The organism is Pseudomonas sp. FW305-3-2-15-C-LB1 (assembly GCF_058787615.1).
Genome location: NZ_JBYSZX010000002.1, coordinates 110,761 through 341,446, shown reverse-complemented (window position 1 = coordinate 341,446; position 230,686 = coordinate 110,761). Strand labels below are relative to the sequence as shown.

Here is a 230,686-nt window from a genome sequence, read left to right as displayed (position 1 = left end):
CGATGTGCTGAACTACATTCCCGCACGCCTGGTGGCGTTGACCTACGCGTTGCTGGGCAAGACCCGGCTGGCGCTCAAATGCTGGCGCACCCAGGGCCCGACCTGGGACAGCCCCAACGCCGGCCCGGTCATGGCCGCTGGTGCGGGCGCCCTGGGCGTGGAACTGGGCGGTGCCGCGATCTATCACGGCGAAGTGCACCATCGTCCGCAACTGGGCGAAGGCCCGGCGGCGGATGCCGATTCCATCGATCGGGGCTGGCAACTGGTGCAGCGCGGCGTATGGTTGTGGCTGCTGATCCTGTGCGCGGGGGCGCAATTCTATGCTTGAGCATGGTGGCCGGCTGCGCAAGGCAGCGATTCAGTACGGGATAGCCGAAGCCGACTGGCTCGACCTGTCCAGCGGGCTCGCGCCCTGGCCCTGGCCGATCCCCGAAATTCCCCTGCGTGCCTGGGCGCGCCTGCCGGAAACCGACGACGGCCTGGAGCAGGCCGCCAGCGAATACTACGGCGCTGCGCATCTATTGCCGGTACCGGGTTCCCAGGCGGCGATCCAGTTGTTGCCGCGCCTGCGTCGCGCCGGCAAGGTCGGCGTGTTGTCGCCGTGCTATGCCGAACACGCCGAAGCGTGGCGTCGCGCCGGTTACGTGGTGCGCGAAGTGCAGGAACAGGAAGTCGACTTCTTTCTTGATGGCCTCGACGTGCTGGTGGTGGTCAACCCCAATAACCCCACCGGCCTGAGCCTGAGCCCGCAACGCCTGCTGGATTGGCACTCGCGGCTGGCCCAGCGCGGCGGCTGGCTGGTGGTGGATGAGGCCTTCATGGACGTCACCCCGCAAGTGAGCCTGGCCGGCCAGGCGCATCAGGTCGGTTTGATCGTGCTGCGTTCGTTCGGCAAGTTCTTCGGCCTGGCCGGCGTGCGACTGGGCTTTGTGTTGGCCGAGCGCAAGTTGCTCAAGTTGCTCGCCGAGCAGGTCGGCCCCTGGGCGGTCAGCGGGCCGACGCGGGTGCTGGGCGAGGTGTGCCTGCGCGACACCGCCGGGCATGTGCGGCAACGCACGCGTTGCATCGAGGCGGGCCAGCGCTTGTTCGCGTTGCTGGAGCGCCACGGCTTTCCACCCCAGGGCGGCTGTGCCTTGTTCCAATGGCTGATCACGCCCCATGCCGAGCGTGTGCACGAATTCATGGCCCAGCGCGGCATTCTGCTGCGCCTGTTCGTCCACGACAGCAGCCTGCGTTTCGGCCTGCCCGACACTGAGGCCGACTGGCAGCGCCTCGACGACGCCCTGGCCGCCTATAAGGACGCAGCATGAGTACGCTGATGGTGCAGGGCACCACCTCCGATGCCGGCAAAAGTACGTTAGTGACCGCGTTGTGCCGCTGGCTGGTGCGCCAGGGTGTGGCCGTGGCGCCGTTCAAGCCGCAGAACATGGCACTCAACAGCGCCGTGACCGCCGAAGGTGGTGAAATCGGCCGCGCCCAGGCGGTGCAGGCCCAGGCCGCCAACCTGGCGCCTCATACCGACATGAACCCGGTGCTGCTCAAACCCAACAGCGACACCGGCTCCCAAGTGATCATCCACGGCCGTGCCGTGACCACCATGAACGCCGTGGCCTATCACGACTACAAAGCCATTGCGATGCAGGCGGTGCTGGCCTCCCACGCCCGGTTGAGCCAGGCCTATCCCGTGGTCATGGTGGAAGGCGCTGGCTCCCCGGCGGAAATCAACCTGCGCGCCAACGACATCGCCAACATGGGCTTCGCCGAGGCGGTGGATTGCCCGGTGTTGCTGATTGCCGATATCAATCGCGGCGGGGTATTCGCCCACCTGGTCGGCACCCTGGAGCTGCTGTCACCCACGGAACAGGCGCGGGTCAAAGGCTTCATCATCAACCGTTTTCGCGGTGACATCGCGCTGTTGCAACCCGGCCTGGACTGGCTGGAAGCACGCACCGGCAAACCGGTGGTGGGCGTTCTGCCTTACGTGATGGACCTGCACCTGGAAGCCGAGGACGGCATCGACCAACGCCAGATCGACAAGGCGGCCCAGGTGCTCAAGGTGGTGGTCCCGGTGTTGCCGCGCATCAGCAACCATACGGATTTCGACCCGCTGCGCCTGCACCCCCAGGTGGATTTGCAATTCATCGGGCCAGGCCAGCCGATCCCGGCCGCCGACCTGATCATCCTGCCCGGCTCGAAAAGTGTGCGCAGCGACCTGGCCTATCTGCGTGCCAACGGTTGGGACGCCGCCGTGGCGCGTCACTTGCGTTATGGCGGCAAGGTGCTCGGCATTTGCGGCGGCTTGCAGATGCTCGGCGAGCAAGTGCACGACCCGTTGGGCCTGGAAGGGCCTGCCGGTTCCAGTGATGGCCTGGGGCTGCTGGCGTTCAGTACCGCGCTGGAAGAAGAGAAGCAGTTGCGCAATGTGCGGGGGCGCCTGCTGCTGGAGGATGCCGAGGTCAGCGGCTATGAGATCCATGCGGGCGTGACGTCTGGCGACGCGTTGTCGAACGCTGCCGTGTTGCTCGATGACGGTCGCATGGACGGCGCACAAAGTGCCGATGGGCAAATCTTCGGCACCTATTTGCATGGCCTGTTCGAAAGCCCGGCCGCGTGCAGCGCCTTGTTGCGCTGGGTCGGTTTGCAGGACGTGCAGGAAGTGGATTACCACGCCCTGCGCGAGCGCGATATCGAGCGCCTGGCTGATCTGGTGGAAAACCATTTGGATACTGAGTTGTTACGCAAACTATGTGGGATTTAACAGTGAGCGAATGTGCTGAGTATTCAACTGCTGCACTGCAACCCAAAGGTGGGAGGGGGCTTGCCCCCGATGGCGGTGCGTCAGTAGCCGATGGGCTGACTGGCGCCACGCCATCGGGAGCAAGCTCCCTCCCACAGGGAGCCGTGCCAGCTTCGAGGGCCCCACTGGCGAAACGAGGTGTTATGTCATGCTCCAGCTGATCCTCGGTGGTGCCCGGTCCGGCAAAAGCCGCCTCGCCGAAAAGCTTGCCAGCGACAGTGGCTTGCCCGTCACGTACATCGCCACCAGCCAACCGCTGGATGGCGAGATGAGCGCGCGTGTCGCGCTGCATCGCCAGCGTCGCCCCGACCATTGGGGGCTGATCGAAGAACCCGTTGAACTGGCGCGGGTACTGCGTGACAACGCGGCAACCGAGCGCTGCCTGCTGGTGGATTGCCTGACCCTGTGGCTCACCAATCTGCTGATGCTTGAGGATTCGCATCGTCTGGCCGCCGAGCGCGATCAACTGCTGGAAACCCTGGTCGCGCTGCCGGGTGAAATCATTTTTGTCAGCAACGAGACCGGTCTGGGTGTCGTGCCGCTGGGCGAATTGACTCGCCGCTATGTGGATGAAGCCGGTTGGCTGCATCAAGCCTTGGCCGAGCGATGTCAGCGTGTTGTCCTGACCGTCGCCGGCCTGCCCCTGACTTTGAAAGGTACTGCGTTATGACTGACACCTGGTGGCTCAACCCGTGTAAGGCGATTGACACTCAAGCCTACGAACACGCCCTGGCACGCCAACAGCAACTGACCAAACCGGCCGGCTCCCTCGGCCAGTTGGAAGCGCTGGCGGTGCAATTGGCCGGCTTGCAGGGCCAGGTCAAACCGTCAGTGGACGCGCTGTGGATCGCCATCTTCGCCGGTGACCATGGCGTGGTCGCGGAAGGTGTGTCGGCGTTTCCCCAGGAGGTCACCGGGCAGATGCTGCACAACTTCGTCAGCGGTGGTGCGGCTATCAGCGTCTTGGCGCGGCAGCTGGAAGCACAGTTGGAAGTGGTCGACCTGGGCACGGTGACCCCGTCCCTGGACCTGCCCGGTGTGCGTCACCTGAACATCGGCGCGGGCACCGCCAATTTTGTCAACGGCCCGGCCATGACCGAGGCCCAGGGGCAACGTGCCCTGCAAGCCGGTCGCGACAGTGCGCGGCGTGCGTTGGCTAGCGGTGCACAGCTGTTTATCGGCGGCGAGATGGGCATCGGCAACACCACCGCCGCCAGTGCCCTGGCGTGTGCCTTGCTCGACTGCCAGGCCAGTGACCTGACGGGGCCGGGCACCGGCTTGAATGCCCAGGGCGTGAGCCACAAGGTGGCCGTGATCGAGCGCGCACTGGCGGTGCATGCCGCCCAACGCGGCGATGTCTTGCAGACCCTGTTCAATCTCGGCGGCTTCGAGATCGCCGCGCTGGTCGGTGCATACCTGGCGTGTGCCCAGGAAGGCATCGTGGTGTTGGTGGATGGGTTCATCTGTACCGTCGCGGCACTGGTCGCCACGCGCCTGAACCCGGCATGCCGCGAGTGGCTGGTGTTCGGCCATCGCGGCGCCGAGCCTGGCCATCGTCATGTGCTGCAACACCTCGACGCGCAGCCGTTGCTGGAACTGGGCCTGCGCCTGGGCGAAGGCAGTGGTGCGGCGCTGGCAGTGCCGTTGTTGCGCCTTGCCTGTGCATTGCACGGGCAGATGGCGACCTTCGCCGAAGCCGCCGTGGCGGACCGCCCGGCATGATCTTGCACCTCGACCTGCTGCGCCACGGCGAAACCGAGCTGGGTGGCGGCCTGCGCGGCAGCCTGGACGATGCACTCACCGCCAATGGCTGGGTGCAGATGCGCGAGGCCGTGGTGGCGCGGGGGCCGTGGGACCGCCTGATCAGTTCGCCGTTGCAACGCTGTGCGCGATTTGCCGAAGAATTGGGCGCCCGGCTCAAGCTGCCGGTGACGCTGGAGAAGGACCTGCAAGAGCTGCACTTCGGTGCGTGGGAAGGGCAGAGTGCGGCGACCTTGATGGAGACCGACGCCGGAGGGCTGGGGCTGTTCTGGGCCGACCCTTATAGCTTTACACCGCCGGACGGGGAGCCGGTCAGCGCCTTTTCCGAACGGGTTCTGGGTGCTGTCTCACGTTTGCATCAGGCATATGCCGGTGAACGGGTGTTGTTGATCAGTCACGGCGGTGTGATGCGCCTGTTACTGGCGCAGGCGCGTGGCTTGCCCCGGGAGCAGTTGTTGAACGTCGAGGTCTGTCATGGTGGGCTGTTCAGCCTGCAGGTTGCGGCTGACGGAACTCTGAAGGAAGGGGAGTAGACGTGCTGCCATTCTGGATCGCCCTGCAATTTCTCAGCAGCCTGCCGATTCGCCTGCCGGGCATGCCACAGCCTCAGGAACTGGGGCGTTCGCTGCTGTTTTATCCGGTGGTAGGCCTGTTGTTCGGCGTGCTGTTGTGGGCGCTGAACAGCGTATTGATGGGCGCGCCATTGCTGCTGCATGCCGCACTGTTACTGACTGCCTGGGTATTGCTCAGTGGCGGCTTGCACCTGGATGGCCTGGCGGACAGCGCCGATGCCTGGCTGGGCGGCTTCGGTGACCGCGAGCGCACGCTCACGATCATGAAGGACCCGCGCAGCGGGCCGATTGCCGTGGTGACGCTGGGGTTGGTGCTGTTGCTCAAGTTCACTGCGCTGGTAGCTTTGATCGAGCAACACAATGGCGTCGCGCTGATCCTGGCGCCGCTGATCGGCCGCGCCTCGATGCTGGCGCTGTTTCTCACCACGCGCTATGTGCGTGCAGGGGGACTGGGCCAGGCACTGTCGGATCATTTACCGAGGATTGTCGGTCAACAGGTACTGATCCTCAGTGGTCTTGCCTGCATCCTGATTGGCGGCTTCAGCGGCGGGGTTGCGGTATTGCTCGCGGCGGTCTGCTTTCTGGGGCTGCGCCAACTTATGGTCAATCGGCTGGGTGGCACCACGGGCGATACCGCAGGCGCCTTGCTGGAGCTGCTGGAAGTCGCGGTTCTGGTCGGCCTGGCGCTGTAACACTTTCTTGCATTTCCTTAATCGCGGGTATATACACGTTCCATGCTTGCCTCCCAATGTTTATGTACCAACCTGCGACGTGCCGCCCGTGGCGTCAGCAGGCATTACGACGGCGCTCTCGACGGCTTCGGGATCAACGTCGCCCAGTATTCTTTGCTGTGCAACCTGCAACGACTCGACCAGCCGAGCATTTCCAGCCTGGCGGAAGCCATGGGCCTGGATCGCAGCACCTTGGGCCGCAACCTGCGGGTGCTGGAAGGCGAGGGCCTGGTGCAACTGGTGGAAGGCGACGACCTGCGCAATCGCCTGGTGATGTTGACCCGGGAGGGTGAGGCGCGACTCGCCGCCGCATTACCCGCCTGGGAGGCGGCGCAGCAGAAATTGATCGATCAACTCGGCGCGGAAAAACGCGAAACCTTGTTGGCCTTGCTGGACGAACTCGCCTGAAAGGGAGTTTGTTCGAATACAAGCGGGTATATACCCGCGAGCGGAGAATAAGAAATGACCTCGATGTGGCGCACCAGTGGCTGGATTCTTGTGGGGAGTGCGCTGATCCTGGCGTTGTCGTTGGGCGTGCGCCACGGTTTCGGCCTGTTCCTGGCGCCGATGAGCAGCGAGTTTGGCTGGGGCCGCGAGACCTTCGCCTTTGCCATCGCCTTGCAGAATCTGATCTGGGGCTTGGCGCAACCGTTCACCGGCGCCCTGGCTGACCGCTTTGGCGCGACTAAAGCGGTGTTCGTCGGCGGCGTCCTGTACGCGGCGGGCCTGGTGTTGATGGGCATGTCCGATTCGGCGTGGTCGTTGTCCTTAAGTGCCGGCTTGCTGATTGGTATCGGCCTGTCCGGCACCTCGTTCTCGGTGATTCTGGGTGTGGTCGGCCGGGCTGTGGCGCCGGAAAAACGCAGCATGGCGATGGGCATCGCGAGTGCTGCCGGTTCGTTCGGTCAGTTTGCGATGGTGCCGGGCACGCTGGGTTTGATCAGTTGGCTGGGCTGGTCGGCGGCATTGCTCGCACTGGGCTTGATGGTGGCGCTGATCCTGCCGCTGGTTGCCATGCTCAAGGACCGGCCGCTACCAGCGCTGGCCGGCCAGCAGACCCTGCGTGAAGCCTTGAAGGAAGCCTGTTCCCATTCCGGCTTCTGGCTGCTGGCGTTCGGCTTTTTTGTCTGCGGTTTTCAGGTCGTGTTTATCGGCGTGCACCTGCCGGCTTACCTCGTAGACCAGCACTTGCCGGCCACGGTTGGCACCACGGTGCTGGCCCTGATTGGCCTGTTCAATATCTTCGGGACCTACACCGCCGGCTGGCTCGGCGGGCGCATGTCCAAACCGCGCTTGCTGACGGGCTTGTACCTGCTGCGTGCGGTGGTGATCGTGCTGTTTCTGTGGGCGCCGGTCACCGAGATCACGGCCTACCTGTTTGGCATGGCGATGGGCTTCCTGTGGCTATCCACGGTACCGTTGACCAACGGCACCGTGGCGACGCTGTTTGGTGTGCGAAACCTTTCCATGCTGGGTGGGATCGTATTCCTGTTCCACCAGTTGGGTTCGTTCCTGGGTGGCTGGTTGGGCGGGGTGGTCTATGATCGAACCGGCAACTACGATTTGATCTGGCAGGTGGCGATTCTGTTGAGCCTGCTCGCCGCCGCCCTGAACTGGCCGGTGCGTGAGCGGCCGGTGGCGCGCTTGCAGGCGCAGATGGAGGCGGCATGAGTGTAGCGTTACGCGGTCTGATCCTCGTCGCGGGGCTGCTCCTGGTGCTGCTGGCCTGGTGGGGCTGGCAGCATGGCGGGCTGGCGTTGATGCAACTGGGTATGGCGATCTGTTAAGTTCGTGGTCTGAATACTTTTAAGGACACACGACATGCAGATGCGTTGGCTCGCTGTACCCGTCCTGATGGCCATTGGCAGTGCCGCCCTGGCCGCCAGTTGCCCGCCGCTGCTGGAGGGCCAGTTGCCCAAGCTGCGCGCCAAGGAATCCATCGACCTGTGCCAGCGTTTTGCCGGCAAGCCGCTGGTTATCGTCAACACTGCCAGCTTCTGCGGGTTCGCCCCGCAGTTCAAAGGCCTTGAGGCGTTGTACCAACGCTACAAGGGCCAAGGGCTGGAAGTGATCGGCGTGCCGTCCGATGACTTCAAGCAGGAAGCCAAGACTGGCGAAGAGACTGCCAAGGTCTGCTACGTGAATTACGGCGTGACCTTCACCATGACCGAGCCACAGAAGGTCAAGGGGCCGGATGCGGTGCATCTATTCAAGGTGTTGGCGCAGCAGACCGACGCGCCGCCGAAGTGGAATTTCTACAAGTACGTGGTGGATCGGCAGGGCAAGGTGATTGCCAATTTTTCCAGCCTCACCAAGCCGGACAATCCGGATCTGATCAAGGCGGTGGAACAGGCGATCGCCTCCAAACCTTGAGGGCCAGCCATTAAAAAGCCCCGCTTCCTTTGCAGGAGAGCGGGGCTTTTATACACCCGTCTGGATCAGAAGGTGTAGGTCATGCCCAGGCCGAAACCGTTGGCGCTGTTTTCATACTTGGCGCGGTAGCTGGCGGTTGAAGGAGCGGCAGCGGTCTGGTTGACCTTGACGTCCTCTTCCTTCAGGTACGAGTAAGCCAGGTCGATCGTCATGTTATCCATGACTTTGTAACCAAGGCCCACACTGAAGATCGTGCGGTCGCCTGTAGGAATCCGCGGAGAACGATTGGTGTTGTTGGTGGGTGACTGGTCGAAGGTCAAACCGGTGCGCAACACCACTTGGTTGGTCAACTGGTAAGAAGTACCCACTGCGTAGGCCCAGGTATCGTGCCAGTTCTGTTCTTCGGTGATCGCGCTGAGTTGGCTCGGTGCCAATAAACCACCTGCCCCCGTTACACCTTTGTTGTTGACGGTGATCTCTTTCAGGCGACTCCAGCGCGTCCAGGTAGCACCGCCATACAGTTTCCAGGCGTCAGTCAGGTCTTGTGTAACCGACAGGTCGTAGGACTCTGGAGTATCGATTTTCAGCGACGCGTCATAACGGTTGTTACGCAGGAACGGTTGAGTCGCGGCGGGACCACTCACGGTGGTGTGGCCGTCCAGCTTGTACTTGACCTTGGAGTGGTAGGTCAGGCCAACACGTGTGGTATCAGTCGCTTGAACCAATACACCGACATTGAAGCCCAGTGCCGTATCATCGCCCTTGATTTTGACGTTGGTATCGCTGACGGCAGGGTTAAGGGTCTTGTCCGATTCCAGCACACCGGAGATCCGGTTGATGGTCGGGCCAAAGCCGACCGATACGCGGTCGTTGAATGCATAGCTGACAGTTGGCTGGAAGGTGATGACCTTCACTTCGCTCTTGCTGCCGAAACCACGGCCCTGAAAGCCGCTTTCGTAGTCAGTCACCAGGCCGAACGGTGCGTATACACCGAAGCCAACGGCCCACTGATCATTGAGTTTGTTGGTATAGAAACCAAATGGCACTGCGGTGAACGGAACCATGTCACCTTTGTTGGAGCCGCGAGAATTACCACCTGTGTTGCTGATATCGGTCGACGCATCAATGGCAGCAACACCGCCCGTGATTTGCTGGCCATTCAAGCGGGACATACCGGCAGGGTTACCGTAAACCGTGCTTGCATCATCGGCAGAAGAAGAGCGACCTGCGAAACCCGTACCCATTCCGCTGACGCTCTGTTCGTTCAGTGCGAAACCGCTTGCGAACAGGTGGGAGGATGCCATGGCAACGGCGAGGCTAAGTGTGGTCTTGAGCATTACTTTTTTCATTATTAGAACTCCGTGGTGATCACCGCTGCGGAAAGTAACAATAAATTTAACATCGCGCTATAGGCTGTAATGCAGGAGATAGAGCGGTTTTGTAGGACAATCCGACCAAAATTCTGATTTTTTGGCGAATCTTGCAAATTGCCCGGTCAGCAAACCACCTGATTCATGGGTGAAACACAGGTTTGCCAGGCTTGAGTGAAATCGCGCAGCCTTCCTTGTGGATGAAAAATTTCTTTCCAGATACGTGCCATGCCCAGCACATCACCGGGCGGGGGCAGTGCAGGGGTGTGTTGTTCCACCAAAAGCCAGGCGATGGCCGTGGCATAACGCAGGTTGACCGTCAGCTCAAGTTGCGGTGCGCTGAGGAACGCGTGCTGGCTGGCGAGGCCGCGTACCAGGCTGGCGCGCTCGGGGTCCAGCGCCAGGTAGTCGTCCCACAACGCGCGGTGGCGCGGTTCGGTGATGCTGTACAGGCCGTGTCCACGCCGGTCGTGCAAGGCGGAACCGAGTTCCGACTGGCTGGCGGCAATGCCCAGCAGCAGTGACTCGGCCGTCGGGTTATGTCGGCCAAGGTACATCAACGTCGGCCTGATCACATAACGACACAATTCGCTGGCAGCGATACCCATACAAGCCTCAATCCGTGAAAGTGGTCGACGAGGCCTGAGAAGGTGGGGGCTTGGCAGCAGTGGATCGGATCTCAGGCTCGCCGGAAGCGGATCATGCCGCTTGAGTTGAAGTGTAGTGTCATATTTGCGATGTAAAGGACTGTTTTTAAAACATCTTCTTCATTTAGTTATAACGTTTATATCTATTTGAACTTAGTGCAAGAGCTCGGTGGGCAAATTCCGGGCAATAAAAAACCCTGCTTTTTAAACAGGGTTTTTGTGTTTCAGCGACTCGGGTCGATCAGGCAGTCAGTGCCTGACGGGTACGCTCGATCACGGCCTGCAGCGGTTCTGCGCTGGAGTATTGATCGGGGTACAGGCGTTCGCTGTGACGAGCGATGCCGTGTTCGTTGACCAGGGTGAAGCTGAAGCAGCCTTTGCGAGCGGCCATGATCAGACAGTTCATTGGAGCAAAAGCGTTGGTGAGGGTGCGAATGGCATCCTGAGTGTGGATTTGAGCGTTCATAATTATTGGTGTTCCTACAAATGACACAGATAAGAACCGTGCCGTATTAAAACGTTCCAGTGACGTTGATCACCATTGATCGAACGAAGAACCCGACTGGAACAAAGCAGCCAGTTTGAAGCGCTATTAAGTTAGGCGCGCTTGGGCTGGCAGGTAGGTACTTAGGAGGGCAGGCGACACAACAGGGGCAAAGGTTCTGGGCCCAGGGTGAAGATCCTGATCAATTTGCAGGTTGGTTCGGTCAGAGTATGGAAACTTCGCGGCACCCTTTGCTTGTTCAAAGGCAGTGTCGTCGCAAGTGATACCTGGAAACCATCGAGGTGGTCGATCCCGTGTTGTACAAGGGAGTTGTTCGACCAGAATTGACTTTCAGCTTGGTACTAACGCCGCGGATAGTAACGGATTGAAACGGGTAAGGGAAGTGTGTTAGCCAAAAAACTTCAATCAGCCGCCCAGCAGGCCCCGATAAGCCAGTACCGTGGCTGCTGCTGCCAGCGAGCAACCCAGGCCGTAAGCGGCAAGGGTCAAGCGCAGGGATTGGCCGGTCTCGACCACTTTCATAACATCCCTCATATCGTTGATCCGGCCTTCGCCGAGCTCGATGCACAAGCTCACGGCCGTGAACGCCGCCGACAGCAGAATGGCGATGGCGAACAGTGCCCCGTCCGGAGAGGGCAGCGCCGCATTGATTCCCAAGGAAATGGCACAGATGGCCAGGAGCAGCACCGCGAACAACAGAATTCCCTTCATCGACCCCTCCACCGTTGCGCTGTAGGTCGGGGAGTGTGGCGAGCCCGGCAAGATTTGAAAAGTCCCTGGTTGGCCTTGGCGGTAACATCTTTGCAGCAAGTTGCTTCAAAAAACGCCGGTGATATAACCGTCGGATGGGTAGTTGTGCACATTAGTTGCGGGGTGTGTAACCACGCTGTCAACTGCTCTGAGGGGCTGCCATTTGCCTGCAATGGAAATTTAAGTCAATGAAAAATCTGGCTTTTTTTTATTGGTGAAAAAATCGTCAGTTTGACTGCGGCCCCCATTCCATGGGGCTTTGCGCGAGTTAAAGGGGGGTTGTCCACTGAGTTATCCACAGCTTCTGTGGATTGTCCCAAGCGCTTGCTCTAGAACGGGCGTGCAGAGTTTTTTCAGCTTTACCTGTACGAAAAAAAGAGTAGAGTGGCGCGCCTTCCGATCTGTCCCACAGTGCTTTATGAAGTTTCGCTCAGTATCACCTTCTGTTACCGATACCCCTCAAACTGTTACCGCCCCCAAGCGCTTCTCCTTGAAAGTTGCCTTGTGGCTGCTCGACAGTCCGCGCCTGGGTCATAACACCAACGTCAAACACTTCGCCGGGCGCTTGCTCAAGCAGCCCGCCCGTGAAGGCGTGGTCGCTGCCCAAAGTCGCCTGGGCCAACTGATGTGCCGTGAATGTGGGAATGCCCGCGACCGCCGCATCGGCCATGACCTGTTGCGCCTGGCGGCCCGTGCCGGCGACCGTCGCGCCCAGCGTGAACTGGGCCAGGTCGAAGACTGAGCTGTCCTCAGGCCCTGGGCTCCGCTAACCTTGCTTTTTTTCGGTGATGGCAGACATGTCTATGGTTTTTGACTGGACCAGTATCGCCCTGGGCCTCGCCGGCGCTGCCGTGCCTTTATTGGCGGTGTGCTGGCAGCTTCAGCGGCGTCTGACCGCACGCATGACCGGCTGGGAACTGCTCGAAGAGCGCCTGGCCACCGCACAACTGGCCCAGGAGGGCCTCGCCGCGCAGTTGGATGCCAGCCGCGACGAGATCAGCGATCTGAGCCAGGCCAACGCCGCCAAGCAGGCCGACCTGGCTGCCTTACGCCGCGAAGTCGAGCTGCTGCAGATCGACCGCGACAATGCCCGCGACGCCGCCCACGCCTGGAACCTCGACCGCAGCGCCAAGGAGACTGAGCTGCGCCGCCTCGACGCTCTTTCAGCTGCCTTGCGCGCCGAACTGCGCGAACAACAGGACAGCCATCAACAACGCCTAACCGACCTGCAAGGCTCGCGGGATGAGCTGCGCGCGCAGTTCGCCGAGCTGGCCGGCAAGATCTTCGATGAGCGCGAACAGCGCTTTGCCGAAACCAGCCAGGAGCGCCTGGGCCAATTGCTCGACCCGCTGAAGGAGCGCATTCAGTCTTTCGAAAAGCGCGTGGAAGAAAGCTATCAGAACGAGGCGCGCGAGCGTTTTTCCCTGGCTAAAGAGCTGGAGCGCCTACAGCAACTGAACCTGCGTCTGTCGGATGAAGCCACCAACCTGACTCGTGCGTTGAAGGGCCAGAAAACCCAAGGCAACTGGGGGGAGCTGATCCTCGAACGGGTATTGGAGCACGCGGGCCTGGAAAAAGGCCGTGAGTACCAGACCCAGGTCAGCCTCAAGGGCCCGGATGGCGAGCGCTTCCAGCCGGACGTGCTGATCATGTTGCCTGGTGACAAGCAGGTGGTGGTGGATTCCAAGGTCAGCCTCACCGCGTATCAACAATACGTGGCGGCGGATGATGAGGTCATCGGCCAGGCGGCCCTGAAACAGCACGTACTGTCGCTGCGTAATCACGTCAAGGGGCTGGCGAGCAAGGATTACAAGCGCCTGGAGGGCCTGCACAGCTTGGATTTCGTGTTGCTGTTCGTACCTATTGAAGCAGCGTTTTCCGCTGCGTTGCAGGCCGAGCCGAACCTGTTCCAGGAAGCCTTCGACCGCCATATCGTGATCGTCAGCCCGACCACGTTGCTGGCCACCCTGCGCGTGATCGACAGCCTGTGGAAGCAGGAACGCCAGAGCCAGAATGCCCGGGAGATCGCCGAGCGCGCCGGTTGGCTGTACGACAAGTTCGTGTTGTTTATCCAGGACCTGGATGAAGTGGGTAACCGTTTGCAGCAGTTGGATAAGGCTTACAGCGCCGCGCGTAACAAGCTGACAGATGGGCGCGGAAATCTGGTCAGCCGGACTGAGCAATTGAGATTGCTCGGTGCGCGGGCCAGCAAGAGTCTTCCTGCTGATTTGCTGGAACGGGCGATGACCGACTCAGATGGCGTGGCCCATCTGTCCGAGTAACGGTAGGCGTCGGCCTGCCGTCTCCTACAAAGGCAGATGCCGACTCAACAATGCCCGCAACGCTGCCGGTTTCACCGGCTTGGCCAGGTAATCCAGCCCCGCCGCATGCACCTCGGCCACCATCTCCGGGCGGCCGTCGGCGCTGATCACCACGCCGGGAATCGGCTCCGCCAATTGCGCGCGCAGCCAACCCACCAGTTCAGTCCCGGTTTCGCCATGGTCCAGATGGTAGTCCACCAGCGCCAGTTGCGGACGCACGCCATCGGCCAGCAATGCCGCGCATTGCGCCTGGTCGGTGGCGGTCCAGACTTCGCAGCCCCAGCGCGTCAGCAGGCTGCGCATGCCGATCAGGATGCTTTCTTCGTTATCCACGCACAGCACCTGCGCACCGCTCAGCGGCAGGCCGGTTTCCTGCGGCGTCCTGACCTGCGGGCTGGTCTGGTTGCGGGCCAGCGGCACGCGCACGCTGAATACGCTGCCCTTGCCGGGCCATGAACGCACACTCAGGCGGTGGCCCAGCACGCGGCACAGGCCGTCGGCGATCGCCAGGCCCAACCCCAGGCCTTTCTCGGCGCGGGTCTGGTGGCTGTCCAGGCGCTTGAATTCCTCGAAGATCACCTTTTGTTTATCCGGTGGAATTCCCGGGCCACGGTCCCACACTTCCAGGCACAGCGCGTCTTTACGTCGGCGTACGCCGAGTAGCACCGGGCCGTCGGCATAACGGAATGCGTTGGTAAGAAAGTTCTGCAGAATCCGGCGGAGCAACTTGATGTCGCTGTCCACGCGCAAACGACTGCCGCGCAGGCGGAAGCGCAGACCTTGCTCCTGGGCCAGCGCCTTGAACTCGGCGCCCAAGGTGTCGAACAGTTCGTTAAGCACAAAAGGCTGGCGCTGCGGATTGATCTTGCCGTTTTCCAGGCGCGAAATATCCAGCAGGTCGCTGATCAGGTCTTCGGCGGAACGCAGTGAGCTGTCCAGGTGCTGCACCAATTGCCGGGCTTCGCTGGAGAGGCCGTCCTGCTGGTGGGAGAGGGCGGCGGAGAACAGGCGTGCGGCATTCAGGGGTTGCATCAGATCATGGCTGACCGCCGCCAGGAAACGCGTCTTCGACTGGCTGGCGGACTCGGCCACGCCCTTGGCGTCGGTGAGCGCCACGTTCAACTGCGACAGTTCGTGGGTGCGCTCGGTGACCCGTTGTTCCAGGCCTTCGTTGGCCTCTGTAAGGGCTTGCTCGGCTTCACGGAACGCAGTGATGTCGGTGAAACTCATCACGAAGCCACCGCCGGGCATCGGGTTGCCGATCAGCTCGATCACGCGACCATTGGGAAACAAGCGTTCAGACGTGTGCGCACGGCCCTGGCGCATCCAGTGCAGGCGGCGCGCCACATGCACTTCGGCCTCACCTGGCCCGCACAAGCCACGTTCGGCGTTGTAGCGGATGATGTCGGCAATCGGCCGGCCGACGCTGATCAGTCCGTCCGGGTAGTTGAACAGCTCCAGATAACGCCGGTTCCAGGCCACCAACTTGAGGGACTGGTCGACCACGCTGATACCCTGGGTGATGTTCTCGATAGCGCCTTGCAGCAAGGCGCGGTTGAACTGCAGCACTTCCGAGGCTTCGTCGGCGATGCGTACCACGTCCTCCAGTTGCATTTCCCGCCCTTCAATGGCGGCTTTCACCACGGCACGGGTCGAGGAGGCACCGAGTACACCGGCCAGCAACCGCTCTGTGTGGGCGATCCAGTCGTTGTCGGCATTCTGGTTGGGGTTGAAGCCTTTGCCCTGACGATAGGCGAAGCGGATAAAACTCTGCTGGGCGCGTTCTTCACCCACAAAGCGCGCGGCCAGGCTGAGCAAATCACTGATCTGCACCGACAGCATCGAGCGGGCGCTGGCGCGTTGGCTGATTTCCTGGCCAATAAAACGCCCGGCTTGCCAGTGTTCGGAAACCCGCGTGCGCGACAGCATCGACACCCACACGAACAGCGTGAAGTTGCCCGCCAGGGAGAACACGGTGCCCAGGGTCAACGACGTCACGGACAGACCCAGTGGGTGGGAATGCATCCACGTCAGTCCTGGGAAAAGGCTGAGGGACCAGCCCAGGCTTTTCGCCGTTACCGGTAGGACCAAGGTGTAGAACCATAGGAAAGTGCCCGCTGCCAGCCCGGCAAACACGCCGCGTCGGTTGGCCTGTTTCCAATACAGCGCACCGAGCATCGCCGGTGCCAGTTGAGTCACGGCGGCAAAGGCGATCTGGCCGATGGTCGCCAGGCTCGCGGTGGACCCCAGCAGGCGGTAGCTGACGTAGGCCAGCAACAGGATGATGACGATGCTGACTCGGCGTACCGACAGCATCCAGTGGCGGAACACTTCGAACGGGCGCTCGGCACTGGAGCGGCGCAGCAGCCACGGCAGTAGCATGTCGTTGGAGACCATGGTCGACAAGGCGATGCTCGCCACAATCACCATGCCGGTGGCCGCCGAGGCGCCGCCGATAAAGGCCAGCACCGCCAGCGCCGGGTGGGCTTCGGCCATGGGCAGGCTGATCACGTAGGAGTCCGGCAGCACCGAGCCCGGCAGCATCATCTTGCCGCCCAGGGCGATCGGTACTACAAACAGAGCAGCCAGGATCAGGTAGGCGGGGAACACCCATTTGGCCAGACGCAGGTCCTGAGGGTCGATATTTTCCACCACCGTGACATGAAACTGCCGCGGCAGGCAGATGATCGCCATCATCGCCACGCCGGTCTGCACCACCATCGACGGCCAGTTGACGGTCTCTTTCCAGTATTCCTCCAGCCGTGGCGCCAACATGGCCTGGCTGAACAGGTCGCCGAAACCGTCGTACAGGCCGTAGGTCACAAACGCGCCGACCGCCAGGAAGGCGAACAGCTTGACCAGGGATTCAAACGCGATCGCCAGCACCATGCCCCGGTGGTGCTCCGTCGCGTCGAGGTTGCGCGTACCAAACACGATGGTGAACAGCGCCAGCACCAGCGACACAATCAACGCGGTGTCCTGGGCGCGGGTGCCGGTGGTGTCCGCGCCCGCGCCGATCAACAGGTTCACGCCCAGCACGATGCCTTTGAGTTGCAGGGCGATGTAAGGCAATACGCCGACCAGGCAGATGAGTGCGACCACCACCGCCAGCGATTGGGATTTGCCGTAGCGCGCGGCAATAAAGTCGGCAATGGAGGTGATGTTTTCCTGCTTGCTGATCAGAATCATCTTCTGCAGCACCCAGGGTGCCAGCACCAGCAGCAGCACCGGCCCCAGGTAAATCGGTAAAAACGCCCACAGCTGTTCGGCGGCCTGGCCTACGGCGCCAAAGAAGGTCCAACTGGTGCAATAAACTGCCAGCGACAGGCTGTACACCCAGGCACGCATGCGCGGCGGCAGTGGCGCACGGCGACGGTCACCGTAGAAGGCGATGGCAAACATAATGGCCATATAGGCCAGGGCAACGGCGGCGATCAGCCCGCTGGACAGCGTCATGGTAACTCCGAGCATAGGAACGCCCGGGCATTCCAGGCCCGGTTGGACAGTCTCGCATGATGCCTGGGGTTAGTCAGTGTCGACCAAGGTCGTGTGGGATCGAATGTCGCAGGTCATTCAGCGCGGTGGCAGGGTTTTCTGGCGCAGGATGTAGATTGTCACCAGCACGGCGCTGGTCAGCATGAAGCCGCGCGCCCACGGTAGGGGCACTAAATAGCAGGACACGCCGATGCTCAGCCACATCAAGCCGATGGCGTAGACCTTGCCCTTGAGCGGGATGCCGTTGCCGTCCAGGTAATCACGGATCCACGGGCCAAGGCGCGGGTGTTGCACCAGCCAGTGGTAGAAACGCGGGGAGCTTCGGGCGAAGCAGGCGGCGGCGAGCAGCAGGAAGGGCGTGGTCGGCAATACCGGTAGGAAAATGCCGATGACTCCCAGCGCTACGCTCAGCCAACCAATGGCCAGCAGCAGGTAGCGCAGGAGCAGCGGACGGTTGCCCATGGGTGTCACGGGCAAACGACTCAGTGGTGACGTGGCTTGAGGATCGCCGGTTTTTCGTCAGGGGCGTTGCACAGCAGGTACAGCGCGGTGAGGGCTTCCGGGATCTGCACGATCATGTCGTCCATCAGGTTGGCGTCGGCGGCGATGTCGGAGAACTCCGGCTGGTCGTCGAACAGACCCGAACCGACCATGATCGGCAGCAGCATTTCACTGACTTCTTCCTCGGCGGTTTCGAACCAGGCGGCTTCGCGCAGGAACACGCCTTCCATGAAGCCGATGCACCAGCCGCGCAGGTCGGAGTCATCCGGCTCTTCGCCCAGGTCCAGTTCGCAAGGCAGCTCGAACTCTTCGTCCGAGGCCAGCTGGCGACCGATGTGGGCCTTGAGGGCCAGCAGGGTGGCTTCGATTTCTTCGCGTTGGGCGGCGTCGGTGTAGTGCGGCTCTTCGGCGAACAGCGCGTCGATCCATTCACGGTCAGGCACGACCTCGGAGCAGATCGACAAGGCGGTCAGGTAGCCGTGGGCGGCCACGTAGTCCAGCGCCTCGTCATGCAGCTCATCGGCGTCGAGGAAGGCTTGCAGGCGGGTTAGTTGCTCAGCGAAGGACATTGAAGAGTTACCTTGGGAATAAACGATGCTGAATTCTAGGCTTTCTTGAGCGCCCAGGCCAGCCGCACGGCATTTTAGATCGTGGCGGCTATTCGTCAGTGATGCCCTTTGCCGCAGATCGCTCGGGTATACTGCCGCGTTTTGTGATGCCCTTGCAGGCCAAGCGCCAGCCCGCGAAAACTTCGCTTACGGATTATTTCCCGTGAACGCGTGTTTTTTCGGCCAGCCTGTACAGAGGGATTTCGGCACCATTTTGGAGTTTTACATGCTCGAGCAGGCTCAACGCGTCCTCAAGGACATCTTCGGCTACGACAGTTTTCGTGGCCGCCAGGGTGCGATCATTGAGCGCGTGGCCAGTGGCGGTGACGCACTGGTCCTGATGCCTACCGGTGGCGGCAAGTCTTTGTGCTTCCAGGTGCCGGCGCTGTTGCGCAATGGCTTGGCGGTGGTGGTATCGCCTTTGATTGCATTGATGGACGACCAGGTGGCAACCCTGGAAGAGCTGGGTGTCGCCGCCGCATCGTTGAATTCCACCCTCAGTGCCGAACAGCAGCGTGACCTGGCCGTTCGCATCAAGCGCGGTGAAGTGAAGATGCTCTATCTGGCGCCCGAGCGTCTGGTGCAGCCGCGCATGCTGGCGTTTTTGCAGAGCCTGGAAATCGCCCTGTTCGCCATCGATGAAGCCCACTGCGTATCGCAATGGGGTCATGACTTCCGCCGCGAGTATTTGCAGCTCGGCCAATTGGCGGAGCTGTTTCCCGATGTGCCGCGCATTGCGCTGACCGCGACCGCCGACAAGCGCACCCGGGAAGAAATCGTCGAGCGCCTGCATCTGCAGAACGCCGAACGCTTCCTCTCAAGCTTCGACCGACCGAATATTTTCTATCGCATCGTGCCCAAGGAGCAGCCGCGCAAGCAGTTGCTGGCGTTCCTCTCCGAGCGGCGCAGCGATGCGGGCATCGTCTATTGCCTGTCGCGCAAGAAGGTCGATGAAGTGGCTGCGTTTCTCTGCGAGCAGGGCTACCCGGCGCTGCCGTACCACGCCGGCCTGCCCAACGAAACGCGTTCGGCGCACCAGAAGCGCTTCCTCAACGAGGAAGGCCTGATCATGGTGGCTACCATCGCGTTCGGCATGGGCATCGACAAATCCAACGTGCGCTTCGTGGCGCACATGGATTTGCCCAAATCCCTCGAGGCGTACTACCAGGAAACCGGGCGTGCCGGCCGTGACGGTTTGCCGGCGGATGCGTGGATGGTCTACGGCCTGCAAGACGTGGTGATGCTCAAGCAGATGTTGCAGAACTCCGAAGGCGACGAGCGACACAAGCGCCTGGAGCAGCACAAGCTCGACGCGATGCTCTCGCTGTGTGAGGAAACCCGCTGCCGGCGCCAGACCCTGCTGGCATATTTCGATGAAGACATGCCTGAACCCTGCGGCCACTGCGATAACTGCGTTGATGGCGTGCAGACCTGGGATGCCACCGAGCCGGCACGCCAGGGTTTGTCCGCTATCTACCGCACTGGTCAGCGTTATGGTGTGGGCCATCTGGTGGATGTACTGCTGGGCAAGGACAACGAGAAGGTCCGCAGCTTCGGCCACGAAAAACTCTCGGTCTACGGTGTCGGCAAGGCCCGCGCCGAAGGCGAATGGCGTTCTCTGTTCCGGCAGATGGTCGCGCGTGGATTGGTAGACATCGACATCGAAGGATTCGGCGGCCTGCGTCTGAATGACAGTTGCCGGCCCTTGCTGAAAGGCGAGGTCAGCCTGGAGTTACGCCGCGACCTCAAGCCGCAGACCACCGCAAGGACCAGCACCAGTCAGGCCAGCCAACTGGTGCGTGGCGAGGAACGGGAGCAGTGGGAAGCCTTGCGCACCCTTCGGCGCAAACTGGCACAGGAACACAGCGTGCCGCCGTACGTCATTTTCCCCGACTCGACGCTGTTGGAAATGTTGCGCGAACAGCCCACCACCATGGCCGAGATGGCGCGCGTCAGCGGCGTGGGGGCGCGAAAGCTGGAGCGTTACGGCCAGGCGTTCCTCGAAGTGCTCGGCGGCCATGCCGAAGCGCCGAAGGAGGTCGCCGATATCCGCCACGAACTGATCAGCCTGGCACGCGCCGGCATGACCCCGATCCAGATCGCCGGTCAGTTGCAATGTTCGGAAAAAAACGTCTACACCTTGCTTGCCGAATCCATCGGCAAGCAGCAGTTGTCGTTGGAGCAGGCCCTTGACTTGCCAGAGGATCTGCTCGGTGAGATCCAGGATGCGTTCCTCGACGGCGAGGGCGAATTGCCACCTGTTGCGGAGATTGCGCCGCTGTTTACCGGGCGTGTTCCAGAGGGGGTTTTGTACTGCGTGCGCGCGGCTTTGCAGTCTGAGTTCGAAATTTAGTGTGGCAATTACGACAATGTAACGAATCAGTACATAGCAACTCTTGCCTATGGGCAAAGCTCATGCTTAGCTGACTAATAATTAGCCACACTTTATTTTCAGTCTAAACAATGAGTTTTTTATGTCTTTAACCGATCAACATCGTTTTGGCATGCAGCTGGCGCAAATGTCCCGTGGGTGGCGCGCCGAGCTGGACCGCCGTCTGGCGGGGCTTGGTTTATCCCAGGCGCGCTGGCTGGTTCTGCTGCACTTGGCTCGTTTTGAAGAGGCACCCACCCAGCGTGAGCTGGCGCAAAGCGTCGGCGTCGAAGGGCCTACACTGGCTCGCCTGCTGGACAGCCTTGAAGGCCAAGGCCTGGTGCAACGCCAGGCGGTGGTGGAAGACCGTCGTGCCAAGCGCATCGTGCTGTGTGATACCGCACGCCCCCTGATCGAACAAATCGAAACCATTGCCACCGCCCTGCGCCACGAGCTGTTTGTGGGGGTGGACGAAGCCGACCTGAGCGTGTGCATGCGCGTGCATGGGCACATTCTGGCGAATCTGGAAAAGTCCTGAAAAAAACCACCGGGCGGGCTTGCTGTGGCCAGCGGTGCTGTGGTGGTGAGCAGATTTGTTGTGGCGAGCGGGCTTGTCCCGCGTTGGGCTGCGAAGCGGCCCCACTAAAGTCACCGCGTTTTTCAGCTAGAAATCAGTCGTCTGTTTTTGGGGCCGCTTCGCAGCCCAACGCGGGACAAGCCCGCTCGCCACAATAGCGCCGCTCTCCACACGGGTTCTGAGCAAGACGCTAAAACGTCTGCCCCAGGTTCAGATACACCGCCTTCTGGTTGTCATCGTTGAACCCATAGCTGAAATTCAGCGGCCCCAACGGCGTATCGAACCCCAGGAAAATACTCGCCGCGTTGATATAGCCGCTGTCGAATTCGTTGTCGTTGTTCCACGCCCGGCCGCGTTCAAGTGAAGCGCCCAGGTACAACGGGAAATCCAGTGGCAGGTACGAACGGGGCGTAAGCCTGCGGTAGTACACCGCCCGCATCAGGCTGACGTTCTGCCCCGAGATCGCATCCTGGCGGAAGCCCGATAGCTGTCGCGCCCCGCCCAGCAGGAAGCTGGAAATCACCACATCCGAATCATCCAGGGTGCGCCCGTAGCGTCCACCCAGCACCAGGGTGTCCGGACCGTGGCTCATGGCTTTGTCGAGCTTGAACTCCCACTGGCGGTAGCGCTGGTCCGAGCCCAGGCCGGGTTCGAACTCGCGGTAGGCCAGGCCGATGTCTTCGCCGGTGTGGGGGAAGTACACGTTGTCCAGGGAATCGAAGGAGTACTTCAGTTCATAGAAGCCTTCGCTGAAACTCACGCTGGGCAGGTCGCGGTCGCCGATGCGCACGTCCGCCTTGCCCCAGGCTTCGCCGACGCCGAAGCGGATCTCGCCGCTGTTGCCGATCTGGCGGCCGACGTTCAAGCCAAAACCGTAGCGTTCCAAGCGGTATTCGGAGATGGGGTCGTTGTCCAGGATCAGCTCGACGTTCTGCGCCTGGGCCCTGATGTACGGTGCGACAAAGTAGCGCGAGCCGGTGTCCATCGGCTGGTAGAACTCGCTGTACAGCTCCTGGCGGTCCCCGATCTGTACCCGCGTGAGCCATTCCGCACCGAGCCGGTTGATGCCATTCATGCGGTAGCTGGCGCCGAGGTTGAAGGCGCTGTCGCCGCGCATGTCATCCGACAGGTTCAGGCCCAGGCGCAGGTAGTCGGTGCCGCTGCGCTTGCCCCGCGCGCTGATCACCAGCGTGTTGTCCTGGCCCTTCTTGACCACGCGGTATTGCACTTGCTCGAAATAATCCAGGCCGTACAGGGTGCCCATGTCCGTTTGCAGGCGTCCCAGGTTGAGCGGCTCGCCCAGGGGTTGGCGAATGTAGTAGCGGATCACGTCGTCGCTGACTTTCGAATCGTTCTCCACGCTGATCGCGGTGATCACCGGGGTGCGTTCGCCCGGCGTGCGCGCGGCCACCAATTGCGGGTCGACCGGCTCGGCGGGGCGCAGGTGGGCCAGGCGCATGTCAAGGGCACGGGTGGCGCGGTAGCCGGCGTCGATCATGTCCTTGGCGCGGCCGAAGTCGGTCACGCCATAGGCGGCGAGAGGCGGCTGGATCAGCACGTCCTTGGGGTGCAGGTCCTTGAGTTGTTCCTCGGAATTGCGCCGAGTCATCAAGGTGATGGACTGGTTGAGCACGTCCACCACCGTGGCCAGTTGCTTGCGTGAACGCAGCGGGGTGCCGATGTCCACGACTATGGCGATGTCTACGCCCATCTCTCGCGCCACATCCAGCGGGATATTGTCGGTCATGCCGCCATCCACCAGTAGCCGACCGTCCAGTTCCACCGGTGCGAACACCGCCGGGATCGACATGCTGGCGCGGATCACCTGGGGCAGGTGGCCCTTGCGGAACACCACCTTCTCGCCGGTGGTGATGTCGGTCGCCACCGCCCGGAAGGGGATGGGCAACTTGTCGAAGTTACGCGTGTTGCTGGTGTGGGCGAACATGCTTTCCAGCAGCAGCGCCAGGTTCTGGCCCTGAATCACACCCAGTGGCAGGCCCAGGCTGCCGTCGTCGCGAAAGCTGAGTTTCTGCTTGACCAGGAAGTCCCGGTCATCCTGTTTGCGCCGGAACGGCACGTCTTCCCGCGGCGGTGCGTCGGACAGGGCCTGTTGCCAGTCGATACTCAGCGCCAGCTTTTCCAGTTCATCGATCTTGTAGCCAGAGGCATACAGCCCACCGATCACCGCGCCCATGCTGGTGCCGGCAATCGCGTCGATCTGGATGCCTTGTTCTTCCAGCGCCTTGAGCACGCCGATATGGGCCAGGCCTCGGGCGGCGCCGCCAGACAGCACCAGGCCGATTTTCGGACGGGGCGGTTCAACGGCGTCGACAAGCAGAGGGAGCAGGCACAGCAACAGGCAGGACAGCAGGCGGCGCATCAGGAATCTCGGGGCTGGGCGATAAAGGCCGGTATTATAGCCACTCGATCCGTCGAGCCCGTCATGCCAGGAGCCTTTCAAATTATGTCCACAAGCAAACCCGAGGTCGTCATCACCTATTGCACCCAGTGCCAGTGGCTGCTGCGTGCCGCGTGGCTGGCGCAGGAACTGTTGAGTACGTTTGCCGATGACCTGGGCAAGGTCTCACTGGAGCCGGCCACCGGCGGCGCGTTTCGCATCACCTGTGATGGCGTACAGATCTGGGAGCGCAAGGCGGACGGGGGCTTTCCCGAAGCCAAGGTGCTCAAGCAGCGCGTACGCGACCGGATCGACCCGCAGCGTGACCTGGGGCACAACGACCGTACGCAGTGAACGTCACCGCCCTATCAAGGGCGGTGACCCTCTGGTGCGGCCCTATTTGGCGGCCATCTTTTGTTTGATGAAGCCAATCAGCCACGTCAGTATGAGGCCGCCTATACCACCCCCCACAATGTTGCTGCCAACTGCCGCCACATCCAGCGCTTCACCGCCCGAGGTGCCCGTGAATGCCGCGACGACCTGGCCCAACACCAGTCCGCCGACACCCCCGATCAGTGTATTGAGCCCGGTCCCGAGGCTCTGTTTGGTCATGCCGGCGACGTTGCCGCCGACTGCCCCGCTGATGATCTGTACCAATAAGCTGATGAGCATTTCCATGGTAAAGCTCCCGCATCGCGTTGAGGTTGTGACCACTCGCTTGCAGCAACTTCAGAACACACCCTGGCTGTCATCGAGCTGTCGGATATCCGTTGAACGACTGCTGACTGTTGCGGATGTTTAAAGTATAGATCAGGCCGTTGCAGTGGGCTGTTTGGCCTGGCTGGCGCTGCCCATCAACCCCGACAGCACAATGGCGACGATGATCAGTGCGCCGCCCAGGAGCATGCGCAGCGTCGGCGTTTCGGCAAACAGCAACCAGGCGGCGGTGATGCCGTAGACCGGCTCCATGGCAAATACCACCGAAGCCGTGCGCGCCTTGATCACCGCCAGGCTGGCGACAAACAGGCTGTGGGCCAGGCCCGTGCAGAACACGCCGAGCAAACCGATCCATAGCCAGTCGATTGCCCGTACCTCGGTCAACCCCGGTGCCGCCACCGGCAACAGGCAAACCGCGACCACCACGTTCTGGCACAGCGCCGCCTGCACTGCGGGGATGCGGCCGGAGCTGGCGCGGTTGTTCAGCGATAATAGTGAAAACAACAGCCCCGAGGCGATCCCCCAGAGCAAGCCGCCCGTGGCTTCACTGGCAAGGTTGAAGTCCGGGGTGACCAGCACCAGCCCGACGCTGACCAGCGCCACCAGTACAATTTCGTTGGTGCGGATCCGCTCGCGGAAAATCAGCCCTTCGAGGATTACGGTAAACGCCGGGAACGCGGTGAAGCCCAAGGTTGCGACGGCCACACCGGCTACCTTGACGGCAATAAAGAAGGTCACCCAGTGCGCCGCCAGCAACACACCGCTCACCAGCAGCCGGCGCCAGTCGCGCAGCTCCAGTATCTTCCACGCCGTGTTGCTGGCGAACCGGGCAAACACCGCCAGGGCCACCACGGCAAACGCCGCGCGACCAAACACGATGATGGCTGGCGAAGCGGCCGCGAGTTTGCCGAATACGCCGGTTAGGCCAAACATCAATGCGCCGATATGCAGGGCGCCGAGGGCTGAGCGGGGAGTCATTGCGATCCTTGAGACAAGCGGGTGGCAAGTGCGCAGTCTAGTGGGTCGCCGGTGCGGATGTCTGTCGTGCGGCTCGCGTTTTTTATCGCAGGACTCTTCCTACGCGTTGCGTCGCAAAGCCCCCGGCGACGCGCCAAACTCACGCAGCATCGCGGCAGCAAAGGCGCTTTGCGAGGTGTAGCCGACGCGATCGGCGATGTCGCCGATGGGCAACGGCGTTTGGCGCAGCAGGTCCAAGGCCATGTGCAGGCGCCGACTGCGGATGTAGTCCATCGGCGTTTGTCCGCATTCGGCGATGAAGCGGGCATGCAAGCGTGCCACCGACAGGTCGGCGATGCGCGCCAGGTCCGCCACCTGCAGCGGGTGCGCAAGGTGGCGCTCGATGTGCGCATTGAACGCCGCGTACGGCAGACGCCGTGCCGAAAGGGGTTGGGCCTGGGGATGATTGAGACTGGCCAATAACAGCACGGCGCCTTGCTGGACGATCAGCGGGTCATCCACCGGGCTGTGCGCCAGCCATTGCACCAACTGGTTCTGCCGCGTATCCAGGGCCAGCCGCGCCGGTTGGTCGAGCAAGCGGCGGCTGGCGTCGGCATGTTCGCCCAGCGATTGCAGCAACCAATGCTCGGTGGGCACATCCAGCACCAGGCAGCGGCTGCCATCACGGCTGCCGCACGCATGGTGGGCGGAGAAGGGCAGCACCATCACGCTGCTTTCGCGGACCTGGCTGCCACGCCCATCGACTTCCAGGTCCAGGTGACCGGACAGGCCGAACACCAACTGCGCATGATCATGGCTGTGGGCGAGGGGCGCTTCGAGGTAATGGCGCAGGGTGAGGGCGGGTCCCATAGTGGTCTCCATGCTGGCAAGCCGGCAGTCTACAACGCTTTGCGGCCGGCAGGCGCTGTCATCAGACTGACGCACAGTTGTCATGGGCTATTAATCGCCAGGGCGCAAGCTCGCGAAAACACCGTCGAGGGATGCCCATGACCAGTGCCGAGTTCACCAAGCCCAGCCGCAAGCAACGGGTGCGTACCCTGTGGATTTCCGATGTGCACCTGGGCACGCGGGATTGCCAGGCTGAGCATCTGTCGCAGTTCCTCAAGGGCTATCACGCCGACAAGGTCTACCTGGTGGGCGATATCATCGACGGTTGGAAACTGCGTGGCGGCATGTATTGGCCCCAGGCTCACACCAACGTGATCCGTCGCCTGCTGACCATGGCCAAGCGCGGCACCGAGGTGATCTACGTCACCGGTAACCACGACGAATTCCTGCGCCGTTATTCCAAGCTGATCCTGGGCAATATCCAACTGGTGGACGAAGCCATTCATGTGACTGCCGATGGCCGCCATCTGTTGGTGATCCACGGCGACCAGTTCGACGTGATCACCCGCTATCACCGCTGGCTGGCATTCCTCGGCGATTCGGCCTACGAATTCACCCTCACGCTCAACCGCTGGCTGAACCATTGGCGGGCGCGCTATGGCTACGGCTATTGGTCGCTGTCGGCGTACCTCAAGCACAAGGTCAAGACGGCGGTGAATTTCATCAGTGATTTCGAAGAAGCCATCGCCCACGAAGTGACCAAGCGCGAGCTGCACGGGGTGGTCTGCGGGCATATTCATCATGCGGAGATCCGCAAGGTGGGCGAGGTGGACTACCTCAACTGCGGGGATTGGGTGGAGTCGTGCACGGCATTGATCGAGCACTGGGATGGGAGTATCGAGTTGTATCGGTTGGCGGATGCGCAGGCCAGGGAAGCGCAGCTCAAGGCCGAAATGGTCGCGGGCTGAAGTTGCACACAAGTCAGATGTGGGAGGGGCAAGCCCTCTCCCACATTCATTCCGGGTTTCGTCAGCGGGAAACGTCGGCGATGGCTTCGGCCAGCAGCGTCAACCGCGTCGCATCAATCCCGGCCACATTCGCCCGGCCAGAACTCACCATATACACGCTGTGTTTCTCCCGCAGTTGTGTAACCTGCCCGGCACTCAGGCCGGTATAGGAAAACATCCCACGCTGTGCGCCAATGTGCGCAAACCGCTCCGACAGACCATGGGGTGCCAACGCCTCCACCAGCCCGGAACGCAGGTGCGCGATCCTCGAGCGCATGGCCTCGACCTCGTCGCTCCACTGCTTTTTCAGCTCGGCATCACCCAGGATCGTCGCCACCACCGCCGCACCATGGTCTGGCGGCGTCGACCACAGGTTGCGCGCCGTGTTCGCCAGTTGGCTGCGCACATCCGTCAGCTTCTCGGCATCCGCTGCGCACACGATCAGCGCGCCGACACGGTCGCTGTACAGGCCGAAGTTTTTCGAGCAGGAGCTGGTGACCAGCACTTCCGGCAACTCGGCCGCGAACAGTCGCACCGCCCAGGCATCCTGCTCCAGGCCATCGCCAAAGCCCTGGTAGGCGAAGTCGATCAGCGGCAGCAGTTGGCGCTCGCGCACGATCTGCAGCACCTGGCGCCAGTCATCCTGGGACAGGTCAAAACCGGTCGGGTTGTGGCAGCAGGCGTGCAGCAGCACGACATCGCCCTGGGGCACGCTGGACAAAGTGGCGAGCATCGCCGCCACGTCCAGGCGATTGTCGGCACCCACGTAGGGGTAATGACTGACCTGGAGGCCGGCCTTGGCGAAGATGGTTTCGTGGATCGGCCAGGTCGGGTTGCTCAGCCACACGCCACGGCCCGGTAGGTTGTGCGCAATAAAGTCGGCGCTCAAACGCAGGGCACCGGTGCCGCCTGGGGTCTGGGTGGCGCCGGCACGACGGTCGCGCAGCAGCGGGGAGTCGGCGCCGAGCACCAGTTCGCTGATCAGCTTGCCAAATGCGGCATTGCCGTGGCCGCCGATGTAGGTCTTGGTGGTTTGCGTGTCAACCAGGCGCTGCTCGGCCAGTTTCACCGAGTGCGGAATCGGCGTCAGGCCCTGGTCGTCCTTGTAGACGCCCACGCCCAGGTCGAACTTGTTCGGGTTGGCGTCCTGGGCGTACAGGTCCATCAGCCCGAGGATCGGGTCGCCGGGTACGCGGCCAATGGCATCGAAGTGCATTACTTGCGGCCCTCGGCGTCCTTGGCCACTTCGTCGGTGCGGGCGGCCATGATGAAATCGTTGCGGTGCAGGCCCTTGATGGAGTGGCTCCACCAGGTCACGGTGACCTTGCCCCACTCGGTGAGCAGGCCAGGGTGATGGCCTTCGGCTTCGGAGATTTCACCCATGGCGTTGGTGAACGCCAGGGCGAACTTGAAGTTCTTGAACAGGAAAACCTTTTCCAGTTGCATCACGCCGTCGCGGACTTCGATGTTCCAGTCAGGGATCTGCTTGAGCAGTACCGGCAGTTCTTCATCGCTGACTTGCGGGGCATCGGCGCGGCAGGCTTCGCAATGGGCTTGGTTCAAGGTGGTCATGATGGTGTCCTGAATTCGAGTGTTTGAAGATCAGTAGCGTCACCCTAAAGCAACGCGCGGCCAGGGAACAGACTCACCTGGCCTGAAGATGTAAGGTTCAAGCCGCTTTGGGTTTCGGTGGAAACTTCGGCGCGTGCAGACCCAACTGCATACCGCGTTCGACCATGCCCATGATGTCTTCCTGCGCCACTTCGAACAGGCGCTTCAGATTGGGCAACACGAAATACAACGGTTGCAGGATGTCGATGCGGTACGGCGTGCGCATGGCTTCCAGCGGGTCGAACACCTGGTGTTCGGGCTCGGACGACAGGCTGTACACGGTCTCCTTGGGCGATGACAGAATGCCGCCGCCGTAGATGCGCCGACCTGCGGGCGTGTCCACCAGGCCGAATTCGATGGTCATCCAGTACAGGCGCGCCAGATACACCCGTTGCTCCTTGGTGGCCGCCAGGCCGAGCTTGCCGTAGGTGTGGGTGAATTCGGCGAACCAGGGGTTGGTCAGCAGCGGGCAGTGGCCGAAAATCTCGTGGAAAATATCCGGCTCTTGCAGGTAGTCCAGTTCTTCGCGGGTACGAATAAAGGTCGCCACTGGAAACTGTTTGCTGGCGAGCAATTCGAAGAAGGTCTGGAAGGGTATCAGCGCCGGCACACGGGCGACCTGCCAGCCGGTAGTCTCGGCCAGCACCTTGTTGATTTCACCCAGTTGCGGGATGCGATCGTGTGGCAGGCCGAGCTTGTCAATGCCGTCCAGGTATTCCTGGCAGGCGCGACCCTCGATCACCTTCAACTGGCGAGTGATCAGGGTGTTCCACACCGCGTGTTCTTCCGGCGGGTAGTGGATAAAACCTTGCGCGTCGGGCTCGCGGGCCACGTACTGCGTCTGCTTCATACGGCTCTCCTGCTAGGCATTCGTTCTTGTTATGTCCTGCGATGAGCCTATTGATAACCCGGACGAGGCCGTATTCCATCTGTTTAAAACGCCTTGGCGTAGGAAAACTTACCAATTTCCGTAAAGTATTCGTTACGCTTGTGGGGCTGGCCGTTGCATTGGGCTGGGAAAGTCACTCCGCCTGTCACATAATCTTGACGACTATCTGCGCCCAGCGACAAAAAGACGCGGCGCTTCCCCACTTTTCGGGCCTCTTCATGCGTATCAAAGTGCACTGCCAGAACCGCATTGGCATTCTGCGGGACATCCTCAATCTGCTGGTGGAATACGGCGTCAACGTCGCCAAGGGCGAGGTCGGTGGGGAGCATGGCAACGCCATTTACCTGTACTGCCCGAACCTGGTGAACATGCAGTTTCAGGCCCTGCGCCCGCAATTCGAGGCGATTGCCGGGGTGTTTGGCGTCAAAAGAGTCGGGCTGATGCCCAGCGAGCGCCGGCATATGGAACTCAATGCACTGCTGGGCGCCCTGGAGTTTCCGGTGTTGTCCATCGACATGGGCGGCTCCATCGTCGCCGCCAACCGCGCGGCGGCGCAGTTGCTCGGGGTGCGGGTGGATGAAGTGCCGGGCATTCCGTTGTCGCGCTATGCCGAGGACTTCGACTTGCCGGAGCTGGTGCGCGCGAGCAAGTCGCGGATCAACGGCCTGCGGGTCAAGGTCAAGGGCGACGTGTTCCTGGCGGACATCGCGCCGCTGCAATCCTCCGAGCATGACGACAGCGAGGCCATGGCCGGTGCTGTATTGACCCTGCACCGCGCCGACCGCGTCGGTGAGCGCATCTACAACGTGCGCAAGCAGGAACTGCGTGGCTTCGACAGCATCTTCCAGAGCTCCAAAGTCATGGCCGCGGTGGTGCGCGAGGCCCGGCGCATGGCGCCGCTGGACGCGCCGTTATTAATAGAAGGCGAAACCGGCACCGGCAAGGAACTGCTGGCGCGGGCCTGTCACCTGGCCAGCCCGCGTGGGCAATCGCCGTTGATGGCGCTCAACTGCGCCGGCCTGCCTGAGTCGATGGCCGAAACCGAGCTGTTCGGCTACGGCCCTGGCGCGTTTGAGGGCGCGCGCGCCGAAGGCAAGCTCGGCCTGCTGGAGCTGACGGCGGGCGGTACGTTGTTTCTCGACGGTGTAGGGGAAATGAGCGCGCGCTTGCAGGTGAAACTGCTGCGCTTTTTGCAGGACGGTTGCTTCCGTCGCGTCGGCAGCGATGAAGAGGTGTACCTCGATGTGCGGGTGATCTGCGCCACCCAAGTGGATTTGTCCGAGCTGTGCGCCCGTGGCGAATTTCGCCAGGACCTTTATCACCGCCTCAATGTGCTGTCCCTGCATATCCCGCCGTTGCGCGAATGCCTGGACGGCCTGGCGCCGCTGGTCGAGCACTTTCTCGACCAGGCCAGCCGACAGATCGGTTGCCCGCTGCCCAGGTTGGCGCCCGCCGCAATGGAGCGCCTCAGTCATTACCACTGGCCAGGCAATGTGCGGCAGTTGGAAAACGTGCTGTTCCAGGCGGTGTCGTTGTGCGACGGCGGGACGGTCAAGGTCGAGCACATCCGGTTGCCGGACTATGGCGTGCGTCAGCCGCTTGGCGATTTTTCGCTGGAGGGTGGCCTGGAAGAAATTGTCGGGCGGTTCGAGAAGGCGGTGCTGGAAGCCTTGTACGCCGAGCATCCCAGCAGTCGGCAGATGGGCAAGCGCCTGGGGGTGTCGCACACCACCATCGCCAATAAGCTGCGCGACTACGAAATCCTCAAGACCGATAAATAACCCAATGTGGGAGGGGGCAGGCCCCCTCCCACATTTGATCTTTGTCGTTTTCAAGGACGGGGCTTGCCGCAGGCGGCAGTAGTCCGCCGTTTTTTCGACTCGCGCTCAATGCGGAATTCACCCCACCTCACGGCAAACCCCCGCCCCGCCTGCACTTCTCGCTATTTTCAAAAGTTGGTTCGCAAATTGCTTAAGCCTCATCAGTACAGCGGTGGGCGGCAAGCGTCCGTCAGAAAGAGGAAGAAGCGTGGACAAGTACCTTTATGTGGCAATGACCGGCGCCAGCCAGAATGCTCTGGCGCAGAAGGCCCATGCCAACAACCTGGCGAACATTTCCACCAATGGTTTCCAACGTGACCTGGAGCAGGCGCGTTCGATGCCGGTGTTCGGTGACAGCTTTCCGGCGCGGGCGTTTGCCATGACCGAGCGTCCGGCTACCGACTTCACCCCTGGCGCCATGATCGAGACCGGCCGTGACCTGGACGTGGCCGTCAACGGTGACGGCTGGATGGCCGTGCAGACCCCCGATGGCAGCGAAGCCTACGTGCGCAGCGCCAGCATGAACGTCGATGCGTTGGGCGTGCTGCGCGCCGGCAACGGCATGCCGATCATGGGCAACGGTGGCCCGATTGCCGTGCCGCCCCAGCAGAAAATCGAAGTGGGTGCCGACGGCACCATCAGCATCCGTGCCATGGGCGAAGGCCCGCGGGTGATGGCCGAAGTGGACCGCATCAAGCTGGTCCAGCCGGACCTGAAGAACATGAATAAAGGCCTCGACGGCACCATCCACACCAAGGATGGCCAGCCGGCCCAGGCCGACGCGAACGTCAAGCTGACCTCGGGCTTCCTGCAGGCGAGCAACGTCAATGCCGTGGAAGAGATGACTGCGGTGCTGGCGCTTTCCAAGCAGTTCGAGCTGCACATCAAGATGATGAACAGCGCTAAAGAAGACGATCAGGCCATGACACGCGTCATGCAGATGAGCTGATCCAACACACTAATTTTGCGGCGCAGCGCCAACAAACAGGCGCACGAAGGAGAACAGCATGCTTCCGGCTCTATGGGTTGCCAAAACAGGTCTGTCCGCCCAGGACACCAACCTGACCACCATTTCCAACAACCTGGCCAACGTGTCGACCACGGGTTTCAAACGTGACCGTGCCGAGTTCCAGGACTTGCTCTATCAGATCAAGAAGCAGCCAGGCGCCCAGTCGACCCAGGACAGCGAACTGCCGTCCGGCCTGCAATTGGGTACCGGTGTGCAGATCGTCGGCACCCAGAAGAACTTCAGCGCCGGTAACCTGCAGCAGACCGGCCAGCCGCTGGACATGGCCATCAACGGCCGTGGTTTCTTCCAGATCCTGCAACCGGACGGCACTACTTCCTACACCCGTGACGGTACTTTCCACCTGGACTCCAACGGCCAGATCGTGACCGCCAACGGTTTCGCCCTGGAGCCGGCCGTGATCGTTCCAGCCGACGCCAAGACCTTCACCGTCGGTAACGACGGTACCGTGTCGATCACCGTGGCCGGCAACCCCGCGTCGCAAGTGATCGGCAACCTGCAGACCGCCGACTTCATCAACCCGGCTGGCCTGCAGGCCATGGGCAACAACCTGTTCCTGGAAACCGCCTCCAGCGGCGCGCCGCAAATCGGCACCCCTGGCCTGAACGGTTTCGGCACCACGCTGCAAAGCACCCTGGAAACCTCCAACGTGAGCACCGTTGAGGAGATGGTCAACATGATCACCACCCAACGCGCCTACGAGATGAACTCCAAGGTGATCTCCACCGCCGACCAGATGCTTTCGTTCGTAACGCAGAATCTGTAATCAAGTCTATGGGGCGCTCTTGAGGGCGCCTGCAACACCGTGAGGTAAGGGTCATGAATCGCTATGTTTCTGTTCTGGCATTGAGTGGGATTGCCGTGCTCGCGGGCTGTGTCGCCCCGACGCCAAAACCCAATGACCCGTACTACGCGCCGGTGTTGCCACGCACACCGTTGCCGGCGGCGGCCAACAATGGCTCGATCTACCAGGCCGGTTTCGAACAGAACCTGTACAGCGACCGCAAGGCGTTCCGGGTCGGTGACATCATCACCATTACCCTGAACGAGAAGACCCAGGCCAGCAAGAACGCCAACTCCCAGGTGGGCAAGACCAGCAAGACCGGTATCGGCCTGACCTCGTTGTTCGGTGCCGTGCCGAACACCAACAACCCGCTGGGCGATGGCGACCTGAGCCTGAGCGCCGGCTACAGCGGTGATCGTGCCACCAACGGCAAGAGTTCGGCGGGGCAGGGCAACAGCCTGACCGGTTCGATCACCGTTACCGTGGCCGATGTGCTGCCCAACGGCATCATCGCCGTGCGCGGTGAAAAGTGGATGACCCTCAACACCGGTGACGAGCTGGTGCGCATTGCCGGCATGGTCCGTGCCGATGACATCTCCACCGACAACACTGTGCCGTCCACACGGATTGCCGATGCACGCATTACCTACTCGGGTACGGGTTCGTTTGCTGATGCAAGCCAGCCGGGCTGGTTCGACCGTTTCTTCCTTAGCCCGCTGTTCCCTTTCTAGGTGGCCACTTTGAACTTCAAACAGCTGATGGCGGCCGCACTCCTGCTTTCCTTGAGCGCTGTCGCCCAGGCCGAGCGCCTGAAGGACATCGCCAGCATCTCCGGCGTGCGTTCCAACCAGTTGATCGGCTACGGCCTGGTGGTGGGGCTCAACGGTACGGGTGACCAGACCACCCAGACCCCGTTCACCCTGCAGACCTTCAACAACATGCTCTCGCAGTTCGGCATCAAGGTGCCGGCGGGGTCGGGCAACGTGCAGCTGAAAAACGTCGCGGCAGTGTCGATCAGCGCCGACCTGCCGGCGTTCTCCAAACCGGGCCAGGTGGTGGACATCACCGTGTCGTCCATTGGTAACTCGAAAAGCCTGCGCGGCGGCACCTTGCTGATGACGCCGCTCAAGGGTATCGACGGCAACGTCTACGCCATCGCCCAGGGCAACCTGGTGGTAGGCGGGTTTGACGCCGAAGGTCGCGACGGTTCGAAGATCACCGTCAACGTGCCGTCGGCCGGGCGTATCCCGGGCGGCGCCACGGTTGAACGTACCGTGCCAAGTGGTTTCAACCAGGGCAACAGCCTGACCCTGAACCTCAACCGTTCCGACTTCACCACCGCCAAGCGCGTGGTCGACAAGATCAACGACATGCTCGGCCCGGGCGTGGCCCAGGCCATCGACGGCGGCTCGATCCGTGTGACGGCGCCGCTGGACCCGAGCCAGCGCGTCGACTACCTGTCGATCCTGGAAAACCTTGAAGTCGACCCTGGCCAGGCCGTGGCCAAAGTCATCATCAACTCGCGCACCGGCACCATCGTGATCGGCCAGAACGTCAAGGTCTCGCCTGCGGCCGTGACCCACGGCAGCCTGACCGTGACCATCACCGAAGACCCGATCGTCAGCCAGCCTGGGCCGTTGTCCAACGGCCAGACGGCGGTGGTGCCGCGTTCGCGGGTGAATGCCCAGCAAGAAGCCAAGCCGATGTTCAAGTTCGGTCCTGGCACCACCCTGGACGAGATTGTCCGCGCGGTGAACCAGGTGGGCGCAGCGCCCGGCGACTTGATGGCGATCCTCGAAGCATTGAAACAGGCCGGCGCCTTGCAAGCCGACCTGATCGTGATCTGAGGCCATGGTCATGGATATGCGCAAGAGCGGGATCAGCAGCACGGCGGATTCGGGGTCTTACTCCGACCTGAACCGGCTTAACCAGCTCAAGGTCGGTGCCGACAAGAACAGCGAAGGCAACATGCGCAAGGTCGCGCAGGAGTTCGAATCGCTGTTCTTGAGCGAGATGCTCAAGTCCATGCGTTCGGCTACCGAGGCGCTGGGTAAAGACAACCCGATGAACACGCCGGCCGCCAAGCAGTACCAGGAAATGTACGACCAGCAGTTGGCCGTCTCGATGTCCCGCGAGGGCGGTGGTATCGGCCTGGCCGACGTGCTGATGCGCCAGATGCAGAAGAACAAGCCGGTGGAGGCCCAGGCCGCCACCTTGCAAGGTCCGGCGGCTGCCGAGCCTGCGAAGAAGGTCGACGTGCCGACGGAAATCGCGGCAGGCACCCAGGCCGAAGGGCCGCTGGGCCGCTCCAATGGCCAGCGTCCGTTGTGGGCGTACCGCGTGGCTGAGCCGCAGGCCGGCGCTGCGGCGTCCCACAGCAATGACATGGAGCTGATGAACCAGCGTCGCATCGCCTTGCCGAGCAAGCTGACCGATCGCCTGCTGGCCGGCATCGTGCCCAACGCGCCCGTTGCTATCGATGCCAAAAGCGCGCCGCTGCGTAACAGCGTGGCCGACGACAACGTGATCAACAGCAGCGCGCGCACCTTCGCCGTGCCGAGCGGGCGCATGCAGGTGTACGGTCGCGCCGTGGCCCAGCCACCCTTGGCGCCGGCGAAGAAGGCCTTCAGTTCGCAGGATGAATTTGTCGCCACCATGTTGCCGATGGCCAAGGCCGCCGCGGCGCGCATCGGTGTCGATCCGAAATACCTGGTGGCCCAGGCTGCCCTGGAAACCGGTTGGGGTAAATCGGTGATGCGCGCCGAAGACGGTAGCAGCAGCCACAACCTGTTCGGCATCAAGGCCGGCCAGAGTTGGCAGGGCGGCCAGGCACGTGCGATCACCAGCGAGTTCCGGGATGGGGCGATGGTCAAGGAAACGGCGCAGTTCCGTTCCTACGCCTCATACCAGGACAGCTTCCACGACCTGGTGACCTTGCTGCAAAGCAATGATCGCTATAAAGAAGTCATCAAATCGGCCGACAACCCGGAACAGTTTGTCCGCGAGTTGCAAAAAGCCGGTTACGCCACCGACCCGGCCTATGCCAGCAAGATTTCGCAGATCGCCAAAACGATGGACAGTTACCAGAATTACGCTGCCGCTGGCGCAACCACACATTTATAAGGTCTGAACCATGAGTTTGCTCAGTATCGGGATGTCAGGGCTCAATGCCTCTCAAGGATCGCTGTCGGTCTTGAGTAATAACATTGCCAACGCCAATACTCCGGGTTATTCGCGTCAGCAGACCACCCAGAACGCCAGTGCGGCCAACCAGTACGGTGGTGTGTACATCGGCAGCGGTACCACCCTGGCCGATGTGCGCCGGGTGTATAACGAGTTCCTCGACGCGGCCTACCAGAACAGCACCTCGCTCAACAGCGATGCCAAGGCTTACCTCGACCAGGTCAGCGCTGTCGACAAGACCCTGTCGGACAAGACCACCGGTATGTCGGCTGTGCTCAGTGAGTTCTTCTCGGCCGTGCAGACTGCCTCGGGCAACCCGAGCGATGTCTCGGCCCGCCAGGTGTTGATCACCAAGGCGCAGACGCTGAGCAATCGCTTCAACTCGATCTCTACACAGTTGGGCCAGCAGAAAGAAACCATCAACAGCCAGCTGTCGTCGATGAGCGACCAGGTCAACAAGCTGACGTCGTCCATTGCCTCGCTCAACAAGCAGATCGCCCAGGTGCAGGGTTCGTCGAACACGGCCCCGGCCAACCTGTTGGACGCGCGTGCCGAAGCCGTGCGTTCGCTGAACGAATTGGTCGGCGTGACCGCCACCGAGAAGAATGGCATCTTCAGCGTCAGCACCGGTTCCGGCCAGTCGCTGGTATTGGGTGACCAGTTCAACACCCTCTCCGCCGTACCGAGCAAGAACGACACCAGCCAGTTCACCATCCAGCTCAACGTGGGCGGCGGTGAGTCGCTCGATCTGGGCAACGTGCTCAGCGGCGGTAGCATCGGCGGTCTGTTGCGTTATCGCAGCGATGTCCTGATGCCTGCCATCAATGACCTGGGGCGCATCGCCATCGCCACCGCAGACACCATCAACAACCAGTTGGGCCAGGGCCTGGACCTCAACGGCCAGTTCGGCAGCTCGCTGTTCAAGGACATCAACAGCGCCGCGGCCATTGCCCAGCGCAGCCAGGCTTCGGGTGGCAACAGCGCGGGTTCCGGCAACCTGAACGTGTCGATCAAGGACAGCAGCAAGCTGACCAATTTCGATTACAAGGTCACCTTCAACGACAGCGCCAACCCGAACAACGTCACCGTGGTGCGTTCCGATGGCAAGGCCATGGGGACCTTTGACGTCACCGCCACGCCACCGGCCGTGATCGATGGTTTCACGTTGGCGCTCGACGGCAAGGGGCCGATGGCTACCGGGGACAGCTTCAAGGTCAGCCCGACCGCCAATGGTGCCAAGGACATTGGCACCGTGATGACGGATCCGAACAAGATCGCTTTTGCCGCGCCACTATCCGGGCAGGCCAGTAAGACCAACGAAGGTACCGGCACGTTTACCCCGCCGACCCTGACGGTGCCTTTGGATATCCAGGGCGGCGCCGCCACTGCCCAGTTGCGCACGGGGATTGAACATTCGATGCCGGTGAAGATGGTATTCGGCAAGCCGGCAGCCGACGGCACCCAGCCGTACACACTCAATGATGCCCAGGGCAACCCGATCGGCACCGGCAGCATTGTTCCGGGACAGGGCAACAAGGTCACGATCAACGTGCCGATGCGCGATGCCAACGGTGCCCTGGTGGTGCCGGCCAAGAGCTTCAGTTTCGACACCACGGTGGGCGGTTCGCCGGCCAACGGCGACAGCACGACGTTCTCGTTCAATGCCTCCGGCAAGTCCGACAACCGCAACGCTCTTGACCTGCTCAGCTTGCAGACCAAGGCGACCATCGGCACGGCCGCCGATGGCACCGGCGGCACCAGCCTCGTAGGGGCCAACAGCAAGTTGGTATCTACCGTCGGCGCGAAAGCGGCGGCTGCCGGTACGGACAGCACGGCGACGAACGCATTGCTGACCGCCAACAAGAATGCGCGCAACTCGGTGTCCCAGGTCAACCTGGACGAAGAGGCGGGCGACATGATCAAGTTCCAGCAGTACTACACGGCATCGTCGCAGATCATCAAGGCTGCGCAAGAAACCTTCAGCACATTGATCAATAGTCTTTAAGGGAGCCTGGGACGATGCGTATTTCTACACAGCAGTATTTCGAGACCAGTTCCGCCAAGTATTCGGATAACTATTCGGGTGTGGTGAAGGCCCAGGACCAGGCCAGCTCCGGCGTGCGTGTACAGACCGCCGCGGATGATCCTGTGGCGGCGGCGCGGTTGTTGATGCTGCAGCAGCAGAAAGACATGGTGGCCCAGTCCACTGGCAACATCACCAGCTTGAAAAACTCGCTGACTAACGAAGAGAGTGTTTTAGGTGCGATCAGTGAAGCCATGCAGCGGGCCACGGAGCTGGCACTCAAGGCCGGTGGTGTCGGCAGTGATGCCGATCGTCGCTCGATTGCCAGTGAGGTCGGTGCGATTGAAGATCAGGTCCTGGGCCTGCTCAACAGCAAGGACTCGGCCGGCAACTACTTGTTTTCCGGCTCCAAGACCCAGACGCCGCCGTATGCGCGCAATAACGATGGCACCTACAGCTACCAGGGGGATGAAACCCCGCTGAGCCTGCAGATTTCCAATACGCTGAATGTCAGCGCGGGTGATACCGGCAAGACCATCCTTGAAGGCGCGGCCAACGCCGGTCGCACCCAGGCCCCCTGGGTTGCGCCGAACCCGCAGACCGTGCCGCCTACGGTCAATGACCACAAGGTGGCGCTTTCGGCCGGGCTGGTGACATCGAGCGGCGACTACGCCAACAAATTCGCCGACGGCCAGCCTTACAAGCTGACCTTTACCAGCAGCACGCAATACAAGGTGTCTGACAAGAACGGCAATGACGTGACTTCCGAGATACCGGGCAATGGCACGTTCGACGCCACCAAGGAAGGCAGCACCAGCGTTGCACTGCGGGGGGTGAAATTCGACATCACCATGAACCTCGGGGACGTGGCGCCGGGCGCCAACTCCGATGCGTTGGTCAAGGACCGTACCTTCAGCCTGGAGGCCAAGCCGGACACGTTCAGCGTGTCGCGCACGCCGAGCAATACGTCGAGCGCACAGCTGACCGGCGCGCAGGTCACCAACCAGGCGGACTATGCCAGCACGTTCCCGTCCAACAGCGGGGCGATCATCAAGTTCACCAGCGCAACGGCCTATGAGGTGTATGCCCAACCCTATTCGAGCGCCAGCAAGGCGATCGCCACTGGCGATACCGGTGGCGGTACCACGGTGACGGCGGCCGGCGTGACGTTTGACGTGAGCAGCGGCCCGCCGCAGCCAGGCGATCAGTTCTCGGTGGGTGCCAACACCCAGAAGACCCAGAATGCGCTGGATACGCTTGGCCAATTGCGCAAGGCGCTGGAGGCACCGGCCGACGGCAATCCGGCAGCGACGGTCAAGCTCAAGGATGCCATTGATTCGAGCATCGCCAACCTGGCCAATTCGATGTCCCAGATCGTCAATGTGCGGGGGTCCGTCGGGGCGCGGCAGAATGCCTTGGAGATCCAGGCCACTGAGAATTCGAGCATCAGCATTGCTACGACCAGCACGATGAGCGATCTGGCTAACATCGACATGGGTGAAGCGGCCATCAACCTGGCTCTGCAACAAACCATGCTGCAAGCCTCCCAGCTGGCGTTCGTGAAAATCTCGCAGTTGAGCCTGTTCAACAAGATGTAAGTGGCTTCACGTCAAGCGGCCCGCCCTGGAAACACGGCGGGCCGTTGTCGTTTTTGGGACTTAATTGTTTGAAGGTTTTGCATAAAGCACACAAAATTGAGTGACCTGTGAGTCATAAAGCGCATCTTCACTGTATCGTGTGAAAAGGATAAGTCGTCACAGGGTCCTTGCGTGGCGGCTTTCAGCGGGATTTTTATGGGGTTATCCCCTTTATTGTCAGCACTCCGGGCGTAGTCCCAGGGGTGTTCTCCAGCTATTTAGTATTGGGAAGCCACAATGATTGGCATAAAAAGCATCGCCAGTTACGTGCCGGCAGACGGGATCGATAACTACGCCCAGGGTGCCAAATTCGCCAAGGATGAAGAATTCATCATTGGCAAGATCGGGTCGGCGTTCCTGCCGCGCAAGGAAGCCGCGCAGGAAACCTCCGATCTGTGTGTCGAGGCGGTCAACGCTTTGTTTGCCAACAACCCGGATCTGAAACGCGAGTCCATCGACGCGCTGATCATCGTCACCCAGAACGGCGATGAAGAGGGCCTGCCGCACACGGCTGCCATCGTCCAGGACAAGCTCGGCCTGCCGACCCACGTTGCAGCCTTCGATATTTCCCTGGGCTGTTCCGGCTACGTCTACGGCATCTACGCGATGAAGGGCTTCATGGAAGCCGCTGGCCTGAAGAATGGCCTTCTGGTCACTGCCGACCCGTATTCGAAGATCGTCGACCCGGAAGACCGCAACACCACCATGCTGTTCGGCGATGCCGCCACCGCCACCTGGATGGGCGAAGATGCGCCGTGGTTGCTCGGCAAGTCCAAGTTCGGCACCGACGGTTCCGGCGCCCCGCACCTGAAGGTCAGCGATGGCGTGTTCTTCATGAACGGCCGCCAAGTGTTCAACTTCGCCTTGCTCAAGGTACCGGCGCATTTGCATGAGCTGCTCGATGAGTCGGACCTCAAGGCCGACGACATCGATGCGTTCTGCATTCACCAGGGCAGTGCGGCGATTGTCGACGCCGTGGCGCGTCGTTTTGAAGATGCGCCGGTGGACAAGTTCATCAAGGACATGGTCGAGACCGGCAACACGGTGTCGTCGAGCATTCCGCTGCTGCTGGAAAAGCATGTGATGGACGCCACCTGGAAGCGCGTGGCCATCAGCGGTTTTGGTGTGGGCCTGTCGTGGGGCTCGGCGATTCTCTATCGCCCGTGACACCTTGAACCGGTAGCACAAAAAAAACGCCGATACTCGAAAGAGCATCGGCGTTTTTTATTTGGCGCCAGAAAACCCAATGAAATCGGGCTTTTTTGCCTGCGTAAGCCCTTGAATTGCAAGGAGTGGCACGACGCCAGCAAAAAAATCGAAAAAAATCCTCAAGCAACCGGCTACCACGACGATAACTATTACGTAGGTTCTCAGGCCACACCCGGCGGTTGCCAGGGCCGGAAGCCGCAGTATCCATCCAACGAGGATTTCGTCATGGCTTTAACAGTAAACACCAACATTGCTTCGATCACTACTCAGGGCAACCTGAACAAAGCTGGCGGCGCCCTGGCCACTTCCATGCAGCGCCTGTCTTCCGGCCTGCGTATCAACAGCGCTAAAGACGACGCCGCCGGCCTGGGTATCGCCAGCCGTATGACCAGCCAGATCAACGGCCTGGGTCAAGCTGTAAAGAACGCCAACGATGGTATCTCCATCGCGCAGACCGCTGAAGGCGCAATGCAGGCTTCGACCGACATTCTGCAAAAAATGCGTACCCTGGCTCTGTCCTCGGCTACCGGCTCCCTGAGCTCCGACGACCGTAAGTCGAACAACGACGAATACCAGGCTCTGACTTCGGAACTGACCCGTATCGCCCAAACCACTACTTTCGGTGGCCAGAAGCTGCTGGACGGTTCGTACGGTACCAAGTCGATCCAGGTTGGCGCCAACGCTAACGAAACCATCAACCTGTCCCTGGATAACGTTGCTGCCAACAATATCGGTTCGCAGCAGGTGAAGAGCATCGGCATCACTCCAGGTGCTGGTGTAGCTGGCGGCGCAATCGCAGTGACCGGTAACGGCCAGACTAGCAGCGTCACTGTTGCTGCTGCTGCTTCCGCTAAAACCATCGCTGCCCAGCTGAACGGCGCCGTCGGTGGCCTGAGCGCTACCGCCAGCACTGAAGCTCAGTTCGTAGTCGGCGCCGGTGCTGCTACCGCTCCAGCTTCGTTCACCATGACCGTTGGCGGCCAAGCCACCACGTTCGTTGGCGTAAAAGACACTGCCAGCCTGGCTGACCAACTGAAGTCGAACTCCGCCAAACTGGGTATCAGCGTTAACTACGACGAGTCCAAAGGCACTCTGTCGGTTAAATCCGACACCGGTGAAAACCTGGCCTTCAGCGCTTCGACCGCTGCCGGCACCATCACTGTTGCCACCAAAGACGGTTCGGGCGCTTACGGTACTGCTACCGCCCTGGCTGACGGCATCATCGCTACCGGTGCAGTGAACCTGGACTCCGCCAAGGGTTACTCCCTGGAAGGCGCTGGTGTGACCGGTGTCTTCGGTGCCGCTACTTCGGCTGCTTCGACCAAGACCTCCGTATCGCAAACTGACGTGACTGACGCCACCAAGGCCCAGAACGCTGTGTCCGTGATCGACCAGGCTATCGCTACCATCTCCAGCTCCCGTTCGGGCCTGGGTGCGGTACAGAACCGTCTGACCAGCACTGTGGACAACCTGTCCAACATCCAGAAAAACAGCACCGCTGCTCGTTCCACCATCCAGGACGTCGACTTCGCTTCCGAAGCCGCTGAACTGACCAAGCAGCAAACCCTGCAGTCGGCTTCCACTGCGATCCTGTCGCAGGCTAACCAACTGCCATCCGCTGTACTGAAGCTGCTTCAGTAATAGCGACGCGTGGTGAATGACGGAAGGGCGCGTTTACGTGCCCTTTCGTCTTTTCCAATCAGAGGAGATTGGGCATGGACATGAGTGTAAAACTGAACTTGTCTTATCCGCCGCTGGCCCCTCAAGGCACTCCGGCACCTGTGGTTGCGGACAAAGACAAGACTAAGGTTGAAGCGGCCGCGCCAACCGCGGGCACGTCCCAAAAGGACAGCCTGGAAAAAGCGGTTACAGATATTAAAGAATTCGTACAAGCGGCCCAGCGCAACCTGGACTTTTCCATTGACGATTCCACCCATAGGGTTGTGGTCAAGGTCATTGCCACCGACACCGGTGAAGTGATCCGACAGATCCCTTCGGAAACGGCCTTGAAACTGGCACAGAGTCTGGCCAGCGCCAGTCATGTATTGTTTGACGACAAGGCGTGAACTGGCATGAAACTTGTTGCTGTCACAGCTTGAAGCGCTAGTCGTCAAGATAACGGCAGCCACCGGAACAGGAGAAAGATGATGGCGGGTACAACGATTACCGGCGTGGGGTCGGGTTTCGACACTCAGGCGATTGTGAAATCCCTGGTGGATGCCGAGCGAGCGCCGAAACAGGCTCAGATCAACCTCCAGTCGCAAAAGGCAACCACCCAGCTGTCGTCGATCGGCAAGATCCAGGCAGCCCTGGACGCCTTCCGGGGTGCGCTGACCAGCATGGGCACCGATAACAGCTTCAGTGGCTTGACCGGTACGTCTTCGGACGAGAAGGTCGCCACCATGACGGCCAACCAGGGTGCGGCGAGCGGTAGCTTCTCGCTGGTCGTCAACCAGTTGGCGACGCCGTCGAAGCTGTCGACCAAGAGTTTCACTGGCGGCCAGTCGACGGTCGTGAACAGTGGCACCACCCCAACGACGCTGACGATCAGCCAGTCGGGCAAGAACTTCGACCTGAAGGTGCCGGCCGGCGCGACCCTGCAACAGGTGCGTGACTCAATCAACTCGCAGTTCGGCACCGCAGGCCTGAGTGCCAACATCCTCACCGACTCCAACGGTTCGCGTCTTATCCTGACCTCCACCAATGCTGGTGTTGGTTCCGATCTGACGATGTCGGGCAACTCGGGGATTGATACCGGTTACACGGTGGTCAGCGAGCCGAAGAACGCCAAGTACACCATTGACGGTATTGCTGCAGAGTCCAAGACCAACAGCATCACGGATGCAGTGAGTGGTGTAAGTATCAAGTTGCTCTCTGTGTCGCCCTTGACCACGCCTTCGGATACCGCGTCTACGGCTCGCAATGCTTTGACCATCTCCGTCTCCACCAGCACCACCGCCCTCAAGTCCGGGGTCAAAGGCTTCGTCGACACCTACAACGCCCTGCTCAAGGCGATGAACGCCGAGACCAAGGTGACCAAGGATGCCGCCGGTAACTCCGTCGCCGCCACCTTGACCGGCGACTCGACCATGCGCACCTTGCAGGCGGCGATCCGCAACGAGTTCAACGCCCTGTCCGGCAACGGCACCTTGAAGTCCCTGGCGCAATTCGGTGTGACGACTGACCGCGACACCGGTGCGCTGAGCATTGATGCCAAGCAGTGGGACAAGGCTGTGCTGACCAACGCTGCCGATATCAACAGTATCTTCAGCGGCAAGACCGGCCTGCTCGCGCGCCTGACGGCGGCGACCGATGGCTATGCCAAGGCCACCACCGGGATCCTGGCGACGCGTTCAACGTCGTTGTCCGACAGCCTTAAAGACCTCAACAAGCAGCAAGTTGCGTTGGATGAACGCCTCACCACCATGCAAGACTCCTTGACCCGCAAGTACACCGCCATGGATACGCTGGTGGCGCAACTGCGCCAGCAGAGCAGCAGTATCCTGGGTACGCTCAGCGCGCTGAGTAACGCCCAGAAAAGCAGCTGATTGATGGCTGATGAAAAAGCCCAGGTCCATTGACCTGGGCTTTGTTCTTCATAGTGCCGTCGGGTTAAAGTTTTTTGCGACCCAGTCGACATAATGGTTACTGCAACCCTTCTCGCTGTTGCCTGTCACGAGGTAGAAACATGAATCCCATGAGAGCCCTTCGCCAATACCAGAAGGTCAATTCCCATGCCCAGATCTCTGAAGCCAGCCCGCACCGCCTGGTGCAAATGCTGATGGAGGGCGGGCTCGACCGCATGGCGCAGGCCAAAGGTGCGTTGGCGCGTGGCGATATCGCCGCAAAGGGCCTGATGCTGGGCAAGGCCGCCGACATCCTCATCGGGCTTCGTGATGGCCTGAGCGCGGAAAAAAGCGACAACAAGGAATACGTTCAGCAACTGGAAGGTCTGTATGTGTACATGACCAACCGTTTAATGGAAGCCAATCTGCACAACGACGCCGACATGATTGACGAAGTCGCCCGTTTGCTGATTACCGTGAAAGAAGGCTGGGATGCCATCGGCGCGCCACAAGGCGCTGCACAATAAGGCCAAGCGGCCTTGAGGAACACGTCATGAGCCAAGCATTGCAACGCATTGATGAAACCCGTGAGGCGCTGATGGGCGCGCTGGCGGACCGCAACTGGGACGCCATCGGCGAACTGGACCTGGGCTGTCGTCATGTCATCGACGAGGTGCTCAGCGAAGCGCCGGTAGACGAGGATGCGTTGCGCGAAAAGCTTGAGGGGCTGCTGGCGGTTTACCAGCAATTGCTCGAGGTGACGACGGGCGAGCGGCAGGCGATTTTCGAGGAGATGTCGCAGATCAACCAAGCGAAAAATGCGTCAAAGGTTTACCATCTGTTCGGCTGAAGAGCCGCAGTTGGTCCGATGGGCGCGTCATATATTTGACTGTGCCAGCATTTTTGACTTAACTAGTGCTGTTTTCAGATTTCAGACGTCTAGTAAGGTACAAAGTCTTACAGGCGTCTCGATTGCCCTCACTTCGGGGCAGGAAGTTTTACTAGGGAAGTTGCTATTGCATGTGGCGTGAAACCAAAATTCTGCTGATTGATGACGATAGCGTCCGCCGCCGCGATTTAGCGGTGATTTTGAATTTTCTTGGCGAAGAAAATTTGCCCTGCGGCAGCCATGACTGGCAGCAGGCGGTCAGCTCATTGTCATCGAGCCGTGAAGTCATTTGTGTGCTGATCGGGACGGTAAACGCTCCTGGCGCTGTTTTGGGCTTGTTAAAGACACTGTCAACCTGGGATGAGTTCCTTCCCGTGTTGCTGATGGGCGATATTTCTTCTGTCGAACTGCCAGAAGACCAGCGCCGCCGGGTGCTTTCCACCCTTGAAATGCCGCCCAGCTACAGCAAATTGCTCGACTCCCTGCACCGTGCCCAGGTCTATCGCGAGATGTACGACCAGGCCCGCGAGCGCGGTCGCCATCGCGAACCCAACCTGTTCCGCAGCCTGGTCGGCACCAGCCGCGCCATCCAGCACGTGCGCCAGATGATGCAGCAAGTGGCCGATACCGACGCCAGCGTGTTGATCCTCGGCGAGTCGGGCACCGGCAAGGAAGTGGTTGCGCGCAACCTGCACTATCATTCCAAGCGCCGCGACGGGCCCTTTGTGCCGGTCAACTGCGGGGCGATTCCGGCAGAGCTGCTTGAAAGCGAATTGTTCGGCCACGAGAAGGGCGCCTTTACCGGGGCGATCACCAGCCGTGCCGGGCGTTTCGAGCTGGCCAACGGCGGCACCCTGTTCCTCGACGAGATCGGCGACATGCCGCTGCCGATGCAGGTCAAGCTGCTGCGCGTGTTGCAGGAGCGTACCTTCGAGCGCGTGGGCAGCAACAAGACCCAGAGCGTCGACGTGCGCATCATCGCGGCCACCCACAAGAACCTCGAAAGCATGATCGAGGTCGGCAGCTTCCGCGAAGACCTGTACTACCGACTCAACGTATTCCCGATCGAGATGGCCCCGCTGCGCGAGCGCGTGGAAGACATCCCGCTGCTGATGAACGAACTGATCTCGCGCATGGAGCACGAAAAGCGCGGTTCGATCCGTTTCAATTCCGCCGCGATCATGTCCCTGTGCCGCCACGGCTGGCCGGGCAACGTGCGCGAGCTGGCCAACCTGGTGGAGCGCATGGCGATCATGCACCCCTACGGTGTGATCGGCGTGGTCGAGCTGCCGAAGAAATTCCGCTACGTCGACGACGAAGACGAGCAACTGGTCGACAGCCTGCGCAGCGACCTGGAAGAACGGGTGGCCATCAACGGTCATACCCCGGACTTCGGCTCTACCGCGATGCTGCCGCCCGAAGGCCTGGACCTGAAGGACTACCTCGGCAACCTGGAACAAGGCCTGATCCAGCAGGCTCTGGACGACGCCAACGGCATCGTCGCGCGTGCCGCCGAGCGCCTGCGCATCCGTCGCACTACCCTGGTGGAGAAGATGCGCAAGTACGGCATGAGCCGCAAAGAAGGTGACGAACAGGCGGATGATTGACGCCTGTTTTTTAAATCACTGAAACTTCAGTGGTTTTTTTTCGGCACGGGTATTGCTACAGCCCTCGCAACGTTCCGTTTAACTGACGGTCAGCCAAGCGAGAGAGCATGATGCCCCACGCCGCCCAACATTCTTCCAGTCCTGCCATTGCAGGCCTGGTTCCCTCTGTAGAACAGCAAAGCCGCCAGGGCCTGGAGCAGGCGTTTTCGCTGTTCAACCAGATGTCCAGCCAATTGACCGATTCCTACAGCCTGCTCGAAGCCCGTGTTTCGGAGCTCAAGGGCGAGTTGGCGGTGGTCAGTGCCCAGCGCATGGAAGAGTTGGCCGAGAAGGAGCGCCTGGCCAACCGCCTGCAAAACCTGCTGTCGCTGTTGCCCGGTGGCGTGATCGTCATCGACGAAGAAGGCCGCGTGCGTGAAGCCAACCCGGCGGCCTGTGACATGCTTGGCCTGCCTCTGGAAGGCGAGCTGTGGCGTCACGTAATCACCCGCTGCTTTGCGCCGCGTGAAGACGATGGCCATGAAATTTCGCTCAAGGACGGTCGCCGCTTGTCCATCGCCACGCGCGCCCTGGACGCGGAGCCCGGCCAGTTGGTGCTGCTCAACGACCTGACTGAAACCCGTCACCTGCAAGATCAGTTGGCGCGCCACGAGCGTTTGTCCTCGCTGGGGCGCATGGTCGCTTCTCTGGCACATCAGATCCGCACGCCATTGTCGGCGGCGTTGATCTACGCCAGTCATTTGACTGACGAACAATTGCCCGCGGCCACTCACCAGCGTTTTGCCGGGCGCCTCAAGGAGCGCCTGCATGAGTTGGAGCACCAGGTGCGCGACATGCTGGTATTTGCCCGTGGTGAATTGCCGCTGACCGACCGCATCACGCCTACCGAGTTGATGCAGGCGCTGCAAGCGGCGGCCGCCACCCACATTCAAGACGTGCAAGTGCGTTGGCAGTGCGACAGCCATCTCGGCGAGCTGCTGTGCAACCGCGACACCCTTGTCGGTTCGCTGCTCAACCTGATCGAAAACGCCACCCAGGCCAGCGGCCCTGGTGCGCGGCTCAAGGTGCACCTGTACAGCCGCGAACAAACCCTGCGCCTGTGCATCAGCGACAGCGGCAGCGGTATCGAGCCTGCCGTATTGCAGCGCCTGGGCGAACCTTTTTTCACCACCAAGACCAACGGTACGGGCCTGGGCCTGACCGTGGTCAAGGCAGTGGCGCGTGCCCATCAGGGAGAATTGCAGCTGCATTCCCGTGTCGGGCGTGGCACCTGTGCATTGATGACCTTGCCGCTGTTTTCATGCGCGGCAAGCACGGAGTAAACGGTTATGGCTATCAAGGTTCTGTTGGTGGAAGACGATCGCGCGCTGCGTGAAGCATTGGCCGACACGCTGCTGTTGGCGGGCCATGACTACCGGGCGGTCGGTTCTGCCGAGGACGCCTTGGAGGCAGTGGAGCAAGAGTCCTTCAGCCTGGTGGTGAGCGACGTGAACATGCCGGGCATGGACGGCCACCAGCTGCTCGGTGTGCTGCGCGCGCGTCAGCCTCAGTTGCCGGTGTTGCTGATGACCGCCCACGGCGCTGTGGAGCGTGCGGTCGATGCGATGCGCCAGGGTGCGGCGGATTACCTGGTCAAACCGTTCGAACCCAAAGCCTTGATCGAACTGGTCGCACGGCATGCCCTGGGCGTGATCCCGGCCAGCGACGGCGAAGGTCCGATTGCCTTCGAACCGGCCAGCGCACAATTGCTGGAGCTGGCTGCCCGCGTGGCGCGCAGTGATTCCACCGTGCTGATTTCCGGCGAGTCCGGCACCGGCAAGGAGGTGCTGGCCCGCTACATCCACCAGCAATCGACCCGCGCCAAGCAGCCGTTTATCGCAATCAACTGCGCGGCGATCCCCGACAACATGCTCGAAGCCACGCTGTTCGGCCACGAAAAAGGCTCGTTCACCGGCGCTATTGCGGCTCAGGCGGGCAAGTTCGAGCAGGCGGATGGCGGCACGATTTTGCTCGATGAAATTTCGGAAATGCCCCTGGGCCTGCAAGCCAAGTTGCTGCGGGTGCTGCAAGAGCGTGAAGTAGAGCGCGTTGGCGCACGCAAGCCGATCCAGCTGGATATCCGCGTGGTCGCCACCACCAACCGTGACCTGGCGGGCGAAGTGGCGGCGGGGCGCTTCCGTGAAGACTTGTTCTACCGTCTCTCGGTCTTTCCCCTGGCCTGGCGCCCGTTGCGCGAGCGCCCGGCGGACATCATTCCACTGGCCGAGCGCCTGCTGGGCAACCACGTCAAAAAAATGAAGCATGCCCAGGCACGCCTGTCGGCCGAGGCCCAGGCTTGCCTGGTCGCCTATCCGTGGCCGGGAAACGTCCGGGAACTGGACAACGCCATCCAGCGTGCGTTGATCCTGCAGCAGGGCGGCCTGATCCAGCCCCAGGATTTCTGCCTGGCCATGGGCAGCGGGGTTGCGCCGCTGCCGACCCTGGCGCCTGCGCCCGTGGTGGTCGAAACCGAAACCGCCGGTGCGTTGGGCGACGACCTGCGTCGCCGCGAATTCCAGATGATCATCGACACCCTGCGCGCCGAGCGCGGCCGCCGCAAAGAGGCCGCCGAGCGCCTGGGGATCAGCCCGCGGACCTTGCGCTACAAGCTGGCGCAGATGCGTGACGCCGGCATGGACGTCGAGGCATATCTGTTCGCCACATAATCGGTAACAAGGCGGACAAGGTTTGTCGCCTTTTCTTACGAGTTGAACCAGAGCTGGCACCCTTGTTGCTACTTCACCTAGTAATTGCGGCGTAGCGTCAAAAAACATGCGGGTTGTCGGAGAGAGAAGTTCATGAGCCAGGGTATTGAGTTCAATCGGTTGATGTTGGATATGCGCTCCATGCAAATGGATGCCATGGCTCAACCGAAATCCGTCGCGCCTGCGCCGGAATTGGGCCAAAGCAGCTTCGCCGACATGCTCGGCCAGGCCATCAACAAAGTCAGTGATACCCAGCAAGCCTCCAGCCAATTGGCCAACGCGTTCGAGATCGGCAAAAGCGGCGTGGACCTCACCGATGTGATGGTCGCCTCGCAAAAGGCCAGTGTGTCGTTCCAGGCGTTGACCCAGGTGCGTAACAAGCTGGTTCAGGCTTACCAAGACATCATGCAGATGCCGGTTTAAGGACGAGATTTAAGTCATGGCAGAAGCAGTCGTGGACAACGCACCCGCCAAGGCAGACGGCAAGCCGCCGCTGTTTGGCCTGTCGTTCCTGGAAAACCTCTCCGAAATGACCATGTTGCGTCAGGTGGGCCTGATGGTCGGCCTGGCAGCGAGCGTGGCGATTGGTTTTGCCGTGGTGCTGTGGTCGCAGCAACCGGATTACCGGCCGCTGTACGGCAGCCTGGCGGGCATGGATTCCAAGCAGATCATGGAAACCCTGGCCGCCGCCGACATCGCCTACACCGTGGAGCCCAACTCCGGGGCGCTGCTGGTCAAGGCCGACGATGTGGCCCGTGCACGCATGAAACTCGCGGCGGCCGGCGTCACCCCGTCCGACGCCAATATCGGTTTCGAAATCCTCGACAAGGACCAGGGCCTGGGCACCAGCCAGTTCATGGAAGCTACCCGCTACCGTCGTGGCCTGGAAGGCGAACTGGCGCGCACCATCTCCAGCCTGAACAACGTCAAGGGTGCCCGCGTGCACCTGGCCATTCCGAAAAGCTCGGTGTTTGTGCGCGATGAGCGCAAGCCCAGTGCCTCGGTATTGGTGGAACTGTTTGCCGGCCGCTCCCTGGAGCCAGGCCAGGTGCTGGCGATCGTCAACCTGGTCGCCACCAGCGTGCCTGAGCTGAGCAAGTCGCAAATCACCGTGGTCGACCAGAAGGGCAACCTGCTGTCCGACCAGGCGGAAAACTCCGCGCTGACCCAGGCCGGTAAGCAGTTCGACTACAGCCGTCGTGTGGAAAGCATGCTCACCCAGCGTGTGCACAACATCCTGCAGCCGGTGCTGGGCAACGACCGCTACAAGGCGGAAGTGTCCGCCGATGTGGACTTCAGCGCCGTCGAATCGACCTCCGAGCAGTTCAACCCGGACCAGCCGGCGTTGCGCAGCGAGCAGTCCACCAGCGAACAACGCACCGCTGCCAACGGCCCGCCACAAGGCGTACCGGGCGCCCTGAGCAACCAGCCGCCGGCCCCGGCCTCGGCTCCGCAAACCACCGGTGGCGCTACGGCCAGCGCTGGCGCCATCCAGCCGGGCCAGCCGCTGCTGGACGCCAATGGCCAACAGATCATGGACCCGGCCACCGGCCAGCCGATGCTCGCGCCGTACCCGGCGGACAAGCGTAACCAGTCGACCAAGAACTTCGAACTCGACCGTTCCATCAGCCATACCAAGCAGCAACAAGGCCGCGTCAATCGCCTGTCGGTATCGGTGGTGGTGGATGACCAGGTCAAGGTCAATGCCGCCGATGGCGCCGTTACCCGTGCCCCATGGAGCGCCGACGAATTGGCGCGCTTCACGCGCCTGGTGCAGGACGCCGTCGGTTTTGACGCCAGCCGGGGTGACAGCGTCAGCGTGATCAACATGCCGTTCTCTGCCGAGCGTGGCGAAGTGATCGCCGAGCCGGCGTTCTACTCGCAGCCGTGGTTCTGGGACATCGTCAAGCAGGTGCTGGGTGTGTTGTTCATCCTGGTGCTGGTGTTCGGCGTGCTGCGCCCGGTGCTCAACAACATCACCGGCAACGGCAAGAAACAACTGGCGGCCTATGGTGGCAGCGACGTCGAGTTGGGTGGCATGGGCGGCCTGGACGGCGAACTGGCCAACGACCGCGTCAGCCTCGGCGGCCCGCAAAGCATCCTGTTGCCAAGCCCGAGCGAGGGTTACGACGCTCAGCTGAACGCAATCAAGAGTCTGGTGGCAGAAGACCCGGGCCGTGTGGCCCAGGTCGTGAAAGAGTGGATCAACGCAGATGAGTGATAATCGAGCCGCTGTTGCCAAGCTCACCAAGGTCGACAAAGCCGCAGTCCTGCTGCTGTCCCTGGGTGAAACCGACGCCGCCCAAGTGCTGCGCCACATGGGGCCCAAAGAGGTTCAACGGGTGGGCGTGGCCATGGCGCAGATGCGCAATGTGCACCGCGAGCAGGTCGAGCAGGTGATGAGCGAGTTCGTCGAGATCGTCGGCGACCAGACCAGCCTGGGCGTCGGCTCCGACAGCTACATCCGCAAGATGCTCACCTCGGCCCTGGGCGAAGACAAGGCCAACGGCCTGATCGACCGCATCCTGCTCGGTGGCAACACCAGCGGCCTCGACAGCCTGAAATGGATGGAGCCGCGTGCCGTCGCCGACGTGATCCGCTACGAACACCCGCAGATCCAGGCGATCGTGGTGGCGTATCTCGACCCCGACCAGGCCGGTGAAGTGCTCGGCCACTTCGACCATAAAGTGCGCCTGGACATCATCCTGCGCGTGTCGTCGCTGAACACCGTGCAGCCGGCGGCGCTGAAAGAACTCAACACGATTCTGGAGAAGCAGTTCTCCGGCAACTCGAACGCCTCGCGCACCACCCTGGGTGGTATCAAGCGTGCGGCTGACATCATGAACTTCCTCGACAGCTCGGTCGAAGGCCAGTTGATGGACTCGATCCGCGAGATCGACGACACCCTGTCCGGTCAGATCGAAGACCTCATGTTCGTGTTCAACAACCTCTCCGATGTCGACGACCGCGGCATCCAGGCGTTGCTGCGCGAAGTGTCCTCGGACGTGCTGGTGCTGGCCCTCAAGGGTTCGGACGAAAACGTCAAAGAGAAGATCTTCAAGAACATGTCCAAGCGTGCCTCGGAACTGTTGCGCGACGACCTGGAAGCCAAGGGCCCGGTACGCGTCAGCGACGTGGAAACCGCGCAGAAAGAAATCCTCACCATTGCCCGCCGTATGGCCGAAGCCGGAGAAATCGTTCTCGGCGGGAAGGGCGGCGAAGAAATGATCTAAGGCGCTTCCCATGTCGAACAAAGATGAGGCGCCCAGCGATCTGATTCGCGCACGGGACGTCGGTGGGTTCGACATCTGGTCGTTGCCCAGCTTCGACCCGCATGTGCCCGAACCCGAGCCGGAACCGGTGGAAGAACCTCCGCTGGAAATGGAAGAAGTGCCGCTGGATGAAGTCCAGCCACTGACCCTGGAAGAATTGGAAGCCATCCGCCAGGAGGCCTACAACGAAGGCTTCGCGGCGGGTGAAAAAGACGGTTTTCGCAGCACCACCCTCAAGGTGCGCCAGGAGGCCGAAGAGGCCCTGAGCGTCAAGCTGGCCAGCCTGGAACGCTTGATGGGCACGCTGTTCGACCCCATCGCCGAGCAGGATTCGCAGATCGAAAAGGCCATGGTCGACCTGGTGCAGCACATCGCCCGCCAGGTGATCCAGCGCGAATTGGCGCTGGATTCCAGTCATATCGAAAGCGTGATGCGCGAAGCCCTCAAGCTGCTGCCCCTGGGCGTCGGCAACGTGCGGCTGTACATCAACCCGCAGGATTTCGAACAGGTCAAGGCCCTGCGCGAGCGTCATGAAGAAACCTGGCGCATCGTCGAAGACGCGTCGTTGCAGCCCGGTGGTTGCCGCGTCGAAACCGAACACAGTCGCATCGATGCCACGGTGGAGACCCGCATCAGCCAGATCATGGCCAAGCTGTTTGATCAGCTCCACGAACAGGCCCTGCACCCGGCCGAGCCTGATCTGAGCGTGGACCTGGACGCCGTCGATGCGCCTTGACCGCACCAGCTTCGCCAAGCGCCTGGGCGGTTACGCCGAGGCCACGGAGTTGCCCGGCCAGCCGATCCTCGAAGGACGCCTGCTGCGCATGGTCGGCCTGACCCTTGAGGCCGAAGGCCTGCGCGCCGCCATGGGCAGCCGCTGCATGGTGATCAACGACGACAGCTACCACCCGGTGCAGGTCGAAGCCGAAGTGATGGGCTTTTCCGGCAGCAAGATTTTCCTGATGCCCGTGGGCAGCCTGGCGGGCATTGCCCCAGGTGCCCGTGTGGTGCCGTTGGCCGACACCGGCCGCCTGCCGATGGGCATGAGCATGCTCGGTCGCGTACTCGACGGCGCCGGTCGTGCGCTGGACGGCAAGGGCGGCATGAAGGCCGAAGACTGGGTGCCGATGGACGGTCCCACCATCAACCCGCTCAACCGCAACCCCATTAGTGTGCCGCTGGACGTTGGCATTCGCAGCATCAACGGATTATTGACGGTCGGCCGTGGCCAGCGTCTGGGCCTGTTCGCCGGTACCGGCGTGGGTAAATCGGTGTTGCTGGGCATGATGACGCGCTTTACCGAGGCCGACATCATCGTGGTCGGGCTGATCGGCGAACGGGGCCGCGAGGTGAAGGAATTCATCGAGCACAGTCTCGGCGAAGAAGGCCTCAAGCGCTCGGTGGTGGTTGCATCCCCAGCCGACGATGCGCCGCTGATGCGGTTGCGCGCCGCCATGTACTGCACGCGCATCGCCGAATATTTCCGCGACAAGGGCAAGAACGTCCTGTTGCTGATGGATTCGCTCACGCGTTTCGCCCAGGCCCAGCGGGAAATCGCCCTGGCCATCGGCGAACCGCCGGCGACCAAGGGTTACCCGCCGTCGGTGTTCGCCAAACTGCCCAAGCTGGTGGAGCGCGCCGGTAACGCCGAGGCCGGTGGTGGCTCGATCACCGCGTTCTACACGGTATTGTCCGAAGGCGATGACCAGCAGGACCCGATTGCCGACTCGGCGCGGGGCGTGCTCGACGGCCACATTGTGCTGTCACGGCGCCTGGCGGAAGAAGGGCACTACCCGGCCATCGACATCGAAGCGTCCATCAGCCGGGTGATGCCAGCGGTGGTTACGCCGGAACACATGGCCCGGGCGCAACAGTTCAAGCAGCTGTGGTCGCGCTACCAGCAGAGCCGCGACTTGATCAGCGTCGGCGCCTACGTGGCGGGCGGTGATCGCGACACCGACCTGGCCATCGCCCTGCAACCGCAGTTGGTGACGTACCTGCGCCAGGGCCTCAACGACAAGATCAGCATGGGCGAAAGCGAAGCGCACCTGCAGTCGATCTTCGCCCCGGCGCCGGGCGGCTAAGCCATGGCCAACAGCCGCGCCGCGCGCCTGGCTCCGGTGGTGGACATGGCCGAAAAGGCCGAGAAAACCGCCGTGCAGCGCCTGGGTTACTTCCAGGGGCAAGTCCGCCTGGCGGAAAGCAAGCTGGGCGACCTGGAGCGTTTTCGCGGCGAGTACCAGCAGCAATGGATCGAGCGCGGCAGCAAGGGCGTGTCTGGCCAATGGCTGATGGGTTACCAGGGCTTTCTCAACCAGTTGGAAACCGCCGTCGGCCAGCAGCGCCAAAGCCTGGCCTGGCACCAGAACAACCTCGACAAGGCGCGTGAGAGCTGGCAGGCCGCGTTTGCCCGGGTCGAAGGTCTGCGCAAGCTGGTGCAGCGCTATATCGACGAAGCGCGGGCGCTTGAAGATAAGCGCGAGCAGAAGCTGCTCGACGAGCTGTCCCAGCGCTTGCCGCGCAAAGACGTCTATTGAAGGTTGCCCACATCCCCTGCACCTGCTAAACCTTGTGTCATTGCCAATGACAAGGAAGCAGTCACATGTCAGTCGAGTCAGAAGTATCCCTGGATGGGAATAAGTTGACGATCGCGGTCAAGGGCCGGTTTGATTTCGGCAGCCATCAAGCGTTTCGTGACGCCTACGAGCGTTTCTACAAGGTGCCCACTACCTACGTCGTGGACTTGAAAGAGACGACCTACCTCGACAGCTCCGCCCTCGGCATGCTGTTGCTGCTGCGCGATCATGCCGGGGATGACGCCGATATCCGGGTGATCAACAGCAATTCGGATGTGCGCAAGATCCTCGGTATCTCCAACTTCGACAAACTGTTCGACATCAGTTGAGCGTCCTGGCCCCGGTCCTTGAATCGCTGACGATCCTGATCGCCGAAGACAGCGCCGCCGACCTGCTGTTGCTGTCGACCATCATCCGACGCCAGGGCCACCAGGTGCTCACGGCCACCAACGGTGCTGAAGCGGTCGCGGTGTTTACCCGTGATAGACCGCAGTTGGTGTTGATGGATGCGCTGATGCCGGTGATGGACGGTTTTGAGGCGGCGCGGCGGATCAAGCAATTGGCGGGTGAAGAGCTGGTGCCGCTGATTTTCCTCACCTCCCTGCGCGAGAGCGAAGCGCTGGCCCAGTGCCTGGATGCCGGCGGTGATGACTTCCTGCCCAAGCCCTACAACCAGCTGATTCTCGCGGCGAAGATCAATGCCATGGACCGCCTGCGTCGGTTGCAGGCCACGGTCTTGCAGCAACGCGACCTGATCGCCAAACACCATGATTACCTCCTGCATGAGCAGCGGGTGGCCAAGGCGGTGTTCGACAAGGTTGCCCATTCCGGTTGTATCAACGCCGCGCCGAATATTCGCTACCTGCAATCGCCCTACGCGTTGTTCAACGGCGATTTGCTGTTGGCTGCCTACACCCCGTCCGGCGACATGCACGTGCTGCTCGGTGACTTCACCGGGCATGGCCTGCCGGCGGCGGTGGGGGCCATGCCCCTGGCAGAAGTGTTCTACGGCATGACCGCCAAGGGCTACGGCCTGGCACAGACCCTGCGGGAGATGAACGCCAAGCTCAAGCGCATCCTGCCGGTGGACATGTTCTGCTGCGCCACCCTGTTGTGCCTGAGCACGCAGCGGCGGGTGGTGGAGGTGTGGAACGGCGGCATGCCCGAAGGCTATGTGCATGAAATCGCCACGGGTAAACGCACGCCACTGGAATCGCGGCATTTGCCGTTGGGTGTGCTGTCGGCGCAAGCCTTTGATGATCGCACCGAGGTCTGGCCCATGGCCCTGGGTGATCGGGTGTTCCTGTTGTCCGATGGCGTGCTGGATACCGCTGACGCCAATGAGCAGCTGTTCGGCGCTGAACGTTTGCAGCAGGTGTTCGCCGCCAACCGCGAGCCTGATCGGCTGTTTGAAGATATCGAACAGGCGCTGGCGGCCTTCCGAGGCAAAGCGCGGGATGACGTGAGCATGGTGGAGATCACCCTGCAAGTCGACCAGCAACTGCGTGCGAGCGGGCCGCTGTATGCCGACAGTGGGCAGTCTTGTCCGCTGGATTGGTCGGTGAGTTTCGAATTCCGTGCAGAGACCTTGAAGCGTTACAACCCATTGCCGTACCTGCTGCAACTGCTGCTGGAGATCCACGGCCTGCGCGAGCAGAGCGGGGCGCTGTACAGCGTGATGGCGGAGCTGTATTCCAATGCGCTGGAGCATGGCGTGCTGGGCCTGGATTCACGGCTCAAGCGTGACGCCCAGGGGTTTGCCGAGTATTACCGTCTGCGTAATGACCGCCTGGCACAACTCAACAGCGGCTATATACGGGTGCATGTGCAGGTGGTACCGACGGAGGCGGGTGGCAGGATGACCCTGCGCGTCGAGGACAGCGGCCCCGGTTTCGATGTGGAACAGGTGCTGGCGCGGCCGTTGGATATCGACCGTCTGTCCGGCCGGGGCTTGAGCCTGGTGCGCCAATTGAGCAGCGATGTACGCTGGTCGGATGGCGGGCGCAGTGTCTGCGTGGAGTTTTCCTGGGAGGCTCTGGCATAATCCGCCGATTCTTGATCAAGGAGCGAGCAAGTGGTTGATCTACATCTGGACCCGGAGGTGCTGTCGGGTTTGCAGGAAGTCATGGAAGGCGAGTATCCCAAGTTGCTTGATACCTTTCTCGATGATTCCCAGAAGCGCGTCGAAGCACTGCGCAAGGCCAGGGATGATGCGAAGGCGTTGGGGCGGATTGCGCATAGCTTCAAGGGCAGCAGTGGGAACCTTGGGGCGGTGAGGTTGGCGCAGTTGTGTCAGCGGTTGGAGGTTGAGTCCGTTGGGCCTGTGGTTGGGGATCTGGGGGAGTTGGTGGATCAGATTGATCGGGAGTTTGCGTTGGTGAAGCCGTTGTATGAGTCGGAGCGGCAGCGGTTTCAGATTTGATTGAGTACATATCCGTTGCTGCGGTAACGGCGGCTTATGGTTCCGCTCTTACAGCGGGTCACTTTTTGAAGAGCGCAAAAAGTAACCAAAAACGCTTCGCCCCAACACTCGGCACCTCGCCTAGGCTCGGTGTTCCCTCACTCCGGCTTGAATCCGTGGGCCGCCGTCATGGGCCATCCATGGCCCAGGACGGCTAACCCGGCGTCCTGCCGGGTTACCCACGGATTCAAGCCTGCGTTCGGCCAGCGTGTTTGACGGGGCGCCGAAGATCACAAGCAAGAGCGACTCGCTGCGCATCGTAGATACGTTTTTTGTTCTGTGTAACCGACTTACTGTGTTGCCGACTTACTGTGGCGAGCGGGCTTGCCCCGCGTTGGGCTGCGAAGCAGCCCTAAAACCATTCAGCGCGCCGCGTTTATCCTGGCTTCCCGCGTTATGGTTAACGACCTCCGCGGGCAAGCCCTGCTCCTACAGGGGAGCGCGTACGCTTCAACGATTCGGTCGGCTATTCGGCCGCCGCGCTTTGCTTTTGATTTTGATCTTAGGCGCCCCGCGCCATGGATGGCGCGTGGCGGCGGCCCCCCAAATCACTGTCGGATTACGGGCACACCGAGCCTAGGCGAGGTGCCGAGCCTAGGCGAGGTGCCGAGTGTTGGGGCAAGAGCCCTTTGCTTACTTTGGGCTGGGCCGGCATTCCGGCTTTTCCAAAGTGAGCCGCCGTAAGGGCGGAACCCTAAGTGGCCGTTACCTAAAAAACGGATATGTACTCAATAAAACCAACCGCCCCCAAACCTGGCCCAACTCTTGCTCTACCTCCAGATACTGCATCCCCGACCCCCATGCAGTGGAGACCTTTACCTATGCCAGTCGCCCCGAATTCGCTCCTTCAGGCTGCCCCCGCGGCCAAGCCTCAAGCGCCCTCTGCCAACCCATCGGCAGTGGCTGCGGACCCACGGGACAAGGGCCCTGGCTTCGCTCAAGTGTTTGCCAGCCAGGCGTCCAAGCCCACGGTCAAGACCGACGACAGCTCGGCCAAACCCACCGCAGGCAAGTCGTCCGATGCCAGCGCCAAGCCTGCAGCGGGCAATGACAAGCCTGCCGCCAGCACGCCAGCCGTTGCCGATAGCGGCAATACCTTGCCTGCCACGCCGCCGGCCAAAACCGACGACAGCGCGAGCAAGGATGACGACGCGCCAGCCGACCCTGCCTTGGTGCAGCAACCTCCGGCTGACCCGGTGGTCGACCCGGCGCTGATTGCCACCGTCACCCCGGTAGCCGTGCCGGTGCCGGTTGAAACACCTGCGCCCGCGACCACGACCAAGGATGACAAGGCTCAGCCGGTGGTTGCTGCGCCGGTCGCAGCGACCGAGGAAGCCAAGCCGGCCTTCGATCCTGAAGCAGATCCCCTGGATGCCATGCCCGCCGTGCGCCTGGCGATGGAGCAGGGCGGTCACGTATCGGCCAGCAGCCAGGCGCAGGCAAAAACCGCTCCGGCACCGACTCAGGATCAACCCACTGCCGCACAGAATTTCGCCGCCGGCCTGGCCAATATGGTCGACCAGCAAGCCACCAAGGACAGCACCGACCAGGGCGGCGACAAGGCCTTCAGCGGGTTGATCGAAGACGGTCTCAAGGACCTGAAGAACGCCAGCAGCGACACCCGTGTCGATGACTTCGCCAACCGCCTCGCCGCGTTGACCCAGGCGGCCACGCCGAAAACCGCCAACGCCTTGCCACCGGTGACCAATGCGCCCTTGGCCATGCACCAGAGCGGCTGGACCGATGAAATCGTCAACCGGGTGATGTACCTGTCCAGTGCCAACCTCAAGTCGGCGGAGATCCAGTTGCAACCCGCTGAGCTTGGTCGCCTGGATATCAAGGTCAACATGACCGCCGACCAACAGGCCCAGGTCAACTTCATGAGCGCCCACCCGGTGGTACGTGAAGCGCTGGAAAGCCAGTCCGGGCGCTTGCGGGAGATGTTTGCCCAGCAGGGCATGGGCCAGGTGGACGTGAACGTGTCGGACCAGTCCCGTGGCCAGGAGCAACAACAGCAGCAGGCCCAGACCCGTGGTGTGAGCGGTGGCGGCGGGCGGGGCGGTGACAATGGCGACAGCGGCAACCACCTTGATGTGGCTGAAGCCGTGACGCCGGTCACCTCAACCGTAATCGGCTCCAGTGCGGTCGACTACTACGCCTGATCCGGACGAAATGTGGGAGGGGGCTTGCCCCCGATGAGGGTGTGTCAGCTGAAACATGGGTGACTGATACACCGCTATCGGGGGCAAGCCCCCTCCCACAATTTGATTTGCTGCGCCCGTACCTCCTCGACTTCCAGACAACTCTGGCATAACACTTGCTCTTGCCTCTCCGTAGATCTATGAATCCCCGAATAGTGACGGATTATTGGCATGGCGAAGAGCGAAGACGCAGCAAAAGCACCCGCAGGCAAAGGTAAGCTCAAGCTTATCCTGTTGATAGTCCTGGGCCTGCTCCTGGCTATCGGCGCCTCGGTGGGTGGCACCTGGTACATCATGCACAGCAGTGCCAGCAAGCCGGCACCCGCCGCCGAAACCGCCACTAACGTCAAGCAACCGGCAATCTTCGAACCGATGCTTCCGGCCTTTGTCGCCAACTTCAATCAGAACGGTCGTCAACGCTACCTGCAGGTGAGCATCACCTTGCTGGCGCGTAACGCTTCGGACCTGGACGCCCTCAAGGTGCACATGCCCGTGATCCGCAACAACCTCGTCATGCTGTTCTCCAGCCAGAGCTTCGACACACTCGCCACGCCGGTGGGCCAGGAAATGCTGCGCCAGAAAGTCACGGCCAGCGTGCAGGAAGTGGCCCAGAAGGAGCTCGGCAAAGTCGTGGTCGAGCAGGCGCTCTTCACTAACTTCGTATTGCAGTAGGATCACGACATGGCCGTGCAAGACCTGCTGTCCCAGGATGAAATCGACGCGCTGCTGCATGGCGTCGACGATGGTCTGGTACAGACCGAAATGGCTGCCGAGCCCGGCAGCGTCAAAAGTTATGACCTCACCAGCCAGGATCGCATCGTCCGTGGACGCATGCCGACCCTGGAGATGATCAACGAACGTTTCGCCCGCTATACCCGCATCAGCATGTTCAACATGCTGCGTCGTTCGGCGGACGTGGCGGTGGGCGGCGTGCAGGTGATGAAGTTCGGCGAGTACGTGCACTCGCTGTACGTGCCCACCAGCCTCAACCTGGTCAAGATCAAGCCACTGCGCGGCACCGCGCTGTTCATCCTCGACGCCAAGCTGGTGTTCAAGCTGGTGGACAACTTCTTCGGCGGCGACGGTCGCCACGCCAAGATCGAAGGCCGTGAGTTCACCCCCACCGAGTTGCGGGTGGTGCGCATGGTGCTGGAGCAGGCCTTCATCGATTTGAAGGAAGCCTGGCAGGCGATCATGGAAGTCAACTTCGAGTACATCAACTCCGAAGTGAACCCGGCCATGGCCAACATCGTCGGCCCCAGCGAAGCCATTGTGGTGTCGACCTTCCACATCGAACTCGATGGCGGTGGCGGCGACCTGCACGTGACCATGCCGTACTCGATGATCGAACCGGTGCGCGAGATGCTCGACGCCGGTTTCCAGTCCGACCTGGACGACCAGGACGAACGCTGGGTCAAGGCCTTGCGCGAAGACCTGCTGGACGTCGACGTACCGTTGAGCGCCACCGTGGCCCGTCGGCAACTGCGCCTGCGCGATATTTTGCACATGCAGCCGGGGGATATCATCCCCGTCGAACTGCCGGAAGAAATGATCATGCGCGCCAACGGCGTGCCGTCATTCAAGGTCAAGCTCGGTTCCCACAAGGGCAACCTGGCGCTGCAGGTGGTCGAGCCGATCACCCGTCGTTGATGCACCCCTATTTATGAATGTTTGCTCCGCCGAGGACATGTAATGGCTACCGAACACGAAAACACTTCCGCCGAAGACCAGGCCCTGGCTGACGAATGGGCGGCTGCCCTGGAAGAAACCGGCGATGTTGGCCAGGACGATATCGACGCGCTGCTGGCCGCTGACGCCGCCACCGCTCCGGCCGGCAACCGCCTGCCCATGGAAGAATTCGGCAGCGTGCCGAAAAACAACGAGCCGGTGTCCCTCGATGGCCCGAACCTGGATGTGATCCTCGACATTCCGGTGTCGATTTCCATGGAAGTCGGCAGCACCGAAATCAACATCCGCAACCTGCTGCAACTCAACCAGGGTTCGGTGATCGAGCTTGACCGCCTGGCCGGCGAGCCGCTGGACGTGCTGGTCAACGGCACCCTGATCGCCCACGGCGAAGTGGTGGTGGTCAACGAAAAGTTCGGCATCCGCCTGACCGACGTGATCAGCCCGAGCGAACGCATCAAGAAGTTGCGCTGATATGAAGTATTCGATGGCGGGACTGTTTCTGGCGCTGCCATTGAGCGCCCTCGCGGCTGAGCCGGCCGCGCAAGCGACGGCGGCGGCCGCACCAGTGGTGAGCAGCGGTATCGGCGGACAATTGACCCAGCTGGTGCTGGGCTTGTTGCTGGTGGTCGGGCTGATTTTCGTGCTGGCCTGGCTGATGCGCCGCGTGCAGCGCGTAGGGCCGGGCAACGGCCAGGTGATCGAGATGATCGGTTCGCGCGCCCTCGGCCCGCGTGATCGGCTGGTGCTGGTGCAGGTGGGCGAGGAACAGATCCTGCTGGGTATCACCCCCGGCCGCATCACCCCGTTGCACGTGCTCAAGACCCCGGTGAGCGTGGATCAGGGCCAGTCCGCCACGCCAGAATTCGCCCAGCGCCTGATGGAGTTGCTGGGCAAGGATCAGAAGGATAAGAAGTAATGCGCGTTTTATTGACGCTCATGCTGTTGCTGGCCGCGCCATTGGCGTTCGGCGCCGATCCGTTGTCGATCCCGGCGATTACGCTAGGGACTAACGCTGCGGGCGCGCAGGAGTATTCGGTCAGCCTGCAGATCCTGCTGATCATGACCGCGCTGAGCTTTATCCCGGCGTTTGTCATGCTGATGACCAGCTTCACGCGGATCATCATCGTGTTCTCGATCCTGCGCCAGGCACTGGGCCTGCAGCAGACGCCGTCGAACCAGATCCTCACCGGCATGGCCCTGTTCCTGACGCTGTTCATCATGGCGCCGGTGTTTGACAAGGTGAACCAGCAAGCCTTGCAACCCTACCTGGCGGAGAAAATGACCGCCCAGGATGCGATCGACAAGGCCCAGGGTCCGATCAAGGATTTCATGCTGTCGCAGACCCGCTCCAGCGACCTTGAGTTGTTCATGCGCCTGTCCAAGCGCACCGACATCGCCACCCCGGACCAGGCGCCGCTGACCATCCTGGTGCCGGCGTTCGTCACGTCGGAGTTGAAGACCGCGTTCCAGATCGGCTTCATGATCTTTATCCCGTTCCTGATCATCGACCTGGTGGTGGCGAGCGTACTGATGGCCATGGGTATGATGATGCTGTCGCCACTGATCATCTCGCTGCCGTTCAAGATCATGCTGTTTGTGCTGGTTGACGGCTGGGCGCTGATTATCGGCACCCTGGCCGGCAGTTTCGGCGGGGTATAGCGCAATGACGCCAGAAGTCGCCGTCGACCTGTTCCGTGAAGCATTGTGGCTGACCACCGTGATGGTCGCCGTGCTGGTGGTGCCGAGCCTGTTGGTCGGCCTGCTGGTGGCGATGTTCCAGGCGGCGACCCAGATCAACGAACAGACCTTGAGCTTCCTGCCGCGCCTGCTGGTGATGCTGGTCACCCTGATCGTGGCCGGCCCGTGGCTGGTGCAGACCTTCATGGAATATATCCTGCAGTTGTACGGCAGTATTCCGCAGTTGATCGGCTGACCCGATGCAGTCCTTGCTGGCGTTGACCGACACCCAGATCAGCACCTGGGTGGCGTCTTTCATCCTGCCGCTGTTCCGGGTCACGGCCATGCTCATGGCCATGCCGGTGTTCGGCACCACACTGGTCCCGCGGCGCGTGCGCCTGTACTTTGCGGTGGCGATTACCGTGGTGATCGTGCCCGGGCTGCCGCCGATGCCGCCGGTCAATGCCATCGATCTGAGTGCGTTGCTGCTGATTGCCGAGCAGATCCTGATCGGCGCGCTGATGGGCTTTTCCCTGACGCTGTTCTTCCAGGCCTTTGTGATCGCCGGGCAAATCATCTCGATCCAGATGGGCATGGGCTTCGCCTCTATGGTCGACCCTACCAACGGTGTGTCGGCGGCGGTGATCGGGCAATTCCTGACCATGCTGGTGACCTTGCTGTTCCTGGCCATGAACGGCCACCTGGTGGCCTTTGAGGTGATGACCGAAAGCTTTATCACCTTGCCGGTAGGCTCGGGGCTGGTGGTCAATCACTTCTGGGAGGTGGTCGGGCGGCTCGGCTGGGTATTGGGTGCTTCGCTGTTGCTGGTGTTGCCGGCGATCACCGCATTGCTGGTGGTCAACATCGCCTTTGGGGTGATGACTCGTGCGGCGCCGCAATTGAACATCTTCTCGATTGGTTTCCCGCTGACCCTGGTATTGGGCATGGGGATTTTCTGGATCGGCCTGGCCGACATTCTCAATCAGTATCAACCGCTGGCGACCGACGCCCTGCAGTTCTTACGTGATCTGGCACGGGCGCGCTGAGCCATGGCCGAGAGCGAGAGTGGTCAGGACAAAACAGAAGACCCCACGGAGAAACGTAAAAAGGACTCCCGGGAAAAGGGCGAGATTGCCCGCTCAAAAGAGCTCAATACCGTCGCCACCATGATGGCCGGTGCCGGCGCGTTGCTCATCTACGGCGGCGGCCTGGCGCTGGACTTGATGGAGTTGATGAAACACAACTTCGCCTTGCCCCGCGAGGTGCTGCTCAACCCTGACGCCATGGGCCGGTACCTGTTGCATTCGGGCAAGATCGCGATCCTGGCGGTGCAGCCGATTCTGATCACCTTGCTGCTCGCCGCACTGATCGGCCCGGTCGCCCTGGGCGGCTGGCTGTTCGCTGCCGGCAGCATGGCGCCCAAGTTCAGCCGCATGAACCCTGGCGCCGGGCTCAAGCGCATGTTCTCCACCAAGGCCCTGGTGGAGCTGCTCAAGGCGCTGGCCAAGTTCATCCTGATCCTGTTCGTGGCGCTGATGGTGCTGTCGTCCGACATTGATGACCTGCTGCTCATTGCCCATGAACCGCTGGAGTCGGCGATCATCCACAGCGTGCAGGTGGTGGGCTGGAGTGCGCTGTGGATGGCGGCCGGGCTGATCATCATCGCGGCGGTGGATGCGCCGATCCAGTTGTGGGAAAGCCACAAGAAACTGCTGATGACCAAGCAGGAAGTGCGCGACGAGCACAAGGACCAGGAAGGGCGCCCCGAGGTCAAGCAGCGCATCCGCCAACTGCAGCGCGAGATGTCCCAGCGCAAGATGATGGCCTCGGTGCCCGACGCCGATGTGGTCATCACCAACCCGACCCACTATGCCGTCGCCCTCAAATACGACCCGGAGAAGGGCGGCGCGCCGATGCTGCTGGCCAAGGGCAGTGACTTTACCGCGTTGAAGATCCGCGAGATCGCGGTGGCCAACGACATCCTGTTGCTGGAGTCGCCGGAGCTGGCGCGGTCGATTTTCTACTCCACCGACCTCGACCAGGAGATTCCCGCCGGGTTGTACCTGGCGGTGGCTCAGGTGCTGGCGTATGTCTATCAGATTCGCCAATACCGCGCCGGCAAAGGCAAGCGCCCGGATCCGCTCAAGGATTTGCCGATTCCGCCGGATTTGCGCCGCGATTCCTGACGTACTCCCGCCCTGCCTACCACTCATCGATAACTGTCGTCTACCTGTCAGACTTCACAGTAGCCAAAGCGCGCTGCTCGCGGTTCTATTGCCCTATGCACTGCGCGCAGGCTGTAAACGAGATGCAGGGAGAGTGGTTTTGAATCGGTTTACCAGAGGCATCGTCAAATCCTATAACCGGAAAACTGGAAAGGGTTTGATTGTCGTGGATGGCGAGACTGTTCCGGTGGACCTCATTGGTTCGCGGGACGTCCGGCTTGCGGTGGGGGTGCAGGTGGTGTTTCAGCGGATCCATCGACCTGACGGTATCTTTGCGTGCGATGTCAGGGTCATCCAACAAGTCCTTGAGTGAGATGTCAGGAGAACCGTAATGGCAACAGGCACGGTGAAGTGGTTTAACGCGGAGAAGGGTTTTGGGTTTATTGCCCAAAAAGGTGGCGTTGATGTTTTTGTCCATTATTCGGCCATCAAGGGCGAAGGTTTCAAGACGCTTGAAGAGAACCAAAAAGTGGAGTTCGACGTTACGCAAGGGCCCAAAGGCGCTCAGGCCGAGAACGTCCGCGTCCTATGAGCTTGATGATCGTTCCTGCAGGGTGATACAGGAACGATCAGCCATCAGGCCATCAAGTGCTCGCTGTCCTCCAGCACTCTGTCAGCCAGCAGCTTCGCCAGCCCGATCAACTGCGCTACGCCCAGCGCACCTTCGCGTTTTGTCCGGTCCAACTCGAAGGCAAAGTCACTCATGTAAGTGGAGCCGCCACTGATCGCCGCGACGCGATGGAGAGTGGCAGCTGTGCGCAGGTTCGCGGACCGGTTACCAATGGACCCGGCATACCCGAGGGTATCCCGCGCACAGTCACCATAAGGCCGCACAGTAGACGATAAAAAGGCGTCAACTGAAAGCGGACAATGGCGCTTCTGCGCATTGGTAAGCCGGGCCGCGACGCCCGCCCACTGCGTTTGCAGCGGTGTACGGAGACTAGAGAGCGAGTTTCCTAGGGGCAACCGCAAAACCTTATCGGAAATTTCCCCAGTAGTACCGGCTGCGCGCACATCCAAGTGTGGGAGGGGGCTTGCCCCCGATGGCGTTGTGTCAGTCACCGACTCTTAGTCTGGCAAGCTGCAATCGGGGGCAAGCCCCCTCCCACATTTAAAATATGTTCTTTCCGAAAAAACGTGAGTGTTCATAGCGATCGACGTTCCAAAACAAAAGTTGGAAGGCTTCTTGCAATACCGCCTTCAGGACGCCCAACTGCGTCAAAACTTTGCTTCAAAGGACACGAGGAATACTGGTGGATCGCTCTCAAATGCTCGGCACGGCGCGCAGCACCCTGACTGACCTCTCGCGGGGCAATCTGGGTGTGCCGTTGTTGTTGCTGGTGATGCTGGCAATGATGATGTTGCCGATGCCGCCGTTCCTGCTCGACGTGTTCTTTACCTTCAACATTGCCCTGTCCGTCGTGGTGCTGCTGGTCTGCGTGTACGCCCTGCGGCCGCTGGATTTTGCGGTATTCCCGACCATCCTGCTGGTCGCCACCTTGCTGCGCCTGGCGCTGAACGTGGCGTCCACCCGCGTGGTGATGCTCCACGGTCAGGACGGCCACGCCGCCGCCGGTAAGGTGATCCAAGCCTTTGGTGAGGTGGTGATCGGCGGTAACTACGTGGTGGGTATCGTGGTGTTCGCGATCCTGATGATCATCAACTTCGTGGTGGTGACCAAGGGTGCCGGGCGGATTTCCGAGGTGAGCGCGCGGTTTACCCTCGACGCCATGCCCGGCAAACAAATGGCGATCGACGCCGACCTCAACGCCGGCCTGATCGACCAGAACCAGGCCAAGACACGTCGCCTGGAAGTCGCCCAGGAAGCCGAGTTCTACGGCTCCATGGACGGTGCCAGCAAATTCGTGCGCGGTGACGCCATCGCCGGCCTGCTGATTCTGTTCATCAACCTCATCGGCGGCATGGCCGTCGGTATCTTCCAACACGGCATGACCTTCGGCGATGCGGGCAAGGTCTACGCCTTGCTGACCATCGGTGACGGTTTAGTGGCGCAATTGCCATCACTGTTGTTATCCACAGCAGCGGCGATCATGGTGACCCGTGCTTCGGGCTCCGAAGACATGGGCAAGCAGATCAGCCGGCAGATGTTCGCCTCGCCCAAGGCCCTGGCCGTGGCGGCGGGCATCATGGCGATCATGGGCATCGTGCCGGGCATGCCCCACGTATCGTTCCTGACCATGGCGGCCCTGGCCGGCGGTGCGGCCTACCTGTTCTGGAAAAAGCAGAATGCGGTCAAGGTCCAGGCCCAGCAGGAGATTGCGCGCCAGCAGGAACTGCTGCCATCCCCTGCCCGCGCCCAGGAAACCAAGGAGCTGGGCTGGGATGACGTGACCCCGATCGACATGATCGGCCTGGAAGTCGGCTACCGCCTCATTCCGCTGGTGGACCGCAACCAGGGTGGTCAATTGCTCGCGCGGATCAAGGGCGTGCGCAAGAAGCTGTCCCAGGACCTGGGCTTCCTGATGCCCACCGTGCATATCCGCGACAACCTTGACCTGGCGCCCAGCGCCTACCGCCTGACCCTGATGGGCGTGATCCTGGCGGAAGCCGAGATCTACCCGGACCGCGAGCTGGCAATCAACCCGGGGCAGGTGTTCGGCAGCCTCAACGGCATTACCGCCAAAGATCCGGCTTTTGGCCTGGACGCGGTATGGATCGAAATCAGTCAGCGCAGCCAGGCGCAGTCCCTGGGTTACACCGTGGTGGACGCCAGCACCGTGGTCGCCACCCACCTCAACCAGATCCTGTACAAGCACTCCCACGAGCTGATCGGCCACGAAGAAGTCCAGCAATTGATGGGTTTGCTCGGCAAAGCCTCGCCAAAACTCGCCGAAGAGCTGGTGCCGGGCATTCTGTCGCTGTCCCAGTTGCTCAAGGTATTGCAGGCGTTGCTGGCCGAACAGGTGCCGGTGCGCGACATTCGCAGCATTGCCGAGGCTATCGCCAACAATGCCGCCAAGAGTCAAGATACTGCCGCGCTGGTGGCCGCGGTGCGCGTCGGATTGTCGCGTGCAATCGTGCAAAGCATTGTAGGGCTTGACTCCGAGCTGCCTGTGATCACCTTGGAACCCAGGTTGGAACAAATATTGCTCAATAGTATTCAGAAGGCAGGACAAGGCCAGGAAGAGGGCGTTCTGCTGGAGCCAAGCATGGCGGAGAAGCTGCAGCGTTCGTTGATCGACGCCGCGCAACGCCAGGAAATGCAAGGCCAACCGGTGATCCTGCTGGTGGCAGGCCCGGTCCGGGCGATGTTGTCGCGGTTTGGGCGCCTGGCAGTACCGAATTTGCACGTTTTGGCTTATCAGGAAATTCCTGACAACAAGCAAGTGACTATCGTCGCGACAGTAGGGCCCAACGGCTGAGGGTAGTGGGTTATGCAAGTGAAGCGTTTTTTCGCCGCCGATATGCGTCAGGCCATGAAACTGGTTCGTGATGAGCTGGGCGCCGACGCCGCGATTATCGGCAACCGTCGTATTGCCGGCGGTGTCGAGCTGACGGCTGCCCTGGATTACACCCCTTCGGCCCTGGCGCCGCGCGTGCCGAACATGGAGCTCGAAGACGAGCTGCGCAAGACCGCTTCGCGCATCGTCTCGGCCCAGGCTGAACTGAGCATGCGTGGCGACAGCGATGCCACCACCAATCGTCAGTTGTTCGCCGGCCTGCCGCTGACCGCCGCCGAGCCATTGGTTGAGCCGACCTTCAAAGAGCCGCCGCGTCCCGCTGCGCCAGCCCCGGCAGCGGCGGTTGACCAGCGCGTGTTCGATTCGATGCGCTTTGAACTCAACGGTTTGCGTGAACTGCTCGAAGTGCAGTTGGGCTCGCTGGCCTGGAACCAGTTGCAAGGCAGCAAACCGCAACAGGCCAACCTGTGGCGCCGCCTGCAACGCATCGGCCTGTCCGGCCCGTTGTCCCGCGACCTGCTGGCCCTGACCACCGAGATCGAAGAGCCTCGCCAGGCCTGGCGCATGTTGCTGGCCCATCTGGCGCGGATGATCGCCACCCCGGAAATCGAACCCCTGGAAGAGGGCGGTGTGATCGCCATGGTCGGCCCTGCCGGCATGGGCAAGACCACCACCCTGGCCAAGCTGGCCGCCCGTTACGTGCTCAAGTACGGCGCTCAGAATATCGCGCTGGTGAGCATGGACAGCTACCGTATTGGTGCCCAGGAGCAGCTCAAGACCCTGGGCCGCATTCTCAATGTGCCGGTGACCCATGTCGACCCGGGCCAGTCCCTGGCCAACGCCCTCGACCCGCTGCTGCGCAAGCGCGTGGTGCTGATCGATACCGCCGGCCTGCAAGCCAGCGACCCGGCCTTGCGCATGCAGTTGGAAAGCCTGGCCGGGCGTGGCATCAAGTCGAAAAATTACCTGGTGCTTGCAACCACCAGCCAGAAACAGGTTCTTACCGCTGCGTATCATAGTTACAAGCGCTGCGGCCTGGCCGGTTGCATCCTCACCAAGCTCGACGAAACCGCGAGCCTGGGCGAGGTGCTGAGCCTGGCCATCAGTCATGAATTGCCGGTCGCCTACCTGACCGACGGGCCGCGGATCCCGGATGATCTGCATCTGCCGCGCCGTCATCAGTTGGTCAGCCGTGCAGTCAGCGTGCAAATGCAAGACGAGCCTAGCGAGGAAGCGATGGCCGATATGTTCGCCGACCTCTACCACAACCCGGCGAAGCGGGTAGGTTGAGGACGGTATGAACACCGTGAAAAGTATCTACATCGATGGTCTGCAAGCGATTCACGCGGCCAAGCCATGTAGCCTGCGTCTAAGCAAGACAAGGTAAAGAAATAAAATGGGCAGCATGCATCCCGTACAGGTGATCGCGGTGACCGGCGGCAAAGGTGGCGTCGGAAAAACTAACGTGTCAGTGAATTTGTCCCTGGCCCTGGCAGAGCTTGGCCGTCGCGTCATGCTGCTGGATGCTGACCTGGGGTTGGCGAACGTCGACGTTCTGCTGGGGCTGACGCCCAAGCACACCCTTGCCGATGTGATCGAGGGCCGTTGTGAGCTGCGCGATGTGCTGCTGCAAGGTCCCGGTGGCATCCGCATCGTCCCGGCCGCCTCCGGCACCCAGAGCATGGTGCACCTGAGCCCGGCGCAGCATGCCGGCCTGATCCAGGCCTTCAGTGACATCGGCGACAACCTCGACGTGCTGGTGATCGACACCGCCGCCGGGATCGGCGAATCCGTGGTCAGCTTCGTGCGCGCCGCGCAGGAAGTGTTGCTGGTGGTCTGCGATGAACCCACCTCGATCACCGACGCCTACGCCCTGATCAAACTGCTTAACCGTGATTACGGCATGAACCGCTTCCGCGTCCTGGCCAACATGGCCCAGAGTCCGCAGGAAGGGCGCAACCTGTTCGCCAAGTTGACCAAGGTCACGGATCGTTTCCTCGATGTCGCCTTACAATACGTCGGCGCAGTTCCCTACGACGAGTGTGTGCGCAAGGCTGTGCAAAAGCAGCGTGCAGTCTACGAAGCATTCCCTCGTTCCAAGTGTGCACTGGCGTTCAAGGCTATTGCCCAGAAGGTCGATACCTGGCCGTTGCCCGCCAACCCCCGGGGGCATCTGGAGTTTTTCGTCGAGCGATTGGTGCATCAGACGAGCGCAGGACCCGTGCTATGACAGCGACCGGCTACAACGCTTACAAGAAGTCTGCCCGTGACAGCCAGGGCGAGTTGATCGAGCGCTACGCGCCCCTGGTCAAGCGCATTGCCTATCACCTGCTGGCACGCCTGCCCGCCAGCGTGCAGGTCGAAGACCTGATCCAGGCGGGCATGATCGGCCTGCTCGAAGTGTCGACCAAATACGACGCGAGCAAGGGGGCGAGTTTCGAGACGTATGCGGGCATCCGCATCCGTGGCGCGATGCTCGATGAAGTGCGCAAAGGTGACTGGGCGCCGCGTTCGGTACACCGCAACACACGCATGGTCAGTGACGCAATTCGCGCAATTGAAGCAAAAACCGGTCGCGACGCTAAAGATCACGAAGTTGCGGCCGAACTCCAATTGAGTCTCGACGATTACTACGGGATTTTGAACGATACCTTGGGCAGCCGCCTGTTCAGTTTCGACGACCTGTTGCAGGACGGCGAACATGAAGGGCTGCACGAGGACGGCGCGAGTGCTCATATGGAGCCATCGCGTGACCTGGAAGATGAGCGTTTCCAGGGAGCGTTGGCGGACGCGATTGCCAATTTGCCGGAGCGTGAGCGGCTGGTGTTGGCGCTGTACTACGACGAAGAGCTGAACCTCAAGGAAATCGGTGAGGTCCTGGGTGTCAGCGAATCGCGGGTCAGCCAGTTGCACAGCCAGTGCGCAGCCCGCTTGCGGGGGCGTTTGGGAGAGTGGCGAGCGCGCTGAACAGGCAGTGTGGGGACACTGCAGACGATACCGCGAGGGCAACCGGCCTTCGCGGGTTCGACCCGTGGTGCCCCCGGCAGTCCTTTTTGTGTAATGCCTGTTGATTGAAATGGCGCGTCCAGGTGCTGGGCGCGTTTAAGACTGCTTGGAGGTCGAATTGGACAAGAACATGAAAATCCTCATCGTTGATGACTTCTCAACGATGCGGCGGATCATAAAAAACCTGTTGCGTGACCTTGGGTTCACAAACACGGTCGAGGCGGATGACGGCATTACGGCCATTCCGATCCTCAACAGCGGGAGCATCGACTTTCTGGTAACAGACTGGAACATGCCGGGCATGACCGGTATCGACTTGCTGCGCCACGTGCGCGCTGACGAAAAGCTGCGCAGCCTGCCTGTGCTGATGGTCACCGCCGAAGCCAAGCGTGAGCAGATCATCGAAGCCGCCCAGGCCGGGGTCAACGGTTACGTGGTCAAGCCATTCACGGCATTGGCCTTGAAAGAGAAGATCGAAAAAATCTTCGAACGCATCCACGGCTAATGCCATCGCGGGGGAGCTATGGAGCATAAAGAAACGTCACAGGGAGACTTCGAGTCGACCCTGAAAAAGCATGCTCACCAGTTGGTCGACAGCCTTGAAAGAGGCCAGTTCGGCGACGCGGTGCAGTTAATCCATGAGCTCAACCAGACCCGTGACCGCGGCCTGTACCAGGAAGTGGGCAAGCTCACACGCGAGCTGCACAGTGCGATCGTCAATTTCCAGATTGACCCGCACATGCCCCAGGCCGAAGAAATCTCGCAAATCACCGATGCCACCGAACGCCTGTCCTATGTGGTCAGGCTGACTGAGGCGGCGGCCAACCGCACCATGGACCTGGTGGAAAACGCCACGCCCCTGGTCAACGGCATGGCCACTGAAGCCCAGGCCCTGAGCCACGACTGGGGCCGCTTCATGCGCCGGGAAGTGGGGGCCGAGGAGTTTCGCGAGTTGGCGCGTCGGGTCGACGGTTTCCTGTCACGCAGCGAGCAGGAAAACCGTACGGTTTCCAGCAACCTCAACGACATTCTGCTGGCCCAGGATTACCAGGACCTCACCGGTCAGGTGATCAAGCGTGTGACCCAGTTGGTCACCGAAGTGGAAAGCAACTTGCTCAAATTGGTGCTTATGGCAGGCCAGGTTGACCGTTTCGCTGGCATCGAACATGACCGCGAAGCGATCCTCTCGGAAAAAGATCCACAAAAACATCTCGCCAAGGGTGAAGGTCCGCAGATTCATGCCGATAAACGTGAAGACGTTGTATCGGGTCAAGATGATGTCGATGACCTGTTATCCAGTTTAGGCTTCTAAGGAGCACCCACATGAGCTTCGGCGCCGATGAAGAAATCCTTCAGGATTTCCTTGTAGAGGCCGGCGAAATTTTAGAGCAGTTGTCCGAGCAACTGGTCGAGCTGGAAAGCCGACCGGATGATGCGAACCTGCTCAATGCAATTTTTCGCGGTTTTCACACTGTAAAAGGGGGCGCCGGCTTCCTCCAGCTCCATGAGCTGGTGGAGTGCTGCCACATCGCCGAGAACGTGTTCGACATCCTGCGCAAGGGTGAGCGTCACGTTGATTCGGAGTTGATGGACGTGATTCTCGAAGCACTGGATGCGGTCAACGGCATGTTCAGCGAGGTGCGTGAGCGTGCCCCGATCACGGCGGCGACCCCGGAACTGCTGGCCGCCCTGGCGCGCTATGCGGAGCCTGCCGACACGTCGGCCGCACCGGTGGTTGAAGCCGCGCCGGAGCCTGTGGTTGAGGCCGAACCGGATGTGACCGACAGCGAATTCGAACAGCTGCTCAACTCCCTCAGTGCCGTCAAGGCCGAGGCGCAAGCACCGGCCGCGCCGGTCGCCGCACCGACCAGCGAAGACATCACTGACGCTGAGTTCGAATCGCTGCTCGACCAGTTGCATGGCAAAGGTCAGTTCGCGGCCGACGCCGTGGCACCCGCCGCTGCGGCTGCGGATGCACCGGCGGCCAGCGCCAGCACCGATATTACCGACGATGAATTCGAGGCATTGCTCGACCAACTGCATGGCAAGGGCACCTTCGCGGCCGACGCCTTGCCGGAAGTCGCCGCCACGGCTGCGGCACCGGCTGCTGCCAGTGCCGCTCCTGCGGGCGATGGGCTGATCTCCGATCACGAGTTCGAATCCCTGCTGGACGAATTGCACGGCAAGGGCAAGTTCAGTGAAGTGGCCCCGGCCGCTGCGGTTGCGACAGCTGCACCGGCCGCCGCCAAGGCCGCTGCGCCTGCTCCAGCCGCCAAGCCAGCACCGGCCCCGGCCGCCGCACCTGCTCCGGCGCGCGCCGCCCCGGCACCGGCAGCCGAGAAGCCTGCCAGTGAAGCCGAGACCACCGTGCGGGTGGATACCGCGCGCCTGGACGACATCATGAACATGGTCGGCGAACTGGTACTGGTGCGTAACCGCCTGGTGCGCCTGGGCCTGAGCAGCGGCGATGAAGCCATGCAGAAAGCCGTGTCGAACCTCGACGTGGTGACCGCCGACCTGCAGACCGCCGTGATGAAAACGCGGATGCAGCCGATCAAGAAAGTCTTCGGGCGCTTCCCGCGCCTGGTTCGCGACCTCGCGCGTCAGCTGAAGAAAGAAATCAACCTGGAACTGGTGGGCGAAGAAACCGACCTCGACAAGAACCTGGTCGAGGCCCTGGCCGACCCGCTGGTCCACTTGGTGCGCAACGCCGTGGACCACGGCGTGGAAACCCCGGAAGAGCGCGAAGCCTCGGGCAAGTCGCGCAACGGCAAGGTGATCCTGGCTGCCGAGCAAGAGGGCGACCACATCCTGCTGTCGATCACTGACGACGGCAAAGGCATGGACCCGACCATATTGCGCAACATCGCGGTCAAGCGCGGCGTGATGGACAAGGACGCCGCCGACCGCCTGACCGACACCGAGTGCTACAACCTGATCTTCGCCCCGGGCTTCTCGACCAAGACCGAGATTTCCGACGTGTCCGGCCGTGGCGTCGGCATGGACGTGGTGAAGACCAAGATCAGCCAGCTCAACGGCTCGATCAACATCTACTCGACCAAGGGCCAGGGCTCCAAGATCGTCATCAAGGTGCCGTTGACCCTGGCGATCATGCCGACCCTGATGGTGATGCTGGGCAACCAGGCGTTCGCCTTCCCGCTGGTCAACGTCAACGAAATCTTCCACCTCGACCTGTCGCGCACCAACGTGGTGGACGGCCAGGAAGTGGTGATCGTGCGCGACAAGGCATTGCCCCTGTTCTACCTCAAGCGCTGGCTGGTGGCATCGGCCAAGCATGAAGAGCAGCGCGAAGGCCATGTGGTGATTCTCTCCGTGGGCACCCAGCGCATCGGCTTTGTCGTCGATCAACTGGTTGGCCAGGAAGAAGTGGTCATCAAGCCTTTGGGCAAAATGCTGCAGGGAACCCCGGGCATGTCGGGTGCGACCATCACCGGTGACGGTCGGATCGCGCTGATTCTCGATGTTCCGAGCATGCTCAAGCGTTACGCCGCTCGGCGTATTTGATTCTGGTGGGGCAGGGCGGTAGTGCCCGCCCCGCCTAACGGAGTGTTTATGGCAGTCAAGGTCCTGGTGGTGGACGATTCGGGTTTCTTCCGCCGCCGCGTCTCGGAAATTCTTTCCGCCGATCCAACGATCCAGGTGGTCGGCACGGCCACCAACGGCAAAGAGGCGATTGATCAAGCCATTGCGTTGAAACCGGACGTGATCACCATGGACTACGAGATGCCGATGATGGATGGCATCACGGCAGTCCGGCACATCATGCAACGCTGCCCGACCCCGGTCCTGATGTTTTCCTCGCTGACGCACGAAGGCGCCCGGGTCACCCTGGATGCGCTGGACGCCGGCGCGGTGGACTTCCTGCCGAAGAATTTCGAAGACATCTCGCGCAACCCCGAGAAGGTCAAGCAGATGCTCTGCGAGAAAGTGCACAGCATTTCGCGCAGTAACCGTCGCAGCCTGTTCAGCGCGCCTGCGCCAACCGCTGCGCCAGCACCGGCTCCAGCGGCACCGACATCGTCGTTTGCGCGCCCTGCGCCTGCGCCGGTGGCACGGCCTGCGGTGGCACCCGCTCGCACGGCGGCGCCTGCGTCTTCGCATTCGCCCGCACCCAAGCGCAAGGCCTACAAGCTGGTCGCCATCGGCACCTCCACCGGCGGCCCGGTTGCGCTGCAACGCGTATTGACCCAATTGCCGGCCAACTTCCCGGCGCCGATCGTATTGATCCAGCATATGCCGGCGGCGTTCACCAAGGCTTTCGCCGAGCGCCTGGACAAGCTGTGCCGCATCAGCGTCAAGGAAGCCGAGGATGGCGACATCCTGCGCCCTGGCCTGGCGCTGCTGGCCCCCGGTGGCAAGCAGATGATGGTCGACGGCCGTGGCGCGATCAAAATCCTGCCGGGCGACGAACGCCTGAATTACAAGCCGTGCGTGGACATCACCTTCGGTTCGGCAGCCAAGTCCTACGGTGACAAAGTTCTGGCGGTGGTGCTCACCGGCATGGGCGCCGACGGCCGTGAAGGTGCGCGCCTACTCAAGCAGGGCGGCAGTGCCATCTGGGCCCAGGACGAAGCCAGCTGCGTGATCTATGGCATGCCCATGGCCATCGTCAAGGCGGACCTGGCCGACGCCGTCTACAGCCTGGACGACATCGGCAAGCATCTGGTGGAGGCCTGCCTCTGATGGATGTACTGAGCCTGATCGGCATCATCATGGCGTTTGTCGCGATCATCGGCGGCAACTACCTCGAGGGCGGGCACCTCGGCGCCCTGGCCAACGGGCCGGCGGCGCTGATCGTGATCGGCGGCACCGTGGGCGCGGCGTTGTTGCAATCGCCCATGAGCTCGTTCAAGCGCGCCATGCAGATTCTGATATGGATCATTTTCCCGCCACGCGTGGACCTGCCCGGTGGCATCGACCGCGTGGTCAACTGGAGCCTCACCGCGCGCAAGGAAGGTCTGCTGGGCCTGGAAGGCGTGGCCGATGCCGAGCCCGACAGCTACGCGCGCAAAGGCCTGCAATTGCTGGTGGACGGTGCCGAGCCGGAAGCGATCCGCAGCATTCTTGAAGTGGATTTCTACACCCAGGAAAGCCGCGACATCAACGCCGCCAAAGTCTACGAAAGCATGGGCGGCTACGCGCCGACCATCGGCATCATCGGTGCGGTGATGGGCCTGATCCACGTGATGGGCAACCTGGCCGACCCCTCGCAACTGGGCAGCGGCATTGCCGTGGCGTTTGTCGCCACCATCTACGGCGTGGCCAGTGCCAACCTGGTGCTGTTGCCGGTGGCCAGCAAACTCAAGTCGATTGCCATGCGCCAGTCGCGTTATCGCGAGATGCTGCTAGAAGGCATCCTGTCGATCGCCGAGGGCGAGAACCCGCGTTCCATCGAATTGAAGCTCCAGGGCTTCATGGATTGATGGGAGGTATGCATTGTGAGCCGTCGCCGTCGCGAGCCTGAAGAACACGTTAACCACGAGCGGTGGCTGGTGTCCTATGCGGACTTCATCACCCTGCTGTTCGCGTTTTTCGTGGTGATGTACTCCATCTCGTCGATCAACGAAGGCAAGTACAAAGTCATTTCCCAGGCGCTGATCGGCGTGTTCAACGATGCCGACCGTGCGCTCAAGCCGATCCCTATTGGTGAAGAACGGCCCAAGACCGTGACCCCGGCCAAGCCGCTGGTCAACGACAGCGATGAAACCGCCGCCGGCGTGGGCGGCACCAGCGACCCGCTGAAAAGCATCGCCGACGACATCAGTGCCGCGTTTGGCGACTTGATCAGCTCCAACCAGATGACCGTGCGCGGCAACGAGTTGTGGGTGGAGATCGAGTTGAACTCCAGCCTGCTGTTCGCCAGCGCCGATGCGATGCCCAGCGACCAGGCATTCACCATCATCGACAAAGTGGCGGCGATCCTCAAACCGTTCGAGAACCCGATCCACGTCGAAGGCTTCACTGACAACGTTCCGATCAGCACCGCGCAGTACCCGACCAACTGGGAGCTGTCGTCGGCACGAGCGGCGAGCATCGTCAGGATGCTGGCGATGCAGGGCGTCAACCCTGGCCGCCTGGCGTCGGTGGGCTACGGTGAGTTCCAGCCGGTGGCCAACAACGCCACGGCGCAAGGCCGCGCGCGTAACCGACGGGTGGTGCTGGTGGTCTCGCGCAACCTGGATGTGCGCCGCAGCCTGACCGGCACCGGCACCGCCAATGCAACACCGGATGCGGCCTTGAAGCGGGCTGGCACACAAACTGCACCGGCCCCGGTAAAACCGCCGGTTCGACAGAGTGCCGTCAATTCTCCGTCGCCGGCTCAATAACCCCATGCAATGTCTCGGTCGCGCCTGTGCCTGCCGGGAGGAACCAACCGAATGAGAGTCTGGGCAGTTGCCAATCAAAAAGGTGGAGTCGGCAAGACCACCACCTCCATCGCCTTAGCCGGCTTGCTGGCCGAGGCGGGCAAGCGTGTGGTCGTGGTGGACCTGGACCCTCACGGCTCCATGACCAGCTATTTCGGCTACGACCCGGATGCGCTGGAACACAGCAACTACGACCTGTTCCTGCACAAGGGCAGTGTGCCGGCCGATCTGCCCGGGCAACTGCTGTTGCCCACCAGTAACGAAAGCATTTCGCTGCTGCCGTCCAGCACCGCGCTGGCCACCCTGGAGCGCCAGTCGCCGGGACAGAGCGGCCTGGGCCTGGTGATCGCCAAGACCCTGGCGCAACTGTGGCAGGACTTCGACTACGCGATCATCGACAGCCCGCCGTTGCTCGGCGTGCTGATGGTCAACGCCCTGGCGGCCAGCCAGCAACTGGTGATCCCGGTGCAGACCGAGCATTTGGCCGTCAAAGGCCTGGAGCGCATGGTCAGCACCCTGGCGATGATCAACCGTTCGCGCAAACAGGCGCTGCCGTTCAGTATCGTGCCGACCCTGTTCGACCGCCGCACCCAGGCGTCCCTCGGCACCCTGCGCGTATTGCGCGATGCCTACCCTGACACCATCTGGAACGGCTATATCCCGGTGGACACGCGCCTGCGTGACGCCAGCCGCGCCGGCCTGGCGCCGTCGCAGTTCGACCCGAAAAGCCGTGGCGTACTGGCCTACCGCGCGTTGCTCAAACACCTGCTGTCCCAGCAGCTTGTGGCGCAGGTGGCGTGATGAACCGTCCCGTCGAACTCAAGACCCGGCCGCAACTGGCACTGGAATCCTATCTGGATGCCCTGCTGCAGGACGCGACCGAGGAAGCCCTGCCGGAACCGATCCTGGTACTGGAGCCTGCTGTCGAGCCAGAAGCCGCGCTGGATGAATTCCAGTTGGCGGTGTTGGAAGAACAAGCACGGGATGCGCAGGTCGTGGTGCCGATTATGCCGGCGGTGGCGATTCCGGCAGTGGTCGAGCCGGTGGTGGAAGTGCACCTGCCGCCGAGCATCACACCGCCGCCGGTCACCGGTGATGATCGCCCGAGCTGGGCCGCCGAGCCGTTCGAATGCCTGTTGTTCGACGTCGCCGGCTTGACGCTGGCGGTGCCGCTGGTGTGCCTGGGCTCGATCTATTCCCTGGAAGGTCAGGAACTGACGCCGCTGTTCGGGCAGCCGGAGTGGTTCCTCGGCATCCTGCCGAGCCAGGCCGGCAACCTGAAGGTGCTAGATACCGCGCGCTGGGTCATGCCCGACCGCTACCGCGACGACTTCCGCCAGGGCTTGCAATACGTGATCTCGGTGCAGGGCTACGAGTGGGGGCTGGCGGTGCATCAAGTCAGCCGCTCGTTGCGCCTGGACCCGAACGAAATCAAATGGCGCAGCCACCGGGGCCAACGGCCTTGGCTGGCGGGCACCGTGATCGAACACATGTGCGCGTTGCTCGACGTCGCCGAACTGGCCGAGTTGATCGCCAGTGGTGCCGTCAAAACGATGCCGGTTACTAAACGCAGTTGATTGAACAATAAGGTCCACGCTGGTGCGTGGCCAATCTTGAAGGGGTCAGGGGTATGAACAAGTCAGCGTCCGCACAAGGTTTGGATGATCCGATCCTGCAATGGGTAACCTTCAAACTGGACAACGAGTCCTACGGCATTAACGTGATGCGCGTGCAGGAAGTGCTGCGCTACACCGAAATCGCCCCGGTACCGGGTGCGCCGAGCTACGTGCTGGGCATCATCAACCTGCGCGGCAACGTGGTGACGGTGATCGACACCCGCCAGCGTTTCGGCCTGGTACCGACCGAGGTCAACGACAACACGCGTATCGTCATCATCGAGGCCGACAAGCAAGTGGTCGGGATCATGGTCGACAGCGTGGCCGAAGTGGTCTACCTGCGCCAATCGGAAGTGGAAACTGCGCCGAACGTGGGTAACGAAGAGTCCGCCAAGTTCATCCAGGGCGTGTGCAACAAGAACGGCGAACTGCTGATTCTGGTTGAGCTGGACAAGATGATGAGCGAAGAAGAGTGGTCGGAACTGGAGAGTATCTGATTGTTCCTTGAGGCTGCGGTGATTGTCCTGGCCCTGTTGTGGGCCGGGACGTTGGCATTTCTGCTGCGCCATGTGAGCCAGCAGCGCGAACTGTTGTTGCAACAGGCCGAGCGTGATGCGGTGCGTGACCGGCGCATCCTGGAGTTGGTCAAGCGGGTCGATCATTACCAGCAGAGTGCGGTGAGGGTGGGGGATGAGGTGCACGAATTGCGCGCCATTCTTGCGCCGTTGCCGGACAAGCTGGCGCAGATCGAGCAACGCGACCCTTCGAGCCTTTCGTTTGCCCAGGCGGCGAAGCTGGTGGGCATGGGGGCTACGGTGGATGAATTGACGCAGTCTTGCGGCTTGACCCAGGCTGAGGCGCAGTTGATGAGCAAGCTGCACAAGAGCTGATGTCTGTTAGTACCGCCATCAACTTGCAGGGGGCTGAGCCCTTCTACAACAAAACAGTACAAAAACGAATTGTTGGCAAATTCGCTGAGATACCCTAAAAGCCTTGAAGTAGAGCCTTCAAGAAAAAAATGAAGGTGTCCAAGGCGGCCTTTTTTTGCGAAATGTGTCACAGGGCCATACACCCTGATGGCACTTTTATGTCTTTGTGGTGACCAACCTGCGCATGTAGGAAGTTTCACTCACAAGGATGCGAAATGTCTTTCGACGCTTCACCTAGAACAAAACCCTCTGTTTTGCTGCAGTCTTGCGTCGCCACCTGCTCCCTTGTCGGTTTGCTTGCCAGTGCAGCGACACTGGCCGCTGAGCCTCAAGCGCCCGCCCAGCAATTGCTCCTGCAACAACAACGTGAACGTGCCCAGCGCGAGCAGTTGGAACCGTCCCCCGACGTCCGTCTCGAAACTCCGCAAGACAGCTCCGGCACTCTGCGTCTGCCGCGCAATGAAACGCCGTGTTTCAAGATCGACCGTGTGGTCCTTGGCGGCGACCAGTCCGAAGATTTCCAGTGGGCCTTGCGTGCCGCCAACCCGAGCGACGATCCGGTGCAGGGGCAATGCGTCGGCTCCGCCGGGATCAACCTGACGATGAAGCGCATCCAGAACGCGATCATCGCCAAGGGCTTCATCACCACTCGCGTCCTCGCCCAGCCCCAGGACTTGAACCAGGGCACGCTGGCGCTGGTGCTGGTGCCCGGACGCATCAAGCACATCCGTTTTGCACCGGGCACCTCCACGCGCGCCAACTATTGGAACGCCATGCCCGCGTCGCCTGGCGATGTGCTCAACCTGCGCGACATCGAACAGGCGCTGGAAAACTTCAAGCGCGTGCCCACCACCGAAGCCGATGTGCAGATCACGCCAGCCGAGGGCGCGGATGCACAGCCGGGGGAGAGTGATGTCGTGATTGCCTGGAAGCAGGCGATTCCAGTACGCGTGAGCCTGTCGGTGGATGACTCCGGCAGCAAGCAGACCGGCAAGTATCAGGGCAACGTCGCTTTGTCGCTGGATAACCTGGCGACCCTCAATGACCTGTTCTACATCAGTTTCAACCACGACCTGGGCGGCGGTCAGAGCGGTGACCGTGGTTCGAAAGGCCACACCGTGCACTACTCGGTGCCCTACGACTATTGGCAACTGAGCCTGACGTCCAGCGAGTATGACTACCACCAGACGATTGCCGGGGTGAACCAGGCCTATTCCTACAGTGGCCGCAGCCGGACCAACGAGGTGCAGCTGTCACGGGTGATCTACCGCGACGCGGTGCGCAAGACCACTGTGTCGGTCGGTGGCTGGAGTCGTACGTCCAGCAACTACATCGAAGACACCGAAATCGAACTGCAACGTCGCCGCATGGCCGGTTGGCAGGCCGGGATCAATCACCGTGAATTCATCGGCGCCAACACCCTCGACCTCGGTGTCGGTTATCGCCGTGGCACCGGTGCCCGTGATGCGCTGCGTGCGCCTGAAGAGGAAAACGGCGAAGGCACCTCGCGTTCGCAGATCATCACCGCCAACGCGCAATTGCAGGTGCCGTTCACCCTGTCGGATCAACGTCTGCGTTACGTCGCTGGCTGGCGCGGGCAGTGGAACCGTACACCGTTGATCCCCCAGGACCGCTTTTCAATTGGCGGGCGCTACACCGTGCGCGGCTTCGACGGCGAGCAGATCCTGTCGGCCGAACGCGGCTGGACGTTCAGCAACGACCTGGGCCTGAGCCTGGCCAACACCGGCCAGGAACTGTACCTGGGCGTGGATTACGGCGAAGTCGGCGGGCATTCCACCCAGTACCTTTCGGGCCGGCGCCTGGCTGGTGCGGTGGTGGGCCTGCGCGGGGGCTACAAGCAATTTTCCTATGACATTTACACCGGCAAACCCCTGGAAAAACCCAAGGGCTTCCAGACCGCCGACGTGACCAGTGGCTTCAGCGCCAACTGGTCGTTTTGAAGGAGCCCAGCATGCATCACGACACCTTGGAGGTGCTTGCTCCCGAGCGCGCCGACAGCGCCATCGACGAAGCCCAGGTGCTGGGCTCGGCGGTGTGGCTGTGGATGCACTCGGCGGCCCATCGCGATGCGCCGTTGCACAGCCTGTCGACCTTGTTGTTGCCTGCGATCAAGCGGCGCCAGTTCATCTTGATCAGTGAAGCCGGGCAGCCGGTGTTTTTCATGTCGTGGTTGAACCTCAGTGCCGAGGCCGAGGCGCGCTATCTGCGCGAACCTGCGGTGTGCCTGCCGGCGGCGGACTGGGACAGTGGCGACCGCCTGTGGATCAACGACTGGGTCGCGCCGTTTGGTCACACCCGGCGCATCAGCAGTTTGCTGCGCCGTCGCCTGTGGCCTGGAAGGATCTTCCGTGCGCTGTACCACAAGGGCGAAGAACGCGGTTTGCGCGTCATCGATTTTCAGGGCATCGCCGTGCTCGACCTGGAAGCGCAAGCCTGGTTTGCCAGCCACCCGTTACCTCTTCACGCGCTCTGACCAGCCACCGCGCAAGGGATTTGCATGAATAAGCAGCTATATCGAATTGTGTTTAACAAGGCTCGCGGCCTGTTGATGGTCGTGGCGGAAAACGTCAAGAGTGCCAGCAAGGCACCCGGCACCACGGGTAGCGTTGGCCGGGCCGGCGGTGCCGTGGCCACACTCACGCCCTTGCGCTTTGCGCTGATGGTGGGCATGGGCTGGGTTGCGCTGGTCATGCCGGCCCAGGCCCAGGTTGTGGCTGACGGTTCGGCTCCCGCAGGCCAGCGCCCGAGCATCGGCGCGGCGGGCAACGGGGCGCCTGTGGTCAACATCACCACGCCAAGCGGGGCAGGCGTATCGCGCAACACTTACCAGCAGTTCGACGTCGACAAGCGCGGCGTGATCCTCAATAACGCCGTCACCAACAGCCAGACCCAACTGGGCGGCTGGGTCGAAGGCAACCGCGCGCTGGCCAACGGCAGCGCACGGGTGATTCTCAACGAGGTCAATTCGAGCAACCCCAGCCAGTTGCGCGGTTTTGTCGAAGTGGCGGGTTCCAAGGCCCAGGTAGTGATTGCCAACCCCTCCGGAATCGCCTGCGATGGCTGCGGTTTTATCAACGCTGACCGCGCGACGCTGACTACCGGGCGGGCGCAGTTCGAGAACGGTTTGATTACCGGCTATCAAGTCTCTGGGGGCAAGGTCAGCATCGGCGGCGCGGGCCTTGACGCCACTCGCGCCGACTACACCGAGATCATCGCGCGCACGGTCGAAGTGAACGCGGGCATCTGGTCCAAAGACTTGACTATCAAGACCGGCGCAGCAGGCCAGAACCCGGCCGACGCCCCCGCCGTGGCCATCGACGTGGCACAGTTGGGGGGCATGTACGCCGGCAAGATCACCCTGGTAGGCACCGGCGCTGGTGTCGGTGTACGCAATGCCGGACAGATCGGTTCCAGTGCCGGTGAAGTGGTCATCGGCAGCGATGGGCGTATCGAGAACCAGGGCCAGATCAGCAGCGCCACGCACCTGACCGCTCAGGCCGACAAAGGCATCGATAACAACGGCACGCTGTTCGCCCAGGGTAACCTGGCCTTGGAGACGGCGGGCAATATCGACAACAAGGGCATCGTGTCTGCCCAGGGCGATACCCGCCTGAGCGCCAAAGGCGCGAATTCGGCGATTCGCAGCGATGCCGGCTCTGCACTCGCCGCAGGTGTAGACAGCACGGGTAAATTGGGCAGCAGCGGTTCGCTGACCCTGACGTCGGCCGGCACCCTCACGGCCAAGGGCCAGAACCTGGCGGCGCAAACCATGAAGGCCACTGCCGCCCAGGTCGACCTGAGTGACAGCCAGACATCGGCTGGCACGGTCGAACTGAACAGCACCGCTGGCCATCTGGACCTGCGCCGCAGCCACGTCACCGCCGCTCAATCGCTGACGGCCAATGCCAGTCAAACCTTGTTCAGCGATGCTGCACAGGTGGGCGCAGCGCATATCGGCATCGTCGCCATGGATATGTCCAACGTCGCCGGTAAGTGGGTGCAGACCGGCAAGGCGGGCATGCGGGTGACCCTCGCGCGCAATCTGGACAACCATGGCGGCATCCTGTCCAGCGGTGGTCGCCTGGATGTGAGCGCCAAGACCCTGGGCAACGCGGATGGCCTGGTGCAGTCCGGTGATGGCGGTGACCTGTACATAACGGCACAGGATGCGCTGGATAACAGCAACGGCAAGCTGGTGACCGCCGCGAATCTATCCCTCAACGGCGGCAACCTCGATAACCAGCGCGGGCAGGTTACCGCGGGCGGTGTGCTGGATATCAACGCCGTGCAATTGAACAACGCCAAGGGCACCGTCGCCGCCGCCCAAACCCTGACAGTCAGGGCCAACAGCCTGTTGAACCAGGGCGGCACCCTGGGCTCGGTGGCGGGCGACCTGATCCTCGACAGCGATGCTGCCGTGCTCGATAACCGTGGCGGCCGCCTTGAGGCCGCCAAAGCCTTGACCCTCAACGCACAAGGCTTGAACAACACAGGCGGCGTCATCACGGGGGCCCAACTGCTGCTGGATACGCAAGGCCAGCGACTGGACAACGCCCAGGGCACCCTTGACGCCAGCGATACGCTGACACTCGATAGTGGCGTACTGAACAACGACGGCGGCATCGTGCAAGCCAAGTCGAACCTGTGGGTGGATACCCATGGCCAGCAACTCAGCAACCGTAATTCCGGCAGCACCGGCGGCATTCTTGGGCAGCGTGACGTCACGGTGCGTACCGGCCAGTTGATCAATGACCAAGGGTTTATCGGCAGCGCCGGCAGTCTGGCTGTTGGCGCCGGACAGGTGAGCAACCAGTCGGGTCTGTTGCGTGCCGATGGTCATCTGTTGCTGACTGCCGCCAGTGCGGATAACCGTTCGACCCAGGGCGCCAACCAGGGCATCAAGGGCCTGGGCGTCGAGATGAACGTCGATACCCTCGATAACCGCGGCGGCTCGCTGGTTGCCGATGCGGCGTTGAGCATCACGGGCAGCGGTGCGCTGGATAACGACCAGGGCATTATCTCGGCCGGCAGCGTGCTGAGCGTGACTGACCGCGACCTTGCGCAGAAGCGCCAGGCCTTGAATAACGGCACGGGCACGCTGATTGCGGGCCAGTCGCTGCAGGTCGACAGCGCCAGCTACAGTGGCAGCGGTAAAGCCCTGAGCCTGAGAGACCTGGCGTTCAAGCTGAGCCATGATTTCGTCAACACCGGCCTTTTCCAGGCCAATGGCAACCTGTCTGTAGAAACGGCTGGGCTTTTGACCAACCAGGGTAGTTTCCAGGCGGGCGATGGGTTGCAGCTCAACGCCAGCGCACTCGACAACACCGCCAGCGGTTCGATCAGTGCCCGCCGGGTCCGGGTCAATGCGCTCAATCAACTCGACAACCGCGGCCTGATCGACGGCGAGGCCACGCGCCTGAGCGCCGCGACCCTGAACAACCTCGGCACGGGGCGTATATACGGTGATCACTTGTCGATTGCCGCCACCAACGTCACGAACAGCGTGGAAGGTTCGACGGCAGCCACCATCGCCGCGCGCAACCGCCTGGATATCGCCAGCCAGACTCTCGATAATCGTGAGCACGGCTTGATCTTCAGTGCCGGCGACCTGGTGATCGGTAGCACACTGGATGTCGATGACCACGCCACCGGCCAGGCCCAGGCGCTGAGCAATGCCAGCGCCACGATTGAAGCGCTGGGCAGCCTGAGTGCCAATGCCCGGCTCATCAGCAACACCAATGAACATTTCGCCACCGAGCGGGTACTCGTCTCCAATGAGGCACTGCAGGAATACCAACTGTCGGGCTCGACCAACCGCTACACGCCTTCGCAGATCTCGACCTACAAGGATGAGGTGCGGTACCTGGTGACCCCGGAAGGGCGCAAGGATCGTTGGAACCTCTATAACTACGACCGCACGGTGACCGAGACCCGGATCGTCAGTTCCGACCCTGGGCAAATGCTCGCAGGTGGCGCCATCAACCTGACTGCCGACCACCTGCTCAACGACAAAAGCCGGATCATCGCCGGCCAGGCCCTGACGGCCAGTGTGGGCCGTGTGGACAACACCGAAGTGACCGGCGAACGGATTACCACCGACAGTGGTACCCTGACCAACTTCTATCGCATCCAACGCAAGGGGCGTGATCGCCAGGGGACCAGCGTCACGGCTTATAAGCCTGCGCCCTTGATCGAGCAGATCGCCCTCAAACCGACGGTATTTACCGAATACGCGACCATCAATGGCAGCGGCACACAGGTGGGTGCGCGGGTAATGGCCAACGTCGGCGATACCACCCGCGGTACCGGTGAGCTTGCCGGTGCGGGCAGAACCCACACCGTCAGCCCGATCAGCCAGGTGCAGGCATTGACCCAACAGAACGGTGCAGGCGCGGTGGAGCAGATCCGTACCGGCGGGTTCAACCCCGACCTGCCGGACAGCAGCCTGTTCCGCACCAACCCCAACAGTACGGCTGGCTATCTGGTGGAGACGGATCCGCGTTTTACCAATTACGGTCGGTGGTTGTCGTCGGACTATATGCTCGACCGCCTGAACCTTGATCCGGCCGCCACCCAGCAACGGTTGGGCGACGGCTTCTACGAGCAGAAGCTGATCCGCGAACAAGTCGCGCAACTCACCGGGCGCCGGTTTGTCGATGGTTACGCCAGCGACGAAGCGCAATATCGCGGCATGATCGACAGCGCCGTCACCCTGGCCGAGCAGTGGAAACTGATCCCGGGCGTGGCGCTGACCGCCGGGCAAATGGCGCAGTTGACCAGCGACATCGTGTGGCTGGTGTCCAGGGACGTCACCCTGGCCAGCGGCGAAGTGCGCCAGGTGCTGGTGCCGCAAGTGTATGTGCGGGTTCGCGAAGGCGATGTGGACGGCTCGGGCGCGTTGATGGCCGGGCGCACCTTGAATCTGGATGTGCGCGGTGACCTGGTCAACTCGGGCAGCCTGGCCGGGCGCGACGGTGTGACCATCAGCGTGCAGAATCTCAACAATCTCGGCGGCCGCATCCAGGGCAACGATGTGTCGCTCAATGCCAGCCAGGACCTGAACAACATCGGCGGCCTGATCAGCGCCAACAGTCGCCTGGCGTTGAGCGCCGGCAATGACATCAACGTGCGCTCGATCACCACCGACAGCGCCAGCGAGCAGGGCACCCGCACCGCGTTGTCGCGGGTGGCCGGGCTGTACGTGTCGGCCCCGGCGGCAAACCTGATTGCCACGGCGGGCAATGACATCAACCTGCAAGCGGCTCAGGTCAGCAACACCGGTGTGGGCGGCAAGACCGCGCTGGTGGCGGGCAACGACGTCACCTTGAGCACCGTCAAAGAGTCCTACACCCAGGCCAACCAATGGGACGGCGACAACTGGCGCAAGGAGGCCGGGCGCAATGAGGTCGGCAGTTCGGTGCAGGCCAACGGCGATATCCGCCTGGGCGCCGGGCGTGACGTGCAGGCACGCGGTGCGCTGGTCAACAGTGACGCGGGCGCGGTGTCGGTCAGCGCGGTGCGCGACATCAACGTCGAGGCCGGCGAGCGCTTCAACAGTGCGGACGAGGCGCACAAGGTCAAGGGCAGCAACGGCCTGTTCTCCAGCAAGACCACCACCACCCGCGATACGGTCGCCCAGACCACCGCGCAAGGCTCGACCTTCAGCGGCGAGCAAGCGGTGGTGCAGGCGGGCAACAACATCACCCTCACCGGCAGCAACGTGGTCTCGACCTCGGGCACGGCGCTGGTGGCGGGCAATGACATCAAGGTATTGGCGGGTACCGAGACGCTCGACGAGAAACACACCAAGGACGTGAAGACCAGCGGCATGTTCAGCGGCGGCGCGATTGCCGTCACCATCGGCTCGCAGCAGCAGACCAACAAGGACAGCAGCCAGCAGACCACGGCCGCCGCCAGCAGCGTCGGGTCCACCGACGGCAATGTGCTGATCAGCGCGGGCGGCGAATACCGCCAGGTTGGCAGCAATGTGAGTGCGCCCAAGGGCGATGTGTCGATTGACGCATCCGAGGTCAATATCCTCGAAGCGCGCAATCTGGCTGCGCAGCAACAGGAGCAGCGCTTCAAGCAGACCGGCGTGAGCCTGACCCTGACCAACCCGATCGTGAACGCCGTGCAAACCGGCCAGCGCATGAACAAGGCCGCTGAGCGTACCGACGACAAGCGCATGAAAACCCTCGCCGCGCTGAACACCGCGTGGGCCGCCAGTGAAGCCCACACCCAAGTGATGGCCGACCCGGCCGCGGCGGGCGGGATCAACTTGAGCATCGCCCTGGGCATGAACAAGAGCGAGAACAAAAGCGAGCAGACTTCCAACACAGCGGCCGGCTCGACGGTGGCGGCGGGGCACGATGTGTCGATTGTGGCTACCGGCGGCAAGCGCAACAACGACCTGACCGTGCAGGGCAGCCAGATCACTGCCGGCAACGATGCGTTGCTCAAGGCCGACGGCAATATCCTGTTGGCGGGTGCGCAGAACACCATCGAGCAGCACAGCACCAATAAGAGCGTGAACGGCAGCCTGGGGATTGGTATCTCTTTCGGCAGCGAGAAAAACGGCCTGAGTTTCAACGCTTCAGCCTCCCAGAGCCGCGGCAATGCCGATGGCAACGACCTGGTGTGGAGCAACACCCACGTGACAGCAGGCAACCAGGCCAGCCTGATCTCCGGCAAGGACACCACCCTGCGCGGTGCGGTGGTCTCGGCCGACAAGGTCAAGGCCGATGTCGGCGGCGACCTGAACATCGAGAGCCTGCAAGACACCAGCACATTTGCCTCCGAACAGAAGAGCATGAGTGCCGGCATCAGCATCTGCATCCCGCCGGTGTGCGCGGGTGCGGCAACGGCCAGCTTCAGCTCCAGCAATACCCAGCAGAAGTCCAACTTCGCCAGCGTCATCGAGCAATCGGGCATCCGCGCCGGCGACGGTGGTTTCGACCTCAACGTGCGTGGCAACACCGACCTCAAGGGCGGCGTGATCGCCAGTTCCGACAAGGCCATTACCGACGGCAAGAACAACCTGACCACCGGCACATTGACCGTGGCCGACATCCATAACGTGTCCGAAGCCAGCGTCAAGACTTCCGGGGTGGAACTCAATTCGGACATGCTCGACGGCAAGCTCGGCACGGCCAAGGCGCTGCTCGCCAACAGCCTCGCCAACGGCTCGGACTCCGACTCCGCCGCCAGCGATACCCGCAGCGCCATCAGCGCCGGCACCCTGGTCATCACCAATGCCGAGCGCCAGCGCGTGGTCGCCGGCATGAGCGTCGACCAGACGATTGCCAACCTCAACCGCAATACCGAGGCTGCCCATGTTGCCGTGGAGCGCCTGGACGTGGCGGAGATGGGGCGCAAGGTCGAGGCAGAGCAGGAGATCAAGCGTGAGTTCTATAACCAGGTGTCGCTGTTGGCGGATGAGGCGTATCGCAAGATCTTCCTTGAGAAGGCGCGGGTGTATGAGGTGTTGAAGGATGAGAATGGCAAGGCGCTGCTGGACGACAAAGGCAATGTTCAGCGCCGCGAGTTGAGCGACGAAGAAAAGCGCAATCTCAAGCCCGGGCCGGATGGTAAGGTACACATTGCCAACAACGGTATCTTCAACGACATCGATGGCGCGGCCAAATATGCCGATCAACACAGCTCTGCCGATACCGGGCCGCAGTATTTGATCCATTTCGAGAAAGCCAACAACTTCACGTCCGAGTTGATGATCGCGGCGTATCAGAAGAATCTCGAAAATGATTTCTGGGGCTTGTCCAACGCTGCTGTGCAGACCAAGGAATATATGGTCCAGTTCGGCCAAAGCGGATTGCACATCGACGGCCACAGCCGCGGCACATTGACAACGGGCAGTGCCATGGAATCGTTGGCTCGTGACCCGGCAAACGCAGGCATGCTGGGCCAAACCTCGATGAACTTCTTCGGTGCGGCCTACTCGGTGCAAAAGGCCGATTCGCTGTTGGGGGTATTGCAGAACCGTTCCGTATTCAGTTCCGTGGAGCAGCGTGATGCGATGGCGCTGCAGTACCAGAATCATAATTTCGACCCCGTCGCCCGAGCACCGCTGGTAGGGTTTAACGCCGGTACCGGCGGTACGATCCCGGAAGGCAGCAATCGGTTATGGGAGTGGTTGAAAGTGTTCGGTGGCGATAAGACCGCGCACAACTGCTATGGCAAGGGCGGGGAACTCTGCAAGCCGTTCTGGAGCGATACAAAAGACGGCGCGGCCGTGTTTAAGAGAGTCAAACAATGAGGACGACCGCCATGTTCACGAGAAGCCTGTTGTTGAGTGTTTGCGCTGTTTCACTGATCGGCTGTACGGGCAGGGGCTTTCAACCACCGCCACCGGCTTTTACCCAATGGCAGAAAAGCGGGGTATCCGTCGAAGGCGTCAAGAGCGCCATGCGCGCCTGCGGTTATACCAACCTGGTGGGGACGGGCGACGACTCGCCGATTGATGAGGTGTTGACGCGCTTCTACTGCATGAAGGACTCGGGATTTACCCACAAGGGCAACCTGGACCTGTGTAAGGAAGGCCGCATCGGCGAATCGCCGGTGTGCGAAGGCCGCCGCTAATCCATCACTAAAAGGAACCAAGGAATGATCGATCTACGCAAAGGACTGTACGGCGCCGCATGGGTGCTGGCGGCAACCACCCTGGGCGGTTGCGCCTCGTCGGCCGCCGTCACTGGCGAGCCGGGGGTGAATATGGGCGACAGCTACCAGCAGGTGCTCGCCGTGGTCAGCCGCAACAACACTGTGACCAAGCAGGTCGATGGCCAGGGCTTTCGCGCCGAGGGTTATTCGGCGATGTTCAAGGACTGCCGCGTCAAGTACTTCCTGTTCCAGGACGCTGACGGCTTGCAGCGCGTGAGCTACGAGCCGGCGCCGCACCTGTCGGTCAAGCAGAATTGCCGCCAGCCGTAAACACCCCCGATGCGAAAGGATGGCTGATGAAAAGGTTAATGGTGATACCTGTTGTGTTGCTGGCCCTGGGCGGTTGCGGCCAGGTGGCGAACATCCGTTCGCTGTCCACCGGCTACGTGCCGCCGCAAAGCGGTGAGACCGCCCGCGTGCGTGTCGTCACCGACGGCCTGGTACGTGCGGTGCCGGGGCGTGACTGCCTGGACTGGAACGTGCCGGGCGCCGGGGTGATGGCCTCGGTGAAAGCCGGTTTCCCCGATCACAACGGCGAAAATCTCGGCATCCCCGGGCCGATCTACTCGTGGGCCGGCGCGGTCACGTCCGAATTGGTGGTGCCGGCGGGTAAACCGATCGCGTTCCATTACCTGGGGCGGTTGCAATACTCCCGCCAGTGCGCCAAGACCATGACTTTTGTGCCCAAGCCCGGGCGCGACTACATGGTGCAGGCGTCGATGTCGGCGGATTGTTCGTTCCTGCTCGACGAGTTGCCGGCGGACGGCAGGCAATGGGTGCGGATCGAGCCGACGCCGGTGGGCAAAGTCTCGATGTGCAACGCGATGGACAATTTCTAGGGCGGCCAATTAATTTACGTTACCCATGGCTTTTTTTCGGCTGCCAAAGGTCCACATCCTTCATGCACCTTTGAATCCAGGAGTAAGCCCGCTATGACCAGCCCCAAGGCACTGTTGATCCTCCACGGCAAGCAAGCCCTCAACGAGGACGTGCGCGCTGCCGTGAAGGCCCGGCGCGAGCAGGGTGGGGAGTTGGCAGTACGGGTCACCTGGGAAGGCGGCGACGCCCAGCGCCTGGTCAACGAAGCCCTGGCTGACGGCTACACCCACATCATCGCCGGTGGCGGCGATGGCACCCTGCGCGATGTAGCCGAAGCCATGGCCCAGGCCAAGACCGACGCCAGTCTGGTGCTGATGCCCCTGGGCACCGCCAACGATTTCGCCAAGGCTGCCGGCGTGCCGTTGGAGCCTGACCAGGCCCTGGCGCTGCTGGACGTGCCACCCAGGGCCATCGACCTGGGCCAGGTCGGTGGGCAGATCTTCCTCAATATGGCCACCGGCGGTTTCGGCAGCCAGGTCACCGCCAACACCTCCGAAGATTTGAAAAAAGTCCTGGGCGGCGCCGCCTACCTGTTCACCGGTTTGACGCGGTTCAGCGAGTTGAAGGCTGCCTACGCCGAGCTGGATGGCCCTGATTTTCATTGGAAAGGCGAGTTGCTCGCGCTGGGCATTGGCAACGGTCGCCAGGCAGGCGGTGGGCATGAGCTATGCCCAGGCGCCATGGCCGACGATGGCCTGCTGGACGTCAGCATCCTGCCGGCGCCCCAGGAAGTGGTTGGCACCTTGCGAGAGTTGATGAATAACGGATGGGGCCTGGACACCATGTTCGTCCGGGCGCGCCTGCCGTGGGTGAACATCAAGGTTGCACAGGGCCTGTATATCAACCTGGATGGCGAGCCGCTGCAGGGCGATGACCTGCACTTCCAGGCCTTGCCCAAGGCCTTGCGCGTGCACTTGCCGGTGGGGTCGCCGCTAGTCGTCCAGGCTGATGATCTGCTCGCGCACCGCGAATAGCACCAGGCCGGCCACGTCGAAAATCTGCAGGCGCTTCATGATTTGCGAGCGGTGGGCTTCCACGGTCTTGATGCTCAGGCCCAGGCCGTGGGCGATTTCCCGGGTGGACTTGCCGCGCACGATCAGGCGCAGGATCTCCAACTGCCGCGCCGTGAGGTTGTGGCTGTGGCCGGCGGGAGTAGTGGGCCCCTGGCTGCGCACCAGCGCCTGGTTGATCACGGTGTGGGCGATCGCCGGGCTCAGGTAGCGCTCGTTGTTGCGCAAGGCCAGCAGCGCGTGTTCCAACTCGTTGGCGGTGGTGTCCTTGAGCAGGTAGCCATGGGCGCCGGACTCCAGCGCGCACATGATCAGTTCCGGGTCGGTGTGCATCGACAGGATCAGCACTTTGCTCTTGGGGTAGGCGCGCTTGAGCTGCTGCAAGGCGTCCAGGCCGCCGGTGTGCTTCATCGACAGGTCCAGCAGCACGATATCCGGCAACAGGGCGCTGAACTGCTCCAGCAACTGCTCGCCATCGCTGGCTTCGCCGATCACCGTGTAGCCGGGAATGTCCTGGACCAGCGCGCGTACGCCGGCCCGGATCAGTGCATGGTCATCCACCAGGAGTAATTTGCAGCTCACTCGAGAACCTTAGGGGAACTGGCCCGTTCGAGGGCGCGGGGCGCCCAGGGGAAAAGCGCTTCGATCCGTGTCCCTTTGCCTGGCTGGCTGCTGACGGACAACGTACCGCCAAGCTGATCTATCCGCTCGGACATGCCGGCCATGCCCCGTTGGCCTTCCAGGCCGGGATTGACGGCCGGTGAAAAACCCTGGCCGTCATCGCGGATAGTCAGCGACAGGCCTTCGGGCAAACGTTGCAGGCGTACCAGCAGGTTGTGCGCCTGGGCGTGGCGCAGCATGTTGGTCACCGCTTCCTGGGTGATGCGGAAGGCCGCCACCGCCATTTCTTCCGGGATTCCGGTCAGCCGTTGCTGGCATTCCAGGCTCCAGTGAATCGGCGTGTTTTCCAGGGTCTTGAGCAGGTGCGCGCGCAGGCTGGCTTCCAGCCCCAGGCTGGCCAGCTGACGAGGGTTGAGGATGGCGGAAACGTCACGCACCTTGGCCAGGGTTTCATTCAGGGTGTTGCACAGCACCGTGCATTGGCTTTGCAGGTCGTCGGGCAGGCGACGCTTGAGCCATTCGCTTTGCAGCTTGGCCGCGGTGAGCAGTTGGCCGATATCGTCGTGCAGTTCACGGCTGAGACGATGGCGTTCGTTTTCCTGTACCTGCAACAGGCGATCGGCCAGTTCCTGGGGCTGGAACTTGATGGACTTGCGTGAACGCCATTGTTGCAGGCCGACCACTACGAGAGTGGCCAGGTTAAGCACAATCACCAGCAACGGCAGCGGTTCTGAACTGGCATAGGTCCACAGGCTCAGCAGCAGCGAGCCAAGGCACAGGGCGAGGATCAAGCGGCGTGCATTGCTGCGGGACGCGGACCTTGCGATGAGTGTCTTGAGGCTGGCGTACATAGCGGATGGAGCCAATGAGGGTGCGCTGCGGGGAGCCCGGTCACTGGGACTGACGGGGCTCTGTTTGGGATGCGTTATCGAATCGTTTTTATGCATGATGAAGTTGAGTCACTTCGAGCGGGGCATAGTACCACCACTATTACCGTTGGTCGCCTGGTGCCGTGCCTTACCGGATTATTGACCGCGCAAATACTCCGGGCGGTATTCCCAGAGTTCATGAAGTGAGGAGTTATATTATTTCTGCTTGGTTGTATCGTTATTACCGTCAATGGCTAATTGATATCTTTGTGTGCGCGGTTCAGTTCCAGCCAATTAATAGCCGTGTCGTTTTTGGATAACTTCAGGTTCGAATACGACTTGGTATCCATTCAAGAGGCGTGGTGTACACGCTGCTGCGGTTTATAAGTGAAATCCTTCTGCGGAATCTGAAGCGTGACGGTTGCAATCAATGTCGCCTGCTCACTCTCGTCCATACTCAGTTCGCCGGTGCGCACATCGATCAGTTCCAGTTGCCAAGCGAGTAGCGTCAAGCACGCGTGCAGTGCATCCAACGCCTGGTCATGCAGTTGCATCGGGCTTGCCGCATTGGCGATCACGTACTGGATATGCCGGGAGAATTCGCTGATCACCTGCAGGGCCAGGCTGTCGGCCTTTTCGGCGAGTTTGGCCAGGCTGGCCTTCATGCAGTCGATGGCATCGCTGTCGTCACGAATCAGATGCAGATGGTTTAGGCACTCCTCCGACTTGGCCAGCAGCGTTTCTGCTTCAAGCAGGAACTCGGGAAGTGTGGTCTGCCATTCATTTGCGCTGTTCATCATACAAGTCTCCACAACATGAGGTCGGGTGATGAGATGTCGCACCGGGTGAATGGCTTAAAAATAGCGCCGAAATATGACTGGGACCTGTAGGTGGCTTCTGAGTTTTTAGTAGGACGTTTATTAGAGTGACGGCAACGGCTGTGCGCTGCCCTCATGAGCGGGGTCAATTGCGTACCTTCGATTGCCGACATCTGTATGTCTGGAAGGCCCGTGGGCCGAGGGCTTGGGATGGCAAACAAAAGCCTGACTCCATTCATGCATTGAGAATGGCGTCACATTAATGGCTATTAGATATTGCGAATATCAGGTTGGGCCTGATTGCGTGTAGGGGAATCCCTTACATAGCGGAACCTTGCGTCGAATTGAATGTCGCGCAACGTCGCTTTATTGCCATACGGAGAGGCCAGCGCAGTAAAGCATGATGTCAGTGTGACATCAATGAATTTACGTGGCATTTTACAGGGGTCAAGGTCTGGCACTCGCCGCCGATAACCCACGTTATGTGAACCGCACAAATTCCTTAGCGCATCAGGAGCTTTTAATGGCCGGCATTCTCGACACGGTAGATCAACGCACGCAACTGGTGGGTGAGAATCGCCTGGAGATCCTCATGTTTCGCCTGGCGGGGCGCCAACTGTTCGCGATCAACGTGTTCAAGGTGCAGGAAGTGCTGCAACTGCCCAAGTTGACCCTGATGCCCCAGCGCCACCCGTTTGTATGCGGCGTGGTCAACCTGCGTGGCCAGACCCTGCCGGTGATCGACCTGTCCCAGGCCATCGGCATGCGCCCGCTGGTGCCGGGCCCCAACAGCACCATCATCGTCACTGAGTACAACCGCTCGGTGCAGGCCTTTCTGGTGGGCGGTGTGGACCGCATCGTCAATATGAACTGGGAAGCCATCCTGCCGCCACCGACCAGTGCCGGGCGCCAGCATTACCTCACCGCCATCAGCAAGGTCGACGACCAGTTGGTGGAAATCATCGATGTGGAAAAAGTCCTGGCCGAGATCGTGCCGTACAACGCCAAGGTTTCCCGCGAGAAACTCGAAGACCCGGTGCTGGAGCGTGCCCGTGGCCGCGAAGTGCTGCTGGTGGATGACTCCAACGTAGCCCTGTCTCAACTGCGCGACACCCTCGGCCAGCTGGGCGTGAAGATGCACATCGCCAGTGACGGCCTCAAGGCCTTGAACATGCTCAAGGCCTGGGCCGACGCCGGCCATGTGATGACCGACAAGTTGCTGATGATCTTTACCGACGCCGAAATGCCCGAGATGGACGGTTATCGTCTCACCACCGAGATCCGCAATGACCCGCGTCTGCGCAGTCTTTACGTGGTATTGCACACCTCGCTGTCGGGCAGCTTCAACGAGTCGATGGTGAAGAAGGTCGGCTGCGACAATTTCCTGTCCAAGTTCCAGCCCGACAAGCTGGTGGACGTGGTCCGTCAGCGTCTGATGCTGGACGAAGTGCCTGCTTGACCTTAGGGTTATGGCTTTGCCCCTCAGGAATGCAGGCCCATGCTTCGTCTCAGCGCGTTGTACCGTTACCCTTTGAAGTCCGGCAAGGCCGAGATATTGCAGCAGGTCGGCCTGGATAAGCTTGGGGTGGACGGGGATCGACGCTGGATGCTGGTGGATGAAGCCAGTGGGCGCTTCCTCACGCAACGCGCCGTGGCCAGGATGAGCCAATTGTCGGCATTGTGGAACAGCAAAGGCGGGCTCACCTTGAGTTCGCCCGGTTACCCGCCGCTGGATGTCGCACTGCCGGGCGGTAATGCCGAGTTGCGCGGTGTGACCATCTGGCGCGACACCCTGCGGGTGCCGGACGCGGGCGACGCGGCAGCGGCCTGGGTCAGTGACTTTATCGGCAAGCCGACGCGGCTGGTGCAGATCCCCCTCGAACGCGCCCGCACCACCGAAGCCGGTTATGGCAGGGACGATGACCAGGTCGCATTTGCCGATGGCTACCCGCTGCTGGTGATCGGCCAGGCTTCGCTGGACGACCTTTCGCAACGCATCGGCCGGCCTATGGAGATGCTGCGGTTTCGCCCCAATCTGGTGATCGAAGGCAGTGCCGCCTTCGCCGAGGATGGCTGGAAGCGCCTGCGCATCGGCGATGTGGAGTTCCGCGCGGTCAAGCCCTGCTCGCGCTGCATCCTCACCACTATCGACCCGCAGACCGGCGAGCGCAGTGCCGACCGTGAACCCTTCGCGACGCTGGAGACCTATCGCAAGACTGAAAATGGCGCGATTTTCGGCCAGAACCTGGTCAACGATGGCATTGGCCGCCTGGAAGTCGGGATGCCGGTGACCATTCTCGAATAGTATTCGACGCGAATGAAAATGCCCGTCTCTCAGGAAACGGGCATTTTTTGTTTCCGGGAAACCCTTAGCCGCGGTATTCGCACAGGTAAGCGGTGTCCACGGCGACCTTGAGTTGGAACTTGCTGTTGGCCGGCACGTTGAACTGGCTGCCGGCGGCGAAGGTTTCCCAGTCGCTGGCGTCAGGCAGCTTGACGGTCAGGGCGCCGGACACCACGTGCATGATTTCACGCTGGGCGGTGCCGAATTCGTATTCGCCCGGGGCCATGACGCCGATGGTCGCCGGACCTTCTGCGGTGCCGAAGGCGATCGACTTGACGGTGCCGTCGAAGTACTCGTTGACTTTGAACATGGGCGATTCCTCGGAAAAGGGTCTGGAAAGGTCGGCCAGTATGCCCAAGGGCAGGGAAGCTGCCTAGACCGGCAGAATCAGTGGCAGCAGGCGCGCGGTATTGCGTGCATCTTCCAGCGCCCGATGCTGCTGGCCATGGAACTGCATCCCCGCCAATTGCAGGGCACCGTTGAGCCCCAGGGGCTTGTCCAGGCGCCGGGCCTTGGCGAAGCGCTGCTTGAGGTTCACATGGGGCGTGGTGGCGAGTGCGCTGGCCAGGCCATGGCGCTGCCATTCCAGCTCCAGCTGCCTGCGATCGTAATCGCCCCAACTGGCCCAGCCTTCCAGGCGCGCCTGGTGTTGGCCCAGCCAGCGCTCGAACAGCGGCCACACCTCGGTGATCGGCACCGCGCCGTCGATGTTCGCCTGGGTGATGTGGGTCAACTGACGGCAAAAAGGCGTCAGCAAGGGACGGCGCAGCGGCCGCACAAAACGCTGGAAGTGATCCAGCTCGCGGCCCTGGCGGTTGACCAGGCTTGCGCCGATCTCGATGACTTCCATCTCCGTCACGGGCCAGCCGCCTTCATCCGTTGTGGCTTCAAGGTCAATAATCAGCCAATGGGGCATCGCGCAGGTTCCCGTACTCTTCCCTTTCTGTTGGGGATAGAGCGTAGCCCGGCCCTGTAGTTCCGCCTAGGGGCTAGACGATCTCGAGTAACACCTGACGATTGTGCACCTGGTCACCGGCGCTCACCTGCACGCCTTTGATCACACCGTCGATGCCGGCGGTCAGCGGATGCTCCATTTTCATGGCTTCGAGCACCAGCAGCAGTTGGCCCTTGGTGACGCTGTCACCGGTGCTGACCCGCATATCGACGATGGCACCGTCCATCGGCGCCTTCACCGTGCCGCTGCTGGCATCGGCCTGGCGGCTGGCCACTTGCTGCGTGCGGTTGGTCACGCACAGGCCGGGCATCCATAGTTGGTCGCCGTCGAGGTGATAGGCCATGCGCCGGCGGATGCCGTTGAGCACCAGGGTGGCGTGGCGGCCGTCGGCGCTGAGCAGCAGGGGGGCGGTGCTGACGGTGTGGATTTCGCCATTGACCTCAAGCCGATAGGTGCAAGGGCTACTCGCGGTGTTGCGCCAGCCCGACAAACCGTGGGGATGTTGCTCGGCACCGTGGGTGTAGAACAGCGCAGCGGCCAGGGCTAGCTGTTCGCTCGATACAGGCTGGCGTGGGATCTCGCTGAAGTGCTCGGCGATAAACCCTGTGCTGAAATCGCCGTTGATAAACGCCGGATGCTTGAGCAAATCAGCCAACAGTTGCTGATTGGTGGCGACGCTCAGCAACAGCGTGTCTTCCACCGCCCGCAACAGTTTGCGCCGCGCCTCTTCGCGGGTGGCGCCGTGGGCGATGAGCTTGCCCAGCATTGGGTCGTAGAACGGGCTGATACGTTGACCTTGTATCACGCCATGGTCGATGCGCACGCCGGTCGCCGGTTCCCAGCGCAGCACCTCGCCGGTTTGCGGCAGGAAACCCTGGGCCGGGTCTTCGGCGTACAGGCGCACTTCCATGGCATGGCCGCTCAGGGTCACGTCCGCCTGGGTCAGCGGCAGCGCTTGCCCGGCGGCGATCTGCAGCTGCCAATCCACCAGGTCGAGGCCGGTGATCAGCTCGGTGACCGGGTGTTCCACCTGCAGGCGGGTGTTCATTTCCAGGAAGTAGAACCGGCCATTGCGGTCGAGCAGGAACTCCACGGTACCGGCGCCCACGTAATTCACCGCACGCCCGGCCTTCAATGCGGCTTCGCCCATGGCCTGGCGCAACTCGGGCGTCATGATGGGGCAGGGGGCTTCCTCGATGACTTTCTGGTGGCGGCGCTGGACCGAGCAGTCGCGTTCGCCGAGGTAGATCAAGTGGCCGTGGCTGTCGCCGAACAACTGGATCTCGACGTGGCGCGGCTCGATCAGCGCTTGCTCAAGAATCAGTTCATCGCTGCCAAAGGCATTTTTGGCTTCCGAGCGGGCGGTGTGCAGGTTGTCCAGCAGGGCTTCGGGTTGGTGCACCAGGCGCATGCCGCGACCGCCGCCGCCGGCGCTGGCCTTGATCATCAATGGGTAGCCGATGCGTTCAGCTTCCTGTTGCAGCGTGTTGTCGTCCTGGGCACTGCCCTGATAGCCGGCAATGCACGGCACGCCGGCGTCGAGCATGGCGAGTTTGGACAGGCGTTTGCTGCCCATCAGTTCGATGGCCTCGACGCTGGGCCCGATGAAGGTCAGGCCGGCGTGTTGGCAGGCGCGGGCGAAGTCGGGGTTTTCCGAGAGGAAGCCGTAGCCGGGGTGAATCGCATCGGTGCCGGTGAGTCTGGCGGCGGCGAGGATCGCCTCGATATTGAGGTACGACTGTTGTACCGGGGCGGGGCCGATATTGACGGCTTCGTCGGCCATCTGCACATGCAGGGCCTGGGCGTCGGCATCGCTGTAGACGGCGACGGTGCGGTAGCCCAGGGCTTGGGCGGTGCGCTGGATGCGGCAGGCGATTTCGCCGCGGTTGGCGATCAGGATTTTGTTGAAGGCGGGCATGGGTTTATCCCTTGGCTGATGGGGTGTTTGATCGGGCCTCATCGGGGGGCAAGCCCCCTCCCACAGTGTGGGAGAGGGCTTGCCCCCGATGGCGTCATTTGCACCACCGAGGCTTTCTTTTCTGCACAAACGCCTGCGTTCCTTCAATCCCTTCCTCACTGCGCACCGCTTCGGCAAACCACTGCGCGCCCCGATCCAGCACCGCCTCCAGCGGCTCATCCACACTGGCCAGCAACAGCGCTTTAGTCCGTCCATTCGCCATCGGCGCGCACGTGAGCACCTGCCCCAGCACCTCATCCAACCGCTGCGCCAACGCCTGCGGGTCGCGCTCGGTAAAGTGCACCACCCCCAGCCGCTCAGCCTCAAGCCCGTCAAACCGTGCCGCTGTCAGCGCCAGCCGCCGCGCCTGGGTCAGCCCGATGCGCTTGACCACGAACGGCGCAATCTGCGCGGGCAGCAAGCCCAGGCTGGTCTCCGGCAAGCCGAATTGCGCCCGGTGATCGGCGATGGCGATATCGCTCACGCACGCCAACCCAAATCCACCGCCCAGCACCGCGCCTTGCAGCACCACGATCACCACTTGCGACAGCGCTTGCACTTCCTGCAGCAAGGTGCCAAACGCGCGGTTCAGCGCCTGCAGTTGATGGCCTGCGGTGACCAGGTCCTTCACATCCGCCCCGGCGCAGAAATGTCCGCCCGCGCCGCTGATCACTACCGCGCGCGTCTGGATGTCCAACTGCGATAGCACCGTGCGCAATTCATTGACCATCTCCAGGCTCATCGCATTGCGGCAGTCGGGCCGGTTGAGGGTGATGTGCAGCACACCGTTGTGGGGTTCGAGCAACAAGGTGTTCATGGTTTTTTCCCCGGTAAGGTGCCCATCAACTTGCAGATGATGCCCAGCATGATTTCGTCGGCGCCGCCGCCGATCGACACCAGCCGCACATCGCGATAGGCGCGGGCCACGGGGTTGTCCCACATAAAGCCCATGCCGCCCCAGTATTGCAGGCAACTGTCGCTGACTTCGCGGCCCAGGCGCCCGGCCTTGAGCTTGGCCATGGACGCCAGGCGGGTCACGTCCTGGCCTTTGATGTATTGCTCGGTGGCCTGGTAGACCAGCGCGCGCAGGCATTCGATTTCGGTGGAGAGCTCAGCGAGACGAAAGTGGATGACCTGGTTGTCGATCAGCGCCTTGCCGAAGGTCTGGCGCTGCTTGCAGTACTCGATGGTGCTGTCGATGCAATGCTCCAGGCCCTTGATCATATTGGCCGCGCCAAACAGGCGTTCTTCCTGGAACTGCAGCATCTGCATCATGAACCCCGCACCTTCGTGGCCGATGCGGTTGCGTTGCGGCACGCGCACGCCGTCGAAGAACACCTGGGCGGTCTCGGAGCTGTGCATGCCGAGCTTTTCCAGGGGCGGGCTGACGCTGATGCCGGGAGTATTCATCGGCACCATGATCAGCGACTTGTTGATGTGCGGCTTGTCGTCGGAGGTGTTGGCCAGCAGGCAGATGAAGTCGGCGCTGGGTGAGTTGGTGATCCACATCTTGCTGCCGTTGATCACATAGTCGTCGCCGTCCTTGCGCGCATGGGTCTTCAACCCGGCCACATCGGAGCCGGCGCCGGTTTCCGAGACCCCGATGCAGCCGACCTGCTCGCCGCTGATGGCCGGGCGCAGGAATTCGTCGCGCAGTTCATCGCTGCCGAAGCGGGCAAGAGCGGGGGTGCACATATCGGTCTGCACGCCGATAGACATGGGGATACCGCCGCAACGGATGGTGCCGAACTCCTCGGCGGCGACAATGGAATAGCTATAGTCCAGGCCCATGCCGCCGAATTTCTCCGGCTTGGAAATGCCCAGCAGGCCGAGGTCGCCGGCCTTGCGGAAAATGTCGTGGATGGGAAAGCGCCCGGCCTTTTCCCATTCGTCCACATGGGGGTTGATCTCGCGGTCGACGAAGGCGCGGACGGTGCGGCGCAGTTCCTGGTGTTCCTGGGTGAAGATCATTTTTATTGTTCTCCTGATTAGAAACGCGCCACACCAAAGGTGTTGGGCTGCAATGGCCGCACCTCAGCCTCATGACAGATATCCAGCAGAAAACCGAGCAAGGTCCGTGTATCCCGAGGGTCAATCAGCCCGTCATCCCACAGGTTCGCGCTGCCGTAGAGCGCGGTGGACTGGCTGTCGAGCTTCTGTGCGGTGACCTGTTCCAGCATGTCCAGCACCTTGGGATCCGGCACCAGGCCATCCTTCAATTGCTTGGCCTCAGTGACAATCCGCAGGACTTTGCCCGCCTGGGCACCGCCCATCACTGCCGTGCGGCTGTTGGGCCAGGCGAAGATAAAGCGCGGGTCCAGGCCACGGCCGCACATCGCGTAGTTGCCCGCGCCGTAGGAGCCGCCGACCACAATGGTCAGTTTAGGCACCCGCGCGTTGGCCACGGCCTGGATCATCTTCGCGCCGTGCTTGATCACGCCTTGTTGTTCCGACTCGGTGCCCACCATGAAACCGGTGGTGTTGTGCAGGAACAGCAGCGGTGTGCGGCTCTGGTCGCACAGTTGGATAAATTGCGCGGCCTTGCTCGCGCCCTTCGGTGTAATAGGACCGTTGTTGCCGATCACGCCCACGGCGCGGCCCTGGATGTGCACGTGGCCGCAGACGGTGTGGGCGTCGAATTCGCCCTTGAAGTCGAGAAAGCGCGAGCCGTCGGCCAGTCGCGCGAGGATTTCACGGACGTCGTAGGGCTTTTTCGGGTCGTCCGGGATCAGGCCCAGCAGCTCTTCGATGGGGTACAGCGGTTCTGCGTAGGCACGTTTCGGCGCCTGTGGAAGGCGATCATTCCACGGCAACAGGCTGACGATTTCGCGCGCGATGCGCACGCCGTCCGCATCGTTTTCCGCCAGGTATTCGGCGGTGCCGGCGGTTTGTGCGTGCATCTGGGCGCCGCCCAGTTCTTCATCGGTCGCCACTTCGCCGGTCGCGGCTTTAAGCAGCGGCGGGCCGGCGAGGAACAGTTTGGCCCGACCGCGCACCACCACCACGTAATCCGACAGCCCCGGCTGATAGGCGCCGCCGGCCGTGGCCGAGCCATGCACCACGGTGATCTGCGGCAGGCCCATGGCCGACATGCGCGCCTGGTTGGCGAAGCTGCGCGCACCTTCGACGAATATCTCGGCGGCATAGTTGAGGTTGGCGCCGCCGCTTTCGGCGAGGGTCACCACCGGCAGTTTGTTCTCCAGGGCGATCTGTTGCAGGCGCAGGGATTTCTTCAGGCCGGTGGGGGAAATGGTGCCGCCCTTGATCGCGCTGTTATTGGCCACCACCAGCACGCGCACGCCGCTGACGTAGCCGATGCCGGCGATCAACCCGCCTCCGGCGGCGCTGCCGTCCTTGTCGTCGTGCAGCTTGTAGCCGGCCAGGCTGGCCAGTTCCAGGAACGGCGCGCCGGGGTCCAGCAGTAGGTTGAGGCGCTCGCGGGGCAGCAGTTGGCCGCGCTTGTCGAACTTGGGCTTGGCGTCCTGTGCCTTGCTCAACAGGGTGTCTTCCAACTGCCGCAGCTGGGCGATGGCGGCCAACATGGCCTCGCGGTTTTGCGCGAATGGGGCGCTGTGGGCGTCGATCAGGGATTCAATCACCGGCATGGTCTATTGCCCCGCCTTGAGCACATCGGGCAGGTAGGCGCGGTGGAAGCCATTGAAGGGTTCGCTCGGCGCCTGCGCCTTGTGCAACGGCCAGGCACGACTGCCCAGGCTGGCGGCACCGTCGATACGCAGTGTGCTGCCGCTGATAAAGGCAGCGGCCGGGCTGAGCAGGAACAAGATGGCCGCGCTGACTTCCGATTCGGTGCCGATACGCTTGAGCGGCACATGTTCGCGCAGCGTGGGAATCACCGCCTTGAACGCGCCTTCGTAGGTGTCCATGCCGCTGGAGGCGATCCAGCCCGGCGCCACGGCGTTGACCCGTACGCCGGCATAGCCCCACTCGAAGGCGGCAGTCTTGGTGAAGTTGTCCATGCCCGAACGTGCTGCACCCGAGTGACCCATGCCGGGCATGCCGCCCCACATGTCGGCGAGCATGTTGACGATGGCGCCGCCGTGCTTGCTCATGGATTGGTTGAACACTTCCCGCGCCATCAGGAAACCGCCGACCAAGTTGGTGCGCAGTACGGTTTCGAAACCTTTCTGGTTGATTGCGGCCAGTGGTGAGGGGTACTGGCCGCCTGCATTGTTGACCAGGCCATGGATAGCGCCGTGGTCATTCAGGACCTGGCCGACCAGTGCCTTCACCGCCTCTTCATCGCGAATATCGCAGGCCTGCCAATGGGCGAGGCCACCGTCTTCAGCGATTTCCGCCGCGACGTTCTGCAGCTTGTCCGGCTTACGTCCCACCAGGATCACCTGGGCACCCAGCGCCGCCAATTCATGGGCGGTGCAGCGGCCAATGCCACTGCCGCCGCCGGTGACCATCACGGTTTGCCCCTGGAACAGGTCGGCTTTGAAGATCGAGTCGAAGGCCACGGCAATGCTCCTGTTAGGCGAGTTGATCGGCAATGTGTTGCGGCACGGCAATCGGGATCTCCAGCAGTTGCTGGGCGAAGGCTTTGCCCTGCGGGTCGATGCGCAGGCTGGCGATGCCACCGCCGCTCAGGGCGTTTTCCAGCAGGAAGTTGAGGCTGTGGCTGCCGGGCAGATACCAGCGCTCGACACGGCCGTGCACGGGGTCGAGCAGATGGCCCATCCAGTCGACGATCACCTGCGGGGTGAGTGCTTCGGCAATCCATGGCAGGTAATCGGGGTGGCGGGCGATCACGCCAATATTGCTGTGGTTGCCCTTGTCTCCGGAGCGCGCCACGGCCAGTTTCACCAACGGCACGCTGGCGTCGGCGCGGCCTTGTGGCTTGGGCGGATCGATGGACGCATCGGGCAGGCGCGGGGCGTCGGCAGGTGGCAGTGCGCAGGGGTGGCGTGCGCCCTGGAAGTCGATCACCCCGTCACAGGCCGTTTTATCGATCAGGAACGAAAACAGTCGGATCAACGGGTACACCGTCGGCCGTCCGCCGACGATGCCGGTCAGGCCCGGTGCCATGCCGGTCGCGGCCTGGGCAATCTCGCGGGCGAACAGCACCAGTGCTTGTTTGTTGGGGTGGCGCACCGCCAGTTTCACCACCACTTCGCGACAGTCCTGGCGCCTGGCGTGGGCGCCGTAGGTGGCTTCGCTGCCGAGCAGTTCGATATTCACTTCGGTGTAAGGCGCCCAGCCGCGCTGGCTGAACAGCTCCGAGGTCTTGTTGATGATCGCCTGGCTGACCCGCTCGGCCTTGGCGACCGCATCGATGCCGGCGATCAGGCAACTGGCGGTGCAGCGAAAACCGTCCGGGTAAGTGGCGCTGACCTTGTATTGATCGGTGGGCGGCAAGCCCTTGGCGCCGTGCAGGCGTACCTGGTGTTTGCCTTGCTGCTGCAATTTGACCTGGCTGAAGTCGCAGATCACATCGGGCAACAGGTAGGCATGCGGGTCGCCGATTTCATACAGCAGTTGCTCGGCGACGCTGAGTTCGCTGATCAGCCCGCCCGTGCCGTCGACCTTGTTGACAGTGAATTGGCCGTCGGCGCTGACGTCGACGATGGGAAAGCCGATGTGCTCGTAGTCCGGCACGTCGCGCCAATCGGTGAAGTTACCGCCGGTGCACTGCGCGCCGCATTCGATGATATGCCCGGCCAGTGCGGCCTGGGCGAGGCGGTCGTAATCCTGCCAGGACCAGTCGAATTCATGCACCAGCGCCGCGCTGACTACTGCGCTGTCCACCACGCGGCCGGTGATGACGATATCCGCGCCCAGCTTCAGCGCCTGGGTGATGCCCGGCGCGCCCAGGTAGGCGTTGGCGGACACGCACAGCGGCGGCAACGGCGCACCGTTGAACATGTCGGTGATGCCGTGCAGGTGTTTGAGCTGGGGTTGCAGGTCGTCGCCCAGCAGCACGGCGATTTTAAGGGGGATACCGGCCTTGTCGCAGGCGGCTTGCAGGGCGGCGGCGCAGGCCTGGGGGTTGATGCCACCGGCGTTGCTGATCACGCGAATGCCCTGGTGCTGGATATCCGCCAGCAGCGGCGTGAGCACGTCGACGAAATCCGTGGCGTAGCCGGCCTGGGGATCTTTCATCCGCGCACCGGCCAGGATCGACATCGTGACTTCCGCCAGGTAGTCGAACACCAGGTAATCCAGCTTGCCGCCTTGCACCAGTTGGGCGGCGGCGGTGCAGGTGTCGCCCCAGAAGGCGCTGGCACAGCCGATACGAACCGTCTTGCTCATGAGAAATCCTTCCTCGAATGGCTGGGGTCGAGACTACCAAGCAAGCGCTTGGTTTGTAAACTGCGGATACAAGATTCAGCCAAGCGCTTGCTTGGGTGGCCGCCACGGCCTAAATTGCGGGCCAAGACGTCCGTGGAAGTAGAGGAGAGAGGCATGGATGAGCACAAAGCCCTGCGGGTCATGCGCACCATGGTCGATGGCGGCCAATTGACCGACCCCGACAGCGCCCGGGGCAAGCTGCTGCAAACCGCGGCCCATCTGTTTCGCAACAAGGGCTTCGAACGTACCACCGTGCGCGACCTGGCCAGCGCCGTGGGCATCCAGTCCGGCAGCATCTTTCATCACTTCAAGAGCAAGGACGAGATCCTGCGGGCAGTGATGGAAGAAACCATCCACTACAACACGGCGATGATGCGCGCTTCGCTGGAAGAGGCGAGCAACGTGCGCGAACGCGTGCTGGCGCTGATCCGCTGCGAATTGCAGTCGATCATGGGCGGCAGCGGCGAGGCCATGGCGGTGCTGGTGTACGAGTGGCGGTCGTTGTCAGCCGAAGGCCAGGCCCAGGTGCTGGCCCTGCGCGACGTGTACGAGGCGCTCTGGCTGCAAGTGCTGGGGGAGGCCAAGGACGCGGGCTACATTCGTGGTGATGTATTCATCACCCGGCGTTTCCTCACCGGCGCGCTGTCCTGGACCACCACCTGGTTTCGCGCCGAGGGCAGCCTGACACTTGAGCAGTTGGCCGAAGAGGCCCTGCTGATGGTTTTGAAGGCCGACTGAGGCGCAAGCTATTAATTTACCGCTGGAAAGTTGTCTCTCCAGACAAAAACGCCTAGCTTATCGCCATGAGCGTTTTTGAACGGTGTGTGCCTTGATGTTTTCGCCATGGCGGCTGGCTGCAGGACTTACCTTTTGGGCACTGGGCACCGCGTGGTGGATGCCAGCTTCGGCTGCGCAGTTGGTACGCATCGGCGCGGCGCATTTCCCACCCTACACCGTACGGCCGGAGCAGGGCGCCGACACCGGTTTGCTGCCGCAACTGGTCGAAGCCCTGAACGCCGCGCAAACCGATTACCAGTTTGTGTTGGTGCCCACCTCCATCCCCCGACGCTTTCGTGATTTCGAGCAGGGCCGTGTGGATATGGCGATCTTCGAAAATCCCGATTGGGGCTGGCAGAACATTCCCCACACCAGCGTCGACATGGGCCTGGAAGATGCGGAAATCTTCGTCGCCCAGCGTGAGCCCGGTCGTGACCAAAGTTATTTCGCCGACCTCAACGGTAAACGCCTGGCCGTGTTCAGCGGTTATCACTACGCCTTCGCCAACTTCAACCCCGACCCCAAGTACATGGCCGAGCACTTCAACGCCACGTTGACTTACTCCCATGACAGCAACCTGCTGATGGTCGCGCGCGGGCGTGCCGATATTGCCTTGGTGACGCGCTCGTACCTGAGTGATTTCATGGTACGCAATGCGCAAATGGCGGGGCAGTTCCTGGTCTCGGAGCGCATTGACCAGGTCTATCACCACTTCGCACTGCTGCGCCCGAAGGCGCCGATCACGGGGGACGCGTTTGCCGCGTTGCTCAAGCGCTTGCGCGACGATGGCGAGATGCTGAAGATTTTCGAGCCGTATCGCATTGATGTGATGGCGGTGCCCTGAGGCACCACCGGTGCGGCATCACACCCTGCGCGCAAACGTATCGCTATGGCTGCCCGACACCTTGCGGCAGTGCACCAGCGCATCACGGATCATGAAGTTCACCAGGGTCGGCGACACGCCCAGCTCCTTGGCGATGTCCTTTTGCGGCACGCCGTGCAGGCGGTACATCTCGAACGCATAGCGGGTGCGCTGGGGCAACTCGGTCAGGGCGTCGGCGATGTTTTCCAGGGTGTTGAAGTTGATGTGCGAGGTTTCCGGTGAAGCGCCGTGAATAACCACATTCAAGCCTTCCTCTTCCGTCCCGGAGTATTTGAGCTCCAGGGCCTGCTTGCGGTAGTGATCGATCGCCAGGTTGCGCACGATCTGGAACAGATAACTCAATTGAGCCTTGAACGAAGACGTGATTGTCGGCGCCGATTGCAGCCGGAAGTAGGCGTCCTGCACCACGTCCTCGGCGCGGGAGCGGCAGCCGGTAATGCGTGCCGCGATCTTCACCAGAATCAGCCGATTATCGACGAATGCCTGGAGAAGCGGTGAGTCGCACCTGCCTGTGGATACTTGTTCCGTCATGGAAATCACCTTACTGCCAATAGGTTAGGGGAGGGCGTCCGTGCCGGGGCCTCCTACACATCGGGCAACAAATTATGCTGAATGATAATGATTGTCAAATGAGAAGGCGAACTAATCTTATGCTTTCTCGTTTGGTGTGAACCACGTCTCGCGCGTCCCTGGCGACTAATTATTTGCCGGTGCCGTCCGTTCTTCTGGGTGACAGGTCCGTTAGTAAAACGACCAAGGAGGAGGACGACATGGGTTTCTATCGTGCAAGCGGCGTGTATCGGTCTGGAGTCGTCGCCTGATGAGTACGCCGACTCGACTGCGCCTGTTCTGCCTGCCCTATTCGGGCGCCAGTGCCATGGTTTATGCGCGTTGGCGCCGGGCCCTGCCAGAGTGGTTGCAGGTCTGCCCGCTGGAATTGCCCGGCCGTGGCATGCGCATGGACGAGCCGTTGCAACGCGATATCAAGGCCTTGGCTGCGCAGCTCGCCGATGAAATCAGCCGCGACTTGAACGGCCCCTATGCCCTGTTCGGCCACAGCCTTGGCGGTCTGCTCGCCTTTGAGCTGGCGCACGCCTTGAACGCTCGCGGTGTGCCCGCGCCGCTCGCCTTGTTCGCCTCCGGCACGGCCGGGCCAGCCCGGCGTGATGTCAGCGAATACGCCATCGAAAAGACCGACGAACAACTGATCGCCCGCCTGCGCGAACTGCAAGGCACCACCGAAGAAGCCCTGGCCAACCCCGAATTGATGCAGTTGATGCTGCCGATCCTGCGCGCCGATTTCCTGCTGTGCGGCAGTTTCACCTACGGCGAACGTGCACCGCTGGGCATGCCGATCCATGTGTTCGGCGGCAAGCAGGACAGTGTGCGCGCCGACCAGTTGCTCGACTGGCAACTCGACGCCGCCAGCGGCTTTTCCCTGGACATGTTCGACGGTCACCACTTCTTCCTCGTGCAACACGAAAGCGCGTTGCTGCGTTGCGTGCGGCGCTACGCCGACGAACACCTGGCCCGCTGACGCAATGGCGCGGCGCGGCCACTCGCCGTCGGCTGAACAAACCCCCGAATTCTTGAATTTCCCGTAAGCCGATTTCAGGCAGGAACCCCATGATGGACGCCTTCGAACTTCCCCGCACCCTGGTCCAGTCCCTTCAACGTCGCGCCGCGCAGACCCCGGACCAGGTCGCCTTGCGCTTCCTCGCCGAATCCGCCGAGCACAGCGTTGTGCTCAGTTATCGCGACCTCGACCAGCGCGCCCGCACCATCGCCGCTGCCTTGCAGGCCAATGCCGAGCTGGGCGATCGTGCGGTGCTGTTGTTCCCCAGCGGCCCGGATTACGTCGCGGCGTTCTTTGGTTGCCTGTACGCGGGGGTGATCGCGGTGCCGGCTTATCCGCCGGAGTCCACCCGCCGCCATCATCAAGAGCGCCTGCTGTCGATCATCAGCGATGCCGAGCCGCGCCTGTTGCTGACCATCGCCAGTCTCACCGATGGCCTGGCGCAGATCGAAAATGCACCGCCGGTATTAAGCGTCGATAGCCTGGAAGGTGTCGGCAATTGGGTCGGCCCTGACCTGCACCCGGACGATATCGCCTTCCTGCAATACACCTCCGGCTCCACCGCCTTGCCCAAGGGCGTGCAAGTCAGCCACGGCAACCTGGTGGCCAACGAAGTGCTGATCCGGCGCGGTTTCGGCATCGACCTCAACCCCGACGACGTGATCGTCAGCTGGCTGCCGCTGTACCACGACATGGGCCTGATCGGCGGCCTGTTGCAACCGATCTTCAGTGGCGTACCGTGCGTGCTGATGTCGCCGGCCTACTTTCTCGGCCGGCCGTTACGCTGGCTGGAAGCGATCAGCGAATACGGCGGCACCATCAGTGGCGGGCCGGATTTCGCCTATCGCCTGTGCAGTGAGCGGGTCAGTGAATCGGCCTTGGACCGCCTGGACCTGAGCAAATGGCGCGTGGCCTATTCCGGGTCCGAACCGATCCGCCTCGACACGCTGGAACGCTTCGCCGAAAAGTTCGCCACCTGTGGTTTCACCCCGAACAATTTCTTCGCCTCCTACGGCCTGGCCGAGGCGACCCTGTTCGTCGCCGGCGGTAGCCGTGGCCATGGCATTCCCGCGCTGCGCGTCGACGAACAGGCCCTGGCCGCCAACCGTGCCGAGCCAGGGCAGGGCAGTGCGATCATGAGTTGCGGCACCAGCCAACCCGAACACGCGGTGCTGATCGCCGATCCGCACAGCCTCACCGAACTGCCCGATAACCACGTCGGCGAACTCTGGGCCAGCGGGCCGAGTATCGCCCACGGCTACTGGCGCAACCCCGAGGCCACCGCCAAGACCTTCGTGCAACATGCCGGCCGTACCTGGCTGCGCACCGGCGACCTGGGTTTTATCCGTGACGGCGAGGTGTACATCACCGGCCGCCTCAAGGACCTGCTGATCGTGCGCGGCCACAACCTGTACCCGCAGGACATCGAGCAGACCGTCGAGCGCGAAGTGGAAGTGGTACGCAAAGGCCGGGTCGCCGCGTTCGCGGTGAATGATCAGGGCCTGGAAGGCATCGGCATTGCCGCCGAAATCAGCCGCAGCGTGCAGAAGATCCTGCCGCCCGATGCGCTGATCAAGGCGATCCGCCAGGCCGTCGCCGAGGCCTATCAAGAGGCGCCGAGCGTGGTGGTGTTACTCAATCCCGGTGCCTTGCCGAAGACTTCCAGCGGCAAGGTGCAACGCGCGGCGTGTGCGCTTCGTCACAGGGACGGCAGCCTCGACAGCTATGCGCAGTTCCCCGATCTGCAAGCGCAGGTGAGCACCGGAGCGCTGGAGTCCGACCTGCAAAACCAGATCGCCGCGATCTGGTGCGAACAGTTGCAGGTCGCGACCGTTGCGGCCGATGACCACTTCTTCCTGCTCGGCGGCAACTCCATCACTGCCACCCAAGTGGTCGCGCGCCTGCGTGAAACCCTCGGCCTGGAGTTGAGCCTGCGCCTGCTGTTCGAAGCGCCGACCCTGCAAGGCTTTGCCGCGACTGTCGCGCAATTGCAGCAGGATGGCGGCGTCGCCCAAGGTGTAATCCACAAGCTGTCCCGTCAGGAGGAACTGCCCCAATCCCTGGCACAGAACCGCCTGTGGATCACTTGGCAACTGGACCCGCACAGCAGCGCCTACACCATCCCCGGTGCCCTGCGCCTGCGCGGCGAGTTGGACGAAGACGCGGTGCGCGCCAGCTTCCAGCAATTGATCCAGCGCCACGAAGCCCTGCGTACGCGCTTCTATGAGCGCGACGGCCAGGCTTTCCAGCGTGTCGACGCCAAAGCGGATTTCGAACTGCAAGTCATCGACCTCAGCGACCTGCCCGTTGCCGAGCGCGAAGCCCGTGCGCAACAGATCCGCGAAGACGAAGCGCGCACCCAGTTCGACCTGGAAAAAGGCCCGCTGCTGTGGGTGACCCTGGTGCGCCTCGACGATGAAGATCACCAACTGCTGGTGACGCTGCACCACATCATCGCCGACGGCTGGTCGCTCAACATTTTGATCGACGAATTCTCGCGCCTCTACGCCGCCGCAGCCCAAGGCCAGACCCTGGAACTGCCGCCCCTGGTCCTGCAATACGCCGACTACGGCAGTTGGCAGCGCCAATGGCTGGCCGAAGGTGAAGGCCAGCGCCAACTGGCGTACTGGAAAGCGCAGTTGGGTGAAGAGCATCCCACCCTCAGCCTGGCGACCGACCACCCGCGCTCGGTACACCACTGTCACAGTGCCTCACGCCACACCGTGCGGCTTGGCGCCAGCCTCAGCAAAGCGATTCGCCACGCCGCCCAGGCCAACGAGTCCACCCCATTCATGCTGCTGTTGGCGGCATTCCAAAGCCTGCTGCATCGCTACAGCGGCCAGCGCGATATCCGCATCGGCGTGCCCAACGCCAACCGCCCGCGCCAGGAAACCCAAGGCCTGGTCGGCTTCTTCATCAACACCCTCGTGTTGCGTGCCGAGCTAGATGGGCGCCTGCCGTTCAACGAGCTATTGGCCGCGACACGCCAAACGGCATTGGGCGCCCAAGCCCATCAGGACCTGCCCTTCGAGCAACTGTTGGAAGCTTTCCCGCAAGCCCGCGAACAGGGCCTGTTCCAAGTCATGTTCAACCACCAGCAACGCGACCTCAGCGCCTTGCGTCGCCTGCCGGGCATACTCGCCGACGAGCTGCCGTGGCATAGCCGCGAAGCCAAGTTCGACCTGCAATTGCACACCGAAGAAGACCGCAACGGACGCCTGAGCCTGTCGTTCGACTACGCCGATGAACTCTTCGAAAACGCGACCATCCAGCGCCTGGCCGAGCACTACATCAACCTGCTGCATGCCGTCTGCGAACAGCCCCGGCAAGCCATCGGCGACCTCATGCTGATGCAGCACGACGAACAGGCGCCATACAGCCAAGCCCCTTGCGCGCCCGCCCAACAGTGGCTGCCCGATCTGCTCAACCAGCAGACCTCGGACAGCACCGCGCTGGTCTGGGACGGCGGCAGCCTGACCTTCGCCCAATTGCACACCCAGGCCAACCGCCTGGCCCACTACCTGCGCGATAAAGGCGTGGGTCCGGACGTGTGCGTGGCCATCGCCGCCGAGCGTTCGCCGCAACTGCTGATCGGCCTGCTGGCGATCATCAAGGCCGGTGGCGCCTACGTCCCCCTGGACCCGGACTACCCCGCCGAACGCCTGGCCTACATGCTCAAGGACAGCGGCGTCCACCTGCTGCTGACCCAGACTGCATTGCTGGAGCGGGTGCCGAGCGCTGACGGCGTGTGCGTGATTGCGATGGACAGCCTGCACCTCGACAGCTGGCCCACCCAGCCGCCCGGCCTGCACCTGCACGGCGATAACCTCGCCTACGTGATCTACACCTCCGGTTCCACCGGTCAGCCCAAGGGTGTGGGCAATACCCATGCGGCGCTCGCCGAGCGCTTGCAGTGGATGCAGGCCACTTATCAACTCGACGCCACCGATGTACTGATGCAAAAGGCGCCGATCAGTTTCGACGTGTCAGTGTGGGAATGCTTCTGGCCGCTGATCAGCGGCTGCCGCCTGGTGCTGGCCGGCCCCGGTGAGCATCGCGATCCGCATCGCATCGCGCAGTTGGTGCAGGAGCATGGCGTGACCACGCTGCACTTTGTGCCGCCGCTGTTGCAGCTGTTTATCGATGAGCCGCAGGTGGCCGAATGCACCAGCCTGCGCCGCCTGTTCTCCGGTGGCGAAGCCTTGCCCGCCGAGCTGCGCAACCGCGTGCTGGCACAGTTGCCTGCGGTGCAATTGCACAACCGTTATGGCCCCACCGAAACCGCGATCAACGTGACCCACTGGCACTGCCACGCCGAAGACGGCGAGCGCTCGCCGATTGGCCGTCCGCTGGGCAATGTGATCTGCCGCGTGCTGGACGAGCAGCTCAACCCGGTGCCGCTGGGCGTGCCGGGTGAGTTGTGCATCGGCGGGATTGGCCTGGCGCGGGGTTACCTCGGTCGCCCTGGGTTGACCGCTGAACGCTTTGTTGCCGACCACCAAGGCACACGCCTGTATCGCACCGGCGACCGTGCCCGGTGGAACGCCGACGGTGTGCTCGAGTACTTTGGCCGTCTCGATCAGCAGGTCAAGCTGCGCGGCTTCCGCGTGGAACCGGAGGAAATCGAAGCGCGCCTGCTCGCCCTGGACGGCATCGCCCAGGCCGTGGTGCTGGTGCGTGACGCCCAGTTGCTCGGTTACTACACCGCCCATGCCGAACTGGACGAACAGCAGGTCAGGACCGCCCTGGCCGCCGAACTGCCGGAGTACATGGTGCCCGCGCTGTTGATGCGCCTGGACGCCATGCCGTTGAGCCCCAGTGGCAAGTTGGACCGCCGCGCATTGCCGGAGCCGGTGTGGCAAACCCGTGAGCACGTCGAACCCGAAACGCCGTTGCAACAGCAGATCGCTGCAATCTGGCGCGAGGTCCTCGGGCTGCCGACAATCGGCCTGCATGATGACTTCTTCGCCCTGGGCGGTCACTCCCTGCTGGCTACGCAAATCATCTCCCGCACCCGCCAGGCCTGTGATGTCGAGCTGCCGTTGCGCACCTTGTTCGAAGCCAGCGAGTTGGGCGCTTTCGCCGAACAGATCGGGCTGATCCAGGCCTCGGGCCAACGCAACCAACAAACCGCCATCGCCAAGGTCGACCGTAGCCGGCCGGTGCCGTTGTCCTATTCCCAGCAGCGCATGTGGTTCCTCTGGCAGATGGAACCGGACAGCCCGGCCTACAACGTCGGTGGCATGGCGCGCCTGCGTGGCGTGCTGGATGTCGGGCGTTTCGAGGCGGCGTTGCAAGCGCTGATCATGCGTCACGAAACCCTGCGCACCACCTTCCCGAGCGTCGACGGTGTGGCCTGTCAGAAGGTCTCGGCACAGACCGGCTTGCGCATGGACTGGCAGGACTTCTCCGCGCTGGCCGAACCCGAACGCCAGCAACGCTTGCAGCAACTGGCCGATCACGAGGCGCATACGCCGTTCAACCTGGAAACCGGGCCGTTGCTGCGCGCCTGCCTGGTCAAGGCCGCCGAGCGTGAGCATTACCTGGTGCTGACCCTGCACCATATCGTCACCGAAGGCTGGGCCATGGACATCTTTGCCCGTGAACTCAGCGCGTTGTACGAAGCCTTTCTCGACGAACGCCTGTCGCCACTGGCGCCGTTGCCGGTGCAATACCTGGACTACAGCGTGTGGCAGCGCCAGTGGATGGAAGCGGGTGAACGTCAGCGCCAGTTGGATTACTGGACTCGGCAACTGGGCACCGAACATCCGCTGCTCGAACTGCCTGGCGACCGCCCACGCCCACCGGTGCAAAGCCATCGGGGCGAGTTGTACCGCTTCGATTTGAGCGATGACCTCGCCGCCCGCGTGCGTGCCTTCAACGCCGAACACGGCCTGACCCTGTTCATGACCATGACCGCCACCCTGGCCGTGTTGCTCTACCGCTACAGCGGCCAGACCGACCTGCGCATCGGTGCGCCCGTGGCCAACCGTATTCGCCCGGAAAGCGAAGGGCTGATCGGCGCGTTCCTCAATACCCAGGTGCTGCGTTGCCAGCTCAACGGGCAGATGAACGTGGCTGAGCTGTTCGAACAGGTGCGCCACACCGTGATCGAAGGCCAGTCCCATCAGGACTTGCCCTTCGACCACTTGGTGGAAGCCCTGCAACCGCCGCGCAGCGCGGCCTACAACCCGCTGTTCCAGGTGATGTGCAACGTGCAGCGCTGGGAATTCCAGCAGAGCCGCCAACTGGCTGGCATGACCGTCGAGTACCTGGCCAACGATGCCCGCGCGACCAAGTTCGACCTCAACCTGGAAGTCACCGACCTCGACCATCGCCTGGGTTGCTGCCTGACCTACAGCACCGATTTGTTTGATGAGCCACGCATCGCCCGCATGGCCGAGCATTGGCGCAACCTGTTGGAAGCGTTGATCGCCAATCCCGAGCAGCGTCTGAGCGAATTGCCGTTGCTCAGTGCTACGGAACAGCGCGCGCTACAGGACAGCCTGGGCGTCGAAGCCGGTGAACATCGCCTTGATCAGTGCATTCACACGCTGTTCAGCCAGCAGGCGAAAGCCCGTGGCGATGCGCCCGCGCTGACCTTCGCCGGCGTTACCCTCAGCTACCGCGAACTGGACGCCCGCGCCAATCGCCTGGCCTGGATGCTGCGCGAGCGTGGCGTCGGCCCGCAGGTGCGGGTCGGCCTGGCGTTGCCGCGTTCGCTGGAAATGGTCATCGGCCTGCTGGCGATCCTCAAGGCCGGCGGCGCCTACGTGCCGCTGGACCCGGAATACCCCCTGGACCGCCTGCACTACATGATCGAAGACAGCGGCATCGGCCTGCTGCTCAGCGATGCGGCGATGTTCGAAGCCCTTGGCGAATTGCCGGCGAGCGTGGCGTGCTGGTGCCTGGAAGATGATTTGCCGGTACTCGCCAACTACCCAGCCGATGAGCTGCCGTTTATCAGCCTGCCGCAACACCAGGCGTACTTGATCTACACCTCCGGCTCCACCGGCAAGCCCAAGGGCGTGGTGGTGGCCCACGGTGAAATTGCCATGCATTGCGCGGCGGTGATCGAGCGGTTTGGCATGCGCCCGGACGATTGCGAGCTGCACTTCTATTCGATCAACTTTGACGCCGCCACTGAGCGCCTGCTGGTGCCGTTGCTCAGCGGTGCGCAGGTGGTGTTGCGTGCCCAGGGCCAGTGGGATGCCGAGGCAATCTGCGGATTGATCCGCACCCATGGCATCAACATCCTGGGCTTCACCCCGAGCTACGGCAGCCAGTTGGCGCAGTGGTTGGCGACTCAGCAGCAGACCTTGCCGGTGCGCATGTGCATCACCGGCGGCGAAGCCCTGACCGGCGAACACTTGCAGCGCATTCGCGCGGCGTTCCAGCCGCAGGTGTTCTTCAACGCCTATGGCCCGACTGAAACCGTGGTGATGCCGCTGGCCAGCCTTGCACCGAAGCAGTTGGAGGAGGGCGCCGCCAGCGTGCCGATCGGCAGCATCATCGGCGACCGTGTGGCGTACATTCTCGATGCCGACCTGGCCCTGGTGCCGCAAGGGGCGACCGGCGAGTTGTATGTCGGTGGTGCGGGCCTGGCGCAGGGTTATCACGAGCGTCCGGGCATGACCGCCGAACGGTTCGTGGCCGATCCCTTTGCGCGTAACGGCGGGCGCCTTTACCGCACCGGCGACCTGGTGCGCCAACGCGCCGATGGTCTGGTGGAGTACCTGGGGCGGATCGACCATCAGGTGAAGGTTCGCGGTTTCCGTATCGAATTGGGCGAAATCGAAACCCGCCTGCTGGAGCACGAGTCCGTGCGTGAAGCAGTGGTGCTGGCGCTGGATTCGCCGAGTGGCAAACAGCTGGTGGCTTACCTGGTCAGCGATGTCGAGCACCACGCATTGCGCGATGCGCTCAAGGCGCACCTCAAGGCGCAACTGCCGGACTACATGGTGCCCGCGCACCTGATCGTGCTCGACAGCATGCCGTTGACCGCCAACGGCAAACTCGACCGTCGTGCGTTACCGCAGCCGGATCCCGAGGCGAATCGCCAGACCTATGTTGCGCCACGCAACGAGCTTGAACAGACGTTGGCAGCGATCTGGTGCGCCGTGCTGAATGTGCAGCAAGTCGGCCTGGACGATAACTTCTTTGAACTGGGCGGTGATTCGATCCTGTCGATCCAGGTGGTCAGCCGTGCGCGGCAGGCCGGGATTCATTTCAGCCCTCGCGACCTGTTCCAGCACCAGACCGTGCAAACCCTGGCCGCCGTTGCCACGCGCTCCGAGCTCATCTGCGCCGAGCAAGGCGTGCTCACCGGCCGCTCGGGCCTTACCCCGATCCAGCACTGGTTCTTCGACACCGAGATCCCGAACCGTCAACACTGGAACCAGGCGCTGGTCCTCAAACCCTTGCAACTGCTGGACCCTCATCGCCTGGAGCAAGCACTGCTGGCGGTGCTGGAACACCACGATGCGCTGCGCCTGAGCTTTTCCCAGCGCGATGCACAGTGGCACGCCGAGCATCTGGCCGTGCCGGAAGGTGGCGTGCTGATGCAGGCGCAAGTGCGTGATATGGCGCAGTGCACCGCGCTGTTCACCGACACCCAGCGCAGCCTCGACCTGCAACGCGGCCCGCTGCTGCGCGCCTTGCTGGTGGACGGCCCCCAAGGGCAACAACGCCTGCTGATCGCGATCCATCACCTGGTGGTGGATGGCGTGTCCTGGCGCATCCTGCTTGAAGACCTGCAAACGGTCTACCGCCAACTGAGCGACGGCCGCTCCGTCAGCCTGCCGGCCAAGACCAGCGCGCTGCGTGACTGGTCTGCGCGTTTGCAGGCGTATGCCGGCAACGAATCCCTGCGCGAAGAATTGAGCCTCTGGCAGGCCCGATTGGCCGGACCGGAAGTGGGGTTGCCGGTGACTCGCCCGCACGGTTCACGGCGCAATCGCGATGCCGACACCGTCAGCGTGCGCCTGGATGCCGAGCACACCCGCCAGTTGCTGCAACAGGCCCCGAGCGCCTATCGCACCCAGGTCAACGACCTGTTGCTGACCGCCCTGGCCCGTGTGCTGTGCCGTTGGACTGGTCATGCTTCGGCACTGATCCAACTGGAAGGCCACGGCCGTGAAACCCTGTTCGATGATATCGACCTGACCCGCAGCGTCGGCTGGTTCACCAGTGCCTACCCGCTGCGCCTGACCCCGCACGCCGGGCAGGGCGATTCGATCAAGGCGATCAAGGAACAACTGCGCGGCGTGCCGCATAAGGGCCTGGGTTATGGCGTGTTGCGCTACCTGGCCGATGATCTGTGCAAACACAGCGTGGCTGCCTTGCCCGGCGCGCAGATCACCTTCAACTACCTGGGGCAGTTCGACCAGAGCTTCGGCGCCGATGCGCTGTTCCACCCGCTGGACGAGTCCGCCGGCCTGGCCCATGACCCGGACGCGCCGCTGCCCAACGAGTTGAGCGTCGACAGCCAGGTGTACGGCGGTGAACTGGTGCTGCGCTGGACCTTCAGCCGCCAACGCCATGATCAACGGAGCATCCGTGAACTGGCAGATGCCTATCTCGCTGAGCTGCAAAGCTTGGTCGCGCATTGCCTGCAGGACGACGCCGGTGGCCTCACGCCGTCCGACTTCCCGCTGGCGCACCTGACCCAGGCGCAACTCGACAGCTTGCCGGTGCCCGCCAGCGTCATCGAAGACGTCTACCCGCTGACGCCGATGCAAGAAGGCCTGTTGCTGCATACCCTGCTGGAGCCGGGCACCGGCCTCTACTACATGCAGGACCGCTACCGCATCAACAGCGCCCTCGACCCCGAGCGTTTCGCCCAGGCCTGGCAGGCGGTGATCGCTCGCCACGAAGCCCTGCGTGCGTCGTTCTGCTGGAACATCGGCGAAGACATGCTGCAAGTGATCCACACACCGGGCAGCACGCCGATTGAGTACCTGGACTGGAGCAACGACCCGGAAAGCGAACAGGAACCGCGCCTGCAAGCACTGCTCAAGCAGGAGCGCGAGGCCGGTTTCGATCTGCTCAACCAGGCGCCGTTTCACCTGCGGCTGATCCGCGTCGGCGCCGAGCGCTACTGGTTCATGATGAGCAACCACCACATCCTCATCGATGCGTGGTGCCGTTCGTTGCTGATGAATGATTTCTTCGAAATCTACATGGCCCTGGGCGAAGGCCGCGCCCCGCAACTGGCCACGCCGCCGCGTTATCGCGATTACATCGCCTGGCTGCAACGCCAGAACCTGAGCGAAGCACGCCAGTGGTGGCAGCGGAACCTGCAAGGCTTCGAGCGCACCACGCCGATCCCGAGCGACCGTCCGTTCCTGCGCGACCACGCCGGCCACGGTGGCATGCTGGTCGGCGACTGCTACACCCGCCTCGACGCCCGCGACGGTGCGCAGTTGCGCGAACTGGCCCAGGCTCATCAACTGACCGTCAACACCTTCGCCCAGGCGGCATGGGCGCTGGTGCTGCGCCGGCTGAGCGGTGATCGTGATGTGTTGTTCGGCGTCACCGTGGCTGGACGCCCGGTGGAAATGCCGGAGATGCAACGCACCGTCGGCCTGTTCATCAACAGCATCGCGCTGCGGGTGAAGCTGCCCGAGGACGACCAGCGTTGCAGCGTGCGCCAGTGGCTGAGCGGTTTGCTCGACAGCAATATGCAACTGCGCGAGTACGAATACCTGCCGCTGGTGACGATCCAGGAACTCAGCGAACTGCCCAAGGGCCAGCCGCTGTTCGACAGCCTGTTCGTGTTCGAAAACGCCCCGGTGGAAGTCTCGGTGCTGGACCGTGCGCAAAGCCTGAATGCCACCTCGGACTCCGGCCGCACCCACACCAACTTCCCGCTGACCGCCGTGTGCTATCCGGGGGATGACCTGGGGCTGCACCTGTCCTATGACCAGCGCTACTTCGACGAAACCACCGTGCAAGGCATGCTCGGTGAGTTCAAGCGCCTGCTGCTGGCGCTGGTGCAGGGCTTCCATGGCGACATGGCCGACCTGCCGCTGATTGGCGAGCAGGAGCGTGAGTTCCTGGTAGACGGTTGTAACCAGAGCGAGCACGCCTACCCGCTTGAGCGCAGCTATATCGAGTTATTCGAAGAACAGGTGGCCGCGCATCCGCAGCGCATCGCCGCCAGTTGCCTCGACCTGCAATGGACTTATGAAGAGCTGAACCGGCGCAGTAACGGACTGGGTCATGCGCTGATTGAAGCCGGCGTGGGCCTGGATCAACCGGTGGCGTTGCTGGCCGAACGTAACCTTGACCTGCTGGGCATGATCATCGGCAGCTTCAAGGCCGGTGCTGGCTACCTGCCGCTGGACCCCGGCCTGCCGAGCCAGCGTCTGCGCAGCATCATCGACCTGAGCCGCACGCCGCTGCTGGTGTGCACCGAGGTGTGCCGCGAGCAGGCCATCGAGTTGCTGGACGGCTTCGACTGCCAACTGTTGGTGTGGGAAGAGATACCGGCACGTGGCGAAAACCCGGGGATCTACAGTAGCCCGGACAACCTCGCCTACGTCATCTACACCTCGGGCTCCACCGGCTTGCCCAAGGGCGTGATGGTGGAGCAGCGCGGCATGCTCAATAACCAGTTGAGCAAGGTGCCGTACCTGGCCTTGAGTGACGCGGATGTGATCGCGCAGACCGCGTCGCAGAGCTTCGATATTTCCGTGTGGCAGTTCCTTGCCGCGCCGCTGTTTGGCGCACGGGTGGATATCGTGCCGAACACTATCGCGCATGATCCCCAAGGTCTGCTGGAACACGTTCAGACCCAAGGAATCACCGTGCTGGAAAGCGTGCCATCACTGATCCAGGGCATGCTGGCTCAGGACCGTATCGGGTTGGACGGCCTACGCTGGATGCTGCCAACCGGCGAAGCGATGCCACCGGAGCTGGCGCACCAGTGGTTGCTGCGTTATCCAGAGATTGGTTTGGTGAACGCCTATGGCCCGGCGGAATGTTCGGACGATGTGGCCTTCTACCGTGTCGACCTGGCGTCGACCCGTGGCACTTACCTGCCGATTGGTACACCGACCGACAACAACCGTTTGTACCTGTTGGATGGTGCGCTGGAGCTGGTGCCCCAGGGTGCTGTGGGTGAGTTGTGCGTCGCCGGCACCGGCGTAGGTCGCGGTTACGTCAGTGACTCGCTGCGCACCGCCCCGGTGTTTGTGCCGAACCCGTTCGGTGCGCCGGGCGAGCGCCTGTACCGCACGGGCGACCTGGCGCGCCGTCGCAGTGACGGCGTGCTGGAGTATGTCGGGCGTGTCGATCATCAAGTGAAGATTCGCGGCTACCGCATCGAACTGGGTGAAATCGAAGCGCGCCTGCACGAACAACCGGAAGTGCGCGACGCGGCGGTGGGTGTGCAGGAAGGTGTCAACGGCAAGCACCTGGTTGGCTACCTGGTGGCGGCGGATGCAGTGCTTAACCCAGGCGAACGCCTGGACCGCATCAAGCAACGCCTGCGCGCCGAACTGCCGGAATACATGGTGCCGCTGCACTGGCTGTGGCTTGACCGCCTGCCGCTCAACGCCAACGGCAAACTCGACCGCAAGGCCCTGCCGGCCCTGGAGATCGGCCAGTTGCACAGCCAGGACTACTTGGCGCCGCGCAACGAACTGGAAACCACCTTGGCTGATATCTGGGCCGAAGTACTGAACGTCGAGCGGGTAGGGGTAGAGGACAACTTCTTCGAACTGGGCGGGCATTCGTTGCTGGCCACGCAGATTGCCTCGCGGGTGCAGAAGACCTTGCAGCGGGATGTGCCGCTGCGGGCGATGTTCGAGTGCAGCACGGTGGCGGAGTTGGCTGAGTATATCGAGGGGCTGGCGGCCAATCAGATCAGTGCCGAGAAGGTGGATCGGTTGAGTGATTTGATGGCGGAGTTGGAGGGGCTTTAATTTTCGCTGTCAGTCAGGGCCTCATCGGGGGCAAGCCCCCTCCCACATTTGGAGCGCATTTCTAATGTGGGAGTGGGGCTTGCCCCCGATGGCGTCAGTCAAGGCGCCGCCTACTTCGGCCCAAGTATCTTCACCAACTTCTCCGGCGAAGGAGCCCCTTGTTGCTGCTGCAACCCCCCTTTGTCATCCAGATAGAAAATCGCCGGCGTCGCCGACAGCTCCAGCTCATCCATCAACTTCATATTCCCATCAAGCTTGGCCTCGATATCCGCCGGAATCTTGGCCAGCGCCTGCAGCTTGCTGCCTTTACCGGCGGCCTCATGTTCTTCCAACGCCTTCTGCGGGTCTTTGGCGGCAAACAGCGCGGCGGATTTGCCTGGGCTGTCTTCGCGGATAATACCGACCATGATGTGGCGCAGTTGCACTTTGCCGGCCTTCACCCATGGCCGCGCCTGTTCCCAGAACATGTTGCAGTAGGGGCAGTTGGGGTCGCTGAACAGGTAGACGATGCGCGGCGCCTTGACGTCGCCATCCTGGATCCAGCTGCTTTTTTCCATCTTGGCCCAGACTTCCTTGGCCATTGGTGCGTACACCAATTTCTCCAGCGGTGCGCTGCTCAGGTCGTTGCCTTGGGCATCGTACAGGTTGCCGGCGATCACGCTTTTGCCGTCGGCGGTCAGGTACAGGGCCATGCCACGGTTCTGGTAGCGGGCGGCGTAGCCGGTGAGGCCGCTGGGGGCGTCGAATTTGCCGAGGATTTTGGCGCCCTTGGCTTCAATCTGTTTGACCGGTGCAGGCCAGTCTTCGGCCTGGGCCAGGGTGGCCGCGAGTGTCAGCGGCAGCAGGGTCAGCAGGTGGCGGAGGCTTGGCATGTCGGTTTCCTTTGAGGGGCGGTGTCGAAGGGTTCCATGGCGCGGGCCAGGCTGGCCTGGGACAATTCGCCGAGGTGGCTGTTGAGCAGGCGGCCATCGGCGCTATAGAACAATGTGGTGGGCAGGGCCATGGAACCCACGGCCTGGCCGAGGCGGCCACTGGCGTCGAACAGCACGTTGTCGAGGGTCAGGCCTTGGGTCGCAAGAAAGGTACTGACGCTCTGCATGCTTTCGGCCTGGTTGACGAACAGGAAGGTCACGTCGGGCCGTTGGTGTTGGGCGCGTTCCAGCACCGGCATTTCTCGGCGGCACGGTGGGCACCAGGTGGCCCACAGGTTGATCACCAACGGGCCGCCCTTGTAGTCGGCCAGTTGCACCACCTCGCCACTGGCATTGCGCAGAGTGATCTGCGGCAGTTGCGAGCCCTTGTCGTACAGGCTCAGGGACAGGCTGGTCATGCCCCAGAACACCAGGCCGGTGATCACCCCGGCACTCAGCGGCTTGCGCAGGGCCGGGCGCCGCCAGCCATAGGCCAGTGCACCAAGGACCAGGGCGATCACGCCGGGCCAGGCGAGGAAGCCGCCGTCGCGCAGGTCGACCATCTGCACCCAGTCGTTGCGGTAGTCCCCCCAGTACATCAGCACAAAGCTGACGCGGGCAGCGAGCATGCCCAGCAGGAACAGGCTGAACAGCACCGATTCCGGGTTTTCACCACCACGCTTGGCCACACGCCAGCCCACCAGGGTGGCGAGAATCAGCGCACTGATCAGCAGGATGTGATTCAGGGCGATGGCGAAGGTGCCGATGGTCAGGGTCAGCATCAGAGTGCATCTCGGGTTTGCGTCCAGCGTTGCAGGAAAGCGGCGGCATCCACTTCGCCGGTGATGCGTTGGGCGCGGCGCTCTTCACCGTCCGGGCCGATCCACACGAAGCTCGGTGGGCCAGGCACTTTGTAGCGACCGAGCAGCGCGCGGCTGGCGGCGTTGTCGGCGGTGACGTCCAGGCGCAGCAGGCGTACGTCTTTGAGCGCCTGCATGACTTCGGGTTTGCCGAACACCTGTTTTTCCATGATCTTGCACGACACGCACCAGTCGGCGTAGTAGTCCACCAGCACCCATTGGCCTTGGGCCTTGGCGCTGTCGAGCTGGCTTTGCAGCACGGCCGGGTCGTTGATGGTCATGAAGGCATCGTGGGCGGAGGCTGCGCCAGCGACCCGTGAACCGCTGTAGACCTTCAGCGGTTGCCACAGGTCTTCGCTGCCCCCCGCTGCGCCCACCACCAGCACCGCGCCCCATAGGCCCAGTACCAGGGAGCCTGCGCCAAACACCTTGGCGGCCAGGCCGTATTCGCGGGCCAGGGTCCAGCCACAGTAGGCCATGACCAGCGCGAGTACGCCCCACAGGCCGATCCACAGGTTTTCGCCGACCACCGGGCGAATCATCAGCACGGCGGTGCCGAGGAACAGGAAGCCGAAGACGCCCTTGAGCACGTTCATCCAGGTGCCTGGCTTGGGCAGGAAGCGGTTGCCCACGGTCACCAGCAGCAACAGCGGAATGCCGATGCCGATGCCCATGGCGAACAGGATCAGGCCGCCGTGCAGCGCATTGCCGCTCTGGGCGATGTACAGCAGGGCGCCGGCCAGGGGCGCGGTCATGCACGGGCCCACCAGCAGGCCGGACAGCGCACCGAGAATCCCTGCACCCACCAGGCTGCCGCCGCTTTGCTGGCGGCTGACGTTGTCCAGGCGGTCGCGCAGGAACGCCGGCAATTGCAGTTCAAAGAAGCCGAACATCGGCAAGGCGAGGATCACGAACAGCGCAGCGAAGCTGCCGAGGATCCATGGGGTTTGCAGGAGCGCGGCGAGGTTGGCGCCAAGCAAGGCAGCCAATACGCCGAGCGCGGCATACACCAGCGCCATGCACACCACATAGCTGCTGGCCAGGGCAAAACCGCGACGCGGGCTGGCACCACTGCCCACTACCAGGCCAGCGAGAATCGGCAGCATCGGCAATGAACACGGTGCAAAGGCCAACAGCAGTCCCAAGCCAAAGAATATCAACAGGCTCCAACCCAGGCTGCGTTGTTGCAAACCGCTGGCCAGGCTCTGGTCCTGGGCTTGTGCGGTGGCGGCGACGGCCGGGTTGCCACCCAGGTCCACGGTGATCGACTGCGGCGGGTAGCACAGACCCGCATCCGCACAGCCCTGCCAGCCCAGCTTGACCTGGCCGGTGGCGCCGGCGGGAATCTTCACTTCCAGGCCTTGGCGATAGACCTCCTGGTCGCCGAAGAACTCATCGCTGTGATCCTCGCCTTTGGGCAGCACGGGTTTTTCGGCCAGGCCATCGAATTTCATGCGCTGCTTGTACAGGTAGTAACCGTCGGCAATCTGCCAATACAGCTGCATCTCGCCACTTTCAAGACGTTCGGAGGTAAAGGTGAAGGCCTTGCCCACCGGGAGGAAATCGGATTTGGTCTCAAACGGGTTGCCCGGCGCGGCCTGGGCCAGCCCCGCGAACAACACCAGCAGAAAGGTAAACAGATGCCGCATGGTCAAGCCTTAGTTCGATGCAAGTAGGCACACAATGTGTGGCGTTGATTAACCGATGATTAACCACGGCTATTCTAGATTGAGTGAGGGGTGTTTAGCGGCATAATCTGCGCTTAATCCGCTGCCCCTTTAATCTCCCCATCTTTCATGAAGGGTTCACCATGCACGTACTGGTCTGTGAAGACGACAAACTGATCGCCAGCGGCATTGTGGCCGGCCTCACCGCCCAGGGTTTCACCGTTGAACACGTGGCCACGGCGGGCGCCGCACGCGCGATGCTCAAGGCGGCGACGTTCGACATCATGGTGCTCGACCTGGGCCTGCCGGATGAAGACGGCCTGAAGTTGTTGCAGCAACAGCGCAGCCAGGGCCTGGAGATTCCGGTGCTGATCCTCACCGCGCGGGACTCGGTGACCAATCGCGTCGACGGCCTGCAAGCCGGCGCCGATGACTACCTGCTCAAACCCTTCGACCTGCGCGAACTCGCCGCGCGCCTGCAAACCCTGCTGCGACGGGTGGCAGGGCGCAGTGTCAACCTGATCGAGCATGGCCGCCTGGCCTACGACCCCAGCAGCCGCGAAACCTTCCTGGGCGGCGAGCCGGTTGACCTGTCGCGTCGCGAGCAGGCGCTGTTGCAAGCCCTGCTGCACAACAAAGGCCGGGTGCTGTCCAGCGAACAGCTCAAGGACAGCGTCTACGGCTTCAACGACGAACTGGAAAGCAACGCGCTCAACGTGCATATCCACCACCTGCGGCGCAAGTTGGGCAACGGCATTGTCGAGACCGTGCGCGGCCTCGGCTACCGCCTGGGCCCAGCCGATGGGGGCGAGGACGCATCGTGAAAAGCCTGCGCCTGCGCCTGACGTTCAAGCTCGGCGCCGCTTTTGTGTTGATCTGGGCCCTGGCGGCGGCCTGGATGCTCAATGACCTGCGCAACCAGATGATGTTCTCCCTCGACCAGCGCCTGGTTGCGTCGGCGCGCATGGTGGCGGGGCTGACCGAACAGATGCCGGGCCTGGCCAGCGTCAGCGGCGGCGCGCATTTCAGCGCTGAACAATTGAATGTGCCTGGCGGCATGGCCTGCCAGGTCAGTTCCCTGCGCGGGGAAATCCTGGCGCGCAGCCACACCACGCCGGATGAGGGGCTGGAGTCGCGCAAGAGCGGGTTTCGCGACCAGGTCGTCGATGGCGTGGGCTGGCGCAGTTTCACCCTGTCCCGTGGCGACCTGCTGATCACCACGGCCGACCGGCAAGTGGAGCGCGAGGCGCTGAACCTGTCGATCCTGCTGGCGGCGTCGGTGCCGGTGGGCGTGGCGATGCTCGGCTGCCTGTGCCTGTTGTGGCTGGGCATCGGCCAGAGCCTGCTGCCGCTCAACCGTATGCGTGACGCCTTGATGCGCCGCAGTGCCGATTCCCTTGAACCGTTGCAGATCCACCCGTTGCCCAGCGAACTCGAGCCACTGCTGGACACCCAGAACCAGCTGTTGCAACGCATTGCCAAGACCATCGAGCGCGAGCGCCGCCTCACCGGTGACGCGGCCCACGAACTGCGCAGCCCGCTCACCGCGATCAAGACCCACCTGCAAGTGGCGCGCATGACCGAAGGTGCGGCCCGCGACCAGTCCCTGGCCCATGCCGAGGAGGGCGCCGACCGCCTGCATCGGACCCTGGAGCAATTGCTGTTGCTGGCGCGGGTGGAGGGTAACCTGTCGTTTGACGATGGCATGCACTCCAGCGCCGAAGAAGTAGCGCGCCTGGCGATCCAGGATGCCAATGCCGGTGACAATTCGCGCATCGACCTGGTCCTGCCGGACGACCTGTCGGCCACCCCGGTGGACATGCCGGTGGGCCTGGCGGTCGCCGCCTTGCGTAACCTGCTGGACAACGCGTTGCGCCACACGCCGACGGATACCCGGGTGGAGCTCAGCGTATTCACCGCCGCCGATAATGTGGTGTTCCGCGTGCGTGACCACGGCAAGCAGATTGCCCCCGAGGACCTGCAATACCTGACCCAACGCTTCTGGCGCAACGGTAACAGCGAAGGCTGTGGCCTGGGCCTGGCGATCGTGCAAGCGATCGTGCAGCGCTGTTCCTGCTCGTTGAAGTTCGACAGCGGGCCGGACGGCCTGCGCGTTGACCTGGGTATGCCACTGCGCTGCTGATCACTTTTCTTTCAAGTGCCAAATAGCTACCGCCCTCCTGAAGTTGAAGCCTTCAGGATGGCGGTAATTTTTTGCGCTTGAACGGGCTGAATGACTCGGCCTGTATTGAAAAAGGACGGTTCTCATGTTGGTCATCGATACCAGTTTCCCTGCCAGAGGCTTCAACGAACGCAACGGCGAGCCCGTGCGGCAGGTGATCCTGCATTACACCGCAGCGCCTTTTGGTGCCTCCCTGCGCACCCTGACTCAGGATGGGGTGAGTGCACACTACTTGCTGCCCGACCCTGATGAGCCCGACTATCGCGCGGCGGGCTATGAAGAGCTGCGTGTCTTCCGTTTGGTGGAGGAAGACCAGCGCGCCTGGCACGCCGGGGTGAGCCATTGGGCGGGGCGCGACAACCTCAACAGCCGCTCGATTGGCATCGAGATCGTCAACCAGGCGCGGGATGACGGCGGTGTGTTCAGCTTTCCGGCCTATGCGCCGGAACAGACCGACGTGTTGATTGCACTGGTTCGCGACATTCTTGAGCGATACCCGCAGATCGGGCCCACCGACATCCTCGGGCATGCGGACGTGGCGTTCGGTCGCAAGAGTGATCCTGGGCCGCGGCTGCCGTGGCGGTGTCTGCATGAAGCAGGGGTGGGGGCCTGGTTTGATGAGGCGACACGGGCGATGTATCAGCGCCGGTTTTGCCTGGGCCTGCCGCCGGAGGTCGAGGTAGAGCGGGCGTTTCGACGCTATGGCTATGCGCCGGCGAAGAACCGGCAAGGGTTTGAACAGAGGACGCGGGCGTTTCAGATGCACTTTCGGGCGCGGGATTACTGCGGGTTCCTGGATGCGGAGACCTGCGCGATTTTGTATGCGTTGAATGAAAAGTACCGTGGTCTTTGACGCCGAACGCAATTCCAATGTGGGAGGGGGCTTGCCCCCGATTGCGCTCTGTCAGTCCCGACACCAGTGACTGATCCACTGCTATCGGGAGCAAGCCCCCTCCCACATTTGGTTTTGTATTCACTGGCGAGTGATCAAAGGCCCTAAATCCCCTCGACGCTGGTGCGTTTCCAGAACAGGAAATCCGTGCGCATGCCCCTTGGGGCCAGACGCCAGCGGATCGGCAGTTTGGTCACCATCATCAGCGTATTGAGGGATCGAGAAATGTCAGTCGCTACCAGCCGTATCGAAGACGCCCAGGTGCATGAAACGCTTTACCAGTTCGACGAAACCCCGCTGCTGGCCCGTCAACGCCAACAGGAATCCAATGCCCGCAGCTACCCGCGGCGCATTCCCCTGGCACTCAAGCGTGCCAAGGGGATTTACGTGGAAGACGTCGAAGGGCGCAGCTTCATCGACTGCCTGGCCGGCGCCGGCACCCTCGCGCTGGGGCATAACCACCCGGTCGTGATCGAGGCTATTCAACAGGTGCTGGCTGATGAATTGCCCCTGCACACGCTGGACCTGACCACCCCGGTCAAGGACCAGTTCGTGCAGGACCTGTTCGGTTTGTTGCCGCCGGCGCTGGCGCGGGAAGCGAAAATCCAGTTCTGCGGCCCCACCGGCACCGATGCGGTGGAAGCCGCATTGAAATTGGTACGCACCGCCACCGGGCGCAGCACCGTATTGTCATTCCAGGGCGGTTATCACGGCATGAGCCAGGGCGCCTTGAGCCTGATGGGGAGCCTGGGGCCGAAGAAACCCCTGGGTGCCTTGCTCGGCAGTGGCGTGCAATTTCTGCCATACCCCTACGACTATCGTTGCCCGTTCGGCTTGGGCGGCGCGGAAGGCGTACGGGTCAACCTGCACTACCTGGAAAACCTGCTGAACGATCCGGAGGCCGGTGTATTACTGCCGGCGGCGGTGATTGTCGAAGTGGTGCAGGGCGAGGGCGGTGTGATTCCGGCTGACCTGGACTGGCTGCGCGGCCTGCGCCGTATCACCGAGCAGGCGGGCGTGGCGTTGATCGTCGATGAGATCCAGAGTGGTTTCGGCCGTACCGGCAAGATGTTTGCCTTCGAGCACGCCGGGATCATCCCGGATGTGGTGGTGATGTCCAAGGCCATCGGCGGCAGCCTGCCGCTGGCGGTGGTGGTGTACCGCGACTGGCTCGACACCTGGCTGCCGGGCGCCCATGCCGGGACCTTCCGTGGTAACCAGATGGCCATGGCGGCGGGGTCGGCGGTGATGCGCTACCTCAAGGACCATGACCTGGCCGGCCATGCGGCGGCCATGGGCGAGCGCCTCGGTGAACACCTGCGCATCCTGCAGCGCGACTTCCCGCACCTGGGGGATATTCGTGGTCGCGGGCTGATGCTCGGCGTGGAGCTGGTCGACCCGACTGGCACGCCGGACATTCAAGGCCATCCGCCCGTGCATCGCCAATTGGCGCCGCTGGTGCAGCGTGAATGCCTCAAGCGCGGGCTGATCCTCGAACTGGGCGGTCGGCATGGCAGCGTGGTGCGTTTCCTGCCGCCGCTGGTGATCACCGCCAGCGAAGTGGACCGGGTGGCGGACATCTTCGGACGCGCGTTGGCGGCGGCGGTCGCCAGCCTCTAATTTTTTGCCAGCCTGGTACGTTTCTACAGATATCGGTACTGCGCACGGTGCGCAGCCAGCCTTATAGCGATGGAGAACAGCAATGACCTCAGTATTTGACCGCGACGACATCCTGTTTCAGGTAGTGGTCAACCATGAAGAACAGTATTCCATCTGGCCCGACTACAAGGCCGTACCGGAAGGCTGGCGCACCGTGGGCAAGAGCGGCCTGAAGAAAGAGTGCCTGGCCTATATCGAAGAAGTCTGGACCGACATGCGCCCGTTGAGCCTGCGTCAGAAGATGGACAGCGCTGCGATCGCTTAAACGCCACAGATCAAAAATGTGGCAGGGGGCTTGCCCCCGATGAGGGAGTGTCAGTCGACTAATGAGTGACTGATACACCGCCATCGGGGGCAAGCCCCCTGCCACATTTTGAGCTGTGTTGCTTTCAGGTGTTTTTTTCTTTGTCTAATCCGCCCGAAGCCGCCGTCACCACCTGCACGCTCAAGCGCGGTGTCGCCAGATCCAGCCCCGCCTCATCCAGATGCCGCTTCAACGACAGGTTGAACGCCCGCGACACTTCCCACTGTTTGATCGGCGCCGTCTTGAACCGCGCCCGCAGGATCGCGCTGCCCGACTCGAAACTCTCCACCCCCTGAATCTCCAGGGGCGACCAGATATTGCGGCGTTGCAGCGGGTCGTTGCGCATTTTATGGCCGACGTCGCGCATCAGCTTGATGGCGTCGTCGATTTCCATGTTGTACGGGATCGCCACCCGGAAGATCGCGTAGCCGAACTCCCGTGAGTAGTTCTTGATGCTCTTGATCTCGCTGAACGGGATGGTGTGCACAATGCCGTCGATGTCCCGCAGGCGCACGGTCCGGATGGTCAGGCCCTCCACCGTGCCCAGGTGGCCGCCCACATCCACGTAGTCGTCGATGGCCAGGGAGTCTTCGATGATGATGAACAGGCCAGTGATCAAGTCCGCCACCAGCGACTGCGCGCCAAAACCGATGGCCAGGCCGATCACACCGGCACCGGCCAGCAGCGGCGTGACGTTCATGCCCATGTTCGCCAGGGCGACAATGGCAGCAATGATAAAGATGGTCACGAACAGCACGTTGCGGATCAACGGCATCATGGTCTGCGCACGGGCATTGGCCAGGCCCTTGCGCGAGCGGGTGAGGGCATGATGGATCGCCGTGTCGCTGAGGATCCAGATCAGCCAGGCGAACAACAAGGTCCCGGCCAGGCCGAACAGCTTGACGCTGACTTCATGGCCATCGCCTTCGGTAAAGCGGATCAGCGACAGGCCCCACACCCGCAGGCCCAACTCGATAAACACCAGCCACACGATCAGGTGGGCCAGGGTGTAGACGAAGCTTTTCAGGCGTTCGGAATACAGCGCGTGGCGCTTGTGACCGCGTTGCGGCTTGAGCGCGTGGCGTCTCACCAATCCGTTGATCACCATGCACAGCACCAGCAGCACCGTACACAGCAGGGACTGGCGCAAGGCGGTGCTGGTATCGCCGGCCGAGACGAAGGTGGCGAACAGCGAGATACCCACCAGCAGCAAGGCCGGGATGTACCAGAAGGACCCGATGATTTCGATGGTGTCGCTGAGGGCGCGGCGCGTCAGGCGGCGCGACAGCGGCTGGTTGCGGATCAGGTGGGCGATGGGCCGGCGGAAACGCAGGATGAATACACCGGTCGACAGCGCCGCCATCACATTGGCGACTGTCGCGGCGGTGTGGGACAGGTGCTGGCCCAGGGCCTGGACCAGTCGCGGGTCGCTCAAGGCCTCGCCAAAGGCGGCAAAACTGCCGATCCACCACAGCGGGCGGAACGCCTGGTGGCGCAGGATATACAGCGCGCGATGACGGTGCGGGCCGTCGAGTACCGAAAAAGCGATCACGCAGATCGCCGAGAAACAGGTGCCCACCACCAGTGCGTAGGCCAGCACCATCGCCAGTGACTTGCCCAGGGACGAGGGCAGGGCGTAGCTCAGGTACACCGTGATCACCAGGGCGATCATCCACGGGCCGAGCTTGCGCAGGGCGAAGCGCACCATGTCCCAGGTGCGTGGATGTTGCGGCAATTCTTCAGGCAGGCCGAAACGTTCGCGCACCCGATGGCTGAGCCAGATCAGCGCGTAGGCCAGCAGGCTCCACACCGCGAGGATCAGGGCAAAACCGAAAATGATCGGTAGCCATTCGTTGGCCGGCAGCATCAGCGCGCCGAGTTCTTCCTTGGCCAGGTCGACCTCGTTGGACCAGCGCCCCAGCGGGCTGTCGGCGCCCGAAAACTGTGCCTCGAGATTGGCCAGGGTGCCGCCGATCAAGCCCAGCACGCCTTCCTCGGTGGCCGGCTGGGCCTTTTGCGTGGCGGCACGCAGCTTTTTCAGGTCGCTCAGCAACTGAGTGCGCTGCTGGTCGTTTTCCAGGGTCTTGATCACCTCGTCCAGCGACTGCCCCAGCGGCACTTCGGCCTGGGGTTGGGTCTTGTTGGTGGTGCCGAGCAGGCCGGGCAAACCCACGGCATGGGCAGGCGTGAGCGGCAGCAAGGTGAGCAGGGCGATCAAGCAATAGCAGGGCAGGGCAAACAGACGGGAAAGCACGAGGCGGTCAACCTTGGAAACGACGGGTTGAGCGAGTGTACGAGTGCAAGCGTCATTCGGCCAGTTTGGCGAGGATCTTGTACACCACGGTGCCCAGGATCAGCAGCATGCCGAGCCACATGCCGAACACGCCAAGGGGCTTGTCGCGAAAGTTGAAACCCACGGCCAACATGATCATGCCGATCAGGATAGGGATAAGCATGGCGTGGAAGGAAGACATGGAGATCATGGTGCGACGGCCTTGTCGGAGTGGGAATACTGACAAGTCTAGGTCGGATTATGAGAAGTGCAGGTGATATAGATCAGGGGTACGCAACACCAATGTGGGAGAGGGCAAGCCCCCTCCCACATTCAGATCAGGGCAGATCGTGGCTCGCGTAGAACGCCCCCAACACCTTGACCAGGTGCGCCAGGTCATGGCTGCCGCACAGTTCGCGGATCGAGTGCATGGCGAACGTCGGCAGGCCGATGTCCACGGTGCGCACGCCCAGGTGGCTGGCGGTGATCGGGCCGATGGTTGAGCCGCAGCCCATGTCGCTGCGCACCACGAAGCTCTGCACCGGTACTTCCTGGGCCATGCACAGGTGGCGGAAGAACCCGGCAGTTTCGCTGTTGGTGGCGTAGCGCTGGTTGCTGTTGACCTTGATCACCGGGCCGGCGTTGAGCTTGGGGCCGTGGTTGGCGTCGTGCTTGTCGGCGTAGTTCGGGTGCACGCCATGGGCGTTATCGGCTGAGACCAACAGGGATTTCTGAATGGTGCGTACGAATTCATCACCTTCCGGCAGCAGGCGACGCAGGGTCTGCTCCAGCATCGGGCCATCGGCGCCGCACGCCGAGCAGGAGCCGACTTCTTCGTGGTCGTTGCACACCAGCACGCAGGTTTCTTCGCTGTCGCTGGTGAGCAGGGCTTGCAGGCCGGCGTAGCACGACAGCAGGTTGTCCAGGCGTGCGCCGGCGATGAAGTCACCGTTCAGGCCGATGACCGCAGCGCCTTGGGTGTCGTAGAAGCTCAACTCGTAGTCGAGCACCACGTCGGCGTTGAGTCCATGTTCGCGTGCCAGTTGATCGGTGAGCACGGCGCGGAAGTCCACGCGCTCGTCACCGGCAAATTGCGCGAGGATGGGCGGCAGCTCGGTCTGGGCATTGATCGCCCAACCCTGGTTGGCTTCACGGTTCAGGTGAATGGCCAGGTTGGGGATGATGGCAATCGGCAGCTTGAAGTCGATCAACTGGCTTTCGACCTTGCCGTCGCGGCGGAAGGTCACACGGCCGGCCAGGGACAGGTCGCGGTCGAACCACGGCGCCAGCAGCGCGCCGCCGTAGACTTCCACGCCCAGTTGCCAGAAACCCTGGCGTTGCAGCTCGGGCTGGGGCTTGACCCGCAGGCACGGGCTGTCGGTGTGGGCGCCAACCAGGCGGATACCGCCCTGCAGCGGCGAATGACGGCCAAGCTTGAAGGCGATGATCGAGGAGTCGTTACGGGTGACGTAGTAGCGCCCGTTGGCCTCGGTGGCCCAGGTTTCGCGTTCGTCGAGACGCTGGTAGCCGGCCGCTTCCAGGCGCTGGGCCAGGGCGGCAGTGGCATGAAAAGGAGTAGGGGAGGCCTTGAGGAAGTCGATCAGGCCTTGATTCAACGCTTCGCGCATAAATAGCTCCAGACAGCAATGCGCGGAGTTTACCGTTCGATGGCAAGAAGTGCACAGCACAAATGTGGGAGGGGGCTTGCCCCCGATGGCAGTGGGTCAGCCAACCCATACAGTGATTGACACTCCGCCATCGCAGGCCAGTGGAATCTGCGTTGACAGCTTTAAAACGGTGCGGGGCACTCGAAGCGCAACCGCTCGCCACTTTGCGGGTGAGTGAAGCTCAACATGCTCGCATGCAGGCACAGGCGTGGCCAGGCGGCCAGGGCTTGCTCATGGGCATACAGGCCGTCACCCAGCAGCGGGTGGCCGATGGAGAGCATGTGCACACGCAGCTGGTGCGAGCGCCCGGTGATCGGTGTCAGCTCGACACGGCACCAGTCCCCGCAGCGCTCCAGCACCTTCCAGAACGTCAGCGCGTGCTTGCCGAACTCGTGGTCGACCACATGCCGCGGCTTGGTCGGTGGGTCGTAGCGCAGCGGCAAATCGATGCTGCCACTGTCCAGTTCCGGCTGGCCCCAGGCCAGGGCGGTGTAGGCCTTTTCGGTTTCTCGGTCATGAAACTGGCGGGACAGCTCACGGTGCGTGTCGGCATCCCGCGCCAGCAGGATGATGCCCGAGGTTTCCCAGTCCAGGCGATGGACGATACGGGCTTCGGGGTAGCCGTTTTCCTGCAGGCGGGTGATCAGGCAGTCCTTGTTGTCGTCGGCGCGGCCAGGCACCGAGAGCAGCAGGGTGGGCTTGTTCACCACCAGGACGGCGGCGTCCTGATACAGGATGTGGATATTGGACAGCGGCATCAAACAGCCTCGTAACAAACGCCAACGGCGGCTCGCCCACCCGGTTCCCGAAAAGGGATCAAGGTGATCGAGCCGCCGTGGCGGCCGCCTGTTCGATCAACGATCAGGCAGGGTGATATTGAGTTCCAGAATCGAGCAGCTGCCGTCATTTTCCAGGGCGACATGCACGTCATCGTTGCCGATATTGACGTACTTGCGGATCACCTCGACCAGTTCCTTCTGCAAGGCTGGCAGGTAGTCCGGGGTGCTGCGTTGGCCGCGTTCGTGCGCCACGATGATCTGTAGACGCTCTTTCGCGACCGACGCGGTCGTAGGCTTTTTGTTGGCGCGAAAGAAGTCGAGAAATTTCATTGTTTAGTTGCCTCCAAAGATACGCTCGAAGAATCCCTTCTTCTTGACATCGAGGAAGCGGTGTTCCACGGTCTTGCCCAGCAAGCGATCGACGGCATCGCTGTACGCCTGGCCGGCGTCGCTCTGGTCATCAAGAATCACTGGCACACCCTGGTTGGAGGCTTTCAGCACCGCCTGGGATTCTGGAATCACGCCCAGCAGGGTCACTGCGAGGATTTCCTTCACGTCTTCAACGCCGAGCATCTCGCCGTTGCTGACACGCTCAGGGTTGTAGCGGGTGAGCAGCAGGTGCTCCTTGATCGGATCGCGGCCTTCTTCGGCGCGCTTGGACTTGCTGGCCAGCAGGCCGAGCATGCGGTCCGAGTCACGTACCGAGGAGACTTCCGGGTTGGTCACCACGATGGCTTCATCGGCGAAGTACATCGCCAGGTGAGCACCGGTCTCGATGCCGGCGGGGGAGTCGCACACCACGTATTCAAAGGTTTCTGCCAGTTCGGCGATGACTTTGCCGACGCCTTCTTTGGTCAGCGCATCTTTGTCACGGGTCTGGCTGGCGGCCAGCACATACAGGTTTTCAAGGCGCTTGTCCTTGATCAGGGCCTGTTGCAGGTTGGCTTCACCGTTGACCACGTTGACGAAGTCATACACCACGCGGCGTTCGCAGCCCATGATCAGGTCGAGGTTACGCAAACCGACGTCGAAGTCGACGATAACTGTCTTGTGGCCGCGCAGAGCGAGGCCGGTACCGATAGCGGCGCTGGTGGTGGTCTTACCCACACCACCCTTGCCGGATGTAACCACGAGAATCTTGGCCAAGGTGTTTCACCCCTAAGGAAAAAGGACTTTTCAGTCCCTGAAAAACATCTCTTGGAACTCGCTGCAGGCGGACAGCCTTGTAGGAATAAAAAATTCCTACATAAGTAATGCCGGTTTCGCTGTGCTATCAGAGTCTAGAGATGCTTGGAAAATGCGGCAGTATCCGTTAAAGACGGATGATGTTCAACACATCGCCCGACAGGTTGACCTGCACCGAAGCCCCCCACAGCGGATCACGGCGCAAATCTTCTGAAACCTTGTACTGGCCTGCGATGGACACTAGCTCAGCGGTCAACTGCTGGCAAAAAATACGGGCCTTGGTATCACCCTTGATGCCGGCGAGGGCACGTCCGCGCATCGGGCCGTATACATGGATATTGCCATCGGCGAGAAGTTCCGCACCCGGGCTGACCGAGGAGACCACCACCAGGTCGCCCCCCTGGGCATAAATCTGCTGCCCGCCGCGTACGGGCGAGGTGATGATCTTTGTAGGCTTGATCGCAGGCTCGGGTGGTTTTTCCGGTTTTTTCTTCTCTTCGCCGACCAATGGTTCCAGTGGACGCTCGCGCGCGCCGGACGGTGGCAGTACTGGCAGTTCAATGGCGATGGCCGCCGCGATGTCTTCGATACGGCTGGCGCGAATCGCCAGGGTGCGCAGGCCATGGGAGCGGCACACGCGCATCAGACCGGGCAGATCGATGCTGCCCTGGTCGGCGGGCAACTTGTCCAGGGCCAGCACCAGCGGGGCGTTGTTGAAGAAGTTCGGCGCCAGGGCGACCTTGGCCGCAAGTTGGCGGTCCAGGGCGTCGAGGTCGTTACGGGCGAGTTCCAGCACGGTGATGGCGAGCATGCTGCCTTTCAGCTGGAACACGGGATCTTGGTCTAGCGGTTCGGTTTGGCTCATGGTCGGCAAAAGCGGCTTGTCACGAAAAGTGTCGAGACTTATAACGAGAACACTCACTGGCCGCAAGCCGGGTCGAACCGTTGTAGAATGCGCGGCCCTTGTCTTTACCGGAATCTGTAATGGATCGCCCGCGTTTTCGAGCTGTATTTTTTCACCCGCGTTTCTGGCTGTTATGGCTGGGACTCGGCCTGTTGTGGCTGGTCACCCAACTGCCGTACCGCGCGCTGCTGACCATCGGTCGCCTGCTGGGTGCCGGCATGTACCGCGTGGCCGGCGAACGCCGCCGCATCGCCGCACGCAACCTGGAACTGTGCTTCCCGGAAAAATCCGCCAAAGAGCGTAAACAGTTGCTCAAGGAAAACTTTGCCTCCACCGGCATCGCGTTCTTTGAAATGGCCATGAGCTGGTGGTGGTCGCGCCAGCGCCTGGCGCGCCTGGCCCACGTCGAAGGCCTGGAACACCTCAAGCAGGCGCAGTTGGATGGCAAGGGCGTGATCCTCATGGCCCTGCACTTCACCACCCTGGAAATTGGCGCAGCGTTGCTGGGGCAGAAGCACACCATCGATGGTATGTACCGCGAGCACGGCAACCCGCTGTTCGACTATATCCAGCGCCGTGGCCGCGAACGTCACAACCTCGATTCCCTGGCCGTGGAGCGTGAAGACGTGCGCGGCATGCTCAAGCTGCTGCGCGCCGGCCGTGCCATCTGGTACGCACCGGACCAGGACTATGGCGCCAAGCAAAGTATCTTCGTCCCGTTGTTCGGCATCCAGGCCGCCACCGTGCCGGCCACCAGCAAGTTCGCCAAGCTGGGCAAGGCACTGGTGGTGCCGTTCACTCAACAGCGCCTGGCCGATGGCAGCGGTTACCGCCTGGTGATCCACCCGCCGCTCACCGACTTCCCCGGCGAAAGCGATGAAGTCGACTGCCTGCGCATCAACCAATGGGTTGAAGCCTCCGTGCGTGAATGCCCCGAGCAATACCTGTGGACCCACCGCCGCTTCAAGAGCCGGCCACGGGGTGAACCCAAGCTGTACGAAAAACGCCGTCGATAAGACAGACATTTCCCCACATGGAGTGACGCAATGCGCCCAGCTGAACCGGTTACAGGCTTGATTCTTTCCGGCGGCGGGGCGCGAGCGGCGTATCAGGTGGGGGTATTGGCGGCGATTGCCGAGTTGCTGCCCTCGGGTGCACCCAATCCTTTTCCGGTGATCGTCGGCACCTCGGCCGGTGCGATCAATGCGGTGAGCCTGGCCAGTGGCGCCATGGACTTCACCGCCGCGATCCAACGCCTTACCGCTTTCTGGCAGGGCTTCAGCAGCCATCTGGTGCTGCGCAGTGACTGGCCGGGGGTGATCCGCCAGGCAAGCCGTTTCCTGATCCACAGCCTGCTGGGCTTGGGCGCACAAGTACCGGTGGCACTGCTCGACAGCACGCCGCTGAAGGCGCTGCTCAAAGACAAGCTGCATCTGGACGGCATCGACGAAGCCATCCGCAACAAACACCTGCATGCGGTGGCGGTTACGGCTTTTGGTTATGAGTCCGGGCAGGCAGTGACCTTCTATCAGGGCGGCGGCACCATCGACGCCTGGTTGCGCCACCGTCGTATCGGCCTGCCGACTCAACTGACGGTCGAACACCTGCTGGCCAGTTCGGCGATCCCCTTGTTGTTCGCCCCGGTCAAACTCGACCAGGAGTACTTCGGCGACGGCGCCGTGCGGCAGTCGGCGCCGATCAGCCCGGCCTTGCACCTGGGCGCCAGCCGCGTGCTGGTGGTCGGTGTCAGCGGCAACCCGCGGGGCAATGAGCCGGCGGTACAGCGCAGCTACACCGGCCAGGAGCCGACCCTGGCGCAGATCGGTGGGCATATGCTCAACAGCACGTTCATTGACAGCCTGGAAAGCGATATCGAATTGCTCGAACGCTTGAACCAGTTCAGCCATGTCGCGCCGGGGGTGGCGGCGGTGGAGGTGCTGGTGATCGCACCCAGCCAGCCGATCGATGAGATCGCGGCGCGGCATCGCCAGGAACTGCCGGCGGCGTTGCGCTTGTTTCTGCGCGGGCCGGGGGCGACCAAGACGAGCGGGGCGGGGGTGTTGAGTTACCTGCTGTTCGAGGCGGGGTATTGCAGTGAATTGATCGAGCTGGGGCGGCGGGATGCGTTGGCCAAGCGCGAGGAATTGTCGAAATTCCTCGGCCTGGCCTGACGGTCAGAAGTGATACTTGACCAGGAAGCTCGCCGTGTCCTGGTTGGTCTTGAACGCGCCGGAATCTTCGATCCCGTACTTGTTCTTCCAGTAGTCGTATTCAAAACCCACGTACAACTGCTTGTCGCCCCAATGCAGCGCCTTGCCCAGGTCATATTTGACCTGCGGGTTGAAGTGCAGATTGGCGTGGTAGGTGCCACGGGCGTTCTTGTCGTTGTCCGTCACCCAGTCCATGAAGCCGTCGATCAGCACGTCCGAATTGCCCACTGGGATGGTGTAGGACCAGACCGGCGTGATCTGCCAGACGCCGTCACCTGGGCGATTGCCTTCGGTCTGGCGTTGGTAGAAGTTCAGCTGGAAGTAATCGAAACCGGGGATGTTCAAGTCAAAGCCAGGCCCGAGCAGGTACGACTCGTTGTCGCCTTCGCCGAACTCGTAAGTGAACGCCAGCAATACATCCTTGATGGGGCCGAAGGACAGGTCTTTATCGAAGATCTTGCCGAATGACAGCCGTGGGCTTATTTCGCCGTAATACGTACTGGGGCCGACGTTGCCGTCTTCCTTGCCGTTGTAAAAGATGCGGTCGACGAAGATAAAGTTATCACCGTACTTCCACGCATCGGCATGTTCGAACGTGACGGTTTGCTGAATCTGCGGGTTGACGGTAAAGCTCTTGCCCCACAAGTAAGTCAGGCTGTTGTTCTGCCACTGCAACAGGTCACCGGCCACGGCTTGGCCACCGGCCAGCAGGGATCCCGCCAGCATCAGGCCTTTGAACATAGGTTTCATTCGGTTGCTCCCGAGTTAAAGTTTTATGGTTTTTCTTCTACGCAGGCGCTCTGGTGTGGCGCCTTTTGGTTCGCTGCAAAAATCGTCTGTTCGGTCAGCTTTAGTGCTTTTAGCAAGAGCTGCGCCAAGGTGTTTAAAAAGCCAAAAAATCCCCGTCGGCTGCATGAGATGCAGTCGAATTCAGAGGACATTTGCGCACTTTGGCCGCAGACATTAGGCCGGGATAAGTTGGCCTTGCAGTCAGCTTTTACATTCGCTGTTTTTTTTTGAGTCGATTCGAGCGGGCGCGGAGAATACTGGCTCCCAGGCCTGGGCTCAAGTGCGCCGTTACAGCGCGCGCGGGGCGAGAATGGGGCACGGCTTGTGACCGGCCCCGGGTGAACGGTGTGCATGTTGATGTTCCCAGTTTCGTTATTGTTTTTGTGCGAACGAAGGAATCAATGCGTAGGAGCAACGGCTGGTCGTTCAGAACCGCCGAGAATGTTGAACAGGATATTCAGCGACAACGCGCTGAGGGTGGCCATGGCGATACCGCTGTGGGTAATCGGGCTCATCCATAGCGGCAGCTGCGCGAAGAACTCCGGGCGCACCACCGGGATCAGGCCCATGCCGATGCTCACCGCCACCAGCAATTGGTTGCGCCGGTCGGCGATATCGGCTTCCTGCAGGATCTTGATCCCGGTCGCCGCCACCATGCCGAACATGGCAATCGCCGCGCCCCCCAGCACCGCCGGCGGGATCGACGCGACCAGGTACGCCGCCTTTGGCAGCAGGCTGAGCACGATCAGAAATGCGCCGGCCATCATCGTCACCGAACGGCAGCGCACGCCGGTCATCTGCACCAGGCCGATGTTCTGCGCGAACGAAGAGTGGGTGAAGGTGTTGAAGAACCCGGCAAAGAACGACGCACCGGCATCACACAGCAGGCCGCGCCGCAGCATTTTCGGCGTGACGTCCTGGCCGGTGATCTTGCCCAGCGCGAGGAACATCCCGGTGGACTCGACAAAGATGATCACCACCACCAGGCACATCGACAGGATCGGCGCCAACTCGAATTTGGGCATGCCGAAGTGCAACGGCGTCACCACCTGCACCCACGGCGCCTGGGCCAGGCCACTGAGGTCGACCATGCCGATGGCGCCGCACAAGGCGTAGCCCAGGCCCATGCCGATCAGCACCGAGATGTTCACCCAGAAGCCACGCATGAAGCGGTTGATCAGCAGGATGGTGGCCAATACAAGCGCGGCAACCGCCAGGTAGACCGGTGAGCCGAAAGTCGCGGCGGCACTGCCACCGCCGGCCCAGTTCACCGCCACGGGAAACAGCGACAGGCCAATCGCGGTGATCACCGTGCCGGTCACTAACGGCGGGAAAAAACGCACGACCTTGGACATGAACGGTGCGATCAGCATGCCAAAGAACCCGGCAGCGATGGTCGCGCCGAAGATGCCCTGCAAGCCGATACCGGGCATGCCGGCCATGGCGACCATGCTGCCGACGGCGGCAAAACTGGCGCCCATCATTACCGGCATGCGAATGCCCACCGGGCCGATGCCGAACGACTGCACCAGGGTGGCGATGCCGGCGACCAGCAGATCAGCGTTGATCAGAAAGGCGATTTCTTCACGGCCGAGGCCTGCGGCCTGGCCAATGATCAAGGGCACGGCGACGGCGCCGCCGTACATCAGCAAGACGTGTTGCAGGCCTACCAGAATCAGTTGCAAGAGGGGCAGCCGCACCAGGGCGGGTGCGGCGGGAATCTGCGGTTCGGCTAACTCGGTCATGCAACACCTCGGATCTTTTTATTGTTGTGTTGTTCGGCATTCAATTGCCGGGTGGGACTCGATCTTCAAAACACTGGAGACCCTTGTGGGAGGGGGGCTGCCCCCTCCCACCTTTGGATCTGCGCCAGCCTGTCAGTTGGTACGCGCCCCCTGGTTGATCCAGGTGCCAATCAAATCCCGCTCCTGCTGGGTCATCTGGGTGATGTTGCCCAACGGCATGATCTGGCTCGCCACGGCCTGCGCCTGGATACGCGCCGCCTGCTGCTGGATCTGCGCCGGGGTGTCGAACATCACACCCGCTGGAGCCGTACTGAACAACGGACTGGTGGGCTTGGCCGAGTGACACACGGCGCAGCGCTCCTGGATCACCCCGTGGACCTTGTCGAAATCAATCGTCGCCTGGGCCGGCGCAGGTTCAGCGGCGGGGGCAGCAGGCGCTGCCGGTTTCAAGCCACCGCCCAGTGCGGTTTCCGGCAACGGTTGGTACTCGATGGCCGCCGGGGCCTTGGCCACTTCGGCCAGCGGCTTGGGGCCGGTCACGTAGGCGAGGCAGATCATTGCCAGTGCACCCACCGGCAACGTCCACGCGTACTTCTGGCTGTTATGCCGGGTGTTGAAGTAGTGGCGCACCAACACCGCCGCCACCGCGATGCCCGCCAGGATCAGCCAGTTGTATTGGCTGCCGTAGGTGCTCGGAAAGTGGTTGCTGATCATGATGAACAGCACCGGCAAGGTGAAGTAGTTGTTGTGACGCGAACGCAGCAGACCTTTGGCGGGCAGCGCCGGGTCCGGCGTGCGGTTTTCCGCGATCGCCGCCACCAGCGCGCGTTGTGCCGGCATGATGATGCGGAACACGTTGCCCACCATGATGGTGCCGATCACCGCACCCACGTGCAGGTACGCACCCCGCCCACTGAACACTTTGCTGAAGCCGTACGCGGCGGCAATCAACAGCACGAACAGGATGAAACCGAGCAGGGCAGGGCGCTTGCCCAGGGCCGAGTCGCAGAGGAAGGAGTAGATGAACCAGCCGGCGAACAGTGAGCCAATGCCCAGCAACACGCCTTCCGGGCCACTGAGGCTGCTGCCGGGGGCTAGCAGGTACAGGGTCGGGTTCCAGTAGAACACCACGCACAGCAGCGCAATGCCCGACATCCAGGTGAAGTAGGCCTCCCATTTGAACCAGTGCAGGTTGTCCGGCATGGTCGGCGGGGCCAGTTTGTATTTTTCCAGGTGGTAGATACCGCCACCGTGGATCGCCCACAAGTCACCGGCCAGGCCGCTCTTGGGGTTGACGCGATTGAGGTTGTTTTCCAGCCAGACGAAGTAGAAAGAAGCGCCGATCCACGCGACGCCCGTGATCATGTGAACCCAGCGCACGCTCAGGTTCAGCCATTCCATCAAATGTGCTTCCACAGTCTTTACCTCTCGCCTGTCACCCTTGTTGTCGGGTGATCAGACCTTCTCTTATTGGTGGGGGGCGAGGATCAACCGCTCATCCTCTTTGAAAAAATGCTCATCGCAGTTATTGCCTGTGCCACTGCGATCAACCACCAGGAAGTCATCCCGCTTTTCGATCGTCAGCACCGGGTGGTGCCAGACGCCGCGATGGTAATTAATGCCCTGCCTGCCGTTGGTGACGAAGGCGCGGACCAAGCCCGATACAGGTTCATCGCCAAGTGGCGCGACCACGATCAGAAAGGGGTTGCCGAGCAGCGGAATGAAAGCCTGGCTGCCCAGCGGGTGTCGTTCCAGCATGCACACGGTCAGCGGCATGTCCTGCGCATCGGCGCGGAAGATGCTGATGATGGCGTTGTCCTCTGGCTTGGCGGTTTCCACCGTGGCCAGTTTGTGGAAGCGCATGGTCGACCCATTGTTGATCATGAAGTGATCGCTGCCATCGGTTTCGATAACGTCTCCGAAAGGGGCGAAGGCTTCTTTGGTCAGGGGTTCGATCATCAGTGTGCGCATGGCTGTCTTCTTAAATTTTCGAGTGTGATGGTGTCTGGTCTACCGTTATCGCGGGCAAGCCCGGCTCCCACATTTGACCGCATACTCTTGTGGGAGCCGGGCTTGCCCGCGATGGGGTCCACCCTTATTTCGCTACCTTACCGAGGACCCGCAGGCGGCTCACGCCACCATCCGGGAACACGTTCAGCCGGATGTGGGTAATCGGCCCCAGCGCCTTGATCTGCTCGGCAAAGGTGTGTTCGGCGTGCATTTCCAGCTTCTGCGCCGGCAGCAGTTCGCGCCAGAACAGCGACTGGGTTTCGATCTGGCTGTCGGTGCCGCCCTTCACGAACGCGCCCTGGATCGAGCAGGTGTCCGGGTAGTTGCCCTTGAAGTGCAGGGTGTCGACGATGATCTTCTCGATCTCGCCCGGGTGACCCAGCGCCACGATCACCCAGTCATTGCCCGGTGTGCGACGACGCGCGGTTTCCCAGCCGTCGCCCATGTTGATGCCACGGCCTGGATTGAGGATGTTGCTCATGCGGCCGAAGTGTTCATCGGAGCAGGCCAGGGCACGGCCACCGTTGAGTGCTGCCGCCAGGTCGACCTGTTCGTTGTCGCCCACCGAGGACCAGTCGCGAAACGGCACGCCGTATACGCGCAGGCGCGCCACGCCGCCGTCCGGGTAGATGTTGAAACGCAGGTGGCTGAAGGCCTGGTCGTTGTGGATCTCGTGATAGTGGTGGCTGTTGCCTTGCAACTCGACGGCGGACAGCACTTCGACCCATTGGGTGTTGTCATCCGGCTCGCCCGAAGTCAGGAAGCAGGCTTCCAGGGAGGCTGATGGCGGGAAGTTGCCGGTGAAGAATGAAGTGTCGATGTCCACGCCTTTGATCGAGCCCGGCACACCCAGGCGGATCACCGCGCTGTCGTAGCCTTCGAAGCGCTTGCGGCGCGACTCCCAGCCGTCCATCCACTTGCCGTTGTCATCGAAAACGCCCTCCTTCCATACGGCCGGGGTCGGCTGGAACAGGCGATTGGCGTCGGCGAACCAGTCATCGGTGACGGAGATGATCTTGGTGCCCAGGCGGGCGTCGGCCAGGTTGACGAACTTTTCGAAAGGTACGGCGTAAGCTTTCATTCTTCTTGTCTGCCTTAGATAAAGTGGCTGGAGATGGTCGTTTAGAGGGTCAGTAAGCGGAACAACGCGATCTTGTTGATCTCGGCCAGTGCACATTTGAACTCGGCCTCGACCGAGTTGTGAATGCGCGTTTCGAACGCGGCCAGGATCTGATGCCGGTTGCTGCCTTTTACCGCCATGATGAAGGGAAACTTGAACTTGGCCTTGTAGGCGTCGTTCAGCTCGGTGAAGCGCGAGAACTCTTCGGCCGTGCATTGGTGAATCCCCGCGCCAGCTTGCTCATCGGTGCTGGCTTGGGTCAGTTGGCCTTGGACGGCGGCTTTGCCGGCCAGGTCCGGGTGAGCGTTGATCAGCGCCAGCTGGCTGGCATGATCAGCGCTCAACAGGATGTCGCTCATGCGCTGGTGCAGGGTTTCGATCTGGTCGATCGAAGCATCCTGGCCCAGGTCGAAGGCCTTTTCGGCCACCCATGGCGAGTGTTCGTAGATATCGGCGAAGGCAGCGACAAACTCATCGCGGCTCAAGGTCGAGGGTTTCAGGCCGTGGAACGCAGTCATTTCGCCGCTCCCGTGTAGGGGTGGGTTTCCTGCCAGTGGCGGGCAATGTCGACGCGGCGGGTGAACCACACCTGCTCGTGACCTTTGACGTACTCGATAAAGCGCTTCAACGACGCCAGGCGCGCCGGGCGGCCGATCAGGCGGCAGTGCAGGCCGATGGAAAGCATCTTCGGTGCCTCGGCCCCTTCGGCGTAGAGCACGTCGAACGCGTCCTTGAGGTACTCGAAAAAATCATCGCCCTTGTTGAAACCCTGCACCTGGGTGAAGCGCATGTCGTTGGTGTCCAGGGTGTAGGGAATCACCAGGTGCGGCTTGCCGGTCGGGGTGTTGGGTTCCCAGTAGGGCAGGTCGTCGTCGTAGGTGTCGCAATCGTAGAGAAAGCCGCCTTCCTCCATGACTAGCCGCCGGGTATTGGGGCCGGTGCGCCCGGTGTACCAGCCCAGTGGGCGTTCGCCGGTGAGTTCGGTGAGGATGCGGATGGCTTCGAGCATGTGCTCGCGCTCCTGGGCCTCGTCCATGTATTGGTAGTCGATCCAGCGGTAGCCGTGGCTGCAGATCTCATGGCCGGCGTCGACCATGGCGCGGATCACATCCGGATGGCGCTGCGCGGCCATGGCCACGGCGAAGATGGTCAGCGGGATATCGAATTCTTTAAACAGCTTGAGGATGCGCCATACGCCGGCACGGCTGCCGTATTCGTACAGCGACTCCATGCTCATGTTGCGCTCGCCTTGCAGGGGCTGGGCCGAGACCATTTCGGAGAGAAAGGCTTCGGATTCTTTGTCGCCGTGCAAGATATTGCGCTCGCCGCCTTCTTCGTAATTGAGTACGAAAGACAGCGCAATGCGCGCCTTGCCCGGCCAGTGGGGGTGAGGAGGGTTACTGCCGTAACCGATCAGGTCGCGTGGGTAGTCAGCGCTCACTGCAGTCTTCCTTCTTGTTCGTCGTAGTAGCGATGAGTGATTGTATACAACTTATCGCGCACTTTGTAAGCCTACATTTCTGCATTTTTTCGGCGGAGCCCTGAACGATTGGTGTAGCAAGAAACTTGCCTGGTTGGTCAGCTAATGGACAAAAGGTCGTTTAAAAGCAAGGATAACGCGCAGATTGCGCTGTTGAGCAATGGCAGCAGGCGGATCTAAGAGTTTGTGATTTTTATTGTGTACAATTTTTTTAAAAAGTGTCTTAATCGATCATCGCCGGCTTTTTCGATGCCCTGAAAAAGTGCGGATCACTCTTCTATTGACCACAGGAGGCGCGTAGACGCCATGGGACGCTTGACCACACACGTATTGGACGCCGCGCACGGCTGCCCCGGCAGCGCAATCAAGGTTGAGCTGTACCGCGTCGAAGGCGCGCAGCTGGCACTGGTCGCCACCGCGCAGACCAACAGCGACGGCCGCTGCGACGCACCGTTGCTGCAAGGCGATGACTACCGCAGCGGCGTGTACCAATTGCAATTCAGCGCCGGCGACTACTACCGCGCCCGTGGCGTGCAACTGCCGGAGCCGGCCTTCCTCGATGTGGTAGTGCTGCGTTTCGGCATCAGCGCCGAGCAGGATCACTACCATGTCCCGCTACTGATTTCGCCCTACAGCTACTCCACCTATCGCGGTAGCTGAGCGTCACCTCGCTTCACACCCCCAAAGCTCTTCGTTGGTTTCGCCCGCGCACACTGCGGGCTTTTTTTCGCCGGGCGTTGGTCCATGCGCCCGTTCAATTATGTGACGCACACCTTAGAGGGATGAGGCCTAGGCTCGGCTTCTTTCGTACAAGAAGACGCCGTCATGAGCTCTGATCCCCTTAACCCCGCAGTTTCGGCACCGGACACAATCCCCGCCGAATCCCATGATCTCGACAGTCCCGTTCAAGCCCGCGAGGACCGTGATCAAGCCGTCCGCCGCTTGCTGACGCGCCGTCTCAACGCATCCGCCCAACCCAGTCGAGTGATCAACCAATGGCACGGCGTGAACGCGCGCTGCATCGAATCCTCAAAGGCGCTCAAGCGTCTGATCGGCAGGGCGCCACGGGTGTTGCGGGTGATTCGGTTCGCGTTGCAGGAAGCCTTCGGTCTCGACCCGGACAACCTGCTGTTCACCGAGCCGCTGCCGCCACGTCCCGCGCAGAAAGTCGACAGCCTGACCGAGCGCGCGTTGGCGTTGTTCAGTGATCCTTCCTTGCCGATCAACCTCAACCAATACACCGCGCTGAGCCTCAAGGACGACCCTGCGCGCAAACTGCCTTTTACCGCCCTGCAGGCGCTGGAGCAGGTCAAGGGCCTGGCGTTGATGGCTCGGCTCGACAACCAGATGCGTGATTACTGGCGGCATCTGGCGTACGGCTCGTGGTTGACGCGCCAGGCGCGTTGGGTGCAATTGCGCAAGCGCTTGTTCATCGACGCCGGTTTCCTGGCTCACCAACTGGATGAACTGTCGGACGCGGGTTGGGCGATGGTGCAGCAGGTGGCGGACGCGCCTTCCGACGAGGCACGCCAGCGCGCGGGTGGCGATTGGGCTGGCGTGCGCGTCAGCACAGTGCTGTGGCCCGGTACGTTTCAGACAGCGCTGACCATTCCCGGCGCCCTGCACCTGTACCGTGAGGGCGCGGCGCAGCAGGCGCCCCACGTGATCTATCTGCCAGGGATGGCCCGCGCATTCTATGAGTTCAACACCTGGGAACAGGTGCAATGCGGCTTGACGAGCCTGTTGAACGGCGAGTTGTTCAGCTTCCTGTGGCAGTGCCTGCCGCTACGCCGTCGCCACGAAGCCTGCCACGGCGAGACGCGGTTGGCGTGTGGTGCTGCCCTGGCCGGCGATGCCTTGCAGCACAGTGCAATCGCCGTGCTTGAGGCGCAATGGGATAACGAACTGGCGTGTGCGTTGTCGATCAATCACGCGGCAGTAGCCGCACCGGCTTCGCTGGGGCGTGACACGGCGCGCTTGCTGCGGTTTATCGAAAAAGGCCGGGACCGACTGGCGATCGTGGAGCGCCTGGGCGCTTCCCTGGGGACCTTGTTGGGCTGGGACGCAACGCGGCGTGCGGATGAAATCATCCTTGGCCAACTACCTTTCGGGATGGCCCTGCGCTGCCGCGAGCAGCAGGTGGAGCGCTATGAAAAGCACCTCATGAGGTTGCTCGACCTACAGGACCCGAGTCGGGAGAGTACGGCTTATGAAGCGCTGGTCACGCTCAATGGGCAATGGCAAACACAGGCTGATGCGGTGCAGGCCTTGTTGAAAGGGCCGGATGAGCGCCTGCTGAGCCCGGCATTCTGGTTGGAGCACCCTGGCGGCACGCGCAATCGCACCACCTTGCTGTTGATCGCCCAGCGTGAGGCGCTGTTGCATGAGGCGCAACGGCTACAACGTTTGAAACTGGTAGGCGAGGCGCCCTTGCAGCGCCTGGTTGAAGTGTTGAACAAACCCCAGGCCAGCGACCGCAAGGGCAGCGATACTTGCGTACTGCGGGTGCTGTTGGGTGGCCAGGGGGCGTTGGGGGCGTTCGTGGTAACGACAAAACAGGCTCACGCCACCCCGGGTCGGACGCAGCCCGTGCTGCTGTGTGTGGCCGGGCGTTTTGGCGGGCTGGCTGAGTTCGACAGCCTGGAGACGCTATCCGCACGCCTGCGGGCGAGCCTCGGCAGCCGTGACGGATCGCCCCTGTGGCACTGCGTGGGGCGCGATCGGCGTCAGGCGTTGAAAGCCACATCGACCGTTACGGTGACGTATGAAGTGCTTGAGGAACATGTGCTGCATCATGGGTTCACTGAACTGATCCACCACTATGCCCGGCTCGACCAGGAGGCGGATCAGGGCTCGCGGCCGTTCAGTGAAGTCCACGACCCGGCGCTGATTCGGATGCTGTTGGCTGCCGAGTTGCGTGAGCACCTACAGGTGTCGGCCCATGATGCATTGACCCACGCCATGGCCAACCTTGATCTGCTGCGCTTCGCCGCCACCCAGGCGAAAAAACTGCCGGCGTGGCTGGGCCAGGCGCAGGCTGATCAGCGCAATGCATACCGACGTTTGCAACTGCACTATCTGAGCAGTGCCCAGGCATTCGAAGCCAAGCTCTGGCGTGAATTGCCGGAGCTGGAAGTGTTTGCGCGCACGCGGTTGATCGCTCAGTTGACGCTGGATGGGTTGTACCCGGAGGTGGACATCGATCAGCCTTTGCTGGATATGCCCGATGATGTCAGTGCCTACTTTTGCGGGTGGACCAGCCAGTGCGGGGTGGGCGAGCGGGACGTGAAGAAAGTCGTCAGCCCGCAACGCACCACGTTCAGTCTGTTGCAATTGGCCCTGCACAACCTGGATGCCCAGGCGCCCTGGACCGAGTGGCGCTTGAACCGCGCGCGCTACGTGGCGCCACAGTGGCGGCAACGCTTGAACCCGGGCTACTTGATCAAGACCCTGTCAGCCCTGGATATTGGCGGGCGCTATGACACGCTGATCCAAAAGGTGTTCTATCCGTCTGCTTCCGCGTCCCCACCGTTGCCCGATGCCCTGATTCACCGAATGCTGCGCCAAGAGGCGCGAATGCATGTGTTTTCGGCGGCGCGGCAAGGCTTGAGCAGTGCCGCCCAGGGCGTGCTGAACGCCGCGATGGCGGCTGACCTGAACCTCGGCGGCCAACGCTTGCGACTGCACTTCGTGCGTCTTCGCGGCCATACCCTGGAACACGACCGTCACATCGCCGGGATACTGGTGATCCACGACGAGTCCTCAGGGTTGTGGCTGGTCTACTGGCCTGCCGCAGTGGACGGACCGGCCATGACCGAGTACGCCAGCCGAGCGCAGGCTGTCGCCGGATTGAACAAGGCCTGGGCGACGCCGGCCAATGTGAAGGCGCTGGCCCGTCAAGTCGCGCCGGGGTGGGAGGCAGAGGCCATTGCCAGCTATTCCGCCGTCGGCGGCGCAGGCGCCATGCTTGCTCTCGGCAGTCCCAAGCTGGTGTATGCGCCGGTACGTGGGTTTTATGTGCTGGAAACGATCGAGGCAATCGCCCGATTCATTCGCACGTTCAAGGTCAAGCACCGCGTGCCGGCGGTGGCCGTGGAGGATATCCACGCGCAGATCAACGAGCAGATCGGCGCCGCCCCGAACGACTGGCTCGACTTCAGCGCGACCACCGCCAGCCATGCGCTGTCCCTGCTGGCCCATGCCAGACTCCTCGAAATCCAGCACCGTGCACAAGGGCGAGCGGTGTCGGCCAAGGCGTTGGCGGCCTACCGGCAAGAGCGCTTGGGTGAGCAGCACGCCGCCACATTGCGTGGGTTACTGTCGTTCGTGCCGGTGATTGGCCTGGGTGTCAGTCTTTACGAAATTCTGTTGGCGGCCCGGCGCTTTCATCACAGCCGCCAGGCCGGGGACGCCGTGGACCTGGCGTTTGTCACTCTACTGGGTTTTGTGGATCTGCTGAGCGCGTTCATGCCCGGGCCCAAGGGCGCGCGGGTAACGGGGAGTGCAGCCGTACGCACATCGATGCTGGGTGCACTGGGCCGGCTGCATCGTCGTCAAGGGATGGCCGGGGGCGGGCTGTCTACGCTCAAACCGTCGGCGGCCTTCCCGACCAAGGTGTTGGAACGTTTTCGCAAAGACCTGCCGCCCAATGCCGCCGTCGAGTTGCAGGGGCCGGGCAATCGGGGCACCTACGTCAAGGGGGGCGAGCAGTTTGTGGTCGACGATACCCATCAATACCCGGTCTATCGACGCCAGGATGAACAGGTGCTGCGTCTCAGACATCCACAGGATGATGTGCAAAACGAGCTGATTCTGTACATCGAGGAACCCGGGCAATGGCTGCTCGGCGCCGATGCTCCGCCGGCCCAGCCGCAGCCAGGGCCCAGCACCGGTATGTGGCGGCCATGGGCGACGCCTCCCCGCGTCCAGGAGTGGTCGCCGCCCTCTCATGTGCTCCTGCAGGAGCACGTGGCGCGCGCGGCCCCTCTGCCTGGGGCGGGGCAGGGCTGGGGGTTCGATTCACGTTGGGCGCTGACAGACCTGCTGCCCGAGCAGGGGATATTCCGTGTGGTGGGCGGAGAGGGGGAGCGCGCCTTTGAGGTGCTTCGGCAGGAGGGGCGCTTGTTCAGGCTGCTGCCCGAAGGAACCCGCTCGTCGTTCCAGGACATTATCTTCCTCACCCGCAACCGCGCGCTGGCCCCTCAAGCGGTCACCGACATCCACTACTGGCTCGGTGCCGGTTTCATTGAACAGCCGATCCCCGCGGTGCGGGGAGCCGATGGTCTCTGGAAAGCGCGGCCGGTGCTGTTCCTGGAACCTCTGGAGAACACGGTGGGCAGGGTTTTCCCCCGAATGAGGGAACTCAGCAGGCGCTACGTCAGCGAGCGCTTGATCGAACTGGCCGACGCCGGCCGTGAGGTCACGGCCAGCCACCTGTTGACCCTCCGCGCCACGCTGGACCAGTGGCTTGCCCCCGGCGCCGTGGGGCGCACCGACGACCTGCTGAAACTGCTGAGTGCCACCTATAGCCGGCGGCGTTTGAGTTTCTACATCGGCTATGAAGGCCGCTCACCGGGGTTTACACGCTTGGATTACAACCTGCCTGTGCCCCTGGACCCCTCCTTGCGCACGACCACCCGGGAAAACGCCAGTCTCAGGGCTCAATTGGTACAGACGGCGGTCGCGCAGGTGCTGGAGCAGCAAGGGTTTGTCACCCACGCGATTGAAAAGCGCATGGGCGGTCAGTATTCGGTGGATTACTTTTGCACTCACCCCAGATCCACCGCCAAATACTACGTGCTCACCCGCTGGGTGAAGGACAGCACCGTCAACCTGCGTTCCGCCAGCAGCGTTCAACTGACTGACGATTGGTTCAGGCGGCGCAGTGTGGCGCGCACGTATTCGGAGCATATTCCCGAGATCAACCAGGCCCTCAATCAGCACCGCCTGGTCAAGATCATTGCCGGTATCCAGTGGGCGCCGCGATCCGACCCGACGGTGTTTTTCGTCAAGTTCGGCGGGGTCAGCCCTTGAGCAACGACAGTGCACCCGCGCCGCCGAACAGCCCGGCGCTGATCCGGTTGAACCAGCTCTGGCCCTTGCCGCTGCGCAGGTAGCGCGCAGCGCCGTGGGCACTCAAGCCGTAGGCCAGCTTGCACAAAAGGTCAAGCACGGTCCAGGTGGCGATCATGATCAGCAACTGCGCCAGGAACGGCTGCTGGCTGTTGAGAAACTGCGGCAGGAACGCGGCAAAGAACAGGATGTCCTTGGGGTTGCTGGCGCCCAGCACAAACGCACGCCCGAACAGGGCGCGAAAGCGTGGCGTCGGCGCGGCTTGCGGGACCTCGGCTCCCTGGCTGGGTTGACGCGACTGCTGCCAGCTCTGCCAGGCGAGATAAAACAGGTACAGCGCGCCGACGATCTTCAGCGCGCTGAACAGTTGTTCCGAGGCCAGCAGCAGGGCACCCAGGCCCAGCGCCGAAGCACTGAGCAGACAGATCGAGGCCGTCACGCCGCCGAGGAATGCAGGGTAGGAGCGGCGCAAGCCATAGTTGAGGCTGTTGCTGATCATCAACAACGACAGCGGCCCGGGGATCAGGATCACCACCAATGCCGCGCCACTGAACAACAACCAGGTTTCCAGACTCATGCCTTGCTCCTCTTTATAGAAATATGAATTTCGCGATGAAAATCGCGCACAGCACCCACAGGCTCACGGAGATCTCGCGGTACTTGCCGGTACCGGCCTTGAGGGCCACGTAGGTGATAAACCCCAGGGCAATCCCATCGGCGACCGAGAACGTCAGCGGCATCATGATCGCGGTGACAATCGCCGGAATGCTGTCGGTGGCTTCATCCCAGTTGATATGGGCCATGCTCGCCATCATCAGCATTGCCACGTAAATCAGCGCACCTGCGGTGGCATAGGCCGGAATCATCCCGGCCAGCGGTGCGAAAAACATCGCGGCCACAAACAGCACGCCGACGGTGACGGCGGTCAACCCGGTACGGCCACCTGCGGCCACGCCCGCAGCACTTTCCACGTAGCTGGTCACCGGCGGCACACCGACCATGGCACCGAACACGCTGGAGGCACTGTCGGCCTTCAATGCACGGGACAGGTTGTCGATCTTGCCGTCGGCATTGACCAATCCGGCCCGTTGCGCGACGCCCATCAGTGTACCCGCGGTGTCGAACATGTGTACAAAAAGAAAGGCAAATACCACGCTGATCATGCTGACATTGAACACACCCGCTACGTCCATCGCCATCCAGGTCGGCGCCAGGCTCGGTGGGGTGGAGATGAAACCGTTGTAATGCACCAGGCCCAGGCCCCAGCCGGCGAGCGTCACGGCGATGATGCTGATCAGGATCGCGCCGAAAACCCGGTGGTAGCTGAGAATCGCGATCAGTAAGAAGCACACCGCCGCCAACAGCGGCGCAGGCTCATGCAAGGAGCCGAGCTTGATGAGGGTCGCCGGGCTGTCGACGATGATGCCGGCGGTCTTCAGGCCGATCACCCCGAGGAACAACCCCACGCCGGCACCCATGGCGTGGCGCAGGCTGACGGGGATGCTGTTGAGCAGCCATTCACGCACCCGGGACAGGGTCAGGAACATGAACAACACACCGGAGATAAACACGGCGCCGAGGGCGGTCTGCCAGGTGTAGCCCATGGTACCAACCACGGTGTAGGTGAAAAACGCATTCAAACCCATGCCCGGCGCCAGGCCCACGGGCCAGTTGGCATACAGCCCCATCAACAGGCAACCGAGTGCGGCGGCGATGCAGGTGGCGACGAACGCCGCACCGTGATCGATGCCCGCGTCGGCCATGATGTTAGGGTTGACGAAGATGATGTAGGCCATGGTGATGAAGGTGGTGAGGCCGGCGATCAGCTCGGTCTTCACTGTGGTGCCATGCAAGCGCAGTTTGAACAGGCGTTCCAGCCAGCCGTTTGGTGAGGGGGCAAGGTCCAGCGTCGGGGCTTCGGATTTGCGGCTATCCACAGCGAGTACTCCTCAAGCATTTTATTGTTATGGCCAGCGCGCAAGCGCTGAGAGGTACTGGCGGGTTTGTTGACCAATAGGTCAGGAACTCGCACGAAGCGAATTATGCTTTTGTATACAAATAAAGCAAATAATGTTTTCTATCCGCTGCACCAAATAGATGAAAGGCAACCACAGGGTCAGGGCTGGTTGGCGAGCGCCTGATTCACCGCCAGCCACCCAACCACCGCGTCTTCACCGGCGTCACTGAAGGCACGTTGCAGCAACTTCACCTGTTCGCGGCGCAGTGACTGTTCGAAGCGCAGGCCTTCCTCGGTCAATTCCAGCAGGCGTTTGCGCTTGTCTGTCTCGGACGCGACGCTGTTGACCAGGTGCATCTCCTGCAATTGGCGCAGAGGGATGTTCAGTGCCTGCTTGCTCACACCGAGCAGTTCCAGCAGTTCCTTCACGCTCAGCGCCGGGTAGCGCGCGATGAAAAACACGATGCGCTGATGCACCCGGCTCAGCCCGCGGCGCTCGAGCATTTCGTCGGCCTTGGCGGTAAACGCCTGGTAGCCGAAGAAAAACGCTTCCATCGCGGCCTGCTGGGCGGTTGGGTTTTTAAGGTCAAGCATATTGACGTATCCGTGCGAGTCGTCGTAATTTCGGTCAACCAGTTTGACGTATTTCCCACAGTCTTCGCTACCGGTGACCCCATGGCCTTCTCTGAACGTGTTACGCGCCTCAAAAGCTCCCTGATCCGTGAAATCCTCGCGGCAGCCCAGCGCCCGGAAGTGATGTCGTTCGCCGGAGGCCTGCCAGCCGAAGCCATGCTGCCTGCCTTGAACTGGGACGACATGCCGCTGAACATCGGCCAGTACGGCATGAGCGAAGGCGAACCGCAGTTGCGCGAACTGCTCGCTGCCGAGGCGCGTGCCCTGGGCGTGCCGTGCCAGGCCAGCCAGGTGCTGGTGGTCAGCGGCTCCCAGCAGACCCTCGACCTGGCGGCCAAGCTGTACATCGACAAGGGCACCCGGATCCTGCTGGAAGGCCCGACCTACCTGGCCGCGTTGCAGATCTTCCAACTGTTCGGCGCCGATTGCCTCACCGTGCCACTGGACGCCGACGGCCCGGACCTGAATGCGTTGCGTGCCAACCTTGAACGCCATCGCCCGGCGTTCATCTACCTGATCCCGACCTTCCAGAACCCCTCGGCCGTGCGCTACAGCGAGGCCAAGCGCGAAGCCGTCGCCGCCTTGCTCGACGAATTCAGCGTGACCCTGATCGAAGACGAACCCTACCGCGAACTGACTTTCGACGGCGGCAGCGCCAGACCCATCGTCGGGCGCCTGAAAAAAGCCAGCTGGATCTACACCGGCACCGTGTCCAAGACCCTGTTGCCGGGCCTGCGCGTGGGCTATCTGATCGCCAGCCCGGACCTGTTCCCGCACCTGCTCAAGCTCAAGCAATCGGCGGACCTGCACACCAACCGCGTCGGCCAATGGCAGGCCATGCAGTGGATCGGCACGGAGCAATACCAGCAGCACCTGACTCAACTGCGCGGCTTTTATCGCGAGCGCCGCGATGCTTTCCAGTCGGCGTTGGAGCGTCACTTCGTCGAGCTGGCCGACTGGCAGGTGCCCCAGGGCGGTTTATTCTTCTGGCTGACCTTGAAACAGCCGCTCGACACCCGCACCTTGTTGGCTCAAGCGCTCGACCAGAACGTCGCGTTCATGCCCGGTGAACCGTTCTTTTCCGAGCCCGACCGACACCTGGGTTCGTTGCGGCTCAATTTCAGCCATATCGACCCGGCCCGTTTGGACGAAGGTCTCAAGCGCCTGGCCGCGGTGGTCCGTCAAGCACAGCACGCGCAAGCGGCATAAGGGGAGCCCCATGTACAAGGTTTATGGCGATTACAAGTCGGGCAACTGCTACAAGGTCAAATTGATGCTCAGCCTGCTGGGCATCCCGTATCAATGGATCGATGTGGACATCCTCAAGGGTGACACCCAGACCGCCGAGTTCCTGGCGAAGAACCCCAACGGCAAGATCCCCGTGCTGGAACTGGAAGACGGCACCTGCCTGTGGGAGTCCAACGCGATCCTCAACTTCCTTGCCGATGGCAGCGAGTTCCTGCCCACCGAACCGCGCCTGCGCACCCAAGTGTTGCAGTGGCAGTTCTTCGAGCAGTACAGCCATGAGCCGTACATTGCGGTGGCGCGGTTTATCCAGTTTTACCTGGGCCTGCCCGAGGACCGCCTGGAGGAATACAAGAAACTGCACAAAGGCGGTTACAAGGCACTCAAGGTCATGGAGCGCCAACTGCAACTGACGCCGTACCTGGTGGGCGAGCAGTTCTCCATCGCCGATGTGGCCTTGTATGCCTATACCCATGTAGCCAATGAGGGTGGTTTTGAGCTGGAGGCTTATCCGGCTGTGCAGGCGTGGTTGAAGAGGGTTGCCAGCCATCCCAAGCATGTGGCCATGCTCGGTTAAACCTGTGGGAGGGGGCTTGCTCCTCCCACATTCAGTTCTTCGTTCAGCAAGTCAAAGCAGCGTTGCGCCGCCGGGCTCAGGCCCATCCCGCTGCGACTGATCAACCCGATCTCCCGGTTTACGCCGGGATGCTCGATGTAGATGCGCTTCAACCCCGCCAGGCTGTCCGCCGCCGATTCCGGCAGCACACTGATCCCCAACCCTTGGCGCACCAGTGCCAGCACCGTCGACATGTAGTTGGCCTCCATGCCCGCGTTCATCGTCAGGCGTGTCTCATCGAACAGCGCATCCACTTGCTCGCGCACGCTGCTGTCGCGGCCAGTGAGGATGATCGGCTGGTCCGCCAGTTGTTCCAGGGTCAGTTTGCGATGGCGGGTCAGCGGATGACCGACCGGTACAAACGCGCACAGGCGATCGTTCAGCACTGGCACGAATTCCAGGCCATGGCTGAGCCGTGCACGCACGCCAATGCCGAAATCCACCTCGCCGGACCGCACCTGGGCGTGTATGCGATGGGCCACCAGGTCATGCAGGCGCACTTCGATTCCGGCAAAGCGCTCGCGAAACAGGCGCAGTACCGGTGGCAGGCTGCCGGCACAGACCGAGGGCAGGGCGGCGATGGTCACCACGCCTCGGCGCAACGCCGCCAGGTCGCGAGACCCGCTGACGATGTTGTCCAGGTCCAGCAGCAGTTTTTCCATTGGCCCGCGGGCCTCCTGGCCGGCGGCGGTAATACTGACGTGGCGCGGGCTGCGGTCGAGCAGGGCGACGCCGAGCCAGTCTTCCAGTTGTTGCACCTGCACCGTCAGCGCAGAAGGCGACAGATGCAGCTCATTGGCCGCCTTGGTGAAACTGCCAGTACGGGCCACCGCAAGAAACGCCTGAATGTGTTGGATACTGTTCTTCATTTTGTTTTTCCGAACACTAGCGGGTGAATATTCCAATTTACAAAGACTAACCTGCTTCCAATACTCCAGGGAAAACAATAACCGGCCAAAAAGGTCGCTCTGGAGTAACCCATGCTCGCTACCCTGGGTGTCATCACCATCCTGTGCCTGCTCGCTGCCGTCATGAGCAAACGCCTCTCGCCGCTGGTGGCCCTGATCGCCTTGCCGATCATCGCCGCACTGCTCGGCGGGTTCGGCCTGCAAACCAGCGCCTTCATCATCACCGGTATCAAGAACGTCGCCCCCGTGGTCGGCATGTTCGTCTTTGCGATCCTGTTTTTCGGGATCATGACCGATGCTGGCATGCTCGACCCCATCATTGATCGCATCCTGCGCACGGTAGGGACGCGTCCTACACGCATTGTTGTAGGCACCGCGACCCTGGCGCTGCTGGTACACCTGGACGGCTCCGGCGCGGTGACGTTCCTGGTGACGGTGCCGGCGATGTTGCCGCTGTATACGCGGCTGGGTATCGATAAGCGCATCCTGGCCTGTGTCTGCGCGATGGCGGCCGGAGTCAACTTCCTGCCGTGGACGGGCCCGGTGCTGCGCTCGTCAGCGGCCCTGCACGTGCCGGTGGCGGACCTGTTCCAGCCGTTGATCCCGGTGCAGATCGTCGGCCTGATCTTTGTGTTTGCCTGTGCCTGGTGGCTGGGCCGTCGCGAAGAAAAACGCCTGGGCCTCGGCGCCGGCTCCACGGTGGATGCGGTGCCGCAACGGGTGCTCAGTGAAGACGATATCAAGCTGCGTCGCCCGCGCCTGTTCTGGGTCAACCTGATCCTGACCGTGCTGGTGATGGTGGTGATGATCGCCGGCTGGGTCGACCCGGTGGTGATGTTCATGCTCGGCACCGTAGTGGCGTTGTGCATCAACTACCCGAACGTAGATGCCCAGCGTGCCCGCATCGATGCCCATGCCAAGACCGCCCTGACCATGGCCAGTATCCTGCTGGCCGCCGGGGTGTTCACCGGGATCATGCAGGGCACCGGCATGCTCAAGGCTATCGCCGAAGTAGCGGTGGCGCAGATTCCGGCGGGTCACGGCAAGTTGATCCCGGCGGTGGTGGGGTTCATTTCCATGCCGTTGAGCATGCTGTTCGACCCCGATTCCTACTATTTCGGCGTGATGCCGGTGATCGCCGAAGTCGGCAAGGCCCTGGGCGTCGACCCGCTGCAAGTGGCCCAGGCCTCGTTGCTGGGGGTGCACACCACCGGCTTCCCGGTCAGCCCGCTGACCCCTGCGACTTTCCTGTTGGTGGGCCTGTGCAAGATCGAGTTGGCCGATCACCAGCGCTTCACCATTCCGTTTCTGTTTGCCGCGTCGGTGTTGATGACCCTGACCGCGTTGCTCCTGGGAGTGATTTGAGATGAAAACCTTGCGCATCGGTTCTGGTGCCGGCTATTCCGGCGACCGTATCGAACCTGCGGTCGAGTTGGCCGAACACGGCGACCTGGATTACCTGGTATTCGAATGCCTGGCTGAACGCACCATCGCCTTGGCGCAACAGGCGCGGATCAGCGATCCGCAGGGCGGTTACGATCCGCTGTTGAGTGAGCGCATGCGCCGGGTGCTGCCGTTTGTGGGGGTGCAGACCGGGCGCCGTCGCCTGCGGGTGATCACCAATATGGGCGCGGCCAATCCAGTGTCGGCGGCGGCCGAAGTGCGGCGAATTGCTGTTGAGGCGGGCCTGGATCTCAAGGTACTCGCTGTGGTGGGCGACGATGTGTTGACGATGTTGCAGCCCGAGTTTTTGCTGGATAACGGCCAGACCGTCGGCTCTTTGGGCGAACGGTTGATCTCTGCGAATGCCTACCTGGGCGTCGACGGCATTCTGCAGGCATTGCACGCCGATGCGGACGTGGTGATCACCGGGCGCGTGGCCGATCCCTCGCTGTTCCTGGCGCCGCAGATGTTTGAGTTCGGCTGGATGGCGGACGATTGGCCGCGGCTGGGGCGCGGCACCTTGGTGGGGCATTTGCTCGAATGTGCCGGGCAAGTCAGCGGTGGGTATTTTGCCGACCCGGGTTTCAAGGATGTGGATGACCTGGCGCGCCTGGGTTTCCCGCTGGCCGAGATTGATGCTGACGGCCAGGCCGTGATCACCAAGGTCACCGGCTCCGGTGGGCGGGTCAGCCGTGCCACCTGCACCGAGCAACTGATCTACGAAGTGCATGATCCGGCGGCCTATCTGACGCCGGATGTGACCGCCGATTTTTCCCGGGTGTGCTTTGTCGAGGAGGGCGTTGATCGCGTTCGCGCCCAAGGCGCTGGTGGTCGCTCGCGTCCCGAACGGTTGAAGGTGAGTGTTGGATATCTGGACGGCTGGATCGGCGAAGGGCAGATGTCCTACGGCGGCCCCGGTGCTGTCGCACGGGCGCAGCTGGCGCGGGATGTCGTGCTCAAGCGCCTTGAGTTGATAGGCGTGAAGATGCAGGACGTGCGTGCCGAACTGATCGGCATGGACTCGCTGCACGGCCCGCGCAGCACGGTGGAGCCCTGGGAAGTGCGCCTGCGCGTGGCGGCTCGCTGTGAAGAGCGCAGCGAAGCGGTGCGCGTCGGCAACGAAGTAGAAACCCTTTACACCAATGGCCCGTCCGGTGGCGGCGGCGCGAGCAAGAGCGTGCGGCAGGTGGTGGCGGTGGCGTCGTTGCTGCTGCCGCGTGATGCGGTCAACCCGAGGATCGAAGCATGAAGCTGCACACACTGGCCCATTCCCGCACGGGGGATAAGGGCGATACGTCGAACATTTCGATCATTGCCTATCGTGCCGAGGATTACCCCTGGCTCTGCGAACAGCTGACCGTCGAGCGTGTGGCTGGGTTTTTTGCGGATCTACTGGAGCCAGGCGCCGCACCGGTGCGGCGCTATGAGCTGGCGAATGTACAGGCACTGAACTTCGTGCTGCCGGGCATCCTGCGCGGCGGTGTGACCCGCTCGCTGGCGCTGGATGCCCATGGCAAGTGCCTGGGCTCTGCACTGCTGGACATTGATTTGCCAATAATGAACTAAGTGTGTGAGGGGGCTTGCCCCCGATAGCAGAGTGTCAGTCACACATAAGTTGACTGATACACCGCCATCGGGGGCAAGCCCCCTCCCACATTGGATATCCAGTGTCTGTCAGACCGCAGCGAAACGCTTGTCGAGGTAATCGATGATCACCTTGGAGTCATACATCCAGGTGGTCTGGCCATTCTCTTCAATGCGCAGGCAGGGCACCTTGATCTTGCCGCCTTGCTCCAGCAGGGTCTGGCGGTCCTGCTCGTTGTTCTTCGCGTCCTTCAACGCCACCGGCACATTCAGGCGGTGCAGGGTGCGACGGGTCTTCACGCAGAACGGGCAGGCGTGGAACTGATACAGGGTCAGTTCCTTGGCCGCTGCATTCACCTGCGCCTGCTGTTCGGCGGGGCGCTGTTTTTTACGGGGACGGGTCAGGAAGTCGCCCGCGATGATGATCTGGCCGAGGCCGACTCGAAGTGCTTTGACCAACATGGTTTAAACCTCTTGCCCATAACTGAGGGGCGGCAGCTTACCTGAATTCTGCGGGCGAAAAAAAACCGGCGATGAACGCCGGTCTTTTCCTAAGCAGCCCGTTACTTGATCAGGCTGAGGAATTCGCTGCGGGTCGCCGCGTTTTCGCGGAACTCACCCAGCATCACCGAAGTGATCATCGACGAATTCTGTTTCTCCACACCGCGCATCATCATGCACATGTGCTTGGCCTCGATCACCACGGCCACGCCCAGGGCACCGGTGACTTGCAACACCGCGTCGGCGATCTGGCGGCTGAGGTTTTCCTGGATCTGCAGGCGGCGGGCATACATGTCGACAATCCGCGCGACCTTGGACAGGCCCAGCACTTTGCCGCTCGGGATGTAGGCAACGTGGGCCTTGCCGATAAACGGCAGCAGGTGGTGTTCGCACAGCGAGTACAACTCGATGTCCTTGACCAGCACCATTTCGCTGTTGTCGGAGCTGAACAAGGCACCGTTGGTGACTTCTTCCAGTGTCTGCTCATAGCCGCGGCAGAGGTACTGCATCGCCTTGGCGGCACGTTTTGGCGTGTCGAGCAGGCCCTCGCGGGAAACGTCCTCGCCGAGTTGGCCGAGGATCGCGGTGTAATTCTGTTCCAGGGACATGAAACTACCTGTGGGATTTTCGCAAAGCGCAAGGTTACGGTGGCGGGCACATCGCTGCAAGCCTGACGATGGCACTTGTTACTCGTCGCGCCCTTCCATCATGGTCCGCTTGAGCATCACATACACCGCCCCCGCGCCGCCGTGGCGGGCCTGGCACGAGGTAAAGCCGAGTACCTGGGCGTGCTGGCGCAGCCAGGTGTTGACGTGGCTCTTGATCATCGGCCGCTTGCCGTCCAGCCGCACGGCCTTGCCATGGGTGACGCGCACGCAGCGGATTTCGAATTTGGTGGCTTCGGCGAGGAAGGCCCACAGGGTTTCGCGGGCTTTTTCCACGGTCATGCCGTGCAGGTCGAGACTCCCTTCGAACGGGATCTGGCCGATCTTGAGCTTGCGCATCTGGCTTTCCTGCACACCGTCGCGGGCCCACATCAGCTCGTCTTCGGGGCCGACGTCGATCACGAACTGGTCCGACAGGCCGTCCACGGTGGTGGCATCGGTGCGCACGGTCGCGGCCTGGCGCAGCTTGGCGATCTGCGCGCGGTCGGCCTTGGGTTTGCCGGTGTCGGCGCGGTCGTGCTTGATCGGCTTGACGCCGCGCAGCTCGTTTTTGAACAGGGAAAAATCGTCGTCTTGCATGTCAGCCTCCGCGAAGGGCGGGCAGTTTACCTAAATCGCGGCGGCCGGGGCGCAGGAAACGCTATCCAAGCGCCATCAGTCGTGTTTTTTCATCAGGTGCGAAGCGATATTAAGCGACAACGGCTGGCGCATTTTTCGGCGGCTGCGCCGCCACAACCATACGCCCAACCACAGTACCAGCAGCCCGATCCCCAACAGGATAGCCGAGCCGCCAGGGCTGGCATTCAGCTCGCCAAGGGCCGGCGAGTGACCAGACAGACCGGCGCCACCAGCGCCGGCCAAGAGCAGACCTACGATCGCCAGCAGCGCGGCGATGCCGGCAACCAGGCGCAGACGCCAGTTGCTCGGGCCCTTGGGGCGCAAGCGACGAGCATCAAAACCATCGGATATCTTCATTCCGACCTTTCCTCCAGGGTATCGGCCCTTCGACCGGACAATACACAGGTTGTTCCGGGGCGAGGGGTAAATGCGCCAAATGAAAAGGCTTTGCGGATGAGCGGGGCAATAAACATTGCCGCACCGCTCATCAGAAGGTCGATCAGATCAGGTCTTTGGTCAACGCCAGGGTGGCGAAGTTGTCGGCCATGATGGCCATTTCGGTCTGCTGTACGTGCGCGGCGCTCAGGATGCCGCCTTTGTAAGGCAGGTCGCGGGTAGCGCAGGCGTCTTCCACCAGGGTGCAGCGAAAGCCCAGGTTCTTGGCGGCACGCACGGTGGTGCTGACGCTGGAGTGGCTCATGAAGCCGCAGACGATCAGGTCCAGGGAACCGAGGTCCTGCAGGTGTTTTTCCAGGCCGGTGCCGTGAAATGCGCTGGGCAGCAGTTTGCCGATGATGGTTTCGTCGCCTGCAGGCTCGAGGCCCGGGATGAACTCACCTCGTTCGCCTTGCGGGTCGAACAAGCCGCCAACGGTGCCCAGGTGACGCACATGCACGATCGGGCGCCCGGCGTTGCGCGCTGCGGCGACCAGTTGCTTGATGTTACCAACGGCCGCGTCCATGCCGGAGAGGGCGAGCGGGCCGCTGAGGTATTCCTTCTGGGCGTCGATGATCACGAGGGTCGCATGGCTGAGGTTCGCAGCTGCGTAACCACGACCGCTGAGTTGAAACATCGTCTTTGGAACGGACATTCTGGGGCTCCTGTGAGGGGGGCTTTTGCGACATTGTCCACTGGCTGAGCGGTTCTGTGAATCGCTACCATCGTAAGGTACGCCGTTGTTGACGTGTAGCCATGTCAAGAGGTGGGCCTGTTTGACACAATGATGGCAATTCGGATGAAATCCGACGGATGGGCGCGGGGTTTCGTACATCGTCGGTACAGGTGAAGGCTGTTAGAATCACCAGTCGTTTTTTCCAGGAGCTTGCCCCCGTGATCACATCCCGCCTGCGCACGTTGCGCGACCACATCCGTTGGGCTGTCAGCCGTTTCCATGGGGAAGACCTGTTTTTCGGGCATGGCACTGACAATGCCTGGGATGAAGCCCGTCAATTGGTGCTCGGCGCGTTGAACTTGCCGTGGGAGATTGCCGACAGTTATCTGGACTGCAACCTGGAGGAAGAGGAAGTTTCCCATGTGCAACGTTTGCTGCACAGGCGCATCCATGAGCGCGTGCCCACCGCGTACCTGTTGAACGAAGCGTGGTTCTGCGGCATGTCGTTCATCGTCGACGAACGCGTGCTCATCCCCCGTTCACCGATCGGCGAACTGATCGAAAACCGCTTCGAACCCTGGCTGGCGCAACCGCCGGCACGCATTCTCGACCTGTGCACCGGCTCCGGCTGTATCGGCATTGCCTGTGCCTACGAGTTCCAGGACGCCGAAGTGGTGCTGGGCGACCTGTCGTTCGAAGCCCTGGAAGTGGCCAACCAGAACATCGAGCGCCATGGCGTCGATGAGCGCGTGTACACCGTGCAGGGTGACGGTTTCGACGGTCTGCCGGGCCAGCGTTTTGACCTGATCGTGTCGAACCCGCCGTATGTGGATGCCGAAGATTTCGCCGACATGCCCGACGAATACCAGCACGAACCGGAACTGGGCCTGGCCTGTGGCGATGATGGCTTGAACCTGGTGCGGCGCATGCTGGCCGAAGCGGCGGACCACCTGACCGAGAAAGGTTTGCTGATCGTGGAGGTGGGCAACAGCCAGGTGCACGTCGAGGCGTTGTACCCGGAAGTGGACTTCGCCTGGCTGGACTTCCAGCGTGGTGGGCATGGGGTGTTCATGTTGACGGCGGAGCAGTGCCGCCAACATCAGGCGGTGTTTGCCGCCCGCGTTTAACCCACCTTACTGAACGAATAGGGCCAATGTGGGAGTGGGCTTGCCCCCGATGGCGGTGGATCAGTCAGCTACTCCAAATACTGACACTCAGCTATCGGGGGCAAGCCCCCTCCCACATTCAGACCTTATTTCAAGGCATAGACTCATTTCAGCGGTGGGTGGCAATCCAGATCAACAACCCCGCCTGAAACACCGTAAACGCCACCAGGCAGGTGATGGTAAAGCGCAACCCGCTGTCCTCACGCTTGAACTTGGTGACCTTTTCCTCTTCCTTGCGCAGCTTCACTTCCTGCTCCGCCAGGTTCTGCTCAGCCTGTTGCAGCATCTGCGCGGCTTCGAGAATCTCCACGAACTGCACCTTCTCGGTGTTCCAACTGTCCAGCACATCACCGACCTTGCCCGGCTGCACATTACCTTTGAGGTGTTGCACATCGGCGTAGGCCACATCAAAGCCCTGGATGCGCAGGAAGTGATCGCGGCGCAGGCGGGTGGCCTCGTTCAAGGCATCTTTGTTGGCCAGGTCGACGCCGTCGACGCGGTAGTGTGACCACTTCTTCTTCGCCCACGCGGCGCCCTGGGCCACCAGGAAGCGACCGATACCCCGGTTGGCTGGTTCGATTTCCAGGCTGTTGCCAGGGCCGAAGTGCACACGGTGCTTGTCGTGGTCGACCCAGATATCCAGGTGGTTCTGCTCACGGCGCACGCGCTGCCCTGGCAGCTGGATGACCATGCGCAGCAGGCTGTGGTGTTTGTCATTGCGCTCGGCGTAGCCGAACTGCACGAACCGCAACGGCCGCACGCCAGTGGCACGGTCGGTGGCCAGGGGGGCCAGGCGCAGCATCTTGAAATGCTCGGCCTGGACATCCGCCCACGGTAGGGGCGCCGCGTCGACGGCCTCGGTTTTTTCAGCCGGGGTGTCGGCGGTGGATTCCGGTGTTGCTTCAGTGGTTGTCATGCGGCGCGATCCTGTCCAAGCCCAGCGAGCCGACAGTCTTTTTACTGTCGACCCAGGGCTTATCGGCCGGTTTTCCCAGGACTGGAGGCAAATAGTCGCTTAATGGGGTTGAAGTCCTTCGATAAAACGCACGACGCGGCTGCCCAGTTCGGCGGCGAGGGGTAGTTGCGGATCGTTGTAGGAGGCCAATTGTTGCTTCACATCTTTGGGCACGATGCGCATCACGTGGTTCATGCCTTCGATCACCGCCAACTGCGCGTCGGGCTTGGCCTTTTTCAATTGCTGGGCGTCGCTCACACCCACCTGGATATCGTGGGTGCCCTGGATGATCAGCGCGGGCATGCGCAACTGGGCGAAAGCGGCCGATGGGTCGGCACGGAACAGGCTGATCAGGTACGGCTGCACGCTGGGGCGGAAAATACCTTGCAGCGGGCCAGGCACGTCGGCATCCACCTGGCCGGCCTTGAGGTGATCGAGGATCTCGTTGCTGCGCAGCAGCAGGGCGGGGGGCAGGTGATCGGCCAACTGCTGGCGGATCACCTGGTCTACCGGGCGTGCGCTGCCGGACAACGAAATGACGCCGGCCGGGTCCAGTTGCGGCGCGGCGAGGGCCGCCACCAAGGCCCCTTCGCTATGACCCAGCACAATCAACGGCCCCAGGCGTCTGTCGGCCTTGAGCAGCTTGCCCCAGGCCACGGCATCGGCCACGTAGGCATCCAGGGTCAGGTTGCGCTCATCCGGCGTGGCCGCCAGGCTGGCCGCGACGCCGCGCTTGTCGTAGCGCACGCTGGCGATATTGTGCCGCGCCAGCACCCAGGCCAGGCGCTTGAGGCTGTCGTTGCGCGCGCCGTCGGCACTGTTGCCGTTGCGGTCGGTGGGACCGGAGCCGGCGATGATCAGTACAACCGGGACTGGCCTGTCGGATTTGGGCAACAAGAGTGAGCCAGACAGCTCGCCACTGCCGGTATCGAGGCTGATGGGCCTTTGCAGCACGACCGGGGAGGCGGCGAAGCCAACGCTGGAAAACAGGGTGAGGGTCAAAAGCAGAACTCGCAGCATCATCGCGCCATCATGAGGAAGGTGCCGGTTGGACCAAGGTCTACCCGGAAGGTTTCGAGGATGAACTACTCGGTTAGCCTGCGTATACTGGCCGCCTTAAGTTATTACGGTTGACTTGATTCAACTGATTTCACGGAGCGCCCTGCATGTCCGGCAATACCTTCGGCAAGCTGTTCACTGTCACCACCGCGGGCGAAAGCCATGGCCCGGCGTTGGTCGCCATTGTCGACGGCTGCCCGCCAGGCCTCGAACTGTCCCTGGAAGACCTGCAGCGTGACCTCGACCGCCGCAAGCCCGGCACCAGCCGCCACACCACCCAGCGCCAGGAGCCGGACGAAGTCGAGATCCTCTCCGGCGTGTTCGAAGGCCGCACCACCGGTTGCGCCATCGGCCTGCTGATCCGCAACACCGACCAGAAGTCCAAGGACTACTCGGCGATCAAGGACCTGTTCCGCCCGGCCCACGCCGACTACACCTACCACCACAAATACGGCGAGCGCGACTACCGTGGCGGCGGCCGCAGTTCGGCCCGCGAAACCGCCATGCGCGTGGCCGCCGGTGCCATTGCCAAGAAATACCTGGCCACCCAGGGCATCGTGATCCGGGGCTACATGAGCCAACTGGGTCCGATTGAAATCCCGTTCAAGACTTGGGACAGCGTCGAGGACAACGCCTTCTTCAGCCCGGACCCGGACAAGGTGCCGGAACTGGAAGCCTACATGGACCAGTTGCGCCGCGACCAGGATTCCGTCGGCGCGAGGATCACCGTGGTGGCCGAAGGCGTGAAGCCGGGACTGGGCGAGCCGATCTTCGACCGCCTCGATGCGGAACTGGCCCATGCGCTGATGAGCATCAACGCCGTCAAAGGCGTTGAAATCGGTGCCGGCTTTGCCTGTGTGTCCCAGCGTGGCACCGAGCACCGTGACGAGTTGACCCCGCAAGGCTTCCTCAGCAACAACGCGGGCGGCATCCTCGGCGGTATTTCCTCCGGCCAGCCGATCGTGGCGCACCTGGCGCTCAAGGCCACGTCGAGCATCACCACGCCAGGGCGTTCGATCGACGTGCATGGCAACCCGGTGGACGTGATCACCAAAGGCCGCCACGACCCATGCGTCGGCATCCGGGCCACCCCGATCGCCGAAGCGATGATGGCCATCGTGTTGATGGACCACCTGTTGCGCAATCGCGGGCAAAATGCCGATGTGCGCGTGAGTACGCCGGTGCTGGCCCAGTTGTGACGGCGCTGCTGTGACAGCCCTCCCATACTGGCGCCTCTCCAGCTTCTACCTGTTCTACTTCGCCCTCCTGGGGGCGACCGCGCCGTTCCTGGCGCTGTACTTCGATCACCTCGGGTTCTCCAGCGCGCGCATCGGCGAGCTGGTGGCCATCCCCATGCTGATGCGTTGCGTGGCGCCCAACCTGTGGGGCTGGCTGGGCGACTACACCGGCCGGCGCCTGGCCATCGTGCGTTTTGGTGCGGTGTGCACCCTGGCGAGTTTTTCGCTGATCTTCGTCAGCCATACCTACGCCTGGCTGGCCCTGGTCATGGCGCTGCATGCATTCTTCTGGCACGCGGTACTGCCGCAGTTTGAAGTGATCACCCTCGCGCACCTGCAAAAGCAGACGGCGCGCTACAGCCAGATCCGCCTGTGGGGCTCCATCGGGTTTATCCTCACCGTGGTGATCATGGGCCGCTTGTTCGACTGGCTGAGCCTGGACATCTACCCGGTGGTGGTCGTAGTCATCATGGCCGGCATCATCGGCGCCAGCCTGTGGGTGCCGAATGCGCAGCCCGCGACCCACGGCAATCGTCTGGCGGGCGACGGCTTCCTCAAGCAATTGCGCAGCCCCGGCGTGCTGGCGTTTTATGCTTGCGTGGCATTGATGCAACTGAGCCACGGCCCGTATTACACCTTCCTGACGCTGCACCTTGAACACCTGGGTTACAGCCGGGGCGTGATCGGCATGCTCTGGGCGCTGGGGGTCGTGGCGGAAGTATTGATGTTCCTGGGCATGAGCCGCATCCTCACGCGCGTTTCGGTGCGTCGTGTACTGCTGGCGAGCTTCCTGTTGGCGGCATTGCGCTGGTTGCTGTTGGGGTCGTTTGCCGAGTATTTCTGGGTGCTGTTGCTGGCGCAGGTAATGCACGCCGCCACGTTCGGCAGCTTTCATGCAGCCTCGATTGCCTTTGTGCAACGCAGTTTTGGTGCCCGGCAACAAGGCCAGGGCCAGGCGCTCTACGCCGCCCTGGCCGGCACCGGCGGTGCGCTGGGTGCGCTGTATGCCGGCTACAGCTGGAACCTGTTGGGGCCGACCCTGACCTTCAGTATCGCGAGCGTCGCGGCCCTGGCCGCCGCCCTTATCATCGGTCTTCGATTGCACGAGCAGAACCAAGGAACCCTTCAATGAGTTATGTCGCCGTCTACTGCGCTGCTTCACCGGACACCCCGAACAAGGTCCTCACCCACCCCGAGGATATTGCTGCGACCCTGGCCGAGCACGGCGTGCGTTTTGAGCGTTGGCCACCCGTTTCTATCGAGAAGGGGGCCACAGATGCGCAACTGATTGCGGCGTACAAGGCACAGATTCAAGCCTTGGGCTACGCGGATGCGCAGGTGCTCAGGGTGACGGAGGATCATCTCCAGAAGGCCGAGGTGCGTGCGGGCTTTCTTGCCGAGCGCCGCTGCAGCGAAGTTGCCGCACGTTTCATCATCGCAGGGCAGGGGCTGTTTTCCCTGCACATAGGCGATTATGTATACGCCGTGCGTTGCGAGAGAAACGACCTGCTTGTGATCCCGGCCGGTATGCCGCACTGGATTGACATGGGGGAGAACCCGCACTTTGTCACACTGCGCCTGTTCAATACGCTTGAAGAATGTATACCGGAGTTCACCGAGGACGATATTGCCAGTCGTTTCCCCGGCCTGGACGACTAATCCCCGCCGATCAAAAACTACAACCCCTTAAGGTTGGAAGTTGCTGTGGGAAGAAACTCAAACTTCTGTAAGGCTTGGATGTTTATGCGCGGGCCTGCGCCTTAATACCATTCGTTATGTAACCCTCTGCGACATCAATGTTTATGTCACCTGTCAATAGGAGGAATCCGAAGAGGGTGCGGCATGAGCCAGAGAAAGGAGAGGAACTAATGAGTGGCCCCAAGGAATCGTTTCTACCGCCATATTCGGTACCCAATGCAGTCAGGCGACGTTTGAACCTGGCTGGCAAGGCCCTGACTCCGGCGGAGTTGGAAATCCTGCGCTGGGCTTCGGAAGGCAAGACCGTCTGGGAGATCAGCCAGATACGCGCCACGTCCGAAGCAACCGTGAAATTCCACCTGCGTAATATCTATTGCAAGCTGCAAGTGACCAATCGGGTACAAGCCGTCAATGAAGCCAGCCGCCAGGGGCTGTGTTGAACCCATGAAAAAGGGCCGCGACGCTCAATGCGTCGCGGCCCTTTTGGGTATTTCAGGCTTAAGCCGAGTGGTAGGTCGGCAAGGCAAAGCGGTTCTGGCTCTGCAGCATCGAAATCTGCGGCAACTCGCTGGCCTGTTCAGCCAGGTCGCGGCGAATGGCGCTGATGACCCACGTCAGCTGATCGGCAGTGTGCAACTGCTGATAGGAGATCGAACGCTTGACCTGTTTACCTTCGCTGTTGCGCAGGGTCAGCAGGATGCCGCCGTCTGGACGAGGCTGAGTGGTGACATCGTAGTTGGAGAATACTGAAGCGAATTTATCTTGGATCAGGCTCATGTCTATCAGCTCCGTTGGCTCAAGTGGGCAAGCATGGAGAGATAGGTGCAGTGATTGTGCCAGCTAGTGATTTAGATAAATATCGTTATAAATCAATAGCTTATAAAAATACAAAATTTCCGGATTCGTGCAATTTGCATGAATGGCCATCATGCATCCTGCATTTTGCGTTGTCGGGCGCGCTCGGGCAGGTGCCTCACTACTCATAATGACTCTCTCTGCCTGGCTTAATTCCTTTTTTCAGCGTTCGCTTATCGGGATACAAAACTTTTCAAATCCTGCGTGTACAGCCGAAGAGGGCCTGACGTACTTTTCTGCAAGGTTTACGAACAATAAGAAAAAGGACGTTCCCATGCGCCACCCGCAAAACGACATGATCACCTGGGGCATGATGCTGCGTAAGGTGCCGGCCATTGTTCGTGCTCTGCCTCGGGTGGTGCGCGGCATGCGGGCCGCCAATGTCACCGACCCCGCTCAGCCCTGTGGCCTGGGCTGGCAGTTTGAACAAGCCACCCTGCGCAACCCGGATGGCACAGCCTTGTTGTACGGCGACCGCGTGCTCAGCTACAGCGAAGCCAACCAGCAGGCCAACCGTATTGCCCACCATCTGCAAGCCCAGGGCATCGGCAAGGGCGATGTGGTGGCGATCTTTATCGAAAACCGTCCCGAGTTGCTGCTGAGCGTGCTGGCCGTGGCCAAGCTGGGCGGCGTCTGTGCGATGCTCAATACCGCGCAGACCCAGGCGGCGCTGCTGCACAGCCTCAACCTGGTGAACCCGGTGGCGATTGTGGCCGGTGCGGAATTGGTGGCTTCCTATGACGCGGTACGTGAGCAGGTGGGCATTCCCGCTGAACGCACTTGGTTTGTCGCGGACCAGCAAGCCAATGCGCTGCCCGATGGTTATTGTGACCTGATGGCTGCCAGCGCCGGTGGCCCGGTAGATAACCTGCCGAGTACCGCGCAGATTTTCTTCAACGACCCCTGCTTCTATATCTATACCTCCGGCACCACCGGGCTGCCCAAGGCCGGCATCATGAAACATGGCCGCTGGACCAAGACCGCGATCAGCTTCGGCAGCATTGCGCTGGACATGGGGCCGGAGGATGTTCTTTATTGCACCCTGCCGCTGTACCACGCCACCGGCCTCTGTGTGTGCTGGGGCGCGGCGATTGTCGGGGCGTCCGGTTTCGCTATCCGGCGCAAGTTCAGCGCCAGTCAGTTCTGGGAGGATGCGCGCAGATTCAAGGCGACCACCCTCGGCTACGTCGGCGAACTATGCCGCTACCTGCTCGACCAGCCAGCGGCCGAAAACGACCGTGATCACCGCGTGACCAAGATGGTCGGCAATGGCCTGCGCCCTGGCGTGTGGGCGCAGTTCAAGGCGCGCTACGGCGTGGCGCATGTCTGCGAGTTGTACGCCGCCAGCGACGGCAATATCGGTTTTACCAACATATTGAATTTCGACAACACCGTCGGCTTTTGCCTGCAACACTGGGCGTTGGTGGACTACGCCCACGACACGGGTGAACCGATCCGTGGCGGCGATGGTTTCATGCACAAAGTGAAGACCGGCGGGCAGGGCTTGTTGCTGGCCAGGATCGATGAAAAGTCGCCCTATGACGGTTACACCGACCCGGAAAAAAACCGCAAGGTGATCCTCACGGATGTGTTCGAGAAGGGCGACCGCTACTTCAATACCGGCGACCTGGTGCGCAGCATCGGCTTCGGCCATGCACAGTTCGTCGACCGCCTGGGCGACACCTATCGCTGGAAGGGAGAAAACGTCTCCACCACCGAAGTGGAGAACATCTTGTTGCAACACCCGCAGATCGCTGAAGTCGTGGCCTATGGCGTGGAAATCGAAAACACCAACGGCCGTGCCGGCATGGTCGCCATCACCCCGAGCGAATCGCTGGCTGCCCTGGACATGCGTGAGTTGCTGCAGTTCGCCCACGGCCAGTTGCCGCACTATGCCGTGCCATTGTTCCTGCGTATCAAGGTGAAGATGGAAACCACCGGCACCTTCAAATATCAGAAGGTGCGGCTCAAGGAGGAAGCCTTCGACCCGGACAAGGCGGGCAATGACCCGGTCTACGCCTGGCTGCCGGGGTCGGACAGTTATGTGCCGGTCACCGGGCAATTGCTGGCGCAGATCCAGGCTGGGCATTTTCGTTATTAAAGTAGCGCCATTGATTCTGCCTATGGCCGCTTTTGACAAAAAAGCCATGACAGGGGGGAACTCCCTCGCGACACTGGGCGCCATATAGAGGACCAGACAAGGAGCCCCACATGTCAGACCAAGCCAAACAAATGACTGAAGACGAAGCCGCCGAATTTGCCGAGCAGGTCTTCGACGTTGCCCGCAAAGGCGACGCCGCCATGCTCGCTGCGCTGCTGGCCAAAGGCTTGCCGGCCAACTTGCGCAACCACAACGGCGACACCTTGCTGATGCTCGCGGCTTATCACGGCCATGCCGAGGCAGTAAAAGTGCTGCTGGAGTTCAAGGCCGATCCGCAGATCGCCAACGACAAGAACCAGCTGCCGATGGCCGGTGCAGCGTTCAAGGGCAACCTGGACGTGGTCAAGGCGCTGATCGACGGAGGCGCGCCGGTGGACGCCGCGTCTTCCGACGGCCGTACGGCGTTGATGATGGCGGCGATGTTCAACCGCGTGGAAATGGTCGATTACCTGCTGGGGCAGGGCGCCAACCCCAAGGCCACCGACGCCAATGGCGCCACCGCACTGGCCGCGGCGCAGACCATGGGCGCGGTGGATACGGCGGCGCAGTTGCAGAAACTGGTGTAGGCTACGCGCCCTCAAAAGCCAGCCCGCTACAGGACCATTCCCATGAAAACCGCCCTCGTCGAACTCATCAGCAAAATCAGCGCCGGCGTCATGGGTGAGGACGAGGTGGCGCGCATCGCCGATGAGGCGGCCCAGGCCTACGCCGACCCGGCCGCGTTTCTGGCGGCCAACCCGGATATCAACTACGACGACACCTTCCCCATCCCACTGGGTGAGTGGGTGGTGGTCGGCAGCCTGCCGGACACCGTGCTGTTCCAGGCCGACACCTATGGTGACCTGTTCGCGCAGATCGTCGCGTCGTTCGGCCCGGGCGTTGCGTTCAACCTCAAGCCCAAGCAACTGGCCAAGACCGAAGACTTGACCGCACTCAACCGCATCCAGATCCAGATGAGCGCCCTCAGCCCGGAGGATGGCGGCTATGTGCTGCTCAACTTCAGCCAGCTGCTGGATGACGAGATCCAGGCGGTACTGGTCTACGGCAACGACCTGCCGCGCGTGCTGGAGCTGTGCGCCGAAGTCGGCATCAAGGGCGAACCGTCCCTGGAAGCGCTGAAAGTCGCGGTTCACGTCTGAAATAAAACGGAACCCCCGCCAGGGCTGACTATCCTACAAGGGCATGCCCTCACTTAGGAGCGACACCATGGGTTCCACGTTTAATAGCTTGATCGGGCTGATCATCCTCGCGCTGGATATCTGGGCGATCATCAACGTATTCAAAAGCGGCGCAAGCACGGGCGCCAAGGTGTTGTGGATCTTGTTGATCCTGCTGCTGCCGGTGCTGGGCCTGATCATCTGGGCGATTGCCGGACCACGGGGTAATGTGCGGATCTGATCTCGCACACCACCTGGCAGCTGTCGAACCCTGGCTCGGCAGCTGTCGGGCCACGGCTTTTCCCTTCAATTCATTTTGTGTTTCGAAATATTCGCTGCACAAAATTTTCACATCCCTTCCAAGACAATTCGCCGGCTTTATCTTCCTGCCAAGGCCCTGTCCCAAGAGCCACTAAAGGCGGAGCGCCGGTGCACGTTCAGTAATTAATAGCCTTGCCGCCGTTGATCGGGCACCATTCGTGCCACTGCACTACTTCGTCACTTAAACTTCCAATGGGTCCTGAAACGACATGGCAAACCCGGACGCCCTGAGTCAGCAGCGAGCTTCTAATCGCCTGCTGCAACCGACCGTCAAATCCCATCTGGCGTACACGCTGCTCTGCGCACTGGTCATGATGGTGATGTTCTCCCTGCTGCGCCTGGCGCTGCTGGTGTACAACCGCGAAATGATCCTCGACACGCCGGCCTCGACCTTCCTCGAAGCGTTCGGCAATGGCCTGCGCCTGGACATTCGCCTGGTGATGTACCTGCTGGTCCCGCTGCTGCTGGCCTTGTTCAGCGTCCGCGCCATGGCTGCGCGCGGGTTCTTCCGTTTGTGGCTGACCGTCGCGTCCAGCATCGCCCTGTTCCTGGGCCTGATGGAAATGGACTTCTACCGCGAGTTCCACCAGCGCCTCAACGGCCTGGTCTTCCAATATGTGAAGGAAGACCCGAAGACCGTGATGAGCATGCTCTGGTACGGTTTCCCGGTGGTGCGCTACCTGCTGGCCTGGGCCGTGGGTACGTTGATCCTGAGCATGGCGTTCAAAGGCGCCGACCGCGCCACACGCCCGCGTGGCCCGTTCAGCGGTGGCAGCATCGGTACCCGCCAGGTCGCGCCGTGGTACACGCGCATCGCGGTGTTCGTGGTCTGCCTGCTGATCGCCGTGGTCGCCATCCGTGGCACCCTGCGCCAGGGGCCGCCGCTGCGTTGGGGGGATGTCTACACTACGGATTCGAACTTCGCCAACCAGTTGGGCCTCAACGGCACCTTGTCGCTGATCGCCGCGGCCAAGTCGCGGTTCTCCGAAGATCGCTCCAATATCTGGAAGGCCACCCTCGACCAGCCGCTGGCCACCCAGACCGTGCGTGACATGCTGGTGCTGCCGCAAGAGAAACTGGTGGATACCGACATCGCCGCCGTGCGCCGCGACTACATGCCGCCGGCCGAGAAGACCCTGCCGATCAAGAACGTGGTCGTGATCCTCATGGAAAGCTTCGCCGGTCACTCGGTCGGCGCCTTGGGTCGTCCGGGCAACATCACGCCGTACTTCGACAAACTGTCCAAGGAAGGCCTGCTGTTCGACCGTTTCTTCTCCAACGGCACCCATACCCACCAGGGTATGTTCGCCACCATGGCGTGCTTCCCGAACCTGCCGGGCTTCGAATACCTGATGCAGACCCCGGAAGGCAGCCACAAGCTGTCGGGCCTGCCGCAGTTGCTCAGCGCGCGCAAGTTTGACGACGTGTATGTGTACAACGGCGATTTCGCCTGGGACAACCAGTCGGGCTTTTTCAGCAACCAGGGCATGACCAACTTCATCGGTCGCAATGACTTCGTCGATCCGGTGTTCTCCGACCCGACGTGGGGTGTGTCTGACCAGGATATGTTCAACCGTGGCCTGGAAGAGCTCAAGGCGCGTGAAGGTGGCAAGCCCTTCTATGCGTTGCTGCAAACCCTGTCCAACCACACGCCGTACGCGTTGCCGAGGCCATTGCCAGTTGAGAAAGTCACCGACCGTGGCAGCCTCAACGAGCATTTGACCGCCATGCGCTACTCCGACTGGGCCCTGGGCCAGTTCTTTGAGAAGGCCCGCAAGGAGCCTTACTTCAAGGAAACCCTGTTCGTCATCGTGGGTGACCATGGCTTCGGCAACGAGCAGCAGATCACCGAAATGGACCTGGGCCGTTTCAACGTGCCGATGCTGATGATCGCGCCAGGCATGCAGGAAAAGTTCGGCGAGCGTGACCACACCGTGGGCACCCAGATCGACATCGTGCCAACCATCATGGGGCGCCTGGGTGGCGATACCCTGCACCAGTGCTGGGGCCGTGACCTGTTGAACCTGCCGGAAGGCGATAAGGGTTTTGGTGTGATCAAGCCATCGGGCAGCGATCAAACCGTGGCATTGGTGACGGCAGATCGCATTCTGGTGCTGCCGAAGGAAATGCCACCGAAGTTGTGGGAATACGAACTGGGCGCCAACCCAACCGGTAAAGTGATCCCCGAGTCGCCGGACGAGGCGGCACTGAAGCAGAAACTCGAGTCGTTCCTGCAGACCGCTACCAAGAGCCTGTTGGATAACACCGCAGGTGTGGTCAACGGCAAGCCGGACTAATTAACCGGCCATAAAAAAGAGGCCCTTTAAAGGGCCTCTTTTTTTGCCTGGCGTTTATATACGCCCAAGCAACAACAGCACCAGCAGCACCACCAGGACAACGCCCAGGATACCCGACGGGCCATAACCCCAATTACGTGAGTGAGGGAACACTGGCAGACCGCCGACCAGCAGGAGGATCAAGATAATGATCAGAATGAGGCTCATGGTTTTTTTCCTTATTGGCCTTCTGCAAAGACCGGTTGTTTAACGATAGGCCCGCATATTAAAGACAGACGCCTTAACAACTCCGACTATGCTTCTTCGCAGAAAATTCAGTATTTTTTTAAAGCATTTCGCACACAGGCTTATTTCTTTTAATGCGCTCGCAACTAAACCTGTTAGTTGAAAAATATTGAACTTAGGCTATACGCAAACATCCGACCCGGCCCACGGTTTGCCAGGGGCATTCATCACTCTGATGGTGGGTGGGTGTAGGAAAAACCTTCGCTACACTGCCGGTCACTTCTTCCGTGAACCACAAGGCAACTTCCTATGCAAAATCGCATGATGATCACTGGCGCCGGGTCCGGCCTGGGTCGTGAAATCGCTCTGCGCTGGGCCCGTGAGGGCTGGCAGTTGGCCTTGTCGGACGTGAGCGAGCCCGGCCTGCAGGAAACCCTCAGGCTGGTGCGCGAGGCCGGTGGCGAAGGTTTTATCCAGCGCTGCGACGTGCGCGACTACAGCCAGCTCACCGCGTTTGCCCAGGCCTGTGAGGTCAAGCTGGGCGGTATCGATGTGATCGTCAACAACGCAGGCGTGGCGTCAGGCGGTTTCTTTGCCGAGTTGTCCCTGGAGGACTGGGACTGGCAGATCGCAATCAACCTGATGGGCGTGGTCAAGGGCTGCAAGGCGTTCCTGCCGCTGTTGGAAAAGAGCAAGGGCCGCATCATCAACATCGCCTCCATGGCCGCGCTGATGCAGGGGCCGGCCATGAGCAACTACAACGTAGCCAAGGCGGGTGTGGTGGCGTTGTCGGAGAGTCTGCTGGTGGAGCTCAAGCAGCAGGAAATCGGTGTGCATGTGGTGTGCCCATCGTTCTTCCAGACCAATCTGCTGGATTCCTTCCGTGGGCCGACCCCGGCCATGAAGGCCCAGGTGGGCAAGTTGCTGGAAAGCTCGCCGATTTCGGCGGCGGATATCGCCGATTACATCTACCAGCGGGTCGCGGAAGGTGAGTTCATGATCCTGCCCCACGAACAGGGGCGCATGGCTTGGGCGTTGAAGCAGAAGAACCCGCAGTTGTTGTATGACGAAATGACCAGCATGGCCGACAAAATGCGCGCCAAGGCACAGGCCGCCAAAGGCTGACCGGGAAGTGGTCTGTCAGGCATTTTACCTACACATGTAAGTAGTGCCTGATTTCACGGCAAGCCATTGATGCACACCACAGCCTGCGCGCATGGTCGAGGTCCTTTCACTGTTAAAAGGACAACCGCCATGCTGGTTTTAAGCCGCGCCATAGGCGAAGTCATCTCCATTGGCGATGACATCGCCGTGCATATCCTCGAGTTGAACGGTACCCAGGTGAAGTTTGGCGTTGAAGCGCCGGCCGGGGTGCATGTACATCGCGCGGAGGTGCATCAGAAAATCCGCGAGCGCCAGGCCGCCAGCACCCATCCGGTGCCGGTGCCCAATCTCTGACGTCAGTCGAACAGATGCTTGGGCACGTCGTGCTTGAGCATCAACTGGCACTGCTCGCTTTCCGGGTCGAACACGATCAGCGCCTGGCCCTTGGTCAGTGCCTGGCGCACGCGCAGTACGCGGGTTTCCAGCGGCGTGTCATCGCCATTGTCGGTGCCGTCGCGGGTCACGAAGTCTTCGATCAGGCGTGTGAGCGTGTCGACTTCAAGTGCATCGTAGGGAATCAGCATACAAGCCTCGGGTGATGGATCCCGGCGATCCTACTGCGCCGGGACCGTAGTTGCCAGTCTCAGGACTTGTTGCCCACCAGGCTATCCACCGACGGCACTCGCGTGTCGCTTTCCATCTGCGTCTCGTGCTCGATCTGGTGACTGAACCGGTCCAGGGAACCCTGTGCCGGTTGCGCGTCGCTGGCGAACACGGGCGGGCTGAGAATGTAGGCGCCCAATAGACGACTCAGCGCCGCCAGACTGTCGATATGCGTGCGCTCGTAACCGTGGGTCGCATCGCAGCCGAACGCCAGCAACGCGGTGCGGATGTCGTGGCCGGCGGTGACGGCCGAGTGCGCGTCGCTGAAGTAGTAGCGGAACAAATCGCGGCGCACTGGTAACTCATTGTCCGACGCCAGGCGCAGCAAATGCCGCGACAGGTGATAGTCGTATGGCCCGCCGGAATCCTGCATCGCCACGCTCACCGCATGCTCGCTGGAGTGCTGGCCGGGGGCGACCGGGGCGATGTCGATGCCGACGAACTCACTGACGTCCCAGGGCAGCGCGGCCGCTGCGCCACTGCCGGTTTCCTCGGTGATGGTGAACAGCGGATGGCAGTCGATCAGCAACGGCTCGCCACTGTCGACGATGGCCTTGAGCGCGGCCAGCAGCGCGGCAACGCCGGCTTTGTCGTCCAGGTGCCGGGCACTGATGTGCCCGCTCTCGGTGAACTCCGGCAGCGGGTCGAAGGCGACATAGTCACCGATGCCAATGCCCAGGGAATCGCAGTCGGCACGGGTGGCGCAGTAGGCATCCAGGCGCAATTCCACATGGTCCCAGCTCACCGGCATTTCATCCACGGCGGTATTGAACGCATGCCCGGAGGCCATCAACGGCAACACACTGCCACGGATCACGCCGTTATCGGTAAACAGGCTGACGCGGCTGCCTTCGGCAAAGCGGCTCGACCAGCAACCCACCGGCGCCAGGCTCAAGCGGCCATTGTCTTTGATGGCGCGCACGGCGGCGCCAATGGTGTCCAAGTGTGCTGATACCGCACGATCGGGGCTGTTTTTCTGGCCCTTGAGGGTGGCGCGGATGGTGCCGCGCCGGGTCATTTCAAAGGGGATGCCCAGCTCTTCCAGGCGCTCGGCGACGTAGCGCACGATGGTGTCGGTAAATCCGGTGGGGCTGGGAATGGCGAGCATTTCCAGCAGCACTTTTTGCAGGTAGTTCAGATCCGGTTCGGGGATGTTTCGGCTCATAAAGACTCCTGATGAGGTGTGGCGAGCAGCCGTGTTGTGGCTAGCTGGCTCACCACAAGAGGTCCCCTGGTCACAGGGTTATTGAGTGGCAGGCTGGCTGTGGGGAAACAACAAATCCACAAACTTCTCCGCGGTCGGTTGCGGCTCATGATTGGCCAGGCCGGCCCGTTCGTTGGCTTCGATAAACACGTACTCGGGTTGATCGGCGGCGGGCACCATCAGGTCCAGGCCCACCATGGGAATATCCAGGGCGCGGGCGGCGCGCACGGCGGCGTCCACCAGCGTGGGGTGGAGGATGGCGGTGACGTCTTCCAGGCAACCACCGGTATGCAGGTTGGCGGTGCGGCGCACGGCCAGGGTCTGGCCACGGGGCAGGATGCTGCTGTAGTCATAGCCAGCGGCTTTCAGTGTGCGTTCGGTCTCACCATCCAGAGGAATTTTACTTTCACCATCGGTGGCGGCCTGGCGACGGCGGCTCTGGGCTTCGATCAATGCGCCAATGGAGTGATGGCCGTCACCGGTGACTTCCGCAGGACGGCGGATCGCGGCGGCCACCACCTCGAAACCGATGACCAGGATGCGCAGGTCCAGGCCTTCGTGAAAGCTTTCCAGCAACACACGGCTGTCGAACTGACGCGCCGCTTCAATGGCTTGCTGCACCTCTTCGATACTTTGCAGATCCACGGCGACGCCCTGACCCTGCTCGCCATCCAGCGGCTTGACCACGATGCGCTGGTGCTCATCGAGGAACTCCAGGTTGTCATCCGCGCTGCCCGCCAGTTGCTGCGAGGGTACTTTCAAACCGGCGGCCTTCAGCACTTTGTGCGTCAGGCTTTTGTCCTGGCACAAGGTCATGCTGATCGAGCTGGTCAGGTCGCTCAAGGACTCACGGCAACGCACACGGCGCCCGCCATGGCTCAGGGTGAACAGCCCGGCATCGGCGTCATCCACCTGTACATCGATACCGCGCCGATGGGCTTCCTCGACGATGATCCGCGCATAGGGGTTGAACCCCGCCTGCGGGCCAGGGCCGAGGAACAACGGTTGGTTGATCCCATTCTTGCGCTTGATCGCAAAGGTGGTCAGCGCGCGAAAACCGAGCTTGGCGTAGAGGTTCTTGGCCTGGCGGTTATTGTGCAGCACCGACAGGTCCAGGTAGCTCAGGCCACGGCTCATGAAGTGCTCCACCAAGTGACGCACCAGCACTTCGCCCACGCCGGGGCGCGTGCACAGCGGGTCGACTGCCAGGCACCACAGGCTGCAACCGTTTTCCGGGTCATGAAACGCCTTCTGGTGATTCAGCCCCATCACGCTGCCGATCACCGCGCCGCTGTCTTCATCTTCCGCCAGCCAGTACACCGGGCCGCCCTGATGGCGCGGCGTGAGGCGCTCGGCGTCGACCGGCAACATGCCGCGCCCCTGGTACAGCTGGTTCACCGCCAGCCAATCGGCCTCCGTCTGCACCCGCCGGATGCGGAAGCCGCGAAACACCCGGGTAGCCGGGCGGTAGTCGCTGAACCACAGGCGCAGCGTGTCGGAGGGGTCGAGAAACAGCTGCTGGGGATCGATGCCCAGGATCTGCTGGGGCGCCGCCACGTACAGGGCAATGTCACGCTCACCCGGCTGCTCATGGAGCAGTTCCTGGGCCAGGCTGGCCGGGTCGGGAAAGGTATGCCCGATCAGCAACCGGCCCCAGCCGCAATGCACCGCAATCGGCTCGGCGGCCAATGGGCTGCCGTCTTCCGCCAGGCGCGCCTGCAGGCGCTCGTAGGTCGGCGCCTGGCCCTTGATCAAGCGTTGGCTATAGGCCGCTGCGAGAGGTTTCATCAATCAGATTCCTTGTTCGCTGAGCCACAGGTTCAGCGCTGCCAGTTGCCACAGCTTGGAGCCACGCAACGGCGTCAATTGGCCCTGCGGGTCGGTCAACAAGCGGTCCAGCGCGGCGGGGTTGAACAGGCCGCGATCCTGGCTCGGGTCGAGCAGCAGTTCGCGTACCCAGTTCAAGGTATCGCCCTGCAAGTGCTTGAGGCCTGGCACCGGGAAGTAACCCTTCTTGCGGTCGATGACTTCGCTCGGAATGACCCGGCGCGCCGCTTCTTTCAGCACTTGCTTGCCGCCATCGGGCAACTTGAATTTACCTGGCACGCGGGCCGACAGCTCCACCAGGCGGTAGTCCAGGAACGGCGTGCGCGCTTCCAGGCCCCAGGCCATGGTCATGTTGTCGACGCGTTTGACCGGGTCGTCCACCAGCATCACCGTGCTGTCCAGGCGCAGGGCCTTGTCCACCGCCGCATCGGCGCCGGGCATGGCGAAATGTTCGCGCACGAAATCGCCAGCCGCGTCGTTGGCGGTCAGCCATTTGGGCGCGACAGTGGCGGCATAGTCGTCGTAGCTGCGGTCAAAAAATGCATCGCGATAAGCCATATAGGGATCGGCGGCACCGTCGACCTGCGGGTACCAGTGGTAACCGGCGAACAACTCATCGGCGCCCTGGCCGCTTTGCACTACCTTGCAGTGCTTGGCCACTTCCCGCGACAGCAGGTAGAAGGCGATGCAGTCATGGCTGACCATCGGCTCGCTCATGGCGCGAAACGCCGCTGGCAGTTGTTCGATGATCTCGCTTTCGGCGATGCGCAATTGGTGGTGGCGCGTACCGTAGTGTCTGGCGATCAGGTCCGAGTACTGGAACTCGTTGCCGGCCTCGCCACCGGCGTCTTCAAAGCCGATGGAAAAGGTCGACAAATCCTGTACGCCGACTTCACGCAGCAGGCCGACGAGCATGCTCGAATCGACCCCACCGGAGAGCAGCACACCCACATCCACCGCGGCACGTTGACGGATGGCCACGGCTTCGCGAGTGCTGTCGAGCACGCGGTCGGTCCAGTCTTCCAGGCTCAGGTGTTTTTCATCTTCGCGCGGGCCGTAGGGCAGGGTCCACCAGGTTTGCTGTTTAGTCTTGCCGCTGGCATCGATACGCATCCAGCTGGCCGGCGGCAGTTTTTCGATGCCCGCCAGCAAGGTGCGTGGTGCCGGCACCACCGCATGGAAATTCAGGTAGTGATTCAGGGCTACCGGATCGAGGATCGGGTTGATATCGCCGCCCTTGAGCAGCGCCGGAAGGGCCGAGGCAAAGCGCAGGCGCTGGCCGGTGCGCGACAGGTACAACGGCTTCACGCCGAGGCGGTCGCGGGCGATGAACAGGCGCTGGGCATCACGTTCCCAGATGGCGAAGGCAAACATGCCGTTGAGCTTGGGCAACAGTGCCTCACCCCAGGCGTGGTAACCCTTGAGCAACACTTCGGTGTCGCCGCCGGAATAGAAGGCGTAACCCAGGGCTTCCAGCTCTTCGCGCAATTCCGGGAAGTTATAGATCGCACCGTTGAAGGCCAGGCTCAGGCCCAGGTGCGAATCGACCATCGGTTGGGCCGAGCCGTCCGACAGGTCCATGATTTTCAGGCGCCGATGGCCCAGGGCAATCGGCCCCTGGGCATGAAAGCCCCAGGCGTCGGGGCCTCGCGGGGCCAGGTGATGGGTGATGCGTTCAATCGCCGCCAGGTCGGCAGGTTGGGCATCGAAACGTAATTCTCCAGCTAATCCGCACATAAATTCCTTACCGGTTTTTCCGTTGGGGAGCATAAAACTCAATACGCCCAAAAGGGCGCGTACCCAGAAACTGACACGGGGCTATTCGTGGAGTTTTAGATCAATCGGTTATAAGCGGAATGGGTCTTTCGTAAGGCGGTATACAAATACCCGGTTGTGACCCAGGCCAGGCTTATCGTTTGGCGTCATGTTCAGCTGGCTGAGGAAGCATGCCGATGACGCAAAACCGCGATTTGAGTGAGGTCGCCGCAGGGGCGACCCAGGATGAAATGGACAGGGCATTGCTCGACATGACCGGCGATCTGGACAAGGCGCAGGTTTTGCGCAAAACCGTCCCGCGCTGGTTGATTGGGGCCGACGCTTCGACCCTCACGGCCCTTGAACAGGCGCATATCGACAGCAAGGCGATCCGTGAGAACGTCCGTTACCTGTTACAGCGCCTGGAACCGCTGGATCAATACTGCGCAGAGCGCTTGACCAATTTTCTGCGGGCCAAAGGGGTTGATTCGCCGGATGTCAGGCAAGACCTGCTGGAGTTGCCCAAACGTAAGCTCACCGGCGTCAGCCCTGACCTGGGGGGCGGCTTGCTCCAGACCGTTACCTATACAAAGCAAAGCCTGCTGCATGCAGCGATGCAGAACTTCTCTGACGCGCGCGCCGAGCCCGGGGGCATGTCCGTCGCCGCTGTGGTGCGCTCTGCGGCCACCAAGCAGCCGATCGTCGGCATGACGGTGCCCGAATTTGTCGGTTATTGCCGGGAGCTGGACCTGGGGGCCCTCTATCAAAAGCACATCGAAGAGGTCTTCGACCTGCCCGACCCGAAAAGCAAAGAGGAAGTCAGTTCCTACAACCAGGCTGCTGTCAGTATTGGCCTGGGCAAACTCATGGACATGCGCATGGATCTGCATATTGCCTTGTGCAAGGGGCATATCGAAGCCGGGACCTACGCGCGGTTGCTCAAGCTGATCGGTTTCGACCGTCCGGCCAGTGAGCTCAAGAGCAAGGTGCCGGGCAACGGTCTGACTACGTGGCAAGGCGTGAACATCGATGACACCTGTGTGTGGAGTGTATTGGTGTTTTCCGGCAGCGTACCGGGCAGCCTGGATACCGGCCCCTTTATTGTCTACATGCCTAACGAACCCTCCAGGCCCTGGTACGAGTACCCGACGCTGGAAGACTTCAAGGTGTACTTGTCCTTGAAGCTGCAAATCAAGAGCTACCGGACGTTTTTCGAAGGGTACCTGGATGAGTCCAACCGCCTGGATTTTTTCGAATCGTTCGACATGACGCGCAAGGTTGGCCAGCTGCGCGCCTTACCCGTCACGACCAGCCTGACAGGGTTCTTCTTCCAGGCATTCGTCGGCAAGATTCAATTGGATGCGTTAGTGCTGGCGGTGCCCAAGGCCCAGGTCGACCAGCAAGCCAGTGAAGAGCGCATGCAGCGCTATCTGGACCTGGGGCTGGACCTGCTGAATGTGGCGGCGTTGGTGGTGCCGGTGTTGGGTCAGTTGATGCTCGGCGTAGCCATCGGACAGCTGTTGGGGGAAGTGTTCGAGGCCGTCGAGGACTGGCAGCACGATGAACATACCGAGGCCCTCAGGCATCTGGTGAATGTGGCCGAAAACGTTGCGGCCATGGCTTTGTTTGTGGCGGGGGGGCGGGTAGTGGGGACGTTGAAGCGCACCCTGACAACCTCTACGGAGTTCTTCGAGAAGTTCGAAACCGTCACCACTGCCGACCAGGGCCAGAAACTCTGGCGGCCAAGGCTCAATACCTATCGACAGCCTGAGCCGGTCGCACACCAGGCCGTGGTCAATTCTCGAGGCGTCTACCAAGTCAACGGCCGCTCTTACATCCGGATGGGGGGAAACCACTATTCGGTTGCCTTCGATACCAAACTGCAGAAGTGGCGGGTTATTCATCCACAGCGCCCGCAGGCTTACCGCCCGCCGCTGGAGCACAACTTCCGTGGTGGCTGGCAGCACGTCTACGAGCGCCCCTTGCAATGGGAAGACCTCGTCTACAGCCTCAGGCGACTGGATCCAAGCCTTGAGGAGTTGCCCGCTGAGCCGTTGTCGAACCTGGCAACCCTCACCGGAATGACCCTGCCACACTTGCGGGCATTGGGCAGTGCCTACGAGCCGTTACCCGAGCGTTTTCATGACAGCGTGCTGCGCTACAAGCAAAACGACAGGGTCCGTGAACTGATGGAGTACCTGGCGCGTGGTGAACGTCCGGATGCGAGTACCGCACGCGCCCAATTGTTCGCATTGCCGCTGGTGCCAGGCTGGCCCCAGGGGCGTTTTTTCGAGGTGCTGGACGAGGAGGGCGAACTGCTGGAAAGGCATCCGGAAACAGCACCTTTCGATTATGAGGATCTGAGCATCCATATTACCCGCAAGGAGTTGAGGGACGGGCGGGTCATGGACACCTTGCTGGAGCATCTGAGCGACGAGGAGCGTGTCGACCTGTTGGGCAAGGGCGTGGCGGAAGACGACATGCGCAGCACACTGGAGCGGCGTCTGCTGGACACGCTGCGTAGCCGGCATCAAACCGTACTCGACCGTTTGTACACCTATTACGCCGGTGTTGCCCTGAACGAATTGGTGCCGTTGTGCGACCGCTTCAAACAATTGCCACCCCGTGTGGCGTGGGAGCTGTACTCACAGGCCACATTGTGGGAGCGCCGGTATTTGCGCACCACTGGCCGAGTACCACTGGTGCTTGCCCAGCGAGCACGCGAGGCGGTGGACCAGTTGGAGCAGGACCGTGCGCTGATGGGCCTGTACTGGCCGGAGTTGGCGGGGGACGGCACCCGACGCGTGGCCGTCGGTATGCTGGAGCGAATGCCCGGCTGGCCCCGAGACCTGGCATTGCAGGTACGCAGGCACACCCTGAGCGGGGAGGTGCTGGCCGAGGCGGGCGCTTCAACAGCTGCGACGCAGAGGACCCTGGTCAGTACGCCCCAGGGGTATCAGGCCTTCGATCAAAAAGGCAAGGCCCTGGGGCCGGTCGCGACAGGCGCGGACGGCTTGTATACGGCGCTTTTCGATAGCCTGCTGCCACGCCAGCGCATTGCATTGAAGCTCCAGGCTGAGAATGAGGCGGCCGACCTGCGGGGCCGCCTGCGTGCCACCACGGTGCATGAGCGTGACAGAGTCGCCCGTCACCTGTGGCCGGAACGCGGGCTGCTGGACGAAGAACCGCTGATCTGTACCCAGTCGGCGCGGGGCGAGGCAGGGCATTTCCCGGCGGCGTTGGTGCGTAAGGTCAACAAGCTTTATCCCTTGTTCAGTCCGTCGCAGGTCAACGATTTCTTGCGCGATGCGGGCCATGATCACCTGTCTCGTGCCAAGGCGGTCCAGGCACGTGAGCAGGAGTTTGAAGCGCTGCACACGGCACTCAAACGCTGGCGTGCCGAGAGGTCTGTCAATATCGTGCAGGCCGACCCCCTGTGGGACTATCGATTGAGTCGCCACCAGGCGGCGAAAAGCATCGAAAAGTGCTGGCGACGGATGTCGACCCTGCCCGACGAGCGCGCCAGCCAGGTTCCAGGGCTGTTGCTCGATGATATGGTCATCGGCCCTCTGCCGACATTACCCGCACAGGTGCGCTTCGATCACGTCGAGCATTTGTCATTGCGCCGTTTGAACCTGACCGACGATGTGGCGTATTTCCTCAGCCACTTCAAGGGGCTGCGCACCCTTGAACTGGGCGAAAACCAGATTACCCGGCTACCTGAAGCCCTGTCGCACATGCCGGGCCTGGAGCGGTTGTACCTGAGCAACAACAAACTCCAGCTCACCGAATACACCCGTGCCAAGCTGGCCGATCTGACGCGCCTGAAGGTGTTGAGCCTGGCGGATAACCCGCTGCTGGACCCGCCGGATATCAGCCGTATGTTCGCGCTGCGCAACCTGGTGTTACGCAACTGCCGGCTCAAGGAACTGCCCAAGGACCTGTGGCGCCTGCCTTATCTTGAACAGATCGATTTGCGCGCCAATGACATCAGCGTGCTGCCGGAGTGGCTGTTGCGCGTGCCGCGAAACTTTGCCCTGGGTGTCAACTTGCGGCACAACCCGTTATCGGCTCAAAGCCAACTGGCCCTGAAACATTACCGGCAGGCGTACGGTCCGGGCATGGGGTTCCTGGAAGATGATATTGCGCGTTTGAACGAGCAGAGCGCGCGCGAACTGTGGCTGGCGGACGAACGGATGGCGGGCTATGCGGCGAAGAAACTCACGTGGACGGGCCTCAAGGACGATTACCGGTCGGACGCCCTGTTCAAGTTGCTCGCGGAACTGGGCGGCACCAAAGACGCCGAGTTCGTGCGTGAGGACCTGCAGCGCCGCGTATGGCGGGTGCTGGAGGCTGCCGCAATGAACAGCGAACTGCGTGAGGAAGTATTCGAACGGGCCGCCACGCCGATCAATTGTGACGATGCCGCCGCCGTCAACTTCAGCAGCCTGGAAGTCCTGGTGGAAATCAGCGATGCCAAGGCCCTCATCCAGGGGCGTGCGCTGACGCCCAGGCCGCTGTTGAAACTGGGTCGTGGCCTGTTTCGCCTGGAGCAGTTGGAGGCGATTGCGCGCCGTCACAGTGGCCTGCATCCTGCCGCCGATCCATTGGAGGTCAGCCTGGCTTTCCGCACAGGCCTGGTCGGCGAATTCTATTTGCCCGGCCAGCCTCGGCACATGCGTTATTCGCGGCTGGGTGAGGTCACTCAGTTGGCGCTGGATGAAGCCAAGGCTGAAGTCACGCTGGCCGAGCTGTCCCCCGAGCTGATGACGTATCTCAAGAAGCTGCCGTTCTGGACCGACTACCTCAAGCGTGCCCATGCGGCTCGCTTCGAGGCCTTGAGTTCGCCCTATGACGAGCGCCTCAATGACATCTTCGAGCAAAGCCTGGTACTGAGCGATGCCGATTACCGTAGTCGCATGCACACCGTCCTCAGTGAACGGGAGCAGGCTGAAAGCGCGCTGATCGAGCGCTTGACCGAGGATGCCATCAGGGCCGAAGGGCTGGGCTCCGTGTGTGAGGCCCCAGCCGGTTGATCACTCGACCTTGCCGGTGGTGGTACGGATCAGCGCCCGCACGGCAAACCGGTTGGGGTGGCAGGCGTCAGCCACGGCGCGCGGCACCGGCAACGGCTCGCTGTCCAGCCAGGCGGCGAGCAACTCCGCACTCAGCGGGGCGGTGATCAGCCCCCTTGAGCCATGGCCGCTGTTGACGTAAAGCCCGTCCAGCCAGGGGCAAGCGGTGCCTGGCACTTGCCGGGCGTCCTTGCGCAGGGCGGCGTAGGCCTGGTCGAACGCCTGGCGGTCGGCCAGTGGTCCCACAATCGGCAAGTAATCCGGGCTGGTGCAGCGGAACGCGGCGCGACCTTCCAGGGTCGCCGGCTCCAGGGTGTCGGCGCCCAGGCGCTGGGCCAGGTCCTCGGAGATGCCCATGAGCAGCTCCAGGTTTTCGGCATGTTCAGCGGCGGTGGGCGTAAGGTCATCGCTTTTGAAGTCGAAACTGGCGCCCAGGGTGTGTTCGCCCAGGCGTGGCGGGGCGACGTAGCCTTCGGCGCACACCACCGTGGCCAGGGCCTGGCTGTCGGCGGTCTGCGGCAAACGGGTGATCTGCCCGCGAATGCGCTTGAGGGGCAGGTCGGCGAACCGCTGGACTTCGGCGGCGCCGGCCAGCACCGCCACGCTGGTGCTGGCCAGCAGGTGTTCACCGTCCCAGGCTTGCCACTGACCGTCGACATGACGCAGGTCGAGCACATCGTGGTGGGTTAGCACGGTCACGCCCGGTTGATGGGCTTGCCACTCGCACAATGCCGGTGGGTGCACCCAGCCGCCTTCGGGGAAAAACAGCCCACCGTGTGCCAGTGCGATACCGGCGCGGGCCTGGGCCTGGTCGCGGTCGAGCAGGTGCAGCAAGTCCGGCGCGAAGGCAGCGGCCAGTTGCGCCTGGCGCTGGGCCTCCTTGGCATCGAAGGCCAGTTGCAGCACGCCGCAACCGTCCCAGTCGACGCCGCGATGCAAGTGCTCCAGCACTCGACGGGTATAGCCGAACCCGGCCACGATCAACTGCGACAAGGCAGTGCCGTGGGCCGACAGTTTCAGGTACAGCACGCCCTGGGGATTGCCGGAGGCTTCCCGCGCCACGCCGTCATGGCGCTCCAGCAGGCTGACTTGCCAACCCCTGGCCGCCAGGCTGGCCGCCGTCGCACAGCCCGCCAGGCCGGCGCCGATCACCAGTGCGTGGCGGTCACCCGTAATGGCGGGCGGCCTGGCGAACCACGGCTTGGCCGCGGCCGGTAACGGCGTGTCGGTCGGCCAACCGAGAAACTCCCCGCGCAGGATCTCCCACTTGTGACCAATGCCCGGCGTACGTTTCATCTTGAACCCGGCGGCGTTGATCAACCGACGCACCCAGCCGGTGCTGGTAAACGTGCTGATAGTCGAGCCTGGCGCCGCCAGGCGTGCCAGTTCGGCAAACAGCTCGGCGGTCCACATATCCGGGTTTTTCGCCGGGGCGAAGCCGTCCAGGAACCAGGCGTCTATCTGCGCGTCCAGTTGGGGCAGTTGCTCCAGGGCGTCGCCGATCAGCAGGGTCAGGGTCACGCGACCGTTATCCAGCACCAGGCGCTGGAAGCCCTGATGGATGGCAATGTATTGCGCCAGCAGTTGTTCGGCGAAGGGTTGCAGTTCCGGCCAGAGCAGCAGGGCGCGTTGCAGGTCGGCATGGCTGAGCGGGTACTTTTCCACGCTGACGAAATGCAGGCGCGCACCGGCCACGGCGTGTTGTTCGAACAGTTGCCAGGCGCAGAGGAAATTCAACCCCGTGCCGAACCCGGTCTCGCCAATCACCAGCCGCCCACCGGCGGGCAGCGCGGCAAAGCGCTCCTGCAAACGGTTCTGTTCGAGGAACACGTAGCGGGTTTCTTCAAGGCCTGACTTATCGGAAAAGTACACATCGTCGAAGATCCGCGAGTGCGGGCGACCTTGGTCATCCCAGTCGAGTTGGGCGTGGGTGATGGGGTTCATGGGCGGCTCGGTAAAGGCAAGGCCGCCATTCTAGCCGATCAACCGGCATTGAATTGACCCATGGCAAGCGCCGGTGGAATTTCCTCCCGCGTATTGCTGCCTAATCCGCTAGTCTTGAGCCATCTTGAAACGGAGCTGCCCATGTTCGAATCCGCCGAAATCGGTCACGCCATCGACAAAGACACCTTTGAGGCCGAGGTGCCGGCCCTGCGCGAGGCCCTGCTGGAAGTGCAGTACGAGCTGCAGCAGCAGAAGCGCTTCCCGGTGATTATCCTGATCAACGGTATCGAAGGCGCCGGCAAGGGCGAGACGGTCAAGCTGCTCAATGAATGGATGGATCCGCGCCTGATCGAAGTGCGCACCTTCGACCAGCAGACCGACGAAGAACTGGCGCGCCCGCCGGCCTGGCGCTATTGGCGCCAACTTCCTGCCAAGGGTCGCATGGGCATCTTCTTTGGCAACTGGTACAGCCAGATGCTGCAAAGCCGCGTACATGGGCAGATCAAGGACGCCCGCCTCGACCAGGCCATCGCCGGCGCCGAACGCCTGGAGAAAATGCTCTGCGATGAAGGCGCGCTGATCTTCAAGTTCTGGTTCCACCTCTCCAAGAAACAGATGAAGGCGCGGCTCAAGGCCCTGGCCGATGACCCCCTGCACAGTTGGCGCATCAGCCCGCTGGACTGGCAGCAATCCGAGACCTACGACAAATTCGTGCACTTCGGTGAGCGCGTGTTGCGCCGCACCAGTCGCGACTATGCGCCGTGGCATGTGATCGAAGGCGTGGACAGCAACTACCGCAGCCTCACCGTGGGCAAACTGCTGCTCGAAGGCCTGCAGAATGCGCTCAAGCTGTCCAAGGGCAAGGCCAGCGGCATGAACCCGGCGCCGTTGATCGCGTCGGTGGACAAGAAGAGCCTGCTCGACAGCCTCGACCTGTCCCAGCGCCTGGACAAGGACGATTACGAAGAACAACTGATCACCGAACAGGCGCGTTTCTCCGGATTGATGCGCGACAAGCGCATGCGCAAGCACGCCCTGGTCACGGTGTTCGAGGGCAACGATGCGGCGGGCAAGGGCGGGGCGATCCGTCGGGTGGCGGCGGCGCTGGACCCGCGTCAGTACCACATCGTGCCGATTGCCGCGCCCAGTGAAGACGAACGCGCCCAGCCTTACTTGTGGCGGTTCTGGCAGAAGATCCCGGCGCGCGGCATGTTCACCGTGTTCGACCGTTCCTGGTATGGCCGCGTGCTGGTGGAGCGCATTGAAGGCTTCTGCACCCCGGCGGACTGGATGCGCGCCTATGGCGAGATCAATGACTTCGAAGAGCAACTGCGCGATGCGGGTGTGATCGTGGTCAAGTTCTGGCTGGCCATCGACAAGGACACGCAACTGGAGCGCTTCCAGGCCCGCGAGGAAATCCCCTTCAAGCGCTTCAAGATCACCGAAGACGACTGGCGCAACCGTGACAAATGGGATGACTACCGCGCGGCCGTGGGCGATATGGTCGACCGTACCAGCACCGAGGTGTCGCCCTGGACATTGGTGGAGGCCAACGACAAGCGCTGGGCCCGGGTCAAGGTGTTGCGCACCATCAACCTGGCGCTGGAAGAGGCGTTCGCCAAATCCGATAAGCACGACAAAAAGAAAAAGAAAAAATGACGCAGTGAGCCGCGTCGCCATGGTTTTGTATCTATGGGGTGAATGATCGTCGCGGTGGCGCGGGGCGCGATCTATGCTCGATCCGACAACCACAAGATCGAGGTAGCCCATGCGTGAAGTAGTGATCGTCGACAGTGTGCGAACCGGCCTGGCCAAGTCCTTTCGCGGCAAGTTCAACCAGACCCGCCCCGATGACATGGCGGCCCATTGCGTCAACGCGCTGCTCGCCCGCAACGGCATCGACCCGGCGACGGTGGAGGATTGCATCGTCGGCGCCGGCTCCAACGAGGGCGCCCAGGGCTACAACATCGGGCGCAATGTGGCGGTGCTCTCGCAACTGGGCACCGGCGTGGCCGGCATGACCCTCAACCGGTTCTGCTCCTCGGGCTTGCAGGCGATTGCCATTGCGGCCAACCAGATTGCGTCGGGTTGCAGCGATATCATCGTCGCCGGCGGTGTCGAGTCCATCAGCCTGACGATGAAAAGCGTCAATACCGACAACCTGATCAACCCGCTGCTCAAAGAGCAGGTGCCGGGTATCTATTTCCCCATGGGCCAGACCGCCGAGATCGTCGCGCGTCGCTACCACATCAGCCGCGAAGAACAGGACCTGTACGCCCTGCAAAGCCAGCAGCGCACCGCCCAGGCCCAGGCCGATGGGCTTTTCAGCGATGAAATCGTGCCGATGGCGGTCAAGTACAAAGTCGAAGACAAGAACACCGGTGAGGTGCAGATCCTGGAAGGTGTGGTCGATCGTGACGACTGCAACCGCCCGGACACTACCCTGGCCAGTCTGCAAGGTTTGAAGCCGGTGTTCGCCGAGGATGGTTCGGTGACGGCGGGCAACTCGTCGCAGCTCTCCGACGGTGCCTCGATGACGCTGGTGATGAGCCTGGAGAAAGCCCTTGCACTGGGGCTCCAGCCCAAGGCGTTTTTCCGTGGCTTCACCGTGGCCGGTTGCGAGCCGGACGAGATGGGCATCGGCCCGGTGTTCTCGGTGCCCAAGTTGCTCAAGGCCAAGGGCTTGCAGGTGGCGGACATCGACCTGTGGGAGCTTAATGAAGCGTTTGCCTCGCAATGCCTGTATGCGCGCAATCGCCTGGAAATCGACAATGCCAGGTACAACGTCAATGGCGGTTCGATCTCCATCGGGCATCCATTCGGCATGACCGGCTCGCGGCAGGTGGGGCACCTGGTGCGTGAGTTGCAGCGACGCAACCTGCGTTACGGCATCGTCACCATGTGCGTGGGCGGCGGCATGGGGGCCACCGGGTTGTTCGAAGCAGTGCGCTGATCGGCAAATTAAGTGTTCGCTACACAAAGTGCATCGGGTGCCCCTAGAATGCGGCTCCACTTCATCCGGCTTCTGGGGTACTCATGCACATCTCTTCCGGCCGCTGGGTCTATGGTTTGCTCCTGACCCTGCTGACCGCGTTTCTGTGGGGCATTCTGCCGATCAAACTCAAGCAGGTGCTGCAGGTGATGGACCCGATCACCGTCACCTGGTTTCGCCTGATCGTGGCCGGCAGTTGCCTGTTCGTCTACCTGGCGCTGACCAAACGCTTGCCCAGCCGCAAGGTGCTTGGCCCCCGGGGTGGTTGGCTGGTGGCGATGGCGGTGTGCGGACTGGTGGGCAACTACGTGCTGTATCTGGTGGGCCTGAAATTGCTCAGCCCCGGCACCGCGCAGTTGGTGGTGCAGATGGGGCCGATCTTTTTGATGGTCGCCAGTGTGTTCGTCTTCAAGGAGCGCTTCAGCCTGGGACAGGGGGTGGGGCTGTTGGTGTTGATCATTGGTTTCGGCCTGTTTTTCAACCAGCGCCTGGAAGAACTGCTGACCTCGCTCGGCGCCTACACCGCCGGCGTGCTGACCGTCCTGCTTGCCACCACGATCTGGGTGTTCTACGCCCTCGGCCAGAAACAACTGCTGACGGTGTGGAACTCGCTGCAGGTGATGATGGTGATCTACCTGTCCTGCGCCGTGTTGCTCACGCCTTGGGCACATCCCCTGGAGGCGTTGGACCTGAGCCCGCTGCAAGGCTGGCTATTGCTGGCATGCTGCATGAATACCCTGGTGGCCTACGGCGCCTTTGCCGAAGCGCTGGCCCACTGGGAAGCCTCGCGGGTCAGTGCGACCCTGGCGCTCACGCCTTTGGTGACCTTTGTGGCGGTGGCCGTGGCGGCCTGGCTGTGGCCCGACTATGTGCAGGCCGAAGAGATCAACGCCCTGGGCTATGCCGGGGCGTTGGTGGTGGTGCTGGGTTCGGCAACCGTGGCGCTGGCGCCGTCGTTGCTCGCCGGGCTCAGGGCCCGGCGGTTGCGCCTGGCGTCCTAGGCTAGGTGCCCAGCATGTCTTCGGGGCGAACCCACTGGTCGAACTCTGCATCGGTGAGGTAGCCCAGTTCCAGCGCGGCTTCCCGCAGCGTCAGCCCTTCGGCATAGGCCTTCTTGGCGATCTCGGCGGACTTGTCGTAGCCAATGTGCGGGTTGAGCGCGGTGACCAGCATCAGGCCACGCTCCAAGTGTTCCGCCATTTGCACAGGGTCAGGCTCCAGCCCGGCCACGCAGTGTTCCTGGAAGTTGTTGCAGCCGTCGGCCAGCAGGCGGATCGACTCCAGCAGGTTGTGGATGATCACCGGCTTGTACACATTCAACTGCAAGTGACCCTGGCTGGCGGCAATGCCGATGGTCACGTCATTGCCCAACACCTGGCAGGCCAGCATCGACAGCGCTTCACACTGGGTCGGGTTGACCTTGCCCGGCATGATCGAGCTGCCCGGTTCGTTGGCCGGCAATTTCACTTCGGCCAGCCCGGTGCGCGGCCCGGAGCCCAGCAGGCGCAGGTCATTGGCGATTTTCATCAGGGCCACGGCCAGGGTTTTCAGCGCGCCGTGCAGCGTCACGAGAGGCTCATGGCCGGAGAGGGCGGCGAATTTGTTCGGCGCGGTGACGAACGGCAAGCCCGATAGCGCCGCCAGCTCCGAGGCGATCGCCTCGCCGAAGCCATGGGGCGCATTGAGCCCGGTGCCCACGGCGGTGCCGCCCTGGGCCAGCTCGCACACGGCGGGCAGGGCGGCACGGATCGCACGTTCGGCGTAGTCGAGTTGAGCGATGAATGACGACAGCTCCTGGCCGAAGGTAATCGGGGTGGCATCCATCATGTGGGTGCGCCCGGTCTTCACCAGCTTCATATGTTTGGCGGCTTGCTCTGCCAGGCCGCCGGACAGGGTGGCAATCGCCGGCAGCAAGCGTTGATGCACCGCCTGCACGGCGGCGATGCTCATGGCGGTAGGGAAGCAGTCATTGGAACTCTGGGAACGGTTGACGTGATCGTTGGGGTGCACCGGGCTCTTGCCGCCGCGCTTATTGCCCGCCAGTTCGTTGGCGCGACCGGCGATCACTTCGTTGGCGTTCATGTTGCTCTGGGTGCCGCTGCCGGTCTGCCACACCACCAGAGGGAACTGGTCGTCATGTTGGCCGGCCAGCACTTCGTCGGCGGCCTGTTCGATCAGGCGGGCGATGTCGGCGGGCAGATCGCCGTTGCGGTCGTTGACCCGTGCCGCCGCCTTCTTGACCAGGGCCAGGGCATGCAACACCGCCAGGGGCATGCGCTGCTCGCCGATGGCGAAGTTCACCAGCGAACGTTGGGTCTGGGCGCCCCAGTAAGCGTCATCCGGGACTTCGACTTCTCCCAGGCTGTCGGTTTCGATACGGCTCATCGGGCACACTCCTTCAGGTTCGTTTGCGCAGTTTAGGCTGTGAAGAGCCTCGGGGGTTCCCCTGAAAGACTTTTCATCGGGCAATCCCTGTCCGACAAGGCCCGGGGTTGAGCCCTGAGGTTTTTTAGGCGCAGAATGGGCGCCCTTGGGGTCTTACCTCGCCTGCTAGAAAAGGAAACTCGATGACTCGTCTTCGTGCCATCTGTACCGCGGTTGCTCTGGTTTGCGCCAGCGGCCAGGTTCTTGCCGATACCGCCAGCCACAACGCCAGTGCCGAAGCCTTCCTTACCCTGGCCCACGCCGACAAGCTGGGTACCCCGGTGTACATGCAAGTGCAACAAATGTTCGCCCAGCGTTTCGAACAGACCAAGGCGCCTGCCGCCAAGCAGTCCGTACTGGACAGCTACCAGGCCAAGGCCAACGCCGCCCTCGACCAGGCCATCGGCTGGCCGAAGCTCAAACCAGACATGGTCAAGCTCTACACCACCAACTTCAGCGAATCCGAGCTCAAGGACCTGGTTGCCTTCTACCAGTCGCCACTGGGCAAGAAAGTCCTGGAAAAAATGCCGCAACTGACCCAGCAATCGGCCCAGATGACCCAGGCGAAGCTGGAAAGCGCCGTGCCGGTGGTGAACAAGCTGTTGGAAGACATGACCAACGAGCTGACGCCTAAAGCCGCCGCCCCGGCCAAGAAGAAGTAAGCAGGAATGACCATGCAACAGCGTATCGAAACGGCGCTTGCCGCCCTGGGCACCGACCACCTGAGTGTGCTGGACGAAAGCCACATGCACAGCCGTGGGTTGCAGACCCACTTCAAGGCCGTGCTGGTCAGCCCGCAGTTCGAGGGGCTCAACCGCGTCAAGCGCCACCAGAAGGTCTACGCCACCCTGGGTGACCTGATGAGCGAGTTTCATGCGCTGGCGCTGCATACCTACACGCCTGAAGAGTGGGCGAAAATCGACGCAGCCCCGGCCTCGCCGACCTGCGCCGGCGGGCATGATTGATGATCGGGTGTCTCTGACACCGGGCATTTGTTAGAATCCGCGACGCGCCGCCTAGACGGCGCGTTTTTTTTGCATCCGGTTCACCCCTTACGAGGGTAGCCACCTGGAGAGAACACCCATGACTCAACCGATTGTCGTGGCGGCACTGTATAAGTTCGTCACCCTCGAAGATTACGTCGCCCTGCGCGAGCCACTGTTGCAGGCGATGCTCGACAACGGCATCAAAGGCACCTTGCTGATCGCCGAGGAAGGCATCAACGGCACCGTTTCCGGCAGCCGCGAAGGCATTGATGGCTTGATGGCCTGGCTGAAGAACGACCCGCGCATGGTCGACATCGACCACAAGGAATCCTACTGCGACGACCAGCCGTTCTACCGCACCAAGGTCAAGCTCAAGAAAGAGATCGTGACCCTGGGCGTCGAAGGCGTCGACCCGAACAAGAAGGTCGGCACCTACGTCGACCCGCAGGACTGGAACGCGCTGATCAGCGACCCGGAAGTGCTGTTGATCGACACCCGTAACGACTACGAAGTGTCCATCGGCACCTTTGAAGGCGCGATCGACCCGAAAACCACCAGTTTTCGCGAATTTCCCGACTATATCAAAGCCAACTTCGACCCGGCCAAGCACAAGAAAGTCGCCATGTTCTGCACCGGCGGCATTCGTTGCGAGAAGGCCTCGAGCTACATGCTCAGTGAGGGTTTCGATGAGGTCTACCACCTCAAGGGCGGCATCCTGAAGTACCTCGAAGAGGTGCCGCAGGCAGAAACCAAATGGCAGGGCGACTGCTTTGTTTTCGATAATCGCGTCACCGTGCGCCACGACTTGAGCGAAGGCGACTACGATCAATGTCATGCCTGCCGCACACCCGTGAGTGTTGAGGACCGCGCCTCCGAGCACTATGTGGCGGGCATCAGCTGCCCGCATTGCTGGGATAAGCTGCCGGAGAAGACCCGCCGCAGTGCGATCGACCGGCAGAAGCAGATCGAGCTGGCCAAGGCCCGTAACATGCCGCACCCGATTGGTTTCAACTACAAGCAAACTCCTTCCGAGGCCTGAGCCATGTCCGCGCGCCTGCTCTATGTGATGGACCCGATGTGTTCCTGGTGCTGGGGCTTTGCCCCGGTGGCCGAGGCGTTGGTGGAGCAGGCCCAGGCGGCCGGCGTGGAGCTGCACCTGGTGGTGGGCGGCTTGCGTACCGGCAGTGGCGCGGCGCTGGAGCCGACCACGCGGCGCTATATCCTGGAGCACTGGCAGGCGGTGACCGACGCCACCGGCCAGCCGTTCAAGCGTGACGGCGCACTGCCTGACGGTTTTGTGTATGACACGGAGCCGGCGTGCCGCGCCATCGTCACGGCGCGCAGCCTGGCGCCGGATTGTGCATGGAAGCTGCTGGGGCTGATCCAGCGCGCGTTTTATGTCGAGGGCCGCGACGTGACTCTCGCCAGTGTGCTGGTGGAACTGGCCGAGCGGGCAGGCATCCCGCGCATCGAGTTTGCCGGCGAATTCGACCGCGCCGAGCAGCACGCCGCCACCGCTGCCGATTTTACCTGGGTACAGGACCTGGGCATCGCCGGTTTCCCGACGCTGCTGGCCGAGCGCAATGGCCAGTTGGCGTTGCTGACCAACGGTTACCAGCCGCTGTCCGAGCTTTCGCCTTTGCTGGGCCGATGGCTGGAGCGAGCCACCTGTGCATGAGCAACCTCAACGCACCGACCGCCTGACCTGGGCGGAAATCCGCCGCCTGGCCCTGCGCCACAAGAAGTCCCTGTGGATCGCCAATGGCGTCGCCGTGCTGGCGACCCTGTGCAGCGTGCCCATCCCTCTGTTGTTGCCGTTGCTGGTGGATGAAGTGTTGCTGGGTCGTGGCGATGCCGCGCTCAAGGTGATGAACCACGCCTTGCCCCTGGGCTGGCAGAAAGCCGCCGGCTATATCGGCCTGATGTTGCTGGTGACGCTGTTCCTGCGCTGCGGCGCGTTGGTGTTCAACGTGGTACAGGCGCGGCTGTTTGCGCGGTTGGCCAAGGACATCGTGTACCGCATCCGCGTGCGCCTGATCGAGCGGCTCAAGCGTATTTCCCTCGGCGAATACGAAAGCCTGGGCAGTGGCACGGTCACCACCCACCTGGTCACCGACCTGGACACCCTGGACAAATTCGTCGGCGAAACCCTCAGCCGGTTCCTGGTGGCGATGCTTACGTTGGTGGGCACGTCGGCAATCCTGGTGTGGATGCATTGGCAACTGGCGCTGCTGATCCTGCTGTTCAACCCGTTGGTGATCTACGCCACGGTGCAGTTGGGCAAACGCGTCAAACACCTGAAGAAACTGGAGAACGACAGCACCTCGCGGTTTACCCAGGCCCTGACCGAAACCCTGGATGCCATCCAGGAAGTGCGCGCCGGCAACCGCCAGGGCTTCTTCCTCGGGCGCCTCGGCCAGCGGGCCCAGGAAGTGCGCGACTTCGCGATCCATTCCCAGTGGAAAACCGACGCATCGAGCCGCGCCAGCGGGTTGTTGTTCCAGTTCGGCATCGACATCTTCCGTGCGGCGGCCATGCTCACGGTGCTGTTCTCCGACCTGTCCATCGGCCAGATGCTCGCGGTGTTCAGCTACCTGTGGTTCATGATCGGCCCGGTGGAGCAGTTGCTGAACCTGCAGTACGCCTATTACGCGGCGGGCGGGGCGCTGACGCGGATCAACGAACTGCTGGCGCGGGCCGATGAACCGCAATACGCGGGCGGCGAAGACCCGTTTACCGGGCGCGAAACCGTCGGCATCGAAGTACGTGGCCTGAATTTCGGTTATGGCGAAGACCTGGTCCTCGACCAGTTGAACCTGGCCATCGCGCCCGGCGAGAAGGTCGCAATCGTCGGCGCCAGCGGCGGTGGCAAAAGCACCCTGGTGCAATTGCTGTTGGGCCTGTACACGCCCCAGGCCGGGACGATCCGCTTTGGCGGTGCCACCCAGCAGGAAATCGGCCTGGAGACCATCCGCGAGCACGTCGCCGTGGTGCTGCAACATCCGGCGCTGTTCAACGACACCGTGCGCGCCAACCTGACCATGGGCCGCGAGCGCAGTGACCAGGCCTGCTGGCAGGCACTGGAAATCGCCCAGCTGGATGCGACCGTCAAGGCGTTGCCCATGGGCCTGGACAGTGTGGTGGGGCGTTCCGGGGTGCGGTTTTCCGGCGGCCAGCGTCAGCGCCTGGCGATTGCGCGCATGGTGTTGGCCGAACCGAAAGTGGTGATCCTCGACGAAGCGACTTCCGCCCTGGACGCCGCCACCGAGTACAACCTGCACCAGGCACTGGCGCGCTTCCTCAGCGGCCGTACTACACTGATCATCGCCCACCGCCTGTCGGCGGTTAAGCAGGCAGATCGAGTGTTAGTGTTCGACGGCGGTCACATTGCAGAGGATGGCGACCATCAGCAATTGATTGCTGACGGTGGTTTGTACGCCAAACTCTATGGGCACTTGCAACAAGTACGTTGATTTAGCCTAGGCTGAGCTATCGGAAGCGGTGTTTCGCGTGCGTATCCAGCAGTGCATGTGCAAGGGGCTTCATGAAGCAAAAGCGGACTCTCGGAACGCCACGGTTGTTGGGCATTGTCTGGCCCTTTATCGCCGTGGTGCTGTTCCAGGCATTGTTGGGTTGTGTCAGCCTCTACGTGCTCTCGGCGGTGCGCGGTTATGTGGCTGGCGAAAGCCTGTGGTCCAAGGGCCAGAAAGACGCGATCTACTACCTGACGCTGTATGCCGACAACCGCGACGAAACCACCTACCTCAAATACCAGCAGGCGATCGCCGTGCCCCAGGGCGGGCATGAACTGCGTGTCGCCCTGGACCGCTCCACCCCTGATCTTGCGGCCGCTCGGTCGGGTATCCTCAAGGGCGGCAACCACCCGGATGACGTCGCCAGTCTGATCTGGCTGTACCTCAACTTCCGCCATTTCAGCTACCTGGAAAAAGCCATCGAGCTTTGGACCGTGGGCGATGGCTACCTGGTGCAACTGGATGACCTGGCGCGCGAGATGCACGGTGCAATCACCCGTGACCAGGTCAGCGCCAACGATGTGCGCCAATGGAAGGCGCATATCATCGCCATCAACGAAGGTGTGACGCCCGCTGCCAAGGCGTTCAGCGATGCCTTGGGCGAAGGTTCGCGGATGATCCTGCGGCTGCTGGTGATCACCAACCTGGCCACGGCACTGGGCCTGATTGTGCTGGCGCTGTTGCGCACGCATAAACTGCTGGCCCAGCGCCATGCCTTTGCCGACGCTCTTCAGCAAGAGAAGGAGCGGGCGCAGATCACCCTGGAGTCGATTGGCGACGGGGTGATTACCACTGATGTCGATGGCGCCATCACCTACATGAACCCGGCGGCCGAGGCGCTGACCCACTGGAATTCTGCCCAGGCCCAGGGGCTGCCCCTGGCGGCGCTGTTCAATCTGCTGGATGACAATGCCCAGCCCGATGGCTTTACCCTGATCGAACATATCGTCAAGGGCCAGCTCGGCGGCGGCAGCGAGCATTCGAAAACCATCCAGCGCCTGGATGGCAGCACGGTCTCGGTGACCCTGGTGGGCGCGCCGATCCGCAGCGCCGGCAAGGTGACCGGGGCAGTGCTGGTGCTGCACGACATGACCCAGGAGCGTCAATACATCGCCAACCTGTCCTGGCAGGCGACCCATGACGCCCTGACCGGCCTGGCCAACCGCCGTGAGTTCGAGTACCGCCTGGAGCAGGTGCTCCACCCCATGGGGACGCAGCAGGGCGGGCGGCATGCGCTGATGTTCCTCGACCTGGACCAGTTCAAGTTGGTCAACGACACCTGTGGCCATGCGGCAGGCGACGAGTTGTTGCGGCATATCTGCGCGCTGTTGCAATCGGACCTGCGTGAAGGTGACACCCTGGCGCGCCTGGGCGGCGATGAATTCGGCATTCTGCTGGAGAACTGCCCGGCGGCCGCGGCTGAAAAAATCGCCGAGAGTCTGCGGCATACGGTGCAAAGCCTGCACTTCGTATGGAAGGGCCGGCCGTTCATGACCACCGTCAGCATCGGCCTGGTGCACCTTGGGCACACCCCGACGACCCTGGAAACCTCACTGCGCGCCGCCGACATGGCGTGCTACATGGCCAAGGAAAAGGGCCGCAACCGCGTGCAGGTCTACCACGCCGACGACTCGGAATTGTCCGTGCGCTTCGGCGAAATGGCCTGGGTGCAGCGCCTGCACATGGCCCTGGAAGAAAACCGGTTCTGCCTCTACGCCCAGGAAATCTCACCCCTGGGGCACACTGACGGTGGCGATGGGCACATCGAGATCCTGCTGCGCCTGCATGACGAGGCTGGCCGCATCATCCTTCCGGACAGCTTTATCCCAGCCGCCGAACGCTATGGCTTGATGACGTCCCTGGACCGCTGGGTAGTAGAAAATGTGTTCAAGATCATCAGCCGATGCCTGCAGGAGCGCCCGGGGCGTCCCATGGCGATGTGTGCGATCAACCTGTCAGGCATCACCATTGGCGATGATGACTTCCTCGGGTTTTTGCGTGAGAAGTTTCATACATACAATATTCCACCGGGCATGATCTGTTTTGAAATTACTGAAACCAGCGCAATTGCAAATTTGGGCAGTGCGATCCGATTTATCAATGAACTCAAAGCCTTGGGTTGTCATTTTTCGCTGGATGACTTTTGTGCCGGAATGTCCTCGTTCGCATATCTCAAACATTTACCTGTAGACTTCCTGAAGATCGATGGAAGTTTCGTAAAGGATATGCTGGACGACCCGATTAACCGCGCGATGGTCGAAGTGATCAACCACATCGGCCATGTCATGGGTAAGCGCACAATTGCAGAGTTTGTCGAGACACCGCACATCGAACAGGCGTTACTCGAAATTGGTGTGGATTACGCTCAGGGCTACCTGATTGAACGACCGCAATTGTTTACCTTTGATAGCTTGCAGTGTCGACCTGTGCGGCCGCAGCCTCTGTTATTCAAGGCGCCCGGCACATTCCGCTGAAAACTTTGCTGGTCTGTACAATCACACTTAAAAAGGAGCCTTACAGTGATCGACACATTCAACAGAACCGGCCCGCTTATGGAAGCCTCGAGTTACCCCGCCTGGGCTCAGAAACTGATCCTGGACTGTAGCGAGAGCAAGCGCCGAGTTGTCGAACACGAACTGTACCAGCGCATGCGCGACAACACGCTCAGCGCCAGGACCATGCGCCACTACCTGATCGGTGGCTGGCCGGTGGTGGAGCAGTTTGCCTTGTACATGGCACAGAACCTCACCAAGACCAAATTTGCCCGCCATCCTGGGGAGGACATGGCGCGGCGTTGGCTGATGCGCAATATTCGCGTGGAACTCAACCACGCCGATTACTGGGTCAATTGGGCCCGTGCCCACGGCGTGAGCCTGGACGAATTGCAAGCCCAGGACGTACCGCCGGAGTTGCATGCCCTCAGCCATTGGTGCTGGCACACCAGCTCGGCCGATTCGTTGATCGTGGCCATTGCCGCGACCAACTACGCGATTGAAGGCGCAACCGGCGAGTGGTCCGCCGTGGTGTGTTCCACCGGTGTCTACGCGGCGGCCTTCCCCGAGGAAGAACGCAAGCGTGCGATGAAGTGGTTGAAGATGCATGCCCAGTACGATGACGCCCACCCGTGGGAAGCGCTGGAAATCATCTGCACCCTGGCCGGGATGAACCCCACCAAGGCATTGCAGGCGGAACTGCGCCAAGCCGTGTGCAAGAGCTACGACTACATGTATTTGTTCCTGGAAAGCTGCATGCGTCTGGAGAAAGAAAAAGCCCCAGCGGTGATGCGTGAGCGCCAGGCGCGGGTTGCCAGCGAGGCTTGATGTAACCATTGTGGCGAGCGGGCTTGCCCCGCGTTGGGCCGCGAAGCGGCCCGCTTTTTATTCAAAAAGCATGGGACTGCTGCGCAGTCCAACGCGGGGCAAGCCCGCTCGCCACAACATGCCCGATTACCCCAACAAGCCTTATTGCCACAGTAAGCCAGTTCGCTACAGCTGAAGGGGGTTTACCCCGCCATCGCCAGGCGGTTGCGGCCTTCGCGCTTGGCCACGTACAACGCGCTGTCGGCCCGGCGCAGCAGGCTTTCGGCAGATTCGGCGGGCAGCAAGGTCGAGCAACCCAGGCTCACCGTCAATTCGATCCGCGTTCCGTCCGCCCAATAATCCTGGGCTTGTGTCGCCTGGCGCAGGCGTTCGCCGACCATCGCCGCCGCATCGCGACCGGTGTTGGACAGCAGGATCAGAAACTCTTCCCCGCCATAACGAAACACCATGTCCACGTTACGCAGCTGGCTCTTGATCGATGCTGCCACAGTGCGCAGCACGTTGTCGCCGGCGGCATGGCCGTGGGTGTCGTTGATGGTCTTGAAGTGGTCGATGTCCAGCATTAGCAAGGACAGCGGGTTCAGGTGGCGGCGCGCCATGTCGATTTCCCGTTGCAGGGTCTGGTCCATGGCGATGCGGTTGCCGGTCTCGGTCAGTGGGTCACGCAGCGCGCTGCGGGTGGCGGCGCGGTAGAGCAGGGCGTTGCGCATCGGGTAGAGCAGGGTCGCCAGCAGCGATTCAAGTTGGCCGAGTTCTTCTTCCGCCAGGCGCTGGTTGCGCCGGAAGATCAGCTCGCCCAAGTGCTCGCCTTCATGGCTCAGGCTGTAGCTCATCGAGTGATGGCCGCGATGGCCGAACTCCAGGCGCAGGTCGCTGGCCTGGTGACGGTAGTGCAGGGCGTCCAGGGGCACCAGGCGTTGGATCTCACGGAAGAACACCGCGAGAATGCGCTCCGGTTCCAGGCTGGTTTGCAGTTGCTGGCCCAGTTGCTGGCGAAGTTCGATAACGGTGGTGGGGCGGCGCGGCAGGAGGGCGGGTTGACCAAAGCCCAGGCGTTGCAATTTGGCACTGTCAAAGTCAATTGCATGGGTCTGGGTAGGTGTTTTCATAACCGTTCGGCCTCTAAGCACTCAGCTGTCTTACAGGCTCGATGAGAGTGGCGAATGCCAAGCGTCTTACTGTTCCTTCAGTTCCGTAAAACATGAATTACAGTCTAGACCGCTTTACTGTGGGTTATAACCCCTGGGCACTGCCGCACGTCTTGTCATCGCTTAACCTGCTTGGAGAGGGTTAGAGCGAGTTTCATGCCACATTCGTTCAATTAAATAAAAAGCCTTACAAATCAAGCGACTGTTTTTATCGCTAAAAACAGTCGCCGAAGGATGACGCCAGTTATTTGGCAAGCGGGCGCCGCGCTTACTGTTTTTGCGGATCGAACTGTTTATCGCGAATAAACAACGCCGGGATGACGCCGCAGATGAAGTACGCGCCGCCCATTACCAGGAACCCCATGCCGATGGAGCCATGGGACGCCAGGAAACCAATGGCTGCCGGTGCCACTGCCGCACCAATGCGCCCGATATTGTAGGCCCCGCCCACTGCCGAACCACGAAACTTCGCCTCGAAGCTTTCGGTCATGTAGGTGGCATTCACGCCATAGGGAATCCCGTACAGGAAACCGAACACCACCAGCATCCACAAGATGTTCTCCGGGCTCTGGAACAACACGATGACCGGCAAGAAGACCGCCGTGCCCAGGGCGCCAAACGCAAACACGGCGCGACGTCCCAGGCGGTCCGCCGCCAACCCCGCAAGGATCTTGCCGAAGATCATCGCGGCGTAGGTGCCGACCATATAGCTGGTCATCGACTTGAAGTTCATCCCCAGTTCGCTTTCCAGGTAGGACGGCATCCAGTTGTTCACACCGTAGTAGCCGAACTGCAGGAAGCCTGCGGTCAAGGCCCAGAGCAGGAACATGCGGCTGGCCTTGGGGTCGCTGAAGATCAGCTTGAACATGCCGTCGGGCTTTTTCTGCTGGGCTTGCCGGGTGCCATTGGCTTTCTCCTGCACGCGCTCGGCGCGTGCGGTCAGCCAGGCTTGAGGCTCTGGCACCAGGCGTTGCATCAGCACGGCGAGGATCACCGGGATGATCGCCACGTAGAACAACCAGCGCCAGCCGTGTTCGGGCAGGATCCAGCCTGCCAGCAGCGTGGCGACGATGTACCCCACCGACCAGCCAGCCTGCAGGGTGCCGAGCACGGTGGTGCGGTAGCGGGTCGGCACGTATTCGGCCATCAACGTGTTGCACGCCACATACAGCGCGCCCAGGCCGAGGGAGGCGAAAAACCGCGTGCTCGCGAACTGCCAATAGCTGTGGGTCATGCCCAGGATCGCCGTGCCCACGGAGAACAGCACGATGCTCCACACCACGGTTTTGACCCGGCCGAAGCGGTCACAGGCCCAGCCCCCGTAGATGCCACCAATGGCCATGCCGGCCAGGGTGAAACTGCCCAGGCTGCCGGCCTCGACGCTGGTCAGGCCGAACTCGGCCTTGAGGCTGCTGAGGCTGTAGGACAGCAACATCAGGTCTGCGCCATCGATCAACAGGCCGAGGAAGCAGAAGATAAAGACAATGATCCACAGTTTGCTTTTTGCAGGCGACAACGCGCCCGCCGATGCGGCGACTTCCATAGCGATACCTTGTTGTAGTTGTTAGGGCATTGGGTATGGGTGGTGCTCAGCGTTGCGCCGCGCGAATCATGTTGCGGGCAATCACCAATTGCTGGATCTGCGTGGTGCCTTCGTAGAGGCGGAACAGGCGCACATCTCGGTAGAAACGTTCAATGGCGTACTCGCTGATATAGCCGGCGCCGCCATGGATCTGCACACAGCGGTCAGCGACGCGACCGCACATCTCGGTGGCGAACATCTTCGAGCAAGAAGCTTCGGTGCCGATGTCCCGGCCTTCGTCACGCTTGCGGGCGGCGTCGAGCACCATGCAGCGCGCCGCATAGATTTCGGCCTTGCTGTCGGCGAGCATGGCCTGGATCAACTGGAACTCGGCAATCGGCTGGCCGAATTGCTTGCGTTCGATCGCATAGTTCAGCGCGTCACCCAGCATGCGCTCGGCGGCGCCCACGCTGACGGCGGCGATGTGCAGGCGGCCTTTGTCGAGGACCTTCATGGCGGTCTTGAAACCCACGCCTTCGACGCCACCGATCAACTGGCTGGCTGGCACGCGGACGTTGTCGAAGATCACGTCGCTGGTGTGCGCGCCGTGCTGGCCCATCTTGTGATCGCGCTTGCCCAGGGACAGGCCTGGCGTGTCACGTTCGATGATGAACGCGCTGATACCGCCCGAGCCGCGGATCGCCGGGTCGGTTCGCGCCATCACCGTGAAAATCCCGGCGTGGGGTGCGTTGGTGATAAAGCGCTTGGTGCCGTTGATCACGTAGTGGTCGCCATCGCGTACGGCGGTGGTTTTCAGCGAGGCGGCGTCGGAGCCGGAGTCGGGTTCGGTGAGGCAGAACGAGCTGAGCAGCGCGCCGCTGGCCAGCAGCGGCAGGTAATGTTCCTTCTGCGCGTCGGTGCCGTCGAGCAGGATGCCGATGGAGCCGATGCCATTGTTGGTGCCGAAGTACGAACGGAAGGCCGGGGAGGTGCGCCCCAGTTCAAAGGCGATGGTCACCTCTTCTTCCATGGTCAGGCCCAGGCCGCCGTAGGCTTCGGGAATGGTCAGGCCGAACAGGCCCATGTCCTGGAATTGGCTGATGATGTCCGCCGGGATTTCATCGGTTTCGGCGACTTCGTTTTCCCGTGGGATCAGCGCTTCATCGACGAACTGCGCAATGGCGTCCACCAGGATATGCAGGGTTTGTGCGTCTCGGATCATGTGCAGCCCTCAGCGGCCCGTTCGGCGGGCCTGTTATCGTCAATCTGCCGAGGCCATGCACCTGTCCAGCTAGCGGGTGGCGGCCTCGATATTGTTCACCATGTGCTTGAGGCGGGGGCCGATGTCGTCTTCGAGTTTCTCCCGGGAGAGGTGGAAACTCGGTCCGCCACAGTTGAACGCCAGCAAGCCGTGTTGTGCGTGTCGCAGCGGTACGGCGATGGCGTTGACATCGCGGTGCCACTCACCGATCGACATGCAATAGCCGAAATCGGTGTAGTCCCGGAAGGCGCGTTCCAGCCCCTTGCGGATGTTCGGCCAGTCCTCCAGATAGCGCTGGCGGACGTGGTCGAGAATGAACTCCCGCTCGTTTTCCGGCATCGCTGCCAGGCAGGCGCGGCCTGCTGAACTCAAGTGCAACGGCAACCGTGTACCGACCTGGCGGCGCATGGTCATGTTGGCTTCGCCCTGGACCACATCCAGGTACACCGCGTCGAGGCGGTCGCGGGTGGCCATCGCGACGGCCGCCTGGGCGTACTTGGCCATGGTCTCCATCAACGGGTGGGCCACGGCGCGGATTGACAGGTTCGACAACATGGCGTAACCGAAGGCCATCACGCCCACCTCCAACTGGTACCGGCCCGACTGCGGCAGGTGCCTGAGGTAACCCAAGCGGGTCAGGGTGTGGGTCATGCGGGTGATCGTCGGTTTCGGCAGCCCGGTCTTGCGCGCCAGTTCCTGGTTGCCCAGCACACTCTCGCTCGGCGTGAAACAGCGCAGCAGTTCCAGGCCACGGGCCAGGGCGGTGACGAACTGGCGGTCCTTGTCTTCCTCCTCATCGTTGTGCATCGGGTCAATCAACAAATGCTCGAAGGCGTTGTTGCCTGCTGGGACTTGGTTGTTGTCCGAGTCCGGGTTTCGACGGCGCATGTTAAGCCTCATTTTTTTATAAAATCAACAAAACAAAATAGTATTCCGCACAGCGAAACTAAGCAACTTTTTGCTTGGCGATTATTTGATGCGATAAACCCCGATAAAACAGCAGGTTAAAGACTGTATGTGCATGAGTTCGGGTTTTTACGTTTACACCTGTGGGGACGATACTTATGATTATCGATAAATACGGAATGTTATTTCGCATAGCGAAACAAGTGCAATCCAACTAACAAGAACAGTGCAGCAGGAGTCAATGTGACCAACGCTAACCCACCCGTGGTGACCCTCGATGTCCAGGACAATGGCGTGGCCGTGGTCCGTATCCATCGACCCGAAGTCAAGAACGCCCTGAATGCCAAGGTACGTGAGGCGCTCGCCGAGCACTTCCGCGCTTTGGCTCGCCGTCAGGATGTGCGCGCCATTGTGCTGACCGGGGGCGAACAGTTCTTCGTCGCTGGCGCGGATATCAAGGAGTTCGCCGCCGCCGGGGCGATCGATATGTACCGCCGCCACACCGAATATCTGTGGGAAGCCATCAGTCGCTGCCCCAAGCCGGTGATCGCGGCCGTCAATGGTTTTGCCCTGGGCGGTGGCTGTGAGCTGGCGATGCATTGCGACCTGATCGTGGCGGGTGAATCGGCGCGGTTTGCCCAGCCGGAGGTCAAGCTGGGCTTGATGCCGGGGGCGGGCGGCACCCAGCGGCTGGTGCGGGCGGTGGGTAAATTCCAGGCGATGCGCATTGCGCTCACCGGCTGCATGGTCAGCGCGAAGGAAGCCCTGGCCATGGGCATGCTCAGCGAGATGGTCAGCGACGATCAGACGCTGCCCCGCGCCCTGGAACTGGCCGCGCAGATCGCCGCGCTGCCGCCGTTGGCGGTGGAGCAGATCAAGGAAGTGATGCTGGCCGGTGCCGACCTGCCGCTGGAAAGCGCCCTGGTGCTGGAGCGCAAGGCGTTCCAATTGTTGTTCGACTCCAGGGACCAGAAGGAGGGCGCTGCGGCGTTCTTCGAAAAACGCACGCCGCAGTACCGGGGGGAATAAGCATGAGCGACGCTATCAACACGTTGGGCCTGGTGGGCACCGGTGTCATGGGCGAGGGCATTGCGCAAATCGCTGCTCAGGCCGGTGTTCGGGTATGCCTGTTCGATGCTCGCGACGGCGCTGCGCAAGCGGCCCGTGACAACCTCGGTGGTACGTTTGCGAAGTTGGTGGGCAAGGGCAAGATCAGCCAGGCGGCGATGGATGCAGCGTTGGCCAACTTGCAAGTGGTCGACCGCATTGAGGACCTGCGCGATTGCGACCTGGTGGTCGAAGCCATCGTGGAAAACCTCGACGCCAAACGCGGCCTGTTGCAACAGCTTGAAGGTATTGTCAGCCCCACGTGCATCCTGGCGACCAACACGTCTTCACTCTCCGTCACGGCCATCGCCACTGGTTGCCGGCACCCCGGGCGTGTGGCGGGCCTGCACTTCTTCAACCCGGTGCCGTTGATGCGCGTGGTGGAGGTGATCGATGGCCTGGCCACCGCGCCCAAGGTCGGTGAGGCATTGCTGGCCCTGGTTGCACGCACCGGCCATCGCGGCGTGCGCGCCAAGGACACGCCTGGTTTCATCGTCAACCACGCCGGCCGGGCCTACGGCACCGAAGCCCTGAAGATGCTGGAAGAAGGCATCGCCGAGCGCGGCGATATCGACCGTATCCTGCGCGACGGCGCCGGGTTTCGCATGGGGCCGCTGGAGCTGCTGGACCTCACCGGCCTGGACGTGTCGCACCCGGTGATGGAGTCGATCTACAACCAGTTCTACCAGGAGCCCCGCTACAAACCGTCGCCCCTGACCCGGCAGATGCTGGTGGGCGGCCGCCTGGGGCGCAAGACCGGGCACGGCTTCTATCAGTATGAACACGGCCAGCTCATCAACGGCCCGCAACCCCAGCCGGTGCCCACGGTGCAACCGCTGCCACCGGTGTGGATCGCCACGGAAAACAGTGAAGACTACGAGCGCTTGAGTGCCCTGGTGATCGACCTGGGCGCCCACCTGGAACACGCTGCGCAACCGTCGCCGCAGGCGTTATGCCTATTGGCGCCTTATGGCCGCGATGCCACCAGTGCGTGCGTGCACTTCGATACCGACCCGGCGCGCACGCTGTGCATCGATGTGCTGACGGACCTGTCGCGCCACCGCACGCTGATGCAAAACCCGCTGACGGCCCCGGCGATGCGCGATGCCGCTCACGCCTTGCTCGCAGCGGATGGTGTGGGCGTCACGGTGATCGGCGACAGCGTTGGTTTTGTGGCCCAACGCACCTTGGCGATGGTGGTCAACCTCGCCTGCGACATTGCCCAGCAGCGCATCGCCAGTGTCGAGGATATCGACCAGGCCGTGCAGCTCGGCCTGGGCTACCCCAGCGGCCCGCTGGCCTGGGGCGATGCCCTCGGGCCACGACGCCTGCTCACGATTTTGCAGCGCATGGGCGAGCTCACCCACGACCCGCGCTACCGCCCCAGCCCGTGGTTGCGGCGGCGGGCGCTGCTGGGGATTTCCCTGCGCCATGAAGCGCCGAAAGCCGGCTGATTTCCCAACCTCACAGGATAAGAACAATGGGTGCATTGACAGGTTTGCGGGTGCTGGATCTGAGCCGTGTGTTGGCCGGCCCCTGGTGTGGGCAAGTGTTGGCTGACCTTGGCGCGGAAGTGGTCAAGATCGAACGCCCGAAAAGCGGCGACGACACCCGTGCTTGGGGCCCGCCGTGGATGAAGACCGACACCGGTGAGTCGTCCGGCGAGGCGTCGTACTATCAGTCGACCAATCGCGGCAAGTTATCCGTGGCCATCGACATTGCCACTCCCGAAGGCCAGGAGTTGGTGCGGGCATTGGCGGCGAGTTCCGATGTGTTGATCGAGAACTATAAAGCAGGCTCCCTGGCCCGCTACGGCCTGGACTACGCAACCCTGGCCGAGCTCAACCCGCGCCTGGTGTATTGCTCCATCACCGGTTTCGGCCAGACCGGCCCGCGTGCCGAGGAGCCGGGCTACGACTTCATCATCCAGGGCATCGGCGGCCTGATGAGCATCACCGGCGAGCGCGATGACCTGCCCGGCGGCGGCCCGCAAAAAGTCGGCGTGGCGTTCTCCGACCTGATGACCGGCCTGTATTCCACCGTGGCGATCCAGGCCGCGCTGCTCAGCCGTGAGCGCACCGGCGTGGGCCAATACATTGATATGGCGTTGCTGGATGTGCAGGTCGCGACCTTGGCCAACCAAAGCATGAACTACCTGGCCTCGGGCAAGGTGCCGCAGCGTTATGGCAATGCCCACGCCAATATCGTGCCTTACCAGGTGTTCCGTGCCGCCGACCGCGACTTCATCATCGCCTGTGGCAACGACAGCCAGTTTGTCGCGCTGTGCCAGAGCATCGGCCTGGCGCATCTGCCGGACGACCCGCGCTTTCGCCGCAACGCCGACCGCGTGGCCCATCGCGAAGAGATAGTCGCGCTGCTTTCGGCGCACTTTCTGGGGCGCAGTGCCGATGAGTGGGTGGCGTGTATCCATGCCTCGAAGGTGCCGGTGGGGGCGATCAACTCCATCGCGCAATCCCTGGAAGAACCCCAGGTGATCGCGCGCAACCTGATGGTGAAGATCCCCCATCCGCAGAACCCGGAGTTCGCCATGGTCGGCAGCCCGATCAAAATGTCCGGCACCCCCGTGGAGTACCAGCGGCCGGCGCCGAGGCTGGGGCAGCACACCGACGACATCCTCGGCGAGCGGTTGGGCTTGTCACCGGAGCAACTGGCCCGACTCAAGGCCCGCGGGATCGTTGAACAGCAGGGTTAGACCAGGGTGGTGCGGTCGATCTGCGCGATGGACGTGACGCCAGTCAGGGTCATGGCCACGCGCATTTCCTTGGCAAAGATGTCCAGCAGGTTTTCCACGCCGTGCTGGCCATCGGCGGCCAGCGCGTAGGCGGTGGCGCGTCCCAGCAGGCACGCCTTGGCACCCAGGGCGAGCATGCGCACCACGTCCAGCCCGGAGCGGATGCCGGAATCCACCAATACGGTGAGGTCATCGCCCACTGCATCGGCAATCGGCGGCAAGGCTTTGGCGGTGGACAGCACGCCGTCCAATTGGCGGCCGCCGTGATTGGAGACCACGATGCCATCGGCGCCGAAACTCACCGCGTCCTTGGCGTCCTGGGGGTCGAGGATGCCTTTGATGATCATCGGGCCTTTCCAGAACTCGCGGATCCACTCCAGGTCTTTCCAGCTGATCGACGCGTCGAAATTGTTCGCCAGCCAGCCGATGTAGTCTTCCAGGTGGGTGGGTTTGCCCAGGTATTTGGAGATATTACCCAGGTCATGGGGACGCCCCATCAACCCCACATCGAAGGCCCATTGCGGCTTGGCGACGGCTTGCAGCATGCGTCGCTGTGCGGCGAACGGGCCGGACATGCCCGAATGGGCATCGCGATACCGTGCGCCGGGCGTGGGCATGTCCACGGTAAATACCAGCGTCGTCACACCGGCCGCTTGCGCGCGCTCCAGCGCGTTGCGCATGAAGCCGCGGTCCTTGAGCACATACAACTGGAACCAGATCGCTTGCGCGCTTTGCGACGCCACTTCTTCAATCGGGCACACCGACACCGTCGACAGGCAGAAGGGGATGCCCTTGTTCGCCGCCGCCTTGGCTGCCTGCACTTCACCGCGCCGCGCATACATGCCGGTCAGGCCGACCGGGCTGAGGATCACCGGCATGTCGAGTTCCTGGCCGAACACCGTGGTCTTCAGGCTCAGGTTGTCCACATTGCGCAGGATGCGCTGGCGCAGGCTGATCTCGGCCAGGTCCGAACTGTTCGCACGCATCGTGTGCTCGGCGTAGGCGCCGCCGTCGATGTAGTCGAACAGGAAGCGCGGCAGCTTGCGCTTGGCGGCTGCGCGGTAGTCGGAGGCGGACGAGATGATCATTTTTAGAGGCTCCACGGGCAAGGTGGCTTCAGGATAGGCAATTCTCTGGCATGATAAAAACAACTTTTATCGCTGGCAGCCAGTCGCCAAAGGAATACTGATGAACCTGAGAACATTGCGTGCCTTTGTTGAAGTGGTGCGCCAGGGCGGATTTTCCCAGGCTGCCGAGGTGGTGTCCTTGACTCAATCCAGCGTGAGCAAGGCGGTCAAGACCCTGGAAGACGAACTGGGCACGCCGCTGCTCAATCGCCTGGGCCATCGCAACGAACTCACGGCGGCCGGCGAAATTGCCTACCGCCGCGCCCTGGTACTGCTCGCCGAGCGCAATGACCTGGTGGCCGAGATCAACGACCTGTGTGGCCTCAAGCGCGGCGTACTGCGCATCGGCCTGCCGCCGGTGGGTTGCGGCGTGCTGTTCGCGACGATGTTCGCCACCTACCGCAGCCGTTACCCGGACATCGACATCGAACTGACCGAATACGGCAGCAAAAAACTGCGCGAGTGCCTGGAAGCGGGGGAGGTCGACCTGGCTGCGCTGCTGCTGCCGGTGGACGAAGACTTCGACTTCCAGCCCGTGCGCAACGAACCGTTGATGGCGGTGCTGCCCATCAGCCACCCGCTGGCCCGCCTTGAACGTATCGACTTCACCGACCTGGCCGATTCGCCGTTCATCCTGTTTGAAGCCGGCTTCGCCCTCAACGCCAAGATTCTCGCCGCCTGCGAGCGCAAAGGCGTCACCCCCAAGGTGACCGCCCGCAGCGGGCAGATCGACTTCATCATCGACCTGGTCGCCGCCGGCCTGGGCGTAGCCTTCGTGCCACGCATGCTGGCGCACAAACACCAACACCCCGGCATCGCCCTGATCCCCCTGGACGAACCCCACACCGACTGGCACATCGCCCTGGCCTGGCGCGCCAGCGCCCACCTGCCACCCGCCGCCCTGGCCTGGCTGGAACTGGCCAGGGAGCACGCCGTTTCAACCGGCCATCCGGTTTAATCACGCCAAGTGCCAGAGAAAGCTTGACTTCTCCTTTTCAATCAGTAACATACGGCGCATTCCGCGATAGCTCAGTTGGTAGAGCAAATGACTGTTAATCATTGGGTCCCTGGTTCGAGTCCAGGTCGTGGAGCCAGATAGCGACATAAAGAGAAGCCTGCAGAGATGCAGGCTTTTTTTTGCCTTGGATTTCTCTGAGGGTGATCAAAGCGCACAGCGTGACCCGCATGAAGCCGTCTCTGATCCTACGATTCAGAGGGAAGCCCCATGAAAGTCGCTGCAGTGGTTTCAACCAAAGACGGCAGGGGTGGCGTAGCGAACGTCATGATTCAGCCCCTGGCGGATGACCGAAATACGCCTTGTAGGCGTGGTTGAAGTTGGCAGGGTTGGCGTACCCCAGGCGGTGGGCAATCTGCGCCACGTGCCATTTGCGCTGGCGCAGCAGGGTGCGCGCCAGTTCCAGGCGCTGCTGGCGCACGTAATCGAGCATCGATTGGCCGTACACCCGGCTGAAGGCACGTCTGAGGGTGGTCTCACCCACGCCCAGTTCCCGTGCCAGCGCCAGCGTGCCGGGTGGTTTCATCAGGTTTGCGTCGAGCTTGAAGCGTGCTTCATGTGCCAGGTCCGAATGGCTGCGCAACGGGGCCGTGGGCTTGGCCGGTTGTGGCGCCAGGTGCGTGGCCAGCTCGACCAGCACGGCCAGGCTCAGGCTTTCCTGGTTCAGCCGTTCCAACGCCCCCTGGTAGGGCGAGTGATAAAGGCGCTCGAACAAACGCCCGACGGCGCGACAGCCGTGCAGTTCTGAAAAGTGCATGCCATCGTCGAGCAGCCTGGCCAGCGATTGCAGTGACGGGTCTTCTTCGGCCAATTGGCGCAGATAGTCGCCGCCGATGCGCAGCCCGGCCATGCGCGCACGGCTGCCGGCAGGCATCTGGTCCATGGCTTCCATGCTTTCGCTCAAGCCCAGCACATGAGGCGCGCCGGGGGTGTATTCATTTAGCCGACCGTCTACCCGATGCTGCCATTGCCCACCCAGTACCTGCACGATGCACACGCTGTCGGGCAGCACCTTGTGGATGCGTAACGGTTCGGGGAACTGCAGATCGCAGTCGAAATACTGCAGGTGCGGCCGCACCGTCTGCGCACGGTAATGGCCGATCGCGCTGCCCATGACCTGCTGCGCGCTGTCATCGAATACACCGGCCTGGTCCAGGGCCTCTGGGTGATCGAAGCAGAAGTGGGTGTCCAGATAGGGGTTGCGGCGGTCCATTGGCAAAAGCGTCCGTCAGAGCGGGTGGGCAGCGTTGCATGATATCGACATCGGGCAGCCCGATCAGTTGTTGTGAGTCACGGCCTTATTGTTGTGCGCCCCGGCCGCACCGCTTGGCAGGCGTCGGCGCGTTGATTTCAATGGTCGGCTTTGAACTGTCGAGGAAGCCGTAAATGTTGATATATCGCAAGTGGGCAGCGCTGCTGGGCCTGGTTCTGGCCGTGATCGCGGGGATCGCCCAGGCTGACAACCGCCCGGAAGTCGCGGAAAAAGTGCTGGCCTATGCCGGCGAAGGCGGCGTGAAAGTCTGGACCCTGCGCATCGGCGCGCGCAGTGACAATCAGGCGCTGGTGCAGGTAGAGGGCGTGGACCACGACTGGAACATGAAGATCCAGAAAATGGCCGTGGAAAAGACCGGCAAGGACACCCGCTATTCCACCACCGTGGACGGCCAGAAGTTCGTCGTGCTGGTGCTGCGTCAAGGCTGGGGCGAGCTGTACTTGCCCGGCGACGCTCAAGCGTTGAACGTTGGCTATGACGAGTTCCTGTCCAGCCAAGGCAATGCGCAGGCATTCCTGACCGATTATTTGCAGGCCAACTGAGCAGTGGGTCGATTCGCACGGTGGTCGTGGGCGCTGACGATACTGGTACTGCCGCTGGCCCTGATGGGGTGGGCCAGTCTGCAGAGCTGGCGCGCCGATGAAGTGCTGCGGGACGCGCAAAGTATCGACGGCGACTACGCCTGGCTGCGTGTGCGTCAGGCCCTGGCGGGGTTGGCGTACTGGCTGGCCATCGCCGCGTTGGTGGCCGGGCTCTCAACATGGCTCAAGATGCGGCTGGACGCATGGCGCGCGCGGCAATCCAAGGATTTTCTTTACGGCCGTCTGTTCCTCTGCTGGCGTGCTCTGGGCCACTGGTTGGTGGCCTACACCGGGCTGCTGGTCTGCGCGCTGGCGCTGTGCCTGCTGTATGAACTGAGCTGGGGCTGGAGCCACTTCAAGGCCGGCGGCTGGTTCATGCTGTTGGTGGCGGTGCCAGTGATTACCGTGCTCTGGACAGGCTGCCGGTTGATTGAGCGGTTGCGCCGGCAATGGCACGCCTTGGACCGGCCTTCCTCGGCGTTTCTGGGTCAAACCCTGGGGCGCGACAAGGCAGCGGCCTTATGGGCGTGGGTTGAGCAACTGGCCAATACGGCCGGCGCGCCGGTGCCCGACCATATCGTGGTGGGCATCGACCAGGCATTTTTCGTCACCAGCGTCGATGTCGCGCTGCAACCCGCCGGTGACGTGCTCAGCGGGCGCACCCTTTACTTGCCGCTGACCTACCTCTCGACCCTGAGCCAGGCCGAAGCGGCGTCGATCATCGGCCATGAGCTGGGCCATTTCAGCAGTCGCGACACCGAACGGGGCAGCGAGATCGGGGCGCATTTCAGCCTGATGTGCCTGCACTTTTCGTATATCAGCGCTGGGGATGCCGACCCGGCGTGGGTCGAGCGCCCGGCAATCTGGATGACGCAGCGTTTCCTGCACCACTTTCAACTGGCGGTGCACCACTGGGGCCGCGCCCAGGAATTGGTCGCAGATAGGGTGGGCGGCAACATCGGCGGTGAGCGCTTATTCTGCCAGGCACTGTTACGCGTTATCGCGCTCGACGGGGAGATCCACACGCTGCTCACCGAGCGCCACCCGAACCTGATCCAGGCCCTTACCGACCACCTGCTTCATACACCACTGCGCTTGGACAAGGCAGCGCTGGACCATGCCATCGCGCACCCGTTCGATACGCACCCGCCGACAGCACTGCGCATGCAGCAACTGGGCGTGCGACTGGATGACGACCTGCTGGCCCAGGCCACTCGCGTGCCTACCGAGCACGACCGCCACTGGTTCAGCCAACTCACCCATGCATCGTCCTCCGATGTCGGGCTGCCTGTATCACCGCCTATATCAATCGCTCAAGGAGAATGACCCATGACCCAACCCTCCGATCCGCTGTCGGATCTCGCCAGCACACTCAGTCAGGAATATGCCGACTCCCGCGAAGCTCAGCGCGAGCGTGCGATCGCCGAACTCGAGCAGGTCATCCATCGCGTGCCCGAGCAGACCGCATTCACCAATTCGCGCCGTTACAAGGTGCGCGGTCCGCTGTTTTTGCTGATTGCCCTGGGCTTGCTGGGCTTCGGGCTGCACCGAGGTTACAACGGCTTGGCCGTGTGTGCCGCGGTGATGGCAGTGGTGTTCGTACTGCTCACTTGGCAGCACCGCAACGCCGGGCAACATGCCTTTATGCGCCTGACCCGCCGCCAGTTGTTTGTGGACACCTTGAGTGCGCCGGTCGATCTCGTCGAAATTGCCGACGTCAGCGTCAGTGAGGAAGGCTGGCTGACGGTGCAGAAACTGATTTTGCGACCCGGTGCGCCCCTGCCTGTGCATCGCGCCACGCGACAGCTGTTCGGCAACCAGGCGCTGGCCCTGAACAAACCCCAGCCGCAGATCCTGATTCAATCCGCCGGCCTGATGCATGAGGGCCATACCCTGGATGACGACCAGATCGCAGACATCCTCAACGCCTATTGCCAAGCCGCCCAGGCCCAACAACATCTTGATGCGCTGCGCCAGGGCACGCAGCGCGATTCCTGAGCGGTTGTACGGTAGAGCCGGTTCAGGGTTGTTGAAATTGCCTCGCTGCATTGACATCCAGATCCGCAAATCAACCTGTTGAGCATTCAGTTTATGACCGTGATCGCGCCAGTTGCGATGGCCGCGATCAACATCACCAGCACGGTGCCGAAGGTCCACTTCAGCGAGACCCGCTGGTTATCGCCATAGTCAATGTCCAGCAGCCCGCACAGTAGGTAGGTGGAGGCCACCAGCGGGCTGAGCAGGTGCACTGGCTGGCCGATCAACGATGCGATGGCCATTTCGTGGGGGCCGATGCCGTAGTGGGCAGCGGTTTCGGCGAGGATGGGCAGCACTCCAAAATAGAACGCGTCGTTGGTCAGGACGTAGGTGAACGGCATGCTGAGCAGCGCGGTGATGACTGACATGCCGTGGCCAGCCTGCTCTGGCAGGATGGCGATCAGGTTATCGGAGATAGCCTTGATCATCCCGGTGCCGCCCATGATGCCGACGAAGATGCCCGCCGCAAAAATCAGCAGGGTCACGGCCAGCACGTTGTCGGCGTGCCGACCGATGACTTCCTTCTGCTGTTTGAGCGTCGGGTAGTTGATCAGGCAACCCAGGCCGAAGGCGACCATGAACAGGATCGGCAGCGGCATCAGGCTGAGCATCATCGAGCTGATGAGGGCGACCGTCAGGACCACATTGAACAGAAATTTCGGGTCGCTCAGGCGAACGTGTGCGTAGCCTTCGAGCACCTTGTCTTCGCTGACGCTGACAATACCCAAACGGCGGTATTCCATTCGACCTAGCCACCAGGCGGCAAAAATCACCCATACACCGCCAGCAATCATGATGGGAACCATCTGTAAAAACAGCTCGGTGATGTCGACGTGCATGGCACTGGCCGCTCGCGAAAACGGCCCGGCCCACGGCAGGATGTTCATCACCCCGATGGCCAGCAGTAACACGGTGGCCATGACCTGCAAACGAATGCCGGTCAGACGATACAGCGGCAAAAAAGCTGCTGTGGCGATGATGTACGTGGTTGCGCCGTCGCCGTCCAGGCCGACGCACAACCCCAGCACGGCGGTGCCGACAACGATCTTGCGCGGGTCGCCCTTGACCAGCCGCAACAGCACCTTGATCAGCGGGTTGAACAGACCGGCGTCGGTCATCATGCAGAAATACAGGATCGCGAAGGTCAACATGATGCCGGTGGGGGCGAGCATCTTCACGCCGTCGTACATCATGCCGCCCAGTTGCGTGGCGAAACCGCCGAGGCAACCGAAGAGGATCGGCACCAGCAGCAGCGCCACCAGCGGTGAAAGGCGCTTGCTCATGATCAGGTACATGAAGCAGACGATCATGGCGTAGCTCAGAAAGATCAACATGGGCATCCCTTTTATTGGTTTTGTAGGGGGCGAGCGCGGGACGGCTCGCGTTCTTCGGGCCGAACGAAGCCGGTGCAGCAGGCGCACAGGATTCAGCGTGTTGCGGGTTTAGTGGTGCGAGAACATCGGCTGGCCGCTATGGGGCAGGTCGGCGACCAGGATGGAACCGGTAGAAGAGTCGGTGATGAACAATTGCCGATTGCCCTCGCCACCGAACGCCAGGTTGGTCAGGGTGCGGCCTTGGGTGCACGAGCGGATGCGGTACAGCGGCACGGCGTGAGGGTCGAACACCCAGACGCAGCCGTTACCGGCATCGCACACATACAGATTGCCTTCGCTGTCCAGCGCCATGCCGTCGGCGCCACTGACGCCCCCGGCCATGGCGGTGAAAATGCCCGCCTTGCTGGTGCCGCCGTCGCGTTGGATCGGCAGGCGCCAGACAGCGTTGCCCCGGGTCATCGCCACGAAGAGCGCGTTCTGCGTGAGGTCCATGACAAGGCCATTGGGGCTCGGGCCGTTGTCGATCAGACGCGTGAGGGTCTGCTTTTCCAGATCATAGGCGTAGACGCGACCGGTCGGGTCCTGCTGGCCGGTCTGGCCCTGATCGGTGAAGTACAGCTTGCCGCCGGCATCGAAGAATAGGTCGTTGACACCCTTGAAGCCTTCGCTGCGACTGTGAGTGAGGAACGGCGTCACCGCGCCGGTGTGCGGAGCGAGCGTCAGGATCCCTTGCTTGTAATCGGCGATGAAAATCCGCCCGTCGCGGTGGATTTTCAAACCGTTGGGCCAGCCATCGTACTCGGCGATCAACGTCCAGTGGCCTTGAGGGTCGATGCGCAGGATGCGGCCGTAGGGAATGTCGGTGACGTACAGGTTGCCGTCCCGGTCGAAGGACGGCCCTTCGAGAAAGCTTTTGACCTTCTGCCCTGGTTTGTTGGCGCGTACCCAGTCGGAGTCGCCGTCTTTCCAGAATTCTTCGGGCAGCGTGGTGAACACGCGGGTCGACAAATCGCGAGGCGGGGCATACAGGCTCACAGGATCAGCTCCTACGGGGGCGAACGGAAAGCACCGATCTTGCTGGTGACGAGACCTTTTCGCCTTATTGTTTTTGTTCTATCTGACAGAACGTTGTGTTTGCAGATAGAACAAGGTTCGACTTTATTTTTTCAGCTGTCAACCCACCGGGATTGTCTGTTTTTCATTTCGCCATTCATCACCAGGCACTCCCAACGCTCTCGGGAGCGCCCTGGCGCATCGCTCGGGATGAGAGGCGTTGACAGTGGGATTTTGTCGGCTCATGATTATTTCAGAACAGTGTTCTGTCAGATAGAACTATTGCATTCCACCACCCGGAGACCCGGCGATGAACTCTAATAACAACCTGGACATCCTGATCAGCGAGGTCGGCCCCCGTGATGGCCTGCAAAGCATTAGCGCGACCATGCCCACTGCGCTCAAGCTTCAATGGCTGACGGCCCTGGCCGACGCTGGCTTGAAGGAGATCGAGGTCGGCTCGTTCGTGTCCCCCAGACTGCTGCCGCAAATGGCCGATGCCGCCGAGTTGGTGGCGCACATGCGTCAGCGTTCGGACGTGTTCGTTACCGCGCTGGTGCCGAACCTCAAGGGCGCCGAGGCAGCGTTCAACGCCGGCGTACAAAAGATTACCCTGCCCATTTCCGTCAGCGAGCCCCATTCACTGGCCAACATCCGCAAGACCCATCAACAGGTCTACGACGAAGTGCGTACGGTGATGGCCCTGCGCAACGAGCGCTTCCCGCACGTCGAGGTCGAGGCCGGGCTGTCGACGGTGTTCGGTTGCACGATTCAGGGCGAGGTGCCCGAGGACGATGTGCTGCGCATGGCCCTTACGATGGTCGAGCTGGGCGTCGATGAAGTCGGGCTCGCCGACACTGTGGGGTACGCCAATCCGGCGCAGGTGCGTCGCGTGTTCACCCGTCTGCGCAACGAGATCGGCAGCAAGGCCGGCAGCGCGCATTTTCACAATACCCGTGGGCAGGGCCTGGCCAATGTGGTCGTGGCGCTGGATGTTGGCGTCACCACCATCGATGCCTCTCAGGGCGGTATCGGCGGTTGCCCGTATGCGCCGGGGGCGTCGGGCAATATCGTGACCGAGGATCTGGTCTACCTGCTCGAGTCCATGGGCCTGCGCACCGGCGTGGACATCGACAAGCTGGTGGCCGCTCGCGCCTGGCTGAAACAGGGCCTGCCGGGAGAGCCGCTGTATGGCTTCATCCCTGACGCAGGCGTCGGCAAGAATTTCCATTACGCCGGAGGTGCGCGATGAGCCTGCTCAATCGGAACCTTCAGGCGCTGCCGCTGGCAGGCGTGCGCGTGGTCGAGTTCGTGCACATGGTCATGGGCCCGACCTGTGGGCTGGTGCTGGCGGACCTCGGCGCTGAAGTGATCAAGGTCGAGCCGACGCCCGAGGGTGACAACACGCGTCGCCTGACCGGCTCCGGCGCTGGCTACTGGATGACCTACAACCGCAACAAGAAAAGCTTCGCGGTCGACATCAAGACCGAGGAAGGCATGGCCGCGGTGCGCAAGCTGATCGAAAGCGCCGATGTGGTCACCGAGAACTTTCGTCCCGGCGCCATGGACAAGCTCGGCCTGGGCTACGAGCAGGTCAAGGCGATCAAGCCGGACATCATCTACAGCTCGATGAAAGGCTTTCTGCCGGGGCCGTATGAACATCGCACTGCGCTGGACGAGGTGGTGCAGATGATGACGGGCCTGGCCTACATGACGGGTCCCGAAGGCCGCCCGCTACGCGCCGGTGCCTCGGTCAATGACGTAATGGGCGGCATGTTCAGCGCCATCTCGATTCTGGCGGCGCTGTGGCAACGCAAAAACACCGGGGAAGGGCAGTTCGTGCAGACCGGGCTGTTCGAGAACTCAGCGTTTCTGGTGGGGCAACACATGATGCAGATGGCAACCACTGGCAAGCCTGCCGCGCCGATGCCCAGTCGTTTGTCAGCCTGGGCGATCTACGACGTGTTCAATACCCTGGGCGATGAGCAGGTGTTCATGGGCGTGGTGAGCGACAGCCAGTGGGTCAATTTCTGCCAGGGTTTTGGCTTTACAGAGCTGGGGCGCGACCCTGGACTGGCGAAAAACACCCAGCGCGTGCAGGCCCGGGCGAGGATTCTGCCGCAGGTCCGCGAGCGTCTGGCGCAAATGAGCAAGCAGGAGGTCATGGACCTGTGCGAGCAGACGGGCCTGCCGTTTTCGCCGATCCAGCGGCCGCAGGACCTGTTCGACGACCGGCACCTGAACGAGTCGGGTGGGCTGGCCCATCTGACGCTGGAGAATGGCGACGCGGTCAAGGTGCCAATGCTGCCGTTCGAGATGAATGGTCGTCGCTTCAATACCCGCCTCAATGTGCCGCAAATGGGCAGTCACTCTGCCGAGCTGCTCGAAGAAATGGGCTACGCGTCGGGTGACATCGAAGCGTTGCGCGGGCGTGGCATCGTTCGCTGAAACCGCTGGAAGGGATTCCTGATTCCTGTAGCTGACGGACATTCCCGCCGTCAGCCTTATAAAAATAAATGCTGAGGAAACCCGTCATGGCCATCGTCACGACACCCCCGCACAGCAGCGATATCAGCAGCGTGCGCTCCCTGGATGCCGAACAGACCCGCGTCCTGCACAAGGCCGCCTGGCGCTTGATCCCCTTGCTCGCGTTGGCGTATTTCTTCAATTACCTGGACCGCACCAGCGTCGGCTACGCCGCGTTGCAGATGACCGAGCAGTTGGGCCTGACCGCCACGCAGTTCGGTCTTGGCGCGGGCATCATGTTCTTCGGCTACTGCCTGTGCGAAGTGCCGAGCAATCTGGCGATGTACCGTTTCGGCGCCCGCCTGTGGATGGCGCGGATCATGATCACTTGGGGCCTGGCCGCTGCCGCCACCGCGATGATCGTCGGGCCGTACAGCTTTTATATTGTGCGCTTGATCCTCGGCATCGCTGAAGCCGGCTTCTTTCCCGGCGTGATTTTCTTCCTTACCCTGTGGTTCCCCGCGCAATACCGCACGCGGGTGTTGGCCTGGTTTACCGTGGCCACGCCGATCTCGTTTCTGGTGGGCGGGCCGCTGTCGATCTGGCTGTTGCAGATGCACGGTTTGCTCGGGCTTGCGGGTTGGCAATGGATGTTTCTCATCGAAGGGGTGCCAGCGTGCATCCTCGGTTTGATTACCTTGAAGGTGCTGACTAACCACCCGGCCGAGGCCAAATGGCTGACCGCCGAAGAACGCCATGTGCTGACCGGCATGCTCGCCGAAGAGCAGAGCAAAGGTCAGCACAGCCATGGCTTCAAGGCCGCACTCAAAGACCCACGCGTGTGGATTCTCAGCTCGATCACCTTCAGCTTCACCCTGGGCTCCTACGGCATCGGTATCTGGTTGCCGCAGATGCTCAAGGCCCATGGTGTCGAAGTCAGCATGATCGGCTGGGTTGCGGCCATTCCGTACTTCTTTGCCACTGTAGCGCTACTGATCTGGGCCAAACATGTGGACCGTACCGGCAAAGGCATTTTCAACCTGACCGTGGCCATGCTGCTGGCAGGCTTTGCGTTAATCCTGGCGCTGCGAATGGACGCGCTGGTTCCGGCACTGGCAGGGATTACTTTAGCGCTGATCGGCACGATCGCTGGCAAGACGATTTTCTACACTTTGCCGGGCAAGTTCCTGCGCGGGCAAGCCGCAGCGGGTGGAATCGCACTGATCAATTCCATTGGCGCGTTTGGCGGGTTTGTCGGGCCTTACCTGATGGGCTTTTTGAAGGACTACACCGGGTCGTTCACCGCAGGTCTGATGGTCATGGGCTGCATCATGTTCGTTGCCGCAGCAATGGTCGTCTCGCTTCGCTTCTTCCTGCGCGAGTAGTGAGCAGCGGCTGCACTTTTTTCAGAAGGGATCGGGCGGCTCTGATATTGTCTTGCGGGTTGGCGGGGTGGTTTGCGAATCATCCGCCGCCTGCGAGCGACGAATCGACAATGAGTGTCTATGACTACCGAATCTGAAAAAAACCTTTCCGACCAGGCCGCCAATGCCGAAGGCGGCGTGGCTGCCGTCGACCGCGCATTTGCCATTTTGTCGGCCTTCAGCATCGAGCAGGACTGTCTGGCCCTGGCCGAAATCGCGCGGCGGACGGGGTTGTACAAAAGCACCATCCTGCGCCTGATCGCCTCGCTGGAAAAAGCCGGGTTCGTCCGTCGCCTCACCGATGGTCGTTACTCGGTCGGCCCTGAGCCTCTGCGTTTGTCGCAGCTGTACCAGACCTCGTTCCGACTGCGCGACGTGATTCACCCCTTGCTGGAGTCGATCACTGAGGAAAGCGGTGAAACCTCTTCGTTCTACGTGCTGGAAAACGGCAGCCGCGTCGTGTTGTTTCGGGTCGAGCCCAAGCGTGCGGTGCGGGTTTCGGTGCTGGAAGGCGCGCGCTTTCCGTTACAGGCCGGAGCGTCAGGCAAGATCCTTCGGGCCTTTTCCCGCGATGCGGAGCCTGCATTGACCGAGGTCCGCGAACGCTTCTGGGCCTGTTCCTTCGGCGAGCGGGACCCGGAAACTACCGCCGTATCAGTGCCGGTGTTTGCCATGGGCCATGAGTTGAAAGGGGCGCTGACCTTGTCCGGTCCGTCCGACCGTCTGCTCAAGGAACACATCGAACATGCGGCGTCGATCCTGTTGAGAAACGCAGCCATCGCCAGCAATGCGCTCGGAGGTAATGACCGAGAACTACGTGCAGCTCTGACACGTCTGGGCGAATCGATGGTCCGTCGTTAACCGGCGAGCGACCGCTTAGGGCCGATGTTGTGAGAGGCAGCAGTCGGCCCACCCAAGGCCGGCAATACCCATTCTCTTGGAGTCGGTAGTGGTACAAAGTTGTACATTTAATTGACGCCACTATATCGCCATCTTAAGATCGCCGCTCATTGATGGCACTACGCCATATAGAGGGATCTAGAAATGTGGCGTTCTGTACGTCGGACCAGGCTCAGCCTGCTGTCCGCATTTTTTTGCCTGGGGACCGCTGGGCTGGCCCACGCCGCACCGGTGCAAAATACGCCCGGGGTCACCGACCTGATCCGCGACCGCCAGGATCGCCTGCTCGAAGAGCAGCAACGCCGCCTTGAAGAACTCAAGGACCTGCCCGGCAAAGCCGCCGCTCCTGCCAAACCGACGGCGCCTGCTGACACCCGCTGCTTCGCCATCAAGGCCATCGAACTCACCGGTGCCGACGCGCTGTCTGAACGCGAACGCAACGCGCTGATCCAGCCCTACATCGGGCAATGCCTGGGCGTACCGCAACTCAATGAGGTGCTCAAGGTCATCACCGACCACTACCTGGCCAAAGGACTGGTCACCAGCCGTGCCTACCTGCCGCAACAAGACCTCTCCAGCGGCGTGCTCAAGATCCAGGTAGTCGAAGGCAGGCTCGAAGGATTGAAGGGCGAGCAGGGCAGCGGCATCACCGACCGGCAACTCGCGATGAGTTTTCCAGGCAAAAAGGGTGAATTGCTCAACCTGCGTGAAATCGAGCAGATGGTGGATCAACTGAATCGTCTGCCCTCGAACCAGGCCCAGATGGAGTTGGCTCCTGGCAAAGAAGTAGGCGGCAGCGAAGTGCTGGTCAAAAACACCCCGCAGAAACCCTGGCGCGTCGGCCTGTCGCGTCACAACGGCGGCCAGCGCGCCACTGGCGAGCAGCAGTGGGGCGCCAGCCTGGATTGGGATAACCCTCTCGGCCTTGCCGACCAACTCTCCCTGCGCGGCGGCCACGATGCCGTCAGCGACCACCAGAAGACCTCGCGCAACTCAATGCTCAACTACAACCTGCCGTTTGGCTGGTGGAACCTCAATTACAGCTACAGCGAGACTGAATACCGCTCCCTGGCCCAGGCCAGCGGCTTCAACTTCAAGCAGTCCGGTGACAGCCAGAGCCACCAGTTGCGCTTGGAGCGAGTCGTCCACCGCGACGCCCTGAGCAAGACCTCCCTCAGCACCGGCGTGGCCTACCTGCGCACCAACAACTTCATCGAGGACAGCAAGCTCGCCCTGAGCAGCAACCGCCTCAGCGAAGCGCAATTTGGCATTAACCATGGCCGGCGCATTGGCGGCTCGTTCCTCAACATCGACCTGGGCATGCAGGACGGCATCGGCGCCTTCGACGCCCAGGCAAACCACAACCCACGGCCCGGCCAGGCGGATGCGCGCTACCGCAAATACACCGCGACAGTGAGCTACCTGTACCCGTTCAAGTTGTGGGGCGAGTCATTCAGCTTCAGCAGCCTGATGACCGGCCAACGCAGCGAAGACGTGCTGTTCAGCCCGCAACGCATGAGCCTGGGTGGGCAGTCCTCGATTCGCGGCTACAAGGATCAAAGCCTGTCCGGCGACAGCGGCGGCTACTGGCGCAACGATTTGCGCTGGAGCCGCCCGGTGACCTGGGCCTGGATGCAGCCGGTGTTCAGCGAATACGGCACCAGCCTCGGCTACGACCAGGGCGTGATCCGCCACGGTCGCTACAACGCCGAACAGCATGGGCGCATGACCAGCAATTCCCTGGAACTGTTTGCACGCGGCAAGAACGTCGCGGCCACAGTGACCTTTGCACACTCTTTGGAACGACCGGGGCCGATCACTGAACGTGAAGCGCCGATCTACTTCCGTATGGATTTCTTCCTTTAATTTTTTACCGCCCTTTGGGCATCGGGACATGACATGGACGTTTGCCAGTTCGCCTTTCTTGCGCGCCAACCTTCTGCTGCCTTGAAAAGCCGTTCTACCTTCCTGGGCTTGCCCAAGCGCGGGTTGGCGTTGGTACTGGCGAACGCCATGTTCTGGCAGCCCCTGCTGGCTCAGGCGGACGGCATTGCCGTGAGCGGACCGGGTACGAGCCTTGGGCAGGCGGGTAACGGCGTTCCGATCGTCAACATCGCTGCGCCCAACGCTAACGGGCTATCGCACAACCAATTCCACGACTACAACGTCGGCGCCAACGGGGTCATTCTCAATAACGCGACCAGCCGGACCCAGTCCACCCAACTGGGTGGCATCATCGTGGGTAACCCAAACTTCAATGGCAGCGCCGCCAGTGTCATCCTCAACGAGGTGAATGGCGGCAGCCCCAGCCAATTGCGTGGCTACACCGAAGTGGCGGGGCAGTCGGCCCATGTGATTGTGGCCAACCCCTATGGCATCAGCTGCAACGGTTGCGGCTTTATCAACACCCCTCAAGCCACCCTCACCACGGGCAAGGCGGTCATCGAA

At 62.0% G+C, this 230,686-nt stretch carries 200 protein-coding genes and 1 tRNA gene (2 of these 201 running past the window's edge); 130 read left to right on the top strand and 71 right to left on the bottom strand.

From position 1 onward, the window contains the following. The 10 genes from cbiB to AC3WP7_RS05335 all read left to right on the top strand — a co-directional run. Positions 1-328: the 3' end of an adenosylcobinamide-phosphate synthase CbiB gene (gene cbiB, locus AC3WP7_RS05380; protein WP_092242953.1), read on the top strand. Its footprint begins 581 nt before the window's first position; only the last 328 of its 909 coding nucleotides appear in the window; its start codon lies beyond the left edge, outside the window; it ends in the stop codon at positions 326-328. Further along, positions 321-1,310, top strand: a complete 990-nt coding sequence (cobD, locus tag AC3WP7_RS05375) for a threonine-phosphate decarboxylase CobD (protein WP_093514019.1) — start codon at positions 321-323, stop codon at positions 1,308-1,310. Before cbiB ends, cobD begins: the two co-directional genes overlap by 8 nt. Further along, complete coding sequence (locus tag AC3WP7_RS05370; RefSeq protein ID WP_102592243.1) at positions 1,307-2,758, top strand: cobyric acid synthase; 1,452 nt, start codon at positions 1,307-1,309, stop codon at positions 2,756-2,758. The genes cobD and AC3WP7_RS05370 overlap by 4 nt, the downstream gene beginning before the upstream one ends. 187 nt (positions 2,759-2,945) lie before the next feature. Further along, on the top strand, positions 2,946-3,467 hold the full coding sequence (gene cobU / locus AC3WP7_RS05365; protein WP_093122231.1) for a bifunctional adenosylcobinamide kinase/adenosylcobinamide-phosphate guanylyltransferase: 522 nt from the start codon (positions 2,946-2,948) through the stop codon (positions 3,465-3,467). After that, positions 3,464-4,519 carry a nicotinate-nucleotide--dimethylbenzimidazole phosphoribosyltransferase gene (gene cobT, locus AC3WP7_RS05360; RefSeq protein WP_092242965.1) on the top strand — a complete coding sequence of 352 codons (1,056 nt, stop codon included), beginning with the start codon at positions 3,464-3,466 and terminating at the stop codon, positions 4,517-4,519. Before cobU ends, cobT begins: the two co-directional genes overlap by 4 nt. Further along, the gene (gene cobC / locus AC3WP7_RS05355; RefSeq protein ID WP_093529476.1) at positions 4,516-5,091 is read left to right on the top strand and encodes an alpha-ribazole phosphatase family protein; all 576 of its coding nucleotides are present in this window, start codon (positions 4,516-4,518) and stop codon (positions 5,089-5,091) included. Before cobT ends, cobC begins: the two co-directional genes overlap by 4 nt. A 2-nt stretch (positions 5,092-5,093) precedes the next feature. Beyond that, positions 5,094-5,822: an adenosylcobinamide-GDP ribazoletransferase gene (locus tag AC3WP7_RS05350; protein ID WP_093514015.1), complete on the top strand. Its 729-nt coding sequence runs from the start codon at positions 5,094-5,096 to the stop codon at positions 5,820-5,822. A gap of 42 nt (positions 5,823-5,864) precedes the next feature. Next, positions 5,865-6,269, top strand: a complete 405-nt coding sequence (locus AC3WP7_RS05345; protein ID WP_058424943.1) for a MarR family winged helix-turn-helix transcriptional regulator — start codon at positions 5,865-5,867, stop codon at positions 6,267-6,269. A gap of 63 nt (positions 6,270-6,332) precedes the next feature. After that, on the top strand, positions 6,333-7,532 hold the full coding sequence (locus tag AC3WP7_RS05340; protein ID WP_172963328.1) for an MFS transporter: 1,200 nt from the start codon (positions 6,333-6,335) through the stop codon (positions 7,530-7,532). Between the two features lie 150 nt (positions 7,533-7,682). Continuing rightward, a complete protein-coding gene (locus tag AC3WP7_RS05335) occupies positions 7,683-8,234 on the top strand; it encodes a glutathione peroxidase (protein WP_092242976.1) in 552 nt (183 codons plus the stop codon). A 65-nt stretch (positions 8,235-8,299) separates the two neighbouring features. Here AC3WP7_RS05335 and AC3WP7_RS05330 read toward each other — a convergent pair whose 3' ends face one another. From AC3WP7_RS05330 to AC3WP7_RS05315, 4 genes are all read right to left on the bottom strand, one after another. Next, positions 8,300-9,583 carry an OmpP1/FadL family transporter gene (locus tag AC3WP7_RS05330; RefSeq protein WP_093529479.1) on the bottom strand — a complete coding sequence of 428 codons (1,284 nt, stop codon included), beginning with the start codon at positions 9,581-9,583 and terminating at the stop codon, positions 8,300-8,302. Positions 9,584-9,729: 146 nt separating this feature from the next. Next, a complete protein-coding gene (locus AC3WP7_RS05325; protein ID WP_092242982.1) occupies positions 9,730-10,212 on the bottom strand; it encodes a hypothetical protein in 483 nt (160 codons plus the stop codon). A gap of 280 nt (positions 10,213-10,492) precedes the next feature. Then, on the bottom strand, positions 10,493-10,717 hold the full coding sequence (locus AC3WP7_RS05320; protein WP_005790139.1) for a hypothetical protein: 225 nt from the start codon (positions 10,715-10,717) through the stop codon (positions 10,493-10,495). 444 nt (positions 10,718-11,161) lie between these two features. Next, on the bottom strand, positions 11,162-11,467 hold the full coding sequence (locus tag AC3WP7_RS05315) for a hypothetical protein (protein WP_093122261.1): 306 nt from the start codon (positions 11,465-11,467) through the stop codon (positions 11,162-11,164). A gap of 457 nt (positions 11,468-11,924) precedes the next feature. On the opposite strand from AC3WP7_RS05315, the gene AC3WP7_RS05310 reads away from it, so the two are divergent. After that, a complete protein-coding gene (locus AC3WP7_RS05310) occupies positions 11,925-12,248 on the top strand; it encodes an SEL1-like repeat protein (RefSeq protein ID WP_025855837.1) in 324 nt (107 codons plus the stop codon). 175 nt (positions 12,249-12,423) lie between these two features. Continuing rightward, positions 12,424-13,788 (top strand): DNA recombination protein RmuC, encoded by a 1,365-nt coding sequence (locus tag AC3WP7_RS05305; RefSeq protein WP_172963329.1) that lies wholly within the window; start codon positions 12,424-12,426, stop codon positions 13,786-13,788. A gap of 24 nt (positions 13,789-13,812) precedes the next feature. Here the strand turns inward: AC3WP7_RS05305 and AC3WP7_RS05300 are convergent, their stop codons facing one another. From AC3WP7_RS05300 to AC3WP7_RS05290, 3 genes are all read right to left on the bottom strand, one after another. Continuing rightward, positions 13,813-17,283, bottom strand: a complete 3,471-nt coding sequence (locus tag AC3WP7_RS05300; protein ID WP_102592240.1) for a hybrid sensor histidine kinase/response regulator — start codon at positions 17,281-17,283, stop codon at positions 13,813-13,815. Positions 17,284-17,400: 117 nt separating this feature from the next. Next, complete coding sequence (locus tag AC3WP7_RS05295; protein ID WP_071491302.1) at positions 17,401-17,784, bottom strand: YbaN family protein; 384 nt, start codon at positions 17,782-17,784, stop codon at positions 17,401-17,403. Between the two features lie 20 nt (positions 17,785-17,804). Further along, on the bottom strand, positions 17,805-18,392 hold the full coding sequence (locus AC3WP7_RS05290; protein WP_058424934.1) for a UPF0149 family protein: 588 nt from the start codon (positions 18,390-18,392) through the stop codon (positions 17,805-17,807). A gap of 265 nt (positions 18,393-18,657) precedes the next feature. Here AC3WP7_RS05290 and recQ point away from each other — a divergent pair, with 265 nt between their 5' ends. Together recQ and AC3WP7_RS05280 are read left to right on the top strand one after the other, a co-directional pair. Next, positions 18,658-20,784: a DNA helicase RecQ gene (gene recQ, locus AC3WP7_RS05285; protein WP_093529485.1), complete on the top strand. Its 2,127-nt coding sequence runs from the start codon at positions 18,658-18,660 to the stop codon at positions 20,782-20,784. Between the two features lie 121 nt (positions 20,785-20,905). Beyond that, positions 20,906-21,340, top strand: a complete 435-nt coding sequence (locus tag AC3WP7_RS05280; protein ID WP_058424932.1) for a MarR family transcriptional regulator — start codon at positions 20,906-20,908, stop codon at positions 21,338-21,340. A gap of 229 nt (positions 21,341-21,569) precedes the next feature. Here the strand turns inward: AC3WP7_RS05280 and AC3WP7_RS05275 are convergent, their stop codons facing one another. Continuing rightward, entirely contained in the window at positions 21,570-23,759 is a 2,190-nt protein-coding gene (locus AC3WP7_RS05275) for a patatin-like phospholipase family protein (protein ID WP_093122273.1), read from the bottom strand. An 84-nt stretch (positions 23,760-23,843) separates the two neighbouring features. Here AC3WP7_RS05275 and AC3WP7_RS05270 point away from each other — a divergent pair, with 84 nt between their 5' ends. After that, a complete protein-coding gene (locus AC3WP7_RS05270; RefSeq protein ID WP_093122276.1) occupies positions 23,844-24,131 on the top strand; it encodes an Rdx family protein in 288 nt (95 codons plus the stop codon). Positions 24,132-24,173: 42 nt separating this feature from the next. On the opposite strand, the gene AC3WP7_RS05265 is transcribed toward AC3WP7_RS05270, so the two are convergent. From AC3WP7_RS05265 to AC3WP7_RS05255, 3 genes are all read right to left on the bottom strand, one after another. Next, positions 24,174-24,455: a hypothetical protein gene (locus AC3WP7_RS05265; RefSeq protein WP_093122281.1), complete on the bottom strand. Its 282-nt coding sequence runs from the start codon at positions 24,453-24,455 to the stop codon at positions 24,174-24,176. Between the two features lie 132 nt (positions 24,456-24,587). Further along, positions 24,588-25,472 (bottom strand): DMT family transporter, encoded by an 885-nt coding sequence (locus tag AC3WP7_RS05260; protein WP_092242999.1) that lies wholly within the window; start codon positions 25,470-25,472, stop codon positions 24,588-24,590. A gap of 99 nt (positions 25,473-25,571) precedes the next feature. Then, entirely contained in the window at positions 25,572-26,321 is a 750-nt protein-coding gene (locus tag AC3WP7_RS05255) for a helix-turn-helix transcriptional regulator (RefSeq protein ID WP_071491297.1), read from the bottom strand. A 137-nt stretch (positions 26,322-26,458) separates the two neighbouring features. Between AC3WP7_RS05255 and AC3WP7_RS05250 the strand changes: the two genes are divergently transcribed. Then, positions 26,459-27,268 (top strand): UDP-2,3-diacylglucosamine diphosphatase, encoded by an 810-nt coding sequence (locus AC3WP7_RS05250; protein ID WP_071491296.1) that lies wholly within the window; start codon positions 26,459-26,461, stop codon positions 27,266-27,268. 61 nt (positions 27,269-27,329) lie between these two features. Here AC3WP7_RS05250 and AC3WP7_RS05245 read toward each other — a convergent pair whose 3' ends face one another. The 3 genes from AC3WP7_RS05245 to phhA form a co-directional block, all read right to left on the bottom strand. Next, positions 27,330-28,523 (bottom strand): amino acid aminotransferase, encoded by a 1,194-nt coding sequence (locus tag AC3WP7_RS05245; RefSeq protein ID WP_093122292.1) that lies wholly within the window; start codon positions 28,521-28,523, stop codon positions 27,330-27,332. Further along, complete coding sequence (locus tag AC3WP7_RS05240) at positions 28,523-28,879, bottom strand: 4a-hydroxytetrahydrobiopterin dehydratase (RefSeq protein ID WP_010208721.1); 357 nt, start codon at positions 28,877-28,879, stop codon at positions 28,523-28,525. Before AC3WP7_RS05240 ends, AC3WP7_RS05245 begins: the two co-directional genes overlap by 1 nt. Before the next feature lie 97 nt (positions 28,880-28,976). Then, positions 28,977-29,768: a phenylalanine 4-monooxygenase gene (gene phhA, locus AC3WP7_RS05235; protein WP_092243009.1), complete on the bottom strand. Its 792-nt coding sequence runs from the start codon at positions 29,766-29,768 to the stop codon at positions 28,977-28,979. A gap of 257 nt (positions 29,769-30,025) precedes the next feature. Here phhA and AC3WP7_RS05230 point away from each other — a divergent pair, with 257 nt between their 5' ends. From AC3WP7_RS05230 to AC3WP7_RS05055, 36 genes are all read left to right on the top strand, one after another. Next, positions 30,026-31,588 (top strand): sigma-54-dependent transcriptional regulator, encoded by a 1,563-nt coding sequence (locus AC3WP7_RS05230; RefSeq protein WP_071491293.1) that lies wholly within the window; start codon positions 30,026-30,028, stop codon positions 31,586-31,588. A gap of 247 nt (positions 31,589-31,835) precedes the next feature. Next, positions 31,836-32,576 (top strand): flagellar basal body rod protein FlgF, encoded by a 741-nt coding sequence (locus AC3WP7_RS05225; RefSeq protein ID WP_058424922.1) that lies wholly within the window; start codon positions 31,836-31,838, stop codon positions 32,574-32,576. A 58-nt stretch (positions 32,577-32,634) separates the two neighbouring features. After that, on the top strand, positions 32,635-33,420 hold the full coding sequence (gene flgG, locus AC3WP7_RS05220; RefSeq protein WP_025855853.1) for a flagellar basal-body rod protein FlgG: 786 nt from the start codon (positions 32,635-32,637) through the stop codon (positions 33,418-33,420). A 53-nt stretch (positions 33,421-33,473) separates the two neighbouring features. Beyond that, a complete protein-coding gene (gene flgH, locus AC3WP7_RS05215; RefSeq protein WP_015885208.1) occupies positions 33,474-34,169 on the top strand; it encodes a flagellar basal body L-ring protein FlgH in 696 nt (231 codons plus the stop codon). A 27-nt stretch (positions 34,170-34,196) separates the two neighbouring features. After that, positions 34,197-35,285, top strand: a complete 1,089-nt coding sequence (locus AC3WP7_RS05210) for a flagellar basal body P-ring protein FlgI (protein ID WP_033901075.1) — start codon at positions 34,197-34,199, stop codon at positions 35,283-35,285. Positions 35,286-35,289: 4 nt separating this feature from the next. Beyond that, a complete protein-coding gene (gene flgJ / locus AC3WP7_RS05205; RefSeq protein ID WP_093122301.1) occupies positions 35,290-36,561 on the top strand; it encodes a flagellar assembly peptidoglycan hydrolase FlgJ in 1,272 nt (423 codons plus the stop codon). 10 nt (positions 36,562-36,571) lie between these two features. After that, positions 36,572-38,626, top strand: a complete 2,055-nt coding sequence (gene flgK / locus AC3WP7_RS05200) for a flagellar hook-associated protein FlgK (protein WP_102592239.1) — start codon at positions 36,572-36,574, stop codon at positions 38,624-38,626. 14 nt (positions 38,627-38,640) lie between these two features. Next, a complete protein-coding gene (locus tag AC3WP7_RS05195; protein WP_071491289.1) occupies positions 38,641-40,242 on the top strand; it encodes a flagellar hook-associated protein 3 in 1,602 nt (533 codons plus the stop codon). Between the two features lie 276 nt (positions 40,243-40,518). Next, complete coding sequence (locus AC3WP7_RS05190) at positions 40,519-41,448, top strand: ketoacyl-ACP synthase III (RefSeq protein ID WP_102592238.1); 930 nt, start codon at positions 40,519-40,521, stop codon at positions 41,446-41,448. A 267-nt stretch (positions 41,449-41,715) separates the two neighbouring features. Next, the gene (locus AC3WP7_RS05185) at positions 41,716-43,131 is read left to right on the top strand and encodes a flagellin N-terminal helical domain-containing protein (RefSeq protein WP_092243322.1); all 1,416 of its coding nucleotides are present in this window, start codon (positions 41,716-41,718) and stop codon (positions 43,129-43,131) included. Positions 43,132-43,205: 74 nt separating this feature from the next. After that, positions 43,206-43,556, top strand: a complete 351-nt coding sequence (locus AC3WP7_RS05180) for a flagellar protein FlaG (RefSeq protein WP_058424917.1) — start codon at positions 43,206-43,208, stop codon at positions 43,554-43,556. 81 nt (positions 43,557-43,637) lie between these two features. After that, a complete protein-coding gene (gene fliD / locus AC3WP7_RS05175; RefSeq protein ID WP_092243022.1) occupies positions 43,638-45,038 on the top strand; it encodes a flagellar filament capping protein FliD in 1,401 nt (466 codons plus the stop codon). 140 nt (positions 45,039-45,178) lie between these two features. Next, positions 45,179-45,583, top strand: coding sequence for a flagellar export chaperone FliS (gene fliS, locus AC3WP7_RS05170; protein ID WP_058424915.1), 405 nt, complete (start codon positions 45,179-45,181; stop codon positions 45,581-45,583). 26 nt (positions 45,584-45,609) lie between these two features. Then, positions 45,610-45,906, top strand: a complete 297-nt coding sequence (fliT, locus tag AC3WP7_RS05165; protein WP_071491286.1) for a flagellar protein FliT — start codon at positions 45,610-45,612, stop codon at positions 45,904-45,906. 170 nt (positions 45,907-46,076) lie between these two features. Further along, positions 46,077-47,552 (top strand): sigma-54 dependent transcriptional regulator, encoded by a 1,476-nt coding sequence (locus AC3WP7_RS05160; RefSeq protein WP_071491285.1) that lies wholly within the window; start codon positions 46,077-46,079, stop codon positions 47,550-47,552. Between the two features lie 110 nt (positions 47,553-47,662). Further along, positions 47,663-48,874 carry a sensor histidine kinase gene (locus AC3WP7_RS05155; protein ID WP_058424961.1) on the top strand — a complete coding sequence of 404 codons (1,212 nt, stop codon included), beginning with the start codon at positions 47,663-47,665 and terminating at the stop codon, positions 48,872-48,874. Between the two features lie 6 nt (positions 48,875-48,880). Then, entirely contained in the window at positions 48,881-50,257 is a 1,377-nt protein-coding gene (locus AC3WP7_RS05150) for a sigma-54-dependent transcriptional regulator (protein WP_092243024.1), read from the top strand. Positions 50,258-50,389: 132 nt separating this feature from the next. Then, a complete protein-coding gene (gene fliE / locus AC3WP7_RS05145) occupies positions 50,390-50,719 on the top strand; it encodes a flagellar hook-basal body complex protein FliE (RefSeq protein WP_015885194.1) in 330 nt (109 codons plus the stop codon). Positions 50,720-50,735: 16 nt separating this feature from the next. Continuing rightward, entirely contained in the window at positions 50,736-52,517 is a 1,782-nt protein-coding gene (gene fliF, locus AC3WP7_RS05140; RefSeq protein WP_092243027.1) for a flagellar basal-body MS-ring/collar protein FliF, read from the top strand. Next, positions 52,510-53,529, top strand: coding sequence for a flagellar motor switch protein FliG (fliG, locus tag AC3WP7_RS05135; protein ID WP_010208743.1), 1,020 nt, complete (start codon positions 52,510-52,512; stop codon positions 53,527-53,529). Before fliF ends, fliG begins: the two co-directional genes overlap by 8 nt. Positions 53,530-53,539: 10 nt before the next feature. Further along, on the top strand, positions 53,540-54,304 hold the full coding sequence (gene fliH / locus AC3WP7_RS05130) for a flagellar assembly protein FliH (RefSeq protein ID WP_092243030.1): 765 nt from the start codon (positions 53,540-53,542) through the stop codon (positions 54,302-54,304). Further along, positions 54,294-55,652, top strand: coding sequence for a flagellar protein export ATPase FliI (gene fliI / locus AC3WP7_RS05125; RefSeq protein WP_071493758.1), 1,359 nt, complete (start codon positions 54,294-54,296; stop codon positions 55,650-55,652). The genes fliH and fliI overlap by 11 nt, the downstream gene beginning before the upstream one ends. 3 nt (positions 55,653-55,655) lie before the next feature. Further along, positions 55,656-56,105 carry a flagellar export protein FliJ gene (gene fliJ / locus AC3WP7_RS05120; RefSeq protein WP_071491280.1) on the top strand — a complete coding sequence of 150 codons (450 nt, stop codon included), beginning with the start codon at positions 55,656-55,658 and terminating at the stop codon, positions 56,103-56,105. Between the two features lie 65 nt (positions 56,106-56,170). Continuing rightward, the gene (locus AC3WP7_RS05115) at positions 56,171-56,473 is read left to right on the top strand and encodes an STAS domain-containing protein (RefSeq protein WP_058424909.1); all 303 of its coding nucleotides are present in this window, start codon (positions 56,171-56,173) and stop codon (positions 56,471-56,473) included. Then, positions 56,470-58,188: an ATP-binding SpoIIE family protein phosphatase gene (locus tag AC3WP7_RS05110; protein WP_102592237.1), complete on the top strand. Its 1,719-nt coding sequence runs from the start codon at positions 56,470-56,472 to the stop codon at positions 58,186-58,188. Before AC3WP7_RS05115 ends, AC3WP7_RS05110 begins: the two co-directional genes overlap by 4 nt. Positions 58,189-58,218: 30 nt before the next feature. Beyond that, entirely contained in the window at positions 58,219-58,566 is a 348-nt protein-coding gene (locus AC3WP7_RS05105) for an Hpt domain-containing protein (protein WP_092243033.1), read from the top strand. Between the two features lie 860 nt (positions 58,567-59,426). Further along, positions 59,427-60,767: a flagellar hook-length control protein FliK gene (locus AC3WP7_RS05100; RefSeq protein WP_092243036.1), complete on the top strand. Its 1,341-nt coding sequence runs from the start codon at positions 59,427-59,429 to the stop codon at positions 60,765-60,767. Positions 60,768-60,977: 210 nt separating this feature from the next. After that, positions 60,978-61,478 (top strand): flagellar basal body-associated protein FliL, encoded by a 501-nt coding sequence (fliL, locus tag AC3WP7_RS05095; protein ID WP_092243038.1) that lies wholly within the window; start codon positions 60,978-60,980, stop codon positions 61,476-61,478. A 9-nt stretch (positions 61,479-61,487) separates the two neighbouring features. Beyond that, on the top strand, positions 61,488-62,456 hold the full coding sequence (gene fliM / locus AC3WP7_RS05090; protein ID WP_071489822.1) for a flagellar motor switch protein FliM: 969 nt from the start codon (positions 61,488-61,490) through the stop codon (positions 62,454-62,456). A 42-nt stretch (positions 62,457-62,498) separates the two neighbouring features. Then, complete coding sequence (gene fliN / locus AC3WP7_RS05085; protein ID WP_058427232.1) at positions 62,499-62,966, top strand: flagellar motor switch protein FliN; 468 nt, start codon at positions 62,499-62,501, stop codon at positions 62,964-62,966. A 1-nt stretch (position 62,967) separates the two neighbouring features. Then, positions 62,968-63,411 carry a flagellar biosynthetic protein FliO gene (fliO, locus tag AC3WP7_RS05080; protein ID WP_071489821.1) on the top strand — a complete coding sequence of 148 codons (444 nt, stop codon included), beginning with the start codon at positions 62,968-62,970 and terminating at the stop codon, positions 63,409-63,411. Beyond that, positions 63,411-64,154: a flagellar type III secretion system pore protein FliP gene (gene fliP, locus AC3WP7_RS05075; RefSeq protein ID WP_016976565.1), complete on the top strand. Its 744-nt coding sequence runs from the start codon at positions 63,411-63,413 to the stop codon at positions 64,152-64,154. The genes fliO and fliP overlap by 1 nt, the downstream gene beginning before the upstream one ends. A gap of 4 nt (positions 64,155-64,158) precedes the next feature. Then, positions 64,159-64,428, top strand: coding sequence for a flagellar biosynthesis protein FliQ (gene fliQ, locus AC3WP7_RS05070; RefSeq protein WP_010208761.1), 270 nt, complete (start codon positions 64,159-64,161; stop codon positions 64,426-64,428). 4 nt (positions 64,429-64,432) lie between these two features. After that, positions 64,433-65,218: a flagellar biosynthetic protein FliR gene (fliR, locus tag AC3WP7_RS05065; RefSeq protein WP_071489820.1), complete on the top strand. Its 786-nt coding sequence runs from the start codon at positions 64,433-64,435 to the stop codon at positions 65,216-65,218. A 3-nt stretch (positions 65,219-65,221) separates the two neighbouring features. Then, positions 65,222-66,358, top strand: a complete 1,137-nt coding sequence (gene flhB, locus AC3WP7_RS05060) for a flagellar biosynthesis protein FlhB (RefSeq protein WP_071489819.1) — start codon at positions 65,222-65,224, stop codon at positions 66,356-66,358. 370 nt (positions 66,359-66,728) lie between these two features. Beyond that, positions 66,729-66,929, top strand: coding sequence for a cold-shock protein (locus tag AC3WP7_RS05055; protein WP_093513997.1), 201 nt, complete (start codon positions 66,729-66,731; stop codon positions 66,927-66,929). Between the two features lie 44 nt (positions 66,930-66,973). On the opposite strand, the gene AC3WP7_RS05050 is transcribed toward AC3WP7_RS05055, so the two are convergent. Further along, positions 66,974-67,159 carry a DUF6124 family protein gene (locus AC3WP7_RS05050; RefSeq protein ID WP_371914797.1) on the bottom strand — a complete coding sequence of 62 codons (186 nt, stop codon included), beginning with the start codon at positions 67,157-67,159 and terminating at the stop codon, positions 66,974-66,976. A 506-nt stretch (positions 67,160-67,665) separates the two neighbouring features. Between AC3WP7_RS05050 and flhA the strand changes: the two genes are divergently transcribed. From flhA to yegS, 21 genes are all read left to right on the top strand, one after another. Next, on the top strand, positions 67,666-69,780 hold the full coding sequence (gene flhA, locus AC3WP7_RS05045) for a flagellar biosynthesis protein FlhA (protein ID WP_219731804.1): 2,115 nt from the start codon (positions 67,666-67,668) through the stop codon (positions 69,778-69,780). A 12-nt stretch (positions 69,781-69,792) separates the two neighbouring features. Then, positions 69,793-71,109, top strand: a complete 1,317-nt coding sequence (gene flhF, locus AC3WP7_RS05040; RefSeq protein WP_071489815.1) for a flagellar biosynthesis GTPase FlhF — start codon at positions 69,793-69,795, stop codon at positions 71,107-71,109. Between the two features lie 106 nt (positions 71,110-71,215). Further along, the gene (gene fleN, locus AC3WP7_RS05035) at positions 71,216-72,049 is read left to right on the top strand and encodes a flagellar synthesis regulator FleN (RefSeq protein WP_003192912.1); all 834 of its coding nucleotides are present in this window, start codon (positions 71,216-71,218) and stop codon (positions 72,047-72,049) included. Beyond that, a complete protein-coding gene (fliA, locus tag AC3WP7_RS05030; protein WP_016976604.1) occupies positions 72,046-72,786 on the top strand; it encodes an RNA polymerase sigma factor FliA in 741 nt (246 codons plus the stop codon). The genes fleN and fliA overlap by 4 nt, the downstream gene beginning before the upstream one ends. A gap of 169 nt (positions 72,787-72,955) precedes the next feature. Continuing rightward, a complete protein-coding gene (locus tag AC3WP7_RS05025; protein ID WP_015885173.1) occupies positions 72,956-73,330 on the top strand; it encodes a chemotaxis response regulator CheY in 375 nt (124 codons plus the stop codon). A gap of 18 nt (positions 73,331-73,348) precedes the next feature. After that, a complete protein-coding gene (locus AC3WP7_RS05020) occupies positions 73,349-74,137 on the top strand; it encodes a protein phosphatase CheZ (RefSeq protein WP_058427225.1) in 789 nt (262 codons plus the stop codon). An 11-nt stretch (positions 74,138-74,148) separates the two neighbouring features. Beyond that, a complete protein-coding gene (locus AC3WP7_RS05015) occupies positions 74,149-76,350 on the top strand; it encodes a chemotaxis protein CheA (RefSeq protein WP_071489814.1) in 2,202 nt (733 codons plus the stop codon). Between the two features lie 48 nt (positions 76,351-76,398). After that, on the top strand, positions 76,399-77,529 hold the full coding sequence (locus tag AC3WP7_RS05010) for a protein-glutamate methylesterase/protein-glutamine glutaminase (RefSeq protein ID WP_071489813.1): 1,131 nt from the start codon (positions 76,399-76,401) through the stop codon (positions 77,527-77,529). Continuing rightward, positions 77,529-78,269: a flagellar motor protein gene (locus AC3WP7_RS05005; RefSeq protein WP_033900785.1), complete on the top strand. Its 741-nt coding sequence runs from the start codon at positions 77,529-77,531 to the stop codon at positions 78,267-78,269. The genes AC3WP7_RS05010 and AC3WP7_RS05005 overlap by 1 nt, the downstream gene beginning before the upstream one ends. 15 nt (positions 78,270-78,284) lie before the next feature. Further along, complete coding sequence (gene motD, locus AC3WP7_RS05000; protein WP_092243055.1) at positions 78,285-79,172, top strand: flagellar motor protein MotD; 888 nt, start codon at positions 78,285-78,287, stop codon at positions 79,170-79,172. Between the two features lie 51 nt (positions 79,173-79,223). Beyond that, complete coding sequence (locus AC3WP7_RS04995) at positions 79,224-80,012, top strand: ParA family protein (protein ID WP_016976611.1); 789 nt, start codon at positions 79,224-79,226, stop codon at positions 80,010-80,012. Next, on the top strand, positions 80,012-80,788 hold the full coding sequence (locus AC3WP7_RS04990; protein ID WP_092243057.1) for a CheW domain-containing protein: 777 nt from the start codon (positions 80,012-80,014) through the stop codon (positions 80,786-80,788). The genes AC3WP7_RS04995 and AC3WP7_RS04990 overlap by 1 nt, the downstream gene beginning before the upstream one ends. Before the next feature lie 53 nt (positions 80,789-80,841). After that, a complete protein-coding gene (locus AC3WP7_RS04985; RefSeq protein WP_010564003.1) occupies positions 80,842-81,324 on the top strand; it encodes a chemotaxis protein CheW in 483 nt (160 codons plus the stop codon). After that, positions 81,325-81,717 carry a DUF2802 domain-containing protein gene (locus AC3WP7_RS04980; RefSeq protein ID WP_071489809.1) on the top strand — a complete coding sequence of 131 codons (393 nt, stop codon included), beginning with the start codon at positions 81,325-81,327 and terminating at the stop codon, positions 81,715-81,717. 254 nt (positions 81,718-81,971) lie between these two features. Continuing rightward, on the top strand, positions 81,972-83,717 hold the full coding sequence (locus tag AC3WP7_RS04975) for a ShlB/FhaC/HecB family hemolysin secretion/activation protein (protein WP_256579917.1): 1,746 nt from the start codon (positions 81,972-81,974) through the stop codon (positions 83,715-83,717). Positions 83,718-83,728: 11 nt separating this feature from the next. Continuing rightward, a complete protein-coding gene (locus tag AC3WP7_RS04970) occupies positions 83,729-84,250 on the top strand; it encodes a toxin-activating lysine-acyltransferase (protein WP_092243060.1) in 522 nt (173 codons plus the stop codon). A gap of 24 nt (positions 84,251-84,274) precedes the next feature. Beyond that, the gene (locus tag AC3WP7_RS04965) at positions 84,275-92,050 is read left to right on the top strand and encodes a hemagglutinin repeat-containing protein (RefSeq protein ID WP_102592235.1); all 7,776 of its coding nucleotides are present in this window, start codon (positions 84,275-84,277) and stop codon (positions 92,048-92,050) included. Positions 92,051-92,061: 11 nt separating this feature from the next. Continuing rightward, a complete protein-coding gene (locus tag AC3WP7_RS04960; protein ID WP_092243070.1) occupies positions 92,062-92,373 on the top strand; it encodes a hypothetical protein in 312 nt (103 codons plus the stop codon). Between the two features lie 24 nt (positions 92,374-92,397). Then, on the top strand, positions 92,398-92,724 hold the full coding sequence (locus tag AC3WP7_RS04955) for a hypothetical protein (protein ID WP_092243073.1): 327 nt from the start codon (positions 92,398-92,400) through the stop codon (positions 92,722-92,724). 26 nt (positions 92,725-92,750) lie between these two features. Next, positions 92,751-93,293: a hypothetical protein gene (locus tag AC3WP7_RS04950; RefSeq protein ID WP_092243076.1), complete on the top strand. Its 543-nt coding sequence runs from the start codon at positions 92,751-92,753 to the stop codon at positions 93,291-93,293. Between the two features lie 93 nt (positions 93,294-93,386). Next, on the top strand, positions 93,387-94,307 hold the full coding sequence (gene yegS / locus AC3WP7_RS04945; protein ID WP_071489802.1) for a lipid kinase YegS: 921 nt from the start codon (positions 93,387-93,389) through the stop codon (positions 94,305-94,307). Here the strand turns inward: yegS and AC3WP7_RS04940 are convergent. The 3 genes from AC3WP7_RS04940 to AC3WP7_RS04930 all read right to left on the bottom strand — a co-directional run bounded on the left by AC3WP7_RS04940 (position 94,266) and on the right by AC3WP7_RS04930 (position 96,633). Next, entirely contained in the window at positions 94,266-94,925 is a 660-nt protein-coding gene (locus AC3WP7_RS04940; protein WP_071489801.1) for a response regulator transcription factor, read from the bottom strand. The genes yegS and AC3WP7_RS04940 overlap by 42 nt on opposite strands. After that, positions 94,922-95,815: a sensor histidine kinase gene (locus AC3WP7_RS04935; protein WP_092243079.1), complete on the bottom strand. Its 894-nt coding sequence runs from the start codon at positions 95,813-95,815 to the stop codon at positions 94,922-94,924. The genes AC3WP7_RS04940 and AC3WP7_RS04935 overlap by 4 nt, the downstream gene beginning before the upstream one ends. Positions 95,816-96,183: 368 nt before the next feature. After that, complete coding sequence (locus AC3WP7_RS04930) at positions 96,184-96,633, bottom strand: hypothetical protein (protein ID WP_170856054.1); 450 nt, start codon at positions 96,631-96,633, stop codon at positions 96,184-96,186. Between the two features lie 541 nt (positions 96,634-97,174). On the opposite strand from AC3WP7_RS04930, the gene AC3WP7_RS04925 reads away from it, so the two are divergent. Together AC3WP7_RS04925 and AC3WP7_RS04920 are read left to right on the top strand one after the other, a co-directional pair. Next, on the top strand, positions 97,175-98,110 hold the full coding sequence (locus tag AC3WP7_RS04925; RefSeq protein ID WP_092243082.1) for a chemotaxis protein CheV: 936 nt from the start codon (positions 97,175-97,177) through the stop codon (positions 98,108-98,110). Positions 98,111-98,149: 39 nt separating this feature from the next. Further along, on the top strand, positions 98,150-98,956 hold the full coding sequence (locus AC3WP7_RS04920) for an MOSC domain-containing protein (RefSeq protein ID WP_092243085.1): 807 nt from the start codon (positions 98,150-98,152) through the stop codon (positions 98,954-98,956). 64 nt (positions 98,957-99,020) lie between these two features. On the opposite strand, the gene ppnP is transcribed toward AC3WP7_RS04920, so the two are convergent. The 8 genes from ppnP to AC3WP7_RS04880 form a co-directional block, all read right to left on the bottom strand. Next, a complete protein-coding gene (gene ppnP / locus AC3WP7_RS04915; RefSeq protein ID WP_058424671.1) occupies positions 99,021-99,305 on the bottom strand; it encodes a pyrimidine/purine nucleoside phosphorylase in 285 nt (94 codons plus the stop codon). A 63-nt stretch (positions 99,306-99,368) separates the two neighbouring features. After that, the gene (locus tag AC3WP7_RS04910) at positions 99,369-99,911 is read right to left on the bottom strand and encodes a 3'-5' exonuclease (RefSeq protein ID WP_071492722.1); all 543 of its coding nucleotides are present in this window, start codon (positions 99,909-99,911) and stop codon (positions 99,369-99,371) included. A 73-nt stretch (positions 99,912-99,984) separates the two neighbouring features. Then, positions 99,985-101,868 (bottom strand): acetyl-CoA carboxylase biotin carboxylase subunit, encoded by a 1,884-nt coding sequence (locus AC3WP7_RS04905; RefSeq protein WP_102592234.1) that lies wholly within the window; start codon positions 101,866-101,868, stop codon positions 99,985-99,987. Between the two features lie 94 nt (positions 101,869-101,962). Continuing rightward, the gene (locus AC3WP7_RS04900; protein WP_092243091.1) at positions 101,963-102,724 is read right to left on the bottom strand and encodes an enoyl-CoA hydratase/isomerase family protein; all 762 of its coding nucleotides are present in this window, start codon (positions 102,722-102,724) and stop codon (positions 101,963-101,965) included. After that, positions 102,721-103,878 (bottom strand): citronellyl-CoA dehydrogenase, encoded by a 1,158-nt coding sequence (gene atuD, locus AC3WP7_RS04895; protein WP_092243094.1) that lies wholly within the window; start codon positions 103,876-103,878, stop codon positions 102,721-102,723. The genes AC3WP7_RS04900 and atuD overlap by 4 nt, the downstream gene beginning before the upstream one ends. Positions 103,879-103,895: 17 nt before the next feature. Next, a complete protein-coding gene (gene atuC, locus AC3WP7_RS04890; RefSeq protein WP_092243097.1) occupies positions 103,896-105,512 on the bottom strand; it encodes a geranyl-CoA carboxylase subunit beta in 1,617 nt (538 codons plus the stop codon). Between the two features lie 3 nt (positions 105,513-105,515). Next, a complete protein-coding gene (locus AC3WP7_RS04885; protein ID WP_102592233.1) occupies positions 105,516-106,388 on the bottom strand; it encodes an SDR family oxidoreductase in 873 nt (290 codons plus the stop codon). 13 nt (positions 106,389-106,401) lie between these two features. Next, positions 106,402-108,180 carry an acyclic terpene utilization AtuA family protein gene (locus AC3WP7_RS04880; RefSeq protein WP_093122360.1) on the bottom strand — a complete coding sequence of 593 codons (1,779 nt, stop codon included), beginning with the start codon at positions 108,178-108,180 and terminating at the stop codon, positions 106,402-106,404. Positions 108,181-108,333: 153 nt separating this feature from the next. On the opposite strand from AC3WP7_RS04880, the gene AC3WP7_RS04875 reads away from it, so the two are divergent. Both AC3WP7_RS04875 and AC3WP7_RS04870 read left to right on the top strand, forming a co-directional pair. After that, entirely contained in the window at positions 108,334-108,957 is a 624-nt protein-coding gene (locus AC3WP7_RS04875; protein WP_071489790.1) for a TetR/AcrR family transcriptional regulator, read from the top strand. 94 nt (positions 108,958-109,051) lie between these two features. Further along, the gene (locus tag AC3WP7_RS04870; RefSeq protein WP_071489789.1) at positions 109,052-109,840 is read left to right on the top strand and encodes a substrate-binding periplasmic protein; all 789 of its coding nucleotides are present in this window, start codon (positions 109,052-109,054) and stop codon (positions 109,838-109,840) included. Between the two features lie 18 nt (positions 109,841-109,858). Here AC3WP7_RS04870 and AC3WP7_RS04865 read toward each other — a convergent pair whose 3' ends face one another. Next, a complete protein-coding gene (locus AC3WP7_RS04865; RefSeq protein ID WP_005789991.1) occupies positions 109,859-110,410 on the bottom strand; it encodes an RNA polymerase factor sigma-70 in 552 nt (183 codons plus the stop codon). 289 nt (positions 110,411-110,699) lie between these two features. Between AC3WP7_RS04865 and AC3WP7_RS04860 the strand changes: the two genes are divergently transcribed. Both AC3WP7_RS04860 and AC3WP7_RS04855 read left to right on the top strand, forming a co-directional pair. Beyond that, positions 110,700-111,416 carry a thioesterase II family protein gene (locus AC3WP7_RS04860; RefSeq protein WP_102592232.1) on the top strand — a complete coding sequence of 239 codons (717 nt, stop codon included), beginning with the start codon at positions 110,700-110,702 and terminating at the stop codon, positions 111,414-111,416. Between the two features lie 89 nt (positions 111,417-111,505). After that, on the top strand, positions 111,506-124,384 hold the full coding sequence (locus AC3WP7_RS04855; protein ID WP_102592231.1) for a non-ribosomal peptide synthetase: 12,879 nt from the start codon (positions 111,506-111,508) through the stop codon (positions 124,382-124,384). Positions 124,385-124,494: 110 nt separating this feature from the next. On the opposite strand, the gene dsbG is transcribed toward AC3WP7_RS04855, so the two are convergent. From dsbG to dsbD, 3 genes are read right to left on the bottom strand one after another with little or no spacing between them, the layout of a single operon-like run. Beyond that, complete coding sequence (gene dsbG, locus AC3WP7_RS04850; RefSeq protein ID WP_093529538.1) at positions 124,495-125,256, bottom strand: thiol:disulfide interchange protein DsbG; 762 nt, start codon at positions 125,254-125,256, stop codon at positions 124,495-124,497. After that, on the bottom strand, positions 125,232-126,077 hold the full coding sequence (locus AC3WP7_RS04845; RefSeq protein ID WP_102592230.1) for a TlpA disulfide reductase family protein: 846 nt from the start codon (positions 126,075-126,077) through the stop codon (positions 125,232-125,234). Before AC3WP7_RS04845 ends, dsbG begins: the two co-directional genes overlap by 25 nt. Then, positions 126,077-127,804 carry a protein-disulfide reductase DsbD gene (dsbD, locus tag AC3WP7_RS04840; RefSeq protein WP_102592229.1) on the bottom strand — a complete coding sequence of 576 codons (1,728 nt, stop codon included), beginning with the start codon at positions 127,802-127,804 and terminating at the stop codon, positions 126,077-126,079. Before dsbD ends, AC3WP7_RS04845 begins: the two co-directional genes overlap by 1 nt. 161 nt (positions 127,805-127,965) lie before the next feature. On the opposite strand from dsbD, the gene AC3WP7_RS04835 reads away from it, so the two are divergent. The 5 genes from AC3WP7_RS04835 (at position 127,966) to AC3WP7_RS04815 (ending at position 132,820) form a co-directional block, all read left to right on the top strand. Continuing rightward, a complete protein-coding gene (locus AC3WP7_RS04835) occupies positions 127,966-128,646 on the top strand; it encodes a response regulator (protein WP_028617287.1) in 681 nt (226 codons plus the stop codon). Beyond that, positions 128,643-129,965, top strand: coding sequence for an ATP-binding protein (locus AC3WP7_RS04830; protein ID WP_093529542.1), 1,323 nt, complete (start codon positions 128,643-128,645; stop codon positions 129,963-129,965). The genes AC3WP7_RS04835 and AC3WP7_RS04830 overlap by 4 nt, the downstream gene beginning before the upstream one ends. 124 nt (positions 129,966-130,089) lie before the next feature. Then, on the top strand, positions 130,090-130,857 hold the full coding sequence (locus tag AC3WP7_RS04825; protein ID WP_102592228.1) for an N-acetylmuramoyl-L-alanine amidase: 768 nt from the start codon (positions 130,090-130,092) through the stop codon (positions 130,855-130,857). Positions 130,858-131,121: 264 nt separating this feature from the next. Beyond that, the gene (locus AC3WP7_RS04820; RefSeq protein WP_092243138.1) at positions 131,122-132,516 is read left to right on the top strand and encodes an aspartate aminotransferase family protein; all 1,395 of its coding nucleotides are present in this window, start codon (positions 131,122-131,124) and stop codon (positions 132,514-132,516) included. 82 nt (positions 132,517-132,598) lie between these two features. Continuing rightward, on the top strand, positions 132,599-132,820 hold the full coding sequence (locus AC3WP7_RS04815) for an MbtH family protein (protein ID WP_058424653.1): 222 nt from the start codon (positions 132,599-132,601) through the stop codon (positions 132,818-132,820). Positions 132,821-132,944: 124 nt separating this feature from the next. On the opposite strand, the gene AC3WP7_RS04810 is transcribed toward AC3WP7_RS04815, so the two are convergent. From AC3WP7_RS04810 to minC, 7 genes are all read right to left on the bottom strand, one after another. Then, positions 132,945-135,113, bottom strand: a complete 2,169-nt coding sequence (locus tag AC3WP7_RS04810; protein ID WP_092243141.1) for a mechanosensitive ion channel family protein — start codon at positions 135,111-135,113, stop codon at positions 132,945-132,947. A gap of 52 nt (positions 135,114-135,165) precedes the next feature. After that, on the bottom strand, positions 135,166-135,342 hold the full coding sequence (locus AC3WP7_RS04805; RefSeq protein ID WP_163034621.1) for a hypothetical protein: 177 nt from the start codon (positions 135,340-135,342) through the stop codon (positions 135,166-135,168). Between the two features lie 127 nt (positions 135,343-135,469). After that, positions 135,470-136,759, bottom strand: coding sequence for a M18 family aminopeptidase (locus tag AC3WP7_RS04800; protein ID WP_071490791.1), 1,290 nt, complete (start codon positions 136,757-136,759; stop codon positions 135,470-135,472). A 161-nt stretch (positions 136,760-136,920) separates the two neighbouring features. Next, positions 136,921-137,556 carry an RluA family pseudouridine synthase gene (locus AC3WP7_RS04795; protein ID WP_015885133.1) on the bottom strand — a complete coding sequence of 212 codons (636 nt, stop codon included), beginning with the start codon at positions 137,554-137,556 and terminating at the stop codon, positions 136,921-136,923. Positions 137,557-137,652: 96 nt separating this feature from the next. Beyond that, entirely contained in the window at positions 137,653-137,907 is a 255-nt protein-coding gene (minE, locus tag AC3WP7_RS04790) for a cell division topological specificity factor MinE (RefSeq protein WP_010208824.1), read from the bottom strand. A gap of 3 nt (positions 137,908-137,910) precedes the next feature. Further along, positions 137,911-138,723 (bottom strand): septum site-determining protein MinD, encoded by an 813-nt coding sequence (gene minD, locus AC3WP7_RS04785; protein WP_071490790.1) that lies wholly within the window; start codon positions 138,721-138,723, stop codon positions 137,911-137,913. A gap of 166 nt (positions 138,724-138,889) precedes the next feature. After that, positions 138,890-139,627: a septum site-determining protein MinC gene (gene minC / locus AC3WP7_RS04780; protein WP_071490789.1), complete on the bottom strand. Its 738-nt coding sequence runs from the start codon at positions 139,625-139,627 to the stop codon at positions 138,890-138,892. A gap of 119 nt (positions 139,628-139,746) precedes the next feature. Here minC and AC3WP7_RS04775 point away from each other — a divergent pair, with 119 nt between their 5' ends. Further along, positions 139,747-140,682, top strand: coding sequence for a lipid A biosynthesis lauroyl acyltransferase (locus AC3WP7_RS04775; RefSeq protein ID WP_102592227.1), 936 nt, complete (start codon positions 139,747-139,749; stop codon positions 140,680-140,682). A 30-nt stretch (positions 140,683-140,712) separates the two neighbouring features. After that, positions 140,713-141,837 (top strand): patatin-like phospholipase family protein, encoded by a 1,125-nt coding sequence (locus AC3WP7_RS04770; protein WP_092243148.1) that lies wholly within the window; start codon positions 140,713-140,715, stop codon positions 141,835-141,837. Between the two features lie 3 nt (positions 141,838-141,840). Here the strand turns inward: AC3WP7_RS04770 and AC3WP7_RS04765 are convergent, their stop codons facing one another. From AC3WP7_RS04765 to puuE, 7 genes are all read right to left on the bottom strand, one after another. Then, positions 141,841-142,626, bottom strand: coding sequence for an outer membrane protein OmpK (locus AC3WP7_RS04765; RefSeq protein ID WP_028617274.1), 786 nt, complete (start codon positions 142,624-142,626; stop codon positions 141,841-141,843). Between the two features lie 437 nt (positions 142,627-143,063). Beyond that, the gene (locus AC3WP7_RS04760) at positions 143,064-144,410 is read right to left on the bottom strand and encodes a nucleobase:cation symporter-2 family protein (RefSeq protein WP_071490786.1); all 1,347 of its coding nucleotides are present in this window, start codon (positions 144,408-144,410) and stop codon (positions 143,064-143,066) included. A 132-nt stretch (positions 144,411-144,542) separates the two neighbouring features. Continuing rightward, positions 144,543-145,826, bottom strand: a complete 1,284-nt coding sequence (locus AC3WP7_RS04755) for a urate hydroxylase PuuD (RefSeq protein ID WP_093122397.1) — start codon at positions 145,824-145,826, stop codon at positions 144,543-144,545. Between the two features lie 51 nt (positions 145,827-145,877). Continuing rightward, on the bottom strand, positions 145,878-146,381 hold the full coding sequence (locus tag AC3WP7_RS04750; RefSeq protein WP_028617272.1) for an ureidoglycolate lyase: 504 nt from the start codon (positions 146,379-146,381) through the stop codon (positions 145,878-145,880). A gap of 124 nt (positions 146,382-146,505) precedes the next feature. Next, positions 146,506-147,501 carry an allantoicase gene (alc, locus tag AC3WP7_RS04745; protein ID WP_071490783.1) on the bottom strand — a complete coding sequence of 332 codons (996 nt, stop codon included), beginning with the start codon at positions 147,499-147,501 and terminating at the stop codon, positions 146,506-146,508. A 41-nt stretch (positions 147,502-147,542) separates the two neighbouring features. Then, a complete protein-coding gene (uraD, locus tag AC3WP7_RS04740; protein WP_071490782.1) occupies positions 147,543-148,058 on the bottom strand; it encodes a 2-oxo-4-hydroxy-4-carboxy-5-ureidoimidazoline decarboxylase in 516 nt (171 codons plus the stop codon). Continuing rightward, on the bottom strand, positions 148,055-148,981 hold the full coding sequence (gene puuE, locus AC3WP7_RS04735; RefSeq protein ID WP_071490781.1) for an allantoinase PuuE: 927 nt from the start codon (positions 148,979-148,981) through the stop codon (positions 148,055-148,057). The genes uraD and puuE overlap by 4 nt, the downstream gene beginning before the upstream one ends. Before the next feature lie 345 nt (positions 148,982-149,326). Between puuE and uraH the strand changes: the two genes are divergently transcribed. Together uraH and AC3WP7_RS04725 are read left to right on the top strand one after the other, a co-directional pair. Next, the gene (gene uraH / locus AC3WP7_RS04730) at positions 149,327-149,680 is read left to right on the top strand and encodes a hydroxyisourate hydrolase (RefSeq protein WP_071490780.1); all 354 of its coding nucleotides are present in this window, start codon (positions 149,327-149,329) and stop codon (positions 149,678-149,680) included. Positions 149,681-149,845: 165 nt separating this feature from the next. Beyond that, entirely contained in the window at positions 149,846-155,053 is a 5,208-nt protein-coding gene (locus AC3WP7_RS04725; protein ID WP_146012683.1) for a dermonecrotic toxin domain-containing protein, read from the top strand. On the opposite strand, the gene AC3WP7_RS04720 is transcribed toward AC3WP7_RS04725, so the two are convergent. The 3 genes from AC3WP7_RS04720 to AC3WP7_RS04710 all read right to left on the bottom strand — a co-directional run bounded on the left by AC3WP7_RS04720 (position 155,043) and on the right by AC3WP7_RS04710 (position 157,643). Further along, a complete protein-coding gene (locus tag AC3WP7_RS04720; RefSeq protein WP_092243163.1) occupies positions 155,043-155,669 on the bottom strand; it encodes a LysE family translocator in 627 nt (208 codons plus the stop codon). The two genes, AC3WP7_RS04725 and AC3WP7_RS04720, sit on opposite strands and share 11 nt — an antisense overlap. 13 nt (positions 155,670-155,682) lie before the next feature. After that, positions 155,683-157,029, bottom strand: a complete 1,347-nt coding sequence (locus AC3WP7_RS04715; protein ID WP_071490777.1) for an NCS2 family permease — start codon at positions 157,027-157,029, stop codon at positions 155,683-155,685. A gap of 179 nt (positions 157,030-157,208) precedes the next feature. Beyond that, a complete protein-coding gene (locus AC3WP7_RS04710) occupies positions 157,209-157,643 on the bottom strand; it encodes a MarR family winged helix-turn-helix transcriptional regulator (RefSeq protein ID WP_071492751.1) in 435 nt (144 codons plus the stop codon). A gap of 81 nt (positions 157,644-157,724) precedes the next feature. Between AC3WP7_RS04710 and AC3WP7_RS04705 the strand changes: the two genes are divergently transcribed. Together AC3WP7_RS04705 and AC3WP7_RS04700 are read left to right on the top strand one after the other, a co-directional pair. Then, complete coding sequence (locus AC3WP7_RS04705) at positions 157,725-158,891, top strand: aminotransferase-like domain-containing protein (protein ID WP_093122410.1); 1,167 nt, start codon at positions 157,725-157,727, stop codon at positions 158,889-158,891. Between the two features lie 10 nt (positions 158,892-158,901). Continuing rightward, on the top strand, positions 158,902-159,504 hold the full coding sequence (locus tag AC3WP7_RS04700; protein WP_092243169.1) for a glutathione S-transferase family protein: 603 nt from the start codon (positions 158,902-158,904) through the stop codon (positions 159,502-159,504). On the opposite strand, the gene AC3WP7_RS04695 is transcribed toward AC3WP7_RS04700, so the two are convergent. Continuing rightward, the gene (locus tag AC3WP7_RS04695; protein ID WP_102592335.1) at positions 159,501-160,412 is read right to left on the bottom strand and encodes a LysR family transcriptional regulator; all 912 of its coding nucleotides are present in this window, start codon (positions 160,410-160,412) and stop codon (positions 159,501-159,503) included. The two genes, AC3WP7_RS04700 and AC3WP7_RS04695, sit on opposite strands and share 4 nt — an antisense overlap. Before the next feature lie 111 nt (positions 160,413-160,523). Here AC3WP7_RS04695 and AC3WP7_RS04690 point away from each other — a divergent pair, with 111 nt between their 5' ends. Genes AC3WP7_RS04690 through AC3WP7_RS04680 form a run of 3 tightly spaced genes read left to right on the top strand, consistent with a single transcriptional unit; the run spans position 160,524 to position 163,460 of the window. Next, the gene (locus AC3WP7_RS04690; protein ID WP_071490772.1) at positions 160,524-161,816 is read left to right on the top strand and encodes a CitMHS family transporter; all 1,293 of its coding nucleotides are present in this window, start codon (positions 160,524-160,526) and stop codon (positions 161,814-161,816) included. Between the two features lies 1 nt (position 161,817). Continuing rightward, positions 161,818-163,143, top strand: coding sequence for an acyclic terpene utilization AtuA family protein (locus AC3WP7_RS04685; protein ID WP_102592334.1), 1,326 nt, complete (start codon positions 161,818-161,820; stop codon positions 163,141-163,143). Beyond that, entirely contained in the window at positions 163,140-163,460 is a 321-nt protein-coding gene (locus tag AC3WP7_RS04680; protein WP_071490770.1) for an AtuA-related protein, read from the top strand. The genes AC3WP7_RS04685 and AC3WP7_RS04680 overlap by 4 nt, the downstream gene beginning before the upstream one ends. Positions 163,461-163,568: 108 nt before the next feature. Here the strand turns inward: AC3WP7_RS04680 and AC3WP7_RS04675 are convergent, their stop codons facing one another. From AC3WP7_RS04675 to AC3WP7_RS04655, 5 genes are all read right to left on the bottom strand, one after another. After that, the gene (locus AC3WP7_RS04675; RefSeq protein WP_092243183.1) at positions 163,569-163,940 is read right to left on the bottom strand and encodes a glutathione S-transferase N-terminal domain-containing protein; all 372 of its coding nucleotides are present in this window, start codon (positions 163,938-163,940) and stop codon (positions 163,569-163,571) included. Between the two features lie 101 nt (positions 163,941-164,041). Then, complete coding sequence (gene folE / locus AC3WP7_RS04670) at positions 164,042-164,587, bottom strand: GTP cyclohydrolase I FolE (RefSeq protein ID WP_003236739.1); 546 nt, start codon at positions 164,585-164,587, stop codon at positions 164,042-164,044. 78 nt (positions 164,588-164,665) lie between these two features. Next, positions 164,666-165,223 carry a Smr/MutS family protein gene (locus AC3WP7_RS04665; RefSeq protein WP_058424628.1) on the bottom strand — a complete coding sequence of 186 codons (558 nt, stop codon included), beginning with the start codon at positions 165,221-165,223 and terminating at the stop codon, positions 164,666-164,668. A 75-nt stretch (positions 165,224-165,298) separates the two neighbouring features. Continuing rightward, a complete protein-coding gene (locus AC3WP7_RS04660; RefSeq protein WP_058424627.1) occupies positions 165,299-165,619 on the bottom strand; it encodes a hypothetical protein in 321 nt (106 codons plus the stop codon). Positions 165,620-165,761: 142 nt separating this feature from the next. Further along, positions 165,762-166,352: a cysteine hydrolase family protein gene (locus AC3WP7_RS04655; RefSeq protein WP_092243189.1), complete on the bottom strand. Its 591-nt coding sequence runs from the start codon at positions 166,350-166,352 to the stop codon at positions 165,762-165,764. 239 nt (positions 166,353-166,591) lie between these two features. Here AC3WP7_RS04655 and prmB point away from each other — a divergent pair, with 239 nt between their 5' ends. Beyond that, positions 166,592-167,500, top strand: coding sequence for a 50S ribosomal protein L3 N(5)-glutamine methyltransferase (gene prmB, locus AC3WP7_RS04650; protein ID WP_071490767.1), 909 nt, complete (start codon positions 166,592-166,594; stop codon positions 167,498-167,500). Positions 167,501-167,648: 148 nt separating this feature from the next. Here the strand turns inward: prmB and AC3WP7_RS04645 are convergent, their stop codons facing one another. Further along, positions 167,649-168,455 carry a hypothetical protein gene (locus AC3WP7_RS04645; RefSeq protein ID WP_058424625.1) on the bottom strand — a complete coding sequence of 269 codons (807 nt, stop codon included), beginning with the start codon at positions 168,453-168,455 and terminating at the stop codon, positions 167,649-167,651. Between the two features lie 99 nt (positions 168,456-168,554). Continuing rightward, positions 168,555-169,517 carry an alpha/beta hydrolase gene (locus tag AC3WP7_RS04640; RefSeq protein ID WP_102592333.1) on the bottom strand — a complete coding sequence of 321 codons (963 nt, stop codon included), beginning with the start codon at positions 169,515-169,517 and terminating at the stop codon, positions 168,555-168,557. Between the two features lie 143 nt (positions 169,518-169,660). On the opposite strand from AC3WP7_RS04640, the gene aroC reads away from it, so the two are divergent. The 4 genes from aroC to AC3WP7_RS04620 all read left to right on the top strand — a co-directional run bounded on the left by aroC (position 169,661) and on the right by AC3WP7_RS04620 (position 172,929). After that, positions 169,661-170,752 carry a chorismate synthase gene (aroC, locus tag AC3WP7_RS04635; RefSeq protein WP_071490765.1) on the top strand — a complete coding sequence of 364 codons (1,092 nt, stop codon included), beginning with the start codon at positions 169,661-169,663 and terminating at the stop codon, positions 170,750-170,752. A gap of 10 nt (positions 170,753-170,762) precedes the next feature. Continuing rightward, positions 170,763-171,923: an MFS transporter gene (locus AC3WP7_RS04630; protein WP_102592332.1), complete on the top strand. Its 1,161-nt coding sequence runs from the start codon at positions 170,763-170,765 to the stop codon at positions 171,921-171,923. After that, the gene (locus AC3WP7_RS04625; RefSeq protein WP_093122438.1) at positions 171,920-172,450 is read left to right on the top strand and encodes an acireductone dioxygenase; all 531 of its coding nucleotides are present in this window, start codon (positions 171,920-171,922) and stop codon (positions 172,448-172,450) included. Before AC3WP7_RS04630 ends, AC3WP7_RS04625 begins: the two co-directional genes overlap by 4 nt. 209 nt (positions 172,451-172,659) lie before the next feature. Next, on the top strand, positions 172,660-172,929 hold the full coding sequence (locus AC3WP7_RS04620; RefSeq protein ID WP_092243202.1) for a response regulator transcription factor: 270 nt from the start codon (positions 172,660-172,662) through the stop codon (positions 172,927-172,929). Between the two features lie 58 nt (positions 172,930-172,987). Here the strand turns inward: AC3WP7_RS04620 and AC3WP7_RS04615 are convergent, their stop codons facing one another. Beyond that, positions 172,988-173,266 carry a DUF3509 domain-containing protein gene (locus AC3WP7_RS04615; protein WP_003172952.1) on the bottom strand — a complete coding sequence of 93 codons (279 nt, stop codon included), beginning with the start codon at positions 173,264-173,266 and terminating at the stop codon, positions 172,988-172,990. Positions 173,267-173,618: 352 nt separating this feature from the next. Between AC3WP7_RS04615 and AC3WP7_RS04610 the strand changes: the two genes are divergently transcribed. The 5 genes from AC3WP7_RS04610 to AC3WP7_RS04590 all read left to right on the top strand — a co-directional run bounded on the left by AC3WP7_RS04610 (position 173,619) and on the right by AC3WP7_RS04590 (position 179,280). Further along, positions 173,619-175,445 carry a long-chain-acyl-CoA synthetase gene (locus AC3WP7_RS04610; RefSeq protein ID WP_102592331.1) on the top strand — a complete coding sequence of 609 codons (1,827 nt, stop codon included), beginning with the start codon at positions 173,619-173,621 and terminating at the stop codon, positions 175,443-175,445. Positions 175,446-175,555: 110 nt separating this feature from the next. After that, positions 175,556-176,071 carry an ankyrin repeat domain-containing protein gene (locus tag AC3WP7_RS04605; RefSeq protein ID WP_092243208.1) on the top strand — a complete coding sequence of 172 codons (516 nt, stop codon included), beginning with the start codon at positions 175,556-175,558 and terminating at the stop codon, positions 176,069-176,071. A 42-nt stretch (positions 176,072-176,113) separates the two neighbouring features. Further along, positions 176,114-176,644: a hypothetical protein gene (locus tag AC3WP7_RS04600; RefSeq protein WP_071492765.1), complete on the top strand. Its 531-nt coding sequence runs from the start codon at positions 176,114-176,116 to the stop codon at positions 176,642-176,644. A 67-nt stretch (positions 176,645-176,711) separates the two neighbouring features. Further along, complete coding sequence (locus tag AC3WP7_RS04595) at positions 176,712-176,903, top strand: PLDc N-terminal domain-containing protein (protein ID WP_003192770.1); 192 nt, start codon at positions 176,712-176,714, stop codon at positions 176,901-176,903. A 289-nt stretch (positions 176,904-177,192) separates the two neighbouring features. Then, positions 177,193-179,280, top strand: coding sequence for an LTA synthase family protein (locus AC3WP7_RS04590; RefSeq protein ID WP_102592330.1), 2,088 nt, complete (start codon positions 177,193-177,195; stop codon positions 179,278-179,280). Between the two features lie 54 nt (positions 179,281-179,334). On the opposite strand, the gene AC3WP7_RS04585 is transcribed toward AC3WP7_RS04590, so the two are convergent. Beyond that, positions 179,335-179,487, bottom strand: coding sequence for a DUF3309 family protein (locus AC3WP7_RS04585; RefSeq protein WP_015885095.1), 153 nt, complete (start codon positions 179,485-179,487; stop codon positions 179,335-179,337). A 327-nt stretch (positions 179,488-179,814) separates the two neighbouring features. On the opposite strand from AC3WP7_RS04585, the gene AC3WP7_RS04580 reads away from it, so the two are divergent. Next, positions 179,815-180,630, top strand: a complete 816-nt coding sequence (locus AC3WP7_RS04580) for an SDR family oxidoreductase (RefSeq protein WP_071490757.1) — start codon at positions 179,815-179,817, stop codon at positions 180,628-180,630. A gap of 129 nt (positions 180,631-180,759) precedes the next feature. Then, the gene (gene csrA, locus AC3WP7_RS04575) at positions 180,760-180,963 is read left to right on the top strand and encodes a carbon storage regulator CsrA (protein ID WP_092243214.1); all 204 of its coding nucleotides are present in this window, start codon (positions 180,760-180,762) and stop codon (positions 180,961-180,963) included. 2 nt (positions 180,964-180,965) lie between these two features. On the opposite strand, the gene AC3WP7_RS04570 is transcribed toward csrA, so the two are convergent. The 4 genes from AC3WP7_RS04570 to AC3WP7_RS04555 form a co-directional block, all read right to left on the bottom strand. Then, complete coding sequence (locus tag AC3WP7_RS04570) at positions 180,966-181,193, bottom strand: YheU family protein (RefSeq protein WP_003192759.1); 228 nt, start codon at positions 181,191-181,193, stop codon at positions 180,966-180,968. 59 nt (positions 181,194-181,252) lie between these two features. Next, positions 181,253-182,437 carry an osmoprotectant NAGGN system M42 family peptidase gene (locus tag AC3WP7_RS04565; RefSeq protein ID WP_033900901.1) on the bottom strand — a complete coding sequence of 395 codons (1,185 nt, stop codon included), beginning with the start codon at positions 182,435-182,437 and terminating at the stop codon, positions 181,253-181,255. Between the two features lie 78 nt (positions 182,438-182,515). Continuing rightward, positions 182,516-184,264, bottom strand: coding sequence for an N-acetylglutaminylglutamine synthetase (ngg, locus tag AC3WP7_RS04560; RefSeq protein ID WP_092243217.1), 1,749 nt, complete (start codon positions 184,262-184,264; stop codon positions 182,516-182,518). Positions 184,265-184,267: 3 nt separating this feature from the next. Beyond that, complete coding sequence (locus AC3WP7_RS04555; RefSeq protein WP_093122455.1) at positions 184,268-186,040, bottom strand: N-acetylglutaminylglutamine amidotransferase; 1,773 nt, start codon at positions 186,038-186,040, stop codon at positions 184,268-184,270. 215 nt (positions 186,041-186,255) lie between these two features. Here AC3WP7_RS04555 and AC3WP7_RS04550 point away from each other — a divergent pair, with 215 nt between their 5' ends. After that, complete coding sequence (locus tag AC3WP7_RS04550; RefSeq protein WP_102592329.1) at positions 186,256-191,094, top strand: NEL-type E3 ubiquitin ligase domain-containing protein; 4,839 nt, start codon at positions 186,256-186,258, stop codon at positions 191,092-191,094. On the opposite strand, the gene mnmC is transcribed toward AC3WP7_RS04550, so the two are convergent. Beyond that, entirely contained in the window at positions 191,095-193,077 is a 1,983-nt protein-coding gene (gene mnmC, locus AC3WP7_RS04545; RefSeq protein WP_102592328.1) for a bifunctional tRNA (5-methylaminomethyl-2-thiouridine)(34)-methyltransferase MnmC2/FAD-dependent 5-carboxymethylaminomethyl-2-thiouridine(34) oxidoreductase MnmC1, read from the bottom strand. A 141-nt stretch (positions 193,078-193,218) separates the two neighbouring features. Between mnmC and pap the strand changes: the two genes are divergently transcribed. The 3 genes from pap to AC3WP7_RS04530 all read left to right on the top strand — a co-directional run bounded on the left by pap (position 193,219) and on the right by AC3WP7_RS04530 (position 197,070). Then, the gene (gene pap / locus AC3WP7_RS04540) at positions 193,219-194,736 is read left to right on the top strand and encodes a polyphosphate:AMP phosphotransferase (RefSeq protein ID WP_092243228.1); all 1,518 of its coding nucleotides are present in this window, start codon (positions 193,219-193,221) and stop codon (positions 194,734-194,736) included. Between the two features lie 109 nt (positions 194,737-194,845). Then, positions 194,846-196,030, top strand: coding sequence for a thiolase family protein (locus tag AC3WP7_RS04535; protein WP_093513967.1), 1,185 nt, complete (start codon positions 194,846-194,848; stop codon positions 196,028-196,030). A gap of 83 nt (positions 196,031-196,113) precedes the next feature. Further along, the gene (locus AC3WP7_RS04530) at positions 196,114-197,070 is read left to right on the top strand and encodes a DMT family transporter (RefSeq protein WP_102592327.1); all 957 of its coding nucleotides are present in this window, start codon (positions 196,114-196,116) and stop codon (positions 197,068-197,070) included. 1 nt (position 197,071) lies between these two features. Here AC3WP7_RS04530 and AC3WP7_RS04525 read toward each other — a convergent pair whose 3' ends face one another. After that, a complete protein-coding gene (locus AC3WP7_RS04525) occupies positions 197,072-198,454 on the bottom strand; it encodes a class II fumarate hydratase (RefSeq protein WP_093529583.1) in 1,383 nt (460 codons plus the stop codon). A gap of 182 nt (positions 198,455-198,636) precedes the next feature. On the opposite strand from AC3WP7_RS04525, the gene AC3WP7_RS04520 reads away from it, so the two are divergent. The 7 genes from AC3WP7_RS04520 to AC3WP7_RS04490 all read left to right on the top strand — a co-directional run bounded on the left by AC3WP7_RS04520 (position 198,637) and on the right by AC3WP7_RS04490 (position 206,332). Beyond that, the gene (locus AC3WP7_RS04520) at positions 198,637-199,155 is read left to right on the top strand and encodes a DUF2059 domain-containing protein (protein ID WP_058424992.1); all 519 of its coding nucleotides are present in this window, start codon (positions 198,637-198,639) and stop codon (positions 199,153-199,155) included. A 6-nt stretch (positions 199,156-199,161) separates the two neighbouring features. Then, a complete protein-coding gene (locus AC3WP7_RS04515; protein WP_038847405.1) occupies positions 199,162-199,458 on the top strand; it encodes a BolA family protein in 297 nt (98 codons plus the stop codon). A gap of 118 nt (positions 199,459-199,576) precedes the next feature. Further along, positions 199,577-200,518: an oxygen-dependent tRNA uridine(34) hydroxylase TrhO gene (gene trhO / locus AC3WP7_RS04510; protein WP_071490747.1), complete on the top strand. Its 942-nt coding sequence runs from the start codon at positions 199,577-199,579 to the stop codon at positions 200,516-200,518. 36 nt (positions 200,519-200,554) lie between these two features. Next, entirely contained in the window at positions 200,555-201,157 is a 603-nt protein-coding gene (locus AC3WP7_RS04505) for a DsbA family protein (protein WP_170856062.1), read from the top strand. Further along, positions 201,150-202,952 carry an ABC transporter ATP-binding protein gene (locus AC3WP7_RS04500; RefSeq protein WP_092243245.1) on the top strand — a complete coding sequence of 601 codons (1,803 nt, stop codon included), beginning with the start codon at positions 201,150-201,152 and terminating at the stop codon, positions 202,950-202,952. The genes AC3WP7_RS04505 and AC3WP7_RS04500 overlap by 8 nt, the downstream gene beginning before the upstream one ends. Positions 202,953-203,023: 71 nt before the next feature. Further along, positions 203,024-205,486, top strand: coding sequence for an EAL domain-containing protein (locus AC3WP7_RS04495; RefSeq protein WP_102592326.1), 2,463 nt, complete (start codon positions 203,024-203,026; stop codon positions 205,484-205,486). A gap of 78 nt (positions 205,487-205,564) precedes the next feature. Then, positions 205,565-206,332 (top strand): iron-containing redox enzyme family protein, encoded by a 768-nt coding sequence (locus AC3WP7_RS04490; RefSeq protein ID WP_219733315.1) that lies wholly within the window; start codon positions 205,565-205,567, stop codon positions 206,330-206,332. 182 nt (positions 206,333-206,514) lie between these two features. Here the strand turns inward: AC3WP7_RS04490 and AC3WP7_RS04485 are convergent, their stop codons facing one another. The 4 genes from AC3WP7_RS04485 to AC3WP7_RS04470 form a co-directional block, all read right to left on the bottom strand. Then, entirely contained in the window at positions 206,515-207,441 is a 927-nt protein-coding gene (locus AC3WP7_RS04485) for a GGDEF domain-containing protein (RefSeq protein ID WP_093529588.1), read from the bottom strand. A 307-nt stretch (positions 207,442-207,748) separates the two neighbouring features. Next, positions 207,749-209,023 (bottom strand): MFS transporter, encoded by a 1,275-nt coding sequence (locus AC3WP7_RS04480; protein ID WP_102592325.1) that lies wholly within the window; start codon positions 209,021-209,023, stop codon positions 207,749-207,751. A gap of 46 nt (positions 209,024-209,069) precedes the next feature. Continuing rightward, positions 209,070-210,224 carry an acyl-CoA dehydrogenase family protein gene (locus AC3WP7_RS04475; protein WP_071490741.1) on the bottom strand — a complete coding sequence of 385 codons (1,155 nt, stop codon included), beginning with the start codon at positions 210,222-210,224 and terminating at the stop codon, positions 209,070-209,072. 69 nt (positions 210,225-210,293) lie between these two features. Then, positions 210,294-211,163, bottom strand: coding sequence for an IclR family transcriptional regulator (locus AC3WP7_RS04470; protein WP_102592324.1), 870 nt, complete (start codon positions 211,161-211,163; stop codon positions 210,294-210,296). Between the two features lie 249 nt (positions 211,164-211,412). Between AC3WP7_RS04470 and AC3WP7_RS04465 the strand changes: the two genes are divergently transcribed. The 3 genes from AC3WP7_RS04465 to AC3WP7_RS04455 are packed head-to-tail and all read left to right on the top strand — an operon-like array spanning position 211,413 to position 214,989. Continuing rightward, on the top strand, positions 211,413-212,198 hold the full coding sequence (locus AC3WP7_RS04465; RefSeq protein ID WP_093529590.1) for an enoyl-CoA hydratase: 786 nt from the start codon (positions 211,413-211,415) through the stop codon (positions 212,196-212,198). 2 nt (positions 212,199-212,200) lie between these two features. Beyond that, the gene (locus AC3WP7_RS04460) at positions 212,201-213,730 is read left to right on the top strand and encodes a 3-hydroxyacyl-CoA dehydrogenase (RefSeq protein ID WP_102592323.1); all 1,530 of its coding nucleotides are present in this window, start codon (positions 212,201-212,203) and stop codon (positions 213,728-213,730) included. 26 nt (positions 213,731-213,756) lie between these two features. Beyond that, positions 213,757-214,989, top strand: coding sequence for a CaiB/BaiF CoA transferase family protein (locus AC3WP7_RS04455; RefSeq protein ID WP_092243269.1), 1,233 nt, complete (start codon positions 213,757-213,759; stop codon positions 214,987-214,989). Here AC3WP7_RS04455 and lldD read toward each other — a convergent pair. Further along, positions 214,986-216,116, bottom strand: coding sequence for an FMN-dependent L-lactate dehydrogenase LldD (gene lldD, locus AC3WP7_RS04450; protein WP_058424979.1), 1,131 nt, complete (start codon positions 216,114-216,116; stop codon positions 214,986-214,988). The genes AC3WP7_RS04455 and lldD overlap by 4 nt on opposite strands. Positions 216,117-216,216: 100 nt before the next feature. Here lldD and AC3WP7_RS04445 point away from each other — a divergent pair, with 100 nt between their 5' ends. After that, positions 216,217-217,113: a LysR family transcriptional regulator gene (locus AC3WP7_RS04445; protein ID WP_071490736.1), complete on the top strand. Its 897-nt coding sequence runs from the start codon at positions 216,217-216,219 to the stop codon at positions 217,111-217,113. A 60-nt stretch (positions 217,114-217,173) separates the two neighbouring features. Further along, positions 217,174-217,249: transfer RNA gene (locus AC3WP7_RS04440), tRNA-Asn, on the top strand. A 186-nt stretch (positions 217,250-217,435) separates the two neighbouring features. Here the strand turns inward: AC3WP7_RS04440 and AC3WP7_RS04435 are convergent. Continuing rightward, positions 217,436-218,383, bottom strand: coding sequence for a helix-turn-helix transcriptional regulator (locus AC3WP7_RS04435; protein ID WP_092243278.1), 948 nt, complete (start codon positions 218,381-218,383; stop codon positions 217,436-217,438). Positions 218,384-218,556: 173 nt separating this feature from the next. Between AC3WP7_RS04435 and AC3WP7_RS04430 the strand changes: the two genes are divergently transcribed. Genes AC3WP7_RS04430 through AC3WP7_RS04420 form a run of 3 tightly spaced genes read left to right on the top strand, consistent with a single transcriptional unit; the run spans position 218,557 to position 221,022 of the window. After that, entirely contained in the window at positions 218,557-218,985 is a 429-nt protein-coding gene (locus AC3WP7_RS04430) for a hypothetical protein (RefSeq protein ID WP_071492789.1), read from the top strand. A gap of 3 nt (positions 218,986-218,988) precedes the next feature. After that, on the top strand, positions 218,989-220,350 hold the full coding sequence (locus AC3WP7_RS04425) for a M48 family metallopeptidase (protein ID WP_256579978.1): 1,362 nt from the start codon (positions 218,989-218,991) through the stop codon (positions 220,348-220,350). 3 nt (positions 220,351-220,353) lie between these two features. Continuing rightward, a complete protein-coding gene (locus AC3WP7_RS04420; protein WP_256575441.1) occupies positions 220,354-221,022 on the top strand; it encodes a hypothetical protein in 669 nt (222 codons plus the stop codon). A gap of 86 nt (positions 221,023-221,108) precedes the next feature. Here the strand turns inward: AC3WP7_RS04420 and AC3WP7_RS04415 are convergent, their stop codons facing one another. Next, positions 221,109-222,395, bottom strand: coding sequence for a CitMHS family transporter (locus AC3WP7_RS04415; RefSeq protein WP_058424974.1), 1,287 nt, complete (start codon positions 222,393-222,395; stop codon positions 221,109-221,111). A gap of 108 nt (positions 222,396-222,503) precedes the next feature. Further along, the gene (locus tag AC3WP7_RS04410) at positions 222,504-223,430 is read right to left on the bottom strand and encodes an SMP-30/gluconolactonase/LRE family protein (RefSeq protein WP_102592322.1); all 927 of its coding nucleotides are present in this window, start codon (positions 223,428-223,430) and stop codon (positions 222,504-222,506) included. A gap of 328 nt (positions 223,431-223,758) precedes the next feature. Between AC3WP7_RS04410 and AC3WP7_RS04405 the strand changes: the two genes are divergently transcribed. The 6 genes from AC3WP7_RS04405 to AC3WP7_RS04380 all read left to right on the top strand — a co-directional run. Further along, a complete protein-coding gene (locus AC3WP7_RS04405) occupies positions 223,759-224,700 on the top strand; it encodes a hydroxymethylglutaryl-CoA lyase (protein WP_102592321.1) in 942 nt (313 codons plus the stop codon). Further along, positions 224,697-225,896, top strand: a complete 1,200-nt coding sequence (locus tag AC3WP7_RS04400; RefSeq protein ID WP_071492793.1) for a CaiB/BaiF CoA transferase family protein — start codon at positions 224,697-224,699, stop codon at positions 225,894-225,896. The genes AC3WP7_RS04405 and AC3WP7_RS04400 overlap by 4 nt, the downstream gene beginning before the upstream one ends. 86 nt (positions 225,897-225,982) lie before the next feature. Next, positions 225,983-227,299 (top strand): MFS transporter, encoded by a 1,317-nt coding sequence (locus AC3WP7_RS04395; RefSeq protein WP_058424970.1) that lies wholly within the window; start codon positions 225,983-225,985, stop codon positions 227,297-227,299. A gap of 120 nt (positions 227,300-227,419) precedes the next feature. Next, the gene (locus tag AC3WP7_RS04390; RefSeq protein ID WP_102592320.1) at positions 227,420-228,199 is read left to right on the top strand and encodes an IclR family transcriptional regulator; all 780 of its coding nucleotides are present in this window, start codon (positions 227,420-227,422) and stop codon (positions 228,197-228,199) included. Positions 228,200-228,382: 183 nt separating this feature from the next. Next, complete coding sequence (locus AC3WP7_RS04385; RefSeq protein ID WP_102592319.1) at positions 228,383-230,104, top strand: ShlB/FhaC/HecB family hemolysin secretion/activation protein; 1,722 nt, start codon at positions 228,383-228,385, stop codon at positions 230,102-230,104. Positions 230,105-230,251: 147 nt separating this feature from the next. Then, positions 230,252-230,686 carry the 5' end (the start) of a hemagglutinin repeat-containing protein gene (locus AC3WP7_RS04380; protein WP_331459847.1) on the top strand. 14,250 nt of this gene lie beyond the right edge of the window, so only the first 435 of its 14,685 coding nucleotides appear in the window; its start codon is at positions 230,252-230,254; its stop codon lies beyond the right edge, outside the window.

Coding starts and splice junctions, on each gene's coding strand:
- cobD (WP_093514019.1), top strand. CDS start 321: ATGCTTGAGCATGGTGGCCGGCTGCGCAAGGCAGCGATTCAGTACGGG.
- AC3WP7_RS05370 (WP_102592243.1), top strand. CDS start 1,307: ATGAGTACGCTGATGGTGCAGGGCACCACCTCCGATGCCGGCAAAAGT.
- cobU (WP_093122231.1), top strand. CDS start 2,946: ATGCTCCAGCTGATCCTCGGTGGTGCCCGGTCCGGCAAAAGCCGCCTC.
- cobT (WP_092242965.1), top strand. CDS start 3,464: ATGACTGACACCTGGTGGCTCAACCCGTGTAAGGCGATTGACACTCAA.
- cobC (WP_093529476.1), top strand. CDS start 4,516: ATGATCTTGCACCTCGACCTGCTGCGCCACGGCGAAACCGAGCTGGGT.
- AC3WP7_RS05345 (WP_058424943.1), top strand. CDS start 5,865: ATGCTTGCCTCCCAATGTTTATGTACCAACCTGCGACGTGCCGCCCGT.
- AC3WP7_RS05340 (WP_172963328.1), top strand. CDS start 6,333: ATGTGGCGCACCAGTGGCTGGATTCTTGTGGGGAGTGCGCTGATCCTG.
- AC3WP7_RS05335 (WP_092242976.1), top strand. CDS start 7,683: ATGCAGATGCGTTGGCTCGCTGTACCCGTCCTGATGGCCATTGGCAGT.
- AC3WP7_RS05330 (WP_093529479.1), bottom strand. CDS start 9,583: ATGAAAAAAGTAATGCTCAAGACCACACTTAGCCTCGCCGTTGCCATG.
- AC3WP7_RS05325 (WP_092242982.1), bottom strand. CDS start 10,212: ATGGGTATCGCTGCCAGCGAATTGTGTCGTTATGTGATCAGGCCGACG.
- AC3WP7_RS05320 (WP_005790139.1), bottom strand. CDS start 10,717: ATGAACGCTCAAATCCACACTCAGGATGCCATTCGCACCCTCACCAAC.
- AC3WP7_RS05315 (WP_093122261.1), bottom strand. CDS start 11,467: ATGAAGGGAATTCTGTTGTTCGCGGTGCTGCTCCTGGCCATCTGTGCC.
- AC3WP7_RS05310 (WP_025855837.1), top strand. CDS start 11,925: ATGAAGTTTCGCTCAGTATCACCTTCTGTTACCGATACCCCTCAAACT.
- AC3WP7_RS05300 (WP_102592240.1), bottom strand. CDS start 17,283: ATGACGCTGTCCAGCGGGCTGATCGCCGCCGTTGCCCTGGCCTATATG.
- AC3WP7_RS05295 (WP_071491302.1), bottom strand. CDS start 17,784: ATGGGCAACCGTCCGCTGCTCCTGCGCTACCTGCTGCTGGCCATTGGT.
- AC3WP7_RS05290 (WP_058424934.1), bottom strand. CDS start 18,392: ATGTCCTTCGCTGAGCAACTAACCCGCCTGCAAGCCTTCCTCGACGCC.
- recQ (WP_093529485.1), top strand. CDS start 18,658: ATGCTCGAGCAGGCTCAACGCGTCCTCAAGGACATCTTCGGCTACGAC.
- AC3WP7_RS05280 (WP_058424932.1), top strand. CDS start 20,906: ATGTCTTTAACCGATCAACATCGTTTTGGCATGCAGCTGGCGCAAATG.
- AC3WP7_RS05275 (WP_093122273.1), bottom strand. CDS start 23,759: ATGCGCCGCCTGCTGTCCTGCCTGTTGCTGTGCCTGCTCCCTCTGCTT.
- AC3WP7_RS05270 (WP_093122276.1), top strand. CDS start 23,844: ATGTCCACAAGCAAACCCGAGGTCGTCATCACCTATTGCACCCAGTGC.
- AC3WP7_RS05265 (WP_093122281.1), bottom strand. CDS start 24,455: ATGGAAATGCTCATCAGCTTATTGGTACAGATCATCAGCGGGGCAGTC.
- AC3WP7_RS05260 (WP_092242999.1), bottom strand. CDS start 25,472: ATGACTCCCCGCTCAGCCCTCGGCGCCCTGCATATCGGCGCATTGATG.
- AC3WP7_RS05255 (WP_071491297.1), bottom strand. CDS start 26,321: ATGGGACCCGCCCTCACCCTGCGCCATTACCTCGAAGCGCCCCTCGCC.
- AC3WP7_RS05250 (WP_071491296.1), top strand. CDS start 26,459: ATGACCAGTGCCGAGTTCACCAAGCCCAGCCGCAAGCAACGGGTGCGT.
- AC3WP7_RS05245 (WP_093122292.1), bottom strand. CDS start 28,523: ATGCACTTCGATGCCATTGGCCGCGTACCCGGCGACCCGATCCTCGGG.
- AC3WP7_RS05240 (WP_010208721.1), bottom strand. CDS start 28,879: ATGACCACCTTGAACCAAGCCCATTGCGAAGCCTGCCGCGCCGATGCC.
- phhA (WP_092243009.1), bottom strand. CDS start 29,768: ATGAAGCAGACGCAGTACGTGGCCCGCGAGCCCGACGCGCAAGGTTTT.
- AC3WP7_RS05230 (WP_071491293.1), top strand. CDS start 30,026: ATGCGTATCAAAGTGCACTGCCAGAACCGCATTGGCATTCTGCGGGAC.
- flgG (WP_025855853.1), top strand. CDS start 32,635: ATGCTTCCGGCTCTATGGGTTGCCAAAACAGGTCTGTCCGCCCAGGAC.
- flgH (WP_015885208.1), top strand. CDS start 33,474: ATGAATCGCTATGTTTCTGTTCTGGCATTGAGTGGGATTGCCGTGCTC.
- AC3WP7_RS05210 (WP_033901075.1), top strand. CDS start 34,197: ATGGCGGCCGCACTCCTGCTTTCCTTGAGCGCTGTCGCCCAGGCCGAG.
- flgJ (WP_093122301.1), top strand. CDS start 35,290: ATGGTCATGGATATGCGCAAGAGCGGGATCAGCAGCACGGCGGATTCG.
- flgK (WP_102592239.1), top strand. CDS start 36,572: ATGAGTTTGCTCAGTATCGGGATGTCAGGGCTCAATGCCTCTCAAGGA.
- AC3WP7_RS05195 (WP_071491289.1), top strand. CDS start 38,641: ATGCGTATTTCTACACAGCAGTATTTCGAGACCAGTTCCGCCAAGTAT.
- AC3WP7_RS05190 (WP_102592238.1), top strand. CDS start 40,519: ATGATTGGCATAAAAAGCATCGCCAGTTACGTGCCGGCAGACGGGATC.
- AC3WP7_RS05185 (WP_092243322.1), top strand. CDS start 41,716: ATGGCTTTAACAGTAAACACCAACATTGCTTCGATCACTACTCAGGGC.
- AC3WP7_RS05180 (WP_058424917.1), top strand. CDS start 43,206: ATGGACATGAGTGTAAAACTGAACTTGTCTTATCCGCCGCTGGCCCCT.
- fliD (WP_092243022.1), top strand. CDS start 43,638: ATGGCGGGTACAACGATTACCGGCGTGGGGTCGGGTTTCGACACTCAG.
- fliS (WP_058424915.1), top strand. CDS start 45,179: ATGAATCCCATGAGAGCCCTTCGCCAATACCAGAAGGTCAATTCCCAT.
- fliT (WP_071491286.1), top strand. CDS start 45,610: ATGAGCCAAGCATTGCAACGCATTGATGAAACCCGTGAGGCGCTGATG.
- AC3WP7_RS05160 (WP_071491285.1), top strand. CDS start 46,077: ATGTGGCGTGAAACCAAAATTCTGCTGATTGATGACGATAGCGTCCGC.
- AC3WP7_RS05155 (WP_058424961.1), top strand. CDS start 47,663: ATGCCCCACGCCGCCCAACATTCTTCCAGTCCTGCCATTGCAGGCCTG.
- AC3WP7_RS05150 (WP_092243024.1), top strand. CDS start 48,881: ATGGCTATCAAGGTTCTGTTGGTGGAAGACGATCGCGCGCTGCGTGAA.
- fliE (WP_015885194.1), top strand. CDS start 50,390: ATGAGCCAGGGTATTGAGTTCAATCGGTTGATGTTGGATATGCGCTCC.
- fliF (WP_092243027.1), top strand. CDS start 50,736: ATGGCAGAAGCAGTCGTGGACAACGCACCCGCCAAGGCAGACGGCAAG.
- fliG (WP_010208743.1), top strand. CDS start 52,510: ATGAGTGATAATCGAGCCGCTGTTGCCAAGCTCACCAAGGTCGACAAA.
- fliH (WP_092243030.1), top strand. CDS start 53,540: ATGTCGAACAAAGATGAGGCGCCCAGCGATCTGATTCGCGCACGGGAC.
- fliI (WP_071493758.1), top strand. CDS start 54,294: ATGCGCCTTGACCGCACCAGCTTCGCCAAGCGCCTGGGCGGTTACGCC.
- fliJ (WP_071491280.1), top strand. CDS start 55,656: ATGGCCAACAGCCGCGCCGCGCGCCTGGCTCCGGTGGTGGACATGGCC.
- AC3WP7_RS05115 (WP_058424909.1), top strand. CDS start 56,171: ATGTCAGTCGAGTCAGAAGTATCCCTGGATGGGAATAAGTTGACGATC.
- AC3WP7_RS05100 (WP_092243036.1), top strand. CDS start 59,427: ATGCCAGTCGCCCCGAATTCGCTCCTTCAGGCTGCCCCCGCGGCCAAG.
- fliL (WP_092243038.1), top strand. CDS start 60,978: ATGGCGAAGAGCGAAGACGCAGCAAAAGCACCCGCAGGCAAAGGTAAG.
- fliM (WP_071489822.1), top strand. CDS start 61,488: ATGGCCGTGCAAGACCTGCTGTCCCAGGATGAAATCGACGCGCTGCTG.
- fliN (WP_058427232.1), top strand. CDS start 62,499: ATGGCTACCGAACACGAAAACACTTCCGCCGAAGACCAGGCCCTGGCT.
- fliO (WP_071489821.1), top strand. CDS start 62,968: ATGAAGTATTCGATGGCGGGACTGTTTCTGGCGCTGCCATTGAGCGCC.
- fliP (WP_016976565.1), top strand. CDS start 63,411: ATGCGCGTTTTATTGACGCTCATGCTGTTGCTGGCCGCGCCATTGGCG.
- fliQ (WP_010208761.1), top strand. CDS start 64,159: ATGACGCCAGAAGTCGCCGTCGACCTGTTCCGTGAAGCATTGTGGCTG.
- fliR (WP_071489820.1), top strand. CDS start 64,433: ATGCAGTCCTTGCTGGCGTTGACCGACACCCAGATCAGCACCTGGGTG.
- flhB (WP_071489819.1), top strand. CDS start 65,222: ATGGCCGAGAGCGAGAGTGGTCAGGACAAAACAGAAGACCCCACGGAG.
- AC3WP7_RS05055 (WP_093513997.1), top strand. CDS start 66,729: ATGGCAACAGGCACGGTGAAGTGGTTTAACGCGGAGAAGGGTTTTGGG.
- flhA (WP_219731804.1), top strand. CDS start 67,666: ATGCTCGGCACGGCGCGCAGCACCCTGACTGACCTCTCGCGGGGCAAT.
- flhF (WP_071489815.1), top strand. CDS start 69,793: ATGCAAGTGAAGCGTTTTTTCGCCGCCGATATGCGTCAGGCCATGAAA.
- fleN (WP_003192912.1), top strand. CDS start 71,216: ATGGGCAGCATGCATCCCGTACAGGTGATCGCGGTGACCGGCGGCAAA.
- fliA (WP_016976604.1), top strand. CDS start 72,046: ATGACAGCGACCGGCTACAACGCTTACAAGAAGTCTGCCCGTGACAGC.
- AC3WP7_RS05025 (WP_015885173.1), top strand. CDS start 72,956: ATGAAAATCCTCATCGTTGATGACTTCTCAACGATGCGGCGGATCATA.
- AC3WP7_RS05020 (WP_058427225.1), top strand. CDS start 73,349: ATGGAGCATAAAGAAACGTCACAGGGAGACTTCGAGTCGACCCTGAAA.
- AC3WP7_RS05015 (WP_071489814.1), top strand. CDS start 74,149: ATGAGCTTCGGCGCCGATGAAGAAATCCTTCAGGATTTCCTTGTAGAG.
- AC3WP7_RS05010 (WP_071489813.1), top strand. CDS start 76,399: ATGGCAGTCAAGGTCCTGGTGGTGGACGATTCGGGTTTCTTCCGCCGC.
- AC3WP7_RS05005 (WP_033900785.1), top strand. CDS start 77,529: ATGGATGTACTGAGCCTGATCGGCATCATCATGGCGTTTGTCGCGATC.
- AC3WP7_RS04995 (WP_016976611.1), top strand. CDS start 79,224: ATGAGAGTCTGGGCAGTTGCCAATCAAAAAGGTGGAGTCGGCAAGACC.
- AC3WP7_RS04990 (WP_092243057.1), top strand. CDS start 80,012: ATGAACCGTCCCGTCGAACTCAAGACCCGGCCGCAACTGGCACTGGAA.
- AC3WP7_RS04985 (WP_010564003.1), top strand. CDS start 80,842: ATGAACAAGTCAGCGTCCGCACAAGGTTTGGATGATCCGATCCTGCAA.
- AC3WP7_RS04975 (WP_256579917.1), top strand. CDS start 81,972: ATGTCTTTCGACGCTTCACCTAGAACAAAACCCTCTGTTTTGCTGCAG.
- AC3WP7_RS04970 (WP_092243060.1), top strand. CDS start 83,729: ATGCATCACGACACCTTGGAGGTGCTTGCTCCCGAGCGCGCCGACAGC.
- AC3WP7_RS04965 (WP_102592235.1), top strand. CDS start 84,275: ATGAATAAGCAGCTATATCGAATTGTGTTTAACAAGGCTCGCGGCCTG.
- AC3WP7_RS04960 (WP_092243070.1), top strand. CDS start 92,062: ATGTTCACGAGAAGCCTGTTGTTGAGTGTTTGCGCTGTTTCACTGATC.
- AC3WP7_RS04955 (WP_092243073.1), top strand. CDS start 92,398: ATGATCGATCTACGCAAAGGACTGTACGGCGCCGCATGGGTGCTGGCG.
- AC3WP7_RS04950 (WP_092243076.1), top strand. CDS start 92,751: ATGAAAAGGTTAATGGTGATACCTGTTGTGTTGCTGGCCCTGGGCGGT.
- yegS (WP_071489802.1), top strand. CDS start 93,387: ATGACCAGCCCCAAGGCACTGTTGATCCTCCACGGCAAGCAAGCCCTC.
- AC3WP7_RS04935 (WP_092243079.1), bottom strand. CDS start 95,815: ATGTACGCCAGCCTCAAGACACTCATCGCAAGGTCCGCGTCCCGCAGC.
- AC3WP7_RS04930 (WP_170856054.1), bottom strand. CDS start 96,633: ATGATGAACAGCGCAAATGAATGGCAGACCACACTTCCCGAGTTCCTG.
- AC3WP7_RS04925 (WP_092243082.1), top strand. CDS start 97,175: ATGGCCGGCATTCTCGACACGGTAGATCAACGCACGCAACTGGTGGGT.
- AC3WP7_RS04920 (WP_092243085.1), top strand. CDS start 98,150: ATGCTTCGTCTCAGCGCGTTGTACCGTTACCCTTTGAAGTCCGGCAAG.
- ppnP (WP_058424671.1), bottom strand. CDS start 99,305: ATGTTCAAAGTCAACGAGTACTTCGACGGCACCGTCAAGTCGATCGCC.
- AC3WP7_RS04910 (WP_071492722.1), bottom strand. CDS start 99,911: ATGCCCCATTGGCTGATTATTGACCTTGAAGCCACAACGGATGAAGGC.
- AC3WP7_RS04905 (WP_102592234.1), bottom strand. CDS start 101,868: ATGCCCGCCTTCAACAAAATCCTGATCGCCAACCGCGGCGAAATCGCC.
- AC3WP7_RS04900 (WP_092243091.1), bottom strand. CDS start 102,724: ATGAACACCTTGTTGCTCGAACCCCACAACGGTGTGCTGCACATCACC.
- atuD (WP_092243094.1), bottom strand. CDS start 103,878: ATGATCTTCACCCAGGAACACCAGGAACTGCGCCGCACCGTCCGCGCC.
- atuC (WP_092243097.1), bottom strand. CDS start 105,512: ATGCCGGTGATTGAATCCCTGATCGACGCCCACAGCGCCCCATTCGCG.
- AC3WP7_RS04880 (WP_093122360.1), bottom strand. CDS start 108,180: ATGAGCAAGACGGTTCGTATCGGCTGTGCCAGCGCCTTCTGGGGCGAC.
- AC3WP7_RS04875 (WP_071489790.1), top strand. CDS start 108,334: ATGGATGAGCACAAAGCCCTGCGGGTCATGCGCACCATGGTCGATGGC.
- AC3WP7_RS04870 (WP_071489789.1), top strand. CDS start 109,052: ATGTTTTCGCCATGGCGGCTGGCTGCAGGACTTACCTTTTGGGCACTG.
- AC3WP7_RS04865 (WP_005789991.1), bottom strand. CDS start 110,410: ATGACGGAACAAGTATCCACAGGCAGGTGCGACTCACCGCTTCTCCAG.
- AC3WP7_RS04860 (WP_102592232.1), top strand. CDS start 110,700: ATGAGTACGCCGACTCGACTGCGCCTGTTCTGCCTGCCCTATTCGGGC.
- AC3WP7_RS04855 (WP_102592231.1), top strand. CDS start 111,506: ATGATGGACGCCTTCGAACTTCCCCGCACCCTGGTCCAGTCCCTTCAA.
- dsbG (WP_093529538.1), bottom strand. CDS start 125,256: ATGCCAAGCCTCCGCCACCTGCTGACCCTGCTGCCGCTGACACTCGCG.
- AC3WP7_RS04845 (WP_102592230.1), bottom strand. CDS start 126,077: ATGCTGACCCTGACCATCGGCACCTTCGCCATCGCCCTGAATCACATC.
- dsbD (WP_102592229.1), bottom strand. CDS start 127,804: ATGCGGCATCTGTTTACCTTTCTGCTGGTGTTGTTCGCGGGGCTGGCC.
- AC3WP7_RS04835 (WP_028617287.1), top strand. CDS start 127,966: ATGCACGTACTGGTCTGTGAAGACGACAAACTGATCGCCAGCGGCATT.
- AC3WP7_RS04825 (WP_102592228.1), top strand. CDS start 130,090: ATGTTGGTCATCGATACCAGTTTCCCTGCCAGAGGCTTCAACGAACGC.
- AC3WP7_RS04820 (WP_092243138.1), top strand. CDS start 131,122: ATGTCAGTCGCTACCAGCCGTATCGAAGACGCCCAGGTGCATGAAACG.
- AC3WP7_RS04815 (WP_058424653.1), top strand. CDS start 132,599: ATGACCTCAGTATTTGACCGCGACGACATCCTGTTTCAGGTAGTGGTC.
- AC3WP7_RS04805 (WP_163034621.1), bottom strand. CDS start 135,342: ATGATCTCCATGTCTTCCTTCCACGCCATGCTTATCCCTATCCTGATC.
- AC3WP7_RS04800 (WP_071490791.1), bottom strand. CDS start 136,759: ATGCGCGAAGCGTTGAATCAAGGCCTGATCGACTTCCTCAAGGCCTCC.
- AC3WP7_RS04795 (WP_015885133.1), bottom strand. CDS start 137,556: ATGCCGCTGTCCAATATCCACATCCTGTATCAGGACGCCGCCGTCCTG.
- minE (WP_010208824.1), bottom strand. CDS start 137,907: ATGAAATTTCTCGACTTCTTTCGCGCCAACAAAAAGCCTACGACCGCG.
- minC (WP_071490789.1), bottom strand. CDS start 139,627: ATGAGCCAAACCGAACCGCTAGACCAAGATCCCGTGTTCCAGCTGAAA.
- AC3WP7_RS04775 (WP_102592227.1), top strand. CDS start 139,747: ATGGATCGCCCGCGTTTTCGAGCTGTATTTTTTCACCCGCGTTTCTGG.
- AC3WP7_RS04770 (WP_092243148.1), top strand. CDS start 140,713: ATGCGCCCAGCTGAACCGGTTACAGGCTTGATTCTTTCCGGCGGCGGG.
- AC3WP7_RS04765 (WP_028617274.1), bottom strand. CDS start 142,626: ATGAAACCTATGTTCAAAGGCCTGATGCTGGCGGGATCCCTGCTGGCC.
- AC3WP7_RS04760 (WP_071490786.1), bottom strand. CDS start 144,410: ATGACCGAGTTAGCCGAACCGCAGATTCCCGCCGCACCCGCCCTGGTG.
- AC3WP7_RS04750 (WP_028617272.1), bottom strand. CDS start 146,381: ATGCGCACACTGATGATCGAACCCCTGACCAAAGAAGCCTTCGCCCCT.
- alc (WP_071490783.1), bottom strand. CDS start 147,501: ATGAAAGCTTACGCCGTACCTTTCGAAAAGTTCGTCAACCTGGCCGAC.
- uraD (WP_071490782.1), bottom strand. CDS start 148,058: ATGACTGCGTTCCACGGCCTGAAACCCTCGACCTTGAGCCGCGATGAG.
- uraH (WP_071490780.1), top strand. CDS start 149,327: ATGGGACGCTTGACCACACACGTATTGGACGCCGCGCACGGCTGCCCC.
- AC3WP7_RS04725 (WP_146012683.1), top strand. CDS start 149,846: ATGAGCTCTGATCCCCTTAACCCCGCAGTTTCGGCACCGGACACAATC.
- AC3WP7_RS04720 (WP_092243163.1), bottom strand. CDS start 155,669: ATGAGTCTGGAAACCTGGTTGTTGTTCAGTGGCGCGGCATTGGTGGTG.
- AC3WP7_RS04710 (WP_071492751.1), bottom strand. CDS start 157,643: ATGCTTGACCTTAAAAACCCAACCGCCCAGCAGGCCGCGATGGAAGCG.
- AC3WP7_RS04705 (WP_093122410.1), top strand. CDS start 157,725: ATGGCCTTCTCTGAACGTGTTACGCGCCTCAAAAGCTCCCTGATCCGT.
- AC3WP7_RS04700 (WP_092243169.1), top strand. CDS start 158,902: ATGTACAAGGTTTATGGCGATTACAAGTCGGGCAACTGCTACAAGGTC.
- AC3WP7_RS04695 (WP_102592335.1), bottom strand. CDS start 160,412: ATGAAGAACAGTATCCAACACATTCAGGCGTTTCTTGCGGTGGCCCGT.
- AC3WP7_RS04690 (WP_071490772.1), top strand. CDS start 160,524: ATGCTCGCTACCCTGGGTGTCATCACCATCCTGTGCCTGCTCGCTGCC.
- AC3WP7_RS04685 (WP_102592334.1), top strand. CDS start 161,818: ATGAAAACCTTGCGCATCGGTTCTGGTGCCGGCTATTCCGGCGACCGT.
- AC3WP7_RS04680 (WP_071490770.1), top strand. CDS start 163,140: ATGAAGCTGCACACACTGGCCCATTCCCGCACGGGGGATAAGGGCGAT.
- AC3WP7_RS04675 (WP_092243183.1), bottom strand. CDS start 163,940: ATGTTGGTCAAAGCACTTCGAGTCGGCCTCGGCCAGATCATCATCGCG.
- folE (WP_003236739.1), bottom strand. CDS start 164,587: ATGTCCCTGGAACAGAATTACACCGCGATCCTCGGCCAACTCGGCGAG.
- AC3WP7_RS04665 (WP_058424628.1), bottom strand. CDS start 165,223: ATGCAAGACGACGATTTTTCCCTGTTCAAAAACGAGCTGCGCGGCGTC.
- AC3WP7_RS04660 (WP_058424627.1), bottom strand. CDS start 165,619: ATGAAGATATCCGATGGTTTTGATGCTCGTCGCTTGCGCCCCAAGGGC.
- AC3WP7_RS04655 (WP_092243189.1), bottom strand. CDS start 166,352: ATGTCCGTTCCAAAGACGATGTTTCAACTCAGCGGTCGTGGTTACGCA.
- AC3WP7_RS04645 (WP_058424625.1), bottom strand. CDS start 168,455: ATGACAACCACTGAAGCAACACCGGAATCCACCGCCGACACCCCGGCT.
- AC3WP7_RS04640 (WP_102592333.1), bottom strand. CDS start 169,517: ATGATGCTGCGAGTTCTGCTTTTGACCCTCACCCTGTTTTCCAGCGTT.
- aroC (WP_071490765.1), top strand. CDS start 169,661: ATGTCCGGCAATACCTTCGGCAAGCTGTTCACTGTCACCACCGCGGGC.
- AC3WP7_RS04625 (WP_093122438.1), top strand. CDS start 171,920: ATGAGTTATGTCGCCGTCTACTGCGCTGCTTCACCGGACACCCCGAAC.
- AC3WP7_RS04620 (WP_092243202.1), top strand. CDS start 172,660: ATGAGTGGCCCCAAGGAATCGTTTCTACCGCCATATTCGGTACCCAAT.
- AC3WP7_RS04615 (WP_003172952.1), bottom strand. CDS start 173,266: ATGAGCCTGATCCAAGATAAATTCGCTTCAGTATTCTCCAACTACGAT.
- AC3WP7_RS04610 (WP_102592331.1), top strand. CDS start 173,619: ATGCGCCACCCGCAAAACGACATGATCACCTGGGGCATGATGCTGCGT.
- AC3WP7_RS04605 (WP_092243208.1), top strand. CDS start 175,556: ATGTCAGACCAAGCCAAACAAATGACTGAAGACGAAGCCGCCGAATTT.
- AC3WP7_RS04600 (WP_071492765.1), top strand. CDS start 176,114: ATGAAAACCGCCCTCGTCGAACTCATCAGCAAAATCAGCGCCGGCGTC.
- AC3WP7_RS04595 (WP_003192770.1), top strand. CDS start 176,712: ATGGGTTCCACGTTTAATAGCTTGATCGGGCTGATCATCCTCGCGCTG.
- AC3WP7_RS04590 (WP_102592330.1), top strand. CDS start 177,193: ATGGCAAACCCGGACGCCCTGAGTCAGCAGCGAGCTTCTAATCGCCTG.
- AC3WP7_RS04585 (WP_015885095.1), bottom strand. CDS start 179,487: ATGAGCCTCATTCTGATCATTATCTTGATCCTCCTGCTGGTCGGCGGT.
- AC3WP7_RS04580 (WP_071490757.1), top strand. CDS start 179,815: ATGCAAAATCGCATGATGATCACTGGCGCCGGGTCCGGCCTGGGTCGT.
- csrA (WP_092243214.1), top strand. CDS start 180,760: ATGCTGGTTTTAAGCCGCGCCATAGGCGAAGTCATCTCCATTGGCGAT.
- AC3WP7_RS04570 (WP_003192759.1), bottom strand. CDS start 181,193: ATGCTGATTCCCTACGATGCACTTGAAGTCGACACGCTCACACGCCTG.
- AC3WP7_RS04565 (WP_033900901.1), bottom strand. CDS start 182,437: ATGAGCCGAAACATCCCCGAACCGGATCTGAACTACCTGCAAAAAGTG.
- ngg (WP_092243217.1), bottom strand. CDS start 184,264: ATGAAACCTCTCGCAGCGGCCTATAGCCAACGCTTGATCAAGGGCCAG.
- AC3WP7_RS04555 (WP_093122455.1), bottom strand. CDS start 186,040: ATGTGCGGATTAGCTGGAGAATTACGTTTCGATGCCCAACCTGCCGAC.
- AC3WP7_RS04550 (WP_102592329.1), top strand. CDS start 186,256: ATGACGCAAAACCGCGATTTGAGTGAGGTCGCCGCAGGGGCGACCCAG.
- mnmC (WP_102592328.1), bottom strand. CDS start 193,077: ATGAACCCCATCACCCACGCCCAACTCGACTGGGATGACCAAGGTCGC.
- pap (WP_092243228.1), top strand. CDS start 193,219: ATGTTCGAATCCGCCGAAATCGGTCACGCCATCGACAAAGACACCTTT.
- AC3WP7_RS04535 (WP_093513967.1), top strand. CDS start 194,846: ATGCGTGAAGTAGTGATCGTCGACAGTGTGCGAACCGGCCTGGCCAAG.
- AC3WP7_RS04530 (WP_102592327.1), top strand. CDS start 196,114: ATGCACATCTCTTCCGGCCGCTGGGTCTATGGTTTGCTCCTGACCCTG.
- AC3WP7_RS04525 (WP_093529583.1), bottom strand. CDS start 198,454: ATGAGCCGTATCGAAACCGACAGCCTGGGAGAAGTCGAAGTCCCGGAT.
- AC3WP7_RS04520 (WP_058424992.1), top strand. CDS start 198,637: ATGACTCGTCTTCGTGCCATCTGTACCGCGGTTGCTCTGGTTTGCGCC.
- AC3WP7_RS04515 (WP_038847405.1), top strand. CDS start 199,162: ATGACCATGCAACAGCGTATCGAAACGGCGCTTGCCGCCCTGGGCACC.
- trhO (WP_071490747.1), top strand. CDS start 199,577: ATGACTCAACCGATTGTCGTGGCGGCACTGTATAAGTTCGTCACCCTC.
- AC3WP7_RS04505 (WP_170856062.1), top strand. CDS start 200,555: ATGTGTTCCTGGTGCTGGGGCTTTGCCCCGGTGGCCGAGGCGTTGGTG.
- AC3WP7_RS04495 (WP_102592326.1), top strand. CDS start 203,024: ATGAAGCAAAAGCGGACTCTCGGAACGCCACGGTTGTTGGGCATTGTC.
- AC3WP7_RS04490 (WP_219733315.1), top strand. CDS start 205,565: ATGGAAGCCTCGAGTTACCCCGCCTGGGCTCAGAAACTGATCCTGGAC.
- AC3WP7_RS04485 (WP_093529588.1), bottom strand. CDS start 207,441: ATGAAAACACCTACCCAGACCCATGCAATTGACTTTGACAGTGCCAAA.
- AC3WP7_RS04480 (WP_102592325.1), bottom strand. CDS start 209,023: ATGGAAGTCGCCGCATCGGCGGGCGCGTTGTCGCCTGCAAAAAGCAAA.
- AC3WP7_RS04475 (WP_071490741.1), bottom strand. CDS start 210,224: ATGATCCGAGACGCACAAACCCTGCATATCCTGGTGGACGCCATTGCG.
- AC3WP7_RS04470 (WP_102592324.1), bottom strand. CDS start 211,163: ATGAGGCTTAACATGCGCCGTCGAAACCCGGACTCGGACAACAACCAA.
- AC3WP7_RS04460 (WP_102592323.1), top strand. CDS start 212,201: ATGAGCGACGCTATCAACACGTTGGGCCTGGTGGGCACCGGTGTCATG.
- AC3WP7_RS04455 (WP_092243269.1), top strand. CDS start 213,757: ATGGGTGCATTGACAGGTTTGCGGGTGCTGGATCTGAGCCGTGTGTTG.
- lldD (WP_058424979.1), bottom strand. CDS start 216,116: ATGATCATCTCGTCCGCCTCCGACTACCGCGCAGCCGCCAAGCGCAAG.
- AC3WP7_RS04445 (WP_071490736.1), top strand. CDS start 216,217: ATGAACCTGAGAACATTGCGTGCCTTTGTTGAAGTGGTGCGCCAGGGC.
- AC3WP7_RS04435 (WP_092243278.1), bottom strand. CDS start 218,383: ATGGACCGCCGCAACCCCTATCTGGACACCCACTTCTGCTTCGATCAC.
- AC3WP7_RS04430 (WP_071492789.1), top strand. CDS start 218,557: ATGTTGATATATCGCAAGTGGGCAGCGCTGCTGGGCCTGGTTCTGGCC.
- AC3WP7_RS04420 (WP_256575441.1), top strand. CDS start 220,354: ATGACCCAACCCTCCGATCCGCTGTCGGATCTCGCCAGCACACTCAGT.
- AC3WP7_RS04415 (WP_058424974.1), bottom strand. CDS start 222,395: ATGTTGATCTTTCTGAGCTACGCCATGATCGTCTGCTTCATGTACCTG.
- AC3WP7_RS04405 (WP_102592321.1), top strand. CDS start 223,759: ATGAACTCTAATAACAACCTGGACATCCTGATCAGCGAGGTCGGCCCC.
- AC3WP7_RS04400 (WP_071492793.1), top strand. CDS start 224,697: ATGAGCCTGCTCAATCGGAACCTTCAGGCGCTGCCGCTGGCAGGCGTG.
- AC3WP7_RS04395 (WP_058424970.1), top strand. CDS start 225,983: ATGGCCATCGTCACGACACCCCCGCACAGCAGCGATATCAGCAGCGTG.
- AC3WP7_RS04390 (WP_102592320.1), top strand. CDS start 227,420: ATGACTACCGAATCTGAAAAAAACCTTTCCGACCAGGCCGCCAATGCC.
- AC3WP7_RS04385 (WP_102592319.1), top strand. CDS start 228,383: ATGTGGCGTTCTGTACGTCGGACCAGGCTCAGCCTGCTGTCCGCATTT.